At 67.9% G+C, this 230,686-nt stretch carries 181 protein-coding genes, 2 tRNA genes and 8 pseudogenes (2 of these 191 running past the window's edge); 96 read left to right on the top strand and 95 right to left on the bottom strand.

What is annotated here, in order from left to right:
- Window positions 1-2,435, bottom strand: partial view of a DEAD/DEAH box helicase gene (locus ABD292_RS25560; protein ID WP_344211432.1) — the 5' portion only. The gene continues 2,260 nt to the left of window position 1, outside the view; the window shows 2,435 of its 4,695 coding nt (coding positions 1-2,435); the start codon lies at window positions 2,433-2,435; its stop codon lies beyond the left edge, outside the window.
- A gap of 442 nt (window positions 2,436-2,877) precedes the next feature.
- Here ABD292_RS25560 and ABD292_RS25555 point away from each other — a divergent pair, with 442 nt between their 5' ends.
- From ABD292_RS25555 to dcm, 5 genes are all read left to right on the top strand, one after another.
- A complete protein-coding gene (locus ABD292_RS25555; protein ID WP_344211430.1) occupies window positions 2,878-4,974 on the top strand; it encodes a helix-turn-helix domain-containing protein in 2,097 nt (698 codons plus the stop codon).
- The gene (locus ABD292_RS25550; protein WP_344211428.1) at window positions 4,971-5,903 is read left to right on the top strand and encodes a hypothetical protein; all 933 of its coding nucleotides are present in this window, start codon (window positions 4,971-4,973) and stop codon (window positions 5,901-5,903) included. Before ABD292_RS25555 ends, ABD292_RS25550 begins: the two co-directional genes overlap by 4 nt.
- Window positions 5,900-6,733 carry a DUF6339 family protein gene (locus tag ABD292_RS25545; RefSeq protein WP_344211426.1) on the top strand — a complete coding sequence of 278 codons (834 nt, stop codon included), beginning with the start codon at window positions 5,900-5,902 and terminating at the stop codon, window positions 6,731-6,733. The genes ABD292_RS25550 and ABD292_RS25545 overlap by 4 nt, the downstream gene beginning before the upstream one ends.
- A 62-nt stretch (window positions 6,734-6,795) precedes the next feature.
- Window positions 6,796-7,764 carry a DNA cytosine methyltransferase gene (locus ABD292_RS25540; RefSeq protein WP_344211424.1) on the top strand — a complete coding sequence of 323 codons (969 nt, stop codon included), beginning with the start codon at window positions 6,796-6,798 and terminating at the stop codon, window positions 7,762-7,764.
- Window positions 7,765-7,783: 19 nt separating this feature from the next.
- On the top strand, window positions 7,784-9,376 hold the full coding sequence (gene dcm / locus ABD292_RS25535; RefSeq protein WP_344211422.1) for a DNA (cytosine-5-)-methyltransferase: 1,593 nt from the start codon (window positions 7,784-7,786) through the stop codon (window positions 9,374-9,376).
- A 163-nt stretch (window positions 9,377-9,539) separates the two neighbouring features.
- Here dcm and ABD292_RS25530 read toward each other — a convergent pair whose 3' ends face one another.
- Entirely contained in the window at window positions 9,540-9,749 is a 210-nt protein-coding gene (locus tag ABD292_RS25530) for a DUF397 domain-containing protein (RefSeq protein WP_344211420.1), read from the bottom strand.
- An 18-nt stretch (window positions 9,750-9,767) separates the two neighbouring features.
- Entirely contained in the window at window positions 9,768-10,625 is an 858-nt protein-coding gene (locus tag ABD292_RS25525) for a helix-turn-helix domain-containing protein (protein WP_344211418.1), read from the bottom strand.
- Between the two features lie 161 nt (window positions 10,626-10,786).
- Between ABD292_RS25525 and ABD292_RS25520 the strand changes: the two genes are divergently transcribed.
- Window positions 10,787-11,308 (top strand): ATP-binding protein, encoded by a 522-nt coding sequence (locus ABD292_RS25520; protein ID WP_344211416.1) that lies wholly within the window; start codon window positions 10,787-10,789, stop codon window positions 11,306-11,308.
- A gap of 338 nt (window positions 11,309-11,646) precedes the next feature.
- Here ABD292_RS25520 and ABD292_RS25515 read toward each other — a convergent pair whose 3' ends face one another.
- The 3 genes from ABD292_RS25515 to ABD292_RS25505 are packed head-to-tail and all read right to left on the bottom strand — an operon-like array spanning window position 11,647 to window position 14,485.
- Window positions 11,647-12,186 (bottom strand): hypothetical protein, encoded by a 540-nt coding sequence (locus ABD292_RS25515; protein WP_344211414.1) that lies wholly within the window; start codon window positions 12,184-12,186, stop codon window positions 11,647-11,649.
- Window positions 12,183-14,255: a DUF6571 family protein gene (locus ABD292_RS25510; protein WP_344211412.1), complete on the bottom strand. Its 2,073-nt coding sequence runs from the start codon at window positions 14,253-14,255 to the stop codon at window positions 12,183-12,185. The genes ABD292_RS25515 and ABD292_RS25510 overlap by 4 nt, the downstream gene beginning before the upstream one ends.
- Window positions 14,252-14,485, bottom strand: a complete 234-nt coding sequence (locus ABD292_RS25505) for a hypothetical protein (RefSeq protein WP_344211411.1) — start codon at window positions 14,483-14,485, stop codon at window positions 14,252-14,254. The genes ABD292_RS25510 and ABD292_RS25505 overlap by 4 nt, the downstream gene beginning before the upstream one ends.
- 572 nt (window positions 14,486-15,057) lie before the next feature.
- Here ABD292_RS25505 and ABD292_RS25500 point away from each other — a divergent pair.
- From ABD292_RS25500 to ABD292_RS25490, 3 genes are all read left to right on the top strand, one after another.
- Window positions 15,058-16,806 (top strand): ABC transporter ATP-binding protein, encoded by a 1,749-nt coding sequence (locus ABD292_RS25500; protein WP_344211409.1) that lies wholly within the window; start codon window positions 15,058-15,060, stop codon window positions 16,804-16,806.
- Window positions 16,807-16,817: 11 nt separating this feature from the next.
- Entirely contained in the window at window positions 16,818-18,629 is a 1,812-nt protein-coding gene (locus ABD292_RS25495) for an ABC transporter ATP-binding protein (RefSeq protein ID WP_344211407.1), read from the top strand.
- Between the two features lie 185 nt (window positions 18,630-18,814).
- Window positions 18,815-20,863, top strand: coding sequence for a right-handed parallel beta-helix repeat-containing protein (locus tag ABD292_RS25490; RefSeq protein WP_344211405.1), 2,049 nt, complete (start codon window positions 18,815-18,817; stop codon window positions 20,861-20,863).
- A gap of 174 nt (window positions 20,864-21,037) precedes the next feature.
- Here ABD292_RS25490 and ABD292_RS25485 read toward each other — a convergent pair whose 3' ends face one another.
- Entirely contained in the window at window positions 21,038-21,985 is a 948-nt protein-coding gene (locus tag ABD292_RS25485; RefSeq protein WP_344211403.1) for a hypothetical protein, read from the bottom strand.
- A gap of 82 nt (window positions 21,986-22,067) precedes the next feature.
- On the bottom strand, window positions 22,068-22,490 hold the full coding sequence (locus ABD292_RS25480; RefSeq protein ID WP_344211401.1) for an anti-sigma regulatory factor: 423 nt from the start codon (window positions 22,488-22,490) through the stop codon (window positions 22,068-22,070).
- Between the two features lie 195 nt (window positions 22,491-22,685).
- Here ABD292_RS25480 and ABD292_RS25475 point away from each other — a divergent pair, with 195 nt between their 5' ends.
- The 4 genes from ABD292_RS25475 (at window position 22,686) to ABD292_RS25460 (ending at window position 26,375) form a co-directional block, all read left to right on the top strand.
- Window positions 22,686-23,864: a PP2C family protein-serine/threonine phosphatase gene (locus ABD292_RS25475; RefSeq protein WP_344211399.1), complete on the top strand. Its 1,179-nt coding sequence runs from the start codon at window positions 22,686-22,688 to the stop codon at window positions 23,862-23,864.
- Window positions 23,865-23,893: 29 nt separating this feature from the next.
- Window positions 23,894-24,436 carry a MarR family winged helix-turn-helix transcriptional regulator gene (locus ABD292_RS25470; protein WP_344211397.1) on the top strand — a complete coding sequence of 181 codons (543 nt, stop codon included), beginning with the start codon at window positions 23,894-23,896 and terminating at the stop codon, window positions 24,434-24,436.
- 213 nt (window positions 24,437-24,649) lie between these two features.
- Window positions 24,650-25,789: a hypothetical protein gene (locus tag ABD292_RS25465; protein ID WP_344211395.1), complete on the top strand. Its 1,140-nt coding sequence runs from the start codon at window positions 24,650-24,652 to the stop codon at window positions 25,787-25,789.
- A gap of 55 nt (window positions 25,790-25,844) precedes the next feature.
- Complete coding sequence (locus ABD292_RS25460; RefSeq protein WP_344211393.1) at window positions 25,845-26,375, top strand: hypothetical protein; 531 nt, start codon at window positions 25,845-25,847, stop codon at window positions 26,373-26,375.
- 7 nt (window positions 26,376-26,382) lie between these two features.
- Here ABD292_RS25460 and ABD292_RS25455 read toward each other — a convergent pair whose 3' ends face one another.
- The 6 genes from ABD292_RS25455 to ABD292_RS25430 all read right to left on the bottom strand — a co-directional run bounded on the left by ABD292_RS25455 (window position 26,383) and on the right by ABD292_RS25430 (window position 30,373).
- Complete coding sequence (locus ABD292_RS25455) at window positions 26,383-26,787, bottom strand: hypothetical protein (protein WP_344211391.1); 405 nt, start codon at window positions 26,785-26,787, stop codon at window positions 26,383-26,385.
- Between the two features lie 87 nt (window positions 26,788-26,874).
- Window positions 26,875-27,339: a PPOX class F420-dependent oxidoreductase gene (locus ABD292_RS25450; protein WP_344211389.1), complete on the bottom strand. Its 465-nt coding sequence runs from the start codon at window positions 27,337-27,339 to the stop codon at window positions 26,875-26,877.
- 38 nt (window positions 27,340-27,377) lie between these two features.
- A complete protein-coding gene (locus ABD292_RS25445) occupies window positions 27,378-28,157 on the bottom strand; it encodes a MauE/DoxX family redox-associated membrane protein (protein ID WP_344211387.1) in 780 nt (259 codons plus the stop codon).
- Between the two features lie 7 nt (window positions 28,158-28,164).
- Window positions 28,165-28,764 carry a cell wall protein gene (locus ABD292_RS25440; RefSeq protein ID WP_344211385.1) on the bottom strand — a complete coding sequence of 200 codons (600 nt, stop codon included), beginning with the start codon at window positions 28,762-28,764 and terminating at the stop codon, window positions 28,165-28,167.
- Between the two features lie 11 nt (window positions 28,765-28,775).
- Window positions 28,776-29,222 carry an RlpA-like double-psi beta-barrel domain-containing protein gene (locus ABD292_RS25435; RefSeq protein ID WP_344211383.1) on the bottom strand — a complete coding sequence of 149 codons (447 nt, stop codon included), beginning with the start codon at window positions 29,220-29,222 and terminating at the stop codon, window positions 28,776-28,778.
- Between the two features lie 203 nt (window positions 29,223-29,425).
- Window positions 29,426-30,373: a hypothetical protein gene (locus tag ABD292_RS25430; protein ID WP_344211381.1), complete on the bottom strand. Its 948-nt coding sequence runs from the start codon at window positions 30,371-30,373 to the stop codon at window positions 29,426-29,428.
- Window positions 30,374-30,562: 189 nt separating this feature from the next.
- Here ABD292_RS25430 and ABD292_RS25425 point away from each other — a divergent pair, with 189 nt between their 5' ends.
- Window positions 30,563-31,267, top strand: a complete 705-nt coding sequence (locus ABD292_RS25425) for a ThuA domain-containing protein (RefSeq protein WP_344211379.1) — start codon at window positions 30,563-30,565, stop codon at window positions 31,265-31,267.
- Window positions 31,252-32,337, top strand: coding sequence for a Gfo/Idh/MocA family protein (locus ABD292_RS25420; RefSeq protein WP_344211377.1), 1,086 nt, complete (start codon window positions 31,252-31,254; stop codon window positions 32,335-32,337). The genes ABD292_RS25425 and ABD292_RS25420 overlap by 16 nt, the downstream gene beginning before the upstream one ends.
- 36 nt (window positions 32,338-32,373) lie before the next feature.
- On the opposite strand, the gene ABD292_RS25415 is transcribed toward ABD292_RS25420, so the two are convergent.
- Genes ABD292_RS25415 through ABD292_RS25405 form a run of 3 tightly spaced genes read right to left on the bottom strand, consistent with a single transcriptional unit; the run spans window position 32,374 to window position 33,495 of the window.
- Window positions 32,374-32,685 (bottom strand): hypothetical protein, encoded by a 312-nt coding sequence (locus tag ABD292_RS25415; protein WP_344211375.1) that lies wholly within the window; start codon window positions 32,683-32,685, stop codon window positions 32,374-32,376.
- A 1-nt stretch (window position 32,686) separates the two neighbouring features.
- The gene (locus ABD292_RS25410) at window positions 32,687-33,040 is read right to left on the bottom strand and encodes a PRC-barrel domain-containing protein (RefSeq protein ID WP_344211373.1); all 354 of its coding nucleotides are present in this window, start codon (window positions 33,038-33,040) and stop codon (window positions 32,687-32,689) included.
- A 17-nt stretch (window positions 33,041-33,057) separates the two neighbouring features.
- Window positions 33,058-33,495, bottom strand: coding sequence for an anthrone oxygenase family protein (locus tag ABD292_RS25405; RefSeq protein WP_344211371.1), 438 nt, complete (start codon window positions 33,493-33,495; stop codon window positions 33,058-33,060).
- A 145-nt stretch (window positions 33,496-33,640) separates the two neighbouring features.
- Here ABD292_RS25405 and ABD292_RS25400 point away from each other — a divergent pair, with 145 nt between their 5' ends.
- A complete protein-coding gene (locus ABD292_RS25400) occupies window positions 33,641-36,163 on the top strand; it encodes a polysaccharide lyase family 8 super-sandwich domain-containing protein (protein WP_344211369.1) in 2,523 nt (840 codons plus the stop codon).
- A 10-nt stretch (window positions 36,164-36,173) separates the two neighbouring features.
- Here ABD292_RS25400 and ABD292_RS25395 read toward each other — a convergent pair whose 3' ends face one another.
- Complete coding sequence (locus ABD292_RS25395; protein WP_344211367.1) at window positions 36,174-36,392, bottom strand: hypothetical protein; 219 nt, start codon at window positions 36,390-36,392, stop codon at window positions 36,174-36,176.
- A gap of 361 nt (window positions 36,393-36,753) precedes the next feature.
- Between ABD292_RS25395 and ABD292_RS25390 the strand changes: the two genes are divergently transcribed.
- The 6 genes from ABD292_RS25390 (at window position 36,754) to ABD292_RS25365 (ending at window position 45,812) form a co-directional block, all read left to right on the top strand.
- Entirely contained in the window at window positions 36,754-38,073 is a 1,320-nt protein-coding gene (locus ABD292_RS25390) for a cellulose binding domain-containing protein (protein WP_344211365.1), read from the top strand.
- A 329-nt stretch (window positions 38,074-38,402) separates the two neighbouring features.
- A complete protein-coding gene (locus ABD292_RS25385) occupies window positions 38,403-39,458 on the top strand; it encodes a ketoacyl-ACP synthase III family protein (protein ID WP_344211363.1) in 1,056 nt (351 codons plus the stop codon).
- Window positions 39,455-39,721 carry a phosphopantetheine-binding protein gene (locus ABD292_RS25380; protein WP_344211361.1) on the top strand — a complete coding sequence of 89 codons (267 nt, stop codon included), beginning with the start codon at window positions 39,455-39,457 and terminating at the stop codon, window positions 39,719-39,721. The genes ABD292_RS25385 and ABD292_RS25380 overlap by 4 nt, the downstream gene beginning before the upstream one ends.
- A 27-nt stretch (window positions 39,722-39,748) precedes the next feature.
- The gene (locus ABD292_RS25375) at window positions 39,749-40,792 is read left to right on the top strand and encodes a ketoacyl-ACP synthase III family protein (protein WP_344211359.1); all 1,044 of its coding nucleotides are present in this window, start codon (window positions 39,749-39,751) and stop codon (window positions 40,790-40,792) included.
- Between the two features lie 29 nt (window positions 40,793-40,821).
- Window positions 40,822-44,589 (top strand): type I polyketide synthase, encoded by a 3,768-nt coding sequence (locus ABD292_RS25370; protein ID WP_344211357.1) that lies wholly within the window; start codon window positions 40,822-40,824, stop codon window positions 44,587-44,589.
- Between the two features lie 11 nt (window positions 44,590-44,600).
- Window positions 44,601-45,812 (top strand): DUF1266 domain-containing protein, encoded by a 1,212-nt coding sequence (locus ABD292_RS25365; RefSeq protein WP_344211355.1) that lies wholly within the window; start codon window positions 44,601-44,603, stop codon window positions 45,810-45,812.
- 6 nt (window positions 45,813-45,818) lie between these two features.
- Here ABD292_RS25365 and ABD292_RS25360 read toward each other — a convergent pair whose 3' ends face one another.
- The gene (locus ABD292_RS25360) at window positions 45,819-46,205 is read right to left on the bottom strand and encodes an RNA-binding S4 domain-containing protein (RefSeq protein ID WP_344211353.1); all 387 of its coding nucleotides are present in this window, start codon (window positions 46,203-46,205) and stop codon (window positions 45,819-45,821) included.
- 98 nt (window positions 46,206-46,303) lie between these two features.
- Here ABD292_RS25360 and ABD292_RS25355 point away from each other — a divergent pair, with 98 nt between their 5' ends.
- Genes ABD292_RS25355 through ABD292_RS25315 form a run of 9 tightly spaced genes read left to right on the top strand, consistent with a single transcriptional unit; the run spans window position 46,304 to window position 53,887 of the window.
- Window positions 46,304-47,110, top strand: coding sequence for a S1C family serine protease (locus tag ABD292_RS25355; RefSeq protein ID WP_344211351.1), 807 nt, complete (start codon window positions 46,304-46,306; stop codon window positions 47,108-47,110).
- Between the two features lie 21 nt (window positions 47,111-47,131).
- Window positions 47,132-48,121: an AAA family ATPase gene (locus tag ABD292_RS25350; protein WP_344211349.1), complete on the top strand. Its 990-nt coding sequence runs from the start codon at window positions 47,132-47,134 to the stop codon at window positions 48,119-48,121.
- Between the two features lie 4 nt (window positions 48,122-48,125).
- Window positions 48,126-49,010, top strand: a complete 885-nt coding sequence (locus ABD292_RS25345) for a DUF58 domain-containing protein (RefSeq protein ID WP_344211347.1) — start codon at window positions 48,126-48,128, stop codon at window positions 49,008-49,010.
- Window positions 49,011-49,062: 52 nt separating this feature from the next.
- Window positions 49,063-50,013 (top strand): vWA domain-containing protein, encoded by a 951-nt coding sequence (locus ABD292_RS25340; protein WP_344211345.1) that lies wholly within the window; start codon window positions 49,063-49,065, stop codon window positions 50,011-50,013.
- Complete coding sequence (locus tag ABD292_RS25335) at window positions 50,014-51,084, top strand: VWA domain-containing protein (protein ID WP_344211343.1); 1,071 nt, start codon at window positions 50,014-50,016, stop codon at window positions 51,082-51,084.
- 32 nt (window positions 51,085-51,116) lie between these two features.
- Window positions 51,117-51,464 (top strand): effector-associated constant component EACC1, encoded by a 348-nt coding sequence (locus ABD292_RS25330; RefSeq protein ID WP_344211341.1) that lies wholly within the window; start codon window positions 51,117-51,119, stop codon window positions 51,462-51,464.
- On the top strand, window positions 51,461-52,480 hold the full coding sequence (locus ABD292_RS25325) for a caspase family protein (protein ID WP_344211339.1): 1,020 nt from the start codon (window positions 51,461-51,463) through the stop codon (window positions 52,478-52,480). The genes ABD292_RS25330 and ABD292_RS25325 overlap by 4 nt, the downstream gene beginning before the upstream one ends.
- Before the next feature lie 28 nt (window positions 52,481-52,508).
- Window positions 52,509-53,387: a phosphorothioated DNA-binding restriction endonuclease gene (locus ABD292_RS25320; RefSeq protein ID WP_344211337.1), complete on the top strand. Its 879-nt coding sequence runs from the start codon at window positions 52,509-52,511 to the stop codon at window positions 53,385-53,387.
- A gap of 50 nt (window positions 53,388-53,437) precedes the next feature.
- Window positions 53,438-53,887, top strand: coding sequence for a group II truncated hemoglobin (locus tag ABD292_RS25315; RefSeq protein ID WP_344211335.1), 450 nt, complete (start codon window positions 53,438-53,440; stop codon window positions 53,885-53,887).
- On the opposite strand, the gene prfH is transcribed toward ABD292_RS25315, so the two are convergent.
- Entirely contained in the window at window positions 53,884-54,501 is a 618-nt protein-coding gene (gene prfH, locus ABD292_RS25310) for a peptide chain release factor H (RefSeq protein WP_344211333.1), read from the bottom strand. The genes ABD292_RS25315 and prfH overlap by 4 nt on opposite strands.
- The gene (locus tag ABD292_RS25305; RefSeq protein WP_344211331.1) at window positions 54,498-55,619 is read right to left on the bottom strand and encodes an RNA ligase RtcB family protein; all 1,122 of its coding nucleotides are present in this window, start codon (window positions 55,617-55,619) and stop codon (window positions 54,498-54,500) included. Before ABD292_RS25305 ends, prfH begins: the two co-directional genes overlap by 4 nt.
- A gap of 234 nt (window positions 55,620-55,853) precedes the next feature.
- On the opposite strand from ABD292_RS25305, the gene ABD292_RS25300 reads away from it, so the two are divergent.
- On the top strand, window positions 55,854-58,934 hold the full coding sequence (locus tag ABD292_RS25300) for a DEAD/DEAH box helicase (protein WP_344211329.1): 3,081 nt from the start codon (window positions 55,854-55,856) through the stop codon (window positions 58,932-58,934).
- A 78-nt stretch (window positions 58,935-59,012) separates the two neighbouring features.
- On the opposite strand, the gene ABD292_RS25295 is transcribed toward ABD292_RS25300, so the two are convergent.
- Both ABD292_RS25295 and ABD292_RS25290 read right to left on the bottom strand, forming a co-directional pair.
- Complete coding sequence (locus ABD292_RS25295) at window positions 59,013-60,536, bottom strand: hypothetical protein (protein ID WP_344211327.1); 1,524 nt, start codon at window positions 60,534-60,536, stop codon at window positions 59,013-59,015.
- Window positions 60,537-60,538: 2 nt separating this feature from the next.
- Window positions 60,539-62,752 (bottom strand): tetratricopeptide repeat protein, encoded by a 2,214-nt coding sequence (locus ABD292_RS25290; RefSeq protein ID WP_344211325.1) that lies wholly within the window; start codon window positions 62,750-62,752, stop codon window positions 60,539-60,541.
- Window positions 62,753-62,996: 244 nt separating this feature from the next.
- On the opposite strand from ABD292_RS25290, the gene ABD292_RS25285 reads away from it, so the two are divergent.
- Window positions 62,997-63,560, top strand: coding sequence for a hypothetical protein (locus ABD292_RS25285; protein WP_344211323.1), 564 nt, complete (start codon window positions 62,997-62,999; stop codon window positions 63,558-63,560).
- A gap of 33 nt (window positions 63,561-63,593) precedes the next feature.
- Here the strand turns inward: ABD292_RS25285 and ABD292_RS25280 are convergent, their stop codons facing one another.
- Window positions 63,594-67,106 carry a WGR and DUF4132 domain-containing protein gene (locus tag ABD292_RS25280; RefSeq protein ID WP_344211321.1) on the bottom strand — a complete coding sequence of 1,171 codons (3,513 nt, stop codon included), beginning with the start codon at window positions 67,104-67,106 and terminating at the stop codon, window positions 63,594-63,596.
- A gap of 186 nt (window positions 67,107-67,292) precedes the next feature.
- On the opposite strand from ABD292_RS25280, the gene ABD292_RS25275 reads away from it, so the two are divergent.
- Window positions 67,293-67,850, top strand: a complete 558-nt coding sequence (locus ABD292_RS25275; RefSeq protein ID WP_344211319.1) for a hypothetical protein — start codon at window positions 67,293-67,295, stop codon at window positions 67,848-67,850.
- A 10-nt stretch (window positions 67,851-67,860) separates the two neighbouring features.
- Here ABD292_RS25275 and ABD292_RS25270 read toward each other — a convergent pair whose 3' ends face one another.
- Both ABD292_RS25270 and ABD292_RS25265 read right to left on the bottom strand, forming a co-directional pair.
- The gene (locus ABD292_RS25270; protein ID WP_344211317.1) at window positions 67,861-68,922 is read right to left on the bottom strand and encodes a GlxA family transcriptional regulator; all 1,062 of its coding nucleotides are present in this window, start codon (window positions 68,920-68,922) and stop codon (window positions 67,861-67,863) included.
- 43 nt (window positions 68,923-68,965) lie between these two features.
- Window positions 68,966-69,715 carry an SDR family NAD(P)-dependent oxidoreductase gene (locus ABD292_RS25265; RefSeq protein WP_344211315.1) on the bottom strand — a complete coding sequence of 250 codons (750 nt, stop codon included), beginning with the start codon at window positions 69,713-69,715 and terminating at the stop codon, window positions 68,966-68,968.
- A 127-nt stretch (window positions 69,716-69,842) separates the two neighbouring features.
- Here ABD292_RS25265 and ABD292_RS25260 point away from each other — a divergent pair, with 127 nt between their 5' ends.
- From ABD292_RS25260 to ABD292_RS25250, 3 genes are all read left to right on the top strand, one after another.
- The gene (locus tag ABD292_RS25260) at window positions 69,843-70,277 is read left to right on the top strand and encodes an Rrf2 family transcriptional regulator (RefSeq protein WP_344211313.1); all 435 of its coding nucleotides are present in this window, start codon (window positions 69,843-69,845) and stop codon (window positions 70,275-70,277) included.
- Window positions 70,278-70,472: 195 nt separating this feature from the next.
- Window positions 70,473-72,155, top strand: coding sequence for an acyltransferase family protein (locus ABD292_RS25255; RefSeq protein ID WP_344211311.1), 1,683 nt, complete (start codon window positions 70,473-70,475; stop codon window positions 72,153-72,155).
- A gap of 150 nt (window positions 72,156-72,305) precedes the next feature.
- Complete coding sequence (locus ABD292_RS25250) at window positions 72,306-72,911, top strand: hypothetical protein (RefSeq protein ID WP_344211309.1); 606 nt, start codon at window positions 72,306-72,308, stop codon at window positions 72,909-72,911.
- A gap of 504 nt (window positions 72,912-73,415) precedes the next feature.
- On the opposite strand, the gene ABD292_RS25245 is transcribed toward ABD292_RS25250, so the two are convergent.
- Both ABD292_RS25245 and ABD292_RS25240 read right to left on the bottom strand, forming a co-directional pair.
- The gene (locus tag ABD292_RS25245) at window positions 73,416-73,847 is read right to left on the bottom strand and encodes a BP74-related protein (RefSeq protein ID WP_344211307.1); all 432 of its coding nucleotides are present in this window, start codon (window positions 73,845-73,847) and stop codon (window positions 73,416-73,418) included.
- Between the two features lie 103 nt (window positions 73,848-73,950).
- Window positions 73,951-74,943 carry a fructosamine kinase family protein gene (locus ABD292_RS25240; protein ID WP_344211305.1) on the bottom strand — a complete coding sequence of 331 codons (993 nt, stop codon included), beginning with the start codon at window positions 74,941-74,943 and terminating at the stop codon, window positions 73,951-73,953.
- A gap of 295 nt (window positions 74,944-75,238) precedes the next feature.
- Between ABD292_RS25240 and ABD292_RS25235 the strand changes: the two genes are divergently transcribed.
- Genes ABD292_RS25235 through ABD292_RS25225 form a run of 3 tightly spaced genes read left to right on the top strand, consistent with a single transcriptional unit; the run spans window position 75,239 to window position 76,283 of the window.
- Window positions 75,239-75,508, top strand: a complete 270-nt coding sequence (locus ABD292_RS25235; RefSeq protein ID WP_344211303.1) for a hypothetical protein — start codon at window positions 75,239-75,241, stop codon at window positions 75,506-75,508.
- A gap of 7 nt (window positions 75,509-75,515) precedes the next feature.
- Entirely contained in the window at window positions 75,516-75,866 is a 351-nt protein-coding gene (locus tag ABD292_RS25230) for a hypothetical protein (protein WP_344211301.1), read from the top strand.
- Window positions 75,867-75,869: 3 nt separating this feature from the next.
- The gene (locus tag ABD292_RS25225) at window positions 75,870-76,283 is read left to right on the top strand and encodes a DUF4279 domain-containing protein (protein ID WP_344211299.1); all 414 of its coding nucleotides are present in this window, start codon (window positions 75,870-75,872) and stop codon (window positions 76,281-76,283) included.
- Here the strand turns inward: ABD292_RS25225 and ABD292_RS25220 are convergent.
- Both ABD292_RS25220 and ABD292_RS25215 read right to left on the bottom strand, forming a co-directional pair.
- Entirely contained in the window at window positions 76,264-76,863 is a 600-nt protein-coding gene (locus tag ABD292_RS25220) for a hypothetical protein (RefSeq protein WP_344211297.1), read from the bottom strand. The genes ABD292_RS25225 and ABD292_RS25220 overlap by 20 nt on opposite strands.
- Before the next feature lie 565 nt (window positions 76,864-77,428).
- Window positions 77,429-78,307, bottom strand: coding sequence for a DUF4190 domain-containing protein (locus ABD292_RS25215; protein ID WP_344211295.1), 879 nt, complete (start codon window positions 78,305-78,307; stop codon window positions 77,429-77,431).
- 902 nt (window positions 78,308-79,209) lie between these two features.
- Between ABD292_RS25215 and ABD292_RS25210 the strand changes: the two genes are divergently transcribed.
- Complete coding sequence (locus tag ABD292_RS25210) at window positions 79,210-80,433, top strand: oxygenase MpaB family protein (RefSeq protein WP_344211293.1); 1,224 nt, start codon at window positions 79,210-79,212, stop codon at window positions 80,431-80,433.
- A 98-nt stretch (window positions 80,434-80,531) separates the two neighbouring features.
- Complete coding sequence (locus ABD292_RS25205) at window positions 80,532-80,795, top strand: hypothetical protein (protein WP_344211291.1); 264 nt, start codon at window positions 80,532-80,534, stop codon at window positions 80,793-80,795.
- Between the two features lie 2 nt (window positions 80,796-80,797).
- On the opposite strand, the gene ABD292_RS25200 is transcribed toward ABD292_RS25205, so the two are convergent.
- The gene (locus tag ABD292_RS25200) at window positions 80,798-81,703 is read right to left on the bottom strand and encodes a helix-turn-helix domain-containing protein (RefSeq protein WP_344211289.1); all 906 of its coding nucleotides are present in this window, start codon (window positions 81,701-81,703) and stop codon (window positions 80,798-80,800) included.
- Window positions 81,704-81,861: 158 nt separating this feature from the next.
- Between ABD292_RS25200 and ABD292_RS25195 the strand changes: the two genes are divergently transcribed.
- Complete coding sequence (locus tag ABD292_RS25195) at window positions 81,862-82,059, top strand: hypothetical protein (RefSeq protein WP_344211287.1); 198 nt, start codon at window positions 81,862-81,864, stop codon at window positions 82,057-82,059.
- A 74-nt stretch (window positions 82,060-82,133) separates the two neighbouring features.
- Here the strand turns inward: ABD292_RS25195 and ABD292_RS25190 are convergent.
- A pseudogene (locus tag ABD292_RS25190) lies at window positions 82,134-82,756 on the bottom strand (transposase family protein); the annotation flags it as partial.
- 907 nt (window positions 82,757-83,663) lie between these two features.
- Between ABD292_RS25190 and ABD292_RS25185 the strand changes: the two are divergent.
- Window positions 83,664-85,487 carry a hypothetical protein gene (locus ABD292_RS25185; RefSeq protein ID WP_344211285.1) on the top strand — a complete coding sequence of 608 codons (1,824 nt, stop codon included), beginning with the start codon at window positions 83,664-83,666 and terminating at the stop codon, window positions 85,485-85,487.
- A gap of 235 nt (window positions 85,488-85,722) precedes the next feature.
- Here ABD292_RS25185 and ABD292_RS25180 read toward each other — a convergent pair.
- The 5 genes and pseudogenes from ABD292_RS25180 to ABD292_RS25160 all read right to left on the bottom strand — a co-directional run bounded on the left by ABD292_RS25180 (window position 85,723) and on the right by ABD292_RS25160 (window position 96,630).
- A pseudogene (locus ABD292_RS25180) lies at window positions 85,723-86,558 on the bottom strand (HARBI1 family protein).
- A 141-nt stretch (window positions 86,559-86,699) separates the two neighbouring features.
- Window positions 86,700-90,023, bottom strand: coding sequence for a DEAD/DEAH box helicase (locus tag ABD292_RS25175; protein ID WP_344211283.1), 3,324 nt, complete (start codon window positions 90,021-90,023; stop codon window positions 86,700-86,702).
- 2 nt (window positions 90,024-90,025) lie between these two features.
- Window positions 90,026-92,929, bottom strand: coding sequence for a DUF1156 domain-containing protein (locus ABD292_RS25170; protein ID WP_344211281.1), 2,904 nt, complete (start codon window positions 92,927-92,929; stop codon window positions 90,026-90,028).
- 12 nt (window positions 92,930-92,941) lie between these two features.
- On the bottom strand, window positions 92,942-93,421 hold the full coding sequence (locus tag ABD292_RS25165; RefSeq protein WP_344211279.1) for a DUF7680 family protein: 480 nt from the start codon (window positions 93,419-93,421) through the stop codon (window positions 92,942-92,944).
- Entirely contained in the window at window positions 93,418-96,630 is a 3,213-nt protein-coding gene (locus ABD292_RS25160) for an ATP-binding protein (RefSeq protein WP_344211277.1), read from the bottom strand. The genes ABD292_RS25165 and ABD292_RS25160 overlap by 4 nt, the downstream gene beginning before the upstream one ends.
- Window positions 96,631-97,621: 991 nt before the next feature.
- Between ABD292_RS25160 and ABD292_RS25155 the strand changes: the two are divergent.
- Window positions 97,622-98,989: pseudogene (locus ABD292_RS25155) on the top strand (IS481 family transposase); the annotation flags it as partial.
- Between the two features lie 511 nt (window positions 98,990-99,500).
- On the opposite strand, the gene ABD292_RS25150 reads toward ABD292_RS25155, so the two are convergent.
- The 9 genes from ABD292_RS25150 to ABD292_RS25110 all read right to left on the bottom strand — a co-directional run bounded on the left by ABD292_RS25150 (window position 99,501) and on the right by ABD292_RS25110 (window position 108,298).
- Window positions 99,501-99,767: a hypothetical protein gene (locus ABD292_RS25150; RefSeq protein WP_344211275.1), complete on the bottom strand. Its 267-nt coding sequence runs from the start codon at window positions 99,765-99,767 to the stop codon at window positions 99,501-99,503.
- A gap of 93 nt (window positions 99,768-99,860) precedes the next feature.
- Entirely contained in the window at window positions 99,861-101,147 is a 1,287-nt protein-coding gene (locus ABD292_RS25145; protein ID WP_344211273.1) for a leucine-rich repeat domain-containing protein, read from the bottom strand.
- Window positions 101,148-101,917: 770 nt separating this feature from the next.
- A complete protein-coding gene (locus ABD292_RS49030; protein WP_425565163.1) occupies window positions 101,918-102,748 on the bottom strand; it encodes a WD40 repeat domain-containing protein in 831 nt (276 codons plus the stop codon).
- Window positions 102,660-103,058 (bottom strand): WD40 repeat domain-containing protein, encoded by a 399-nt coding sequence (locus ABD292_RS25135; RefSeq protein WP_344211270.1) that lies wholly within the window; start codon window positions 103,056-103,058, stop codon window positions 102,660-102,662. The genes ABD292_RS49030 and ABD292_RS25135 overlap by 89 nt, the downstream gene beginning before the upstream one ends.
- Window positions 103,059-103,277: 219 nt before the next feature.
- A complete protein-coding gene (locus ABD292_RS25130) occupies window positions 103,278-103,466 on the bottom strand; it encodes a GntR family transcriptional regulator (protein WP_344211653.1) in 189 nt (62 codons plus the stop codon).
- A gap of 20 nt (window positions 103,467-103,486) precedes the next feature.
- Window positions 103,487-104,794, bottom strand: a complete 1,308-nt coding sequence (locus ABD292_RS25125; RefSeq protein ID WP_344211268.1) for an McrC family protein — start codon at window positions 104,792-104,794, stop codon at window positions 103,487-103,489.
- Entirely contained in the window at window positions 104,791-107,235 is a 2,445-nt protein-coding gene (locus ABD292_RS25120; RefSeq protein WP_344211266.1) for an McrB family protein, read from the bottom strand. Before ABD292_RS25120 ends, ABD292_RS25125 begins: the two co-directional genes overlap by 4 nt.
- A 98-nt stretch (window positions 107,236-107,333) precedes the next feature.
- A complete protein-coding gene (locus ABD292_RS25115; RefSeq protein ID WP_344211264.1) occupies window positions 107,334-107,612 on the bottom strand; it encodes a hypothetical protein in 279 nt (92 codons plus the stop codon).
- A gap of 434 nt (window positions 107,613-108,046) precedes the next feature.
- Window positions 108,047-108,298 (bottom strand): GntR family transcriptional regulator, encoded by a 252-nt coding sequence (locus ABD292_RS25110; protein ID WP_344211262.1) that lies wholly within the window; start codon window positions 108,296-108,298, stop codon window positions 108,047-108,049.
- 85 nt (window positions 108,299-108,383) lie between these two features.
- On the opposite strand from ABD292_RS25110, the gene ABD292_RS25105 reads away from it, so the two are divergent.
- On the top strand, window positions 108,384-108,602 hold the full coding sequence (locus ABD292_RS25105) for a hypothetical protein (protein ID WP_344211260.1): 219 nt from the start codon (window positions 108,384-108,386) through the stop codon (window positions 108,600-108,602).
- A gap of 293 nt (window positions 108,603-108,895) precedes the next feature.
- Here the strand turns inward: ABD292_RS25105 and ABD292_RS25100 are convergent, their stop codons facing one another.
- The gene (locus tag ABD292_RS25100) at window positions 108,896-109,450 is read right to left on the bottom strand and encodes a nucleoside/nucleotide kinase family protein (RefSeq protein ID WP_344211258.1); all 555 of its coding nucleotides are present in this window, start codon (window positions 109,448-109,450) and stop codon (window positions 108,896-108,898) included.
- A gap of 411 nt (window positions 109,451-109,861) precedes the next feature.
- On the opposite strand from ABD292_RS25100, the gene ABD292_RS25095 reads away from it, so the two are divergent.
- Both ABD292_RS25095 and ABD292_RS25090 read left to right on the top strand, forming a co-directional pair.
- A complete protein-coding gene (locus tag ABD292_RS25095) occupies window positions 109,862-110,407 on the top strand; it encodes an ATP-binding protein (protein WP_344211256.1) in 546 nt (181 codons plus the stop codon).
- A gap of 68 nt (window positions 110,408-110,475) precedes the next feature.
- Entirely contained in the window at window positions 110,476-110,754 is a 279-nt protein-coding gene (locus ABD292_RS25090) for a hypothetical protein (RefSeq protein WP_344211254.1), read from the top strand.
- A 65-nt stretch (window positions 110,755-110,819) separates the two neighbouring features.
- On the opposite strand, the gene ABD292_RS25085 is transcribed toward ABD292_RS25090, so the two are convergent.
- The gene (locus tag ABD292_RS25085) at window positions 110,820-112,652 is read right to left on the bottom strand and encodes a S9 family peptidase (RefSeq protein WP_344211252.1); all 1,833 of its coding nucleotides are present in this window, start codon (window positions 112,650-112,652) and stop codon (window positions 110,820-110,822) included.
- A gap of 16 nt (window positions 112,653-112,668) precedes the next feature.
- The gene (locus tag ABD292_RS25080; protein WP_344211250.1) at window positions 112,669-113,670 is read right to left on the bottom strand and encodes a helix-turn-helix transcriptional regulator; all 1,002 of its coding nucleotides are present in this window, start codon (window positions 113,668-113,670) and stop codon (window positions 112,669-112,671) included.
- A gap of 322 nt (window positions 113,671-113,992) precedes the next feature.
- Here ABD292_RS25080 and ABD292_RS25075 point away from each other — a divergent pair, with 322 nt between their 5' ends.
- From ABD292_RS25075 to ABD292_RS25065, 3 genes are all read left to right on the top strand, one after another.
- The gene (locus ABD292_RS25075) at window positions 113,993-114,949 is read left to right on the top strand and encodes an AfsR/SARP family transcriptional regulator (protein ID WP_344211248.1); all 957 of its coding nucleotides are present in this window, start codon (window positions 113,993-113,995) and stop codon (window positions 114,947-114,949) included.
- 903 nt (window positions 114,950-115,852) lie between these two features.
- The gene (locus ABD292_RS25070) at window positions 115,853-116,803 is read left to right on the top strand and encodes a hypothetical protein (protein WP_344211246.1); all 951 of its coding nucleotides are present in this window, start codon (window positions 115,853-115,855) and stop codon (window positions 116,801-116,803) included.
- A 37-nt stretch (window positions 116,804-116,840) separates the two neighbouring features.
- Window positions 116,841-117,179: a hypothetical protein gene (locus tag ABD292_RS25065; protein ID WP_344211244.1), complete on the top strand. Its 339-nt coding sequence runs from the start codon at window positions 116,841-116,843 to the stop codon at window positions 117,177-117,179.
- A 345-nt stretch (window positions 117,180-117,524) separates the two neighbouring features.
- Here the strand turns inward: ABD292_RS25065 and ABD292_RS25060 are convergent, their stop codons facing one another.
- The gene (locus ABD292_RS25060; RefSeq protein WP_344211242.1) at window positions 117,525-118,292 is read right to left on the bottom strand and encodes an NPP1 family protein; all 768 of its coding nucleotides are present in this window, start codon (window positions 118,290-118,292) and stop codon (window positions 117,525-117,527) included.
- A gap of 1,031 nt (window positions 118,293-119,323) precedes the next feature.
- Between ABD292_RS25060 and ABD292_RS25055 the strand changes: the two genes are divergently transcribed.
- Both ABD292_RS25055 and ABD292_RS25050 read left to right on the top strand, forming a co-directional pair.
- Window positions 119,324-120,181: a hypothetical protein gene (locus ABD292_RS25055; RefSeq protein ID WP_344211240.1), complete on the top strand. Its 858-nt coding sequence runs from the start codon at window positions 119,324-119,326 to the stop codon at window positions 120,179-120,181.
- Between the two features lie 339 nt (window positions 120,182-120,520).
- Window positions 120,521-121,500 (top strand): annotated as a pseudogene (locus ABD292_RS25050) (IS5 family transposase).
- A 22-nt stretch (window positions 121,501-121,522) separates the two neighbouring features.
- On the opposite strand, the gene ABD292_RS25045 reads toward ABD292_RS25050, so the two are convergent.
- From ABD292_RS25045 to ABD292_RS25010, 8 genes are all read right to left on the bottom strand, one after another.
- Window positions 121,523-122,476, bottom strand: coding sequence for a C40 family peptidase (locus tag ABD292_RS25045; RefSeq protein WP_344211238.1), 954 nt, complete (start codon window positions 122,474-122,476; stop codon window positions 121,523-121,525).
- Window positions 122,476-123,393 carry a replication-relaxation family protein gene (locus ABD292_RS25040; RefSeq protein ID WP_344211236.1) on the bottom strand — a complete coding sequence of 306 codons (918 nt, stop codon included), beginning with the start codon at window positions 123,391-123,393 and terminating at the stop codon, window positions 122,476-122,478. The genes ABD292_RS25045 and ABD292_RS25040 overlap by 1 nt, the downstream gene beginning before the upstream one ends.
- On the bottom strand, window positions 123,390-125,555 hold the full coding sequence (locus ABD292_RS25035; RefSeq protein ID WP_486348468.1) for a type IV secretory system conjugative DNA transfer family protein: 2,166 nt from the start codon (window positions 125,553-125,555) through the stop codon (window positions 123,390-123,392). The genes ABD292_RS25040 and ABD292_RS25035 overlap by 4 nt, the downstream gene beginning before the upstream one ends.
- A 185-nt stretch (window positions 125,556-125,740) precedes the next feature.
- Entirely contained in the window at window positions 125,741-127,462 is a 1,722-nt protein-coding gene (locus ABD292_RS25030) for a VirB4 family type IV secretion system protein (RefSeq protein WP_344211232.1), read from the bottom strand.
- Window positions 127,459-128,436 carry a PrgI family mobile element protein gene (locus ABD292_RS25025; protein WP_344211230.1) on the bottom strand — a complete coding sequence of 326 codons (978 nt, stop codon included), beginning with the start codon at window positions 128,434-128,436 and terminating at the stop codon, window positions 127,459-127,461. The genes ABD292_RS25030 and ABD292_RS25025 overlap by 4 nt, the downstream gene beginning before the upstream one ends.
- The gene (locus ABD292_RS25020; RefSeq protein WP_344211228.1) at window positions 128,420-130,012 is read right to left on the bottom strand and encodes a TrbL/VirB6 family protein; all 1,593 of its coding nucleotides are present in this window, start codon (window positions 130,010-130,012) and stop codon (window positions 128,420-128,422) included. Before ABD292_RS25020 ends, ABD292_RS25025 begins: the two co-directional genes overlap by 17 nt.
- Window position 130,013: 1 nt before the next feature.
- A complete protein-coding gene (locus ABD292_RS25015) occupies window positions 130,014-130,301 on the bottom strand; it encodes a pilin (RefSeq protein ID WP_344211226.1) in 288 nt (95 codons plus the stop codon).
- A gap of 287 nt (window positions 130,302-130,588) precedes the next feature.
- Window positions 130,589-131,368 carry a hypothetical protein gene (locus ABD292_RS25010; RefSeq protein ID WP_344211224.1) on the bottom strand — a complete coding sequence of 260 codons (780 nt, stop codon included), beginning with the start codon at window positions 131,366-131,368 and terminating at the stop codon, window positions 130,589-130,591.
- Window positions 131,369-131,743: 375 nt separating this feature from the next.
- Between ABD292_RS25010 and ABD292_RS25005 the strand changes: the two genes are divergently transcribed.
- A complete protein-coding gene (locus ABD292_RS25005) occupies window positions 131,744-132,319 on the top strand; it encodes a hypothetical protein (RefSeq protein ID WP_344211222.1) in 576 nt (191 codons plus the stop codon).
- Window positions 132,320-132,362: 43 nt separating this feature from the next.
- On the opposite strand, the gene ABD292_RS25000 is transcribed toward ABD292_RS25005, so the two are convergent.
- Window positions 132,363-133,097, bottom strand: a complete 735-nt coding sequence (locus ABD292_RS25000) for a hypothetical protein (protein WP_344211220.1) — start codon at window positions 133,095-133,097, stop codon at window positions 132,363-132,365.
- Window positions 133,098-133,301: 204 nt separating this feature from the next.
- Between ABD292_RS25000 and ABD292_RS49025 the strand changes: the two are divergent.
- Window positions 133,302-133,580 (top strand): annotated as a pseudogene (locus ABD292_RS49025) (DNA methyltransferase); the annotation flags it as partial.
- A gap of 252 nt (window positions 133,581-133,832) precedes the next feature.
- On the opposite strand, the gene ABD292_RS24995 reads toward ABD292_RS49025, so the two are convergent.
- Window positions 133,833-134,084 (bottom strand): hypothetical protein, encoded by a 252-nt coding sequence (locus ABD292_RS24995; protein ID WP_344211218.1) that lies wholly within the window; start codon window positions 134,082-134,084, stop codon window positions 133,833-133,835.
- 80 nt (window positions 134,085-134,164) lie between these two features.
- Here ABD292_RS24995 and ABD292_RS24990 point away from each other — a divergent pair, with 80 nt between their 5' ends.
- The 3 genes from ABD292_RS24990 (at window position 134,165) to ABD292_RS24980 (ending at window position 137,294) form a co-directional block, all read left to right on the top strand.
- Complete coding sequence (locus ABD292_RS24990) at window positions 134,165-135,034, top strand: TRM11 family SAM-dependent methyltransferase (protein WP_344211216.1); 870 nt, start codon at window positions 134,165-134,167, stop codon at window positions 135,032-135,034.
- A 707-nt stretch (window positions 135,035-135,741) separates the two neighbouring features.
- Complete coding sequence (locus ABD292_RS24985; protein ID WP_253756478.1) at window positions 135,742-135,933, top strand: helix-turn-helix transcriptional regulator; 192 nt, start codon at window positions 135,742-135,744, stop codon at window positions 135,931-135,933.
- Window positions 135,930-137,294 carry a tyrosine-type recombinase/integrase gene (locus tag ABD292_RS24980; RefSeq protein WP_344211212.1) on the top strand — a complete coding sequence of 455 codons (1,365 nt, stop codon included), beginning with the start codon at window positions 135,930-135,932 and terminating at the stop codon, window positions 137,292-137,294. Before ABD292_RS24985 ends, ABD292_RS24980 begins: the two co-directional genes overlap by 4 nt.
- 243 nt (window positions 137,295-137,537) lie before the next feature.
- Here the strand turns inward: ABD292_RS24980 and ABD292_RS24975 are convergent, their stop codons facing one another.
- Together ABD292_RS24975 and ABD292_RS24970 are read right to left on the bottom strand one after the other, a co-directional pair.
- The gene (locus ABD292_RS24975) at window positions 137,538-138,065 is read right to left on the bottom strand and encodes a hypothetical protein (RefSeq protein WP_344211210.1); all 528 of its coding nucleotides are present in this window, start codon (window positions 138,063-138,065) and stop codon (window positions 137,538-137,540) included.
- On the bottom strand, window positions 138,066-140,003 hold the full coding sequence (locus ABD292_RS24970) for an alpha/beta hydrolase (protein ID WP_344211208.1): 1,938 nt from the start codon (window positions 140,001-140,003) through the stop codon (window positions 138,066-138,068).
- A gap of 515 nt (window positions 140,004-140,518) precedes the next feature.
- On the opposite strand from ABD292_RS24970, the gene ABD292_RS24965 reads away from it, so the two are divergent.
- Window positions 140,519-141,379: an abortive infection family protein gene (locus tag ABD292_RS24965; RefSeq protein WP_344211206.1), complete on the top strand. Its 861-nt coding sequence runs from the start codon at window positions 140,519-140,521 to the stop codon at window positions 141,377-141,379.
- Here the strand turns inward: ABD292_RS24965 and ABD292_RS24960 are convergent.
- Together ABD292_RS24960 and ABD292_RS24955 are read right to left on the bottom strand one after the other, a co-directional pair.
- The gene (locus ABD292_RS24960; protein WP_344211204.1) at window positions 141,358-143,427 is read right to left on the bottom strand and encodes a GmrSD restriction endonuclease domain-containing protein; all 2,070 of its coding nucleotides are present in this window, start codon (window positions 143,425-143,427) and stop codon (window positions 141,358-141,360) included. The two genes, ABD292_RS24965 and ABD292_RS24960, sit on opposite strands and share 22 nt — an antisense overlap.
- A 177-nt stretch (window positions 143,428-143,604) precedes the next feature.
- Window positions 143,605-144,672, bottom strand: coding sequence for a protein NO VEIN domain-containing protein (locus ABD292_RS24955; protein ID WP_344211202.1), 1,068 nt, complete (start codon window positions 144,670-144,672; stop codon window positions 143,605-143,607).
- Window positions 144,673-145,094: 422 nt separating this feature from the next.
- Here ABD292_RS24955 and ABD292_RS24950 point away from each other — a divergent pair, with 422 nt between their 5' ends.
- Genes ABD292_RS24950 through ABD292_RS24940 form a run of 3 tightly spaced genes read left to right on the top strand, consistent with a single transcriptional unit; the run spans window position 145,095 to window position 148,959 of the window.
- The gene (locus tag ABD292_RS24950; RefSeq protein WP_344211200.1) at window positions 145,095-145,829 is read left to right on the top strand and encodes an NUDIX hydrolase; all 735 of its coding nucleotides are present in this window, start codon (window positions 145,095-145,097) and stop codon (window positions 145,827-145,829) included.
- Window positions 145,826-146,941 carry a 5'-methylthioadenosine/S-adenosylhomocysteine nucleosidase gene (locus ABD292_RS24945; protein ID WP_344211198.1) on the top strand — a complete coding sequence of 372 codons (1,116 nt, stop codon included), beginning with the start codon at window positions 145,826-145,828 and terminating at the stop codon, window positions 146,939-146,941. Before ABD292_RS24950 ends, ABD292_RS24945 begins: the two co-directional genes overlap by 4 nt.
- Window positions 146,938-148,959: a hypothetical protein gene (locus ABD292_RS24940; RefSeq protein ID WP_344211196.1), complete on the top strand. Its 2,022-nt coding sequence runs from the start codon at window positions 146,938-146,940 to the stop codon at window positions 148,957-148,959. The genes ABD292_RS24945 and ABD292_RS24940 overlap by 4 nt, the downstream gene beginning before the upstream one ends.
- 131 nt (window positions 148,960-149,090) lie before the next feature.
- Here the strand turns inward: ABD292_RS24940 and ABD292_RS24935 are convergent, their stop codons facing one another.
- Window positions 149,091-149,804: a hypothetical protein gene (locus ABD292_RS24935; RefSeq protein ID WP_344211194.1), complete on the bottom strand. Its 714-nt coding sequence runs from the start codon at window positions 149,802-149,804 to the stop codon at window positions 149,091-149,093.
- Between the two features lie 1,319 nt (window positions 149,805-151,123).
- On the opposite strand from ABD292_RS24935, the gene ABD292_RS24930 reads away from it, so the two are divergent.
- Window positions 151,124-151,591: a hypothetical protein gene (locus ABD292_RS24930; protein WP_344211192.1), complete on the top strand. Its 468-nt coding sequence runs from the start codon at window positions 151,124-151,126 to the stop codon at window positions 151,589-151,591.
- Entirely contained in the window at window positions 151,591-152,166 is a 576-nt protein-coding gene (locus ABD292_RS24925; RefSeq protein ID WP_344211190.1) for a hypothetical protein, read from the top strand. Before ABD292_RS24930 ends, ABD292_RS24925 begins: the two co-directional genes overlap by 1 nt.
- Window positions 152,167-152,490: 324 nt before the next feature.
- On the opposite strand, the gene ABD292_RS24920 is transcribed toward ABD292_RS24925, so the two are convergent.
- The 4 genes from ABD292_RS24920 to ABD292_RS24905 all read right to left on the bottom strand — a co-directional run bounded on the left by ABD292_RS24920 (window position 152,491) and on the right by ABD292_RS24905 (window position 168,533).
- Window positions 152,491-153,468, bottom strand: coding sequence for a polyprenyl synthetase family protein (locus ABD292_RS24920; protein WP_344211188.1), 978 nt, complete (start codon window positions 153,466-153,468; stop codon window positions 152,491-152,493).
- A gap of 159 nt (window positions 153,469-153,627) precedes the next feature.
- Window positions 153,628-159,738: a hypothetical protein gene (locus tag ABD292_RS24915; RefSeq protein WP_344211186.1), complete on the bottom strand. Its 6,111-nt coding sequence runs from the start codon at window positions 159,736-159,738 to the stop codon at window positions 153,628-153,630.
- A gap of 90 nt (window positions 159,739-159,828) precedes the next feature.
- Window positions 159,829-162,246: a hypothetical protein gene (locus ABD292_RS24910; RefSeq protein WP_344211184.1), complete on the bottom strand. Its 2,418-nt coding sequence runs from the start codon at window positions 162,244-162,246 to the stop codon at window positions 159,829-159,831.
- A complete protein-coding gene (locus ABD292_RS24905) occupies window positions 162,243-168,533 on the bottom strand; it encodes a DEAD/DEAH box helicase (protein ID WP_344211182.1) in 6,291 nt (2,096 codons plus the stop codon). Before ABD292_RS24905 ends, ABD292_RS24910 begins: the two co-directional genes overlap by 4 nt.
- Window positions 168,534-169,330: 797 nt before the next feature.
- Here ABD292_RS24905 and ABD292_RS24900 point away from each other — a divergent pair.
- The 3 genes from ABD292_RS24900 to ABD292_RS24890 all read left to right on the top strand — a co-directional run bounded on the left by ABD292_RS24900 (window position 169,331) and on the right by ABD292_RS24890 (window position 177,986).
- Window positions 169,331-169,522, top strand: coding sequence for a hypothetical protein (locus tag ABD292_RS24900; protein ID WP_344211180.1), 192 nt, complete (start codon window positions 169,331-169,333; stop codon window positions 169,520-169,522).
- 1,233 nt (window positions 169,523-170,755) lie between these two features.
- Window positions 170,756-177,376, top strand: coding sequence for an RHS repeat-associated core domain-containing protein (locus ABD292_RS24895; protein ID WP_344211178.1), 6,621 nt, complete (start codon window positions 170,756-170,758; stop codon window positions 177,374-177,376).
- Between the two features lie 193 nt (window positions 177,377-177,569).
- Window positions 177,570-177,986: a hypothetical protein gene (locus ABD292_RS24890; protein ID WP_344211176.1), complete on the top strand. Its 417-nt coding sequence runs from the start codon at window positions 177,570-177,572 to the stop codon at window positions 177,984-177,986.
- Window positions 177,987-178,369: 383 nt separating this feature from the next.
- Here the strand turns inward: ABD292_RS24890 and ABD292_RS24885 are convergent, their stop codons facing one another.
- Window positions 178,370-179,338: an NmrA/HSCARG family protein gene (locus ABD292_RS24885; RefSeq protein ID WP_344211174.1), complete on the bottom strand. Its 969-nt coding sequence runs from the start codon at window positions 179,336-179,338 to the stop codon at window positions 178,370-178,372.
- Window positions 179,339-179,431: 93 nt separating this feature from the next.
- On the opposite strand from ABD292_RS24885, the gene ABD292_RS24880 reads away from it, so the two are divergent.
- Window positions 179,432-179,905, top strand: a complete 474-nt coding sequence (locus tag ABD292_RS24880; RefSeq protein ID WP_344211172.1) for a MarR family winged helix-turn-helix transcriptional regulator — start codon at window positions 179,432-179,434, stop codon at window positions 179,903-179,905.
- A gap of 173 nt (window positions 179,906-180,078) precedes the next feature.
- Here ABD292_RS24880 and ABD292_RS24875 read toward each other — a convergent pair whose 3' ends face one another.
- From ABD292_RS24875 to ABD292_RS24865, 3 genes are all read right to left on the bottom strand, one after another.
- Complete coding sequence (locus ABD292_RS24875; protein WP_344211170.1) at window positions 180,079-183,903, bottom strand: RICIN domain-containing protein; 3,825 nt, start codon at window positions 183,901-183,903, stop codon at window positions 180,079-180,081.
- A gap of 86 nt (window positions 183,904-183,989) precedes the next feature.
- On the bottom strand, window positions 183,990-185,087 hold the full coding sequence (locus ABD292_RS24870; RefSeq protein ID WP_344211168.1) for a hypothetical protein: 1,098 nt from the start codon (window positions 185,085-185,087) through the stop codon (window positions 183,990-183,992).
- 160 nt (window positions 185,088-185,247) lie between these two features.
- Window positions 185,248-188,019 (bottom strand): ATP-binding protein, encoded by a 2,772-nt coding sequence (locus ABD292_RS24865; RefSeq protein WP_344211167.1) that lies wholly within the window; start codon window positions 188,017-188,019, stop codon window positions 185,248-185,250.
- 421 nt (window positions 188,020-188,440) lie between these two features.
- On the opposite strand from ABD292_RS24865, the gene ABD292_RS24860 reads away from it, so the two are divergent.
- The 8 genes from ABD292_RS24860 (at window position 188,441) to ABD292_RS24825 (ending at window position 196,468) form a co-directional block, all read left to right on the top strand.
- On the top strand, window positions 188,441-189,004 hold the full coding sequence (locus tag ABD292_RS24860; RefSeq protein ID WP_344211165.1) for a sigma-70 family RNA polymerase sigma factor: 564 nt from the start codon (window positions 188,441-188,443) through the stop codon (window positions 189,002-189,004).
- 93 nt (window positions 189,005-189,097) lie between these two features.
- The gene (locus tag ABD292_RS24855; RefSeq protein ID WP_344211164.1) at window positions 189,098-190,282 is read left to right on the top strand and encodes a low temperature requirement protein A; all 1,185 of its coding nucleotides are present in this window, start codon (window positions 189,098-189,100) and stop codon (window positions 190,280-190,282) included.
- Between the two features lie 9 nt (window positions 190,283-190,291).
- On the top strand, window positions 190,292-192,022 hold the full coding sequence (locus ABD292_RS24850; protein WP_344211162.1) for an L-aspartate oxidase: 1,731 nt from the start codon (window positions 190,292-190,294) through the stop codon (window positions 192,020-192,022).
- A gap of 158 nt (window positions 192,023-192,180) precedes the next feature.
- Window positions 192,181-192,411, top strand: coding sequence for a hypothetical protein (locus tag ABD292_RS24845; RefSeq protein WP_344211160.1), 231 nt, complete (start codon window positions 192,181-192,183; stop codon window positions 192,409-192,411).
- A complete protein-coding gene (locus ABD292_RS24840; RefSeq protein WP_344211158.1) occupies window positions 192,395-194,050 on the top strand; it encodes a ferritin-like domain-containing protein in 1,656 nt (551 codons plus the stop codon). The genes ABD292_RS24845 and ABD292_RS24840 overlap by 17 nt, the downstream gene beginning before the upstream one ends.
- A gap of 20 nt (window positions 194,051-194,070) precedes the next feature.
- A complete protein-coding gene (locus ABD292_RS24835) occupies window positions 194,071-194,787 on the top strand; it encodes an alpha/beta fold hydrolase (RefSeq protein WP_344211156.1) in 717 nt (238 codons plus the stop codon).
- Window positions 194,788-194,829: 42 nt separating this feature from the next.
- Window positions 194,830-195,744 carry an RNA polymerase sigma-70 factor gene (locus tag ABD292_RS24830; RefSeq protein ID WP_344211154.1) on the top strand — a complete coding sequence of 305 codons (915 nt, stop codon included), beginning with the start codon at window positions 194,830-194,832 and terminating at the stop codon, window positions 195,742-195,744.
- Window positions 195,745-195,790: 46 nt separating this feature from the next.
- Complete coding sequence (locus ABD292_RS24825; protein WP_344211152.1) at window positions 195,791-196,468, top strand: sigma-70 family RNA polymerase sigma factor family protein; 678 nt, start codon at window positions 195,791-195,793, stop codon at window positions 196,466-196,468.
- Between the two features lie 171 nt (window positions 196,469-196,639).
- Here the strand turns inward: ABD292_RS24825 and ABD292_RS49015 are convergent.
- Window positions 196,640-196,858 (bottom strand): annotated as a pseudogene (locus ABD292_RS49015) (WhiB family transcriptional regulator); the annotation flags it as partial.
- Window positions 196,859-196,903: 45 nt separating this feature from the next.
- Here ABD292_RS49015 and ABD292_RS24820 point away from each other — a divergent pair.
- The 6 genes from ABD292_RS24820 (at window position 196,904) to ABD292_RS24795 (ending at window position 200,601) form a co-directional block, all read left to right on the top strand.
- Window positions 196,904-197,098: a helix-turn-helix domain-containing protein gene (locus tag ABD292_RS24820; RefSeq protein ID WP_344211651.1), complete on the top strand. Its 195-nt coding sequence runs from the start codon at window positions 196,904-196,906 to the stop codon at window positions 197,096-197,098.
- A 69-nt stretch (window positions 197,099-197,167) separates the two neighbouring features.
- Window positions 197,168-197,920: an SDR family oxidoreductase gene (locus ABD292_RS24815; RefSeq protein ID WP_344211150.1), complete on the top strand. Its 753-nt coding sequence runs from the start codon at window positions 197,168-197,170 to the stop codon at window positions 197,918-197,920.
- A gap of 8 nt (window positions 197,921-197,928) precedes the next feature.
- Window positions 197,929-198,339 carry a cupin domain-containing protein gene (locus tag ABD292_RS24810; RefSeq protein WP_344211148.1) on the top strand — a complete coding sequence of 137 codons (411 nt, stop codon included), beginning with the start codon at window positions 197,929-197,931 and terminating at the stop codon, window positions 198,337-198,339.
- A gap of 134 nt (window positions 198,340-198,473) precedes the next feature.
- Window positions 198,474-199,520 carry a ferritin-like domain-containing protein gene (locus ABD292_RS24805; RefSeq protein ID WP_344211146.1) on the top strand — a complete coding sequence of 349 codons (1,047 nt, stop codon included), beginning with the start codon at window positions 198,474-198,476 and terminating at the stop codon, window positions 199,518-199,520.
- Window positions 199,517-200,476, top strand: a complete 960-nt coding sequence (locus ABD292_RS24800) for an alpha/beta hydrolase (RefSeq protein WP_344211144.1) — start codon at window positions 199,517-199,519, stop codon at window positions 200,474-200,476. The genes ABD292_RS24805 and ABD292_RS24800 overlap by 4 nt, the downstream gene beginning before the upstream one ends.
- Window positions 200,473-200,601, top strand: coding sequence for a hypothetical protein (locus tag ABD292_RS24795; protein WP_344211142.1), 129 nt, complete (start codon window positions 200,473-200,475; stop codon window positions 200,599-200,601). Before ABD292_RS24800 ends, ABD292_RS24795 begins: the two co-directional genes overlap by 4 nt.
- Window positions 200,602-200,662: 61 nt before the next feature.
- Here ABD292_RS24795 and ABD292_RS24790 read toward each other — a convergent pair.
- Window positions 200,663-201,890 (bottom strand): annotated as a pseudogene (locus ABD292_RS24790) (IS701 family transposase).
- A 611-nt stretch (window positions 201,891-202,501) separates the two neighbouring features.
- Here ABD292_RS24790 and ABD292_RS24785 point away from each other — a divergent pair.
- Together ABD292_RS24785 and ABD292_RS24780 are read left to right on the top strand one after the other, a co-directional pair.
- A complete protein-coding gene (locus tag ABD292_RS24785) occupies window positions 202,502-202,918 on the top strand; it encodes a hypothetical protein (RefSeq protein WP_344211140.1) in 417 nt (138 codons plus the stop codon).
- Window positions 202,919-203,101: 183 nt separating this feature from the next.
- On the top strand, window positions 203,102-203,422 hold the full coding sequence (locus ABD292_RS24780) for a hypothetical protein (RefSeq protein WP_344211138.1): 321 nt from the start codon (window positions 203,102-203,104) through the stop codon (window positions 203,420-203,422).
- Between the two features lie 440 nt (window positions 203,423-203,862).
- On the opposite strand, the gene ABD292_RS24775 is transcribed toward ABD292_RS24780, so the two are convergent.
- Window positions 203,863-203,935: transfer RNA gene (locus tag ABD292_RS24775), tRNA-Arg, on the bottom strand.
- A gap of 935 nt (window positions 203,936-204,870) precedes the next feature.
- Here ABD292_RS24775 and ABD292_RS24770 point away from each other — a divergent pair.
- Window positions 204,871-205,932, top strand: coding sequence for a D-alanyl-D-alanine carboxypeptidase family protein (locus ABD292_RS24770; RefSeq protein ID WP_344211649.1), 1,062 nt, complete (start codon window positions 204,871-204,873; stop codon window positions 205,930-205,932).
- A 13-nt stretch (window positions 205,933-205,945) separates the two neighbouring features.
- Here the strand turns inward: ABD292_RS24770 and mscL are convergent, their stop codons facing one another.
- Genes mscL through ABD292_RS24755 form a run of 3 tightly spaced genes read right to left on the bottom strand, consistent with a single transcriptional unit; the run spans window position 205,946 to window position 207,796 of the window.
- Window positions 205,946-206,344, bottom strand: a complete 399-nt coding sequence (mscL, locus tag ABD292_RS24765) for a large conductance mechanosensitive channel protein MscL (RefSeq protein ID WP_344211136.1) — start codon at window positions 206,342-206,344, stop codon at window positions 205,946-205,948.
- A 31-nt stretch (window positions 206,345-206,375) separates the two neighbouring features.
- The gene (locus ABD292_RS24760) at window positions 206,376-206,993 is read right to left on the bottom strand and encodes an RcpC/CpaB family pilus assembly protein (RefSeq protein ID WP_344211134.1); all 618 of its coding nucleotides are present in this window, start codon (window positions 206,991-206,993) and stop codon (window positions 206,376-206,378) included.
- Window positions 206,990-207,796 carry an S-methyl-5'-thioadenosine phosphorylase gene (locus tag ABD292_RS24755; protein ID WP_344211132.1) on the bottom strand — a complete coding sequence of 269 codons (807 nt, stop codon included), beginning with the start codon at window positions 207,794-207,796 and terminating at the stop codon, window positions 206,990-206,992. Before ABD292_RS24755 ends, ABD292_RS24760 begins: the two co-directional genes overlap by 4 nt.
- Before the next feature lie 115 nt (window positions 207,797-207,911).
- Here ABD292_RS24755 and ABD292_RS24750 point away from each other — a divergent pair, with 115 nt between their 5' ends.
- Entirely contained in the window at window positions 207,912-209,627 is a 1,716-nt protein-coding gene (locus ABD292_RS24750) for an MDR family MFS transporter (protein WP_344211130.1), read from the top strand.
- A gap of 1,329 nt (window positions 209,628-210,956) precedes the next feature.
- A complete protein-coding gene (locus ABD292_RS24745; protein ID WP_344211665.1) occupies window positions 210,957-211,136 on the top strand; it encodes a hypothetical protein in 180 nt (59 codons plus the stop codon).
- A gap of 62 nt (window positions 211,137-211,198) precedes the next feature.
- On the opposite strand, the pseudogene ABD292_RS24740 reads toward ABD292_RS24745, so the two are convergent.
- The 3 genes and pseudogenes from ABD292_RS24740 to ABD292_RS24730 all read right to left on the bottom strand — a co-directional run.
- Window positions 211,199-211,291 (bottom strand): annotated as a pseudogene (locus ABD292_RS24740) (FmdB family zinc ribbon protein); the annotation flags it as partial.
- 69 nt (window positions 211,292-211,360) lie between these two features.
- Window positions 211,361-212,866 carry a potassium/proton antiporter gene (locus tag ABD292_RS24735; protein ID WP_344211128.1) on the bottom strand — a complete coding sequence of 502 codons (1,506 nt, stop codon included), beginning with the start codon at window positions 212,864-212,866 and terminating at the stop codon, window positions 211,361-211,363.
- A 24-nt stretch (window positions 212,867-212,890) separates the two neighbouring features.
- Window positions 212,891-213,460 carry a 5-formyltetrahydrofolate cyclo-ligase gene (locus ABD292_RS24730; RefSeq protein WP_344211126.1) on the bottom strand — a complete coding sequence of 190 codons (570 nt, stop codon included), beginning with the start codon at window positions 213,458-213,460 and terminating at the stop codon, window positions 212,891-212,893.
- 24 nt (window positions 213,461-213,484) lie between these two features.
- Here ABD292_RS24730 and galU point away from each other — a divergent pair, with 24 nt between their 5' ends.
- The 7 genes from galU to ABD292_RS24695 all read left to right on the top strand — a co-directional run bounded on the left by galU (window position 213,485) and on the right by ABD292_RS24695 (window position 218,128).
- Entirely contained in the window at window positions 213,485-214,387 is a 903-nt protein-coding gene (gene galU / locus ABD292_RS24725; protein WP_344211124.1) for a UTP--glucose-1-phosphate uridylyltransferase GalU, read from the top strand.
- Window positions 214,374-215,597, top strand: a complete 1,224-nt coding sequence (glp, locus tag ABD292_RS24720; protein ID WP_344211122.1) for a molybdotransferase-like divisome protein Glp — start codon at window positions 214,374-214,376, stop codon at window positions 215,595-215,597. Before galU ends, glp begins: the two co-directional genes overlap by 14 nt.
- Complete coding sequence (gene moaC / locus ABD292_RS24715; RefSeq protein ID WP_344211120.1) at window positions 215,594-216,079, top strand: cyclic pyranopterin monophosphate synthase MoaC; 486 nt, start codon at window positions 215,594-215,596, stop codon at window positions 216,077-216,079. Before glp ends, moaC begins: the two co-directional genes overlap by 4 nt.
- Window positions 216,064-216,561 carry a MogA/MoaB family molybdenum cofactor biosynthesis protein gene (locus ABD292_RS24710; RefSeq protein WP_344211118.1) on the top strand — a complete coding sequence of 166 codons (498 nt, stop codon included), beginning with the start codon at window positions 216,064-216,066 and terminating at the stop codon, window positions 216,559-216,561. Before moaC ends, ABD292_RS24710 begins: the two co-directional genes overlap by 16 nt.
- A gap of 48 nt (window positions 216,562-216,609) precedes the next feature.
- Window positions 216,610-217,263, top strand: a complete 654-nt coding sequence (locus ABD292_RS24705; RefSeq protein ID WP_329592790.1) for a GNAT family N-acetyltransferase — start codon at window positions 216,610-216,612, stop codon at window positions 217,261-217,263.
- A gap of 124 nt (window positions 217,264-217,387) precedes the next feature.
- Entirely contained in the window at window positions 217,388-218,005 is a 618-nt protein-coding gene (gene sepX, locus ABD292_RS24700; RefSeq protein WP_344211116.1) for a divisome protein SepX/GlpR, read from the top strand.
- Window positions 218,006-218,054: 49 nt separating this feature from the next.
- Window positions 218,055-218,128: transfer RNA gene (locus tag ABD292_RS24695), tRNA-Ala, on the top strand.
- A 57-nt stretch (window positions 218,129-218,185) separates the two neighbouring features.
- Here the strand turns inward: ABD292_RS24695 and ABD292_RS24690 are convergent.
- From ABD292_RS24690 to ABD292_RS24650, 9 genes are all read right to left on the bottom strand, one after another.
- Entirely contained in the window at window positions 218,186-218,578 is a 393-nt protein-coding gene (locus ABD292_RS24690) for a helix-turn-helix domain-containing protein (protein WP_091086442.1), read from the bottom strand.
- Window positions 218,575-219,756: a site-specific integrase gene (locus tag ABD292_RS24685; protein WP_091086445.1), complete on the bottom strand. Its 1,182-nt coding sequence runs from the start codon at window positions 219,754-219,756 to the stop codon at window positions 218,575-218,577. Before ABD292_RS24685 ends, ABD292_RS24690 begins: the two co-directional genes overlap by 4 nt.
- The gene (locus ABD292_RS24680; protein ID WP_091086446.1) at window positions 219,753-219,938 is read right to left on the bottom strand and encodes a helix-turn-helix domain-containing protein; all 186 of its coding nucleotides are present in this window, start codon (window positions 219,936-219,938) and stop codon (window positions 219,753-219,755) included. The genes ABD292_RS24685 and ABD292_RS24680 overlap by 4 nt, the downstream gene beginning before the upstream one ends.
- Window positions 219,928-221,292, bottom strand: a complete 1,365-nt coding sequence (locus tag ABD292_RS24675) for a replication initiator (protein ID WP_245775076.1) — start codon at window positions 221,290-221,292, stop codon at window positions 219,928-219,930. The genes ABD292_RS24680 and ABD292_RS24675 overlap by 11 nt, the downstream gene beginning before the upstream one ends.
- Window positions 221,293-221,772: 480 nt before the next feature.
- A complete protein-coding gene (locus ABD292_RS24670; protein ID WP_177240897.1) occupies window positions 221,773-221,913 on the bottom strand; it encodes a hypothetical protein in 141 nt (46 codons plus the stop codon).
- The gene (locus ABD292_RS24665) at window positions 221,910-222,329 is read right to left on the bottom strand and encodes a hypothetical protein (protein ID WP_344211110.1); all 420 of its coding nucleotides are present in this window, start codon (window positions 222,327-222,329) and stop codon (window positions 221,910-221,912) included. The genes ABD292_RS24670 and ABD292_RS24665 overlap by 4 nt, the downstream gene beginning before the upstream one ends.
- Window positions 222,326-223,003, bottom strand: a complete 678-nt coding sequence (locus ABD292_RS24660; protein ID WP_344211108.1) for a DUF2637 domain-containing protein — start codon at window positions 223,001-223,003, stop codon at window positions 222,326-222,328. The genes ABD292_RS24665 and ABD292_RS24660 overlap by 4 nt, the downstream gene beginning before the upstream one ends.
- Before the next feature lie 84 nt (window positions 223,004-223,087).
- A complete protein-coding gene (locus ABD292_RS24655; protein WP_344211106.1) occupies window positions 223,088-224,458 on the bottom strand; it encodes an FtsK/SpoIIIE domain-containing protein in 1,371 nt (456 codons plus the stop codon).
- Window positions 224,459-224,555: 97 nt separating this feature from the next.
- The gene (locus tag ABD292_RS24650) at window positions 224,556-224,888 is read right to left on the bottom strand and encodes an SCO3933 family regulatory protein (RefSeq protein ID WP_344211104.1); all 333 of its coding nucleotides are present in this window, start codon (window positions 224,886-224,888) and stop codon (window positions 224,556-224,558) included.
- Window positions 224,889-225,026: 138 nt separating this feature from the next.
- Between ABD292_RS24650 and ABD292_RS24645 the strand changes: the two genes are divergently transcribed.
- The gene (locus tag ABD292_RS24645) at window positions 225,027-225,869 is read left to right on the top strand and encodes a GntR family transcriptional regulator (RefSeq protein WP_344211646.1); all 843 of its coding nucleotides are present in this window, start codon (window positions 225,027-225,029) and stop codon (window positions 225,867-225,869) included.
- Window positions 225,866-226,537: an HAD family hydrolase gene (locus ABD292_RS24640; protein ID WP_344211102.1), complete on the top strand. Its 672-nt coding sequence runs from the start codon at window positions 225,866-225,868 to the stop codon at window positions 226,535-226,537. The genes ABD292_RS24645 and ABD292_RS24640 overlap by 4 nt, the downstream gene beginning before the upstream one ends.
- A gap of 1,442 nt (window positions 226,538-227,979) precedes the next feature.
- On the opposite strand, the gene ABD292_RS24635 is transcribed toward ABD292_RS24640, so the two are convergent.
- The 4 genes from ABD292_RS24635 to ABD292_RS24620 all read right to left on the bottom strand — a co-directional run.
- Window positions 227,980-228,486, bottom strand: a complete 507-nt coding sequence (locus tag ABD292_RS24635) for a hypothetical protein (RefSeq protein WP_344211100.1) — start codon at window positions 228,484-228,486, stop codon at window positions 227,980-227,982.
- Window positions 228,487-228,496: 10 nt separating this feature from the next.
- Complete coding sequence (locus ABD292_RS24630; protein ID WP_344211098.1) at window positions 228,497-229,642, bottom strand: winged helix DNA-binding domain-containing protein; 1,146 nt, start codon at window positions 229,640-229,642, stop codon at window positions 228,497-228,499.
- A gap of 58 nt (window positions 229,643-229,700) precedes the next feature.
- Complete coding sequence (locus ABD292_RS24625; protein WP_344211096.1) at window positions 229,701-230,543, bottom strand: NAD(P)H-binding protein; 843 nt, start codon at window positions 230,541-230,543, stop codon at window positions 229,701-229,703.
- Between the two features lie 64 nt (window positions 230,544-230,607).
- Window positions 230,608-230,686, bottom strand: the end of a protein-coding gene (locus tag ABD292_RS24620; protein WP_344211094.1) for an epoxide hydrolase family protein. 1,112 nt of this gene lie beyond the right edge of the window; the window shows 79 of its 1,191 coding nt (coding positions 1,113-1,191); its start codon lies off the right edge, out of view — the gene reads right to left on this strand; its stop codon occupies window positions 230,608-230,610.

The raw sequence follows: 230,686 nt of genomic DNA, 5'->3' as shown, positions 1-230,686 counted from the left end.
GCCACCGGCAGAACGGCCCTGTGGGCGCTCAGCTCGGCGCCGACGCAGCGCCTGACCTCCCGCAATCCTCGCGAAGTCTGCAGGTAGCCGTACTTTCGTCCTAGCCATCGAATCGGTGAGGCGATCGGCCGGCGGCTGGCGACACCTCTGTTACCGGCCTGCATGACCCAGCTCGTCACCGCCCCGCCCGCCGGAATGGCCTTGAGGAAGGCTGCCCGTCCCTCGTGGGAGAGCAGAGGGAACAGGTGCAGTGGCCCTGGGGGACGAGTCCCTTCAAAGATCATCTTTGCCAGGGTGGGGCGGGCTTCAGTCGGTGGCAGCTTGGTCACGTACTGCTTCCAGTGCGCCGTCTTGTACTCCTCGAACCATTCCTCGCCTTCAGGATCTGCATGGGCGACCGGGCTGTCGAGGAGACCCAGGTCGGGCAGGAAGGCTCGGTCGTCCCGGTGGAAGTTCATGTCCACAGTGACGCGTTGGTCCCGTGAACCATCGGCCGGAACCACGCGCCCGGGAAGCAGGCAATCGCGAATGCGTCGGAATTCGCCGGCCAGCGTCCTGACCTTGAGTTCTCTCGCGGTATCGATGCCGGAACCGTCGAAGGCGGCACGGACACCTGCAGGACCCGCCAGCCGCGCCAGTTCCCAGAAGGCGACCCAGTCACGGTTCTTGTAGCCGGAGAAGCCGCGCTCCACTACGGATGCGAATCGACCCACGTGATCGGCTTCATGGATGCCAAGTGTGTCCAGTGCCCTGGCTATGACGTCGTTGCCAGCATAGACACGCTCGTCCACGTAGAGGGTGTTGTCGGCGAGACCGTCGGCAGCGGAGCGTCGAAAGATCTGGGTCGAGGGAGCGACCAGGCCGAGTGTCTCCGTCAGCACGATCCTCGCCCTCAAGGCATCCTCCATCTGAGGATGTCTGTGCAGCTTCATGTCTGCGGCGATGAGCACCGCCCGTGACGACGCTTCGGGGGAGCCATCGGAGACGAGAGCCTCCAGCCACTCCTTCGCCGTGGCCACGGCGGCCGTGCTCTCTGACAAAATCCGATTGACGCTTTCCCGGCGGTGCCTGTTCTTGGCCGACTCCACTGAATGATGGATCCAGTTCATGGGCCGACCGGGATGATCACCCCACCACTGAAGCCATTCCGGGCGCAGGTCGGCCGGGTGGACGTGGACCTCGGCGGGTGTGCCGAAGCGCCCGTTCTGATCTGGAAAGACGCGCCTACTAGGAGAGATCTTCCAGATTCTCGCCACCAACTGTTCTGCCGCCCATTGTGGCTCCTCACGCCCTCGGGCCGGCACAAAGTCGAGATATGCTCCCGGGTCGTCCGGCTGAGCAAGCGACGGGAGAGACGAAACCACCAGATCCGCGACTTCGTTGATCAGCTCGTCGTTGAACTGGTTGTTGGCGTAGAGGTTCTGCCGGTCCTCGCTGGTCTTCCAGGGAGCGTTGACTATCCCACGAAGAGTTGTCGTGTAGTTGGTCGGGAAGTAGGCCCAGAACCGCCCACGCCCTTGTGACCGACCTTCCGTATCCGGAACCGCCCACGCAATGTCGATCTCGGGACGGTCGTGAAGCTCGCCGGCCTCTTCGAGGGCCCGGGCCGAGGGCTGATAAGTACGAGTGAAGACCCGCCACCGAGCGCTCTCCTCCCGCTCACCCGCGCCCGCGACTCGACGGACCTTCTGCAGAATGCGACGGTCACCGTTGACTTGCTGGAAAATCTGTCGCTTGGAGCTCTGTCCGGACAGCCGCTTCTCCAGCGTGACCGTTCCAACATGGGGTGAGAACAGGGAGAACTCGGCCGGGAAATCGTCGATGTCCTTAGCCAACCGAGGCACAGCCGCAGGCTTCAACGGCAACCGTACGACGGTCGTGGCCCACGAGAGGAGGTCCTTGAGGATGGGGTCGGCGGCAGCAGCGCGGTCGCGGTCGAGCGGACGGGCCATCCGGAGGACAGGTGTCTCCGCGGCTGCAGGCTGGACCCGCTTGATCTCAAGCTCGGCCCACTCCCTGTCAAAGCCAAAGCTCTTGTCGTCCTCGACGCTGAAGAACTCCGGGACGTCCGTGACGCTCAAGACGGACTTCACCCCGACACCGAACCGGCCGATCTGGCCGCCTCGCTTACGCGAAACGCCCATACGCAGAATGGTGTCCGCGCCCTCGGGCGTCATAGGGGTTCCCTGGTTCGCGCAATACAGATGAGTGTCTGTGAGAACCACGGCGATCTCGCCGCCCGGATCGTTTCTTAGCTCGTCCGCACCGTTCTGGACGAGTTCGTAGACTTGGCGGTCGCCGTAACCGCCCTCTTTGATACGGCGTTCACCGTTCGCGTGTTCTTGAATGAGGCCTGGATCGATCTTGTAGGTCTCGAGAACACGTGCGGTCTGCTTGAGTACGATCTCGATGACCGAAGGGTTTCCGCTGCTCACGACAATGGTCTCCCGACATTGGAGCGTCTACGGAGGGAATGGTTGAGAACGAGAGCCCAACCGGTTCAAGCATGCCGACGAGCACGTCGTAGCGGTTTGAGGCCGCCCCCAACTGGGCACGCGTGAATACGGCCGAACGCCGTTGTGGAGAGGAAAAGGGGATGGTGAACACATGGTATGAGCGCAGCGCTCCGGGCGGCCTTTGTGGGACTGGCCGGAGAGTGAATGAATTTTTGCATAAGGGGCGCAGTTCGCGCAAGTGCCTCAAATTTCAGGCATACAGGAGCGAAATGTGACATATGTGGATATGGTCGTACATTCGCGGCGGAATCCGGGGAGGCGTCGGTGTCGCCCTATAGGGGAACATCGACAAGGTGGTGTCAAGTGACGTTAAACGGTAGCCTGGGGTGTCAAACGACCTCGTTCTACCTGGAGAAACCCTGTGACGACGCAGGACGGCGATGGGATCATCCGCGACCCCGAGGCGTTCGGAGTGTGGCTAGGTAGGCAACTGCGCCGTAAGGGCATGAGTCAATCTGACCTGGCCGCCGCGTTGGACGTGACGCGCGCCGCAGTGTCGGCATGGATCACCGGCCGCGCCACCCCCCGTATCGACAAGATCCAGACGATAGAAGAGATCCTGGATTTGGCGGCGGGTGCCTCGGTCACCCGCGATGAGACCCCGGAATCGAGCGGTTACGTCGGTTGGCATCACCGCCTGGCGCACTCTGACGGTGGGCGGGAACTGGGCAACGCGGCGGCCTTCGCCTTTGACTCCTCATTGGCGATCACGGCGCGGGAAGCGACGCAGAACAGTCTGGACGAGCGCTGGGACCGGACGCGTCCGGTCCGGATGCGGTTCACTCTTCACGAGATTACGGGAGAGCGCCTGCGTCGACTGCAGGAGGCCATCCACTGGGACGATCTCGCTCCCCATATCGAGGCGGCCGGCGACCCGAAGCAGAAGGTCGGTCGCATGTTGGCTGACGGCCTCCGCGAACTTCGCGAGACCGGCAAGCTGCTCCTGCTGCGCATCGACGACTACAACGCCAATGGCCTGACCGGCCCGGACTACGCGGACGGGCGGTTCGCCGCAGTTGTTCGAAGACAGCTCGACAGCCACAAGATGGGCACCGCCGGCGGCTCGTTCGGGCTGGGCAAGGCCACCATTTGGGGGGCCAGCCGTTTCGGTCTGGTGATCATGAACAGCACGTTGTCCGAGCCCTTTGAGGACCTGCGCGAACGCCGCATGATCGGTCGAATCGACCTACCCTGGCATGAGCTGAACGGCGTCGAGTACGCCGGGCCGGCATGGCTCGGTAGCCGGGATCCCATGCGAGAGGCCGCCCGCTCCTGGTGGGCAGGCGAGCGCACGGTGGAGGAGCTGTATCTCACGCGGGGCAGCGCCGATCCCGGTACGAGCTTCCTGATCGTCGGCGCACACGATCCATCCGGTGAAGCGACGACTCTCGAGGAGATGCACGCGGTCCTTGTCCGCGGCTTGGCCTCGGACTTCTGGGCTTCCATGGTGGCGGGCAGGGGACAGGCGCCCATGCTGGAAGCCTCGGTCGAGGCATTGTCCGATGGCCAGGTAGTGGTTGCGGAAGAGCGGGTGGACCCCTATCGCCATGAGCCGGCTCGGGCGCGTGCCGTACGGGCGTTCTTCGACCGGACCACGGTCTCGCAGCTCAGCAAATCCGATGACGTCGTGGAAATGTCCGTGCCGTTGACCGTGCCATCCCGCAAGACCGAGGTCGGTGGCCGTTCTGTCGAACACCGGGCGGTGCTGCTGGTGACGCCCGCGACCGAGGGTGACCAGAAGCTCAATCGACTGGTCGGCATGCGAGGCACCAGGATGACCGTCCTGGATCGGCCGGTCACAGGAGTGCCCCTCGGCGCTACCCAGTTTCAGGCAGTGTTGCTCGCCGGCATCGCGACGGGTGCCGAGTTGCCCTCCGACGAATTGGCCGAGGCATTCCTGCGGGCCGCCGAGCCGCCCGAGCACAACGACTGGAAACCCACCGAAGACCTCACCTCCACGTATGCCCGGGGCGCTACCACGAGGTTGAGGGAGTTTCGGAAAACCGTCTTCAGCATGGTCCGGGCAGCCGTGAAGCCGACCGAACCAGTCGGCCAGGAGGGCGGCGGCCCGACCCTCCTACGGGAACTCACCAACCTTGATCCTCCGCCACCGCCTCGCACCAGGGGCTATCCGACCGTCAAGAGCGCCACGGGCGAAGTCGATGATGCGGGTGCGTGGCGCATCAGGGTGGAGATCAAGTTGCCGGAGCGAGAAGATCCCTGGGTGCTTCGTCCGTTGCTGCGGTTTTCGACACGCTCTGGTCCCAAGCCTGAAGCGCGCTGGGCCGAACTGGTCGCGGAGTCGAACTGCGAGGTGAGCGGTGATGTGCTGGTTTGCGGCGCGCGGGAGCGGTCCGCTGTTTTCGCGGGCGTGAGCGACGTGACCAGCCACCCGGTGGCCGGTCGGTTGGCGATCGCCGAGGTCGACCTGGTCCAAGCCAAGGACGGCCGCCCATGAAGCGGATCATGCCTTACCAGGTATTGGCCGGCGAGGTCTCCATGACCGTGCGCGAAGTCCGTCTCGACGACGTGGAGTTGCCGTACAGCATGATCTCGGAACCGGACCGTACGGTGGCCCTGCATCTCCTTGGTCGAGAGGACTGGAACGTCGTACGGTTGACACTCGAGGCGAACGCCCCACGACACGAGTTGGACGCCGGTCCTTGGCTCGGCCTGGCCTTTCTCGCGACGGTTTCGGAACGGCGTACCAACACGCATTCGGCTGTGAAGCTCATGATGGGGCAGCCCGGTGAATGGACCGGTGAGGTGGAACTCCATCGTGAAGACCACTTCGGCAGAATTCGCATCGGCGGGCAACTCATTGCGACAGTGGACGATGTCCCGGCACGCGTGATCGCGACCATTGCGCAGCCCTGGACCGTGGATCTCCAGGGCGGGGTAGCGGCACGGCGTGAGTCCATCCAGACGCGCTGGGTCGACTTCGCAAACGATCCCCAGTTGACATGGTGCAAGAGCGACCCCTGGGCGGTGACCACCACCGACGAGACGGCGACGCTGAACCTGAACAGCGGCTTCGACGGACTGCGTGTCGTGCTTGAGAGTCCCAAGGCCGCGGAGCGCCCTATGCGCGAGGCGCTGGCGGCACAGATCGCCGTGGACATGTGGACCGCTCTTTTCAACGAAGCGGCTCACCACGTGGATGGAGATGAATGGCCGGAAGGTTGGCGCGGCCTGGTGCTCCGACGCATGCTGCCTGATCTGTTCCCGGACCATTCGCCGGATGACGCGCTCAGGGAGATCGTCAACCAGGGCGTGGGCGGTATCCAGACACGGGTGTTGCATGCCGCGGCGAAACAGGCACGGATGCCGCGGAGCCTTGGCGGCTTCATTCGATCACTGCACAAGAAGGGGCCGGAGGACGAGTGAACACGACGCTGGGCCTGCTGCCCGATGAGGCCGCCGCGAGATTTCTCACCACCGGTGTGCTGGAGAACGGCGAGGCGTTGCCATTTTTCGCGATCGACCAGATATCGGCACCGGCTCCTTGGGAGGCCGAACCGGTGCGGCAGCTCGTCGACGAGGCGATGAAGCGCTTCACGCCGGCTGAGCGGACCTCAGCCGATGCCTGGTTGGCTCCGGTCCTGCACGCGACGCTGCGACTGACGCGTCGCGAAGCCTCGGACTCCCGAATCTGGAACTACCTCGCCGTCCGGCTGGCGCCTGACTACGTCTACTGGCGGCACTTGAGCCGCGGAAATCCGCCAAGGGTGTCCAGAACTCGATTTTCCGGGCCGTTCCATTCTCAGGCGTTCGCTCGCTTGTGGTGGGCTGCGGAATTGTTCCGGGACGGGCCTGACTACGGGCCCGTCGTAGTGGCCTGCGGTAACCAGGACGTGCTGAACACCGTGCTGAGGCTGGAGGTCATCCTCCACCGACCGACCGCACAGGCGATCATTCGACTGCTCGCCGACGACGTGGTCCGTACGGGACGTCAGGTCAACACGCTGGCCCAGGCGGTGAACACCGCCGGCACCACGCTGTCGTACGAGGCGTACGCACCTGACAACCCAAGGGACGTGGACGCCTACCGTGACTGGGTCGAGGAGTTGGAAACGGTACTGGTGCCCTATGATTCGCTGCCCACCGGCCCTTCGGACGGGCGGGCAAGGCAGGCTTCGGTCGATGCTTTGACCACGCTCTTCAAGCAACTCCTTGCCGATATACCTAGCGCCGGAGAGATGCCGGAGTGGTCGTGAGCCGTTCCAGCCGAGGGTGCTTTCCCATATTCTCCTAGCAGCCGGAGCGAGGGGGCGTGGGCATGAACGGACGGTTCACTGGCCTTGAACTCGGCGCTGGAGTCGGTGGGCAAGCACTCGGTCTGGAACGGGCAGGATTCGATCCGGTCGTCCTGATCGACAATGATCCGCACGCCTGCCGAACGCTGTGTGTCAACCGTCCGCAGTGGCAGGTGTTGGAGATGGACTTCAAGGACTTCGTCGGTGCCGAACACGGGCTCTCGACCGTCGATCTCTTGTCCGGCGGAGTACCGTCCAGTCCCTACTCCATAGCAGGTAAGCAAGAGGGTGCTAAGGACGAACGAGACCTGCTCGTCGCAGCGGTCTATCTCGCGATCGAGTTGCAGCCGCGCGCGATCCTGCTGGAGACGACGCCATCATTGTTGTTGCCGAAATTCGTGCAGGTGCGGGAGGAGGTCGAGGCCGAGCTGAAGCACCTCGACTACTCGTGGGAGTGGAACGTCCTGGATGCCCAATACTTCGGTGTCCCGCAGACCAGGCGTAGTTGTCTCCTGGTCGCCATGCGACCGGACGACTTCGTCCGTTTTGTTTGGCCTGAACCGAGCGACGCTGCCGGCGCCACGGTGGGACAGGTGCTCAGGGACTCGATGGCAAGCAGGGGATGGCGCTTCGTGGAGGAATGGGTGTCCATGGCCAATCGCGTAGCACCGACGATCGTCGGCGGGTCGAAGAAGCACGGCGGTGCCGATCTCGGCCCCACTCGGACCAAGCAGCAGTGGATGGGTCTTGCAGTGAACGCTCATGGCATCGGCGACGACGTCCCTGGCGAAGACTTCATCCTCGATCCGGATCTCGGGCGAGACGGCGTGCCCAAGTTGACTGTCGAACAGGTCATGCAGCTACAAGGACTGCCGGACGATTGGATCGTCACCGGGCGTAAGACCGCGCGCTACAAGCAGGTGGCCCAGGCATTCCCGCCACCGCTGGCCGAGGCCGTCGGCTCGCGGATCGTGTCGGCGCTGGCCGGCTGATCTCGGTAAAGTGGCGCATATGACCACCGGCACCACCAACCCCATCAACATCGTTGACCTCTTCGCGGGGTGTGGGGGGCTGACGCAGGGATTCCACACCTTCGAACCGGGTGCCTTTCGCACTGTCGGTGCAGTGGAGTGGGACATCGCCGCGGCCTCGACTTATGCCGCGAACTTCGCCGAGGAAGCCGGTGGAGCCGATCACATCTACGCCGGAGACATCGCCCAATGGGATCCCCAGGCCGTAAGTTCCAGCGTCGACGTGATTCTCGGCGGTCCGCCTTGCCAGGGCTTCTCGGGATTGGGCAAGGAGGATCCTCATGACCCTCGGAACAAGCTCTGGAAGGAGTACGTCCGGGTGGTCCGCGCTCTCCAGCCCAAGATATTCGTCATCGAGAACGTGGACCGATTCATGCGGTCGCGCGAGTTCGAGCTGCTCACAGCCTCGACCAGCGAGAAAGACGGCGATCTACGCGATTACGTTCTGCAGACCGGTCTTCTCAACGCGGCGGACTACGGAGTTCCGCAGACCCGCCGACGAGTGATCGTCCTGGCCACACATCGAGATCTCGTCTCCTCCCACCCCTCGGGCGAGCCCCTCAAGCACCCGTCGCCGACTCACCGCAAGCCGGATGGGAAAAACGATGAGGGGGCACTCTTCCCTCATCCCCGGTATTGGGTGCCCACTCGTAAGGTCTTCAAGAAAACGGGCTTGGAGACCCGAACCACGGAACTCCCCGACCGTACCTGTAATTTGCTCGGCAAAACTCTTCCGGGAATTTTCCGTACCACCGACCTCCATGTCGGACGTAATCCAACTGAACATTCACTCAAGCGTTACCGTGCGATCCCGGAGGGGGGGAATCGGCGCAATCTGCCAGATGAGTTGTCCACGCCGAATTGGATCAACCACCGGACCGGCTCGGGCGATGTCATGGGACGCCTTTGGTACGACCGGCCCTCAGTTACGATCCGTACGGAGTTCTACAAGCCCGAAAAGGGCCGCTATCTGCATCCCGAGGCCGATCGTCCTATCACGCATCTGGAGGCGGCCCTGTTGCAGGGGTTTCCCCTCGACTACAAATGGGTCGGAAGTAAGGTGCAGATCGCGCGTCAAATTGGTAATGCCGTACCTGTCGGCCTCGCTGAGGTCATCGCCGGTGAGTTGTATCGGTATCTTCGTGCTGCCGAACCGATCCTGGGCACGAATCCCGGCGTGATCGAGTTCTCGGCTGTCGAGTTCGAGCGCCTGGTGAGGGACTTGTTCCTTGCCATGGGCGCAGAGGGGTGGGCTGACGTTGCCGCTGGGGACGGAAGAGCGGGTGTCTTGGCAACGAGTAAGGACGTCTCTTCCGGCGGTGTCCGTCTCATTCAGGCCAAGCGGTGGTCCGGTCCAGTAGGTTTGGAAAGCGTTCATGCTCTCGCCCGTTTAAGGGCCGAGTACGCTGCAGAGTCGGGCGTCCTTATTACTCCTTCTTGGTTCGATCGGGCCAGCGAGCAGTTTGCGCAGCAGAACAGAATCACTCTGATCAATGGGACCGAACTCAGGCACCTCGTCAGTAAGCACCTGAACATTGATATCTCTTCGCATGTGGCCACACCCGCCGAATGATGCCATCAGCGATGGCGCTGGCTACGCTTGACTCGTGCGGCCGATGGTCATGGCTTCGACCATGGCCCGGTTGTCACGAGTGGATGCTGCACGCACAAAGCCGGCGCGATCACAGTCTTGCGCCGAGGTAGGTCGTGGCGCGGCGTAGGTGAACATAAGGGGATCAGTCGAAGAAGTCGAACTCTCCAGCACGGACTCCGGCCAGGAATGCCTGCCACTCGGTCTTGCTGTAGATGATGACCTCATCGTGAAGCTTGCTGTGGCGGACGGCTACGCGGCCGGATCCGTCCTGGAACGGACCGGCTTCGACGCAGTTTCCACCGCCATCGGCGCTGAAGCTGCTGATGTGCCAGGCGATCTCGGGGGTCGTCATGATCGGGTGGCTCCGTTCCTAGACGTTGGCCAAACTATCCGCGACCGCTGAAATCAGCCCCAGTGAGTCCTCGGCGCTGAGGGCTTTGCGTCGTATGCGGTCGTACTTCAGCCTAAGCATGTCGGTGCCTTCCCCTTCAACATAGATTGCCCCTGCTGGGGTTGGAACGTACGCGATGGCAGGAAAGGGCTGGGGAAGCTGGAAGATACGGAAGGCGCCGTCCGGGCTGGCGTGTGCTCCTGCACTGAGCGGCAGAACGCGGATCTCGATGTGGGGTGCGGAGGCGTGCTTCGCGAGGTGGGTCAGCTGGGCGCGCATGATTGCCAGGCCGCCGATCGGGCGGCGTAGAACGTACTCGTCCAGGACTATTGAGAGGCGAGGACTCTCGTCGGAGAAAATCTCCTGCCTGGTGAGGCGGAAGTCGACCCAGCGAGCGACCTGTTCATCGGTCGCATCCGAGCTCTCCGCGCGGATGACGGCTTCCATGTAGTCCCGGGTCTGGAGCAGACCAGGGATCACGAGGGCGTCGAAGGAGCTGATGCTCTCGGCGCGGGCCTCCATCCAGGCGTAGTCCACGATTCCATGCGCCACGTCGCCTGAGTAGTCGTCCCACCAGCCGTTCTGCCATACGTCGCGGCTGAGGCGGACCAAGCCGTCGCGCTCCTGAGGTGTTGTGACTCCGTACAGGTCGAGGAGGGCGAGGACGTCAGGGGTTCGGGCGGGATAAAGGCCGGTCTCGAAGCGGCTGACCGTGGAGCCGTCGCGTTGGAGGTACTCGCCGGCCTCCTTGAGCGTGAGTCCGGCGCGTTCACGTAGCTCTCGTAGATGCTTGCCGAGCCACTGGGCTCGGAGCGTCACCCCACGCTTTCCGCTCATGGTCCCCACCTCGATTGGCTGTCCCGAACGTTACACGTGCACTGAGCGCCTCGGAGAGATCCAGCTTTTCGCTGTGCAAGTTTGCAGAGTGCATGCCAGTATCGAGACGGTCGCGGTGCGTGACGGCGGAAGCTGTCGTCGGGTGCGGAAGGGCGGGGGCAATGAACGGGATGGCTTGGCGGGGTGATTTCGCGGGCGAACGCGTACAACTGGGGAAGGTGCGGCGGCTCGCCGATGCGCTGCTCCAAGACTCACCGGTACGCGATGACGCGATTTCGTGTCTGGCAGAGCTCGTCGGCAACGCCATCCTGCACACCAGGTCGGCCGACAGCTTCTTCACGGTCGGGATATGGTCCGCCGGTGCTTTCGTTCGGGTTGCGGTGAAGGACGCCGGCGGCTGGGATGAGCCCAGTCTTCAGTCAGGGCGTCAAAGGGGGCTGGTTGAGAGCGGGCGGGGGCTCAGCATCGTTGTGGCGCTCGCTGACCGGCTCGGGGTCGCGGGCGATGAGGGTGGGCGGGTGGTGTGGGCGGACCTCTCGTGCGATGGCGACGACGCCCAGGCCGATGTCGCTCGCACGGCTTTTTGGCGTGAGGTTCCGTTGCTTGAGCCCGTTTGTGAACGCTGCTGGATGTCGAGCGGTCGGCCGCCCCAGATGATCTTCTCCGCGGCGTCCGGAAGGTGAAGCGCGCCGTGGGTGAGCGAGGTTGGCATGGCTTGCATCCGGCGCCGTTCCAGGACGGGTATCAGCGGCTCGTCTGGCGGGCGCCGAGTCACCGAACGTCACATGTGCGAGTACGTGATCACACATGTGAGTGCAGATCCGTGGTCTACGAGCTCTGTCAGGCGGGTGGGCTCATGTTCATTCAGCGCGTCGTGCGCTCGGAGGGCGGCGTGGAGAGGCACGAGACGGCGAGGCTCGCGTGCGCCCAGGCGGAACGTCTCTGGATCTTGCTTCTGAACGGGCGTGCTAAATGATGCGCGATCGAGTCGCCGTTACCGGTCAGCGAGAGTGTCGCCGCGTCACTTGGATGGAGAGAGCAGGATGGGTTTGAGCTGGCGGACGAACTCGATGGCGTCCGCTCTGTGGTCTCGGCCTGGAGCGCCCGGCGTGATCCAGATGGAGAGTCGGCGGCGAGTGTCAGGCGTCCAAGCGTAGGCATACGTGCGGAGTCCGTCTTTGCCTTCGAACTGGGCGGTGAAGCCAGGGCCGAGATCGGCGGGCAGATCCACTCCATGGTCGTGCTGCTTCGTGCCCTCCAACTCCTCCAACGACAAGCTCGACGGGTTGTCGAAGGTGATCGACAGTTCTGCTCCGATCTCGTCGCTCTGCAGTTTCCGTACGATGCAACGGTCGAAGCGCTCTCCAGGCCGGCTGCCTGTGGCGAGGAAATCATCCAGGCCGGTGGCTCGGGCGATGGCGTCCCTGGAGATCAAGCCGCACTCCTGCGGCTTCGCCGTCACGTCTCCCAGAGGTCGGTTGTCGGGGGGTGGCGAGAAGGAGCAGGCCGGTGCCGCAAGCAGTACCGCTATCAGCAGCGCGGGGAGGAGGGGCGTTCTCATCCGCCTTGTCCTTCGATGCGCGTCGCTTGATCGAAGCCTTCTCCCACGGCGTTCGAGGGGTCGCGGAACACGGCTCCAGTGTCCGGGTGGTTGAGCCATTCCGTATACGCTTCACGCTGATCCGCGGTCATCTGGCTCCACGGATTGATCTTTTTGCCGTTCATGAAATCACCGGCCGAGCCGCGAGGGAAGTTCAGGGAAGCGTACGGGTGGGTTCTGGCGGGCACCTCTCCGTCGCCGAAGAGGCCGTGCTGCATCATCGCGTCCGCCGTGATGTCAGTGAACATGTCGATGGTCTGGCCGATCGTCGTGTTGGCCTGGCTGCGTGCCGCCGCTCCCTGCTCGCCCGTGAACTGGCCGTACACCTGCGACTTGGCCTTGTCGAACAGCAATCCGGCGATCTTCCCCTGAGGGCCGGGGACCAGGTCGGCGACGCTGGTGATGGCCTCCTTGAAAGCACCGAACACCTTGTCGTGCTGGTCCGCTCTGGTGATGTTGGCGATGTTCCCTGCGTCAGTTATCACATAAAGGGTGCGACTGAGTCTTTCGATGGCCTGGCCGAAAGTCGCTCCATCTGAGCTGGTCATTCGATCTTCCAGAATTTTCTGGCGCTGAGCATTGATCTCGGCAGTCGTCGCCTGTGGATGAGCCTTGTGCCACTTCTCAAAGTCGGCGCGATTCAGCTCCGCAATCTCGGCGGCACGCTCGTTCAGTACGTCGATGCTGTACTGTCCTTGCGCCGTCACCATTGTCTTGAGCACTGCCGGGTCCGCGAAGGCCCAATGCAGCACGCCTTTGATGCCGTCACGATCAAGTATGGCGCCGTAGGGTTGCGTGCCTTTGAGATTGGTGTCGGGGTCGCGAGAGACAACTCCTGGATTGTGGGCCACTCGGTCTTCGGCCGCGCGGTTGAGGTCGCTCATGTACGAGCTGAGGATCTTGCCGACGCATGGCCGGGTGTTGCGGAGGTTGGACTGGACGGATGGGTTGGTCCAGAAGTGCAGGGTCCAGGAGGTGATCAGGGCTGACTTGTAGCCGCGGGAGCCGCCTGGGGGGAGGTCGTGGTCGCGGAAGGTGGTGGTGGCGGCTTCGAGGGCGTGGCCGAGGTCGGTGTCGGTGGCTTCGTACCAGGTGCGTTCGCGCATCAGGTAGTCGAGGGGCTTGCGCTGGGGGTCGGTGAGGAAGTCCTGGGCGGCTCGGGGGTTGTGGGCGAGGGCGGCGGCTACGGCGGCCAGTGGGTCCTTGTACGCGGCCGGGAGGTCGTTGGCGGGTTGCGTGGCGGGGGTCATGTTGTGCCAGTACAGGGAGCCTGGGGGTTGTTTGCGTTCGTAGTCGTAGACCTTGGTGGCCAGCTCGCGGAGGAAGGTGTCGTCGAAGCGGCCGGTGCGCAGGAGTTTGTTGAGTGCGAAGGCGGTTTCGGGGGTGTCGAGGTGTTCCAGGAGCTGGTCGACGTAGCCCTTCGGGAGCTTGAGGGGGCCGGCGCCGCGTGAGGCGGTGCCGAGGGTGGTGCTCAGGGCGGCGGACAGTTTGTCCAGCTCGGCGATCGCTTCCGGGTCGGCGCCCAGCACGGTGGTGTTGCGGCGGTAGAGGGATGTGAGTAGTTGCTTGAGCTCGCGGGGGGATAGCTGGGTGGCGAAGGCTATGGCGAAGTACGGGTCGTTCTGGTGTTTCTGGAGGTCGGCGAGGGTTTTGGCGTCGATGGTGCCCTTCTTCATGGCGGTGCGGAGGGCGGCGGCCATGCGGTCGGCCGTTGCGGCGCCGGCTGCGGGGGTGTCGGAGACCCATTGGGACTCGTCGGCCCACAGGGCTTGGGATCTGCTGAGCGCGACCTTCTGGGCGGCGAGCATCAGGTCGAGGCGGCGTTGTAGTTCGGGGACCTTTGTGCCGATCTGGTGGGCGATGTCGCGGGCAGCGCCGGGGCCGGGCATGCTCAGCCGGACCGTGCTCAGGGCCTTGTCCACCTGGGCGCCGGTCTCGGGGACGGTCTGGCTGAGGCGCTTCATCAGGGAGATGAGCTGGGTCATCAGCGTCGGGTCGATGGCGAGGGGTGTCGTCGGGCCGGGGGTCATGAGGTCGCGCCGTCGGGGTGGAGGGTGTCCAGCAGGTTGAGTGCGCGGTCGAACAGGCTGCGGTACGCCTGGTCCCAGCCGTTGATGTCGCGTACCAGTCTGTCGGCGGCAGGGCCTTTGATCGCGCCGGCGTCAATGAGGTGGATCAGGCCGCGGATATCGCCGCTGTGCTGATCGCGCAACTGCTCGATCTGCCGCCGGGCGGCATGGATCTGCTCCTGTGTCGCCATGCTGGGTCCCCTGTGGGCGGTCGACGGGCGAGTGACCATGCGCAGCGTATCCGGGTTGCGGGAGATACAGAGCGCGATTTCCGGCTGCACAGTCAATCGGTATAAGACGGGGCGGGAATATGCATAATGGGGCCGGGTGAAAAAGCGATTTCGTGCGCGCCTAAAAGAGGTTCCGTTCCGGCTTTTCTTGGGTGGTGGCTGCGGGCTGTGCACTCGATGGCGCGGATAGGGGCGTAGTGGGGTGATTCTCGCGATTTTGCGGACTGTTGTCCACTGGGCGCGAAGTGGGCGTTGTCCGGCAGCCGGCTGTGGTCGTGGTCGCCGGGTGGGCCGGTGATCAGGTGGGTGACGGGGCCGGTAAACCGCTGGGAAATTGTCGGAGGCCGGTGGTAGAAAGCGAGTTCGAGTCTGTCAGCTATCCGTGGTCGGGGGCGGCGCCTGTGACGAGCAGCAGTTCCGAGTTCTCCGTGGCGGGTCCACGTCACGACCGGCGTGGGCCCGTGCGTTGGCTCTGGTCGCATCTGCGGCGGCACCCGTACCACCTGGTCGGGTTCCTGGGTGGGTCCGTGGTCATGACCACGCTCAACGCCATGGTGCCGCAGTACATCGGCGACGCCTTCGACGCCGTGCTCGGCCACCGGGGCGGGCCGCTGGACGCGCTCGGGCTCATCGCGCTCGCGATGCTGGCGGTGGTGCTCGCGCGCGGGGTGTTCGACCTGGTCGCGCGGCTGTCGAGCGAGGTGCTGGCCAAGCGGCTGGAGCGCGACGCGCGCGACGAGCTGTATGTCAGCCTGCTCGGCAAGAGCCAGACCTTTCACAACCGCCAGCGCGTGGGTGACCTCATGGCGCGGGCCGCCAACGACATCCGGCAGCTCTCCATCATGATCACGCCGGGCGCCGACCTCATCGTCGACTCCGGGCTCACCGGCATCGTCCCGCTGTTCTTCATGGCGGCCATCGATCCGCGGCTGCTGCTGGTGCCGGGGGTGTTCGCCGTGGTGTTCGTGATCGCGCTCCGGGCCTACATGCGCAGGCTCAACCCGGTCGCGACGCGGATGCGGGAGGAGTTCGGCGAGCTCAACGCCGGGCTCAGTCAGGCGGTGCGCGGCATCGAGGTGATCAAGGTGACCGCGCAGGAGGGGCAGGAGCGGCTGCGGTTCCGGGCCAGCGCGCGGCGCTATCGGGACTCGTTCGTACGCAACGGGCTGGTGCAGGCCCGTTATCTGCCTACGTTGCTGTTCTCGTTCGCGATGGCAGGGGCGCTCTGGCATGCGCTTTATCTGCAGGGCATCGGGGCGATCAGTGTCGGTGAGCTGGTCGCGTTCATGGGGCTCATGGGGATGCTCGGGTTCCCGACGCAGATGTCGATCTTTACGTTTTCACTCATCCAGATCGGCATCGTCTCGTCCCGGCGCATTCTCGACATCATGACCGCGGAGAGTGAGATCGAGCAGCGGCAGGATGGGCACGCCGCGCCGATTCGCGGCGAGATCGTCTTCGAGAACGTCACTTTCGGCTATGCCGCAGATGGCGAGCCGGCGCTGCGCGGGGTGTCGTTCACCGTGAAGCCGGGGGAGACGGTCGCGATCGTGGGGGAGACCGGGTCGGGCAAGAGCACGCTCACCAAGCTGGTGCCGCGGATCTACGACGTCACCGGTGGGCGCGTGCTGGTCGACGGGGTTGACGTACGCGACTGGGACCTCGACTCGCTGCGGTCGCAGATCTCGACGATCGAGCAGGACATCGTGCTGTTCTCGCGGTCGGTGAGCGAGAACATCGCCTTCGGTCTGGGGCAGCGGGCCGATCGCGAGGCGGTGGTGCGGGCGGCCGAGGACGCGCAGGCCGCGGAGTTCATCGGGGAGCTGGAGGACGGCTACGAGACGGTGATCGGGGAGCGCGGGGTCACGCTTTCCGGAGGGCAGCGGCAGCGGCTGGCCATCGCGCGGGCGTTGCTCACCGACCCGGCGATCCTGGTGCTCGACGATTCCACCAGCGCCATCGACTCGGCGACCGAGGACAAGATCCAGCAGGCTGTCGGGCGCATTCTGGAGGGGCGGAGCACGTTGCTGATCACGCATCGGCTCTCGCAGATTCGGTGGGCGGACAAGGTGCTGTTGCTGCGGCGCGGGGAGGTTGTCGACTTCGGTACTCATGATGAGTTGATCGCGCGGAGTCGGCTTTATCGGCGGGTGTTTGCTCACTATGACGAGATCGACGTTCCGGGTGGCGGCGTTCCGGGTGACGGTGGCGGCGTTCAGGGCGGCGGCGTTCCGAGTGAGGGTGGCCGGGTGTTGGCGGGGGAGCAGGGAGGGGTGCGCTGATGGGGTTCATCATGGATGGCCTCGATGCCGAGGACTACGACCGCACCTACAACGATCGTGACCTGCTGCGGCGCATCCTGTCCTACTTCCGGCCCAAGCTGGGCCCGATGCTGCTGGTCGCCGCCATGATCGTGCTGCTGTCGGCGAGTCAGGCGGCGGTGCCCGCCATCGGCAGCCTCGCCGTGGACGCCATCGCTGACGGCACGATCGGCGCGGCCGGGCCGGCGCTCGTGGCGGCCATCCTGGGGACCGGCGTGTTGTCGTGGGTGTTCAACTACCTCCGGCAGAAGCACAGCGCGCAGGTCACCGGCGATGTCGTGCTGCAGCTGCGCGAGGACGCCTTCGACGCGGTGCTGGCGCGTGATCTGTCGTTCTACGACGAGACGCCGTCCGGGCGGATCGTCAGCCGGGTCACCTCCGACACCGACGACTTCGCGACCGTCTCCACTTTGACGATGGACCTCATCAGCCAGGTGCTGATGGTCGGCTTCGTGACGGTGCTGCTGTTCGTGCGCAGCGCGCAACTCGCGCTGATGACGCTGCTGGTGGTGCCGATCGTGGTCGGGCTGGCGCTGCTGTTCCGGCGGGTGGCGAGGATCAGTACCCGGCGGGCGCAGCGCTCGCTGAGCCGGGTCAACGCCAACCTGCAGGAGACCATGGGCGGCATCGCCGTCGCCAAGAACTTCCGGCAGGAGCGGCAGGTCTACGACGAGTTCCGGCCGATCAACCAGCAGAGCTACCAGGTGACGCTGCGGCAGGGGTTCGTCTTCTCCACCATCTTCCCCGTGCTGTTCACGGTGGCGGGGCTGGCCACGGTCGCGCTCGTGCAGCTCGGCGGGGCGCGGGTGGTGGCGGGTGGGCTCACGGCGGGCGAGTGGTACCTGTTCCTGCAGAGTGTGGCGCTGTTCTGGTTCCCGCTGACGTCGATCGCGGCGTTCTGGTCGCAGTTCCAACAGGGGCTGTCGGCGTCCGAACGGGTCTTCGCGCTGATCGACGCGCCGCCCCGCGTGGTGCAGACCGACGCGCGGCCGGTCGGGAAGCCGGCGGGCCGCATCGAGTTCCGTGGCGTCACCTTCGGTTACGACCCGGCCAGTCCTGTACTGCGGGACTTCGATCTCACCATCGCGGCGGGGGAGACGGTCGCGCTGGTGGGGCATACGGGTGCGGGGAAGTCCACGCTCAGCAAGCTGATCACCCGCTTCTACGAGTTCCAGGAAGGCAGCCTGCTGATCGACGGGCAGGACATCCGCAGCCTGGAGCTGGGCGCGTACCGGCGGCAGATCGGCGCGGTGCCGCAGGCGCCGTTCCTGTTCAGCGGCACGGTGGCGGACAACATCCGCTATCCGCGGCCCGAGGCGAGCGACGAGGAGGTGCACCGGGCGGCGGCGGCCGTGGGCGGCGGCGACTGGATCGACGCCCTGCCCAACGGCCTGCTCACGGACGTCGGCGAGCACGGCCGGGCGTTGTCCATGGGGCAGCGGCAGCTCGTCGCGCTGGCCCGGCTGCTCATCCAGGACCCGGCGATCGTGGTGCTCGATGAGGCCACGGCGAGCGTCGATCCGTTGACCGAGGCGCAGATTCAGGAGGGGCTTGACGCGGTGCTGGCGGGGCGTACGTCGATCGTGATCGCGCACCGGCTGTCCACGATCGAGCACGTCGATCGGATCATCGTGCTCGATCACGGGCGGATCGTGGAGGAGGGGGACCACGCGACGCTGCTGGCGAAGGGTGGGCGTTACTGCGAGGTCTACAACACGTACTTCCGGCATCAGTCGCCCAACTATCGGGCGGGTACGGGGTTCGTCGCGATCGGCCAAGGGTGAGCGGGCCGGCGCGGCGCGGGCGGCTGTCGCCGTCGTCGGCTGGGCGGCTGTGCCGTCGTCGGCTGGGCGGCTGATGCGGATTGCCCGCCTGGCGGTGATCTTGGGCGCTACTCTTCGCAGGCACCATCACCGACAGAACAGGTCAATTCATGCGACATTCTGTTGTCATTGGCGTCTTAACGGCCGTGGTCGCCATCGCCAACCTCTGCGTCGGGCAGGCCGCCAACGCCGCAGCCCCGGCGGCGGCGGCGGGGCAGGCGGCCGGTGGCTGGTACGCCGAGCTGCCGGACAGCCTGCGAGTCTGCGACAACGCCCCGTGGCGGGGCGGGCCGTCCAGCGCGCCGTCGGGCGCCATCGTGGTTCCGGCCGGCAACAACAAGGGCTTCGACTTCGGCCAGACCGGCAAGACCTACTGGTTCGCCCCGGGCATCCATGATCTAGGTGAGGGCGAGTACAGCCAGATCTTCCCTGGCAGCGACAGCGTCTACATCGGGGCTCCGGGCGCCGTCCTGGACGGCAAGAACACCAATCGGTACGCCTTCTCCGGTGACGCCTCCAACGTGCGCATCGCCTACCTGGAGATCCGCAACTTCGGCCGCGGCAAGGACAACAACGACGAAGGCGTCATCAACCACGACGCCGGCAGCGGCTGGGTGATGGAGTATCTCTACGCGCACCACAACGACGGCGCGGCGGTGTTCCTGGGGAACGCCAACACGATTCGCCACAGCTGCCTGAAGGACAACGGCCAGTACGGCATGAGCGCGTACAGGAAGCAGGTCGAGGGCGACTGGGCGATCAAGGACCTTGTCGTGCACAACAACGAGATCGCCGGCAACAACCAGGACGACTGGGAGGCCGAGATCGAAGGGTGCGGCTGCACCGGCGGCGCGAAGTTCTGGGACGTCAAGGGCGCCAAGGTCACGGAGAACTACGTACACGACAACCTGAGCATCGGACTCTGGGCCGACACCAACAACGTCGACTTCCTCTTCGACCGCAACTGGATCGAGCACAACGAGAGCATCGGCCTCTGGTACGAGATCAGCTACAACGCCACCATCACCCGCAACACCTTCAGGCGGAACGGCTGGGTCAGCGGCAACGAGAACCTGGGCTCACCGGCGCCGGCGATCTACATCTCGGAGTCGGGCGGCGACGCGCGGCTCGCCCACGGCACGAGCGGCAGCCCGGACCTCACCATCAACGACAACTACTTCGAGGACAACTTCTCCGGCATCACGGTCTTCGAGAACGCCAATCGGTTCTGCAACTCGAACGGCAACACCAGCAAGTCGTACTGCACGCCGTTCGTCAGCCCCACGGTGATCCCGAAGCCGCACGACGACGACTACCTCGACCCCATCAACGCCACCCATCCCTGCTACACGTCCATCAAGAACGAGCCTTACCGCACTGACTGCCGCTGGCACTCGCGCAACGTCAAGGTGTTCGGCAACGAGTTCCGGTTCGAGAAGGCGAACGTGCCCTGCGCCGGGACTTACTGCGGCGTGCAGGCCCTGTACGCCCAGGGGGACGACAATCTGCCGTGGATGCCGTACACGGTCGCGGAGATCCAGCAGAACGTCATGCTCACCGGCGGCAACAGCTTCCACGACAACACGTATGTCGGTGATTGGAAGTTCGTTAAGGGGTGGGGCGAGGCGATCTCCTGGAACGCCTGGCGGTCCGCCCCCTACAACCAGGAGGCGGGCAGCACGCTCAACGGCGTGACCGAGCCGCCCGCCTCGTCCAACGCCCTCGACGCCGACACCGCGACGCTCGAAGGGTCGGTCGGGCAGTGGGCCGCCTGGTACGGCAGCTCCGTGCAGAGAGCCGCCGGCGCGGCCCACGGCGGCGCCTACGGGCTGCGGATCGACGTCACCGAGGGCGGTGGATGGGGGGTGCAGCTCGCGAACTGGCCCGGGTTCACCGCCACGCCGGGCGTCAAGCAGGTCAGCGTGTGGGCGAGGCAGGGCACTTCCGGGATTTCCACCGCGACGCTCGGCGTGCTGTGGCGCGATGCCGATCAGCAGCTTCTGCGGACCGATCAGGTTCCGCTCGGTGGTCTGAGCGCGGACTGGCAGGAGTTCACGGGGCAGCTCACCGCGCCTGCGGGGACTGCCTCGGTCTCGCTGGAGGTGAGGAGCGCCGCCGGTGGTGCTGGTGATGTGCTCCACCTCGATGACGTCGTGGTGGCCGATCAGCGGTCAGTGTCTACGCCGCGAGGCTGACGTCCCGGACGGTGGGAGGGCGGTCGCTCCGGTGGTGCCGGGAGTGGCCGCTCTCGCGGCGGACTGGGGCGGGCTGGGGGAGGGCCGGCCCCGGTCGAGCGCAGCTGGGGTCTGGTCGGAGTGCGGCGGTCAGGGGCTGGTCGGAGCACGGTCAGGGCTTGGTTGGAGCCACGGTCAGGGGGCGGGAGTGGTCGGGCTGATCGTCCAGCGGTGGGCTAGCAGGAGCCTGCGGACGCCGTACGCGCCGAGTGGGGTGAGCTGGACGGGTGGGCTGGTCATGATCACGTCGAGGGCGTGGCGGGGGATCTGGCGTAGGAAATGGGCGGCGGCTTTGGCGCGGTCGGGCGAGGCGTCGTCGTGGCGCCAGAAGAGGGTCACAAGATCGCCGATCCCGGCCTCGATTCCGGCGTCGGTCCTGGTCCCGGATATAGCGTCGGCCCCGGCCCAGGTCCCGGCGTCGGTCCCGGTCCCGGGCATAGCGTCGGTCCCGGTCCCGGTCCCGGCCCCAGCTCCGGGAGCTGCGGGGGCGGTGACTCCGGCGGCCGCCCAGGCGTTCATCGCAGTTCGTACGCCGGCGAACAGCGCACCGGACGGGTCGTGTGGTCCCGTGAGGTCGTGGGTGGCGGCGGCGATGGGCAGGGCGGGGAGCAGCATGGGGAACGGGCGTTCGGCCAGATGGACCCCCATGAGGTGGGCGGTCAGGGGGAGGATCGCCTCCAGGGGTGACTGGAGGGAGTAGTAGCGGCCGTCCTTCTGCTCGGCCTCCACCCGCTCCCGCAGCGAGCCGGCGAGCAGCCGGGCCCACACCTCCAGTTGGGCCTGCTCGGCGGTCGCGGCGGCCGCGAGCCGTGCCCGGGCGGCGGACTTGTGTTCAGGGGAGGCGCGGCGTACCAGCAGGGAGTCCTCGGCCTGGGCGGCAAGTTCGGGGAGGGGCGCGAGCGTGTGCGGTGGCAGCGCCGGACGTTCGTCGTCGAGCGGTGTGAGCCAGGGGAACAGGCCCGCGAACACCAGGTCGAACCGCCGCGCCGCCCGTGGCAGGTCCGGCCCGGCTGCAACCTCGTACACCGCCGCCGCCTCGTACACGGCCGCCACCTCGTACACCGCTGCCGCCTCGTACACCATGGACGGATCATGCACCGCGGCGGCGAGGACGCGCGCGGCCCGCGTACGAAGGTGAGCAGATCCGCTATGGAGTGAGGATCTTTCACGTCCAGCGGGTGATCACGACCGTCGTTCCGCGGCCCGGCGCGCTCGCCAGGCGGAACTCGTCCACCAGCCGCTTCGCCCCGCCCAGCCCAAGGCCGAGCCCGTGGCCCGTGGAGTAGCCGTCCACCAGCGCGACGTCCGGGTCGGGGATGCCGGGGCCCTCGTCGGAGATCGTCAGCCGGAGCCCGGCCCGGGGCGGCGGCTGCAGGTGCTCGATCAGCAGGCTGCCCCCGCCGCCGTGGACGTAGCAGTTGCGTACCAGTTCGCTGGCCGCCGTGATGAGCTTGGTCTGCGCGATGAGCCCGAACCCGGCCTCCAGGGACGCGGCGCGTACCGCGTGCCGGGCGGTGAGCAGGTCACGTTCGGTGCGGATGGGCAGCGAGCGGGTCGCCGCGGGCTCCGCGGGCTCACTGTCACCCAACCCGGATCCTTCCCGTGACCGTCCGGTTAGTTGTCGCGTGGCAAATATATAGGATCGTCACTCCGGTCGCAGGTTCGGGCCTGGATGAACGTAACCTCAGAGTTATTTGCTATCGTGCAAATTTATCGGTGGCGCGCGGAACGCGCCTGGAGAAGAGGACATGCGTTGGGCAGCATTTCCGAGGGCGTTCACGCGGTGCGACAGGCCATGCAGGCCGCTCCGCCCTATGCCGTGGCCGAGGCGCTGCGCGACGCGGTGACTCTGCACTTCGCCGTCGAGCGCGTCGAGGTGCTCCTCGCCGACCCGGCGTTGGTCACGCTCCGTCCCGTTCTCGAAGAGTACGCACCCGGCGCACGTGGTCTGGCCATCGACGGCACGCCCGCCGGCCGCACGTTCGCCTCGCAGACGCCGCAGCGCGAAGGCACCCTGCTGCACCTGCCCGTCAGCGCGTGCGGCGAGCGGGTCGGCGTCCTCAGCCTGAGCTTCGGCACGCCGCCCGGCACGGAGGCCGTCGAGGACCTCCAGGAGATCGCCACCGCGCTCGGCCACATCCTGTGTGACGCCTATCGCATCACCGACCGTTACCACCGCGTACGCCGCGCCGCCCGCCTCACCCTCGCCGCCGAGATGCAGTGGGCGCTGCTGCCCGGCTGCGGCCACCAGGGCGACGGCTACCGCCTGGCCGGCCAGCTCGAACCCGCGTACGCCGTCTACGGCGACAACTTCGACTGGGCCTGCGGCCCGCGCGGCCTCATCCTGTCGGTCACCGACGGTATGGGCGCCGGGGTCGAGGCCGCGATGCTCACCACGCTCACCATCACCGCGCTGCGCAACGCCCGCCGCTCGGGCGCGGGCCTGGAGGAGCAGGCGGGTCTCGCCGACGAGGCCATCTACAGCCAGTACGGCGGCCGTCTCCACGTCTCCACCCTGCTGATGAGGTTCGACGCCGAGACCGGCGAGGCCGCGCTGGTGGACGCCGGCTCGCCGCGGCTGCTGCTCATGCGCGGCGGCCAGGTCCGCCACATCGAGCTGGAGCAGCAGCTCCCGCTCGGCATGTTCGGCAACACCGCCTACACCGAGCAGCACCTGCGGCTGGAGCCCGGCGACCGGCTGATCGTGGCCAGCGACGGCGTCTACTCCTCGCGCTCGCAGGGCGGTACGGAGTTCGGCGGCTCGTCCCTGGAGTCTCTGATCAAGTCCACGCGCATGCAGCCGGCCGATGAGGCGGTCCGCACGATGATCAGGGGACTGCTGGACTTCCGGCGGGGCATGGAAGTGCTGGATGATGCGGTCGTGGTATGTCTCGACTGGACACCGGACCCCAAGCCGGGGTCGAAGCCATCCGGGCCGCATCCCGGGCGAGAACGACCATGACCGGCATCACCTCACTGAGTGGATAGCGTGTGATTGACGAGCCTGTTCCACCCGTTGAAGCGTTCGACTCCTTCGTCGGCCACCTGCCACCGACCGAATGGGCCCTCATCGAGAGGGAGGCGGCGGCCCTGGTCGCGGTCTGGGGCCGCTCACGTCAGGCGTTCGTCACGAAGGTGTCCTCCATCCAGCTCCAGGCCATGCTGACCATCGAGAAGCACGAGACGATCAACCTGGGCCGCCTGGCCACGGCGCTCGGGGCGGTGCCCTCGTCCGCGAGCCGCCTCTGCGATCGCCTGGAGGCGGCCGGGCTCGTCCGGCGCTCCCACGACGAGGAGGACCGGCGCGAGCTGACGCTCTCCCTCACCCCCTCCGGCCGCGCCCTCATCGAGGACCTGCAGCAACTGCGGCGGGACGACCTCGCCCGGGTGCTCAGCGAGATGCCACCCGCCGGGCGGATCGCGCTGCTGCGCGGGCTGCAGGCGTTCGCGGAGGCGGCCGACCGGGTCACGGCGCGCGAGACGCCCGAGGAGGACGAAGACTGGATCCAGATCGCCGCCCGCCTTCTCGCCTGATGAGGACCGTAGCTCTTGATGAGGGCCATAGCGTGACGGGGACCGTAGCTTGATGAGGGCCGTGACCTGATGAGGGCCGTAGCGTCGCTGCTGGTCGCGGCGAGCTTGCTGGTGGCGGTGGGATGCGCGGACGGGCAGAGGGCGGGCGGCTCTCCACCGCCTGGGGCGGGGCAAAGGGAGAGTAGTGGCTCTCCGGCGCCCGCGCCGACGCCCATGCCCACGCGTACGGCCCCGTCCGAAGGGGCTCCGACGCCGGGCCCGGTGGTCACCCCCGCCGCCTCCCCCGGCGGCTGGCGTTACGCGTACGTCAGCGACCAGCCCGGCTCCCGCCTCACCGGCGTCACCGCCGCCGGCCCTCGGGAGGCGTGGGCCGCCGGCTCCGAAGGTGACCGGCTCCTGCTGCTCCACCACGACGGCACCGCCTGGCGCAAGGCCGATCCGCCGCCCGGGGCGGCCGCGGTGCCCGAGGGCGCGGATGTCCGAATCGCCGCCTCCGGCCCGGACGACGTCTGGCTGCTGCTCCCCGAGCTCGGGGCCGACGACCAGGTCCAGGCGCTGACGGCCGTACGCTGGGACGGCTCCGCCTGGCACCGGGTCCCCGGGCGCATCGACTCCCCGTACGTCGCCGGCTTCGCGGTGCTCGGGCCCGCCGACGCCTGGGCGGTCTACGGCTCCGACCGCCGGGAGGCCGCCCACTGGGACGGCCGGTCCTGGACGAAGGTGCCGCTCCCCGCGTACGCGTCGGCCCTGGCAGGCTCCGGCTCCACCGGGCTGTGGGCCGTCGGCTTCCGCTCCTCCGGGCCGGGCGTCACCGAGAGCGAGATGGACCAGCCCGCGGCCATGCGCTGGGACGGGCGCTCCTGGCGGCTGGTGTCCACCCCGACGTACGCCTTCGCCCGGCCCAAGCCGCCCGAGGGCAGCGCCACGCTGGACGGCGTGCTCGTGCTGGGCGAGGACGACGTGTGGGCGATCGGGGTGCACACCTTCAACCACGGCGAGGTGGAGGACGAGCCGGCCGATCCGCCGCCGATCCTCCTGCACTGGGACGGCCGGAGCTGGAGCAGGCAGAACGCCCCCGGCGACAGCCACTACTGCTGCCCACGCCTGGCCGCCGGTCCCTCCGGCGGGGTCCTCGTCGTGACCGGCAGCCCGCGCCTGCGCGACACCTGGCGGGTGGCGGCGCCGGGCGGGTCGGCGGTCCCGCTGCCGCGCCTGCCGGCGATCCCCGGACTGAAGCGTTCGCAGTTCTTCAAGGTCGAGGGGGCGGCCCGGTCGGGCACGACCTGGGCGGCCGGCACGCTGTCGGCGGACGGCGGCTTCTGGAGCCGCGCCGCCATCGCCGAGCTGCCCTGAATCGCCCTGCTGCCCTGAATCGCCGAGCTGCCCTGAATATGATCAAATTCCGGGAATGGACCGAGCTCGGCAACTGGTAGGGGAGACGCTCCTCTACGGCTTCGCCTTCCTCCTGCTGACCGGCGCCTACCTCGCGTACTTCTACACGCCGAGCGGGCAGATGGTGCCGTACGCGGGCGCGTACGAGCCGCTGCGCGGAACGATGATGACGGCCGCGTACGAGTCGATCCTGACGATGAGCTTCGAGGAGCCCCGCGCGCTGTTCGCGCGGCAGTTCCACACCAAGGTGATGATGGTGCTCGCGGTGGGCGCCGTGCTCTGGGCGCTGCTCGGCCGCGTCAGGTACGCCCTGGCGGTGCTCGGCCTGATCGCGGTCGCCGGGGTGGCAGGATACGGGGCCGCCGACGCGCTCGTCCTGGTGCAACTGCCCATCCCCGTCTGGTACGGCCTGCACCTGGCGGCGGCCCTGGCGGTGCTCGTGACGCTGGTGGTGTCCTCGCGCCGCGAGGCCGCCAGGCAGCCGCGCACGCTCGCCTTCACGGCGCTCGCCGCAGGTCTCGCCCTGCTGGCGGTCTACGTGCTCTGAAAAGGGGTCAGCCCTGCTTGAGCACGGGCTTCCACTTGGAGCACTCGCCCGTAGGACGGGAGGCGGTGCCGCGGCAGACCTGCATGCGGATCTGCAGCACGTTGCGGTAGTCCTTCTTGAACGAGCCCACGCCCGGCCGGCAGTTGTAGAAGCCGTACGACTTCCAGCGGCCGTTGCGCGCGTCCTGCGCCTTCAGCACCGCCCACGCGCAGCCCTTGCCGCGCGTGTCCTCCAGCTTGCCCTCCACGAGGTAGCCGAACTGGTGGAGGTAGACCTTCCCCCACGAGCCGGCCATGCCGTCGGCGGAGTAGACGGGCCCCCACTTCCAGACGGCCGGCGTGGCCGAGGCGGGCGTGGCGGTCCCGGCCAGGGGCAGGACGGCGGCGGCGAACAGGACGAGCAGACGACGCATGAGGGGTCTCCGTGATCGGGCAAAGAACTTCACCCCACTACAGATAGGCCCTGGTACTTGCGATCGGCTTGAAGACCAGTGGTCCGCTCAAGGAGCGAGCCGGGCGGGGAAACCGCCGGTGGCGATCGGCCCCCAGCGGTCGATGTGGACACGGATCAGCGACTTGTCCTGGCGGCGCATCGCCTCGCGGTACTCGTCCCAGTCGGGGTGCTCGCCGGCGATGCACCGGTAGTACTCGACCAGCCCGTCCAGCGCCTCGGGCATGTCGAGCACCTCGGCGCGGCCGTCCACCTGCACCCAGGGGCCGTTCCAGTCGTCGGACAGCACGCAGATGGACACGCGCTCGTCCCGCTTGGCGTTGCGGGTCTTGGCGCGCTCGGGATAGGTGGACACCACGATCCGCCCGTCGGCGTCCACGCCGCAGGTGACCGGCGAGAGCTGCGGGCGGCCGTCGGCGCGGACGGTCGAGAGCAGGCCGTGATGCCGGGTGCGGAGGAAGTCGAGGAGCTCGGGCCGGTCGACCCGGCGCGCGGTGGCGATGTTCGGAGCCATGTGCAGGTGCCTTTCGGATCGTACGTGATCCGATCCTTTCACTGGGCGAGCGCCGCCTCGTCGACCAGGGCGACCCGGACGGCGCGCGGGTCGTCGCCGGACAGCGGCACCGCGAAGACCGCCGTGCTCGGGCCCGCCCCGTAGACCACGAACCTGGTCCCGTCCTCGTCCCAGGTCTCGCGTACGTCGGAGGTGAGCCGCGCCGACGCCGAGCAGTACGCGGGGCTGCGGCGCAGCAGGTGCAGCGAGGTCTCCAGGGGCACGTCCCCGGAGGGGGCAGGGGCGGCGAGCGGCGGGCGGAGGCGGACCCGGAGGCGGCGCAGCGGGACGAGCCAGTGCCGGTCCAGCTCGGAGGAGAGGGCGAGCAGCACCACGACCTCCAGCACGGCCAGGGGCACCAGCGGCGGCTGCGCGGCCGGCGCGGTCGTCGCCAGGAGCCCGGCGGCGAGCAGCAGCCCGGCGCGGGCGAAGGACCGTACGTCCACGGGCTTGGCGTGGTCGCCCAGGCAGCCGCAGGACGCGGCCGGCGCGGCCACGCGGGCGTAGCCGAGGTAGCCGAGGAAGCCCGCCGCCAGCAGCGCGGCGGCCGCGCCGTCCAGGGGGTGGAGCGGCGGGACGAGCAGTGCGGCGGCCACGGCGAGCTCGGCCAGCCCGACGAGGCGGAGCGCAGGGACCGCGCGCGCCGCGCCGACGAGCCCGGCCAGGGCGCTCCGCCCGGCCTGGGCCCGCATCCGCCTGCCGAACAGCTTCATCAGCCCGGCCCAGAGGAGGAAGAGGGCGATCACGTACGGCTGCGACGCGGCGATCCCGTTCATCATGCTTCTCCTAGTGGGGGGAGAACACGGTGGCGATGTCGACCTCGTTGGTGTCCGGCCGCCAGGCGCCCAGGATCTGTACGTGCTGGGCGACCTTCAGCAGGGACAGGTCCGCCGTGGGCGGCGACTCGGAGTGGATGGCGACCGACTTGCCGGGCACGACGTGGCACAGCACCTCGTGCCCGTTGTGGTCCAGGCGGAGGGTCTGGTCCTTGATGTCGGTGATGTGGCCCTTGATGTTGACGATGTTGAGCCACACCGCCTCGGCGGCCAGCATCCCGTCGGGCATGCGGACGCCGCGCGCGTACAGGCCGTCGCCCGGCCTGGCCTGGTCGAAGCCGACCGGTCCGAGCTTCCACAGGCTGGTGCCGTCCACGACGCGGATGGTGTGGAAGACCATGTTCGAGCCGAGGACGAGGAGCGTGTTGTCCTTGATCGAGCGGATCCTGCCCTCGGCGAAGTTCGGGTCGAGAGCGCCGGGCTCCACTCCGGGGGCGGCGGTGGTGGCGAAGGCGGCCTCGGGGCCGAGCGAGCCGAGCGCGGTCGCGGCCACGACGCCGGCGCCGCCGCCGAGCACGGCGGACTTGAGCACATCCCGTCTGCTGCGCATGTCCGTCCCCCTCACGCCGTCGAGATCTCGGCCGGGCGCAGGCCCGCGGACAGGCTGGCGATCGCGCTGAAGGCGGCCGGGGTGAGGTCGATCAGCCGGTTGCTCGCGCAGGTCGCGCCGCAGCAGCTCCGCTCGCCGCAGAACAGGTCGGTCTGCGGGCCGCAGTCGGCGATGGAGGTGACGACGCTCGTACCGGTGCAGAGGGCGGTGGTGCGGTGCCGGTAGCCGCAGGTGCGGCGGGACAGGCTGACTCCGCAGGAGTCGGGGCGGGTGATGGCCCAGCAGGCGTCGGAGGTGTTGGGCCAGGCGTGCTGGAGGCTGCCGGAGTTGCAGGTTCCGCAGGCTCCCTTGCCGGTGCTGCTGCACGGTCCCCAGGAATTGCCGCAGCAGAACCAGGAGACCTCTCCTTGGACGGGGCCGAGTAAGTCGGCGGGCGGGCCGGACGTGGTACGCGCCATGCGCGTCTCCCTTCGGGTGAGCTCCGGGGGGTCTCGACGGATCGAGGGATTGAAGCTTTCCGACTCGATCTATGAGTACCATGTAAGGATTTTTCGTCAATGCCTGACTTGTGGCCGGAGTCGCCAGAGAGGGAGGAGGGGGGTGACGTCCCGGGCGGTGACCAGGGACGCGGGGGTGCTGCCCGGGAACGGACGCGCGGCGGTCAGGAAGCCGGCGTCGGCGTTTCCGTGGGGGTTTCGGTCGGGGTGTCGGTGGGGGTGTCGGTGGGTGTCTCCGTCGGAGTCTCCGTCGGAGTCGCGGTCGGCGTCTCGGTCGGGGTCGCCGTCGGGGTCTCGGTCGGGTTCTCGGGCAGAGTGACGGTCGGGGTGGGGGACGGCGTGGGGCACTCGGCGGGCTTACGCCACGACGGCGCCGGGGCCCACCACTGCCGGAGCTGGCCCCAGCCCTTCCACGAGCGCTTGACCGGCCGCGACAGGTCGTAGACGTAGAGGGCGGTGCCGCCGTCCGTGGCCTCCTGAGCGGCGCCGCCGTCCGTGCCGTCCGCGGGGGCCGCGGGGGCCGCAGGGGTCGCGGGGGTCTCAGGGGTCGTGGGAGTCGCCGGGGTCGTGGGGGCCGCCGGGGTCGTGGGGGCCGCCGGAGTGGGGGTGGCCGGGGTCGTGGCGGCCGGGGAGAGCGCGGTGACCGACACCCAGTCGTCCTGCTTGACCGCGCTGTTCCCGCGGCGGCCCGCGATCGTCCGGGTGTCCTCGCCGATCGTGTACGTCCGCTCGAAGCCGTCCTGGCTGCGTACCGTGATGGAGTCCTCGGCGACGGCGGTCGCCCGGCCCGTCTGGGCGGAGAGCGTCACCGAGCCGCAGCCGTCCTTCGTGGGCACCGCGAACTCGCCGTGCATCGCTCCGACGAAGCCCCAGGGGCTGAGCGGCGCGAGTTCAGGAACAGGGGCATCGGTGGGGGCGTCGGTGACGGTGACCGTCTCCGTGGGGGTCGGGGTCAGGGTCTCGGTCGGGGTCGCGGTGGGCGACGGTTCGGCAGGCGTGGCGCCCGCCGCCGCCGTGGCCACGCCGGCTCCGCCCGCCGCCATTAACACGGCGGTGGCGGCGACGAACACCGGTCGCCGGATCCGGCTGTCGCGAGGTTGATGGGCCTGCATAGGCGTTACCTTTCGTGTCATTCGCCGACATTCAACTCATGAGAACCCCGCCCGACTAAGGCATCCGTAAGCTGCCGCCCCTCGTGCCGCGCCGTGGGGTCCTGCCCGGAAAGCGCTGCCCACTTCCGTGTTGCTTATGCCGGGATGCGACGATCGGATCGTTCGACCCATTCGGCGATAGGCGAAAGCATGGCAAGTGACCAGGGCCGCAGGGCTCTCGTGGTCCGGGGCGGCTGGGAAGGGCACGCCCCCGTGGAGGCCACGGAGCTCTTCATCCCCTTCCTGGAGAAGAACGGGTTCGAGGTGCGGAGGGCGGACTCGCCCGCGCCGTACGCGGACGCGTCGTACATGTCCGGCGTCGACCTCATCGTGCAGTGCTACACGATGGGAACCATCCAGCCCGACGAGCTGAAGGGCCTGGAGGCCGCCATCCGCGCCGGCACCGGCATGGCGGGATGGCACGGCGGCATCGCCGACTCCTACCGCAACTCCTCCGACTACCTGCACCTCATCGGCGGCCAGTTCGCCTGCCACCCCGGCAAGCACCCCGACGAGCGGGAGGGCACGCAGGCCGACAACTTCGTCCCCTACACGGTGAACCTGCTGCCCGAGGCCGCCGAGCACCCCATCACGGCGGGCCTCACCGACTTCGACCTCGTCACCGAGCAGTACTGGGTGCTCACCGACGACTACATCGACGTGCTCGCCACGACCACCCAGAAGGTCCGCCCCTGGGATCCGTGGCACCGCGAGGTGACCTCGCCCGCGCTCTGGACCCGCCAATGGGGCGAGGGCCGCATCTTCGTCACCACCCCCGGCCACAGCCTGGACGTCCTCCAGCACGACACCGTACGCACGATCATCGAGAGGGGCATGTTGTGGGCCAGCCGCTGAACGTCGGCGTCGTGGGCTGCGGCGCGATCTCGGCCCAATATCTCAGCACCATCGACCGCCTGCCGGGGCTCCGCCTCGCGGCCGTCGCCGACCTCGACCCCGGCCGGGCCGCGGAGGCGGTCGCCGCCTGGCCCGGCACCCCCGTCCTGTCCGTCGCGGACCTGCTGGCCGACCCCGGCGTGGACGTGGTGCTCAACCTCACGATCCCGGCCGCCCACGCCGAGGTCGCGCTCCAGGCGATCGCGGCCGGCAAGGACGTCTACGGCGAGAAGCCGTTGGCGGCCAACTCCGCCGACGCGGCGAGGGTGCTGCAGGCGGCAGAGGCGGCCGGCGTACGGGTCGGCTGCGCGCCCGACACCGTGCTCGGCACCGGTACGCAGACCGCCCGCAAGGCCGTGGACGACGGCCTCATCGGCCGCCCGGTCGCCGCCACCGCCACGATGGTCACCGCCGGCCACGAGCGCTGGCACCCCAACCCCGACTTCTACTACGTCCCCGGCGGCGGCCCCCTCCTCGACATGGGGCCGTACTACGTCACCAGCCTGGTGACGCTCCTCGGCCCGGTCACCTCCGTGATCGGGGCGGCCTCCCGCCTGCGCGGCAAGCGCACGATCGGCTCAGGACCGCGGCGCGGCGAGGAGATCCCGGTGTCCGTGGACACGCACGTCACCGGCGTGCTGGTGCACGAGTCGGGCGCGCTGTCCACGCTCGTGATGAGCTTCGACGCGCCGGCCACCAAGGCGCCGAACATCGAGGTGCACGGCGAGCGCGGCTCGCTGGTCGTCCCGGACCCGAACCACTTCGACGGCGTCGTCCAGCTCTCCGCCGTGGGCGAGGGGGGTTGGCGCGATCTGCCGGACTCGGCCGGTTATGTGGCGGCGGGCCGCGGCGTCGGCCTGGCCGACCTGGCCGCCACCCCGGCGGGCGAGGAGCCGCGGGCGAGCGGGACGCTGGCCTTCCACGTCCTCGACGTCATGGAGTCGCTGCTGGCCTCGGCCGGTTCGGGGGCCGCGGTCACGGTGGCCAGCACCTGCGAGCGGCCGTCGCCGGTGCCCCTGCTGACCTTCTGAGAACCGGTGCCCCTGCTGCCCCTCTGAGAACCCGGATCATGGGCGCGGCGAGGTCCGCGTCCATGATCCGCTCCATCCGCGGTGCGAGCGCCGCCCCGACGCCGCCACGCACTTGCGGCACACTTCGCTGATCTCCTCGGCCGCGCCGCCGGACTCCGGGAAGACCTCGGGCCAGCGGACGTGGTGGAAGCGCAGCAGCCGGGCCCGGCTCAGCTGCAGGCCGCACAGGGTCTGGTTCGTGCCGGGCTGCCAGGCGTGCGCCTCGCCCGCGGGCATGCGCACGCCGTCGTCGTCGCGCCACTGCCCGGAGGCCGCGACGGAGGGCTCGCCCCGTCTGCGTCCCGGCATGTCACCTCGAATCGGGGAAGCCGGCGTAGTAGCCGCCGACCTCGTCGTGGTAGCGGGTGTCCCGGTAGGTCTTCTCGTCGAACTCCGGGGCCTTCTTGATCTCTTCCTTGGTCCGCCCGACATGGATCGTGCGGGCGTCCTCGTCGATGTGCTCCACCGCCCCCGCGGGGATGAGCACCTTCTTGCCGAAGATCCACGGGCCGGTGTGCACGACCACGTAGCTCTCTCCGACCGCGTTGTTCGCCTCGTCCACCGTGCCGATCTTGCCGTCGGTCGCGTCCACCTCGAAGCCGACGAGGTCGAGCGACTCGCGTAGCCCCAGCTCAGGACGGTACTGCCACAGATTTTCGAGCATGTCCGCCCCCTACCCCGTCACAGCGCGCCAATCGCGGCCCCGACCAGCGCCAGGCTCACCGTGGAGGCGGCCGCCCGCACCGTGTTCCACGCGGTCCACCTGCGCGAATAGTCCTTCCACCGCATCGTGCCCGCGTCGAGCGCGTTGTTCATCGGGACGTTCACCGCCACGGTGACGAGGAACGAGCCGGCGAAGCCGACCCCGGCCGCCGCGAGGAACCACCCGGCCGCCGCGCCGCCCGCGAGCAGCCCGGCCACGAGCGCGGCCACCGGCGAGCCCAGGAACACCAGGAACAGCCACGGGTTGAGGATCTTGCGGTTGACGCTCCGCATCGCCGCCTCGGCCTGCGCGGGCTCGATCGCGTTCAGACCGGGCATGACGGACATCGAGAAGGCGTAGAAGAGGCCGGCGAGCAGCCCGTGCAGGACGAGCGTGAGCAGGGCGAGAATCAGCATGCCCCCATCGTGGCGGCGGGCGGGTGAGACGGTCCATGCACAGGACGCTCACTCCCATAAGCGACGCTCTCCTCGGGTCCTGTGCGGGCTGAAAGAGATCATGTAAGGTGAGCGCGGCCCGTCCCCCAACGGCCTGGAGCCCGCCGTGCCGCAGCCTTCCCGCCGCCAGGTTCTCTCCCTGCTCCCCGCCGCCGGCCTGCTGGCCGTGGCCGGCCCGCTGCGCGCCGCCGCCGAGGCGGGCGGGTTCGACCACGCGCGGCTGATCGCCAACACCGTCGCCATGCTCGCCGGGACCCCCGAGGTCAACGCCAGGCCGGAGGTCGCCGCCAAGCTCGCCGCCGTGCTCGCCACCGCCAGGCAGCGGCTCGCCGCGATGGACCGGGCGGGCGACGGCGAGCTGTTCGCCGGCCTCGCGCTCGGCTCCGACGACGTCAACCTGCGCCTCGCCTTCCAGTACCTGTACGAGATCGCGCTCGCCACCCGCGTCCCCGGCGGGGAGCTCGCGGACGACGCCGCCGCCCAGCGCCGGGTCGCCGACGGCCTGCTGTGGCTGCACGAGCGCTACTACGGCGACCAGGCGAAGGGCTACTACGGCAACTGGCACACGTGGGAGATCGGCATCCCCACCCACGTCACCAGGACGCTCGCGCTGCTGGCCGACCGGCTGCGCGCGGAACGGCCCGACCTCACCGCCACCTACGTGGCCTCGATGGACGCCTACCTCCGCAACGGCAGGAACGGCGACGTCGACCTCGACTCGCGCTTCCACACCGGCGCGAACCTGGCCGACATCACCGCCAACCGCATCCTCCAGGGCGCGGTGTCCGGCGACGACGCCCGCGTGGCCAAGGCCGTCGCCGACCAGTCCACGGTCTTCGCCACCGTCGACCCGTACGCGCTCCAGCACGGCGTCACCGACGGCTACTACCGCGACGGCTCCTTCATCCAGCACGGCTCGGTGGCCTACACCGGCTCCTACGGCCGCGCCCTGCTCACGCGCGTCGTCCAGACGCTCAAGACGCTGGACGGCGCGACCGCGGCGGCCGGCACAAGCGACCTGCCGATCGTCGTCTACCGCTGGGTCGCCGACGGCTTCGCCCCGCTCATCTTCGAGGGCTGGATGATGGAGATCGTCAAGGGGCGGGCGGTCTCGCGCACCGGCACCGGCTACGCCGACGTCGGCGTGGTCGTGGAGGCCGTCGCCGACCTGGCCGACCACGTGCCGGCCGAGCAGGCGCTCGCGCTGAAGAAGTACGTCAAGCACCTGCCGGCCGCCGACACCGCCGCCTTCGTCTCGCCGGTCAGCATCGCCCGCTACGCCGCGATCCGGGCCGACGCCTCGATCGAGGCCGCCGACCTCAACCCGCCCGAGCGCAGCGTCGCCTTCAACGCGATGGACCGCACCGTGCACCGCCGCCCCGGCTACACCTTCGCCCTCGCGCGCAGCTCCGAGCGGATCAGCAAGTACGAGTACATGAGCGGCGAGAACCTCATGCCCTGGTTCCAGGGCGACGGCGCCCACTACCTCTACCTGGCGGGGGAGGACCAGCGGGCGGTGTTCGGCGTGGACTACTTCACGACGGTCTCGCCGTACCGGCTGGCCGGGGTGACCGCGCCGGCCGAGGAGCGCCGCACGGTCCCCGAGCTGTACGGCGGCCGCCTCTGGTACGACAACCCGGACCATCCGCTGAACTTCACCGCGTCCTCGGAGTCCCAGAACGCCTACGTGTACTTCCCGGTCGCCGGGAACGCCTTCTCGGGCGGCGCGACGCTCGGCGCGTACGGCATCGCCGGGATGGTCCAGTCCGACGACGCCGCCTGGGCCGCCAAGCAGGCGGGCCTGCTGCCCGACGACTTCGTCGCCTACCGCAACGCCCGCGCCACCAAGTCGTGGTTCCTGCTCGACGACGAGATCGTGGTGCTGGCCGCGGACGTCTCCGGCCAGTCGGGGCGGGCCGCGGTGACCACGGTGGACAGCCGCATCGCCGCCCCCGCCGACGCGGTGGCGCTCACCGGCGAGACCTGGACCGGCTCGCCGTGGCGGCCGGGGGCGACGGGCGAGCCGCGCTGGCTCCGCTACGCCAACGCCACCCGTGGCACCGCCGTCGGCTACGCCTTCCTCAGCCGCCAGCCGGTCAGCGCCGTCCTGGAGACGGTGACCCGCAGCCGCCGCGTCGTCCGCACGTCCAACCCGGACACTCCGGTCACGAAGAACGTCTTCACCGCCTCCGTCACCCATCCGGCGTCCGGCGCGCTGCCGGCCCTCGCCTACGCCCTGGTCCCGAACGCCACCGAGGCCCGCCTGCGCGCCTACGCGAGGGGGCCGCTGACCGTGCTGGCCAACGACCGGCACGTGCAGGCGATCGAGCACGAGGGGCTGGGCCTGATCGCCGCGAACGTCTTCACCGCGGGTCCGCGCCACGCCGGCCGCCTGCGCGTGGACGGCCCGGCCGCGGTCATCGTGCGGACGTCAGGGTCCCGGGTGAGCGTCGCCGTCGCGGACCCGACGACCAGGCGCGACCGCGTGAGCTTCCTGCTGCGCGGCCCCTCGCTGCGGCTCGACCGCGCCGACGAGGGGGTGACGGTCCGCCGCGTGCCCGGCGGCACGCTCGTCGAGGCCGTGACCCGCCGCACCTACGGCCGCACGCTCACCGCCACCCTGCGCTGACCGGAGAGGGTCAGGAGTAGAGGAAGTAGTAGGAGTACGCCGCCTTCCACTCGCAGCGCCACTCGTCCCACCAGCCCTGGCTCTCGCCGTAGGCGCCGACGCGCTGGCATTCCGCGGACGTGCGGTAGATACCGGCCAGCCTTTCCGCGTTCGCCGGCGCGGCGCCGAGCGTCAACGACAATCCCGCGGCCAGAAGGACCGGGAAGAGAACCGCACGAACCTTTCGCATGAATCCTCCTGCGATGGGGCGGATCAACGGAGCGGATCATTACATTGGCAGTCATCGCGGCTGAGATCAACACCGGGAGCCCGAAACTTTCCACCCGCCTTTTCGTGAGGGCGGCGCATGTTTCACCGGTGATTCCCGGACGTTTCCGGACGGGCTTTGACCACCGTCACATCCCTGGCATATCGTCGCCTCGCCCTGATCGATCGCGAGCCCGATCGATGACGAGGGCGAATCCGCACGGGGGCGTGTGTTGTTCTCACCTGCGCGACGGCTGACGCGCCGATCGCGGCTGCCCCGGCACGGGTGAGAGCCGGACGGCCACCTGCCAAGCGGCGATCATCCGAAACACCGGAGGCGCACCATGCAAGTTCGTTCCCGCCCGGCCGCGATCGTCGGCATGGTCATGACCATGCTGGCCGGCCTCGCAGTGTCGCTCGTCCTTCCGCCCCCGGCCCAGGCCGACCAGGTGATCAGCAACATCGCGTACGCGCCCGCGCAACCGGCCGGTTCCAAAGGACACCTGCTCGACCTCTACCTGCCGTCAGGCGGCACCGCACCCCGGCCGCTGATCATCTGGCACAGCGGCTCGGCCTGGTCGAGCGACGACGGCAAGACCGGCGCGGCCGCCATCGCCGCCGTGTTCAACCCCCTGGGGTTCGCGGTGGCCGGCGTCAGCGTCAGGTCCAGCGCCCAGGCGGTCTTCCCCGCCCAGGTGCACGACGTCAAGGCCGCCATCCGCTGGCTGCGCGCCAACGCCGCCACCTACCAGCTCGACCCCAACCGTTTCGCCATGATGGGCACCTCCTCGGGCGGCTGGCTGACGGAGATGGCCACGCTGACCGGCGGCGTCGCATCCTTGGAGGGCACCGTCGGCACGACCGGCGTCTCCAGCGCCGTGCAGACGGGGCTCGCCTTCTTCAGCCCGACCGACTTCCTGCAGATGAACGCCCAGAACCTGCCCACCGGCGGGCTGGACCACAACTCCCCTGCCTCGCCGGAGTCGATGCTGATCGGCTGCCCCATCCAGACCTGCCCCGCCCAGGTGGCCCTCGCCAACCCGGTCAACTACGTCGACGCGAACGACCCGCCGCTGCTGTTCCTGCACGGCCAGGCGGACTTCCTGGTGCCGCACGGGCAGAGCGTCCTGCTCTACAACAAGATCAAGGCGAGCTGCGGCCAGGGCCAGTTCATCTCGGTACCGGGCGCGGACCACGGCATCGACTTCGTCATGGACCCCGCCCACTACGGCTCCCAGACCACCTACACCACCGCCAACTGCTCCAGCACCACCACGGCCGGCGCCCCCAACCCCACCTGGGAAACCTTCGCGAACCACATCCGCGGCGGGCTCAAGATGGGCACCGCCTGCAAGGTCGCCTACGCGCCCACCACCTGGGACGGCGCCTTCTCGGCCACCGTCACCGTCACCAACACCGGCACGACGCCCGTCGACCGCTGGGCCGTGACCTGGACGTGGCCGGGCAACCAGCAGGTCACGGACTCCTGGAACGCCGCCGTGACGCAGTCGGGCGCCCAGGCGACCGCGCGCGACGCCGGCCACAACGCCTATATCGGTCCGGGCTCCGCCCAGAGTTTCGGTCTCAACGGCACCTTCAGCGGGACGAACGCCAAACCGGCCGAGTTCAGGCTGAACGGCGTGGTCTGCACCCCGGCGACCTGAGCGCCGATAATTTCGGAAAGGCGCTCTGGAACCGTCCAAAAGGATGAACCGCAGCTCGCCGGGAAATACGGCATTTCCCAAATCCGCCACGTTCCGCTGGATTCCGGTTACGGAAGGAAATCATCCAGATCGCGGACAGTTATATTGATTTTCCCGGCGAGCTGCCCCTATCCTTTCGCTCTCGTGAGGGCCGATCAAAGAGCGGACCGAAATATTTCGGCGGCCGGCGGCCCATCCCGCGTTATCGCCTGACCCGTTTACGGAAAGCTTCGCCGGCGTCCCCTTGAGACGCCGTTCTTCGTGGTGCCCGTCGATCAGTTAGGGGACGTGTGCGTACATCTGACATGTTCGTCCGGAGCCTCGGCGTCTTCGTGCCGGACAGCGTGAGCGTCGAGCAGGCGGTCGAGGAGGGACTGTACCCACCCGACGAGGCCGAGCGTTTCGGACAGCTCGGCGCGGCGGTCGCCGGCGACATGCCCGCCCCCGAGATGGCGCGCCGCGCGGTCCTCGACGCGTACGAGCGCTGGAACGAGTCATCGCCCAAGGACCTCGGCCTGCTGCTCTACCCGTCGGTCTGGCACCAGGGCCCGAACGGCTGGCAGCCCCAGCACTACCTGCAGATGCACCTCCTCGGCGGCGCCGTCCCCGCATACGAGATCCGCAGCGGCTGCGTCGGCATGATCAGCTCGCTGGAGCTGGCGGCGAGCTACCTGCGGGCCGACCCCGGCAGGGAGACCGCTCTGGTGGTCTCGGCCGACAACCACGGGACCCCGCTGGTGGACCGCTGGCGGATGACGCCCGGCGCGCTGATCGGCGACGCCGCGTGCGCGCTCGTCCTCGGCAAGGACTACGGCATGGCCGAGCTCCTCGCGGTGAACGCGACCACGATCCCCGAGGCCGACGCGGTCAACGACGGCGCCTACCCGCTGTTCCCGCCGGACGCCACCGTCGGGCGGGGGCTGAGCTTCGGCGACCGGCACGAGGAGTTCCGCCAGCGGCTGCTCAAGGACCGGGGCACCGGGATCCACCTGACCATCCAGAAGACGATGATGCAGCAGGTCGAGCAGACCCTCGACGAGGCCGGCATCGAGCTGTCCGACATCACGAAGGTGGCCTTCCCGCACGGCCGCCGCGAGGACCTGGACGGGCAGATGTCCTGGCTCGGCATCGACCTCGACCAGACGACCTGGGACTACGGCCGGCGCGTCGGGCACTGCGGCGCGGTCGACCAGTTCATCGCCTTCGAGCACCTGCTGGCGACCGGCGGGCTCGTGCCCGGCGACCATCTGCTCATGGTCGGGTTCGGCTCGGGGACGTCCGTGGCCGCGGCCGTGTTCCGCGTGCTCGCCCCCGCCCCCGTGACGAAGGAAGGGGTGCGCGCGTGACCGCCGACCGGCTCAGCGACCGCCTGGTGGCGTTCGTCCAGGAGAACCTGGTGCCCGACGACGTCGAGCTGGAGGTCGACGAGACGACCCCGCTGCTGCTGTCGGGGCTGCTCGACTCCCTGCGTACGGCGCGGCTGCTCAACTTCATCCGGCGCGAGCTCGGCGTCCCCGTCCCGGCCGCCAAGCTCGACCCCGACAACTTCAAGGACGTCGCGACCATCGTCGCGCTGATCAGGGAACTCGAGTCGGCGAAGATCGGCTAGCCGTCCCGAGCGAACGAGGGCAGAGTCATGCAGTGGACGGACACCTACATCAGCGGCGTGGGCGCCTTCGTCCCCCGCACGATCGTCAGCGTCGAGAAGGCCGTGCAGAAGGGCTGGTACCCGGCCGACGAGGCCGAGCTGCACAACCTGGCCGGGGCGGCCGTCGCCGGTGACCTGCCGGCCCCCGAGATGGCCCTGCACGCGGCGCGCAGCGCGCTGAAGCGCAGCGGCCGCGCACCGGCCGACCTCGACCTCCTGCTGTACGCCTCCACCTGGCACCAGGGCCCGGACGGCTGGCCGCCGCACTCCTACCTGCAACGCCACCTGGTCGGCGGCGACGTGCTCGCCACCGAGATCCGGCAGGGCTGCAACGGCATGTTCCTCGCCCTGGACCTCGCCGCGAGCCACCTCGCCGCCGCGCCGGGCCGGCAGGCCGCGCTGCTGGTGGCCGCCGACAACTACGGCACCCCGCTGATGGACCGGTGGCGGATGGGCCCCGGCTACATCGGCGGCGACGCCGCCAGCGCGCTCGTCCTCACCAAGGAGGAGGGTTTCGCCCGCCTCGCGGCGGTCTGCACGGTCACCGTGCCCGAGGCCGAGGAGCTGCACCGGGGCACCGAGCCGCTGTTCCCGCCCGGCGTCACCGTCGGCCGCCGGATGAGCTTCGAGACGCGGAACCAGCAGTTCCGGCAGCAGGTCATGCCCAAGGGCGAGAGCACGGCGGCGCTGTTCAAGATCCAGCGGGCGCTGATGGAGGTCGTCGAGCGCACGCTGGCCGAGAGCGGCGTCGAGGCCCGCGACCTCGCCAGGGTGGCCTTCATGAACTACTCCGAGGAGATCGTCGAGCAGCGCTGCATGGCCGCGCTGGACCTGCCGATGTCCCGTTCCACCTGGGACTACGGCCGCACCATCGGCCACTGCGGCGCCAGCGACCAGGTCCTCGCCCTCGACCGGCTGCTCCTGACCGGGGAGCTGGGCCCCGGCGACCACCTGCTGATGCTCGGCACCGGACCGGGCGTCACCGTCTCCAGCGCCGTGATCCAGATCCTCGGCAAGCCCTCATGGTCCTGATCCGCAGTCAGCGAAGGGAAAAGAACGCGATGGCCGACAGTCCGAGCGGGGTCCAGGCCGAACCGGTGGCGGTCATCGGGATCGGCTGCCGCTTCCCCGGCGACGCCGGCTCACCGGACGAGTTCTGGGACCTGCTGTGCGCCGGCCGCAACACCACCGCCCCGCTGCCCGCCGAGCGCTGGCGCCCGTACGAGGACCGCGGGCCCGAGCACGCCGCCGCGCTGCGGGACGCCGTACGGCACGGCAGTTTCCTGCGCGACATCGAGGGCTTCGACGCGGAGTTCTTCGGCCTGTCGCCGCGCGAGGCCGAGCTGATGGACCCGCAGCAGCGCATCCTCATGGAGACCGCGTGGGAGGCGCTGGAGCACGCCGGCCTGCCGCCGCACGAGCTGGCCGGCACCGACGCCGGGGTGTTCGTCGGCGTCTGCACCGCCGACTACGGCGGCATGCTGCTGGAGGACGTGCCCCGGATCGAGGCGTGGACCGGGATCGGCGCCGCCGGCTGCGCCGTCGCCAACCGCGTCTCCTACTCGCTCGACCTGCGCGGGCCCAGCATGGCCGTGGACACCGCGTGCTCGGCGTCGCTGGTCGCGCTCCACCTGGCCGCGCAGAGCCTGCGGCTCGGCGAGAGCGACGTCGCCCTCGCCGGCGGGGTGAACCTGCTGGTGACGCCGGGGCAGACCGTGACGCTCGGCGCGGCCGGAGCGCTGGCCCCCGACGGGCGGTCCAAGTCGTTCGACGCCGCGGCCGACGGCTACGGGCGCGGCGAGGGCTGCGGCGTGGTCGTGCTCAAGCGGCTCTCCGACGCGCGGCGCGACGGGGACCGCATCCTCGCGCTGGTCATCGGCAGCGCCGTGAACCAGGACGGGCACACCAACGGCATCATGGCCCCGTGCGGGGAGGCCCAGGAGCACGTCATGCGCCGGGCCTGCCGGCAGGCGGGCGTCGCGCCGGGCACGCTCGACTACATCGAGGCGCACGGCACCGGCACCCGGCTCGGCGACCCGCAGGAGGCGGAGGCGCTGAGCGCCGTCTACGGCGCGGGACGCACCGCCGACGACCCGTGCCTCATCGGCTCGGTCAAGTCCAACATCGGCCACCTCGAAGGGGCCGCGGGCATCGCCGGCGTCATCAAGGCGGTGCTCGCCCTCGACCGCGGGGAGATCCCCCCGAGCGTGCTGGCCACCCCGAACCCGGCCATCCCGTGGGAGACCTCGGGACTCCAGATCGTGACGAAGCGGTCGGTCTGGCCCGACCGCGGCCACCCCAGCCGGGCCGGCGTGTCCAGCTTCGGCTACGGCGGCACGGTCGCGCACATCGTGCTCGAACAGGCGCCGCCGGCCTCCGAGACGCCGCGCGGAGAGGGGACGGGGCTGCGCGTGTTCCCGCTGTCGGCCGCGTCGGGGACCGCCCTGCGGCAGTACGCCGGCACGCTGGCCGACCGGCTCAACGGCGACGGGCTCGACCTGGCCTCAGTGGGGCATACGCTGGCGCGGCGCCGTACCCACCTGGGCCGCCGGGCCGTGGTGCTCGCGGCCGACCGGCACGAGCTGGCGGACGGGCTGCGCAGGCTCTCCTGGGACCTGCCGGCCGAGGCCGTGCTCACCGGGGACGTGCTGCCCGAGCCGGGCCCGGGGCCGGTGTGGGTGTTCGCCGGGCAGGGCTGCCAGTGGCGCGGCATGGGACGGGAGCTGCTGGCCACGGAGCCGGAGTTCGCGGCCCTGGTGGACGAGGTCGAGCCGATCTTCGCCGAGGAGATCGGCTTCTCCCCCCGGAGGGTGCTGGCCGAGGGCGAGCTGGACGGGATCGACCGCGTCCAGACCATGATCTTCGTGATGCAGCTCGGCCTGGCCCGGCTCTGGACCGCGCACGGGGTGACCCCGGCGGCCGTCATCGGCCACTCCGTCGGCGAGATCGCGGCGGCGGTGACCGCCGGCGCGATGAGCGTCGCCGACGGCGCGCGGCTGATCTGCCGCCGCTCCCTGCTGCTGCGCCGGGCCGAGGGCAAGGGGGCCATGGCCATGGTGGGGCTGTCGTTCGAGGAGGCGGCCGAGCGGCTGGCCGGGCGGAGCGACCTGGTGGCCGCCATTGCCTCCGCGCCCGGCTCGACCGTGCTGTCCGGCGACGTCGCGGCGGTCGAGGAGGTGGTGCAGGAGTGGCCGGCCGAGGGCATCATGGTCCGCCGGGTCGACTCGGACGTCGCCTTCCACAGCCCGCAGATGGAGCCACTGGCCGCCGAGCTGGCCGAGGTCACCGCCGGCCTGCCCTTCGGCGCGCCCCGCATCCCGATGTACACGACCGCGCTGGCCGACCCCCGGTCCACGCCCGTGCTCGACTCCGCGTACTGGGCGGCGAACCTGCGCGACCCGGTACGCCTGGCCGCGGCCGCGACGGCCGCCGCCGAGGACGGCTATCGCGCGTTCCTGGAGATCTCCCCGCACCCCGTGGTCGCGCACTCCCTGACCGAGACGCTGGCGGAGACCGGGTACGAGGACGTGTTCGTCGGCATCTCGCTGCGCAGGAACCAGCCGGAACGCGCGGCCTTGCTCGCCGCGCTCGGCAGCGCGCACTGTGCCGGCGTCGAGGTGGACTGGAGCCGGCTGCAGCCGGACGGCGGCCTCGCCCCGCTGCCGCCGTACGCCTGGCAGCGCCGTCGCCACTGGCGCGACCCCGCCGCCGGGTCCGCCGAGAACCGCGGCCACGACGTGGGCTCCCACACCCTGCTCGGCGCGGGGACGAGCCTCGCGGGCAGCCAGGCCAGGATGTGGCGGACGGTCCTGGAGGACGCCAACCGGCCCTACCCCGGCAGCCACGCCGTCGGCGGGGTCGAGATCGTGCCCGCCGCCGTGCTGGTCAACACGTTCCTGGACGCGGCCGGCGAGCTGCCCGTCCTCACCGACGTGGAGATGACGCACCCGCTGATGACCTCGGGACGGCGGCAGGTCCAGGTCGTGCACGAGCCGCCCGCGATCAGGCTCGCCTCGCGCACGCCCGCAGGGCCCGGCGAGCCGGAGCCGAACTGGCTGGTCCACGTCACGGCGTCCGTCTGCGGCCCCGCCCCTGCGCTCTCCGGGACGCTGCCGGACGCGGCCGGTCTCGCCCCGATCGACCCCGGGTACGTCCATCAGCGGCTGGCCGCCGTCGGCGTCCCTTCCACGGGCTTCGACTGGACGATCGGCACGCTGCTGAGCGGTGACGGGGTGCTGCGGGCGACCGTACGGACGGCCGCTGGGTCCACCTGGGCGGCGGCGATGGACGCGGTGATGTCCGTCGCCCCGTGCGTGTTCCCCGGCGACCCGGTGCTGCGCATGGTCGTGCACATCGACGAGGTGGTGCTGACCGGCGCGCCGCCGGAGACCGTGATCATCGAGGCCGCCGTCGATCCGGCGGGCGAGGACACCGTGCGGGCGCTGGTCGCCGACGCCGACGGCCGCGTGGTGGGACGGCTGTCCGGGCTCCGCTACCCGGTGATCGACGCGCCCGCGGCGGCCGAGGACGAGCTGGGGGAGGCCGCCGAGTCGTTCGCCGGCCTGTCCGCCGAGGACCTGCGCGAGCGCGTCCAGGCCGAGGTCCGCGCGGAGATCGCGGCCGTGATGCGGCTCGGCCAGGAGGACCTGGCGGTCCGCCGCCCGCTGGTGGAGCAGGGGCTGGACTCGGTGATGACGGTCATGGTCAGGCGGCGTCTGGAGCAGCGCTTCGGCCGCCGGCTGCCCGCGACCCTCCTGTGGCAGCAGCCCACGATCGCGGCCATCGCCGAGCACCTGGCGGAGCTCCTCGCCACCCCGCCGGGGGGCTAACATCACGGGGCGTGGAGACGTGGAACGGCATGGGCCCCGGTGCGGCGGCGCCACCTGTCCCCGGGTGGCGTCCGCCCACGGACGTCGAAGCCGGCCTGTACGCGGCCAGGACGCGGGGTGACTGGGCCGCGTACTTCGACGTCCTCGCCACCGCCGACCTCTATCACGCGATGCCGCGCGCCACGGCGGACTCCCGGCCCGGCTGGGTCAGCTACACCCCCACGCCCTGGGGCGCGCGGCCCGGCACCAAGGTCCTGGTGTTCCACACGGCGGGGATGCTGCCGGCGCCGGTGCCCGACCCGGTCTTCTTCCAGGACGACCTGGGGGAGCTCGCCAGGGACTGGCCGCAGGACGACGAGTGGCTGTGCGTCAACCCGGGCAGCCCCTGCGAGGGATACTTCCCCGCGAGCGCCGAGCACCGGGCGGTGTGGCGCCGGCACGCCGAACGCGCCGCCTACCCCCGCAGGAACGCGCTGCGCACGCTGTGGATCGGCGGCCCGCTGCACGGCCCGGTCGCCCACGGCCTCGCCTGCGGAGCCCTGCTGTGCGTGGCCAACGCCTCGCTCTGGAACGCGATGGGCTGGCACGGCACCGGCTACGTCCGCGAGCGGAAACGGCTCAAGGAATGGTGGGGGATCACCAGCCGTGAGGAGTGGTCGAGCGCCGTCGAGGCGCTGCTCGACTGCCGGATGAGCAGCCCGTTCTGGGGTACGGTCCTGCAGGTGCGCAGCGCTCTCGCCCGCGACTTCGGCGGCCTGGTGGAGGTCGCCCACTGGCGCGAGGTGACCGCCCGCGTCCTGCGGAGCCTCCCGGCGGGCGGCACCGACGCCGAGACGGAGGCCCAGGTCGCCGGGGCGCAGCGGCTCATCGGGCGGATCACCCGGTACGAGTCCCGCTTCCGCGCCGACGGGCTGCTCCCCGAGAACGGGTTCGTCCACTCGGTGGAGGCATGGGACTACGGGCGCGCCTCGAAGATGGCCCGCTGGGGGCTCGGCGCCCGCTACTGCGACCTGGCGGAGGCCGAGCGGGCGGTCCTGCGCGCCGGGCAGCTCAGCCGGATCTCCTACCGGTCGTGGGAGGACTTCTCGGCCGCCTACGTCCTCGGGCGCTGCCTCCACTTCGACGAGGAGGAGTTCGGCGACTGGTACGGGGACATGCTCCACGCGCACCGGGTCCTGACGAGCGACCCGAACAGCCCGTGGGTCAACATCCCCTTCCGCTGACCGGTCTCATCGCGGGTCGCGGCGGCCGAACAGCTTCTCGATGCTGCGGCGCTCGCGCTTGGTGGGGCGGCCCGCGCCCCGGTCGCGTACGGCCACCGGCCCGGCCTGCTCGCGCGGCGGGGGCGGCGGGCTCTTGTCGACGTAGCACTCGGCGGCCACGGGCGCGCCGACGCGCTTGGCGATGATCTTCGAGACGACCACGATCCGTTCGCGCCCGTCGTGCCGCAGCCGGACCTCGTCGCCGACCCGGACGACGTGCGCGGGCTTGACGCGCACCCCGTTGACCCGGACGTGACCGCCCCGGCAGGCGTCGGACGCGACCGACCGGGTCTTGGTCAGGCGTACGGACCAGATCCAGCTGTCCACCCGAGCGCCGGCTTGCTCACCTGCCACCCCGCCACTCTAGTCAGCGTCTCGGCCGTGAGCGGTTCTCATGGAGTTCTCAGGTGAAGTTTGTGGCACTTTGAGCGGACTTTTATGACGATGGAGCGATGGAGCACGCGCCGCAGGAGGCTGATCCGGCCGAGGGCCGGGGAGCCGGGGCCGGGAGGGCTCGGCGGTACGCCGCCGGAGGCGGCCTGCTCGTCGTCGTGGCGGCGCTGGCGTACTGGCTGGGCGGCGGCGGGGGGAGCGGCGAGGAAGCCGCGCCCCGGCCGACCCCGACGCCGACGCCGAGCGCGTCGCTCACGGTGCCCGACGTCTTCGAGCGGGTCGGGCCCTCCGTAGTGGTCATCCGGTCGGGCGATTCGCTCGGCACCGGCGTGATCGCCGCCGAGGACGGCACGATCCTGACCGCGTACCACGTCGTCAAGGGCGCGGCCGGCGACGGCGGCGCGGACGTCACCGTGACCTTCGCCGACGGCACCAAGGCGAAGGCCGCCGTCGCGTCCTCCGCCCCCGAGAGGGACGTCGCCACGCTCAAGCCCGCGAAGCTGCCCGAGATCGTCGTCCCCGCCACGCTCGGCGGCGGCGTGGAGGTCGGCGCGCCCGTCGTGGCGATCGGCAACCCGCTCGGCCTGACCTACAGCGTCTCCACCGGCGTCGTGTCCGGGCTCAACCGCACCACCGGCGGGGCCGTCAAGGGGAGCGACCTGAAGGGGCTCATCCAGTTCGACGCCTCCGTCAACCCGGGCAGCTCCGGCGGCCCCCTGCTGGACGCCCGCGGCCTGGTCGTCGGCGTCGTCGTGTCCATCGCCGACCCCGGCGGCGACGAGGCGTTCGCCGGGATCGCGTTCGCCGTTCCGATCGGAGCGGCCCTGGGCGACGAGGGGGACGACAATCCCACCGGCGCCATCTGAACCGACGAGAAGGAACTCCGTATGACGAAACCCCCAGGACCGGGCCACGGCCACCCGCTCGAACAGGTGCTGTACGAGGTCAAACGCACGATCGTCGGCCAGGACCTGCTGCTTGAGCGCATGGCCGTCGCGCTGATCGCCGACGGTCACCTGCTGGTGGAGGGCGTGCCCGGCCTGGCCAAGACGCTCGCCGTACGGTCGCTGGCCGCCGCGATCGCCGGCAAGTTCCAGCGCGTGCAGTTCACCCCCGACCTGGTGCCCGCCGACCTCGTCGGCACCCGGGTCTACCACCAGCACTCGGGGGAGTTCAGGACGGAGCTCGGCCCCGTGTTCGCGAACCTGCTGCTGGCCGACGAGATCAACCGCGCCCCGGCCAAGGTGCAGAGCGCCCTGCTGGAGGTGATGCAGGAGCACCAGGTGACGATCGGGCGGGAGACGTTCCGGGTGCCTGAGCCGTTCCTGGTCATGGCGACGGAGAACCCGATCGAGTCGGAGGGGACGTACCCGCTGCCCGAGGCCCAGGTCGACCGGTTCATGATGAAGGTCGTCGTGGACTACCCGACGCAGCCCGAGGAGCAGGCGATCGTCCAGCGGGCGCTGCGCCCGCCGGAGCCGCCGCAGCCGATGGTGACGACCGAGGACCTGATGGCGATGCGCGAGCGGGCCAGGCAGGTGTACGTCGATCCGGCCGTCGTCGACTACGCCGTACGGCTGGTCGCCGCGACCCGCTCCCCGGCCATGGCCGGGCTCGGCGAGCTGGAGCACTACGTCACCCACGGCGCGAGCCCCCGGGCGTCGATCGCGCTCGTCACGGGCGCGCGGGCGCTGGCGTTCCTGCGCGGACGCGACTACGTGCTGCCGCACGACCTGTCGGAGCTCGCGCTCGACGTGCTGCGCCACCGGCTCGTGCTGTCGTACGAGGCCCTGGCCGACGACGTGGACTCCGACACGATCATCGCCAGGGTGCTCGGGGCCGTCCGCGCGCCCGACGTCGTCCTCCAGAACCGCTGACGCCATGGCCACCGCCCCCGAGAGACTCCTGCTCCGCCTGGAGTGGAAGGTCGTCCGCAGGCTGGACGGCCGGCTCCAGGGCGCCCATCGCACCGCGCACCGCGGCTCCGGCATCGACTTCACGGGGCTGCGGGCGTACACCGAGGGCGACGACGCCCGGCACATCGACTGGAACGTCACCGCCCGGCTGGACGAGCCGCACCTGCGGGTGTTCACCGAGGACCGCGAGCTGACCGTGTGGCTCGTGCTCGACCGGTCGGCGTCCATGGCGGCGGGCCGGCCGGGACGCGGCAAGCACGACGTGCTCGCCGAGCTCGCGCTGGTCCTCGCCCGGCTGTTCGGCAGGGGCGGCAACCGGGTCGGCGCGCTGCTGTACGACACCGGGATGCTGCGGGTCGTGCCGCCCGGCACGTCCCGGCGGCACGCGCTGCGGATCGCCGCCGAGCTGGAGCGCACCGCCGCCGCTTCCGGCGGCGCTACCACCGACCTGGCTGAGATGCTGGACGCGGCCGGGCGGCTCGCCCGCCGCCGCGCGCTCGTCGTCGTGCTGTCGGACTTCATCGGCGACGGCGACTGGGAACGCTCGCTGCAACGCCTGGCCCGCCGGCACGAGGTGGTCGCCCTGCGGATCGTGGACGCCGCCGACGACGTGCTGCCCGAGGCCGGGCTCATCGTGGTCGAGGACGCCGAGACCGGCGAGCAACTCGTCGTCGACTCCGCCGACCCGCTGCTGCGGGCGCGCCTGCGCGAGGCGGTCGACGACCGCGAGGCCCGGCTCGCGGCGGGCATGCGCCGGGCCCGGGTGCCCGTCCACCGCGTCGACACGGACCGCGACCTGGGCGAGGCGCTGGTCGAGGTCGTCGCCGGCACCGGGGGCAGGAAGCCATGACCGGGGACGGAATCCGACGCGGGGCGGAAGCCATGACCCGGGGCGGGGAATCATGACGCTCTCCTCCCCCCTTCTGCTGGTCGCCGGGCTGCTCGTCACGGCCGCGCTGGTCTGGGCGGCCGTCGTCCTGGGCCGCCGCAGGACGAGGGCGCTCGCCGCGGCCGGCGTCACCATGCCCGGCGGGCGGCGGGCGTCGCTCGGGACCGGACTGACGATCGCCGGCGTCGGCGTGCTCGCGGTCGCCGCCGCCGGACCGGCGGCCATGGTGCCGGTCCCGCGCACCGCGGGCACCGTCATCCTCGCCATGGACGTCTCCAGCAGCATGGGCGCCGACGACGTCGCACCCAACCGGCTGGCCGCGGCGCAGCGGGCGGCCCGCGCGTTCATCGAGGCCCAGCCGGACAGCGTCGACATCGGCGTGGTCACCTTCGAACAGGGCGCGCGCACCACCGCCCGCCCCGACGCCGACCACTCCGTGGCGCTCAAGGCCGTCGACCGGCTGAAGGTCACCGGCGGCACCGCGCTCGGGACCGCCATCAGGGCCTCGCTCACGGCGATCACCGGCAAGCAGGTGCCCCTCGACCCCGACGCCGACATCCCCGACCTCGGCTACTGGCCGTCGGCGACGATCGTGATGTTCACCGACGGCCAGAACCGGGGCGGCGACATCGAACGCGCCGCCGAGACGGCCCAGAAGGCGGGCGTCCACATCCACACCGTCGGGGTCGGCACCACGGCCGGGGCGACGGTGAGCGTGGACGGCTACCGCCTGCACACCGCGCTGGAGGAGGACGTCCTGACCTGGATCGCGGAGACCACGGGCGGGGCCTACCACCCCGCCTCCGACGCCGCGCGGCTCGACGGCATCGCCGACACGATCGACCTGCGGGTCACCGTCTCGGACGAGCCGCTGCCGCTCGCCGGCGGGCTGATCGGGCTCGCCCTCGCGCTGCTCACCGGGGGAGCGGCGCTCACCGTGTTCCGGTCGGGGCGGGTGATCTGAATGACGTTCTCGTGGCCGTGGGCGCTGCTGTCGGTCCTGGTCGTGCCGCTGATCTTCGCGATCCGGTGGTGGGCGCTGCGCCGCCGGCGGCGGGCCGCGGTGCGGGTCACCTCGATCGCGCTCGTACGGGCCGCGCTGCCCGGACGTACGCGCTGGACCCGGCGGATCCCGCCGGCGCTGTTCGTGGCCGGGCTCGTGCTGCTCGCGGTCGGCGCCGCGCGCCCGCAGGCGTCGGTGGCCGTGCCGATGAGGTCGGCGACGATCATGCTCGCCCTGGACACCTCCGGCTCCATGTGCGCCACGGACGTCGACCCCAACCGCCTCACCGCCGCCCGCAAGGCCGCCGCGGAGTTCATCGAGTCGCAGCGGGGCGGGCCCAGGATCGGCCTGGTCACCTTCGCCGGCTCGGCCGGTCTGCTCGTGCCGCCCACCGACGACACCGACGAGCTGATCGAGGCGCTGGACGGCCTCACCGTCGCCCGCGGCACCGCGATCGGCCAGGCCATGCTCGCCTCGATCGACGCGATCGCCGAGGTCGACCCGTCGGTCCCGCCCACGGGCGCGAACGCCGCCGCCGGGGGCGGCCCGGACCCGGGCTACGCGAGCGCCGCGATCGTCGTGCTCACCGACGGCGCCAACACCCAGGGCGTCGACCCGGAGACCGCGGCCGAGGAGGCGGCGCTGCGCCGGGTGCGCGTCTTCCCCATCGGCTTCGGCACCACGACCCCGGCCCCGATGGTCTGCGAGAACTCCCAGTTCGACGGCCGCGGCTTCGGCGGCTTCGGCGGCTGGGGCGGCGGCCGGGGCGGCTTCGACCGGGGCGGCCGCAACATCCGCTCGATCGACGAGCCCGCACTCAAGGAGATCGCCAGGACGACCGGCGGCACGTACCACCGCGCCGAGAACGCCGGCCAGCTCCAGGACGCCCTCGACTCGCTGCCCGGCTCCTTCCAGGTGATCCGCGAGCGGGTGGACACGGCCCCGTTCTTCGCCGGCGGCGGCGCCCTCCTCGTCGTCACGGCCCTGTCCCTCTCCCTGTGGTGGAACCGCCCTCGTACGCCGATCCGGTGAGTAATGTGGTCATGACGTAGAGGAGGGTCAGGATGTCCATCCGCGTGCGCTTCGACGGCGATCATTCTGAGCAGGAGTTACAGTCCCTTCGCCAATGGCTGCTGGACGACCCGGAGGTGCGCAGGCACGCGCGCGTCAGACTGGGCGGGCCTCCCGTCCAGGACGGGGAGATGGGCGCCGCGCTGGACGTGATCGAGCTGATCGTCGACAGCGGTTTCGAGGCGCTCAACTTCGCGCTCGCCTATGTCGCCTGGCGCGCCACGCGACCGGCGAAACCGTCCGTCACCATCGAGCACGACGGGACGAAGATCGTCCTGGCGGACGGCGATCCCGAGACGGTCGAGAAGATCGTCCGAGCGCTCGAAGCCAAGCGGTCATGAGCAGGGTCCCGGATCCCGCCCTCTCCAGGGTCGTGCTGATCGGGACGGCGCATTACGACTTCCTCCCCGCCCTCGCGTCGGTGGAGGACAACCTCCTGTCCCTCGCCGACGTCCTGACCGCCGAGGAGGTCTGGGGGCTCCCCGCCGATCACGTGACCATCGTGGCCGATCCGGTGACCGGCGCGGACCTGCTGGATCCCGTGGTGCGGGCGGCCGACGAGGCCACCGACACCCTGGTCTTCTACTACGCGGGCCACGGGCTGACCGATCCCCGGCGCGGAGAGCTGCACCTGGCACTGAAGGGATCCGACGCGCAGCGCCCGTACACAGCCGTCTCCTATGCCCACGTCAGGGACGCTCTGCTGGACAGCCGCGCGACCCGCAGGATCGTCATCCTCGACTGCTGCCACAGCGGGCGGGCACTGGGCACGATGTCCGACCCCGTCACGGCCGCCATCGACGAGGCCGGCACCGAGGGCACCTACGTGCTCGCCGCGACGGCCGAGAACCAGAAGGCCCTCGCGCCCGTGGGCGAGCCGCACACCGCCTTCACCGCCGAACTGCTGCGGATCTTCCAGGACGGCATCCAGGGGCGAGGTCCCCTGCTGGACCTGGACACCATCTACACCCACGTACGCGCCGCCATGCGCGCCAAGGGACGTCCGCTGCCACAGAAGCGTGACCGCAACACCGCAGGCCGGCTGACCCTGGTCCGCAACCGCGCCCACGCGAAGCCGGCCCGCGACGTCCGAGATCTGGAGCGGGAATCGCGGGCACGTCTTGATGAGCACCGCCACCGGCCTGCGACCGCCATGAAGTCCCGGCTGGTGGAGGTGCACGACTTCGACCCCCGCTACCACGCGGGAGGGCCACTGGCGGTCCAGGGCAAGTGCTCGTGGCACGGACGCACATGTGACGAAGAAGTGGTCGCCAGCGTGCGGGTCCGTGATCGAGGCAAGGACACCTGGCATGCGGTGTGCGAACGAGCACTCCGGACGCTCCGCACCACGCTGTGATGGGGGAATCGCTCTACACTGGCCCACCGTGGACTGGATCGAGCGGATCGCCGGGATCAAGCGCTGGACCAGGGGCGGCGAGCGAGCCTCGCACAAGCCGCTCCTCCTGCTCTACGCCCTCGGCCGCTTCCAGCGTGACGGCAACCGGCCCATCCCGTTCAGCGCCGCCGAGGCCGAGCTCAAACAACTGCTCAAGGAGTACGGCCCGCCCCGCGACACCAGCCCCGGCTACCCGTTCCACCACCTGACGACCGACGGCCTCTGGCTGGTCGACACCCGTCACGGTCCCGGCAGCCCGGGCCCCGAGCTGCGCCGCCTGCGCGACAGCGAGGCCGCCGGCCGCCTCCACCCCGACCTGGCCCGCGCCCTGACGGAGGAGCCCGGCCTGCTGGGGCGGATCGCCCGCCACCTCCTGGACGCCAACTTCGCCCCGTCCCTGCACCAGGACCTGTGCCTGCTGACCGGCCTGGACCTCGAAACCGCCACCGCTCCGGCCGCGAGACCCGCCGTACGCCGCGACCCCGCCTTCCGTGACCGGGTGCTCATGGCGTACGAGTACCGCTGCGCCTTCTGCTCCTACGAGGGCTGGCTGGACGGCATGGTGGTCGGCCTGGACGCGGCGCACGTACGCTGGTGGGCCTTCGACGGCCCCGACGACGTCGCGAACGGCCTGTGCCTGTGCGCGATCCACCACAAACTGTTCGACAAGGGCGTCCTCGGCCTGACCGCGGAGCACACAATCACCGTCTCGGCCAGGTACGCCGGCCGCTCGCAGTCCTCCCGCGACCTGGTCCTCTCCCTGGCGGGCCGCCCCGCCCGCGAGCCCCAGGCCGGCCTCGACACGCTCGAACAGGACCACATCACCTGGCACAGCCGCCAGGTCTTCCGCCCACCGGCCCGCGCCTGACTCTCGACGCGGGGCCGTGAATTGTCGGTGGGTCCTGGCATCCTCGGGTCATGGAGACCGTGTACGCCGCCGCGGGCGGCGACGAGGGCCTGCTCCGTCTCGCCGAAGCGTGGCATGTCCGGGTGATGGCGGACGAGGTGGTCGGCCATGCCTTCAGCCATGGCTTCCACCCCCGGCACAGCGAGCGGCTGGCCGCCTACTGGGCCGAGGCGCTCGGCGGCCCGGCCGTCTACTCCGGCCAGTACGGCGACGAGACGTCCGTCGTGCGCCTCCACAGCGGCAACGGCGAGCACGAGGAGATGGACCGCCGCGCGATCGCCTGCTTCGACCGGGCTCTCGACGACGTGGGGCTGGCCGAGGGCGAGCCGCTCCGTCAGGTGCTCCACGACTACTTCGCCTGGGCCACCACCACGACCATGGCCCGCTATCCGGAGTCCGCCGCCGACGTGCCGGAGGGTTTACGCATCCCCCGCTGGTCCTGGGACGGCCCGCAACGTTAAGCGCCCTCGGGGCGTTCGACGCGTACGGGGTCGCCGCGGACGAGCTCGTCGTGGACGCGCCGGCGGGCGGCGGTGACGGCGCGCTCTGCCGCCTCGTCACCCTGCTCGATCCGCTCCCGCAGCAGCCGCAGGGCGATGCGCCGGTTGAGGCCGAACTGCCGCTCGGTGTCGACCACGACGACGATCCCGGTGGGCCGGTGGGTCGCCCGCACCGCCGTGCTGGCCTTGTTCCGATGCTGGCCACCGGGACCGCCGGTACGACAGGCGACGATGTCGACGTCCGCCTCACTGAACGCCGTACGCGGGGCGTCGACCTGGCACGGCTGGGCGGTGACGTACCAGTTCTTGCGCCCGGCGCCGGGCCGGTACGGGCTGGGGGCCTGCCAGCACAACGTCCCGGTCCACGAGGCGGCGAACTCCTCGACGCCCGCCCCGGAGATCCGGACGAGAACCGACCGATAGGTGCCGGCCCGCTCCCCGGGAACGGTGTCGGCCCGGTGGGTCTCCAGGCCGTGCCGCTTGGCGTCCACCTCCAGCCGACGCAGCAGCCGGGCCAGCGCCCACGCGCACTCCTGCGGGCCACGCCCGGCCGACAGCAGCAGATGCACGCTCACGAACGCCCCCGCCGCCCCTTGCCGACCTCGGCCGTCTTGTACGTCACCAGCGGGACCGTGGTGGCCACCGGCGTGGCCAGACCGTGGGCGACGAGATCGGCGATCACCTGCTCGATCCGCTTGTACGCCGTCGGCGCCTCCTCGAACAACAACTGCCGGTCCCCGCACACCACCACCGACCCCACCGGCGTACGCCGCAGCTCCTCGACCGTGTGCTTGGCCCGCCCCCGGCGCAGGGCGTCCGCCCGCGACATCTTGCGGCCCGCGCCATGGGCCACGGAATGCCCGGCGTCCGCCCCGGCGTGCCCGGCGACGAGGTAGGACGGGGTGCCGCGCGTACCGGCGATGAGCACGTCACGCCCGTCACCCGGCGCCGCCCCCTTGCGGTGCAGATAGAGCCCGTCGCGGACCTCGACCAGGTTGTGGCACTGGTCGACGATCGGCTCGGTGGGCTCGGCCCCCAGGGCGTGGGCCACGCGCGCGGCCAGCAGCCGCCGGTTGAGCGCCCCCCACCGTACGGCGTCGTCATGCAGCGCCAGGTAGGAGCCGGGATCAGGCGCGGGCCCCGCGCCGTGCACCTCGGTGTGCGCCCGCAGAATCCGCTCGCCCAGCCCCCGGGAGCCGCTGTGGACGACGAGCACCAGATCACCGGCGTCGAGCCCGAGCCGGTTCGCGTGCTCCGGCTCGAAAACCGTCCCGATCCGCGCCAGCTCTGCGAAGTGGTTGCCCCGGCCGACCGTCCCGAGCCCTTCCACGTGACCGGCCGGAATGTCACCCTTCGCCACATCCCAGGCGGGATCGTCGGCATCCGGCTCCCGATCGAGATCGGGGAACCGCGCGGCCAGCTTCTCGGGCACGACGCGCCTGAGCTTGATGGGGAACACCGCGATCCCGCAACCGATGTCGGACCCCACCAGGAACGGATAGAGGACGGCCGACAGCATGGCCGCCCCGATGGGCGCGCCCTTGCCGGGGTGCAGGTCGGGCATGCCGGCGACGTGCCTCATCCCGTCGAGCGCGGCCACCTGATGGCACTGCGCGACGGCATCGGACTCGATCCAGCTCGTGGGGGAGGCGAACACGGCGACCGTGGCCTTGGGGGAGGGGTGCTGAGACAAAGACGCTCTTCTCGCTTCGCTGAACAAGGGGATGGGCATGCGGCATCACGGCGCCGAGTACGCGCCGCGGCATCTCGAAAAAAGGGGGGTGTTGTCCGTCAGAGCCTCATGAACACCACATTTCCCCGAGCCCGCCACCCGAGGCAAACCATTTTCCCGCCGCCCCAAGACCCCTTGCCGCCCTCGCCGGGCATCGGCTAGACATGTGATCTTCTATGTCTCCGAGGGCCTGACATGACCGACGCTCCGATCCCGGGTCTCTACGACTCCCTGCTCAGCGGCACGCTCGAAGCCAAGATCGACACCTGGCGGCGAACCAGTCATCTGGTCGAGGTGTCCAAGATCGACGCCGAGGAGGTCCCCCATCTGCTCGCCCGCTTCGTCGGCGAGACGGCGGCGAGGGCCTTCGCCGAGCTGAAGGGGCGCCCCGACCAGCAGGTGGCCCTGGCCAACCGGCTGCTGGCGCAGCTCGCCGAGCCGGAGACGGTCGCGGAGGGGCCGAACCAGCTCCTGTCGATCGTCAAGGACGTTCCCGGACAAGCCGCTCCGCGTCGCCCTCTGACCTCGCTGGCGGAGGCCGCCCTGCTGACCAACGCCCGCGAGGACCCGAACCTGGCGCACGAACTGGCGGCCGAGCTGGAGAGCGCCGACCGGGTGGACCTGCTGTGCGCGTTCGTGAAGTGGTCGGGACTGCGCATCCTGGAGAAGCCGCTGGCCGAGCTGCGGCGCCGGAACGTGCCGCTGCGGGTGATCACGACGACGTACATGGGCGCGACGGAACGGCGAGCGCTCGACCGTCTCGTCAATGACTTCGGCGCCGAGGTGAAGATCAGTTACGAGCGCAACTCCACCCGGCTGCACGCCAAGGCCTGGCTGCTGCGCCGCCGTACCGGCTTCGACACCGCCTACGTCGGCAGCTCCAACCTGTCCCGCGCGGCCCTGCTGGACGGGCTGGAGTGGAACGTTCGACTGTCGTCGGTGACCACCGCGCGGCTGCTGGACAAGTTCGAGGCGACGTTCGACTCCTACTGGAACCGCTCCCAGTTCGAGCCGTACGACCCCGCGACCGACGCCGACCGCCTGGACGAGGCGCTGGCCCGCTCACAGGTGGGCAAGCAGCTGTTCGACATCCCCGAGCTGGTGCCGCATCCCTTCGACCACCAGCGCGAGATGCTGGCCGACCTCGACCGCGAGCGCACCGTCCACGACCGGCACCGCAACCTGCTGGTCGCCGCGACCGGCACCGGCAAGACCGTCGTGGCCGCCTTCGACTACCGCAACCTGCAGCAGCGGCTGGGCCGGCGGCCGTCGTTGCTGTTCGTGGCGCATCGGCGGGAGATCCTGGCCCAGGCGATGCGCACGTACCGGCAGGTGCTCGCGGCCCCGGACTTCGGCGAGCTGCACGTGGGGGAGGAGAAGTCGCGGCACTGGCGACACGTGTTCGCGAGCGTGCAGTCGCTCACCCGGCGGATCACGGAGTTCGACCCCGAGCACTTCGACGTCGTGGTGATCGACGAGTTCCACCACGCCGCGGCGCCGACGTACCGGCAGATCATCGATCACCTCAGTCCCAAGGAACTGCTCGGCCTGACCGCGACGCCGGAGCGGTCGGACGGCACTTGGGTGCAGGACGCGTTCTTCGACCGGCGGATCGCCTCCGAGCTGCGGTTGTGGGACGCGCTGGACGCCGATCTGCTGTGCCCGTTCCACTATTTCGGCATCAACGACGGCACCGACCTGTCCGGGGTGAAATGGACGCGCGGCTCCTACGACGCCGCCGCTCTCGACAACGTCTTCACCGGCGACGACGCCCGCGCCCGGCTGGTGTTCAACGCGGTACGCGACAAGGTCGGCAACCTGGAGACCATGCGCGGGCTGGGCTTCTGCGTCTCGGTACGGCACGCGCACTACATGGCCGACTTCTTCACCCGCCACGGGCTGCCCTCGCAGGCGGTGGACGGCTCGACGGAGGACGGCACCCGCAAGGCCGCGCTCCGGGCGCTAGCGGACGGGAAGATCAGGTTCCTGTTCGCGGTGGACCTGTTCAACGAGGGCCTGGACGTGCCCGACGTCGACACCCTGCTCATGCTGCGGCCCACCGAGAGCGCCACGATCTTCCTGCAGCAGCTCGGGCGCGGGCTCCGCCGTACGCCGGACAAGGACGTGCTGACCGTGCTCGACTTCGTCGGGCAGCACCGCAAGGAGTACCGGTTCGCCAACCGGTTCCAGGCGCTGACCGGGTTCTCCAGGGGCCGGCTGGACACGCAGGTCAAGGACGACTTCCCGCTGCTGCCGTCGGGCAGCCAGATCGTGCTGGACCGGGTGACCAAGGAGCGGCTGCTGGCCGATCTCAAGGTCCAGCTCGGGGTGACGGTCAACACGCTGTCGCAGGAGATCCGCTCCGTCGGGGAGCTGTCGCTGATCAGCTATCTGGAGGAGAGCGGACGCGACATCAGCGACCTTTACCGCAACGATCGCAGCTGGACCTCGCTGCTGCGCCGTACCGGCCTGCTGCCCGGGCCTGGCTCCCCGCTGGAAGAGCAGCTGGGACGCCGCGTCCGCGCGTTGCTCCACGTGGACGACCGGACCCGCGGCGACGCCTACGCCCGTCTGCTGCAGCCTGACGGCCCGCGCTACGCGTCGCTGTCGCCGTCCGACCAGACCTTCGCCCGGATGCTGTTCTTCTCGTTCTGGCGTGACGGGGGCGGATTCGCCTCCTACGACGAGGCGCTGGACCGCCTGCGCGGCGAGCCGGCGCTGTGCGACGAGCTCAGGCAGGTGCTCGCCTACGGCGTCGACCGGCCGCGGTACGTGGCCAAGCCGGTGGAGCTCGACGGCGTGCCGCTGGCGGTCAACGCCTCCTACTCCTCCGAGGAGGTGCTCACCGCGATCGGCTGGGCCTCGCTGAACGGCCAGGTGCCCTCGAACGCGCGCGAAGGCGTCGCCTGGAGCCCGGCGACCCGGTGCGACGCCCTGCTGGTCACCCTGCGCAAGAACGAGAAGGAGTTCTCACCGCAGACGATGTACCACGACTACGCCCTGACCTCGCGCCTGTTCCACTGGGAATCCCAGAACCGGACCAGCGCCGCCTCGGCCACGGGCCGCCGCTACCAGAACCACGCGGCCGAGGGCAGCCACGTGCTGCTGTTCACCCGCGAGCGCAAGAAGAACGACCTCGGCCACCCCGAGGCGTACGTCTTCCACGGCAAGGCCCACTACGTGGAGCACCGCGGCGAGCGGCCGATGGGCATCACGTGGCGACTCGACGAGGAAATGCCCGCAGACCTGTTCCGCCGCGCCGCCATCGCCGGCTGAGCCCCTCCTGGACCTCGGTGGGCGACGCCCTGGCCTCGGGTCCGAACCTGGTGATTTCTCTGGGCCCGTTCGACGCCTCTACGAGCGGTTGATCGTGCGTGCTGCTGCGGCGGCGATCGTGGTGGCGAGCACCCAGCCCGCGACCGTGAGCGCCAGGGCGACCGCTTTTGCCATGCCGACAGGGTCCCAGGCGGTGTCGTGGCCCAGGCTCACCAGCGGGATGAGCAGGTCGAGTGTGTACAGGAAGGGATCCCACGCGGGATGTTCGTCGGATTTGATCGGGCAGAGTCCTTTGGTCCCGGCCGGGGCGGCGTGGCACTGGGCGGTGGAGAAGTACAGCGTGCCGAGTGTGAGCAGGACGGTGACGCCGACGGCCGCACGCCACGGCTGGTAGCCGTACCCGAGGACGAGATCCTGGACCCGGCCCCACACCCGCTGGACGAGGCCTTGTCCAGCTGCGGCTCGTCGGAGCTTCTCGCGCATCACCTGGCCGGCTTCCCGGTTCAGGCCGCAGGCGCGGTAGGCGGAGGCGAGCTGCTCGTACGGTTGCGGCGTGTAGTTGTCGCTGCCGCGTCGCAGCCAGGCCAGCCGTCGGCGGGCCGAATGCGGGGGCAGCGGTTGCAGCCGTTCGTAGACGGCGCCGTCGAGCTCCGTTCTCGGCGCGTCCTGCGACAGGTCCTGCAACGTCCCGAATGTGGCGTTGCGCAGCGACACCACGCCCACGCTGTGCGGTGCGGGGGTGAGGACGGCCTTGCCCACCTGGGCATCGGACAGGTCGATCATCACCTCGTCCGGAGATCCGGCCCGGACCAGCGCTCCTGCCAGGTCGAGTTCGCCGGTGACGGTGCTGCCTTGCAGGCTGATCCGGCCGTTCACCTGGGAGGAGGCGGCGCACAGGTAGCCGACGGTGGCCCGTTGCAGCCAGACGCCCTCACCGGCTTGCGCGGCGAACAGATCGATCCCGTTCACCTGGGCACCCGCGAAGTTGAGCGAACCTCCGACGACGAGCCCGGCGCCCGGCCGTTCTTCGTGCCGGTGCCAGTTGCGGCCGTTGAAGTCACCTCCGACGATCACCAGGTTGGCGTTGAGCAGACCGCCGACCCGGGTCCGATCCAGGTCGATGTCCAGGTCGATGCGGCTGCCCTGGATGCGCACGTCACCTTCGACATGGGCGTCGCGCATCATGAACGTCCGCGCGCGCAGCACTTCGGCCGACAGCTCCGGTAGTCGGCATCCGTTCAGGTACACGCTCTCCGCCGACGCCAGCGTGAGGTCGAGCTCGCTGTCCAAGAAGCATCCGACCAGGTCCAGGCCGCAGTCGATGACCGCGCCGCGCAGGTCGAGCCTGCCGGTGACACGGGCGCCGGTGAGCCGCAGCGAACGCACTCGTCCCGAGGCCGACGCGGGCCCGTTCAGCAGCAGGGCCGCGATGACCTGCGCCCGTATCCGCCTTGCGGCGGTCCAGGCAGGACCGGTCGCGGGATCGTCCTCGTCCGGGACGCCGGTGCGGAGATCCAGCTCCTGTCCCTCCTGGAAGGCCCGCCATAACCGCCGCTCGGCCGGGTTCCAGTCCCGGGGAGGGCGTGCGCTGAATCCCGGCACGATCACTCGTCCTCCCGTCTGTGTCGCCGTCGGAAGGGAATCCGGTCCGTCAGCGCGGAAGCACCGGGGCCGGCCTGCCGCTCCCAATACGCCAGCGCTTCGGAGGCGACGAGGGTGTCGGGGTGGTCGGGCCCCTGGACCCGCTGTCGGACCGGCAGCAGCGTGGCGAACCGGTCGCGCGCCGACGCCGCGTCTCCTGCCTCGCCCGTCCAGCGGGCCAACTCGTGTCGTGCGTTCAACGTGACGGGATGGTCGGGTCCCTGCACCCGCTCACGGATCCGGAGCAGGGCGGCGAACCGGTCGCGGGCCGCCGGCGGGTCTCCCAGCCTGCCGAGCAGGACAGCGAGCACGTGCCTGCTTCCGAGCGTCTGCGGGTGCTCGGGTCCGAGGACGCGCTCGCTGATGGGCAGCAGCGCCAGGAGCTGGTCGCGCGCCGCTTCCAGGTCGTCTGCCTGGCCGGTCCAGTACGCGAGGTCGTGCCGGGTGCCGAGGGTGTCGGGGTGTTCGGCTCCCAGTACGCGTTCGCGGATCGGCAGGAGCGCCGCAGCTCCGTCACGGGCAGCCGCGGGATCGCCTGCCTTTCCCGTCCACAGGGCGAGGGCATGCCAGGTGGCGAGCACGCGGGGATGATCCGGGCCGAGGATGTGTTCCTGGAGGGGCAGGAGCGCGGCGAACTCGTCGCGCGCCGCTCCGGCATCGCCTGCTTCGCCCCGATAGTGGGCGAGGTCGTGCCGGGCGGCGAGGGTGTCGGGATGTTCGGGGCCGAGGGCGGCGTGCAGGGCGGTGTGCCGGTCGCGTTGCCAGGCGTGTGCGGTACGCGGGTCGCCGCTGGCGGCCAGGTACCGGATCGCCTGGAGCATTCCGGCCGAGCCGGGGGCCAGAACGGTGCGGGCATGGGGCAGGAATCGGGCGTACAGCGGCCAGGAGCGTATGTCCTCCGGGTCGGCCGGCAGGGCGGCTTCGAGAAGCCGGGCGGCTCGTTCTCGCAGCGTGTGGCGGTGCTCGTCAGTGAGTTCGGCCCGGATGACGGCGTGGACCAGGCGATGCATGCCGACCAGGGGTTGCTCGGGCGCGTCGCCGGGGCGGCCCCGTTCCGGCCGGGTGAGAGTGAGCATGCTGTACGAGGCGAGCAGGGCGACGGACTCGGCCACGTCCACCGAGGTGCCGAGCGCGTTCATGGGCAGTGCGGCAGGGGCGTAGCAGGCCAGCAGGCGCAGCAGTTCGACGGTCAGTAGGTCGCGGTCCGCCAGGGCGTGCCGCGTGACCTGCCACACGCGGGCGATCACATGTCGATCGGTCTCGCTCTGCCCCGGAGGCGAGGCGGCGTGCATCCGGCCGGGCGCCGCGGCCAGCAGACGCCGGTAGCGGGCCACCGTCATGCCGGGAGTCTCGGCGATGTAGCCGCCGGCCTGCACCAGCGCCAACGGCAGGAATCCCAGCTCGTCGGCCAGGCGCTCCAGACTCGTCGGCTCTGCGACCGGTGAGCCGATCAGGTCGGCGAGCAGCGCCACGGCCTCCTGCGGGGACAGTTCGGGCAGCAGAATCCGGCCGCTGATCGCGTCCCATCCGGTCGACCGCCGGGAAGTGATCAGCACCTGTCCCCGTTCCAGCCGCCCCAGATAGGGGTCCAGTTCGTGCGGGTCCTCGACGTTGTCGAATACCAGCAGCCATCCTCGGCGCCCGGCGAGCCAGGCCAACGCGTACGCGAGCGCGTCCTGCTCCGCCAGCGGCGCGACCGAGGCCGGCCCGTCCTGGCCGCGGTAGGTCACGGCTGCGGCCAAGGCACGTCCCAGCTGGGCCAGCGCGGTTCTGATCTGGGTGGCGTTCTCCGCGGGGATCCACCAGATCAGCTCGTAGTCGTCACGGTGCGCGTGGGCGTACTGCAGAGCGAGCTCACTCTTGCCGATGCCGCCGAGGCCGCAGATCGCCAGACTGATCACTCCCGCCTCGCTTCGCAGGGCAGCCGTGAGCTGCCGCAGGGCGTGGTCGCGGCCGAGGAAGTGCCGGGCGGGCGGCCGGGGCAGTTCCACCACCCGCAGGGGCGGCTCCGGCGCGCGGACGGTCGGGCGAACCTGAACGACCAGGCCGATGAGCCCGACGACCATGCTGATCACGCTGGCACGCTGATCCAGCAACGCCAGCACATCATGAGGCAGCCCCACGACATCGGCGAGAAACCCGGCCACCCCCAGCCCCAGCAGGCCCACGGCGACCACCAGCAGGATCCCTCGAGTCCGGCCCGCCGACCGGCGAACGCGCCATAACCGCACGCTCCAAGCGTGCCCGGCCGGAGTCGCTCCGGCACCTGCCTGGCCGTGCCTTCTGGTCAGGAGCGGGTCAGAGCCCGGACGGCCGCAGCCGTCACGGTGGACAGTGGCGGCCGCCGGTGCTGTCTGCAGATCAAGAACATCTGCAGGAGTCCTCCTGGACCGAGTTCGGCGGCTCGGCCACCATCGGAACATGACCGGAAGCGGATCAGCACGGGCGGGCGGCGGGGGAGCAGGCTCGGGCCTGAACTGGACGGCGGTGAGCGCTCTGGCAGGTTCGATCGCGGCCGTGGTCGCGCTCTTCGCCTACCTGATGCCGCCCACTCCTGCCCCGCCCAGCACAGTGGTCTCCAGTCCGTCCCCGCCCCCATCCTCACCGGATCGGGGCACGACCCAGCCCTCACCACCGCCTGAGCCCAGCACGTCCCCACCGCCGACCCGCACGCGCCCTACACCGCTGCCGGAGGTCCGGTCCGCCGGCTGCGACGAGGCGGCGGCGGCCCTGACCGCCTACCGCAGGGACGCCGGAACCAGCAGCAGCGGCCAGGCGGCCGCGGCTCAGCAGACGTACCGCGACCTGATGGGCGCGGCCCTCGACGCGGAGGGAGCGGTAGGGGCGAAGATCAGACGACTGGCCTCAGAGTTCCAGGAGCTGGGCTTCCGCCTGACCGGCATGACCGGCGGCGACCCCAACCAGGTGATCGCGGATATCAATACGGACGTCACGGAGTTCAACAGGTTGTGCGCATTCGGCTGACGCACGACAGGGGTATCACGCCGGCGTGTTCGTTCATCGGGTGATGTCTCTCAGGTCGCGCAGGATCTCGGAGGTGGTGATCGGGTCGAGGCCGTCCAGCCCGAGCTCCACCAGGGTCTGCTCGTCGGCGAAGTCGAGGTAGCCGATCGAGATGCCCGGATCGAGGCCGATCGTGATGGTTCTGCCGCCGGGTACGTCCCGCTCGATCCAGCCCTGCCAGCCGGCGTCCTGGGGCGCGCCGCGCCGCCAGCCGCGCCGCTCCAGGCCGATCACCGCGCGGGTGGGGATCTTGGCGGCTTCGATCTCGGCCACCAGCGCCGGATCCAGCTCGTACGTCTCCCTGCCCAACTGCGGGAACGGCTGCAGGATCTCGTAGTCGGCGAACACCTCGGACCAGGCGGCCAGGCCCTCTCCCAGCTCCAGCGGGTGCACCACGCCGACGAGGGCGTCTTCGGGCAACGTCAGCGTGTCGTCCTCGACGTCGGCGAAGCTGCGGTCCTCGGCCACCCGCAGGGTGCCCGTGAGCTGGCCCGACGGGTCGTACAGCCCCCATACGAGCCGCCGTACGATGTGCCAGAGCAGCGGGTGGCCGACCAGCAGCCGGCCGAAGTCGCCGGCGCTCCAGCGACGCCGGTTCACCATGGCCTGCTCCAGCCGGTGGATGGCGTCCCCTGCCACGGAGCGCACGTCCTTCTTCAGCCCGGCGAAGCGCCGGTGGGCGGCGGGCGCGAGCTCCGGGTCGTCGTTGGCGCCCGGCTTGGGCAGGTTCTTCAGCCGCTTGCCCGAGGCGTCGGCCACGTACGGCTTGAGCTGCTCGTCGAAGCCCACCACGAACTGCCTGCGGCCGTAGTCGAGGGTCAGGCTGCCGTCGGCGGACAGGCCGAAGTCGGGCACCAGCCGGTCGGCCAGCTCCTGCGGCGTCAGGCCGAGCTCGGCGGCGACCTCGTCCATCTTGAGCTTGGCCTGGTTCTTCAGCCCGCTGAACTTGCTCTTCTCGGCGATGCCGTGCAGGTGCATCAGCGCGACCTCGGAGCCGATGGAGGCCAGCAGGTCCAGGCCGGTGACCGCGCGCGCGTGCCCGCCCTCACCAGGCCAGGTCCTGATGAGCGGGGTCAGCCGCCGTACGGTCTCGTCGTCGCCGAGCAGCGCCTGCGTGTCCATCACCCAGTTCTGCTTGGACGGGTAGCCGGCCGCCTGCCAGCACTGGAACAGCGCCCAGGCGAAGTCGGCGAGGCTGCGGCCGTCGCAGGTCTCCTTGACCACGGCGAGCCCGGCGTACGGGTTGCCGGGTTTGGAGATCGCCAGCATCGTCATCACGTGGCGTACCGCCTCGGGAGGCAGCGCGCCCGCGCCGCCGCGCAGGTGGATCGGGGTCGTGATCGCGACCTCCGTCCACTCGGGCAGCACGGGCATCTTGGCGGGCAGCGCGTCGAGCGGGTCGGCCACCAGCAGGTCGGCGATCGCGGCCTCGGCGGCGGGGCCGTACCCTGCGGCGGCCTCGGCCACGGTGTCGCGGTGGCCGCCCGCGACCAGCGCCGCCAGCGCCTGCTCGGCCCGGAGCCTGGCCACGCCGGGCTTGCCGAGAGCCGCCGGGATCAGTGCCCTGGCGGCCGCTCCGGGGTGGCGGTGCAGCCAGGCCAGGGCGGTGGCGCGTACGGACTTCAGCCGGGCCAGCCACTCGGCCATCAGCACGGCGACCTCCGGCGCCGCGTACGGCAGCAGCGACGTGGCGACCGAGCCGGGGGCGCGCCGGGCGCTGTCGAGCACCATGGGCAGCGCCGCCGCCCCGAACCTGGCCACCACACTCGGCATCCAGTCGCCCGCCCCCCACAGGTCGCGAGGGCGCCACTTCCCGAGCAGCGGCGCGGCCAGTTCCTCGGGCCCGGCGACGAACAGGGCGATCTCTTCACGCCAGTGGCCGTTCTGGCCCTTGGCGATCCCGCGGGCGATGTCCTCCCAGCTCCGGCCCCAGGTCCGATCCCATGAACCTTCACCCGCCCGTGGCGAACGCCAGTTGTCCTGCTCGCCCGGCGCCCACACGAGGGCCGGTTCGTCGGTGCACGCCAGGCCGTTCACCACGACCACCTTGCGTGCCTTGCGCGGGCGGGTCCAGGGCGGGCTGGCCAGCACCGCGGGCAGGGCCTCCGGCGGAGCGGCGGCGACGGTCCCAACGGCCACGATCTTGTTGACGCGCTCGGCGGCGGCGTCGCCGAGGCTCGCGAGCACCTCGTCCACCAGGTCGGGATGGGCCGCCACATGGGCGCGCAGCAGCAGGTCCACGACCTTGCCGCCGGACTCGGCCAGCATCCGCATCGCGCGGCGGGGGAAGCGGGAGGCCGCGCGCAGGAAGGCCGGCTGGGTGTACTTCTGCTCGATCCGGTCGAGGAGTGCCCGCATCGCCGTGTCGTACGGCAGGTCGGCGAGCACGCTCAGCAGCCGCTTCCGGCTGTCCGCGCCGTAGGCGTGGTCCACCCAGACGGCCAGCAGCGGCACGGCCGCCTCGCCCATGCCGTCGACGACCGTGGCGGGCAGGGCGAAGGAGTCCCCTATGTAGTGACCGCGCGCATGGTCCGTGATCAGCTCGGCGTGCTCCGGCGTGCTGATGGCGGCGATCAGGCGGTAGGCGAGAGCCGGGAGGTTCTGGCTCACCTCGGCGCAGTCGGCCGTGACCCAGCCGGTCTCGGCAGGCGCCAGGTGGGAGGCCGCCACGCGGTGGTGGAGCCCGCCCTCGCGGCTCACCGCGAGCGCGGCGACGACCTCGGCGTACTCGGCGTCGGACGCGGCGGCCAGCACGGCGCGGACCCGGGCGTCGATCTGCTGAGTGGAGGTCCAGCCGTACAACTGGTTGGGGGCCTCGCCGTCGGCCAGCTGCCGGATCGTCCAGGTGCCGCCCCCGTCGTGGACGTGATCCAGCGAGGCCAGCTCGGTCACGGCCACCGCCGCGAACACCAGGCCGCGTTCGGTCAGCCAGGTCTCCGCGAACAGGGACAGCATCTCGCGCTCGGCCCACGACAGGGACACGGCCACCGCCTTGGCGACCACCGCGGCGCCCAGCGGTGTGCCGGCGGGATCCCCCGCCAGGTACGCCGCACCCGCGGACGCGAGCTCAGGATCCGGGCACTTCGCCACCATCTCGGCGAGCACCTTCCGGCGTTTGTCCAGCTCGGCGGCCAGTTTCTCGGGCGCGCCGGCGTCCGGCCGCTTCACGGAGACCTTCGCTCCGCCCCGCCGGGGGTGGAGAGCGCGCAACCAGGCGGCCGGCATCGTCAGCCGGTCCTCGTCGTCCACGCTGCCGGCGCCTGCGGCCGAAGCCACCTGCGGCGCGGAGACCGTTTCGTCCTCCGTGTAGCCCTTGCGCAACTTCTCGGCCACCAGCTTGTCCGCGGCCGCCGTGGCGGCGGCGGCCGAGCCGAACGACTTGACCTGCGTCTGACCGGCCGCGTCCAGCCGCCCGTACCGGATGTGCAGCTCCGCGCCGTCCTGGCGAACCGCCCAGAACTTGGCCGTACCCCCGCCGACGAACGTCAGCGTGCGCTCCACGCTCATGCCGATGCCTCCACCCTGCATCCTCTTGATCGACAGCGGCGAGTATGGCGAGAACGACCGACAAAGTCGGGCGGAAGGTCAGCCGGGTGGCCTGACAATGCGTACGACTCCACGCTTCCGGCCATCAATTCCACATGTCTGGTCATTCTGTTCACGGCCGTGTCGCGCTCTCGTACTGTCCCCGTCATGAGCGCCCCTTCGTCGACGGCCGGCCGCCGGCACGTCGTCCTGCATCGCTGGCCCACCGCACTGGGACTGGCGGTCGCCATCCTCTCCCTGGTGACCGGCAGCAACCAGGAGTCCCTGGCCATCACCCTGGCCGTCGCGGCCACGTGCTATCTCGCCGCAGCGGCGCTGGGCGAACCCTGGACCGTGTGGCCGGCCGCCCTCGGCGTCAGCCTGGTCGTCGTCGTCAGCGAGCTGATCGGGATAGCTTGGTGGGCCGGTCTCGGCGGCACGGCCGTCGTCCTCGTCGTCGTCGGCCTTGCCCTGCGGGTGTCACGGTCCGCGCTCCTCGCCCAGGCCCTCGCCGTGGTCGGGTTCGGCGGTGCCGCCGTGATCGCGGTGTTCAGCACACCTCAGGCAGGCGTGGTCGTGGCCGGCCTCGCGCTCGCGAGCCACGCGATCTGGGACGTGATCCACCTCCGGCGCAAGCTGGTCGTGGCGCCGTCGCTGGCCGAAGCCTGCATCTCCCTCGACGTGCCTCTGGGCCTCGGGCTCATCGTTCTCGGGTTCGTCGGCTGACCGCCGGTCGTCACGGTGCGGTTCTCTGACCGGCGAGCCGGAAGCGGTGCCGGTAGGCCGACGGCGGGACGCCGAGCACGCGCAGGAACGCCCGCCGCATCGTCTCGCCCGAGCCGAAGCCGCAGGCGCGGGCGACGTCCGGCACCGTGTCCTCGCCGGACTCCAGGAGGGCCTGCGCGGCTTCGACCCGGAGGCGTTCGACGAACTGGCCGCACGTCATCGCGAGCTCGCGACGGAACAGACGGCTCAGGTGGCGCTCGCTGACCGCGAGCGCGGCGGCCATCGTGGTGAGGCGATGGTCGCCGGACGGGTGAGCGGCCACGAGGTCCAGCGCCCGACGCAGGGTCGCGGAGCGCGGACCGGCCACGGCGTCGCGGTCACGGAACTGCGACTGGCCGCCAGGACGTTGCAGGAACACGACCAGGTACTTCGCGACCGCACGGGCCCGTTCCTCGCCCCGGTCCTCGCCGACGAGCGCGAGGGCGACGTCGATCCCTGCGGTCACCCCCGCCGAGGTGACGATCGGACCGTCCCGCACGTAGATGGCGTCAGGTTCTACGCGCACCTCGGGAAACGTCTCCGCCAACGCCGCGCAGGCCTCCCAGTGCGTCGTGGCCCGCCGACCATCGAGCAGCCCCGCTCGTGCCAGGAGGAACGCGCCCGTGCACACCGAGACCACCCGCCGGGCGCCGGCCGCCACCCGCCGCACGGCGTCCACCAGTTCAGGGGCAACGCCGGCGTACTCGTCCCGCGGGTATCCCGGCACCACCAGGGTGTCCACGTCGCCGTCCAACTCGGACAGCGCGAGGTCGACGCTCAGCGAGATGCCGACGTCGGCGCGAACGGGCCGCCCGTCCACCGAGGCCAGCCGGACCCGGTATCCACCGGCGCTGTCGAACACCTGCAGAGGTCCGGCCACGTCGAGCAGCAGAACACCGTCGGACACGGCGAAGACGAGGTCACCGGTCGCGCTCATCGCCCTCTCCGGGGCCGTCGAGTCCTCCGGCTTCTTGCGCGCCACCGCGGCGTCCTCCAGGTCGATCTCCGTCGATGCCTGGATCACAGTACTCATCAGGCGTGTGTCCCAGCGCTGAAGGCGGCCACATCCGGGATGCTCAGGCGTTGTAGCCGCCGTGGGCGTCCAGTACGGCGCCCGTGACGTACGACGCCGCGGGGCTCGCCAGGAAGGCGATCGCCGCGGCGATCTCGTCGGGGTGGCCCAAGCGCTGCAGGGACAGCGAGCCGAGCAGGGCCTTGAGAGTCTCGGGGTCCGGCGGCTCCATGCCGCCCGTCATCAGCCCGGCTTCCACGACGTTGGCGGTGATGGCTCGGGGGCCGAGGTCGCGGGCGGCGCCCATGGTGTACCGCTCGATCCCTGCTTTGGTCGCGGCGTAGTCGGCCACGCCCGGGACGCCGGCTCGAGTGCCGAGCCCGGAGCTCACCGTGATGATGCGGCCGCCCTCGCGCAGCACCCGGGAGGCGGCCCGGATGATGGCGATCACGCCGAGGTAGTTGGTGGCGTGCATGCGGTCCAGCGCGGCGGTGTCGGCATGCGGGTCGTCCACCGTGGCGTTGACCGAGATCGCCGCGTTGTTGACGAGGATGTCCAGGCCGCCGAAGTGCGCGACCACGTCGTCGATCAGGGCCGGCGCCTGGCGCGTGTCCGCCTGGTCGGACTTGAACGCGACGACCTTCGCTCCCTTGCCGCGCACCTCGTCGACGACGGCCTGCGCCTGCTTGTCGGAGCTGACGTAGGTGAACGCGACGTCGGCGCCCTGTTCGGCAAGCAGCCGTACGGTCGCGGCTCCCAGCCCGCGGGCCCCTCCGGTGACCAGGGCGACCTTGCCCGTCAGTGGCTTGTTCATTCTTCTCACCTCACTGGTTGTCCATCTCGACTGACGTAACAGTAGTAGTTACGACATCCTGTCGCAACCATATGTGTTACGACAGACGTGTCGTAACATCGAGAGTTGCGACCGAGAGGACGAGTGCATGAGCGCCAACAGCAGGTTGACCATCGCCGCCCATGCGTTGGCCTGGATCGGCCTCTACCAGCGCCAGGGCCATGAGATCGCCACCTCCGAGCAGATCGCGTCCAGCGTGAACACCAATCCCGTGGTGATCCGGCGGCTGCTCGGCGACCTGCGCAGGGCGGGGCTGGTGGAGTCCCGGCGTGGAGTGGGTGCGGGCTGGTCGCTGGCGCGCGACCTGGAGTCGATGACGCTGCTCGATGTGTACGAAGCGGTGGAACCCGGCCCGCTGTTCGCCCTCCACCGCGCCACCCCGGACCAGGAATGCGTGGTGGGTTACGGCATCCAGCCGGCGATGCAGCGCATCTACGACGGCATCGAGGAGACCCTCCGGCGCGAGCTGGCCCGCGTCACGCTGAAGGACGTGCTCCAGGACGTCCTCGCAGCACCTCGCTAGGGCGGTCCTGCGCCGGGTCGCCTCGGCCCGGTCCTCCATCGAGCGGACCGCGCCGACAGGGCTTCCACGACGGACGACGGACGGATCGTTCCATCCGAGATTAGAAACCGCAGGTGAGGGGGACGGGGCCACCATCGCCTCCGCTCCGGTGGCGAAGTGTCGCGCGATGATCCACGGTGAGCGAGGGTTGCAGTCATGCGGGGGCCGGCGGCGATGGTGCGCGACCTGGCGGCGCGTACGCCGGAAAGTCGTGAGCGCAGCGTCGACATGTGGCGCGCGCTGGCCATCTGCCTGGTGGTGTTCGGGCACTGGTTCGTCGTCGCCGTGACCTACCGGGACGGCAGGCTGTCCGGGTACAACGCGCTGGACACCCTGCGCTGGCTGGACCCGGTCACCTGGCTGTTCCAGGTGATGCCGATCTTCTTCCTGGTCGGTGGCTACGCCGGCAGCGCCTCAATGGCCTCGCACCGCGCCTCCGGAGGCGACGGCATCGGCTGGGTGCTGAGACGGACCGACCGGCTGCTGCGGCCGACGACTGCGCTGTTCGTGGTGCTGCCGCTGGTATCGGTGGCGGCAACGGTGGCCGGGGTGGGCAGCGAGCTGCTCGGCCATGCGGCGTGGCTTGCCTCCATCCCGCTGTGGTTCCTGCTGGCGTACCTCGTCCTGGCGGTGCTCACGCCGTGGCTGCACGCGCTGCACCGCCGCGCGGGGCTTGCCGCCCCGCTGGCGACGGTGGTCATCGTCGCCGTCGCCGACCCGCTGCGGAGGGGCCTGCATGTGCCGGTCGTCGGTCAGAGCACCTACCTGTTCGCCTGGATGGCGATCTACCAGCTCGGCTTCTGCTGGCGGGACGGGCTCCTGCGGCTGAGCCGCGGCAAGGCGCTCGCGGTCATGGCCGGCGGCCTGGTCGCCCTGATCGGACTGACCGTGGTGGGCCCGTACCCGGTCGCCATGGTCGGGTACAACACGGCTCCGCCGACCCTGGCACTGATGGCGCTCGCGGCCACGCAGCTCGGACTGGTCCTGGCCCTTGCGCCCGCGGCCAACCGATGGCTTCGCCGGACCGGCCCGTGGAGTGTGGTGATCGCGGTCAACGCGGTCATCCTGACCGTGTTCCTCTGGCATATGACAGCGGCGGCGGTCGCGGGCGCTCTGCTGTTCCCGACCGGTGTACTGCGGCAGCCCCCGCCGCACTCCACGGCGTGGCTGCTGTGGCGGGTGCCGTGGACAGCGGCTTGTGCCCTCGTCCTCGTCGTCCTGGTCGCCCTGTTCGCACGGATCGAGCTGCGCCGGTCGGTGCTGCGTTCCGCCGAGCAGCGCGGTCCGTGGCGGGATGGTGCGACTGTGCTCGGCCTGGCCGCTGTGCTGGCCGGGCTGCTCTTCGTCGCCTTCTCCGGCCCCGGCTACCACGGGCCGACCGGGCTGCCATGGGCCGGGGTGCTCTCGTACCTGTGCGGCGCCGCTGTGCTGCGCGTGGTACGAACCCGGCCCGTCCTGCGGGGCTCCGGTCGCTTATCGCCGCGCCAGGACTACGGAGTGGTGCTTCCCGGCATGGTGTCGTCGTCATCGCCGGCCGGCTGGTCGCCGAGCCGCCTGCGTACGGGCTCGTTCTCGGTGGGGGCGAGGTTGTCCGACGAGGAGGCGGCTGCGGGGTCGGTGCCTGGATCGCGGGGCCCGGAGTCGAAGAGCGACTCCAGGGGGCCAGGCGGGATGGAGGGCTTGAAGGGCGGGGTCCAGGCGGCGGTCGCCTCAGGGTCCGTGCCGGAGCCGGTCCCGGGCTGCTCCGGGTCGTGCGGCGCGCTCGGTTTGGCACTGTCCTGTTCGTCGAGGGCGGTGACGGCCTCGAGGGCTTCGAGGAGTTGCCGCGTCCACGGGTAGTCCTCGTCGGGCTTGGCGAAGACGTGCTGGGGGACCGGAGCTACGGGGACGGGCTCGACGGGTACGGCGGTGGCCGGGCGGGTCCGGCGGGACCTGACCACGAGCACCGCGAGCACGGCCAGCAGGGCGACCACGAGCACCACGGCCGAGGTGACCAGTGTCGCTGAGGAGGAGCCCGCCTGCTCGGTGGACACCGCGGCGTTGAAGTGTGCGGGGACGGTGGTGGAAGCCGTGGCGCTGGGGGCCGGCGGTGGGGCGTTGGAGCCCTCGTCGGCCACGGCCTCCGGCGTGGAGGCCGGCGAGGTCGAAGGTGCCGTCGCCGCCGCTGAAGTGGAGGTGACGGCCGGTTCGGCTTCGCTGGTGGGCGTGGGGGTGGCCGACGGGGACTCGGAGGTGGAAGGCGTGGGGGAGGACGAATCCGACGTCGTGGGGGTGGGGGAGGACGACTCCGACGTCGTGGGAGTCGGGGTCGGTGACGGGGTCGCGGTGAAGGTCGGTGTGCCCGAAGTGGGCTGCGGGATCAGCGTGGGGGCAGGGCCGCCTGACGTTGAGGTAGGCGTTGCCGTTGGTGTGCCGGACGGCGGTGTGCTCTCGTGCGGTGGCGTGCTCTCGTGCGGTGGCGTGCTCTCGTGCGGCAGCGTGTCGTCGGAGGCGTGGGTCGGCTCTGGTGCAGGACGGGTTGCCACGGATGACGAGCCGGCACCCTCATGGTGGGAGCCGCCTTGGGGGGATCCGTTCTGGTACATGCCGTTCTGACCCGTGCTGTCCCGGTCGGGGCCCGAGGGGGTGTCCGGCCTCTCCGGAGAGTCGTGGCCCAGCTCTTGGGAGGCCGTGCCCTTCCCATGCGCGCTCTGGTGCGTCGCTTGCGTGTCCTGGCGGCCGTCCGTGTCGGTGCGCGGCCCACCATGAGGTTCGTTCTGGATATCTGAGGTCATGGAAGTGGGGGACCTCCCGGACGAGTCCGGATTTAACCCATATAGATCCCTGACAATGATGATGACAAGTGATTTATGGGGACAAACCGGAAGCCTGTGGGTAGCGCGAGCGTACCGGATGTTCCCGCAGGTCAAGCGCTCCGGAAGGCGTGATCGACAGCTCTGGTCGGGGGTGCAGCCCCGGCAAAAGAGGCGCCGACGGCATTCCGTTCGGACGCGAGAGCGTAAAAAGATCTACCAAAGCGCCGGATGGAGCCGCGCCAAGTGATACCAACGGCCCCCGGAGCGGTTTCCGGGGGCCGCGACAGCGGTGTTGACGCCAGGGCTACAGCGCCTGGATCTCGCGGACGATTCTGGAGGTCCACGGGCACCAGACGAGGCCGGGCAGGAACGCTCCGCCGGCCTCGTCCAGGTGGTCTTCGACGTACGGGATGGTCGCGTCACAGACCTCGATCCCGAAGTCGAAGAAGCTGATCGTGTCGGGGTTCAGCTGGTAGCTCCAGCGCGGGTTGTAGGGGGCGGGTCTCTTGACGATGCGTCCGAGGACGTGTGGCTTGTCCGTGGTGGTGCCGCTGATCAGGTCGCGGGCGTGCTGGATCTGGGCGGGGTCGGTCAGCTGGACGACGAAGTTCTCGCGGGTGATGTCGGTCATCACGAAGTAGGCGGGGACCGCCGCCTGGGCGGGTGCGGGGGTGGCGACGCTGAGCGTCGCCAGGGCGGCGAGTACCGCCATGATCTTGGTCAGGACGTGGTGCATGGAGACCCCTCTCGCAACCTGCGACTACTGTGCGTAGTACATCACTACGCAAAGTAATCACGCCAAGATGAGAACGGCCTCTTGCGTCACGGTGACAACGTGGTCACCGACCGGCCGACCAGCAGGTCGTGGTCGGCTTCGGAAGCTCTTCGGACGCTGGATCCGCGGCAGATGTCGTGTGGCGTCTCCTTGACTGATCTCCGGGCCGTCGCCGGAAGGGGGCGAGTGCGGCGCGGACGATGTCGGCGGCGCCCCAGTCGGGCTCGAATTGGGCGATCACTGCCAGGTGCTGGCGTAATTGGAGGATCGGCATGCGTTCGCGCCAGTCGCGATCGAGTCCGGTCAGCTCGGCGTACAGGTCGAAGAACACGTGTGACTCGGGTGGCGGCGCCGTGGTCCACAGGTGGGCCAGGTCGACCTCGGCCCATGTGTACGACACGGCCGGGTCGATGAGCGCGGGTCGCCCGTCGGGGGTGGCCATGATGTTCTGCGCCCACAGGTCGCCGTGGGTCAGGCACGCGGGCCTGACCGGCAGGAGCTCGGGCAGCCGGTCGCACAGCCGCTCGAGTGCCGCTCGGTCCGCGGCGTCGAGCGCCTCCCTGACGCGAGGCTCGTCGAGCCAGCGCAGCAGGCGATGCTGGGCGAAGAACTCGTGGCCGTCGTCGTTCCAGGTGTTGACCTGCCGGCGACGGCCCAGCCAGTTGTCTCGGCGCCATCCGAATCGGGGGTGCCGGGTGGTGGTGTGCAGGTGGGCGAGCGCGTGAGCGAACTGCTCCCAGAAGGCCTCGGTCGCCGGCCGGGGTCGCAGTGGGGACAGCACGAGCAGGGCGCGGTCCGCGAGGATGATCTCGGGTGTGGCGGCGCCGCCCGCCTCGCGCAGCACGGTGAGCCCTTCTGCCTCTGCGGCGAAGACGTCACCCGATGGCGGCTCGGTCAACGCCTTGACGAATACCGACGTGCCGTCACCGCGGCGCGCGAGCCCCGCGGTCGCGGCGAGGCCTCCGGTGACCGGCTCGACCGCGACGACGTCGGTCAGACCGGCCGCGTGCAGGCGTTCGAGCAAGAAGGACGTGGTTGATTCCGGCGCGGTGGACATGAGGTCATCTTGCCTGGTTCGTGGCGCCCATCACCAAGAAGTCGTGTTCGGCCTGGCGTCGACCCATTGGTGAATGTCGAAGGATCGTTTCGAGCGACCTGCGCTCTGCACGACTGACTGGGGTGCGTCAATGTGGCCTGACGGGTGACGCCATCGCCGCTTCAAAAACTGGCTGAGTGCCAAGGACCGGCTGAAGTTGGCCTCGAAGAAGGTGCGGAGGCCACCGCCGCGCTCGGCCGCGCCTGTTCACGGCCTAAACGGGCGAACAGCTTCGTGCCCGGCACCCATGTGGGTGATGGCTGACGGAAGCACCAAGCCGATCGAAAAGGTCCGGGTGGGCGATGAGGTGCTGGCGGCCGATCCCCGGACCGGTGAACGCGGCGTCAGACGAGTCCAGGCCGTCATCGTGGGTGACGGCGCCAAGAACCTGGTCAAGGTCTCGGTCGACACCGACGGTGACCTGAGCACGGTCGAGGGCACCGTCGAGGCCACGGCCGAACTGGCTGCTCACCAGCGGCCAGACCCGCGTCAGGGTCGCCGGCGTCACCAAGCGCACGGCGGGTGAGCAGCGTGTGCACAACCTCACGGTCACCGGTCTGAACAGCTACCACGTCGTCGTGGGCGGGGTGGACGTGCTCGTCCACAACGAGGATGAGCGGCCCGGCGAGGACTGCGCGGCCGCCGAGAGGGCCGCCGAGGAGGCCGCCGAGGAGAGCGTCGACTTCAACAAGGTGAAGGAGCGGCGTCTCGAGCAGGAGTTGCGGGAGCGGTACGATCTCGATCCGCACGAGTTCAAGCGTGAAGAGCTCGGACGTGGCGCCAAGGTCTCGAGTTTCGACGTCTACAAGGGGTCGGACGGCTACTACTGGCTCATCAGCAAGGACGGCAAGGCCAAGATCAAGTCGGCGTACAAGTGGAAGTAGCGCATGTTCAATGTGTACCTGCGCCTGGTCGCCGATGACGGTGACCCGGAATCGGTGACCCAGGCGCTCGGTGTCGCACCCGACGAGTCCACCCGGCACGGCCGCCCGTCCCCTAAGACGGGCAGGCCGTACGGGTTCAGTTCATGGACCCTCGCACTCGGCCGGCAGGTGGGGTCGGACCAGTTGGAGGAGGTGTTCGGCAGGCTGACGGCGTGGGGTGACCGGGGTGCGCGGACGCTGCGCGATCTCGCCGGTGACCGGGGCTGGGAGGCGACGTTGACCGTGGTGCAGGAGTTCCGCGACGCCGAGGAGCCCCGGGAGAAGGGCATCTCGATCGGCGCGGACCTCATCGGCTGGCTGGCGGCGGCGCGGGCCGGTGTCGAGGTCGATCAATACCTCATGCTTTCGCCAGAATGAGCTTCATCGGCACGCGCGACGCTCGCGAGACCGCCGGGCGCAAGGCGTTGCTGCCCAGGAGGCGGGGGAGGATGATGCCCAGCTCGCGTAGCTGGAGCAGATCCTGGTGAAGGACGGACGGCGTCCGAGCCGCCAGACCGGTGCTGGACATCAGCGCGAATCCCCGAGACGCTCGAACCGCCTCTTCAAGGTCAGCGCCAGCGCCGGAGCCGTTCGGAGGACCACCCTGTTTCCCGACCCGCCTCATCATCATCCTCGTCTGGAGGAGCGTCTCCGCACTCTCCTGGGGCTGCACGCGATCGGCGTGGGCCGGGCACTGAACATGGGCATCATCGAATTCGACCCCGCACCGTCGAACACGTTGGCCGACGACAGGTGCAGCGACTTCGCGCTCCACCTCCGATGTCCCTTCCGAATCACCTACCAGAGCCGGGTGATCCTCGGTTCCGCAGACCTCGCCTGGCGCGAAAGCGAAGTCCGCGACACCGGCAGGCCCGACAGCGAACGAACCATGTACGACTTCGCTCAAGCCGCCGGGCTTGGGCAGGTTCTTCAGCCGCTTGCCCGAGGCGTCGGCCACGTACGCGCAGCTGGCTCGGCATCGCGCCCGGCGACGGGAGCCGCGCAAGAGCGTCATCGACGGCGGTCAGTGAATCTCGGGCCATCGGGCAGGTGGAGCGTGAGCGGATCAGCCGCAGCAGGCTTGCCCGGCCTGCCCTCGCACAGACACATTCCGGACGCCTTGTAGACGAGCATCGCATGATGGGTGTTTAGCCTGGTCAAAACGATACGGGCGGCCGGAGCCTTACAAGATGTTCCCGTTCATCAGATGCAGGTGCTCACCCTCGAAACGCTCCCTCACACAGTTGCGGCAAGGTCGATGGGCTTGCCTTTTCTCCCAAGCCGTGAGTCCCTTTCAACTCGACAGCCGCAAAGCCCCCATAAGATGGCTGTGGGGCTTCACCGAGGCCCCTCGGTCGTATTCGCCACTGCCACTGCCACTGCCACTGCCGCTGGCGCACCTCCCGGGTGGACGCGGTGCGCGTGGCCGAGAGGCGGTTGCAGGGGCATTTCATCTCGCGTGACGGCACACCTGTGAGCAAGACCGGCACACCTTAAGACCCGGGTTGGTCGGAAGGCCCGCATCACGCCGGCGAGGCCAACTCGCTGTTTTTGACCAGGTACATGAACGCTCCGTCGGAGCCCTCGGCGCCGAACATGGCGATCACGACGGGCTTCGCCTTCTTCGGAAGGTCGAATACCAGCACCCTGGTGACTTTTTGGCCGGGGTTGATCTCGTCGTACAAGCCCTGGCCCGTCTCCAGATTTTGACTGATCGTCGCGTCCGAGTCCACGTTGTACTGTTTGCTGTCGCTGTCCAGGAGGCCTGAGTCGGTGCCGTCGAACGAGGCAGGGCTGTTGCTGGTGTTCTTCACCAGGACCTGTACGACGACGTAGGAACCCTGAGCTTTGTGGCTGTCGATGGAACTGCTCACGGTCTGCTCACGGCTGACGGACACGACCTTCAACGAGAACGGAGGCTCCTTTGCGACAGCACCCAGCGGGACTGGTTTGCGTGTCTGGCTCTTCGTCGGGCTGGGATCGGCCCCTTCAGGGGACGCGGTGGCGGAGGCGAGCGCCTTGTCGAGCTGTGTTGCCGCGTCGCCCACGGCGCTCACTGTGACAACCAGTCCCCACGTTGCGAGTCCCATGGAGATGAGGCCGAGGATGGCTCCCGACAATGCCAAGCCGCCGTTGGAGGCGGTGCCGCGGCTTGCCCGGGCGCGACCGACGAAACCAAAGATCACCGCTAAAAGGCCGAGGGTGCCGGAGGCGAAGAACAGGATCGGAATCACCCCGGTCAGCACTCCGATGATACCGATGACCAGCGCGGCGATGCCCAATCCGTTGCGCATCTGCTGATGGTAGTAAGGAGGCACCGTTCCGTAGCCGGGAGGCGGTGCACCATGAGCAGAGGGCTGCGCTCTGTTCGGGTCGTACTGCTGCCCGTAGGGATTGGACATGGCGAATCCTCCACGATGAATGAGACGGGACCGTGCCACCGCAGAGTGATTCCATCCCCGTACAGACCCTTTGCGATGCGCTCAGCCGATCGTAATGGCACGGTCCAACGAATAACAGGCTCGCGCAACATGTGCTCTAACCGTTGCTGCGCTCAGCCACGATCAGGCGCAACGTGCAAACGGCCACTACTCCCGACCTATTGCTGAGGAAGGTCTGCTGGACGGAACGCGGAACCGGTCACTCGAGCTTGACCCTGAGGTCAGTACGCGAGACTCTTGCGGGCCACGACGGTCGCCGAATGGTCTTTCTGCCACCGTTTGCCCGTTCGGGGGATATGGGTTGGGCCAGTATCAAGCCCATGCCCGAAAAGATAAATTTACACTAGTGAGGCTTTTCCGACCTGATTGCGCAGGTCGGCAGGGGTGGCGCCGGGGCGGTTTGGCATGAGAAGAAGCTCTCGGTAAGACAGCAGTCGACCAAGAACCGATACCTCTACCGGAGAGCCTCGTTGCTGTCATACCGTGCCGCGACTCCGCTGGCGTGCCCTGCAACGGCGGCGGCAAGGCAGGCAAGTCCTTGGGCCTGTTCTCGGCGTTACGACACCCCGCGCTGCCTGACGGCGCCATGAAGCCGGACAGCACGGATTCCACGCTCACCTTCTGCATCGAGTCTGTCTCAAGAGCGGGTCTTGTGGTGTCCGTAACGACGTGTTCTCATGATGATACACGGACTCAAATTCTGTTTCTTAGTGTCACCCACTTCTCGCCATCGTACGAGAAGGAGGAAGCGGCGTGGGAGAACCTGGCAGGCGCGGCGACGGTGCGTTCCCTGCTGGATGGATCTCCGGCGAGCCGGTCAAGACTGCCCTGAGCGAGACCCCCACCTCGAAGGAGTGCAGGCCATGGCAGAGTTGAGCAGGCGCGACATACTGATCTCAGGCACCGCGCTGGGAGCGCTCGGCGCATTGGGCATCGCCTCACCGGCCCAGGCGAACGCCCTGGCGGACGGCTGGACCTGGCCGGCCAGCGGCTCGGTCGCGGGCTCCGGCAGCGGCGCCGACCCCCGGTGGGTGTGGGACGACGTCGCCGATCCACTTCTCGCCTCGCTGTTCGACCGGGGCGTCATCCCCGAGGTCAACCGGCTCCTGTACGACTGGAACCGCAATGACCAGCCCCTGCCCGCCGGGCTTCCTGAAGACCTCCGGGCCTTCATCGAGCAGGCACGCCGGCTCCCGCCGTGGGCCGACCAGGCCAAGCTCGAGGCCGCGGCCCGCTTCCACGTCCTCAAGGGGAACTACATCGTCGTCCTCACCATCGTCGGCGCCGGCATGCTGGCCACCGCCATTCCCAAGGAGGCCCGCGCGGTCTACTACTCGGCCGGTGGCGCCGACCTGAAGGACCGGGTCGCGAAGACGAACATCCTGGCGTACGCGGTCCGGCCGCAGAACGCCTGGGGTCCCGGCGGCACGGCCGTCGTCGAGGCCGTCAAGACCCGGCTGGTGCACGCGGCCGTACGGCATCTGCTCAAGTCGTCGCCCCACTGGTCCGGCCCCATCCCGATCAGCCAGGAGGACATGCTCGTCACCTGGCACACCCTGGCGACCTTCTCCATGCGCGGCATGCGCGCATGGAAGGTGCGCATCTCCTCCGGGGAGTCCACGGCGTACCTGCACTCGTTGCAACTGCTCGCGCACATGCTCGGCATCAGGGACGAGTTCATCCCCGCCACCTGGGATACCTCCTACGCTCAGTCGGACATCGTCCTGCCCAGGAACATGGGGCCGACGGCGGAGGGCGTGGAGCTCAACAACATCCTGCGGAACATGCTCGCGGAGCTGACCAGCCCGGGCGGCATCGACAAGCCGCTCGTCAACGCGTTCTCCCGCTACCTCACCGGCGACCAGGTGGCCGAGTGGAACGGCATCCCGCGCGAGCCGCTGTGGGACCCGGTCATCAAGACCGCCTGGCCGCTGCTGGTCCAGTTCAGGGAGGGGGTGATCGGGCTGCCGCTGGTGCCGTCCGCCGCTTGGCTCCTCGACGAGATGATCAAGAAGTGGACCACGTACTACCTTACCAAGGGGGCGCAGACCAAGATCGTGATCCCGACCGGCAACCGGCCCGGCTGATCGCGTCCACGCAATGTCGGTGCGGTCGCATTGGTTGCCGGCGGCCGGGATCGCCGTGATTCGGCCAGTGGCCCGGCTGGTGGGCCTCGGTCATCCAGTTGATCGCCGGCACCCTCGTCATTCTCGGCCTCGGCATCCGCGTCGCGGCCTTCATCTGCACGGCAGCATGGCGTACGCCTACTTCGTCGTCCACCAGCCGCAAGCGCTGTTCCCGATGCAGAAACGACGGCGAAAAGACCGCGCTGTTCTGCTGGGGATTCCTGCTCCTCGCCATCCTCGGCTCCGGCCGCTGGGCCCTGTCCGCCCTCCGGGTGCCGGTACGGGAGCTCGCCTGGCCGGAAGCCGCGGAAAACGCGACCTGACCTTAGCGGTCCAGACCGTCGAGCACCGTGTGAATGACTTTCCGGCTGTCCTTCGGGGTGTGGGCGGCCACCGCGAGCCTGTCCAGCTCCGTGTAATAGATATCCACGTCCGCCGCCCTGTCGAGATACAGGGCCCCGGTCAGGTGCTGGATGAACACCAGGTCGGGCAACGACGGCTCCATGAAACGAAGAATGTAAAAAGGGCTGCTCCCCAGCCGGAGGGCGGCGAACGGAAGGATCTGCACGGTCACGTTCGGCAGGTGGGTGACCCGGATGAGGTGCTCCAGCTGAGCACGCATCGTCTCCCGATCGCCCACCTGCCGGAGCAACACCCCTTCGTCCAGGACGAACCACAAGTGCGGGGCGTTCGGCCGCTGGAGCAGTCGTTGTCGCCTCGCCGTGAAGTCGAGCAGCCGCTCCCGCGTGTCCGCGGCGATCTCCCTCGACCCCCAGGTCGGCAGAGCGTCGGCGTACTCCCGCGTCTGCAGCAGCGCGGGGATATGGGCAGTCTCGAAGGTGCGGATGGCGCCGGCCGCCTCCTCCAGGCCGAGATAGGTGTGGAACCAGCTCGGCACGATGTCGGAGTACTGGTGCCACCAGCCGGGGGCGTTCGACTGCCTGGCCATCTCCAGCAACGCCTCGCGCTCGGCCGGATCCGCTAGCCCGTAGAGGGTGAGCAGATCCGTCACGTCCCGCTCTTTGAAGCTGAGGCGGCCGGACTCGAGCCGGCTGATCTTGGACTGGCTCCCCCGGATCAGGTGCGCGGCTTCCTCGGCGGTGATGTTCCGTGCTAGGCGCAACTGGCGCAGCCGCGAGCCGAGCACGATGCGCAACACCGTAGGGCCGCTCAGGGAGGGGCCGTTCGTGCTCGGCGTGGCCCCCGTGTCCTGGCCCGCCGGTTCGCCCATGAACGCTCCCGTCGTCCGTTCGCTTGCACGAGTATCAGCATCCTAAGGGCTCGTGCCGGAAATGCATGATGCATATGCATGGTGATGCACTTGCATATGCACGAGCTTGCGGCCATGATGACCACATCCGCTGCCCCGCCGCGAGAATCGAGGCCATCATGGGTGAACGGCAGAGCGACTCGCAGCCGCCGACCGACCCTGCAGGATCTCAGCCGTTACTGAGTACGCGCGCGCTCCTCATCATCGTCACCGCGGTCCTGGCCGGCGTGACGGTTGCGGTGCAACCGGCGCTCGCCGTTCCCGTCGGCGTCAGCCTGGCTGTGGTGACGTTGCTGGCGAAGATCCTCGGAAACTGAGACCCCGAAGGCCGCGGCCTTCCGCAAAAGGCGCGGGAAGACGATCCCGGTCTCCGGCGAAACGTTGAGCCCTATCATCCTGAGTACCGGCTTTCCTCGATGAGCTTCAGGGCGAGGACGGCCTGCACGATCGGGGTGGCACAGTGCGGGCAGCAGTGCAGGCAGGACAGAATCTTCCAGGTCTTCGACGTGGCGACGACGCGTTCCCCGCAGGAGCGGATGCGGGTGTGTGCGCGGTTGACGAGGGCTGATGGCGCGACAGCGGCGGCCACAGCCGGTGGCCTTTGGGCGGGGTGCGGATGCTGCCTCTCGCGCCTTGATAGCCCTTGTCGGCGAAGGTCTTCACTCCTGCGGTGGTGAGCGCGTCGATCAGGCCGGTGGTGCGGGCGGCGGTCAGGTCGTGCGTGGCTCAGGGCAGTGCGGGTGAGGCCCAGATGAGCTGGTCGGCTGGATCGGCCAGGACCTGCACGTTCACGTCGTAGCGTCGGTGTTTGCCGGAGTAGTAGGGCCGTTCGTCGGCCAGCCGGTCGATCGGGATCAGGGTGCCGTCCAGGATGGTGTAGGCCGGCCGACCGGCGCGTAAGACGGTGGCGTGGACGTCGTCGGCGAGCGTGGCGAGCAGGTCGGCTGCTTCGCGGACGTAGCGCCAGGCGGTGCTGGTGCCGACGTGGAAGCCGGCGGCCAGCCGGGCGTAGGTCAGTCAGGCGGATCAGGGTGCGATTGGACAGCGGAATCGCGGCACGGTAAGACAGCATCGAGGCTCTCCGGTAGAGGCATCGGATCTTGGTCGACTGCTGTCTTACCGGGAGCCTCTTCTCATGCCAACCCGCCCTAGTGTCGTCTCTGCTGACCAGCGCGATCAGGTGGAAAGCCTCAGTATTTGGCACGATCGACGGCTGTGTTGCGCATGAGGGGGCGACCGCAGCGGGTTGTCGGCTGCGCGGATGACTCGGAATTAGGGGCTGACCTGGGGAAATACCTCCAAGATCATCCCTCATATGTCCCCTGATCATGGTCGTACGGCCGCATGTGGGCACGGTTGGCTGCTTGGCGGGGTCTGGAAAGCAAAAGACCTGCGGCTGTAAAACCGCAGGTCAGGCGCCTGAAATGCCGATCTAGGTGAGTGCCCCCGGCAGGATTCGAACCTGCGGCACCCGCTTTAGGAGAGCGAGGGCACTGGCAGCCATTCACGTACTCTGACCTGCTGGAACGCTGTGGTATGCCTATTTTGGCTGCTTGATCATCCCGCACATGTCCCAAACCAACTGACGCAGCTACAGTAACCACGTTGTTTGTGGCCGCCGCCCGCGACCAGCTACGGCACTTACGCTAGTCAGGCTGCCAATTTCGGCGTTCCCGCCTCGCCGCTATCATGCGGCCTGCCTCCGGCACATGGCGCTGGAGGCAGCCTCCCGCCGCATGCACAATCCTCTGCCGTCCGCAGAGCCTTCCAGCTTGTTGCAGTTCTGTTCGATAGTGCCCATTTTTAGAGAATGGCGCAATAGTGTGATAAAAGTAGTTTCGGTTAGTATCAAGATTACATTTTGGCTAATCCTTCCTGGGGTATCTAGCGGGCTGGCAAGCAGGGATATTAGCGTCGGATCGTGGCGACGTCCGACGAGCATCCTCTTCGTGAGATTCAGCCGGAATGGCTTCGGCCATTCTTCTCAATTATCGTCCTTCGATGCACGGCTACGAATAAAAAGCGAGCGATATCACAGCTCCTTAATTTCCTTAAGGCTCCTGCTCGACGCCCGGGTAAGGAGCTTCCGGTTATCGTTGCCGACGGGTTGGTGGCTGAGGGCAAAATGCTTCCCTGTCGTGTTGATGGATTTATCTATCGGCAGGATTGTCGGCCGAGTTGGGCTAATCCTCAATTCGAGCTGGTCGACACCAAGCATTCGCTCGCTCTTGCGCTCACGCACAATGAATTCGTCGCTGTATACTGCGATAATTACCTCAAGAGTCGACTGCAGCGGTGGCTTAGCAGGCCGCCGATCCCGCCCTTCGTCCGAGTCCCGCCGGAGGTATTCCAAGGGGCGCTACTCCAGGGAGAAGCGAGAGGGCTCTGGCTGCAAGGGACTCACACTCGGCGGACCACCCGTCCCGATACCAAGAACCTTAGCGGTCAACGTCTTCAGGACGCTCTCAACCCGTTGGAGGACGGCTCGTTCGCCTTCTCTTCTGCCCGAGCTAGCTTGCCAGCCGCGGGTTCTCGCCAGGCGCTTACCGGCAGCATCGGGACTACCCCGAGAAATGCTCTCATCTGGGGAAGGGCTACGAACGACTTCGATGAGTTCGTGGAGATGACTATAGAGGCGCTTCGGCTGCTTGAGGAAACGATTGAAGGTGGTGCGGAACTCGTTCGCCCTTTCCCCATTCTGGCCGTGCAGTCGTACAATCTGTCGGAGGTTCACGGGGCGTTCGATCTCGCCACCACACCTGCCGATGAGCTGTCGTCGTCGCTCGGTGCCTATGACGAACTCATCGATGCGGCTCAATTGCTGGAGCGAGCGCTCATCGAGGTGCGTGGACAACGCGACTCCGCCAATTTTTCTGTAGACGTGGGCCTCGATGGAGTCCATTGTGGAACGCTGCAAGCGGTTGTGCGGCTGGAATCCGGCGCGGTAAGAGTGCGGTTCGGGTTTCAAAATGAGCCCACGAGCCTGCCCGAGGTCCGGAAAATCCTAGATGCGCTGCAGTATAGCGAGCAACTCGTCAGGATCTACTACGAATCAGGCCACATGATCGACGGGAGGAGTATCTTTCAGTCGCAAGTACAGCAACATGCCTTCCACCATTGGCAGTGGGCCGACTTCACTGGCTACGAGATAGCCCGTGAGAAGCCAATCGGGTCTTCACCGGCAGAAATCCACAGCAAGGTGGGGTTGGCTGGTGATGTCTCGCTCTTCGGCTGGATCGTCAACACCTTCTCGTCTGGGTGGCTGACTTGCGATGACGGCCCCGGCGAGATTGCTGACTTTGTGCATATCGACAACGACGGCACCTTGAGCCTGATCCATGTCAAGGCTGCAAAAAGCAGCGCTTGGTCACGCCGCATTGCAGTAGGGCCTTACGAAATCGTGGCAAGTCAGGCGATCAAGAATTTGATTAACCTCAACCCGTCCCGATTGCGGGACCGGCTCGAGTCGCCGCCAACACCACGGCCGGCTACGTGGGTAGAGGGCGTCCGGGTGGATAGCAGAGAGGACCTGCTGGATGCGCTCAACTGCCGAAGCCCCAGGGATAAGGCCCGGGTGGTCATAGTCCAACCTCATTTGAGCAAGGTGCGGTACCAGCGAGCTGGAGGCACTAGTCCGATGGAAGACATTTTCCGGCTCAATCTTCTCGAAACCCTTTTGAACAGCGTGCGAGGTTCCGTGACGAGTCAGGGGGCCGAACTCGTTGTCATCGCTAGTGAGCATTAACTCTTCTGGTCCTGGGCAGCTCGCGCTTTGTAAGTGGCTAACCGAACGTGCGGCAACTGTTGTAGAGGAGCGCTCCTCTTCTTCGGCTGCATATTCAATTGAGCTGGGGAACAACTCATGGACAGCTAACACTGCTGGCTTCTTGCTATACGACCGACTTGAGGTTGGGGACCAGAGGGCGCTGCTATCCGGCTGAGGTGATCCTCGCCGCAATCTGTCACTCACTGAGGTGATCTCAAGGAATTGCGAGCAGGTAGTCGTGCTCGAAATGGGTGAGGACAAGTGCCGCGCGCGCGATGTCGCCGATTCGGCTGGGACTGACGGTGACGTGCTGGAGGGTCCGCCAGCGGCCTTTGAGCAGGGCGAAGCCGCGTTCGCCGAGGCAGCGCAGGGAGCGTAGAAGGCGGTTGTAGGTGCGGTTGTCCGGGCTGAGTACTTGGTTGCCTTCGGGCTGCTTGATCGGTGTGTGAATGCCGATTCCGGCGCCGTCGTAGCCGCTGTCGGCGAGTGTGGGCAGGCCGCGTGCGGCCGCGGCGTACAACGCGCCCAGTACCCGTGCGCGGGCGACGGTCAAGTCGTGGACGGAGCCGGGTTCGACCTCGGCGATCCACAACGGCAGCCCGCCTGGTGCCGAGAGTGCTTGAAGGTTGCCGGCGTGCTGGTGGGCCTTGCCGGAGTACCATGCGTCGATGGATTCGCCCTTGACGCTGATCGTCTGCTCGGCACAGCGATCGATGCCGATCAGGGTCCGTCGAGGATTACGTACGCCAGTTCCTCGGCGTGGGCGCGGTCGAGGGCTTGGTGCAGATCTGGTGCTTGAGCTGCGAGGACTTCGATGCCTTCGTGGATGTAGCGGTAGGCGGTGGCCCGGGAGACGCGGTGGTCGCGGCCGAGTTTGGGGATGTCGTGCTCGCCGCGGAACCAGCGCACCACCATGACTGCCTGCCGGAAGGGGGTCAGGGCTCGGCTTCCGTGTGGGGTGCCACGCCGTCGGCGTTCGTCGTGCAGGAGTCGTGCGACGTACTGAACGAGTGCGCGGGAGACGTCGAGCGTGGCACGATGAGCAATCACGTGGAGCCTTTCGGCCTTGAGCGTTCTTGTGGTGAGAGCTCTTCTACCGGGGGCTCCACGTCTGTTTCCGGCCTTCGGTGACTCCTCCCGAAAGGTCCGGAAAGCCATCTGCGGCGTCCAGATAATCCCCAATTGCCCGAACTATTTCGCTGAGATCACCTCACTGGGTTCGCGAGGCAGGAGGGAAGCTAATTCGGGCGACCCGTAAGTCAGGAAGATGAGGTCGCTGTCGCCGCTGCTGTCCCAGATTTCGCGGTCGAATGTCACGGGGACTGAGGCCGTGGGTAGCTGACCTAAGTAGCACGCGATGGATTTCGCGCCGTCGGAACGCCTGAAGGACACACGGGCGTCGTCGCCCATAAGGAAGAGATTGTAGACACTAGGGCGTTCGTCGTCTGGCGTCAACCAGCGCCCTGAGAGAAGGTTGTTCGTGAGTTTGGTGGAAAGGACCGGCGGAGTGATGTCTCCAACCAGGTTCGGTGGAGGCTTGATGGTGCTGCCGTCATCAGGGGCACCGAGGTCGTCGGTGTTGACCGGCTGGTTGTTGATGTCCTCGATTTGGAGTCGGATGCTGGCGATCCCGTTGACGATCATTTCGTCGCTGAGGTGCGCGGCAAGGACGAGGTCTTCGATGACTTTCTCGACAGTGCCTAGGACAGGTGCAGCGCCGCCAACTATGTTAGTAAAGTCGTCGTAGTCCTCCTTGATGCCCATGTAGACTTGCTCCTCAACAGTATCTTTGTAGAAGTAGTTGCTGATCTGGAGGTCCTCATAGGTAGCGCCGATACGGTCGATGCGACCGATGCGCTGCTCGACGCGCATCAGATTCCAGGGCATGTCGTAGTTGATGAGGCGACCCGACGTCTGCAGGTTGAGGCCCTCGCTCATCGAGTCGGTACCGATCAGGACTTCAATACTGCCGTTGCGGAACCGGTTCTTGATCTCGGCCTTGGTGACAGCTTTCCAGTCCCCCCCGACCGGATCGTATATCTCGCCGCCGCGGCCGGAGTAGCAGCCAAGCTTGTTGTAGCCAGCGGCTAGAAGGCGCTCGCGGACGTAGTCCATGGTGTCGGCGTACTGAGTGAAGACTACAGCGGAGTCATACGTCTTGAACGACTTAGACAGATCCTCGACGAGCTGTTTGGCCTTCGTGTCCTCACCGGTGATATCGCCGAGGTCGTTGAGGAAGGAGCGGAGTTCGCCGATCTCCTCTTTGAGACGGTCTGCGCGGACGTCGAAGGCCTCGGGGTCGAAGAGAGAGCTCTCCAGGTCGGCGCCATCGTCGTCCGTGAGGAGGTCGGCCAGGCTCTTGCCCTGCTCGAGTACGTCGAGGCGGCGCTGGAGGGACTGCTTGATCGCTTCGAAGGAGGAAGTCAGCCTACGCCGGTAGACGGTCATGATGAAACCGAGCGCCCTGGTCGCCTGGTCAGACTTGTAAGTGTTGTAGTGGCGGCGGATGTACTCCTCGATACGGTCGTACAGCCTCCGCTCGTTCGGTGCCAGAGGGATGAACTCGTCGGTGACGTGTCGATACGGGATGACAACTGAGGCCGGGATGATGCCGGCCGCCTGGTAGGCCCGCATGGTCTTGCGGGTGTTGCGGAAAACTCGATCGCGCATCGGGGTGTGGCGGCGAGCCCACTTATCCATCCACTCGGAGGTGGCATTGGGGAACTGTGCTCTGAGGTCAGGCGAGGGCGGGTTGCCGGCCATCCCGATCACCGTCAACGCTTCGGCCCATCCGAGTGCATCGTTGGCCAGCTGTTCCAGCTCGTAGTCGTGTTCGGCGAGCGGGTCGGAGAAGTAATCTTCCAGCATGTCGCAGATGAGTTTCCAACCGCGTCTCTCGGGTGGGTCACCGAGGTAGGTGAAGTACTGGGTGAAGAAGAACGCCTGCTCACCCCATTTGCCCGGCAGCCCGAGGAGCTCGATGAGATCCCAGGCTTCATGGGCGTGCATCTGCATCGGAGTCGCCGAAGCCAGGTAGAGCGCGCGCCATAGGTCGCGCTTCTTCATCTCTTGGAGCAGCGCGAGAAGGGAATTGGGGGTGTCGCTTGCCTTGGAGCCGCGGCGACGGGCGTGGTGGGCCTCATCGACGAGAACGACATCCCACGGTCCCGCGTCGAGGATTTCGGCACGGCGAGCGCGGCGGCGAGCGAGGTGGGAGGAGGCAAGCACAATCGGAAAGGCCGACCACGGGTTGGCCTTCGGGTCGGTTTCGAGGGGCCGGTCGAATCGGTCGACGAAGTTGCCCTTGTCGTAGCGGGCGACGTCGAGGTTCATCTTCTCGTGCAGTTCTTCCTGCCACTGTTTCATCACCGAGGCCGGCACTAGAAGCAAGGCCTTCGTTGCTCTACCGGAGGTAAAGAGCTCGCGTAACACCATGCCTGCCTCGACGGTCTTGCCGAGGCCGACCTCGTCGGCGAAGAGATAACCTCGCGGGTACGTCGACACCACCCGGTGGATCAGCTCGGCCTGATGTGGCAGCGGCTGAGCCCACGCTGTACCCACGCCAGTCCATGCGGACGCCTTCGGCGCATCCCGAAGAGCGACCAGCTCGTCCCAGGCTGCCTGGATATCGACGTCCACCTCGACCGGCGGGGTCTTGCAATCTGTCTCCTGAGGCCTCGGCTGCGGTACGAGTGCGTCGGAGGGAAACGGCGGCGCGTCAGGAGCGTGCTCTATCAGGTGCTCTCGGACGGCGGTGGGCAGGTCGATGACCGCCCAACCCTTGTCGGGGTGGCCGCGCCAGTGCTGATCGAAGGCTCGCTCCTTGGGCTTGCCGTAGTCCTCCCAGGACTCGGTGCGCCAGGAGCGGTAGGCGTCGAAGGTCTCGTGGTTCTTCACCCATGCGGTGACAGAGGCGTTATTGGAGCCGCTGAATGCGACCTTTTGGCCATAACGGTCTGTGAAGATGCCGTACTTGGTATGGAAGTAGCGGCCCGACTCCTTATGGGTAAGCAGGTGGCCATGCTTGTCGACCGGGATGCCCACTCGGATGTGCAGCCGGTTGTTGGCCACCATCCAGGCCAGCACGCTTAGATGCTCGCTCTGCACTATCTTCATACCCTCTAGGCCAGGGTCAGCCAGTAGACGACCGGCGACGACATCGTCGAGAGGCGTGCCGGAGAGCACCGCGTCCACGTCCTTCTTGCCGAGCTGGGCGCCGACGATGAGTCTCATCACGCCACCACGGGCGATGAAGTACGCCGTGCCCTGCGCGGCAAATTGCAGCTCTGCGCCGGACCAGTAGCCAACTGCTCGGTCGTAGGCAACGGCTCGCGAAAGCAACGGCTCGTAGAACGTCTCGAATGGTGTGTCGTCGGGTGAGTACATCGCCTTAAGCGTCACGTTGCGGAACGAATCCTCGGCCGTGGCAGGGTCGTGGTCGAAGAGACCATCCTGCGTCAGCGCGGTTGGCGTGGCGGCGGCACCAGGAAATAGAGCATCGTCGTGCTCGGCCAACTTCACTCCATCTCGAAAAGGCCGGGTTGTTCGTCAATGACGGTTACATCGAGATCGTCAGCTGGGAGCTCAACACCATCGAAATAGAGCGTGCACAAAGTATCGAGAAGGTTTGCCTCCGGATAGATCCACTCGCCCTTTGACTTCTTGCGAGGGATCGCATTGATTAAGCCTTGAACGGTGGCGATGAACGCACCATCACTGGTATAGCCATGTCGATCGAGAAAACGCTTTGCAGCTTGTATGCCGTCAATTTTGGCGATGTAGAGCATCGTGTCGACGGCGTCGATGAGGTGCTCGAATTTGGTTGCCTCTGGGCGGACTCCGGGGGCGTTGCCTTCGTTGCCCCTGCGGACCCGTTCCTCGGGCGTCAATAACTCTACTGTTCCAGACTTCTTCTTAAGTATCTTGGCTCTCGTCAGGTGGTCGATATCGAGTCCGCCGATGGCTAAGGCAAGGAGCCGAGCAGCATCGAAGTCAGCTTCCCGTGCTTTAAAGATATCCCAGGCCATGAGCACGAAGTCGGTAAGGCTATCGACTTGGACCGCTTCCCCCACAAGGCGTAGACGTCGGAGTTCGACGATCTCCTCGCGCGCGATGTTCAGAGCTTCCTCCGGCCTCAGAAGCCGGTCGGTTCCGTCGTCATCGGGTACCGACGAGTAGACAGGCCAGTTCCGCGAGATAACGGACAGTGCGGGGCCGTATGTGGCGAGCATGAGGTCGACACCTTCGATTCCGTCTTCGGCGAAGCGGAGCGATGCCCTCCTTGCTTCTGTGCGAACCTCAGGTGCTACGTCTTCGAGGTAACGCTTCCCGGTATCACCGCTTTGGTCCCGTTTACGACAGACCAGCATGATCGTGGACTCTGCGGCGTTCTTGTTGGCTTGGTGGCTGCTGGACTCTGGCTCCGTAGCGACAGGCCAGGACGTCTCAACAGTGAAACCCCCTGTGATCAATGCCGAGCCCAATGCATCCCACGCGCGTGCGTTCTTGTTGGTGAACATCACTGTGAGTACGCCATTGTCGGATAGGATTCTGCGGCATTCAGTGAAGATTGAAGCCATCTTGGCCTCGTAGTCGAGGTTCGCGATTTCCTTCTTGCGGCGCCCTAGCGCTGCGAACCGTGCATCATTGGTGACGGCCTCGTTTTCGAGGTCAGTGTTTTCTTCTTCGAATAGCTCCGGCGTCACAACACCAAGGGTCTCCCGCTCCCAGGCGTAGAAGAAGTTGGAGAGCTCGGAGTACATGACGTTGGCGTAGTAGGGCGGGTCCATGCAGATGTGATCGATGGAACCGTCAGGTATGGAGGGGATGTCGGCCGCGGTCCCAGCGGTCACGTGCACTTTGCGGTCTAGGCGTGCATCAGGTGCGCTACTGCCAGTCTCTTCGAGAAGGCGTGCGAGCTCGTCGTAAGCGTCGACCAACTGGTCCAAGCACCACGGGAGAAGTTCTCCTGGGCCCGGGAACTCGACGAAGGTCCACTTGAATGCGAAGTTGTGCTTTTCAAATACAGCGCGAGTCGACTGGCGGTTTACGTTCCAAGACGTTTGTCTTGCGTTGTAATTCAGAGCCTTGCCCTGCATAAGTGCAAGCTCTGTGAGTATGTCGTTGGAGAGGCTCTCACCGAGCTCCGCCCTTGCTTCTTCGGCCACCTTGCGGAACGCTTGGACGAAGGCAGCATGGGTGAGGAGCTGGCGAGGGGAAAAGAAGTCGGCCCACTTGTTGATGCCGTACATCCGATGACCGCGATCGTAGTTCGATACCTCGGGAATCGGTGTCGAGGGAATGATGCCAGTAGCTTCCCAGATACCGATGTTCTCCGCTACCAGACGCTCAGCCTCATCCAGCGCCTTGAGGTCGACATCGGTCGGCGATCGGAAGGTTCGTCCAGCAGGTGTCTTGACGACAATTGCGTAAAGAACTTGAGTCATGCGGCCGGCCTTAGCCTCGGCCTTGATGTAGTCGCCATCGACGACGAGGTTGTCGTACGGACTGATCGCGCGACCACCCGCAAAGAGACCTCTGTCGGCATCGAAGTTGATATCTCCCTCGTGCACGACTTCAAATCTCGGGGTCTGCAAAGCGACTCCGTCGAGTTCCGTCAGCATTCGCACGGCAGCTGGCTTGGGCCCCTTCCGAAGCCACCAATCCGGCATTAGCGGCACAATCCGGCCGGTACGTGGGCAAGCAACCGCATGCGCGTAGAGATAGTTGGTAACCGTTTCCCTGTCCGTCTTCGGGAAGTACTCAAGGAGCCTGGTAGTGGCATCGTCCACGATCCGCTGACCCCACTTGCGCAGGGCTGGAGTTAGCGCTGTGCCGTGTTTGGCTGGGATGGTGAGACTAGCGTTCAGGATCGACACAGCCACGCTGTTGAGGTCGTTCGCGTAAGTCGGCAGGCCTAAGCGCAGTGCGGTCCACGGGATGGAGCCTCCCCCAGCGGTCACATCTGCAACGGTAGGAAGGTGCCCCCACGTGCCGACGAGGACGTCGTGCAATTCTCGAATTTCCTGCTCACCGACACTGTTCTTGAACGCTGGACGGTATGTGTAGGGATTGTCTTTAAGTTTGACGCCCGCGGCCTTGGCTGCTTCGCTGGTTCGTTTCGCCAGCACGGCATCTCCCCAAATACCGATGAGGCGGTTGAACCAGTCCCGATATGCCCGTTCGGTTTGCAGCGCGCTGATTGTAGGATGCCGCTCCGCAAGTTCGTCGCTCCAGGCTGGCAGTATTCCCGCCAGAACTGTGGCTGCCGAAGCGACAATAGGACGACGAGCCCACCACTGATGGAGGGTCTTGAGCTTTGGAAACTGCCCTGGGATCGGCGCAGCTTCGCGTCGTGACTCAATACTCAGAGCCGCCACCGGCAGCCAGCTTTCAGCCAGTACTTTGGGCCGCGTTGTCACGGGTGCACGCTTTCAGTCGTCGGAGAGGAGGGTGCGGAGGGCCTTGCGGGCGCGACTGGCGTCGATGCCAATGCACTTGGAGTACCAGTAGTAGGTCTCCTCGGTGCTCATGGCGTTGATGCCGGCGACGACCACACGGACGCGCTCGTGCTTGGCAATGGGTTGTGTGGCCATCAGGATCAGGGCCAACCGCACGCCGTCGGGTTCCGAGAGCCGGATGGGTGCTTTGCGGGTGAAAGTCAGTACGCTGGGTTGGTGGCCCGATCGCCTCATAGCTGCAAAGAGGGCGTCGATGACACGGCCTGTCTGCTGCGGCGTGAGGTTGACGACGGCCGTCGCAAGGATGGAGCCGACCTCACCGTAGGTTTCCTCGATAGTGAGCCCGTAGGTCTCACCACGGCCGGGGCGCACGATGAGACGGAAACCACGGACGCCCGTGACGACAGTGAGCCGCTGGCTTGGAACAGTCGCCGCGTGCTTCGAGGCGCTCACTTGGTCACCTCTGCAGTCATGCCGGTGCTCTTCATACCGAGCTTCTTGATGACGTCATGGATCTGCGCGAACTGCGGGTCATTAACGTCGAGTGCCGGGTCAAATCGGAAGGTGAGGGTGAGGTCGCCGACCACCTTCGTGGCGGCGGTGAGCGCCTTCTTGGCGTGGCCATAGGCCACCTGGAAGTCGGCGCGCTCGGCGGTGCCCTGGAACTGGATGCCGCCTCCGGTGAGGCCCTTATACTCTGCGCGGATCGTGGAGCGAACCGTGATGCTCTGCTTCTGCAGCATGCCAAGCGAGACGACGGCGAGGTCGATGTCGCTCGTACCAGACGCAGTATCTGCGCTCACCTTCAAAGTGAGAGTCCTGATAGTGCGGATCGCGTAGTCGGAGACGGCATCAAGCAGGGTCTGCATGGCCGCGCCGCCGGGGCCGTTCGCGGTGAAGGTCTTGGAAGTGGCAATGCGAGTGGGAACCTCGATGCCGATCTCGTCGGCGGTTTCCCTGGGGAGGATGTGGAGGGTGTCGAGGCCCTTGTCCTTGATCGCTGATGGTGAGAGCGCCCGGACGCCGGCGGCAGGCTCGGTGTCGGTAGCAACGAACCAGCTGTACTCGCTGGACTGAACGGCGGTAGCTAGCAGGTCGAGCACGTCGGTTTTAGAGGGCTCGCCGCCACAGACGGCCTCCAGGCGGGTGCGGACGTCGGCGCCAGTGAGCTGGTCGCTGGTAAGCACCGAACGAAGGTCAGTCTGAGTGGGTTTACGGACCAGTAGGCCGCGCTTCTGTGCCTCGGCCATAGTCATGACCTCGGCATCGGCGCTAAAGGCGATCGACATGCCAGCCTGGTTATTGGCCGTGTAGGCCTTGCCGCTGGCCGAGTCGTAGTAGACCCAGTGGTCGTGGTTAACGCCGTTGACAATCGCGTCACGCAACAGGGAGGTATTGCGGACGATGGAGGCCTTGTGGTCGGACCAGAAGTAGTCTGCGATCGCCGCCGTGCTCGTGGCCTCCTTGTTGGCCCAGGTGCGGTTGCGCAGGAAGGAGGCGGTGAACGGGCTAGTACGGATCTTGTCCTCGTCGGTCAGCAGAGTGATGACTGCAGAGGTGGCGTTCTTGGGGTCGCCCTGGGACTGGGCGGGAAGCTCCCGGTGGCGCAGGTAGCTGGTGACCTTCTCATCGGCCGGGTAGTAGATGTGCTTGAAGCACCGGGTGACCGCGATGCGTGCCTGGAGGCGGGCCTCCTTGTCGTAGGCCTCTACCTTCTTGCGAACCTCCTCGCTGAACTGACCCAGCCGGTGGGTATCGGCGGCGAGGTTGTTGGAGGCGATCAGAGCACGTGCACGGTCCTTGAGCACGTGGACCTGCTCGGCGTCGGCCAGGGCGAAAACCAGAGAGTTGCGGTATTTGCGCGGCGTACCGACCGAGCCGACCTTGTCGAGCATCTCTATGATCTGTGACGGTGGCTGGTCGGCATGAGCCGGGTCGACGGTGACGACATCGTGGTCGAGTACGACCACACGCAGCGCATCCTTATCCGGAATCTCAGCAGGGCCTGATGGGAAATGGATCGCGGTGACGCCGCCGTCGTTGGCGAAAGCCTTTTTAATTAGACTATCGACTTCCGCGGCCACAGCGGTGTTGGCGACGTTTCGCTTCTCGGTCTCGATGATGGCGTTGACGTTGGGCTCGATGTTGAAGCGCCAGCGAGCACCGTCGTACGACAGGTGCCAGAAGACCTTCTCCGACTCGGTCAACGCCTTCTCGAAGATGGTGGCGTCCTCGCCGGGACGCAGTGTGCCGACCAGCCAGTCGTTGCGGCCTGCCCCCGCAGTGGACACCATCTCCAGAGAGTGGGTGAATACGGTGCGGGCCACGCGGGTGGCGTAGGCAGGCTTGCCGGGGAAGACGTCGGCATCGACGACAGCGGCATGGGATGCCTTGGAAGCGAAGTCTCCCTTGGCTACGCCCGCGTACTCTGCGCGGCCGAGGCCGTCGGTGAGGTGGTTGAGGACCGGCTCGTTGGAATAGTCGATGTCGCCGACGTTGATGATCGCCGTGTTGTCGCTGGTGGCGTAGATGTTGGCCACGACCTCGGCCAGAAGCTTCAGGGCACCACGGGCGCGTTGGAACTCGGTTATGTTGCCTAGGCGCTTGTCGAGGACGCGAACCAGCTCAGGGTGAAATGGGTAGCTCTTGGTGACCAAATCGCCGTAGGAAGCCGGGTGCTCGGCGCCGCCGGCAAGCTGCTCGGTCTTGGCGAGCTTCTCGTAAAAGCCCCGGTAAGCATCCCCGGCCGCCTTGGCGGCGTCCTCATCGACAGAAGCGAAGATGCGCTTCTTGAGGATTTCGCCGATCTCATTGTCATCGGCCGGCTTGATCACCGCGCTCGGCTGCACCGCGCGGGTCAGTACATCGCCAATCTCCTGGGCAGCCTTGACCGAGACTGCGTTGGCGGCGTCTGTCTTCTCTTTCTCTTCACCGGTCAACTCGCTGATCTCGGTGGTCTCCGCGCCGAACGCGTTGGTGGTTGCGGCCAGGGTGATGATGACCGAGACCCTGTTGGTCGGATCGGAGGCGACTTCGAAGAGGTTGCCGAGGAAGACCGGTAACGCGCCGGCCATGCGGCGTACGTCCTCGCTTCCGGAGGAGGCCACTGCGCGCAGATGCTTGGCTAACTCGTCGATGATCACGACCGTCGGCTTGCCACCGAAGGCTGCCCTGATCGTGGCGGTGCCCGGAGCGGTGCGTTGAATTTCGTTCGCCTCCATCGCCGCGAACGCCTCATCGCCGATCTGGGCAGCCATCTCACCCCACATCGTGTACGTGCGATAGCCGTTGGTGTCGATACCCGCTGTGGGATCGAGCGCGTCGCCGACCAGGGCCGCGACCTGGACCGGGCCGTCGGGAAGCAGGTTCAGGTCGAGGAACTCAGTAATGTTCGACGGCCGAGCACCCTTGGCGAGGTGATAGACGGCGGTCAGACCATGAGTCTTACCACCACCAAAGGAGGTTGTCGGGCGAAGTACGCCGTTCTCCCCCGCGACACCCTTCACTCCGCTGAGACGACCGAAAGTCTTGGAGAGCAGCGTCTTCAGACCGCTCGTGGGGTAGGTGTGCGCGAAGAATGCTTCCGCGTCGCCGTACACCGGATAGTGCTCCGCGTCGCGGACCACCTTGTCCAGTTGAGCTGCGAAGTGGTTGTCTGCCAACCCGCCTTCGAGGACGTCGTCGCGAGGATGACATACCTCCCGGAGCGGTACCAGATGTGCCACAAGCCCCCACCCCACCGTTTCTAACGCGCTGATGAGTTCCAGCAGCGTAAGTTGTTCCCCAAATCTGCCGAACCTTGACATGACATCAGACGACGCTGGGGGAGTGGCAGAGATGTCGTCAAGTGATGATCATTCTGCGTCTAAGTCGTTATTTGACACGTCGGTCATAGGGTGCACTGCCAGGCTTAGGGAGCTCTGAAGCGCAAGCATGCACTGATCCTGGTTATGAAAATCTGGGCAGCTTGTCCTGTTAATACCGCAATGCGAAGCATCCCATTTTATGTCCTTATTAGATGGAGGCGGGATAGGTGATCCTTCTACAGCAGGCGCGGACCGTGGGGTCGTCGATCTACCACCTCGGCCATGGTCATCCGGTGGCAAGGACAGACGAAGTCGGTCCGCGGCAGCCGAGCGCCCCGGCCCCGTAAGCTGAGGACCGGAGTGAGCGATCGTCACGGCCGGACTGAACGATTGCGTAGGGGGATGACCGGCCGAGGCCCTTTGCCCACGCAGAGGGCCAGGGCAATGCCGAGAGTGGGCCGCTTCTGTCTCGACAGTCGCTCGGGTGAGGAAAGGCGGAGGAGAGGTCGAACATCCACGCGCACTATGGTGATTCCTGATTGCTGAAGGTTGATGGGTCTGTGCCGCTGGGTGTCATGTGCGCGTGGGTGGTGCTGGCCCGGACCGGCCGAAGAGCCGCAGCCGGGCCAGCTAACCGCCCACACGCGGCCGAGGCGCCGTGGGCGACTCGGCCCTTGAAACCGTAGAGAAAAGTCTCATCCAGTTGATCGATCATGACATTGTGCTGTCCCGGGACATGCTTGACGGATGAGTCCCAGGACATGGGCGACAGGTGCTGTCATCGGCCAGTCTGGCGTGCGTCGTTGCGGCGTCGTGCGTCAGGAGGCCGGGATTGGCCCTGGTGGATATGTCCGTGGTGGAGCAGCGGTATCGGGCTGTGCTGGCGGTGCTGGCCGGCGGTTCGGTGACCGAGGTCGCCCGCGAGGTCGGGGTGGCGCGGCAGACGTTGTCGGGCTGGGTGTCGCGTTATCGGGAGTCGGGGCTGGGCGGGCTGGTGGATCGGTCGCGGCGCCCGCGTTCGTCTCCGTCGCGGATGGCGGCGGAGGTGGAGGTGCTGGTGTGTGAGTTGCGGCGCCGGCATCCGCGGTGGGGTCCGGTCCGGCTGGCGCATGAGGCCGGCCGGCGGGGTGTGGATCCGCCGCCGTCTCGGATGGGGGTGTATCGGGCGCTGGTGCGTCATGGGCTGATCGAGCCTGGTGCGGGGCGGCGCAAGCGGGTCTATCGGCGCTGGCAGCGGGAGGCGCCGATGGAGTTATGGCAGCTGGACATCGTCGGCGGGGTGTTCCTGGCCGATGGGCGTGAGGTGAAGGTGGTCACCGGCGTGGATGACCACTCGCGGTTCTGTGTGATCGCCAAGGCGGTGGTGCGGGCCACCGGCCGGGCCGTGTGCCTGGCCTTTGTCGAGGCGTTGCGGGCGTTCGGGGCGCCGGGTGAGGTGCTGACGGACAACGGCAAGCAGTTCACCGCCCGGTTCGGTCATGGCGGTGAGGTGTTGTTCGACCGGATCTGCCGGGACAACGCCATCGTGCATCGGCTGACTCAGCCGCGCTCGCCGACCACGACGGGCAAGGTGGAGCGGTTCCATCAGAGCATGCGCCGGGAGTTGCTGGAGGATGCCGGTCCGTTCGAGGACCTGGCCGCGTTCCAGGCCGAGCTGGATGCGTGGGTGGAGCATTACAACACCGCCCGGCCGCATCAGAGCCTGGACATGGCCGTTCCTGCTGACCGGTTCACGCCGGTGAGCGAGGCCGAGCGGGAGTTGTTGCCGCTGCGCCTGCCGGCGATCCCGACCGCCCAGCCGGACCCGGCACTTGCCACGGGCGATGCAGCCGCCGACGCCGCTGCTCCGGCCTCGAAGCGCCAGGAAGGCAGCAACGACGGCACGCAGCTGGCGAGGCGTCCGACGAGATCGGCAGCGTCCTGGCCGGGCGGGCCGGTCGAGTTCGAGCGGGTGGTGCCGGCCAGCGGCAACCTGGGCGTGGCGGGTAAGCAGTTCTGGCTGGGTCCGGCCCGTGCCGGTCAGGTGATCACGTTCTGGGCGGATGTGAACGTGATCCATCTGCTGGTCGGCGGGGTGCGGTTGAAGAGCCTGCGCTCGCATCTGTCGACGAGCGATCTGGCGCGGCTGTTCGCCGATGGTGGCCGGTCGGCGGGGCCGTCGCCGCTGCCGCAGGCGGAGAACGATGCGGTGGTGGAGGTGGAGCGGACGGTGAACAAGCACGGGATGGTCAGCCTGGCCGGCCGGTATCTGCTGGCGGCGGAGATCCTGGGCGGGCGCCGGGTCACCATCCGGATCGAGGAGAACACGTTGATGTTCCTCGACCCTGACACCCGGCAGCTGCTGCGGGTCCGGCCGAACCCGTTGGTCTGGGCCAAGTGCCTGCAGTTGCGCGGCGCTCGCCCGGCCGGGCCGCCGCCGGTGCCGGAGCGGTCACCGGTCACGGTGCAGCGCCGCGCGAACACCTTCGGTGTGATCATGGTGACCCGGCAGAGGGTCTCCCTCGGCCGGTTGTATGTCGGCCGGGTCGTCACCGTGCACGTCAGCGACACGACGCTGACCATCGATCTGGACGAGGGGCCGCGCACGGTGCACCGCACCACCGATCTTGCGGTCCGCAACGTCAAAGCTCATCGGCCGTACAAGGTCGGCCATGTTTCCTAGATCACCTGTCGCCGATGTCGTGGGACAGAAACGTCGCGCATCTCATGGGACTAGACATGATCGATCATAGCATTGATCGATCATGGCTCTGACCTGCGGTTTTATGGTTTGCCGGTCGTGTCTGGTGTCTCGGGTGATGCTTGACCCTCAGCGGGACCTTCGGGAGGCGGGCCACGCCTCGCGCTGCGAGCTTGCGCCGCAGTTCCTCGACCTGCTCGACCCGTTCCCGCGCCGCCTCCAGAATCTCCGCCTCACCGCCACGGTTCCAGTCGTTCATCTCGCGCTGTGTCTCGCGCAGTTCGTGGAGATGGAGTTCCTCCAGCACTGTCACCAGGGAGTCGCCCCGCCGCTTCACCTTGTCGCGACGGGTGGTCTTCTCTCGCAGCCTGAAGACCGTCGGCCAGACGACAGTTTCCGAGGGACCTCAGCTCCGCACGAGCACGCCCCGGGCCTTCAGCTTGAGGATGAGCTCGTGCGGCAGCGCGGGACAGTCGCGCACCCGGACCTCCTTGAGCGACGGGAGGGCCGCGACCTGGCCCAGGTCGCGCAGCTGGCGGCAGGGGCCGAGGTCCAGCGTGTGCAGGGCGGGCAGGTCGAGCTCGCCCTCGCCGAAGGTGCGCAGGGTGTCGATGTAGACCAGGCTGAGCTCCTCCAGGTGGTGCAGCCCGGAGAACGGGGTGAGGTCGGTGAGCTGGTTCAGGCCCTGGACGGTCAGCTCGCGCAGGGCGGGCATGCGGGCGAGCGCGGAGAAGTCGCGCAGGTCGGTCGCGTAGATCAGGGAGACCCTCGCCAGCGACGGGTGGCCCTCGAGCCCGTCGAGCGAGGCGAGCTGCTGGGGGCCCTGGATGGTCACCGAAGTCAGCGCGGGCAGCCGTGACAGCGGACGCAGGTCGGGCAGCGGGGCGTGCGGCAGGCCGAGAACCGTCAGCCGGGGGTGGTGGCCGAGGCCGTCCAGGCTCTTCAGGCCGGTGCAGCCGTAGAGCCCGAGCTTCTCGAGTGCGGGCATGGCGGCGATGCCGTCGAGGTCGATGAGACGGGGGCAGTCCAGAGCCAGCTCGGTGACGGAGTCGAGGTCGCACAGCCCTGTAAGGCTGGTGATCCCGAGGTGCGCAAGGTTCAGCTGGGTCAGCGTCGGCAGCCCCGACAGGCCACTGACGTCGTTGACGGACCGGCAGTAGGTCAGGTCGAGCCGGCGCAGGTGGCGCAAGCCGAGCAGCGGGGAGAGGCCGGCCACCCCGCGGCAGCGGGCGATGCGGAGGTTCGTCAGCCCGGCGAGCGCGGACAGCGGTCCGAGGTCGCTGACGTTTCCGCAGTCGTCCAGCTCCAGCTCGCGCAGCCCGGTCAGCGCGGCCACCTCGGACAGGTCCGTCAGCTTCTTGCACTCATCCAGGGCGAGGGTGTCGAGCATGGTCAGATGGCGCAGCCCAGTGAGCGAGTCGCGCCTGCTCAGGCGCAGCTCCGTGCGGCCCTCGGCGATGAAGGCGGGGGCGAGCACGCGCTCGGCGAAGCCATCCGGATCGAGCGCCCGGTGCCAGAGATTGACCAGGTCGTCCGAGGTCCGCCGCGCGATCTCGGCGTAGTCGGCGGCCAGGTCGAGCGCCTGGGCGTTGCGGGAGCGCAGCACGAGTTGCCGGACGGCCGTCCAGGCCTTGGCCGGGGACGCCTTCGGTAACTGGGAGCGCAGGGCGTTCACATCAGGTGGCTGGCTCATGCCCGGAAACAATAGGGGGCAGAGCCGACGCTTTCGGGTCAGAACGAGAACCGGGCGCTCTGAGCGGCGGATGGGCGGCCTGGAGCTGGGCGGCAGGCCCAGGAGGTGCGGCTCGCGGCGGGCGGGGCGATGATCTGGACGCCGATCGCAGCGCCGTGGAGTGGGTGGCCGCGGGGCGGTGAGCGCGGGTCGGCCGCGCATGTTTCAGGCGCCGGTGGCTGGGGCGTAGGTGATGTTTGTCCAGGCGTTGCGCAGCAGGCCGCGCCCGCCCCAGCGGTCGGCCTTGGGCGGTAAGGCGGCCAGCGTGGGCATGGCGAGGGTGTCCGCCTGGCCTAGCCACTGGCCGGCGAGAGCAGGCGATATCCAGGCTCGACGCCTCCCCGGCGCGCGGGGTTGCACGGGGGCGCCTCGTTGCGCCCGTGGACGTCGTGGCAGGGCCAAACGACCGCACCCTGCTCGTCACGCCTTCCCTCGTTCGGCTCGCTTGCTGGGCACCCGGTCCGAATCACATACTGCGACGGTCGAGGAACGAGGACACCTTCGTATCCCAGGTTCAACGACGACTCGGAGAACGCACTCTCAGGGCATGGTGCTTGCGGTCATGACGATGATCTTGCGGCTTGCGCAGATGACGAGGTGCCCGGCCGGGGCGATGGCGACGGCGGTGACGGGTTCGGAGAACTGCTGGTCGGGGCCGATCTGTTTGTCGGTGGTGAGGTCCCACCCTTTGACGGTGTCGCGGACGCTGGTGACGGCGATGGGGCGGCCGTCTATGAGGGCGGCCGCCAGGTTTTCGGCATCGTGAACAGGTAGTTCGCCGGTGGGCGGGCCGGTGGTGGCGTTCCAGGTCTTGACCGGTTCATTGGGGCGGGTGCTGGTGGTGATGGCGATGATGTTGCCGTAGTGGGTTGTGGTGAGGGCGTTTTTGCGGATCGGCTTGCCGTGGTAGTAGCCGGTGGGGTGGGGGCGGTGTTCTGGTTGGTGTTCAGGTCGTGGACGCGCAGGGCGCCGCGATAGGTGCCACTGATCGCCAGGGGGCGCCCGTCGCAGCCGGTGGTGGTGGCTAGGGCTTGGGCCCAGCGGCGGTAGCGGGTGGCGGGAGTTGGGTGCCGGTAGTCGGGTCCCAGCGGTGGATGACCTTGTCGGAGTCGGCGGTGACGATGAAGGGCTGGCCGTTGAGGACGGCGGTGGTGTGGTGGATCCGGAGTAGGTGATGGCGTTGGTCTGTTGCCCGGTGGCGGGGTCCCAGGTGCGGATGGTGTTGTCGGAGCCGAGGCTGTGCACGATGAGCCGCTCGTCCATGATGGCGGCAGTGACCTGATTGACGGTCCGGTGTGGCCGGTCAGCGGGTCGCCGACCGGTTCGCCGGTCTCCACGTCCCACACGCGGATCGTGGCGTCGGCGACTGCGGTGATGGCGACCTGCCGGCCGTTCAGAATTGCGGTGGTCACCGCCTTGATGACGCCCGTGGCGGCCGTGGTCACGTCCCATACTCGTATGGCCCCGTCGTCGCTACAGGTGACGGCGATCGGGTGGTCGTTGAGTTGGGTGGTAACGACCTTCCATACCGTGTTGGTGTGGCCGGTGAGGGGTTCGCCGATCTGGCGGTCGGTGGTGAGGTTCCCACATCCGTACGGTGTTGTCGTTGCTGCAGGTGATGGCGATGGGCTGGCCGTTGAGTTCGGTGACGGCCACCGAACAGACCGAGTTGGTGTGGCCGGTGAGGGGTTCGCCGATCTGGCGGCCGGTGGTCAGGTCCCACCCCCGCACCATCTGATCCTCGCCGCCGATGATGGCGGCGGCATGGCCGTTGAGTTCCGTGGTGGCCACCGCGTACATAAGGCCGGTGTGGCCGATCTCCGGTCGTATGGTCTGGGTGTACGGCGCCGGCCGTCGCTGCTTCGCGTCCATCGCACATTCCAGGCGGCGCAGCCGGTGTCCTGAGGTAGAGGCTGGATCGACATGATCGGCAGCGTAGCCACCGGCGCTGACAGTGTGATCAGGCTCGGCCCGGACGGCGGGCCCGATGCGCCGGCTGAGCCGCTAGTGACTGCCAGCTTCCGGGCGGAAAGAACCCCCGAACTCCTGGGTGCGGGGGTGTCTGCCGTGCGTCTCTCGGCGGTACGCCTTTCAGCTCTCGCCGGATTTGGCGTTGCCCGACGAGTCGACGAAGCTGCCCAGGTTGGGCACCGTGTAAAGCAGATCCTTCTCACGAAGCTGGCGGATCGCCTTACGGATGGTGTCACGGGCGACGCCGAACTTCTGGACGAGCCGAACTTCCGAAAGGAGGTATTTTGGCGCGTATTCCGGGGTGTTGATATTGTCCCCGATCTCTTGCGCTAACGAGTAATCTGCGGCGCAGGCTTCCCAGAGGTCACTGCTGTGCGGATCCCGGCGAGAGCAGGCATGAGTTGAGGTGTTCCCAGGGCGGCGATGAGGCTGGGGACGTTTAGGCCGAGCGCAGTGATCTGCGCTGCCGTGGAACCGTCATATCGGCGGAGGATGACCTCCTCGGGAGTGGTGTCGCGGTCGCTGGCGTAGAGGATGTACGCGGTCGGGGTCTCGTTCGAGCCCACGCGGCTGAGTGCCGTCGCGTAGGCGAAGCTCTGGTACAGGTCGGCGGGCTTGATCTTGCGGTCGGTGTAGAGCTTGTATTTAACGTCCACCGGTCGGCGCCAGGCCGTTTGCCCGTGTCCTCGGGTCAGCTGGATGTCGGGCATGATGGTTGTGTAGCGCCGTCCGTCCCGGTAGGCGACGCTCTCCTTGAGCGCGGGCTGGGTCCGGACGGCGATGCCCGTGCCGTGGAAGGCCTCCTCCAGTAGCCGAGTCACGAAGGCCTCGAACAGAGAGTTCAGATCCAGGAGGAATGCTTGCCCGCTGGGGCCGCTCGTCTCGTACAAGTCAGCGAGACCGCCATGCCCGAGCAGGAGCGACGCCCAGCGGTGGGCTTGGCGGTAATGCTCGTTGTGCCGGTGATAGGTGAGCGTCTGTGCGGCCAGTTGGTGGTCCACGACGGCAGTTGGGCAGAGATCGGAGAACTCGGTGGCCGCTCGCCGTGCCCGGGCGCGGATGGTCTCGTCGGCGCTGGTCCGGGCAGCCAGGTTCAGGGCTGCCGCGCATAGTTGATTGTCGAGGATGTTGGCGTCGAATTCGTCAAAGCGGCATTCGAGTCGATCAAGCTGTCCGAAGCGGCGCAGGAGCTGCCGGTCATGGAGCAGTCGGCCCCGGAGCGCGGGGAGGGAATCCTCGCGTCGTACGTAGTCGCGACGCAGGCCGTGCCGGAGAAGTGCTTCGCATTCGATGGTCAGTAACAGGCACACAAGGTCGCGTAGGTGGGGACCCGTACCAGGGAGATCCCGGGTCGTTTCCAGGTGGTGCAGGGCCGGCAAGCCGCTGGCGTAGTCGAGCATCCGTAGGACGGCCAGTTCACGCCCGACCAGCTTGGGCTTGATGTGGATGGACGCGCAGTCCAGGGAGACCACCCCGACATGGGAACTTGCGGTGATCTCCAGGTCGCCGTCGGCGAGCCAGCGAAGCTCCACCCGTTTGCGCAGCTCCGGCGAGAAGGCTAGATCACGGTCGGCCGGGCTAGGCCGTAGACCAGGGACCCGGATGGTCTGGTATTCGTCCACTTCAATGATCGTCATTGCTGGCTCGCGTCAACCTGAAGTTCGGCGTACAGCGCGTCGAGCAGCTCTTCATCGTTGAGGTCGTGGAGGCGGTGGCCCATGACGTCGACGATGTCGGCGCCCAGGAAACGGGCCAGCATGGAGAAGTCGTCGTAGGCGTACTCCTGCAGGAGCGGAAATATCTCATCGCGGATCACCGCGCCCAGTACGGCCTCGTCGTTGATCGGGGAGCCGTCAGTCAGGAAGAAGGAGTGACCGATCTGGCGTTCGCGGCCGAGTTCGCGGAGTACTCGAAGGTTGAGCTCGCGTAGCAGGTCGGCCAGGTGGACCTTGCCGACGTGAAAGCCTTCCAGCACACCGGTGTCCGGCAGGAGTTCGACGAAGGAGAAACGGCGGCGCAAAGCTGAGTCGAGGAGGCGGATGCTGCGGTCGGCGGTGTTCATGGTGCCCAGAACGTACACGTTGGGCGGGACGCGGAACTCCTGGCCGCTCTGTGGGAGGACGAGAGTCAGCCCGCGTTTGTCTCGTTCGAGCAGGGTGATCAGCTCGCCGAAGATCTTCGGCATGTCGCCGCGGTTGACCTCGTCGATCAACAACAAGTACGGGTTGCCAGGGTCTTGCCCGGCAGCTAGGCAGATGCGTTTGAAGACGCCGTTCACCAGCGACAGCCGCAGCCCGGTGGTGCCGTCATCGACGGGCCGGAACCCTTCGATGAAGTCCTCGTATCCGTAGGCGGGATGGAAGGTGACCTGGGTGAGATGAGCGGCGGCACGTCCCTCCCGTGAGCCGAGCCGCTCTAGGGCCGCCCGGAATTCATCGCTGCCATAGTCGGTGTCGGCGGCGGACAGGCCCTGACCGAGACGGGTTGACAGCCACCATACGGAGAACCGCAGGCTGGTGTAGGTTTTGCCCGTGCCGGGCGGGCCGTACAGGACGGCTTGGCCCTTGCGCTCCAGTGCATCGGCCAGCTTGGTCAGATATGGATCTTCGATGGTGATCGGGATCGGAGGTGCCGTTGGTTCGATCTTGGGGGCAGTCTTGTCGTTGGACATGATGATCCGCCACAGTCGCTGCGGGACGTCCGCGACGGTGGCCATGCCCCAGCGTTTCTCCGGCTGAGGCAGGGTCTGAGCGTAGGAGGTGTCCCAGTCAACCGTCACTGTGTGGTGCTGCTCCGCACGCTCGTCGTTCCACACATAGCCAGGGTCGGTTACGGTGCCCAATCCGAGAACCTCGTGAATGCCACGGTTGGCGATGATCCGATCGCCCGGCTTCAACTGCGTGAGCCGCCACAGTTCACGAGCCTTCGCGGTCGTCTTGCTCTGGTTGCCATACTCCTTGGCGTAGGCGGCGCGGAAGGCCTCCATGAACTCCTCTTCCGAGGTGAAGCCCGTGAGATCGCCGATCTCGTCCCAGCCGACGCAGATGTAGCCGCCTGCCAGGCACTCCTCCCAGTGCATGCCCTTTTCACCGGGGGAGATCTTCACCATCTCGAAGCTCTGCCGAGGGTCGGACCACGAGTAGAGGAAACGGGCGACCTCCGTGGTGTGCCAGCCGGCGAACAGGCCCGTGTCATCGATGGTCTTCTTCAGCAGTTCGATAGCGGCGAAGCGGCCGAGCTGCTGAGGATCGTGATCGGACAGCATCCTGATGAAGTGGTGAACGTGGTCCTTGCCGAAGATCGGCAGGAATTGGTGAGGAAAATAGACATAACACGCCTTGGCGGCGACTGAGGCACCTGACCGGAGAGCGTCGATCTCGTCGACCGCTTGCAGGTTGCCCGCCTCGACCGCGTCGAACGCATCCACGAATCCCTGACGTACGGCTGCCCATGCAGCACGCTCATCGGAGTACGCGGCATCGTGATACCAGGTCTTGTCCTTTTTGAAGAAGATCAGATGCTTACGGGCACTGCCGCCGCTGATGCTGCCGATCGCCCGCGTACCGAACTCCAGGCGGTAACAGAAGGCGTTCTTGTGGTCCTGTCCGCCCAGCGCGTACCGTTCTAGCGGCATGGATGCCCAGCCGTCTCGGGGAAAGTCCCGTTGCGTCCGCTCGATGTCGTCCTTGGCCTGCGTGACGCGGTCGGCGACAGACGTCCGGTCGAACTGCGCGAGGGCCGCGTCGAGCGGCATGATCCGAGTCCCTGAGATCGGTTTCAACAGGCAGCTCTCGCAGGTGTTAGTAACCGGAGCCCCTTGGCCGTTGAGGAGCCCCGCCTTCACCGCGAACGCGCGGCGCGACTGTCTGTCCGCACTGGGCGCGGAATCGATGAGGCGGCGCCAGGTCAGACCGTCGGGATCATCGTAGAAGCGCCAGGTTTCCTGTGCCCCGCCCTCAAGGTGGGTGCAGTCCTCCAGATGATGTAGGGCATAGCCTCGGCCCGAGCAGATGACACGACCGTTGGATGGGACGAGCTCGTAGTTCCGGCCTTCGTAGTGGATGATCTGCTCGGTCATGATGCTCCTGGTAGGGCAGCGACGCGGTGATTGACGTGAGTCGAGGGATCGCCCTGCTTGTGCGCAGCCTTGGCAAGATTAGATGCAGCCTCGGCGGCCTACCGCTGGCAGAACAGCGCCCTGCTATTCCTGGTCGGATCGCTCCAATGCTCCAGGAGGCGGAGCGAGGTGGCAGTGATGTTCGGGTGCTCGCGCAGGCGCCAACCATTGGCCTTGCGCCGGATCGCATTGATGAAGTGGTTCTGCTTGATCCGGTTGCCGGTCGGTCCAAGCTCTGGAAGGTCGAGCTCGGCTAGGGCATTGCCCTTCTGCGTCTTGGCGACGGGGACGAAGAAGAAATTCGTGCGACGGCCTTCCGCTGGGGCTCCGTGGGCCATTGAACTTGAAGTGCCTGCTCGGTGGGAAGCAGGGTGAGTTGATGAGCGGGTTCTCGATGACACGGTCCGTCACTCGCCGCCTCCGTAGCGATCAATGCATACGTGTTACCAGGCTAGCGGCGTGCTCCGAAGCATCGCCACGGGATGGCGATCTTGTTATCAATGTGAACTGTCAATCCCCTGGAAGCGTGGAGACGGGCTTACCACCAGAACCCGCGGGGGAGAGAACCCCATCATCCGATCGCAACCCGACCCGGAGCGCAGGGCCGCCAGCCCCGAGCGCCGGAAGCGGGGCGGCAGCCTTCGGGCAGCTCAACGCATCGATCTGATGATCCATTTGTCCGATGTCCGTTAGTTTTAGAGCTCGTGCGGGTCAAGTCGTTGTTGGCGATCCGCCTGCTCGCCTCATGCAGCCTGCTCGGGCGTTGGGGCGTTCAGCTGCGTGCAGGTTCGGTGTCAGAAGGTGGGCTGACGAAGCTGCCCATGTGCGGGATGGTGTAGAGGAGGCCCTCTTCGCGGAGGGCGCGTACCGCTTTGCGGGCAGTGTCGCGAGCGATGCCGAATTCCTGGACGAGTGAGAGCTCGGAGACCAGGTACTTGGGCGGATAGGTGCCGGACTGGATGCGCTGACGAATGACGTCTGCCACCTGCTGCCACTTCGGCCGGTCGGGCTCGAACTCGAACATGGGTCAACGGTAGAAAACCGGCCCGGTCGCCCCACGCTCGCCTACGTCGATAGACGTGGGTATACATAGCCTGTACGGTGACTGTATGTCAGCACGCGGCTATGACCTCGACATACTTCGCGCGGCGTTCCCGGCCTGGTCGCTGTTCTGTAGCGACGCGGGCGTCTTCTACGCGACCCGGCGCGGTGTCCATCTCCGGGATGCCGACATCGACAAGGGTCTGTGGCAGACCGTCAGTGCAGACGACGCGGAGGTCTTCGTGTCGCTGCTTCGGGATCAGACTCAGATGGCGGTGAGGTTGTGAGTGTCGGCCCGCCCCCGCACTTCAAGCATCACGGCCCCCATGTGCCGGCTGACCGAGTGGGGGCGGTACGAGTGGAGTGGTCGCCGATCCTGCCTCGGGCTGACCGGCTGCGGATCCGCGACCATTCGTGCTCGTGTAGGTACCCGATGTTCGAGTTCTGCACGTCCGGGGGTCTGTGGTTCGTCCGGTGCCACCCGGCCAGGGACCCCGCGGGCATCCTGGAGAGCGCGTGGATGCCCGCTCGCGCCGCACAAAGGCTGTGGGGGCAGATCCTCAGTGGCGAGGCGCAGTGACTACGGAGTGCTCGCGCGCTGGTTGAAGAAGGCGCCGGCAGTCTGCTGGGCGATCTCTTGCGGGGTGGCCAGATCGGTGTGGAAGCGGCGGTGGAACAGATCGCTGTCGTTGGTGTGCACGTCAGCCAGCGTTTCGTCCCATGCTTGGAGGCGATTGGTGGTGTCGCTGTCGCCACGCTGGCGGGAGCGCTGCTCACAGACCTGGCGGGGGGTCCAGAGCAGTACGACGAGCCACGGCGCGGACTGGATCAGGCGGCGGATGTTGGCGATGTTGCCCAGGTGGACGATCGGCACCTGCCCGGCTGCGGTGAGCCGGTCGATGTGGTGGCGGTCGATGGCGTAGTTGTTGCCGTAGCGGTGAGTTTCGATCAACAGCCGCCCGGCGGCCCGGAGCTGGGTGAGTTCCTCGGCGCTGACGAACTCATACTCGGTGCCGCGCCGGTTCCCTACCTTGAGCTTGCGTACCAGGGCGAACCTCGGGTCGACTTCGCCGAGGGCGACGGTGGTGGCGCTCTTGCCGCTGGCGGGTGGCCCGTACAGTACGACGCCCATCATGTGAGGATCCGTTTCAGGGTCTCGCGCGTCTTGTCGGCGAGGCTGATCGCGGCGCTGAGGCGGTTGTCGACGGTGATGTGCTCGGTCGGTGGGCTGGTGTCGGTGTTGAGGCCGCTGACGTACGTCTGCCAGTTGACAGTTTCCAGGCATCACGAGCCGCTCCTGCGGAACTCGATGTACTCGCGCATCGACTCAGGATCACAGCGCACCCACACCACGCGGGGGCAGAGGCCAGGGCCCGACGAGCTCCCGGAGCACCCGGTATGAGCACCGGTCCGGTCACTGGAGGTGCTCGCCTCAGGAGACGGGTACGCCGCGGGTGACGTGCTGGGCCACCGCACCGCTATGGATCTTCCTGAGCGGCCCCGCACGTACTGGATGACTTGACCCTTCACATGAAGTCGAGCGCTCATGGGGCCGGTCGTGTCCGCCCGGGTGCGACGGCCACCGACGACAGGAGGAACGCCGCGAATGATCGAAATACCGTACACACCGAAACGATGGGAATGGATGCGCTCGTCCGACCGCATGGATTGGCGAGCTGTGTTCCCGGGTGAACACGATCAGGTGGCTCGAGTGCGGCGCGTGGTCGAGGCGCTGTTCGATGGGACGGGCCGTGCGGACGATGCCGCACTCATCGTCTCCGAGCTCTCGACGAACGCCCTGCTGCACACCCGGTCCGGCCTCGCCGGAGGCTGGTTCGGGGTAGAAGTCCACCTCCCGGAGAACGGCCCGGCCTACCTCGGCGTCTGTGACCTTGGGGGAGCAGGCAGACCGCTGTTCGACCGTCGACCGACTGACGGGAAGCTGACGGTAGGCGGGTTCGGGCTCGCGATCGTCAGGGATCTCGTCGTGAAGCTCTCCCAAATCGGGACCCCGGCGACCGGGCACACGGTCTGGGTCCACCTCGACCTGGAAGCCAAGAACGTCGAGCGAACGGGAGCCGGAGCGGGATGAGGGGTCGGCCTGCTGCTATCAGGCCGACCTCGTCGTACCGAGAGATCTGACACGAAGAGGGGTGAACTTTGAGCACCATGGACTTCGGGACCGTCCTCAACAGGCTCTACCCGTGGTACGACGGTGACGTACGCGCGCAGCTGTTCGCGCTGATGTGCGACGTGGCCTTCGTCTACGCGAGCAGCGACGAGATCGGCGACTTCAACCTCAGCCTCGACTGCGTCCTGGAAGGCATCGAAGAGAACGTCCGCGAGATGCGGGTGGAGTACCACCTCGGCCCGCTGTCCCTGCTCCTGCCCGCGGCCAGGCGGCTGAGACTCAACGACGGTGCGGACGGTGACGTCTGAAAACGGGATCGCGTGATCGACGGTGCCCGTCCGGTTCTCGGACGGGCACCTGTCTCGTTAGGCCGTCACCCCACACTGAGCGCTTCGGGATTGTCGGCACCGACGGTGATGAGGTGGGCATAGAGGAAGGCGCTGATGGCCTCGTACGCCTTGAGCTCGTTGGCGCGGTTGGTGAAGCCGTGGCCCTCGTCGGGATAGATGTCGTAGCGGACTTCGACGCCGCGTTCGCACAGCCGGGAGACGATCTGGTCGGACTCGGCCTGGGGGACGCGAGGGTCATGGGCGCCCTGGATGACGAACAGGGGGGCGGTGATGCCGTCGGCGTGCGTGACGGGGCTGCGCTCAAGGAGCTGTTCGGCGCAGGTGTCAGGGTCGCCGAGGACGGTCGCGACGAAGGTCTTCCAGGTGGGGGGTGACGCCTTGGCGAGGGTTACGAGGTTGCTGGGACCGCAGATGGAGACGCCCGCGGCCCACGAGTAGGGCAGGCGGGCCAGGCAGGACAGGGCGGCGAATCCGCCGTAGGACGCTCCCATGACGGCTAGGCGGCTGGTGTCGGCCCAGTCGAGAGTCTGCAGGTACCGGATGCCGTGGTCCAGGTCGTCGAGGTCGATGCCGCCCCAGTCGCGGTAGATGAGCTTCTGGTGGGCGGTGCCGTACCCGGTCGAGCCGGCGGCGTTGGGAGCCAGGATGGCGATCCCCTGGTGGAGAAGGTGCTGGTAGAGGCCCGAGCGGGCGTAGATGGGGCGTTCCTGGGCTTCCGGGCCACCATGGACGGACAGCACGACCGGGTGCGGTCCTGGGCCGTCCGGCCGGTAGAGCAAGGCATGGACGTCGCGCCCGTCGCGGGCCGGGTAGGTGATCAGTTCGGGGACGATCGGGCTGATGACGCGCAGGGCCGCGGGGCGAGTGTCTGTGAGGTAGCGGAAGTCGTGGTGGGCCAGGTCCAGGACCGCGAGTTCGGCCGGCCGCGCCGCCGAGTCGATCAGGAGGACCGCGAAGGAGGCGTCCGGCGCCAGGGACAGCGCCGAGATGACGCCAGGTGGGATCTCAGGAAGCGGAAGCGGGGAGCCGTCGCGTTCGCCGTGCAGGCGAGAACGGCCGCCCTCGTTGACGGACCAGATGCGTACGCCTCCGGCGACGTCGAGCGTTTCGACGTCCCAGTTCGGAGCGGCGATCGCGTGCAGGGCCTTGGCTTCGAGGTCGTAGAAGGCGGCGGCGGTGAACTCGCTCCAATGGTCGGTGAGCAGGTGGAAGCCGCTGGAGTCCGGAGCCCAAGCACCGGGTTCGAAGACACCCTCGCCGAGGGCGGACGTCACACAGACGGGCTTGGCGTCCGAGTCGTCCAGATCGGTGAGGTAGACAGCGATGTCGGTGTTCGAACGGAAGCCGGTCGACAGGAGCCAGCGGCCGTCGGGGGAGAGGCTGACAGCCTCGAACGCGACCCCTTCGGGCGGCGTGAAGCGGCGGAGCTCGCCGGTCGTCAGGTCATGGACGATGAGGTCCTGGGCGGCGGGATCGCGGTCGTTGGCGGTGTAGGCCAGGAAACGACCGGTGGGGTCGAACGGCGACTCGGCCAAGATGCGTTGGCAGTCCGGCCCTGAGCTGACTTCGCTCGGTTCGCCTTCCTGCAGAGCGACCATGTAGATGCGGAACTGCTCGTCCCCGTTCTCATCAGCGGTGAAGACGAGCTGGCTGCCGGAGGGTGTCCAGGCGAACTGCCGTACCGTCCGGTTGTCGAAACCCGTCACCCGGCGCGGTTCGCCGCCGGCTACGGGGACGACCCAAAGGTCGTAGTGGCCGGAGGCGTGGCTGGAGTAGGCGACCAATCGGCCATCAGGAGACAGCGCAAGGGTGCGCTGGAATCGCTGCTGAGGTACGAAGTCCAGGTATCCGAGCATGTGACAGCCTCTCGAGTCAGTCGATCCAGCCGCGGCGTACCGCTGCGGCTCCTGCGGCGAAGCGGGTCTCCACGCCCAGCTCGTCGCGGATGGCGGTCCAGTGTCTGCGCATGGTGTTGACGCTGATGTCCATCCGCCGGGCGATCGCCTCGTCGGACAGTCCTTGGGTGAGCAGCTGCAGCACCTGCGCCTGTGCCGGCGTGAGCGGCCCGGCGGCCTTCGTACTACCGAACGGGATCGCCTTCTCCCACAGCAGCTCGAAATACTCCCGCAGGGCGCCGACGATGACCGGCGAGCGTACGAGCAATGCCCCGCCCATCCCCGTGGGCGTGAGCGGAAGGAGCGCGACCGCCTCGTCCGCGAGCTTCATCTTCATCCCGATGCGGGGCAGCAGCCGCGCCTGCTCACCGGCGGCCACCGCAGCCTCGATCGTCTTCGCGCCGATCGGATGCTCCGCGCAGCGGACCTCGTAGATGGCGCGGCACTGCACCTGGCCCTCGAACACCGGCAGCGGCGCGTACCCCGTGCTGTCCTCGACGGGCGCCTCCAAAACATAGTTGTCCAGAGTGAGCCAGTCGTGCCGAGCCGCGTTGATGAGCGCGTACGACAGGCGGCTGATCTCGTCCCGATCGGTGACGATCTGAACGAGCCTTTCCATCCCAGAGCCCGAAGACGACGCCGCGGACGTCTGATGGAAGTCGCTCAGTCGCTTGTGCCCGGCCAGCAGCCGCTCTTGATCGTTGACGAGACGGCGCGAGAGCTCCGACAGAACGCCCTGCAGCGCGAGCTCGGGCGGCGCGGGCACGAGACGCGGTGGCAGCAGGGGACCGTCCGGCCGAAGATGCGCCATCCCGCGGGCGGTCAGTTCCGCCACCTGCTCAGCGCTTCCCAGCAGGGAAGCGGCGTCGCTCTCCGGGCAACCGTCTTCCGCGAGCAGTTTGGAGTACGACGCGAAGATCTCCTCCGACACAACGCCCGCCAGTAGGCGCTGTGCATTGATCTGATTCTGCCCGTCCACTGACACCCCCCTGGACAGAGGGTAGTGGCTTCGATGCTTACGGTGATGCTCCTTTGTGGGCCGTGTCGAGGGTGAGTGGTTCCGCGCGATGGTGGGTTTTCACCACCGCGTTCTGGGCCCCGTAGCCCCGCTGGGCGAGGCGTTTCCGTGACTCTGGACGTCCTGCCCCTGGTCAGTAAGCGCCGTGAAGAGTTTCAGGCTCTCAGATCCGATGCCGTGCGCGATCTGATCAGTGCGAACGCTCAAGAGCGGCAAGGGAGGCAGCATGCGGCGGCAGTTCGTTAGAGAGACGGCGAGGGCACTGGCCGGACGATCGTGGGCCATGCGGAGCCTGGCCGGGCTCCTGGTGATGTTCGGCCCGTTCGACTCGCGCGGCCGTACGGCGCAGCAACCCGCCGACGTCGGCCCTGAGGCAGCGGCGCTTCCCGCGCTCGTAGGCCCACATGGTGCCCCGACGGTGCTTTCTCTCGCTGAAGCTCCCGCGTCGGAACCGGTCACCACGTCCACCAGGTCAACGGCCGTCCTGCACAACCCGGCAGCTGACCGGCGTGGCCTGATCCGCCTTGTGGGCCAGTGCGTCATCGAGGGGCGAAACCGTACGGCGGGCGGGTGGGGAACCGACACCTGGGCCCTCCTCGGCCTGCTCGCCGAGCACCGCTCCTCTCTGCTCACCAAGGGCGCGGCCGGCGACAAGATCTGGCCGGAGGCCGAGGCCCCGCATGACCGGTTCGCCGGCCTGCTCAAGGCGACGCGGGCCAAGATGTGCGAGGCGCTCGGGATGCCCGGCAACTACGGGCGGATCGTCATCCAGTTCATGGGCAGCACCGGATACCGGATCAACCCCGACCTCTACACCTGCGACGTCTGGCAAATCCGTGACCTCCTCACCGCCGCGGCGCGGGCCAAGGGCCCGGAGAAGGTTGCAGCGCTGATCGCCGCCGCGGACCTCTACACCGGCCCATACCTCCCCGACGTTCCGCATGGCTGGGCGCGGAACGCGGCGGACGCTCTCAACCGTGCCGTCGTCCAAGCCCTCGCCCAGCTCGCCGATCTGGAGGAGCAGCCCGAAGCCGAGATTGTTTACCTCGAACGCGCCACTGAACTCGACGGCGTCGCCGAACATCTGTACCGCCGGCGAATGGAGGTCTACGCCCGCCTCGGCAGGTTCCAAGCCATTCACTACTGCTATGACGAAATCCGCGAACGGCTGCGTGCTCGAGGTAGAAAACCGTCCTCGCAAACAGAGCGGCTCTATCGCGGTGTTACTGGCTTCGTGTGAGCAGCTGAGCTGTCGGAATGGCTCTCGTCGATGACTTGACGACAGGCGCCGAGGTGGGTCCTTATATAACCGTGCGTACGCGCACGCACAATAGAAAGGGGGTGCGCCCATGCGTTTATTACAGGTTGAACCGGAAGGGTCGCCGAGGTAAGTAATTTCGGTGGCTCTGGTGCCCCTCACTGCCGGTGCCAGTGAGGGGCATAGGCATCCGGGGGCGAAGAACGCCTCGCAGTGGCGTGCATGCCGCAGCACGCGGCTGCGAGGCGCCCTGCGGAGTGGCCACCTGACCTGGCGTGCACCAGGCCACGCCGGCCTTCACGAGAAGTGGGACCAACCGGCTGCTATCCGGTTGGTCCCACCCCCTCAGAGTACGGGCAAGCTCACCGTGAGGAGCCCGGCTTCCGGAGGCGGGAAGCCCTCGTTGCGCGAACTTTGCGCTCTGTCGCTCGGGCCGCCGGTCGGTGTGCCGATCGCCCTACCGTTCGGGCCGCCGCCTTGACAGGTACCCCCGCACCGGCGAGCGCGCGCAGGTGGATGGGGCCACGCGGGCTACCGGCGGCTCGCCCGACTCGCCTTACGAGTCGAATACTCGCCATGAAGCGAACCCTGATTGTTCTGATCCCATCAATGAATACCCTATCGCTCCGCTCAACAACTCGTAAGTCCAACGATTCCTGTTCGGCTCTTTGCGTTGCCCGATGAGCTGCAAGGCCCTAACCGATTGGGGTGTGAGAATCGGCGGTGATTCATTGCCTGGCCGGGCGGTCGCGAGTCATTTATTTTTACCTGCGCTCGTCCGGATCGGCTTGCTTCGCATTCGGGGTCGAGAAATAGTCGTCATGTACGAACGAATTGGCCCCCAGGATAATTCCGGGGTCGCATCCCAGGTCAAGGAGAAAAGAAATGACGACGAACACGCTGGCCGAGAAGGCCGACACCTCGGCCGAATTTCGACCCGAAGGCACGGCGGCCAAGGTGTGGGAGGCGCTGACCGCCACCCCGGCCGCATCCGTCACGATGATCGCCGAGGCGGCCGGTGTCTCGCGACCGACCGCGACCAAGGCACTGACGGCGTTCGCCGAGGCAGGCCGCGCCATCCGCACCCCCGGCGGGCGTTCCGAGGAAGGCCGCGCCCTGCCGGACACGTGGTCTCCGATCCTCGCCGACGATGCGCGTGATCAGGATGGCGACGTCCCTCCAGACACGACCGCTGACGCCGCCGTAACAGCAGACGAGAGCAACGAGCCGCCGACGGATCCGGAAGCCTCCGACGCCACCACTGAGGACGCCCCGGCACCCACCATGTCTCTCACGGACGCCATGCGCATCCTCGAACAGGAGGCCGACCGTCGCGCGGCGGCCGAGGCCGAGCTGGCCCGTGCCCAGGCTGAGGAGGAAGCCCGCCGCCAGCAGGCCGCTGAGACTTTGGCCAAGGCCCGCACGATCGAAGACACGCGCCGCGCCCTGACCGACTTGCTCAACGCCGTGACCACCACGTACGCAGCCCTGCTGTCTGATGACGACACGGCGTTCAGCACCGGCCTGGAGGCCATCTACAGCGGTACGGCAGACGTACGAAAGGCCACCCGCACTACTCAGCCCAAGACCACCACCGGGTGGGGTTCCTCGCGGGATGGGGACCGTAGCGCACCCCGGCCACTGCGCCCGGACGTCGTCGCTCACCTGACGAAGTACCCCGACCTGACGTTCACCGCTAACGAGATCGCGAAGGTGCTCGGCCGTTCCTCTGGGGCGGTCGCCAACGCTCTGGACACCCTCGCCCGTAACGGCGAGGCCGAGCTCGTCAGCGAGCGCCCCAACCGCTTCCGCGCGACCAAGCCCCAGAACGCCTAGCCAGGGCCCCAACGTCCCTGGTACGAGAGGAGAAACCATGTCCGACGAGATGTTCACCCTCCTGGGGTGGGCATGGGATGTAGACCTGGCCACCCGCCTGGCCCGACGCCATCCAGTACGCCCGGCTGCTATCCGGACGTTGACCGGCGTCAAGGACCTCATCCGCATCGACCCCAAGCATGCCGCGACGGTCGACCTGACCAAGCCCATTCTGGTCGTCCCTCTTCCATGCGCGCTGCCACCCGGCAATCGCCTGGTGATCGACGGCTGGCACCGCATACACCGCGCCCTCGACCTGGGAATGGAGAAGCTGCCCGCGATCCTCCTGGACCCGGCTGACGAACGCAGATGCCGCCTACGCGGCGGCGACATCTGACACGGCGAATGAGGGCGGGCGGGTCAGCCACAGCTGACCCGCCCGCCCTCATTCGTACACAGCGTGTCTCGGCTAATGATCGGAGCCGCTGTTCGGACAGGGCGGCCTCGGGACTGAGCGCGTCTGTTGATTAGGTGTTGCAGCCCGCGAGCAGCATATGAGCTGAGCAGTGGGTCGGTGGTCAGTTTCGCGGGTACGGCCAACTTGGTGGGCGTGCAAGACCTCAGCGCCCTCCGCCTTCCAGATGGCCTGCATGATCGATGACGTGACAGCCGAGTTTGCGTGCAGCCCGCCGCGACCTCAAGAAGGAGGTGGGACGGAATCCCGCCTCTTATCTGCCCGTGGTCAGGCGTGGGGATTGAACGTGATGCCCTGCGGCTTTGCCTTTTCGAGGTGCACAGCGAAGGCGCCATCCTTGAGCCCGAAAAGTGCGCTACCGAAGTCGGCCTGAACCAGCCTGTCGCGGATCCCGGCCGGATAGCCGTTCCAGCCCACCAAACTGGGGAACTGCCATGCTCGGAGGTGATTCTCCGGGGGCTCGTCGTTGACCCTCGCGGGCCGGAAGGCGTGCGTGCCTGCCCCATCCTTGTGATAGACGATCTTGGGATGGGTTCCAGCCCACTGGATCTGGCTGCGGCGGTAGACGTTGAACTTTCCGTGAGCCGAGGTTGAGACGAACAAGGCCTGGCCGTTCCTGACCCACACCACGACGTGTTCCCAGTCATGGCGGTGCCCGAAGGCGATGTTGGCCTGATCCTTCTCGAAGTAGAGGGCGTAAATGATTGCGCACCAGCCGTTGTTGCACTTGTAGCGGGCATAGCCATTGGTGTTGCGCAGATCCCAGCGATCACGGCACTGGCCGTTCGAGGCGCCGCCGAGGTCCAGGCCTGGAGCTACCGTCCCATCGCGGCCGATCGCCGGAGTGGGGTAGCAGCCGTCCTTGTCGTAGTCGTACGCAGGCTGAAAGCTCCACGCCAACCGATCGACCTTGGACGATAGTGCCTGAGGCGGAGCCGCCAGCGCGCCACCTGCAGAGGCACTGATCACAGCGAGAGCCACGGTTGGAGCGAGATAGAGCCTGTGGAGCTTCGATAAGACTCGACGGTCGGGCACGGAGATTCCTTTCGATGGGAGGTGACGATGTGTCGGAAGGCTGAACGCGCCTGACCGTTCACCAGACAGAGCCGGTGGAACAGGGGAAACGGGAAACCGGAATTCCTGAGCCCGCTCACCTGCGGCTTCCGGACCGAACAGGGCTTGGTCCCTGCTTCGGGTCAGGGACGCTTGCCCAGGCCGGCACACTGCCGCGGGTCGGGTTTGAGATCAACCGAGCGCATCCAACCGACGCCGTTCGCGCTGTCACGGGGATCAGGTAGCGCGACCGCCTGATAGACGGCTCCGTCGGAGCCTCTCTGATTGGGAAGGGGGAGGAGACGAACTCTGTCGCCGACTCCCTTGAACTTGACCGGCTCGCCGCCACCTATCTCCGCGTAGACGGGTGAAGACGCGACAGCTACGAGACTGCATTGCAGGGTGCTGGTAGCTGGAGGTGAAGCCGGCGCAGGTGTGGACCGCGATGATGCCGATGGGAACCAAACCGGTAGTAGCGCGATCACGCCCAGCGCAACGAGAGCGATAAGGAACAGGAACCCAACCCAAGTCCTTATACGCAGCTTTCCCCGCATAACGCCGCGAATCCGACGGCGAACCTCGGGTGTGGGCGGCGGCTCCTCCCCTAAGGGGGGTGCCACTGGGCGAGGTGAGGTACGAGGAAATTGTCCGTTTGTGTGACTAGTGGCCCGGCGTGTCGCGCCTTCCGCCTTCTGGCGGATTTCCAGGAACCTTCCATGTCCTACGACAGGGATTCCGGCCCCCGTAAGCATTGTGATCATGGTTCCTTCTCGTGGGATTTGTGTCCCAGCGAGATATGCGCCTAAGGAAGTGTCCGATATTCCGAGCTTCCTGGCTTGGGCGTCCTGAGTCGGTAGACCTGTGCGCTGCGCCAGCTCCTTGATCGCCTTCTGTAGCTCTGTGGCTTCTGCTGACATGGCGTCTCTTCCTGTTTCCTGTTTGCTCGCTCGCATACCTGCAGGTCGCTCCGATCCGGAGTTCCGGATTCCTGTTGCATCTCTGAACCGGACAAGATGCCCGCCATCCTTCCGGATGTCGCAGCCCTTCCGGAGGCAAATCAACAGAAAGGAACGTTTGCTGTGTCATTTCGAACACGTTCGACTTCACTGATTCGGACGACAAGCGCTTTCCTTGTCGTCTTCATCGCTCTCGATGTCACGCAAGGAGTAGCCGTAGCATCAGATGACAACACAGTCACACTTCATGAAATCCACCGAGCGGTTGCATCGGACTCCACCGAGCCGCAAGCGGTACCGCTATCCCTCAAAATTCCTTCGGAAGGTGGGAGGCTGCTCTCGCTCGAACAAGGCGTTGGCGCAGCGCCAAAGGTGGGTCTGTACCTTCCGGCGACGGGTAGCCCAAAAACAGTGGGATCTACCGCGCTCTATGCGGCGAGAGGAACGAACGAAGCTAAGATCGCCGTCCAGTCGGTGCCAGGCGGTGTTCGCACGCTCGTCAACATCGACAGCGCCGCTGCACCGGAGCGGTACGAGTTCCGACTGAACGGAGACATCGCTCGCCTCGTCCTCAACGCCGACGGGTCAGTGGCCGCCTACGACAGAAAGAGCCTGCTCATAGGCGGCTTCGCCAAGCCCTGGGCACGAGATGCACTCGGCCGCGCTGTGCCGACACGGTACGAGACAATGGGAACGACCCTCGTACAGGTGGTGGAGCACCGAGGTGACACCTATACCTACGGCATCACAGCTGATCCTCTGTGGCTCGGTCTGGCCATCCGCGCCTGCATCGCGGTCCGGTGCTACAGGTGGTGGCCAAAACGGGTAGCCCGTGAATTCCAGTACGGCCACATCACGCCGGCGGTGAAGGCACTGCTACGGGCGTGGTTCTGCAAGGAAACCTTCATCTGCTGACCCACTCGCCACGGAGCGAGCGGAAGAGGGGCTACGTGGATCTGAGACGCCTCGATGGTTCGGGCAGGCAACGCAGGTGTTCGCTTCGGCTCGGTAGCTGCCCATGACCGCAAGGGGCCCAAACCCTGCTCGGGTGCGGGCCCCTCTGCATTGCTCAGGACCTGCTTGAGGGTGTCATGGCCCCTTACTCAATCGATCACAGCGACGCCGAACCTCATCTGTGGCGAAGTCTTCAGCAGGACGTCGCTCGACCTTCTGAAGGTGACCTAGAGCCTGTACGGAGTTGAGATCAGTGAGATCGCCTGCGCCGCAGTCGGCGATCCTGGTAGGCCATCGGGCATGGCGCGTGGAGAACTCACCGACGAGGAATGGGCTCTGGTCGAGCCTCACCTGCCATTGGGCGAGCGGGGCCCGATCCCGAACCTGCGGCAGCAGTCCAACGCGGTGATGTGGCGGTTTCGCACCGGCAGCCCGTGGCGGGACCTGCCGCCCGAGTACGGGCCCTGGTCCACCACCTACGACCGGTTCCGCGCCTGGGCGCTGGCCGGCGTGTTCGAGCGGCTGATGCAGGCGATGATCGCCGAAGCCGCTGCTCGCGGCCAGGCCGACCTCGACCTGGTCAGCGTGGACTCCACCACCGCTCGCGCGCACCACCATGCCGCCGGGATGGTCTTGGACGGTGAGCTGGCAGCAGCGCTCGAAGAAGCCACCGAACGGGAAAAGGGGCTGCGTCAAAGGGGCAAAACGCCCGCGACGGCGCCCTCGGCGACGACGGGGACGGCCGACGACGGCTGCGCCGCCGGCACCGGTTCCGGCTGACCGCTGCCGGGCTAGGCCGCTCGCGGGGCGGGCTGAGCAGCAAGGTGCATCTTGCGGCCGACCTTCGCTGCCGCCCGCTGGCCTTCGTCCTGACCCCGGGCCAAGCCGGAGACAGCCCACAGTTCCGCGCTGTGCTGGAGCGCATCAAGATCCGCCTGCCCGTCGGCCGTCCGCGCACCAGGCCGGGAGCAGTGGCCGCCGACAAGGCGTACTCCTCCCGCGGCAACCGCGCCTACCTGCGCCGGCGCGGGATCAAGACCGTCATCCCGGAGAAGACCGACCAGGCGGCCAACCGCAAGAAACAGGGCTCTCGCGGCGGCCGGCCGGTCGCCCATGATGCCGAGCTCTACAAGCAGCGCAACACGGCGGAACGGTGCATCAACCGCATGAAGGAGTGGCGTGGGCTGGCCTTCCGGTTCGACAAGACGTCCGACAGCTATTTGGCCGGCCTCCACCTACGTGGAGCCGTCTTATGGATTCGAAGCCTCCGACCGGCCTGAAGATCCGAACTTCGTACAGGCTCTAGGGCCCGTGAGTATCCGGACGGGCATAGCCAACGATGTCCTGACGGCCGATGTAGCGGCTAACGCGGACGCGTAGGCCGGTGCGAGGAGCCTCGATCATGTTGTCTGCGTCGAGGACGAGACCGACGTGTCCAGGGCGGCCGGGGCCTCCGCCCGAGCCCTGGAAGAACACGAGATCGCCAGGTGCCTGGCGTCCGGGCGGAACACGGGGGATGGCCTGCCACTGTTCCTCGGCGGTACGAGGCAGGGCGATTCCGGCTTGGTTCCAGGCGTAACGGACGAGCCCAGAGCAGTCGAAGCCCGTCACCTTCGCGCCCAGTCCTATCCCTGTGGTGGGGCCATCGAGGCCGCCCCCTCCGTAGGAGTAGGGAGTACCGAGCCAACGGGACGCCGCCGCCACCGCAGCCGAGCCGCGTCCCGACCCGCTGACGAGGAGGGGCGGGCAGGCTGTGGCGTAGGAGTCGGCGATGCGCAGGACCCTGGCGACGTAGGCGGAATCGTGGTTGTAGCGCAGGAGGGCCTGGTCGAGGCGGGCCGGTGCGCCGCTGTGGCGGAGGTAGCTGGCTGCGGCGGGGATGGCGTCGGCGGGGTCGTAGATGTCTTTGGTGCCGTCCGCGTTGCCGTCCACGCCGAAGGACTGCCAGGTGGCCGGCATGAACTGCATGGGTCCTGCTGCTCCGGCGGGGTTGGTGCCGGTGGTGACGCCAGGCCCGATGCCTCGGCCGTGGTCGGATTCGGCCTTGCCGACCGCAGCCAGGACGGTCCACGGGATGCCGTGGCGGGCGGCGGCCTGCTGGTAGAGCTCAAAGTAGTGGGGCGGGATATCGGTGGGCGCGGACGTACCGCAGGAAACGCTCGGAGCGTCGTAACCAGGTAGCACGGTCGCGATGACGCTGAGAAGGACGGCGATCAGGGCGAGCGCCCCGATCGCCGTGGCCGTGACGATCGGCATTACGCGGGGACGTGGTTGGGGCCGGTGGCATCGGTGGGGCCCCACGCGCCCCGTAGGGCGATCAGGCGGCGGCGGGGGCCGGTTGATCCGGCTGGTAGCCATACGGGCCCGGCGGGGCCGTCCGGGACCGTCGCGGGTGTGTGGACGGCCGTGGCGACGGGCACGTCGGGGGCCATCAGAACCTTGCGGAAGTTGGCTTCGCGGGTGGGGTTCGGGAGCCAGAAGAGCACGGGCGTGCTGATGCCGGTTGCTTCGGCCAAGGCGGCGTACCCATCGAGTTTGGCCAGGACGCGGGACAGCGGCTCGGTGCCGGTGTCATGTTCCAGAAAGAAGTCGATGGTGTCCGGCTGGCCGGTCGAGGAGGGCTCGGTCCAGCGGCCGAAGGCGTCCGGCCGGGCGAGGTCGCCCCACAGGGTGGTGCACCGGCGTTCGGGCCACCATTCGGCGACTTCGGATCCGTCAGCTCTGCGGCGGGCCGTGGCGTGGAGCTGGGCGAAGAACTCGTTCACGCCTGTCTGGTGAAGCAGCCGGGAGGAGAAGGCGATCGCGCCGGCCGAATCGGGGCGGTAGCGGAGCTCAGCGGGAGTGATGCCGCGCTGGGCGGCCAGGTGGTGGGCCCCGGCGGTGCCGAGGATCCAGTGCCAGGGGCGGCTCCCGGTAGGGGCCCAAGGTCGGAAGCGGTCCAGGACGCGTAGTTCGTAGAGGTCCAGGAGGCGGTGGCGGGCGCGGTGGATGCTGGGGAAGAAGATGGCGGTGAGCTGGTCGGTGGTGAGGACGCGGTGCTCCCAGACGGCGTCGAGGATCTCGGCGTCTCGCGGGGTGAGGCGTTCGGCGAGGCCGGCGACGAGGGCCTGACCGACGCGGGCGCGCGGGTGCCGGGAAGGAAGCAGGCGGCGGGGTGAGTTCGGCCGGGTCATGGAGTGCCCTCCTCGTGGGTTCGGCGTGGGTCGGTCGGGATGCGGAGCTTCGGCTTGGTCGCCGCGGCGGTCTCGGGACGGGCGAACGCCGCACGGGAGGCGGCCCGGACGGCTGCCTGACGGCCAGGGATGGGATCAGGGAGGGGACGGGTGCGGAAGGTGAACGCCGGTGATGGACCTCCCGCGCCGGTCATGATCCGTCCGGCCGCCTGGTACGCGCCCAGATGGGACAGGTCGTGTGCCGTGAGTACGGGGCCGACGTGGCGGGCGAGGTCGTGGGCGTCTTCCGGCGAGGCGGTGAAGTAGACCTTGTTGCGCGCGTCGGCGGAGACGGCTTCGCGGAGGTCTCTGGGGAGCTGGGACAGGTGCTGGTGGGCGAGCGTGAGCGAGAACCGGTAGGCGCGTGCCTCGGCCAGGAGGTCGCTGACGGAGATGGGCATGTTGAGGAAGTTCTGGGCCTCGTCGATGTAGGCGGCGGCATCCCGGCGTTCGTGCTCCGGCGTACGGACCCGCGGAGTGATGGCCTGCCAGGTGTGAGCCAGCAGGAGCGAGCCGAAGAGACGCGCGGCGTCCTCACCGAGGACGCCCTTGGGGAGTCGGGCGAGGACCAGGCCGCCGGTGTCCAAGGTGCGGGCCAGGTCGAAGGTGGAGGCCCCGCCCGACAGGGCGTCGCGGACGAACGGGCGCAGGAGGACGGCGCGGAGCTTGTTCATGACGGGGCTGATTACCGAGGCGCGGGCGGCGGGTGACAGCTCGTCGTACGCGGACCAGAAGCCGCGCAGCAGCTCATCGTCGAGCTTGCCGACGATCCGGGCCCGGAACGGGGTGTCCGTGAGGAGCTTGGGTACGTCGGCGAGGGTCGCGCGGTTGCGCTGGGTCCGTACGAGGGTGAGGCAGGCCGAGCGCATGAGGTCGTCCAGCCGCGGACCCCATGACGAGGCGAAGCAGCGGTGAAAGATGGTGACGATCGAGTCGACGGCGAACGCCGGGTCCGGTCCGGCGAGGACGTTGAAGCAGGGCGGATTGCCGGGTTCGGCAGGGTCGAAGAGGACCGTCCGTTTGATGGCGCGTTCGGGTAGGCGGTCGAGTACGTCGTCGATCAGGTCGCCTTTGGGATCGATGACGAGGACGCCTCGGCCGGCGTGGGCGTCGGAGAGGATGAGGTTAGCCAGGAAGGTGGACTTGCCGACACCGGTCTGGCCGAGGACATGCAGGTGCTGGCGTGCCGAGGCCACGGTGACCCCCACAGGGCGCGGGTGCCCGGTCTCGGCGTCACCCAGGACGCGGACGTCCTGGCCGTACGTGGGGACGTCGGGTGCGGGCGGGATGGGCCGGGCTCCGGCTCGGGCGATGCCGGGGGCGGCCTGGTCGTAGGGCAGGTGGGCGAGCGCGGCCAACTCGTCGACGGCCAGCAGGTAGCCGGAGTTCATGCGGCGGTTCGACATGCGACCGGGGAAGTCGAGGCCGCGCAGGCGGCGCAAGTACTGGTGGCCGGAGGCGTAGAGCGCGAAGGTGGCGGCGATCTCGTGGGCGCGGCCACGGAGCCGGTCCCGAGCGTCAGGCCGATCACTCGTGACGGCGTACGAGATCTGGACCGCGAAGCGCGGCTGGTTGGCCTTTGCGAGGACGGCCCGGATTTCCTCGGCACGCTCTGGGAACAACCGCGACAGCTCGCCGGGCCGATCGCGGCGCAGACCGCCGGGAGTGACGACGTCGAACAGGTCAGCCCGGAAGCTGCTGGACCTCCCGTTCCGCAACCCTGAAGCGGCGCGGTGAGCGGCTGACAGCCGCCGCCCCGTCACTGGACGGACCAGGACCTGGACGGCGGCGTGCTCACCTTGCCGCAACCCCGACAGCGCGCCGAGGAGCGCGCGCAGCGGATCGTTGCGGTGCGCAGTAGTGAGCGGGTAGTGGTCGGGCCGAGCCAGAACCATCCGGCCCCGGGAAGCCGTGGCACCGCGCGGCATAGGCGGACCGGCCGGGCGAGTGGTCACAGCCGCGCCCGGCCAGGCCGACCGAATCGCCTTCTCCACCAGCCCAGGCGGTACGAGCCCCGGCACCCACAACTGCACCCGAACACCGGCGGCATCGGCCACGTACTCCCAAGCCACATGAGGCTGGCCGAGCAGAAGGCGCTTCCAGCGCGGCGCGGTCAGCCCCATCACCTGCGACCACCAGGCAACCGCGCTGCCGGGCTCGACCTGCGGTGGGACCGCGATCTCGACCAGCCGAGCGTTACGCGCGAAGCGCGCGTTGCGCCACCGCCAGAGGACGGCTTCGGTGGTGCTGAGACCGACGGCACCCCCAACCACGGCTCCCCAGAGCGCTGGATCAGAAAGGCCCGGGATCACTCGGCCGGATCCGTTGTGGCGAGCGCATGCTCAGACGCACTGGCGACAGCGACGAAAGCGGCACGATCTCCGGCGCCGCCGCAGACCAGACCCTCACCCTGGCCGGCCGACAGCAGGAAGAGCCGTTCCCCTTCGGTGAGGTCGAAGGCTTCGGCGATCTCGTCGATGGCCTGCGGAGCCTGTCGCAGAAGGACCTGCGTACTGGCATTGGAGACGACAGCCTTGCCGAGATTGGAGCCGAGCAGATCGGCGGCGTCCTGGGTGACAACGGCGAGGCCGGCCCAGTGCTTGCGGGCGGATTTGGCGAGCCGATACAGGAACCTCGCGCCCTCGTTCTCGCGCATGAGCGTCCACGCCTCGTCGACCACGACCAGGCGGCGACGCCGGTCGGCGGGGTTGGACACGCGCCGCCAGATCGCGTCGAGCGCCAGGAGCATCCCGACCGGCCGCGTCTCCTCGGGCAGGTCCCGCAGCGAGAACACGATCAGGTGGCCGTCCGGCCGAGTGGTGGTCGGACCGGCGAACAAGCTCCGGTAGGAACCGGACACGTACGGGGCGAGCCGCCCGGCCAGCTCGGACGCCTCCGACCCGTCAGCGGCCTCCAGCATCGTCACCAGATCGGCGAGCAGCGGCGCAGGACGCTTCCATGTGCGCTGGTCCGCGGTGATGCCTTGGGCCGCGTACGTGGCGATCACCGCCTTGTCCAGTACGGCCTTCGTCGCGGCGGTGAGCGGTTCGCCGAGCATGGTCGCGACCAGGGTCTGGAAGAACATCGCGCGCCGGTCGAGCGCGTCGTCTTCCGCGGAGGCGGGCAGGTCGAACGGGTTGAAGCAAACGCCCGGCGTACCAAGACCGAGAACGGTTCCTCCGACGGCGTCCGACAGCCGGCGATACTCGTCCTCGGGATCGACGACACACACCTCGACCTGGTGAAACAGCAGCCGCAGCACCTCCAGCTTGGTGAAGTACGACTTGCCCGCCCCCGACCTGGCGATCGTCACGGAGTTGTAGTTGTGGTGGGCGAACCGGTCCCACAGCACCACGCCGGAGGAGTAGACGTTCAGCCCGAGCAATACCGGCGTCTCGCCGAGCCGAGGCCGCAGATCCGGCGAGGCGAACGGGAATGCCGCCGCGAGCGCCGAAGTGTCGAAGGTCCGGCGGGTCCTCAGCGTGTCCGTTGCGAGCGGAAGCGTGGCCGTCCATCCTTGCATCGCCCGGAACGTCGCCGGATGCGCGTCGAGCAGCAGCGACGCCGCCAGCGCCTTGACGTGCTGAACCTCCGCCTCCAGCTCGTCGGCATCCGCAGCGTGAACGGTGAGATAGAGGCCGACACGGAACAGGCGTCCGTGCCCTCGGGCGAGGGAAGCGGCCAGCTCCGCGGCATCGTCGGCAGCCGCCTCGGCCGCGAAGTCCGGCATCCGGGCGCCCGCAGAGGCGGACTCCAGGCGGGCGAGCTGACGGCGAAGACGCTGGGCGGCGATCAACGGCGGCACCGGCTCAATGTGCAGTGACACATCGAGGTGCCCTGGATAGCCTGTCAGCGGTTCGAGCCAGCCCGCGCCGACCTCTCGCGGGTACCCCGCGATCGCGAACGACGCGCACACCCCGTCCGGGAACTCGACCGAGCGGGCGTTGATCCTCAACGATGACGGGCCGGGCAAGGCGGCGGCGGTACGGGCCAGCTCCTCGCTGTCGCCGGCAGGGCGTGTGAACCTCATCGAGTCCCTTCTCCAAGCGTGATCGGCTCATCAGGACGGGCGACCCCAACCGGGTCGGGACGACGAGGCGACAGCGACCGTACGAGCAGGTCGCGAGCCTCCTCGGCACCCACAACGGAGGCGTGAACCCCGAGACCGAGCAGAGAACGCACGGTCTCCTCAGCGCGACGCATCACGATCGCCGCCGAGCTGTCCCGCCGAGCCGAGCGCCGGGACCTCCGCGTCCACGCGGGCGGTTGCTCGGTGTCCTGGTGACGAACGACAACAAGAACATCCCGCGTCAGCAGATCCCGCGTGGCGCTCAGCTCGCTTAGAAACTCGGCATGCCGGCGGGCCGCCTGCTCAAGTGCTGGATCAGCCAGACGCCCTGCGGAACCCTCGATCACGTCGGCGAGATCGGACAGGTCGACCGGCCGCGCCTGCAGGAGGATCTGCACGGGAGCGTCCAGCGAGTTCAGCCACCCGGCGAACACCCCGACCAACGCCGCCTGCTCCTCGCCCGTCCGCAGCCCGAACGCCACGGTCCCGGCTCGGACGACGGCCACGGTCCCGCCTTCGGCCAGCTCCATGACACCGTCCTCGCGGATCGCCCGGACAGGGAGCCGCAGCGCACCCGGCAGGCGGCCCCGCACGCGACACCAGGCCGGCGGCGGGAGGACTCCTTCCTCGGTCGTGACGAGCCTGCGATCCCGCCGCAAGTAAGCGAAGGCGCGGAGGACGAGCCGGTCGAGGCTGAGCCCGTCTCTCCTGCCGAGTGCCAGCGCGCACCCGCAGGCGATCAGCGGCAAGAGGATCGCGACGAGGACCGGAACGGGCAATCGGTCACCGGCCATGAGGTACACCCAGGCCGCCAGCACCCCGGTGCCGGCCAGGATCGCGGCTTGCCGAACCGTCAGGTTCGCGAAGAGCTTGTCCGGCATCTCCACATCGGCCGGGATCTTCGCGACCAGCCGTTCTTTACTTGCGTGGCGCACGACGTACCGTCCTTCTGGGTAGACGAGGCGTTTGAAGCCGCAAGGTGACCTGGGACAGACGCTGCGCCCGCCGACGGGGTGGCCGTGGTGTGGACGGCACGGCACCGTTCGGTGGCCGGTCACTGCGGACGACGGGTCGGCGATGCGATGCCGGCTGTGGAGGGTGTTTGGGCACGGGGTTCCGCGTACCGCTATCCGGCCTATGGGGGCGCTCAGGACGGTCATCAGGGGACGAACGATCAACCCACACGTTCCGATCGCCCGGACGGCCGCTGGCGGCGGCCCCCGGCGGACGACGGGGGTGACGCGGCGCCCCCGAACACGGGCCGCCCGCGTTCGGCCCTCGCCTACCGGGACCACCGCCCGGACCTCCAGCAGGAGGGCCACTGGGCCCGCCGCCGCCTCCGCCTCTGCTCGGCGGGGTGGGCGGATTCGGTGGCTTGGGACGATGTGCCGCGCGGGCGGCACCGGCCCCCTTACCGAGCAGCATGTTCAGCCCGCGATAGACGACCAGGGACTTCACCAGCCGTGAAAGGGCGCGAGGCTTGCCCGCCTGCCAGATGGTCCGCGCGACCCATCCAGGGATCTTGAGCAGGACGAACAGCAGGCATATCGCCATGAGCAGGTCGGTCATGTCCGCCGTGCTCGGAATCCAGAATGAGTCGTCGTCGGCCGGATTGGCGGAGAACAGCAGCTGCAGCGCCGTGACGAGCACGAGCGACTGGCACGCCTGGATCGCCAGCAGCCCGGCGAAGGCCCGCCACCACAGCCGGGCGATCCCCTCGGTGACCGGCAGCGCGTGCAGGATCAACGCAAGGGGCGCCGCCACGATCAAAACCATGGTGAGCGCAATCCGGACGATGTAGGTGAACAGCACACCGACCGCCAGGACGACCACCACGAGCGCCACGATCGCGAAGAACACGCCCTTGAGGACGATCCCCGCGAGGACCGCTTTTTTGATCGCGTCAAACACCAGCTCCGGATCGATTCGATCGGCTCCGTCAGCCAGGAACGCTTGGCTCAGCCCGTTCGCCAGAGTGATTGCGTACTTGACCGCGATCAGGCTCAGGTTCGCGGCCAGAAACGCCCACACGAGCCGCGGCAGCAACTCCCGCGCCGAGATCCCGCCGGGCATCGCCTGCCCGACCATGAGCATCACGCCCGCGACGGTCACCAGCAGCACGAAGCACGTGTTCGCGATCGTCCGCGACAGCTCCCACAACTGCTTGGCCCGCGCCATCTCGGGGGAGTCCAGCTCCGGCGTCGCCAGCACGGTCGATCCGAGCATCTCGAACACCGGCTTGGTCGCCGACTCCACGAGATGCGTGAACCATTCGTCCACCGCCTGCCGGGTCTTGCACGCCACGTCGATGAAGCCGCAGTCCGACGCCGGCGGCGTCACGGCTGAAGGCGACGGCGCCGGGCTGGGCGTGGCGGAAGGCGTCGGAGTCGGTACGGGCGTCGAAGGCGCGGCAACCGCCGGCCCGCTGAGCATCGCCGAGACGAGCGCCGCCGCACCGACAGCGAGCAGAGCGAACAGCCCGAAGACTCGGAGGCGAGCCAGGGCCGCCATGTCAGGCCCCCACGATCCGCTGAAGAAGCTCCACCAGGACCGGAGCGAGCATCGCCACGCCGAACCCGAGCGCCCCATACCGCAGCGTCTTCTTGGCGGCCTCGACCTCCCCGGGGTCACCGCCGGCCAGAATGTAACGAACCCCGCCGATGGTGAAGAACAGCGTGGCCAGGCCCACCAGCAGCCCGATCACTACGTTCCGCAGGTTGGTGATGACCTGGTCGAGCGAGGCGGAGGCCAGCCTGGTCACCGCCTCGGCGACGCCCGGCACGGTCAGCGCGGCCACCATGCAACCGGCCGTCCAGAGCGCTGAAGCGGCACCACGCCGGACCCAGCTCGTACCCGCTGGAACCCGGACAACGAACAACGGACATGGCCGAAACGACTTCATGACATGGCTCCCCGAGACGTGAGGTCCTGAGCTGGGCCGTCAGCCGCGATCACAAGCCCGGAACGGGCCGGGATGGGTGTCCTCCTTCAAAGGACGAGGGACGATGGGCTCGATGGGAACGGGCAACCGTCCCCCGAAACTCCGCCCCGAGCCGTGATCACGGCTGACATGGATGAACCACCGATTCAGCAGGCGAGATTGGAGGCCGGCCCGTCACAGCTGACCGAGACTTGACCCTCCTCGATCGCCCGCGCCAGCCGCGCCTCGGCCGCTCGCCGCCGCTTGTACAGCCGATCCGCCGGCACCCCGAGCCGCCCCGCGTACGCCCGCAACGCCTGCCCCTCCAACCGCGTCGCGTTGATCAGCTTCGCCTCGTCCGAGGTGATGACCCGGCACCGAACAGCCTCGGCGAGCACCATGAACGGCTCGGTGTCCAGCGCCACGGGCTCCGGCAGGTCGGCGCAAATCTCGACGGAGGCAAGCTCACGCGCTCGGACCCGAAGCGCGCCCTTCTTCGCCCACAGCAGCAGCCGAGGCAGGATGTTCGGCCGGTCGAGGTCGATCCGGCGGAGCTGGGCGACGAAGTACGTCACCATCTCCGAGACGATGTCGTCGACCACGTGCGCGGGGCAGCCCTGCGTGGTCCGCGCGGCCAAGTTCTTCAGCCCCGGCATCGCCACCCCCACACACCCGATCATCCAGGCCGGACCGGCGCACCGCGAGCGACGTACGAGGTGCGCCCAGACCGCGTCCTTGAGTTCGTCGCTGGCATGTGGCTTGAGCAGGAGCTCCTTGCACTCATCAAGACCGATCAGGCGCTGCGGCAGGTTGTGGCCGAGGGAACGTCCGTCTACCGAGAGCGGATCCGGACCGGTGACGAGGAGGCGGAACGTCCTGTCCGCCGCGCTCAAGGCGTTGTCGTTGAAGCTGGTCGAAGTCGTCTTGTCCTGCAGATCGAGACCCATGTTGTCTCCCCGTTGACGTACTGGATCGGTCGATCCAGGTCTCGACCAGCGGATGGGAGAGGCGCGAAGCGCCAAGGGCGGAAACGTGGACACCATGCAGTGCCGCAGTGGTTCCCATGGGTCCGTTGACCTGGGCCGATAGCTCCGGCCCTGAAGTCTTGTTAAGAGAGACGCCATGGTGGCCATGTCAGGTCTCACCTGTGGATATGCGTCTGGCAGCGGGGAAGCCGTCAAGCTCTGGCCAAGCCGTCACGAGGATTAGGAGGGTGAACGAAACGGCCGCTGGCGCAGTACGTGGGGCCTAGATTGTGTTGCATGGGACCGCGAACCGAGAGCATCGCGCCATGGATTGAGACCCTGCGTAGGTCCCGGCCGGTGTTCCACTCCGAGGCGGACTTCCAGCATGCCCTGGCATGGACCGCTCATCTCTCCGATCCGTCCCTGCGCGTGCGGCTGGAGACCAGGCCGGCACCTGGCGCGCGACTGGACCTGCTGCTTTCGAGGCCGGACCTCGATGAGCACCTGGTGATTGAGCTGAAGTACCTCACGGCCGCGTGGACCGGTGAGGTGGAGAACGAGCGCTTCGAGCTGCTCAACCAGGGCGCACAGGACATCCGCGCCTATGACGTGGTGAAGGACATTCAGCGAGTCGAGCGGTTCGTTGACCGGCAGCCGGGGTGGAGCGGCGCTGTGTTGGTCCTCTCGAACGATCCCAGCTACTGGTCCCGTCCTGGGCACGGTCGTCCCACTAACGCAGATGCCTTCAGGATTTACGAGCACCAGGAGATCACGGGTAGACGCGCGTGGGGTCCCAACACCGGCATGGGCACGATGAAGGGACGCGAGGCGGCCATCGAGGTGCGCGGTAGTTACTCGTGCCGGTGGTCTGACTACTCCTCCCTCCCCGGTCGTCGGGGCATGTTCCGGTTACTCACCTTCAGCATCACGTGATCACCGCGACTGCCGCGCGTTTCACAGCAGAGATGCGTGCGCCCTACGGTTCGGGTGGGCCGTGGCCAGAAAGATCGGGTATCGCGATGGGCTGGCTCGGTTCGTGATCCAAGCCGAGCGCGCGAGCATGGGGCAGCTCGGGAATTGGGTCAAGCCGCAGAGGATGGATTGCTGTCCGGTATGCCTCTCGATGGCCGGGTCCGATGAGCCAGGTCACCTCCGGTGAGACCGTCCATAGACGCCAGGCGAGCTGGCGAGCCTCGTCACCCCGCTTCTTGGTCTCCTCGCCAGGTGGTTCCTTGGCGAATCGTTGTTGTACGCGTTCACGTAACACGGTCAGTGACGCGTTGGAGCGCTTCGCCTCTCCGGCGATGATCACCCTCGACTTGTCGTCGACGATGGCCAGGTCGAGTTGAAGCGCCTTGGTGGGCAGCTCGAACAGGACCCGTGACGGTGGATACTCGTACTTCAGGATCGCCTCGACGTACGCGGCGAGCTGGGGCAGGTACTCGGCGTTATACCAACCGCCTGCTTTTGATCTCGACAGCAGTCCCCAGCGACCGTCGGCAGTCGGTCGGTCAAGGGTGTTGAAGCGTGCGCCCCGTTCAAGCGTGATGAGACCTGCATCGACTCCGACGAAGAACAATTCGACGTCGCCGGGATCGATCACGTTGGGGCTCGGTAGCAGCTGCCCGGACTCCATCCGGTCGGGGTTGTCGGCGAACAAGTCGACGGATCCATGCCGCAGCAGCTCCATGAAGTCGTCTACAGCAGTCATGCCGCCTCCTGAAGCCGCCGGCGAGTGTACGAGCCCCAGTTTGCTACGCATCTGGCTATTTGTCTTGATCTGGCGTCGCCGAGACGAATTGCCGAGATCATGCGCTTGACCTGCGCTTCCCCGTAAGGGGCAGCGTTTCCAAACGGTGCTGCTGGCTGGGTGTTTCACTGCATGGGAACGGGTTGCCGTCGCGGGTCACCGTAGATGAGCAAGAACGAAGGACCGCGGTCGAAGAGCTCGCGGGAAGCCAAGAGGCGGTTGGTGCCGCTCTCGGTGTGGCTTTGTTCGGACACCACGCCTGGTTCGAATACTAGGGATAGCCCGGCCGCTACCGATGTGGTGTGCGCCCAACACCGCCAGGCTGTAGGGCGGGAACTGGCTCGGCATCTGATCGATGCCTGCTCCCAACCGGGCGGGGTCGTAGCGGACGCCTTCCCGACGAGCGAGACGGTACTGCTCACCGCGGCAGGGATGGAGCGCCTGGGAATCGGGTGTGTTCCGCGTCTTCCGGTCGCGCAGCACTTGGCCAGCCGTCTGCGGCAAGAGCTTGCGGCGGATCAGTGGGCGGGGGTGAGGCTGCGGCCCTACGGACCACACGAACTTCGGGAAGCGCTGCGCGGGCTGGAGGGCCGGGTTGAGCTGTTGATCGCGGCGCTTCCGCCCTATCCGGAGTCCGGACGGCCAGCTGGCCCGGCGCCGGCGTCTTGTCCATCGTGCAGAACGGAGCAATTGACGCTAGCCATGCCACAGCTTGGCCGGTTTCTTGAAGATGCGCATCACGTTCTCGCGCCGGGCGGTCATCTGGCGGTGATCACGACGGCGCGGCATGAGCGGGGCAGATTGGTGGATCTGGCGCCGGCGATCATCCGGCGGGCGACGGGTGCTGGCCTCACCTACATCCAGCACGTCATCGCGATTCGTGTCCCGATCGAGGGCGACACGCTGGTCGTACAGAGCGACCCGGCCGAGCTGGCGCAGCTTCGCCATGCTCAATCCTCGGAGCTGCCGCCACTTGTGTCGGTGCACGCAGATGTGTGTCTGTTCGCCCGTACCGGCGGAGGTGTGCGATGAACGAGCGCGTTCTGCCGTCGGTGCTGGCCACGGGGCAGTTGCAGGCGAAGATGCAGCGGCGCGGCCGGTACGTGCCGGAGTCGATCAGGCATCCAGGCAAGATGCTCCCGGCGATTGCTTCGCAGGTCGTTTCCGCGTTCACCGAGCCGGGGGAGCTGGTCCTCGATCCGATGTGCGGGATCGGGACCACGCTGGTGGAGGCGGTGCACTTGGGGCGGCACGCCGCGGGGATGGAGTACGAGGCGGACTTCGCCGGTCTTACCGCTGCGAACGTTCAGCATGCCCGTTCTCAAGGCGCTGCCGGCTTCGCCAGGGTGGCCTGTGGGGACTCGCGGAACATAGCGACGGTGTTCGCGGACCTACGGGACATGGCCGCGTTGGTGCTGACGTCTCCGCCTTACGGGAAGCGGACGCACGGCCATATCCGGTGCCGGAGCCGCGAAGGCGGCGGCCCGGTGAAGAAGTCGAACCACCGGTACTCCACCGACCAGGGCAATCTCGCCCACCAGGGGCTGCCCCAGCTGATGGAGGGCTTCGGACAGATCCTCGCCGGGTGCAGGGAGCTATTGAGACCCGGGGGAGTCATCGCGATCACGATCCGGCCCATCCGGGTCAACGGGCAGCTCATAGACCTTCCCGGCCAGGTTATCGAGGTCGCAGAGGCAGTCGGCCTGGTGCTCACACACCGCTTGGCGGCGCTGATGTGCGGGCTGCGTGACGGCCGGCTCATAAACCGAGCGTCGTTTTTTCAGATGCTGGAGGCATGGAAGAGCCAGGAAAAGGGGCTGCCGGTGTGCGCCGCAGCTCACGAGGACCTTCTCATTCTCCGCATGCTCAGGAGCTCTCGCTCAGAGGCGCCCGCCTGAACGAATGGCCACATAAGCCCGACCAGGTCCAGGGAGTGGAGGCAGGCCTGTGTGTAGTGAGCGAAAGGTGTTGCTGTCCAAGTGGACTTGGTAAGGCGCGCAGCAACCATAAACATGCCAAGCCAGTTGACTTGACGATATGGCTAGAGGCGTGGGTCTATGTCGCGTGCCCAACGACATAAGACACCCGCTATTCCAAGTAATCGCCGAAGGTGGCTTTCGGGCTGCCCAGGAAAATTCGGTGCTCTCATAGAACATTGCGCCATTACTCAACTCGTGTATAGCGAGTACTCAACTCGTGTATAGCGAGGTCAAGTTACACAGCGCCCACGAGTAGAGGCCCCGGCCTGGCCACACATCCGCCAAGACGTTCGCCAAGCCGAGGCCATTCCACCCCAGCTCACTGGAGAGGATGGATCCATCTTGCACCACCTTGCTCGCCCCCGTGCCGTGCTCATAACGGCCATTCGCCGCGACGGCCGAACTGACGACCGCTGTGCCGAACAGCAAACCAACGCGACGGCCGCCAACAGGCCATATTCCTTCCCGGCAGCGTCAGCGACACCAACTTCACGACCTATCGACTCTTACACCGCGACGGGGTCAGCCGACCGGCTGGCAGCAGCCGCTGGGAGCGGCAACGCCTCGGATCATCTCGGCCAAAATCACTACGCCAATAAGGCATCCACTACCAGTGGTGGTGGCCGATGAGCAGAAACGACGAACTGCTGACCGTCACGCAGGTCCTCCAGGAATTGGGCGGTGTCTCTCGCCGCACCTTCTACCGCTGGCGCCAGCTCGGCAGGGCGCCGGTGTGCATTCAACTTCCCAACCTCGAGCTCCGCGTCTGGCGGAGCGATCTCAACGCCTGGATCGAGTCACGACGGGAAGCGGCATGAGAACGACCTACGACGTGAAGCTCGGTGGAATTCAGCACCGCTGCAACCAGGGCAGGCCTGCCTACGTCGCCCGATGGCGCATTGCTGGCAAGGAGAAGTCCAAGAGCTTCCGGAGCAAAGGGCTGGCCAGCGCGTTCATGTCCGATCTGCGGCAAGCGTCCAAAGTAGGGGAGGAGTTCGACGTCGCTACCGGTCTACCGGTATCGATGCTGGAGCCCGAGTCCATCGGGCCCTCCTTTCTGGAGTTCGCCCACTCCTATGTCCTCCGCCGCTGGAACACATCGGCGGCTCGGACACGAGAAACAGACGCGTACGCACTCCTGTCGCTGGTCCCCGCCCTGGTGACAGACACCCCTCGCCGTCCCGCACCAGAAGCCCTGCGAGAGGTGCTCCGGAACCACGCGCTCCTCCCGCAGAACCGACGGCTGGAACTGACCGCGGTGCAAGCCGCAGCCCTGACCTGGCTGGAACGTGCTTCCCTGCCGCTGGCAGCTCTGGGACAGCCGCACATCCTGCGCACAGCTCTGGAGGCCATCTCGGTCACCTTCGCCGGCGCCCCGGCGGGGGCGAACACGGTACGTCGCAAGCGCGCCGTCCTCCGTCACCTGCTCGAACACGCCGTCGAGCAGAAGGTGTTCGACAGCAATCCAATGGACGGCATCAAATGGACCGCACCCAAAGCCGTCACGGTCATCGATCCTCGAACGGTGATCAATCCCGCCCAAGCGGGACAGCTCATCGACGCCGTCTCCAAGGTAGGACGCAACCGGGGCGCACGGCTCAAGGCGCTCTTCGCCTGCATCTACTATGCAGCACTCCGGCCCGAGGAGGCGGCGGACCTGCGGCAGAGGAACTGCACCTTGCCCGAATCCGGCTGGGGTCTGATCGTTCTGGAGAAGGCGCGGCCCCAGGGCACAAAACGCTGGACCGACTCAGGTGAGACCCACGAGTCCCGAAACCTGAAGCATCGGGCAGACAAAGAGACACGAGAGATCCCGATCCCACCCGTTCTGGTCACAATCCTTCGCGAGCACATCGCCGAGTTCGGCACGGCGAAGGACGGCAGGATCTTCCACACGGGCAGGGGCGGCACCTACTCCAGTTCGGCGCACTCCTACGTCTGGCAGGAGGCCCGCAAACTCGTCCTCAGTCCTGAGCAGATCACCTCGTCTCTGGCAGGTCGACCGTACGACCTCCGTCATGCGGCGGTGTCGCTGTGGCTGAACGCAGGGGTACCTGCTGTCGAGATCGCGAAGCGCGCGGGCCACAGCGTGGAGGTCCTGCTGCGGGTGTACGCGAAGTGCATGGACGGCCAGCAAGAGCAGATCAACTCGAAAATTGCTGACGTGCTGACCGATTAGGTCACTGAAGTGACGACGGTCCCGGCCAAACTGAGCTGGGGCCGTCTCTCTTCGTGTTCGGTATTCGTCGACCGGCTTCGCCGTCATGCTTTTCGAAGGTGCAGAAGCCTTTGAAGGCGTGGTCGTGAAGAACGCCGTACTGTGGCGAGCGAACGGGAGTCTGGGCAGGGTCGGTGAGCGCTGCGCTGACATAGCTATCGATGTACGAGGCCAGGTGCACAGTCAAGTCGGGCTCTGCCGGCGTCAGGAAGTTGGGGAGGGCTCGGGGGTTCCGTTGGGCCAGAGGCAGGTGGAGTTGGCGCCAAGGGTGAGCACGCCATCGGCGGCCCAGCCGATGCTGATCAGGAAGTCGTCGGGGCGAGAGTGCCCGTAAAGCTGCAGACCGTTCTCATGCTGGCCCGAGATGTAGTGGCCCTGCTTCTGCCAGTACGCCTTGACCGTGGCGATCACTTCCTTGAGCGCGTCTTCGGCCTTAGGCAGACCTCGCAGGTAATACTCGCGACTGACCACGATCCGGTCTTCGGAGCCTCCGTCGAGCGGATCAAGGCACGCGCCGTCGTTGAGGCTTGGCTGATACAGCTCTAGTTGGGGCGTGGGGTGGATGATACTGACGGTTCCGTCGATGAGCTGCTCGATTCGAGTGAGTGCCTGCTCTTTGGTGATTGTGGGCTTGTCGGCCGGTTGGTTCATGGCTCCTCCCGGGACTCCGCCGGGCGCGCACCCGGCGACGAGAACCACAGCTGCGATGATCAACCTGACGGCGCGGAACATCTAGTCTCCCGTCGGCGTGGGTGAAGACTGCGGAGCGGGCGACGGTGGGGACACCGGTTCCGTTGAGGGGCGTGGCAGAGGTGGCGGCGTCAGGTGGGGCGTCGGAGGCGGCGCCTGTTTCGGCGTCGGGAGTACCGATACTTGATCGTACTGGCCGTTGATGATGAATCCGAGGTTTTTCAGAGACTCGGACTGGCTGTCCCAGTAACCGGAGTGTGTACCAATGTCGTACCCAGTGAAAGAAAGAGGGCCTGATACGGGCGTGGGATCAACGACAAAGCGGTTGGCGCCAAAGGCGATGTTGCTGGGGTCGGTCCCGAAAGGGCCCGCACCGTTTGGGAACCAGGGGTTCAGGATGCCCGAGATGGGGTTCCGCCCGCCACTGAGTGGAAGGTGGCCCAGGTCGGCGATGGGGTCCTGGGGTGACTCGCCTACCCAGACCTGCTTGACTCCGAGATCGCTCGCCCGCGCTGCCATCGTCCCGGGACTTCCTACAAGGATGAGTTGATCGGCAAATGTTCCTTTCCGTGTCTGCGCGGCCATGCCGGCCACCACACTGCCGTAGCTGTGCCCCAGCACGGTGAATCGCGGTGTGCCGGCCGGTTGGTGCGTGGCGTGGAGACCGTCGAGGAAACTGGCCAGTGAGCCCGCTCCGGCTTGGGCGAGATTGGGCGACGCCACGGAGGTGTCGGCTCGGAGGAGTCCCGCGTCGAGTTGCGGTGCTTCGTAGCCGAGCCAGATGATGGAAGCGATCTTGGTCCGCGGGGAAGCGGTCGAGTTGGCTCGGTCCCACAGGGTCGCTGCGCGGGCCGCGTCACCGCCGATCCCCTCCAATTTGCTGCCCGTGCCCGGCACGGAGGTGACCACCGAGCCAGCCTTATCGGGGTCACCGAAGGAGATGGCAGCCTTGCCGAGTCCGCCAAGTTCGAAGTGGAGCAGGAGCGCCGGCGGGCGGCCATTCACTCCGCCCATCGCCAGGCTTTTCTCGACGGCCCTGATCTTTCGCTGTTCCGCTTCTAACGCATCAATTTCCATGTGTATGTAGGACTGCCGCGCGCCTCGCTTCATATGCTCCTCCAGCGTGCGAAGTTCCGCCAACCGCTCGGCGATAGCGCTCTTGCGCAGGCCTAGGTAGGCCCGGTTCGCGCTGTCGCGGGTGGCGGCGGGTACTCCGTCGAGTGAGCCGATCAGCTGCGGCGCGGTGTCGATGAGCCGCTTGCGCGCGGCCGGATGGAGCATCTGCCACCAGGCACTGACCCGGGAGGCAAGGGTCGGGTCTTTACCAGTGCTCTGCGCCGCCACCGCCTTCTGCAGTGCCGAGGGATCGCCGTTCGCGGCGGTGGCGAGCATGGCGCCGAGGCCGCTCGGGTCGGGAGCGGAACCGCCGAAGAGTCCGAAGCCGAGGACGGCCGCGTTAGCCATGTCGCCGTCGGGACGCTGCTGAAGTACGGTCAGCCGCCTGCGCAGGTCGATGGCCTGTCCGGTGGCCCAGGTGCCTACTCCCGCGACCTGTCGGGCAGGTGCGGCGCTGACACATGCGGAGGCCAGCACCGCGGAGAGCTGACTTCCTGCGGTGGGGAGTTCGTGCCCGGCGCGCTCCAGGTCGGCCACCATACGGGTCATCGCCTCCACGTCCATCCCCGCGTAGCCGCCGCGCGTGGACGTGACGACGGGGAGCGGGGTTGACAGTGGCGGCGCGGTGGCTTGCCCGCCGAGGGCGCGGATGCGCTCGGCGATCTGCGCTGCAGCGGTTTCGAAGGCCCTCTGGAGCCGGGTGCGCTGGTCGTGGGCGGCTTGAGTGAAGGGGGCCGCGCCGCCACCGACCCAGGCGTGAGCCGTCATGTGGCGCATGGTGGAGTCGAGCGCGCCGATGTGGTCGCCCGCCAGCCGCACCACGCGGCTGAGGGCTTCTTCTAAACCGGCTGTCTCGCCCGCCACAAATCCGACGATGTCATGCTATGGCGCTGTTCGCCCGCGCGACATGCAGATTCGTTATGAGAGGCGCCTCGGCCGCAGATTCTTAGCGAATGTCTACCTCGAGCCTGAACCCTCACCACGAGGTTCAGCGCATGAAACACCAGTAGCGCTCCGGACTGGGCACTCGAGCGGATTCCTCCGGGTATCTGGAACGCCCTCAGTTCAGATGCCAGGGCAGGTGAATTCCTAGGTGGCCAGACGGCGGCCGTTCTCGCCGTGCTCGTCAGCGAACGCAGTGATGTAGACGTCCACTTTGGTCTGAACGCGGCGGCGAGCATCTTGCGGACGTCCCCGGGGACAATCTGGTCGATCAACTACGACGAGCTTGCCGGGGTGCGGTCGTCGTGGGCGTCTCGGGCACTACGGTTAGTACGGGTGTTGCCTACCCGACCGATGTCCGCGCGCCGGGCTTATCTCGAAACCATCGCTTCATCGGTGTTCTGGTGGTGAGCACAGCGACGTTGTGAGGAGTGCATTTGACTGAGGGTGGACGAGCGCTGTTGAGTAGTGACTCGATTGGCGCGATCGCGGACATCGCACGTTCGACGCGAGACGCAGAGCGGGCCTTCACCGTCGCGGGCATCAAGCTGGAGAGACAGCCGGTCACTCAATACGAGGGCACGGTGATCGTCGCAAGTACGCGCAGCCACGTGTCCCGCACGCTCCGCAGACTTGACCTTTGTGACCCAAAGGTGGTTCGTGCTGTTTTGCGGGCAACGGTTGCCTTAGCCGAGATCTACGAGTCCCTCCCGACTGCGGACAAGAGTCGGCTGGTACGGCTACGCCATTGCCTAGCTGCGGATGGATTTCCGCTGGATCCGACAGGCGACCCCATGGCCGCCATTCGCACTCTAGGGACAATCGCCGCCGACGTACTCCCCGACGCCTCCGCGATACGCGTCGAGCTGGCCCGCCTAGAAAGATCACTGGACGATGATCCCAGCTTGGCCATCGGTAAGGCCAAAAACCTGATTGAAGCCACCGCTAAGGCCGTTCTCGCCCAGAAGGGACAGCCCGTCGGAACCAACTTGAACGTCCCGACCCTGGTCAAGGGAGCCATGGAGGTGCTGGGCGTGCACCCAGAGCAGGTGGACGCGACGAAGTCACCTCTCGTTCGCGACATCCTGGCCGACCTGCGGGATCTCGCGCTTAAGATCGGGACCTTGCGCAACAAGGTCGGTGATGGTCACGGCAGCTCAGCCGCCGTGACCGGTATCGACGCTAGAGACAGTCGTCTCGCCGTACGTGCTGCCATCGCTTGGTGCGCCTATATGTTGGACTCTCTCAGTGACCCTCCTGGTCGACAGCCATCGGCTCAAGCTGGAGCTTCGGGCTGAGTCAGCCGCCGTACAAATTCCTCCCGCAGATCGGCGAGTGGTTTGAGCCCTTTATCGGTACCCGTGTACCAGAACGCCCACCCGTCGCATTGCTTCACGTCGAGCACGGCGCAGGCGGCGCCGGTTGGGGTCTCGAAGATCTGGCCCTCAAGCTCGATCTTGCCCTCGGCGGTGACAACCGCTGACGCGTCCGTGCCGTGCTGCAGGTCCACCAGTGTGGCTCCGACGTCCAGCAGATCGAGGTCGATGAGGTGGGAGAGCTTGGCCCCGAAGACGCCTGCTGGCGCGGGGACTGTGTCGGGCTCCCCAGGTACGGGGTAATCGGGCTGGTAGGAATGTTGGCCGAGCAGGTTGAAGGCGTCCTTGGTGACATGAGCCATGAGATGGCGCCGTGCTGATAGGAACGCCTGGTAATCCATCTTGTGCCAGTCATTTGGAAGGGCGTGCATGTAGGTGTGCTTCGCCAGTTCCGTGGGTGGCAGGTGGGCTTCGGCGACTTCCGCCGGCCAGTAGTCGGACGGTGCTTTGTCGGAGATGGCGATGTTGTCGTACCACTCGACGAGTGCCATGTTCGCGATCTGGTTGATCTTGCTGGCCTCTGTCAGGCCGAGTGCCCCGCGAAGGTATTTGCGTGGGAACAGGTGGTGCCGCTCAATACCCTTCCTCACGGTGACGGCGGGATCGAGCCGTGCGCGTACGCGCACGCGGGACAGTAGCGCAGGTGCGTCGTGGATGTTGAGGGCCGCGATGTAGGCCATGAGCGCGGGAGACTTCGCCGCCGAGGTTGCCAGGTTGTTGGGCAGCGTGATGGTCCAGAAGTCATTGGTTAGCGTGTCGTCGATGAGGCGGTTGAGCGCGTCGCAGAACCCTTGCGCGTCACCTGGTGCGACCCCTCCTAGGAGTGCGAAGTCTCGCTCCGCCTGGCTTTCGAAGGCACCGGAATAGCGGCTGGTGGCGTGCGTCATGAAGAACCAGCGGGCGATGACTTCGCGCAGCTGAGGGATCTGCACGTCATAGTGGACCCGGCCGAAGAGCCACAGTGCGTAGGAGAACAGGATGGCATTCTCGCTGGAGATCATCTTGCTGCCTCGGAACCCAGCCCGTTCCAGGCACAGCAGAAACTCGTGCCAGTGCGTGAGGTTGAGAACGTGAGCTTGAGCCGCTTCGAGCGTCTCGAACTGGGTCTCCCTGCTCTGCGGCGAAGCGCTGCCCGACTCTAGATCCCGCCCGCGGAGTACGGTGTAAACGTTCTTCAGTACAGCGCGGCGGAACGCGAGCGCGACGGTCACGCGGAGAAGCTGCGGAGGCTGAGGCTGGATGTACCAGTTGAACGGTGAGGCCGTGCCGAGAGCGGGCGTCTTGGCCGCCCTGCAGAAGTCTTCGAGCTCTCGGCGGCCCTTCTCCCAGAACACACTCATCAGGGTGAGGATGAAGTCAGCCTGATTCAGGGTGACGCCCTCGCTGTTGATGCGGACGAAGATCTCTGCCACCTGTTCTTCGTTGACCGCCTGAGACAACTCCACAACCTTGAAGAGGTAACCGCTGAGGTCGTGCAATCGATGGAGGGCCTCTTCGAGACGATCCCGCTCCTCCTGGTCGACCTCGCGCTTGGTGGCTAGACGAGTGATGAAGCCCCGTATCGCCTGCCAGAAGCTGCGTGGGGCCCACAGCACGCTGATATCCGGTAGAAACTCGGGGTCTTTCTCGATCGCTGCGTCAGTGACCGCGAAGGTCCCGTCCGCGGGCCGGAAAGCTATTCGGATCCGGGTCCTGGAGTAGTCCTCGCGCAGGACCTCGATCCCCTTCATTACGGCGTACAGCGAGGTAAGCCGTTGCTGTCCGTCGACGATCAGGTACTGGGGCGCGGTCTTTCCGGTGCCGATCTGCCGGGCACCGGGGTCGGCGTCAGTCTTCCAGAAGAGCAGGAAGCCGACCGGGAACCCCTTGTACATCGAGTCGAAGAGCGAGCGGACCTTGGTCGCCTGCCAGACAAAGGGACGCTGGATGTCAGGGAGGGCGATATCTCCACGATCGATGGCTTCAACCATGTTGCCGACTGTGTGGCTGGAGTCCCCGAAGAGCATCGTGGCCATGATCACCTGCAAACTAGGATCGGACGGTCAATCGTCAACTGTAATTCAGGAGCCCAAGGGCGTCTCTGACTTTGTGCAGCTCGAAGCCATGTATCGCTCAGCTCGGTCAAGGTCACGGCTGCCACGTTCTGCTTACGGCGGCCCAGTTCCCTCAAGGTCTCCGTGCAGCCGGTATCTGTAGCCGATGGGTGAAAGGCGCGCCCGGTCTAGCAACCAGGGATGGAATATCGTTCTTGTGCCTCCGCTCGTGATGATTTCGCCATGTTTGTCACGGGTTGCGGCAATATTGCTCACTACAAACAGGGCCACACACGGATAGTCGTTGGCGTGCTGGACTTCGCTGGGTGTAAGGAGGATCTCTTCCGGATCGCCGGTTGTTCCCTTGACCTCAACATGCCAAAGGACACCGTCGATCTCGACCGCATAGTCGAAGCTCTGCGTACGAGAGGTGTCTGTGACCTTGCCGAGCTTGCTGTAATAGATGAATGCCTCATTCATCGCGTACGTCTCGACCGCGACCTTCACCTGCTGGTCGATGGCGAAACCTTGGCCTCTGCGAGGCGTTCGCGGGCGGCCGGCAGCCGAGGCAACCTGACGTTCGGCCTCCTCGATGTTCTGCTGAGTAAGAGTTTCAGAGGATGGCTCCTCCGCAAGAGCCGCAACGACCCCCTTAACCTCAGGAAGCACGTCGAGCACCGCGTTCGGCAGCTTAGCGAGGTACGTCTGGAAGGTCCGTAGAGAATTCTGGTACGGGATCCAAGGGAAGTAGAGCGGCTGCCCTGGATACTCGGCCTGCAGCTTGTCGCGGATCGCCAGCAGGGCTAATCGGCGTTGCCGAAGTACCGCCAAAGGCAGCGGTTCAGCCATCGGACGATAGTCCTCAAGCGCGACGACGAGGCCCGGGAGCCATGTGGGCTTGGCGCCGGCCTTCCGCGCGTACGAGCCACGTGCAGCCCACCAGATCGGCTCGTTGAACCGCTCACCTGTCGCACGGCTGACGCCCACAATCTGCTCTGCCGCGCTGTCATAGTGAACGATGACGCTGTTGGCTTGGACGGCACTGACGAGTGTGTAGCCCGGCGTGTTCACACCGCCCCGAGCGGTGGTAGGCGCCTTCAGGTCGCCACCGGTGTCGTCCCGCCGCGTGATCTCCATGAACAGGTTTTCGCCGGAACGCTGCGACCACCAGTACGTGACCATGACCGCTATCCTGCCGTAGCGGGATCTTGGACTCCATACCTCGCTTTTGGTTGACGTGGGGTTCGAGGGCGCAACCTTCCCAGCCCCGCCTGGACGAAGTCGAACGGGACCACATCGACTGGCGCAGCCACCATGTTGTCCGCGCCCGCCGTCGCTGAGTCGGCGACTGTGCGCTCCATACGCACTGCCGGGTTGTTCTACTTCGGACCTGCCAGCCGATCGTCACCACGGCTGACGTCCAAATGTCGGCAGGGCGGCGTACTGTCACCGGCGTGCCAGCCCTGAAACGCGGCATGTGGGGCGTGAAGCAGGCGAACCCCTGCAGCAGAGCAGCGCGGCAATTGCGTGTAGCAGCGGTGGATGGGTAAAGCTAACTACAGCGCTACTTTTTGTCAGGCTGACAAAAACATAGAGTCGGGCCCGTGATCGACGACCGGTGGAAGCCGCCCGCCATCCTGCTCACCGTTGACCTGGTAATCCTCACATTGCGTGAATCGCGCCTCCAAGTGCTGCTCGTCGAGCGCGGCATCGAGCCGTACAAGGGCGCCCAGGCGCTGCCGGGCGGTTTCCTGCAGCACCCTCAGGAGAGCCTCGTCGCGGCGGCTCATCGAGAACTGGCGGAGGAGGCCGACCTGGACGTCGAGACACTCCGGCTGGAACAGCTAGGTGTGTACGACAACCCAGGGCGGGACCCGCGTGGCCGGGTTGTGAGCGTCGCCTTCCTGGCCATCGCCCCAAGGCTGCCCGAGCCCATCGCCGGCACCGATGCCGCCGACGCTGGTTGGCAGCCCACCGATCGGGTGTTCTCCGGCGAACTGGACCTCGCTTTTGATCATCGGCGCATCGTCACGGACGGCGTCGAGCGCGCCCGCGCCAAGCTCGAGCATTCCGCGCTCGCCACGGCCTTCTGCGGGCCGACGTTCACGATCACGGATCTTCAGGATGTGTACGAGGCGGTGTGGGGGATGCCGCTCGACCCCCGGAACTTCTACCGAAAGATCAAGAAAACTGAGGGCTTCATCCTCCCGGCCGGTTCGGCGCGCAAGGCCTCGACCGGGCGACCGGCTCGGCTGTTCAGGGCCGGTCCTCGCGAGGTCCTCTACCCCCCGATGATCCGTCCCGTCGACTCACCGAACGGAAAGGAGCCGGCGCCGTGAGTCCCGTTGTGATCCTCACCGCACTCGACCTGGAATATCAGGCGGTCCGCGAAAAGCTGACCGGCCTGCGCCTGCACCGGCACTCCCAAGGCACCCTCTTCGAGGTGGGCCGGCTGGCAGCCGGGCGAGGGCAGGTGGTCCTGGCACACGTCGGCAAGGGCAACCTTTCCGCGGGGGTACTGGCGGAACGTGCCATCGCCAAGTTCCGACCGGCCGCGCTGCTCTTCGTCGGCGTGGCCGGCGCGCTGCACGCGCACATCGCTCTCGGCGACGTCGTAGTGGCCACGCACGTGTATGCGTTCCACGGCGGCACCAGCGAGGACGACGGTTTCAAGAGCCGTCCCCGGGTCTGGGAGACCTCCCACGCCGCTGACCAGATCGCTCAGCACCTGCACCGGACCGGCTCCTGGGCCAAGGATCTCGACCCTCGTCCGCAGGTGCATTTCGGGCCGATCGCCGCAGGGGAGGTGGTGCTGAACTCTCGGCTCTCCGAGCACGCCCACTGGATTCGCGAGCACTACAACGACGCGCGGGCGATCGAGATGGAGGGCGCCGGCGTGGCACAGGCCGGCCACCTGAACCAGGTGCCCGTCGTCGTCATCCGGGGGATCAGCGACCGGGCCGACGGCACCAAGGAAGTCACGGACCGCGAGCAGTGGCAGCCGAGAGCTGTCGCCAACGCGGCCACGTTCGCCGCGGCTCTGGCCGAGGAGTTGTCCACCGAAGGGCCCATCACAAGGAGCTCCACCATGCCCGAGACCACCACGAACATCGCCAAGGGAAACGCCCACGTGGGAGTGCAGGCAGGCACCGTGCACGGCGGCATCTGGATCACCCCTGACACGCCCCGGCCGACGGACCTGCCGGAGGCGCTGGCCGGGTTCCGCTCCCGGCTGTGGCAGGCGTGGGCGGACGGACGCCTGGACGAGGCGACGTACAAGGCTGCGGAGGCGGAACTCGTCGCGGCCGACCAAGCCCTCGAGACGAAGACGCCGGATCGGAAGAGCGCGCTGACGCTGGCGCTGAAGAAGCTGCGCGGGCTCGTCGGTGACGTGGCCGCGCTGGCGGCGGAGCTCACCGCCATCATCGCCCTAGCCCAATCCCTGTCATGACAGAGCCGACGCACCGCGTCGAAAATTCGGCCACAGACTCCCACATTGGAGTGCAGGCAGGCACGGTGCACAACCTCAACGTCTACGAGAGGGAGCCGGGGGACTCGCCCGAGACGACGTTTCGCAAGGGTGTCTCGTTCCTGAAGGGCCGGATGCCGGGGCCGGCCCGGCGGCTGATCAACGACGCCATGGTGGACTACACCACCAACGAGGTCTACTTCTATTGGTTGCTCGCCATGGTGAGTCGTCGGACGCGGCATGAGCTGACCAAGGACGAGACCGTTCAGCTGCGAGACAGGCACGCCACCATGCGGCTGCGGGGTGAGGATCCGTGGCGGGACGGCGTACGCATCATCGATCGCCTCCTTGAGTCGGCAGGTAAGGCGGAGGAGGACATCCGCGTCGTGGTCAAAGACCTCGACGCGCTCCGCGAACCGCAGCGCAGCCTGATCCTGGAGCACTTGGAGCTGTACCTCGACGGTCCCATCGAGGACCATCTGTGGCATCGCGCGCTGTCGAAGGCCAAGACGGATCAGATGGCCGGGGGACGCGAGGATCGGATCTGGAAATTCTTCCACCCATCGCCGGCAGAGCCCTTGCTCCGGGAACCGCGGCCACCTGAGACACCTCTGAGCTGCTGGGCCAGAGCGGTCACGTCGACGGTCGTCCTGCTCACGGCGACGGCCCATCTCGGCTACCTGATCCTGCAGAGCGGCCGCGTGCTTCTGATGGCCGCCTACGTGCTGGGCCTCGCCGGCGCCTCTGTCGGTGCACGGGAAACCGCGCACTGGCGCCATCATGTCGTACGCCGCCGTGCGAAGGACAGGGAGTACCGCAGAGGCAGGACCGGGGTCGAGGGCATTGTCGTCGGCCGGCGCGTAAAGGAACAGGCGAAACCCAAGGCCAAGGTCGAGCGCGGCAGTTTCGCGAAAAAAGCCGAGCACCGGATCAACCACTATTTCGCCACGTACGTTCCCCCGGGCATGGACCGTGACCATTGGTTGGCCGAAACGGAGGGAATGCGTCGGAGCCTGCGCGACGAACTGACGGAGGTCTACGGCGGGACCCGAGTCGGAGTCGAGAGGATCGCATGGCTCATTCGGCACCGGGCAAGCGTGGCCAGCACCCGCCGCAGGAAAGGCACGCTGTGGAGCTACCGCCGGGAACTCGCCACTCCTCTGTGGACGAAGGCACGGGCGATACTCGGACTCCTCACCCTCGCAGGTGCAGGCGGCTGGGCCGCTGCCGGCACCGTGCCGATGGAGCCTCTGTCGGCGATCGGCACGATCCTCCTCCTGCTGCTTTCCGGATGGTTCTGTGCACGTATCTGGCTGCACATCGTCCTGGAGCGCCGCCGACATGCCGCGGACCAGGCCGAAAGCCTTCTGGCGTACCAAAGTGACCTGGAGGCTCTGGCCAGGTGGCGCGCAAAGCTGGCGGACAAGCCAGATGACGAGGAAATGGCGACCTGGCTCGACTGCGACCGCAAGGTGCTCCTGGAGGAGGCGTTGCGGCACTACAAACTGACCATGAGTGGTGTCATCGCGCACGCCTTCATCGAGGCTCCGGCCCGGGGGAGCGAACACGCACGACTACGTGGGGGTCCGTGGCGCTACAAGAAATACCAACTCCTGGTCTTCCTCGTCACGCAGGAAGGGGTGCGTCAGCTTACGGTCACCCTCGACTTCCTGAAGGGCACCTTCCATGACCGACAGCGGCTCAACTACCGCTTCGAGGCGGTCGCGTCCGTACGCGTCAAGCAGTCGGACGACGGCGGGCGCGACTTCCAGCTCGCGCTCGTCAACGGAAATGAAATCAGCGTCGAGGTGAACTCGGGCATGGAAGAACTACAACAAGGAGAGCGTCCTGGAGCGGTCTCCGAAGTGTCGTTGGACGCCGCAGGACTCCCTCACACCCTGCATGTCCTGGAAGCAATCGCCGCCGAAGGAAAGAAATGGGTCGATCAGCGAGAGCTACGTACGGGGAACCTTTCGGCTGCACTAAATGATCCCGAATAGGCCGCGCTCCGTGGTGGAGCCGCTCTGGTTTAATCCCGAGGGCGTGGTGCAGTCAACCTGTGCTCGCCACCCTCGCCGTTGGACGCCTCAGCATCTGCGCATGGCTGGTAGCGCTGGGGTAAGAGTATGCACTATCTTCCGCGCCCGAATTGGCTCCTGTTTTTCTTGCGGGCGGGACGCAGCCACGTGCTGTACTCGTCGTACTGTCGCAGTTCGTAGCCGAACTTGTCCGAGGGGGCCGACTGTAGCAATTTTCCTAGCTGATCTAGTACTTCGCGTCCTCTATTTCGGTTGCCGACGCTGCGTGCCTGCTCAAGTCTTGTGATCGCTTTTGCGGCGGCTTCACGTATCTGCATCTCTTCCCGGCGGTCGAGTCGAGTGGTCGGGTGATTGTCAGCGGTTGCAATCGTAAGCGATTCTTTCGCCTCGGGAGCTAAAATCTCTTTCTGGTGTGCCTCGATTGCAGTCTTCCTTGTGAGTGCCCCTGCAGAGAGATCCACCTGCGGAGTAAGTAGCGGCGTTTGTATCGCTGGAGCAAGTGTCAGTCCCCTGGAGTCGATAATCCAACGAGGTGTCAGTCGTTCGGGATCTACATTGGCTCGTATAGAGGAAGGCGCCAGGAGCTGATACGGCTGCCCAACTGCCAGCTCTGCGTAGGCGTACGGGAGTACGACAACTGCATCGCCGAGGCTGGCTCCAGCAGGCGTTCGCACTACGACGGGAAGTGACTGATTGTCCTTCTGGTCGTCACTTATGTGCTGCCAGGGGCCCGTCTTTGAGGCCTTAGGTATTACTAAGAGTCCGGTTACATCCAAAGGAAAACCGCTGACTGTGGGGTCGCTCATTCGGCTCACTTGCCCTACGTCAGCCGAATGTGAGCGCGACCGACGAGCATGCTCAATCCTTGTTGTAGATATTCCCGATCGCGTCAGCTGCCAAGCTGAGATGTTCTCCCACTCGATTGGCTGCCCCGGCAGTTGGACTGCGACGGATGCCCTTCGGGTACCTCCGTGGGTTTCGCAGCGCACGTGTAAGGCATACCCGTCTCGATCGAGCGCGGCATATGATGCACGGGACCTCATGCTGAAGATCCATTGCACGGCTCGACCTTGAATGCGGAGCTGTCTGTCTCGGTCGTGCCAAGTGTGCTCGTCGCCGATGAGTTGGACGGCAATCAGCGGTAGTTGTCGGGGCGGGGTGACAATCAGTGCTGTGCAGTTGCCGCCGAAGGCGAAGTCCTGGTCGAGAATGGGAGTGCCGATGGGCATCAATCCCAGGCCCTTGAGCCACTTGGATATCTCCTGGTTGATGTAGAGATGATCAGCAGATTCGACGCCAAGGTTGACTCGCCTGCACACATGAGTGACTCGGTCTGCGTGGTGAGCAAAATGAGGGATCTTCACCTGGCCGATACGATCCATCAACTGCTTCCCGCAGCCACCAAGATGCGTTCCGCACCAGAACGTGTTGCCCATTCGGTCGTGGTTTTCCCGGAACCGGAGAGCTTCAGCTCGGTCGAGTGGCATAAGAACCGGCTCGTACGACCTCGCTCCGTTCAAAACGGCTGTCTGGACTCTTCGCGTATCTTCCTGCACGCAAGCATCACCTCACACGTGTGCTGAAAATATCGCAATTACACGCCAGATGGCAGCCGCCTCAGGGTGTTCGTTGAAGGTTGCCGATGCGCGACCGAAAGCGACGGGGAGCAAGCAAACGGCGGTTGGGCTGTGGAGGGCGGATGCCGCTTGGGGTCACGTCCACGGACGTGGTGTATGAATCAAGCTTCGAGTGATCCTGTTTCTGCAGGTTAGCCTCGATCTTTGTGCGCCCAGCAGGACGGAGGTGAAGCCGTGACGTAGCGGCTGATCGCCTGTTCGTAAGCTCGTCGTCGCTTGCCGGTGGGAGTCCGGTCCGGGTACTGCAGCGATCCAACAGACGTAGCCGGATGGGTTCGGGCCCAGCACGTCAAACCGCGGGACGGCGAAGGATCACATGCGCGGAGCGCCCGAGGCGTGCCCACGCTCGTGCCCGTGCGGTGTTGCCCGATAAGGGCGGCATGGTGGATGGCCCATGACACCAACATGAGCACCCGGGCAACTAAGTAGCTCTACGCAGCGTCCTACCTACCGCTCGTGTTCGCCACGTCTGCGGAAGGAAGCCCCCCATGCCCGCCTCCAAGAACAGCAACGCTAAAGGCTGCGGCTGCCTCATCGTCGCCGCCCTCCTCATCGCAGGCGGCTGCAGCGCACTGTTCGGCGGAGGTGACAACACCGACCCTGCCTCCTTCACGCCGCCCTCTATCCCGTCCTACACGCCATGGACCCCAAAACCCTGGACACCAGACGCCACGCCAAGCCCCGACCTCGACGGCGACGGCATCGAAGACCGCTACGACGACGACGCTGACGGCGACGGCGTCCAAGCTCGCAACGACATCGACGACACCGACCCCGACAAGGGCAAGCGCCGCCCCAGACGGAAGGCCACCCGCCGACCGCAACCCCAGCCCGAGCCCGAACCGGTCCACATCGGCAACGTCCACCCGGGCGGTTTCTGCGGCACCCCCGGCGCTGTCGGGACGGCCTCGAACGGGCGCACTTACACGTGCCTCGACGGGCACTGGAGGAGATAGTGGCAGATCCGCTGAACGCCGCCTATCTCAGCGTCGGAGGAACGCTCGCTGCCACGGTCATCACCTTCCTCGGCACCGGTTTCCTTCAGTGGCGCAAAGAACGCGTCGCCGACCGCAGGGCACGTGAGCAGACCCTGTCCGATGCGCTCGTGGCCGCCGTCATGTTCTCCACAGCCGTGCAGGTCTTCCGTACCGCGTGGGTGGATCACGCCACCTGGCGAAGGACGGCACTCAATCTCCTCGCCGTCTTCCCGACAGGGCAGACGAGCGCCGGGTGGCCAGGCCGCGCCGCCCAGGTGGCGCGCGACCAGGATCTCGAAAAGCGTGCCGTGACGGCGGACTACCAGGCGATGCTCGCCCCGAAAAGCGAACAGATGCTGCGCCTCCTGCACGAGATCAGCCTCTGGCGGGGCCGGCGTTCACGCCCGATCGTGGCCACTGCTGAAGCTCTCGTCACATCGGCGGCCCGACTGGCGGAAGCGGCAGGCGCCAAGGACGGCACTTACCGTCGGGCGCGCTCAGCGTCTGAGCGGTCCTTGGCGCAGTTCCGAGCAGCGGTCGATCGCAGACGGTGACTCACGCCTGCCGCCATGGTGGGTTGCCGGCCATGCGGCCGGTACGGCTCACCCCCGACGAGCGGCGCGAGCTCGCCGCTGACCTGCTGACGGTGGACTCGTGACCCCCAATGCCCCTCTTGCAGAGGCAGAGGAGAGGCGGCCGACGCGAAGATCTGCGCTTTGCCGGACAGCGGGCATGAGGAACTGGCTTGGCGGCAGGTCGTCCTCTTTGGCCATGCGATGGGGGGTCTTCTGCGTGCACGTGCTCCTGGTAGCTGCAACTCCAGTATGAGCACTTTTTCGGGATTTGGCGTTGATCACTCCCAATTGTTCCGACAATTCTTAACCGGCGATCGTCAGGCCGGCCAGCCGCTCCACGCGATCGATGTACGCCGACGGAAGCCCGTACAGCAGGGTCGCCATCTCGGGGTCGTGGATCATCGGCAGCGCGGCCACCGCGTCCGCGGCCAGGCCCCGGCAGTACGCGATCGTGTCGGTCGTCATGCGGCTCGCCCGCACCTCGCGCAGCACCTCCGCGACCTGCTCGTCCGTCATGCCCCGGCCCAGCCCGCCCAGGTCGATCCCCGACATGAGCAGCGGCAGGCTGTAGACGCCCTGTCGCAGGTCGTTCCCGGCCGGCTTGCCGAGCTGCTCGCTGGTGGCGGTCAGGTCGAGCAGGTCGTCGAGCACCTGGAAGATCAGCCCGAACTTCTCCCCGTACGTCGCCATCCGCGCCCTGTCCTCGGCCGGCGCGTGCGCGCACACCGCCGCGACCAGGCAGGCCGCCCGGAAGAGCGCGGCGGTCTTGCCGGTGATCGACCGCAACGCACTCTCTCGGGTACGGCCGGCGTCGAACAGGCCGGCCGTCTCCAGGTACTGCCCCTCGGCCAGCTCCACCACCGCCGCCGCCAGCACCTCCGCCACCGGCCTGGACACATTCACGATCGCCGCCAGCCCGGCCCTGGCCAGCATGAAGTCCCCGATCACCAGCGCCTTGCCGTCACCCAGCTCGGCGTTGAGCGTGCTGGCGCCGCGGCGCTCGCTCGCGCGGTCCATGAGGTCGTCGTGCACGAGCGAGCCGGCGTGGATGAGCTCGACGCAGGCGGCGGCCGTGATCACCCGGCGGTCGGGGGCCTTGCCGAGGGCCAGGGAGGCGGCCAGCGTCATGGCGGGCCGCAGCCGCTTGCCGCCGGCCGCGATGACGCGCCCGGCGCCCACGTTGATGGCGGGCAGCGCGGAGGAGCCGCTCAGCCGCCGGATCCTGGCTTCGACCTTGGTCAGGCCCGCGGCGATGACCGGGTTGCGCAGGAGTTGGTCCATGCGCTCCAGCCTGCCTAACGGTGGCTGTGTGACACCTGAGAGACCCTGAGGAGCCTCTCAGTACGCCTTCTCGGCGCGCTTTGTCAGTGCGCGGTGATTCCTAGATTCAGACGTACCGCGCTTTCTGGTTGCGGACCTCGACCCACCTCGATTATCGCGTCAGGCTCGGTAGGGCCAGGACCGCGTCAACAGCGGCTCGGGCCTGTACATACGACCATCGTCGTCGATGTCGAAAACTCCCAGCGTCTGCAGAATCGCCACCGCGGTATCCGGATCGTCGACGTCGCCGCCCGCGGCCACAGCCGCGACCAGATCCTCAAGCGTGGCACCGTCAGTACCAACGAGCGCTAGTACTGTGCTGAACGCCGTGACGAGTTGCTCGTCGGCGGTGATCCCGACTGCGTCGACGAACGCGGCCGCGCCAGCCGGTGAAGCAAGGTCCTCGGCGACGGTAACCAGCGCCTGCCCTTCCTCCATGCCAGACGCTACGAGCTCACCCGCCCGCTCGACGAGCAGTGGCCAGCCGCCGGTGACCTCGATCAGGCGCTCGAGTCGCTCCGGCACGCTGAACTTTTCGCCCGCCAGCGCCCACACACGCAGCGTCTGCCGGGTATAGCGCCGCAGCATGACCGTGCCGAGCGCCGGGGTGCGTCCGGCGTCACCGAGCACCGTCCACCACAAGCACATCTGCCGTGGCCCGGCGACGATGACGGCCGAGCGTGTCACACCAGGCTGCTGCGAACGCAGCTCGAGTGCCGCTTTCAGGGCGGCAGTGCACGCTTCGTCGCGTGGCTCGAGCGCGACCAGATCGGTGAGCACGACACGCCGCTCGCCAGGCCTGCCAGCGACAAGCTCCTCTTCGAAATGCCGCCGGTTGGTAATTGACGGCACGGTGAATCGGTCACCGACGTCGGCTGCGAGCCGTACAGCCTGTGCGACGTCGCCAATGCCAGTCGCCGGTGAGCCGAGCACCACGCGAACCTGGTTGGCGTGGTCGCCGAGCACATCGTCGCTCTGGCCGGCAGTGAGCGGCGAGCGTCGCCCATCAGGCAGAGCCGCTCGTGTCTCCAGCGCGATGAACTCGTCGGGCACCGACAGCGCTCCAGCGCCGACGAGCTGCGTGATGACATTGTCCTTGGAACCGATCATGCGCAGCACGTTTGGGCTGCGCAGGTGCCAGCCTCGGCCGTCGTTGTTAGGCGCAAGCACGCCCAGGCCCACCATCTCCTGGAGGTACGAGCGGAACCCTTCGACATCCAGAGCCGAGAAGCCCACGTGCCACCAGTCCAGGCATTCTTCCCGCAGTTCCACGTCCGACAGACGAGCGTCGAGACCCGACTCATGCGCGTGATGCGCCAGCACGTTCGCAATAACGTTGTACCGCGGATCCAGGTGCAGCGTGTCATGGAATGCTGCGCTGATGTCGGCTTTGAGGTCGACGTGGCTCTCGACCGCGACGACGTCGGCGCGCGTGATGACGTAGGGTGGCTCGGCGTCGGCGACACCTGCGCCGCGGCGGGCGTGCATCTTAGCGACGAGGCGGGAGCCGAACATCTGCAGCAGGAATGGCTGATACGAGCAGTACCCGAGGATCCGGTTGACCAGGTCGTCGTAGGCAAAGTGGTACCCGAGCGCCTGCAGTGGGCGAGTGAGCAGGTTCGTCGCGAACTGAGGTCGTAGCGGTCCGATAACTGTCGGACGCTGCGCAAGGTGACTGAACGGGCCGTTTCGGGCACTCTTGGCGTAGCGTTGCACCGAGTGCAAACCAGCGAAAACGACCTTGATGCGCCCGTCCGTAGCCAAGCCGAGTTCTTTGAGTCGATTCGTCTCGAAGAACTCCGGTGCATCCGATTCGAAGAACCGATCGGATTCGTCGAGCAGGATGAGTAGCCGCCGGCGCGGATCGGCGCCAAGCCAGGCGAGCACGCCTGCGCGGACTTCCTCATGCGGGCTCTTGCGGCTCGCCTGACGGCGTGGCGGCGTGATGACGCCCTGGTCGTCGAAATCTCGCAGCAGCGCATCCCATATCGCGTCTGGTCCGATCGCCGAACCTGCCCGGATGCCTACGGTGTCGACGCTGAGGTAGAGGCTGACTCGCTCGCCAGGTGACCCCTGCGACTCGAACTTTTGCCCGGCACTGCGCAGCAGGGCGGACTTGCCCAAGCCGCGTCCGCCGTAGAGAAGCTGTGTGCCGTCGGGGTCAAGCACGCTTTTCCGCTCGGCATCGCGGCCGTAGAACATTTCCTCGGCCACGAGACCGCGCTTCTTTCTGACATACGGGTTTACGTTGCTGAACGGGAGCAGCACACCCATGGCGGCGTCCATCTGCCGGTTGCCGTGCGCAGCCAGGTAGATCAGTGCGGCATCATCTAGCACTACGACCGGCGCAGTGCGGTTGTCCGCAACAGCATGCTGGGCGAGCTCGCGGCGAGTCTGCGCACCCATCGTGCCGAAATAGGCGATGAGTAGGCTGTCGCCAGAGTTGTCCTGATCGGCGTGGCTGAGCAGGAGCTGCGCGCTCGGCTGTCCCCAAGCGAGCAGGACGCGCAAGCGTCCGCCGAGCTTGCTGCCAAACGCCGGAGCGGGCGCCTTGCCGTTGATCGTCACATCGACCACATCGATGAAGCGCCGATCGCGTCCCCGGGGCAGATCGTCGAGGCGGCGGATACGTTTGCCCTCGATGCCCGTGATACGCAGCGCCGGTAGGAGGAGTTCACGTTCGGTGATCTTCCCCCGTCCTTCAGGAGGCGTGGTGGCGAGCTGGCGCCAATCATCGAGCGCGGCCGCGGCGAGCTCGGCCAGGTCAGGGCTGAGCCGGCTGAAATCGAGCGCCTTGCAGCCAGACACCTGACCGCGGCTGCGCACAACCTGAATGACCTCCGCCGTCAGACCAGACTTCAGCGCGTTGGGCACGGCTGGAAAGAACTGTTGCAAGTCATGCTGCTCAGAGATCTCTGGCACCGGCTCACCAATCTCGAGAAAGTAGATGAGCTCCTCAGCGGTGGACAGCTCACCGGTAGCGATGAGCCGCTCGACACGCTCGACGGTGCCTTCGTCGACGTCATGCAGCGCGGCCAGTCGATCCGACAACCGCCGTGCCGCCTCTGCACGATAGAGCGGGAGCTGCTCGGCGACGCAGGCGAGCTGGACGCGGACTGCGGCGAAATTGCGTGTGACGCTGGTGTCAGCGTCCTGCAGCAGGCCAGTCAACTCGCCGGCCTGCTCCTCGGAAACCTCGTTGTTGATCTGTGCTCGACGCAGCTCCGCCAACAGTTGCTCGTGTAGCTCTTCCAGCTGAGCCTGCACCTTGGCCTGGGCTGCTGCGACCGCTGCGGCGGTGTCTTCGCCGAATTCGTGCTCAGATGCACCGGGCAGCAGGTTCATCGAAGCCGCGGTGAGGAGGAAGTTTGCGGCGTCGAAGTTCTCGGCCGCGACCTGGGTGAAGACCGCGTCGGTCCAGGTGCGCTGGGCAGCGGTCAACAGTTGTTCGACGGTTGTGTTCGCCGGCACGGTGACGTGGCTGAGAGCCGTGTCGACGATCGCTCCAGGCACCTTCAGCAGTTCGGCGGTCAGCACAAACGTCGCCACTGGCTCGCCGACCGATAGCGCAGCCTCGCCGGCGAGCACGGCGAACGTCAACGTCAGCGACGTCGCAGCCGCTCGCGATGCAGCCGCCAGTAGCGGATCGGTGTGCTCAGTCTGCGCTGCCATTGCGGCCAGTACCGCTTTGCGCCTATCCAGCACCGTGGCGCGCATGTCGGCGACGTCTCCGGTGCTCCAATGCCGGCCGGCGCCAGACCTCTGTAGTGACAGGACTGCCTCGGCCCAACCGGCGAGGGCCTGAATGGCCTCCTGGACGAGGTTGATGAGGTTCTGCCGACCAGCGCCTTGGATTGGCTTGCCAGACGTCCCCCTCAATTTGCGATCGAGTATGTCGATCTCGCGGGCGACGTGTGAGGCTTCACCGAGCCGCTGAATGACGCTGGTGACCTCGTTCACGGCGGACTGGTCATCGTTGGCGGCAATGGTCAGTGGCCGACCAAGCAGCCCGTCGGGGGCTAGCCATGCCTTTGCGACGTCGGTCGCGCGTTTGAACCGTATCGTGCGGGGGCGCAGCATCTTGCGGGCTTTGTCACTGGCGGCGCGTACCGACCGCTCGACCTCGCTGACGTCGGCGAGCACGGTTAGCGGCGGAGCGTCGACGAGGAGGCCTTGCAGCGCCCGTCGGCCAACCTGCTCAGCAACGGCAGCCAGGTTCGGCTCGACCCGGGGAGCCAACTCGGTGAGCACCGCGCCGACCGTTGGCTCCCCGGTCACGAGGGCTGCACGCAGCAGCGAGGCGACGATGAGCAGCGCGCTGGGCGAGTCGTCGGCGGCGGCCATCCTGTCGAGTGTGGTGAGTTCGCCGCGCAGTGCGGCATTGACCGTGCCGGTTTCGCTACGTACCGCGTCGGACAATGCCGCGATGCGCAACATGGCCGACTGGCTGGCGGGCAACTGTCCCGCCTGCGCGATGGCCGCGGCCAATCCGAAGCTCTGAGAGCCCATGAGATCAGCGACACCGTCGATGAGGCGGGCATGTGCGAGGAGCTCGTTGCTGACGGTTACAGCCCTCTCGGCCTCAAGCTCGGCGGTCAGCCCAGTTGTCGAGCTGGAGCCGGGAACGGTTGGCGGCGCCTCAACGGAAGTGAAATCCGACGTCGACGTCGGATGGGCGGGTACGGCGGTGCTTCCGCTCGCTGTCCCCGAGAAGGTCTCGTTCTCCTGGGTGGCCTGGTCACTGGCCTTGGTGTCAGACGGGTCGTCGACGGTGGTCGCGGCCTTGTCATCAGTGGTGGGACGCGTGCTCACGGTCTCCGCTGTTTCAGCGAGTAGACGGGTCAACTGAGCCGCACTGACGGCGAGTAGGGCCAAGTCCGGATGAGTTTGGACAAATTGCTGCTGCAAAGCCACCACCTGCGACGGTGCGGTGACCGGGTCGGAGAGCTCATTTAGCATGGCCAGTGAGACGGCGCGAGCCCGATCAACGGTGCTCCACACCGGGGAGGCGGCCAGGGCATCGGCACGCTGCTGTGCCTCGGCCAGTGCCGTGGCGAGCATCGCATTGTCGGCGGGCGCGACGAGAGTCCGCAAGTGTGCGAGACGAGCACGCTCGGGCGCGTCGTCGGCGGCCTTCATGAGGTCGTCCAGCGCGGCGCGCACCGCCTGCCCGGTGTCGGCATCGATAGTGGTACCAGCCGCCCGCAGCCTGGCCACGGCGTTGTCGAACGAGGTACGCGCAGTGGTGATCACATCGAGGTCGTCGGCGGCTGGAGGCCGGTCGGCGGTGACGTTGTCGAGGATCCGCTGGGCCGCGGGGACCGCACTCAATAGCGCCTGCCGCAGGTCCTCACTGGCCTGCTTCAACTGGTCGACGCCGGTACCTCCGATGGTCGCCATCATGTCAAGGTCCTCCTCGTCGTCCACCGCGACTGGCTGCTGGGCAGTGGCGGAAGCCGTCCCCGCAACGCCGTCTTTATCGATCGGAGCTGGTGGCAGGACCGAGACAGCCGGTTCTGGGGTGGGCTCGATCGCACTCGCGGTCGCATCGTCAGGTTCGTGGGGGTCGGCCGGAGTTTCGTTGCTGTCGTTGAGGAAGCTGAACGTGGGCGACGTGTCGATGACCCTCCTGGCAGCCATGGCGATTGCATCGACGTGTTCGTCATCGACAGAGGCAGGTCGGAACCATGGCTGTTGGCTCGCCCACAGCCACAACCGCGCGTCGCGCACGGAGGCGAACCCGCTGGCCCACACAGCGACTCGCGCCAATGCCGGAGACCAGTGCGTGGCCGGGTCGCGCACGGCTGAGGAGGAGCGTTCAGGGAACTCGTGGGCCACGACGTTTATCCGCACGTCGGTGAGCACCACTGCGGTCAGGGCCGCAGCCGCGTGTCGTGCGGGATGATCATCAGCGCGGGCCATCCGCATGAGCACGTCGCGGCACAATTGTGGGCCGACTTTGGAGGGTTTGATCATGAGTCCGAGTGGACGCAGCACCGATGGCCGGTACGGCAGCGGTGTCGCCGATAGGGCCTTGCCGATGTCCTGCAGTGTCAGCTCTGACAGCGCTGAGGCCAGAGGTGCCGGGCACTCCATGAGTGCCTCGGACAATTTGTTCAGCGCCGCGTCGCGTTCGTCGTCCTCGCCGAACGGCCAATCCGGTTCGTGCCAGACCGGGTATGGCGTGAACGCGTCGCCGTGTGGGCAGCTGGTGCGCGGATGACGGGCCATGGAGCCTCCGGAGGAACCGATGGGAGAGGGCCAGAACGCAGGTCTTGCAGGTGTCGCGCTGAGCTTCGAGAGGGAAGTCAGCGTTGATGATCATGAAGTGCCGCGGGAGTGCGGCCGGATGTACGTGTAGCCTTCGGGAAGTTCGGCGGGGCCGAAGAGACGAAACCGGGCGCGATCCTCGCGATACGCCTGCCGGGCCTCCTCGCTAGCCGTCCAGCCAATGTTTCCTATCCGACGCAGATGCCCGGCGACCGCATGAGTCCGCACGAATCGTGCTTCGAGTGTGCCGGATCGACGCGGTGCTATGGGGTGTGGAGCGCCTTCGACCGGACGGGGCTCATAGACAATGAGCGGCACGGTCGGTGCGCAAGGTACGGGAGGAAAGCACAACCGCCCGTTCGTGTCGACGCTACCGATATCGCTGCGCAACTCGCCGGTTGAGATCAGTTCCTCGACAGCAGCGTCAAGTTCGGCAGCCTCGTTGCCCTCGGCGATGCCGTACACAGCCGCTGACAGGTGGGCGCGCGCGAGCACTGCGACTCCGCTTGGATCGAGCAGACCGAGACGTCGCACCGCGCGCAGCACGCGCTGCGGCAGCGGCAACGGTCGGGTGGCAGGCCGGCACTCGCTCTTCCTGACGCGGCGCGGCTGCCCGGGGGCGGCGTCGCGGGTAAGGATTCGTGGGTCATAGCGGTGCTCGATGTCTATCCCGTCGACAGTGACAGGGCAGTCGAGCAGCGTGGTCGTCGCGCGGACCACGCTGGCTCCACGCGCCCAAGTACAGGTGAGCGCGATGCCGGCAAAGAACTGCAGCGGCCATTCAATGCCCGTGATCTGCGTATTCGCAAAGAGATCCGCTTCGGCGGTTTGGGTGGCTTCGTCCGGGTCGAGGTCGTATCCGTCGTGGGTGAGCATCAGCCGCAGCCGCACGCCGCTTAACCCGGCGTCGCGCATCTGGGTGCATATGACGTCCGGCAGCGGCATGCGGCCTTCGAGCAGATGGGTCAGCCGCAGCGCCTGCGTCCACGACACTTGGCTGTCGGCGACCGTGAGCTCGCCGAGACCGCCAGCATCCTCCGGTTCAGGCTGTGACATCAGTACCGGCTCCGAGGCAGTCTCCGGCTGCGGGGTACTCGGCGAGAGAACTGGTTCGGAGTCGGAGCGGGGAGCGATGTCAGCTGCGCCGTTGGCCACATCACTGCGCAGCTCGTGCGGCAGACTCGACAACCACCCAAGGCCCAAGGGCTCAGTTGCGTCGATATGGACGTATGTGCTGTCGGGGTACTCGGCACGCCACACGCCACCGCCCTGCCAAGGGTCGTCGAGGCGCAGATGCACCTTTCCGGGCAGCAATCCCGTCGACTCATCCGTCTCACGACGAGCGTAGTCACCTATGACAGCGTTGGCATGGCATACCGCGAGCGCATAGTCGACGCCAATCAGGTGTGTGGTGCCATCGCGCACGCTCCGCAGCCGAGGCCCGACTGCAGTGTACGTAACCTTCCGGTTCGGAGCCCACCTGCTTCGGCGCGATGGCACAGCGCTTCGCGCCAGCTGCACAGCGAGACTGCCGAGGTCGCCCCCACCAAGTGGTCCGGGGTCGCCGAGCCGAGTCTTCAACGACTCCCGTGTGAACGCGTACCCGCGCCACATCCGCAGATCCGGAAGGCTCGCAAGCGCGTTGGCAACGGTGGCGAGCATTCCGGCCAGTGCGGCGGCGAGCTGGTCCTCACTGGCGTCGTCGGCCAGCACGGTCGTCAGCGGCAGTGGTGCGGCAGCACTGCGCAGCTGGTCGCGTCCTCGTGTGAGCAGGTACTGCGCGTAGAAGGCCGTATCGTCTAGGTTGGCGTCGCGTCGGGTCGCGTACCGCGCATCAAGTAGCACGTGTCCAGACGCATCCAACCACCGGCCACGTTGGCGCAACCTATCGAGGTGAGCCAGCGTCGCGGAGAACCCCTGTCCGAATGCATCGGCATCGATGACGAGACGTTCACGTAGCACCGGCTCGTCCGGCAGCTCGTCGGCGATGCCACCCTCGGTTGCGCCAGCAGGCGCGCCACTGAGCCATCCTGGCAACGCGTCGTCAGTTTCTAACGCCGGATGCGCGCCCTCTTTGTAGACGACCTCTGCGAACAGCGGCTGGCTTCCGGTAGCGATATTGACCATAGCGCCGACCGGCAGCGCCTCGGTCGTCTCCCCAAACCGCACCTGTGGAAACGCGAACAGATCCAACGGGCCACCGACATAGCCACCGGTGATCACGTCATAGCCGAAGTACACCGCGTTGAACGCCACGTTGACGTGGACCGGCGCGCGGCGGGCGGCAACGAGCGCGGACAGGTATTGAACCAACCGTGCACGGTCTCGCGGCGCCGTGGCGTCCCAGCCCAGCGCCATCATCGGCGTCAGGAGCGGCTCCTCCTCGAACGGGCGCCACAGCGTCCCGGCCACGGCCGTTCGAGGGGGAGTCGCTGAGGGCTGGACGCGACGGTCGCCCAGGTCGGTCATGGCACGTCTCCTGTTCTCGCAGTCACAGGGTCCTTCGCTGCCGCGGCGGCAGCAGCGGGGGTACGCTGCCGGGCCTCACGGCGTACGTGGCCGGTCTCGCGCCACCGTGAGCCAGCGGGCACGACCCGTCCCGCGGCTTGTAACCGGGCCAGCGAGTCCTCTACATCGGCCAGTCGCACGGCCGGGTTCACGCCGAAGTACCGGCTGTTGACCAGCCCGGCCCGCAACCGCATACGGCGCCGGGTGCGCGGCGAGAAGTACGTGTCCTCCCCGCGTAGCGCGCGCAGCACGTCGCGGGCGTGGACGCCGTGGAACACTTCCCATACCAGGCGAAAGACCTGTTCATCGAGCCGCAGCCGTCGATGCGTGGCGTCAACGCGTGCGCCGGCAGGCCGTGGCCGAGGCGTCTCGAGCGCGACCGCGACGGCTGGCTTGCTCTCACCTACGGGCCACATTGGCGTGTTCCAGCATGCCGAGCACCGGTTCGCCGCCGTGGAACAGCAACCGGTGGGCAGATCGGCGACACCGAAGTAGTCGGCGAGCTTGCGGTTGGCGCAGGTGGTCGAGTCAGCGAAGAAGTCACGCAGGAGCCGGATCTCCTCAGCGGCCCGGGCAACCTTGCCAGTTATGGTCGACAAGAACCGCCGCGGCAGCGTACTCGTGTGCACGGCGATACCGGTGACCAGCCTTCGGCTAGGCGCAGCCGACACATCGAGCAGTCCCCGGTCGTGCAGGTCGGCCAGCAACTGCCAGGTGCCGGCCGCGTCGTCCGCGACGGTGCGATACTGCGGCACTGTCGCGGCCAGGTACTGATCCAACTGCGCGACGTCGAGGCGGTTCCGGCGCAGCGCCCCCGCCGTGCCGGAGCGGACTGGCAGGGCGAGCACCGCCGTAACAACACGGTCTTCCACGTCGCGGTCGGTACCAGTGACGAGGAGCTCGCCGGGCTTGACCGCGCTGTACGGCGGGAAGTCGCCGAGATCGGTGACCGCCCCGAGACTGGCGAGCGCGGTGAAGGCGCGCACTACTCCTGCCGTGTAGCTGTCAGTCGTGCGGGGCTTGCGCACTTCGTCCTCGGTGAGCCGCCCGGCGGCGAGGTCCTCACCGATGAGTGCGTCGGCGATGCCAGCCGGGTCCAGGACCCTTCGGCACTCCAGCACGGACCGTCCCATCCGCTCCAGGAGCGCTGAGGGCAGGTCGCTGCCCGTCATGAACGCGATGGTATGCAAGCCGCGGCCGGTCAGCAGGGTCAGCCCGACGTTCGCCGGCCGCCCGGCATCGCCGCCTGGTCCGCTGGAGGCGGGTCTACTGTCTTGCGCACCACCGCTTAGCTCGCTGCCGGTGGCGGCAGCTACGTTGAAAGAGAGAGTCGCGCTTGCGGCTGTGTCGGGCATATCAGCCCCAATGGCGGCCTTCCCTGCTGCGTCACGACCTGTTCGGCCGATTTGCTGGTACAGCGCGGCAAGGTCCGTCGGCGCGCTGACGCAGAAGACCGTCCGCACATCGGGACGGTTGACACCCAGCCCGAACGCCGACGTGGCGACGATGACCAGCGGAGCGAACCCCTCCTCGCCCTTGCGTGGCGCTTCCCGGAACTCCGTCATGACCGCCGACTTCTCCGCCTCGGTGAGTCGGCCGTGGAACCTCCGTACTCGCACGCCACCTTCGCCGAGGTAGTCGCGGAGATGCGCGTGGAGCGCGACGACCTCCTTTACCGTGAGGCAGTAGAAGATGGCGTGGTCGGTGATGGCGTCGAGGATCTCCTCCGCCAGGCCAGCGCTGATGGAGGGGCCGGCCGCTTTAATCGTGCGCCGGAAGATCGCCAGTTCGGGCCGGATCGGGTTCTCCCGCACGGTCAGCAACGTCCCTGTGGCGGCCTCGGCGGCTTCGCCAGCTGGCCCTCCTGATGCTTCGGCGGGCAGACCGAAGACACCTTCGCGTAGCCCGGCGTACACGGTGCGGTTCGCCGTCGCAGTCAGCGCGGTCACAGGCAAGCCGTGGTCGCGCCGGAGCTCGGCGAGGAAGTGCTCCACCCGGCTCATGGACGGCCGGAAGTCGTCCCACTGCACGAACGTATGTGCCTCGTCGAGCGCAATGCGGGTAACGGTGCCGGTTTCAACTGCGGTGCGAACAATCTCCCGGAACCTGCGTTGACACAGTCGTTCAGGCGAGATGTACACGATGCGAATACCGTGGTCGGCGCGGCCAAGGAGCTGATCTGCAACCTCGGTCTTGCCTGCCCGGCTGCTTGATTCCCGCAGTGGCGCGATAAGCGCGCGGACCGCGCCGCCGATGCTCCGATTGAGCTCGAGCGCCTGATCATGCATGAGCGCGACCAGTGGAGAGACTACGAGCGTCACGCCGGGCAGCACCAGCGCCGGCAACTGGAAACAGAAGCTCTTGCCGAAACCGGTCGGGAGCAGCCCAAGGACATTCGCCCCGCCAGCGACCGCGCGGATGACCGCCTCCTGCGACGGCTTGAGCACGGCCGGCTCGTCGGACAGGCGCAACAGCCCGCCGACGACGGCGGCCCGGGCGAGCACCTCGTCGCCGAGGGTACCCTTAGCGCGATACCGCGCGACCTGGGCGGCGGTGAGCGCCAGCTCCCGGATGCGCCTGGTCTGTGGCAGCAGCGTGTGCTCCTCAAGCGCTTCTGGCGTCGACAGCTGTGCGGCGCGTTCGGCGCTGAGCAGACCGTGCTCGACGAAGAACTTCCAGATGCGCGCCCACCCTTCAGTCATCGGCACTACGTTGCCGCCGCCGCGCTCGCCGGTGACTGGGTCGTCACGCAGCAGCCCCTCCTCGAGGGAGCCGAGGAACGCCTTTCGGTACGCGCGCCGCAGCGCGGTGTGCCCGGCGAGTTTGCGGTCGCTGATGATGACGACCCCGTGATGCCGCTCAGACCGGATGAGCCGTCCGACGGCCTGTTTCAGCTGCAGCGCCGCCAGCGGCAGGTAGTAGTGCTCGGTGGCGACCGCCTCCGGGTCGTCGGCGTGCGCGGCCTCGGCCCGCATCGTGATCGCGGCGCGGCGGGCTTCAACGACCGGCGCAGCGAACGGCGCAAACGGCAACTTGTTGATCCATACCAGCCGGAGTCGTTGCTCGTCGGAGACGTCGACGCCCTGCCACAGGCCCTTAGTTCCTACGAGGATCCCGCCGCCGTGCTCGGCGTCGGTGAACTGCCGTACGCCACGAGGATTTCCAAGCACGAGAGCGGACAGCACAGGGGTCTCGTCGCTGCTGGCTCGCAACAAGGTGGCCAGGTAGTCCGCGATGCCACCGGCGGTCGAGCGGGCGGTGGTGAGTACCAGTGCGCCCCCATCATGCCCGCCGCGAGTGCCGGGCAACGCGTCGTCGGGCACATCGACCGGCGTGACGATCTCCCGGGTGTAGCCGGTGAGCTGGTGCGCGACGGTCCGCATTGCGCCTTCGGCCTGCTCAGCCCAGGACGGGAAGTCAGAGAAGCATACGAGTTCGGTCTGCCGCTCGTAGTCGAACGGTGTCGGCAGATGGAGCGTCGCAATGCTGGTCGGCAGGCCGAGGCGATCGCGGATGAACTGCCACCGTCCTGACACCCGCAGCGTCGCGGACACGTAGTAGGTGCGCGGGAACGTCGCGAGGAATTGCCGCCAGACGCCATCGGCGGCCAGCTCGATCGGGCTGGTCACCACGCGGAACCGATAGGAGCGCAGGCCAGCGCGTAGCGCCTCGAGCTCCTCGGCATACACAACCCGGTTCGACGTGCCCGGCGGCAGCGGCCCGAGCCGCACCTCCGCAATGCCCGCGCCGTCGTCCGTCTCGTCACCCGTAGCGTCGGTGGCAGCCAGATTGTCGAGCTCGTCCTCACCGTCCGAGTCCTCGCTGGCCTCGTCCTCGGCTGCGTCGTCCTCAGTCTCCTCGTTGCTCCCCGCCGTCGCGCTGGCCGCTGGAGGCTGGCCGAGAATGCCGTCGGCATCGGCGACGATCGTCCGGCTGGCCTCCTTGACCTGCGCACATCTAGTCAGCAGGCCCCGAATGCGCTCCGTCTCGAAGAAGTCCATGCTTGCTGCATGCGCGTCCAAGTACGCCGCCAGGGCCCCGGTCAGAGCCTCGCACTGCCCAGCCAAGCGCAGCAGCAGTGCGGTCAGCGTGCGGACCTGCCCCACGCCTGCGCTGCCGGCGTACGTGCTGGCCAACGTGACGGTACGCGATCCGACTGCGACGCCAGCCCCGGTGCCGCGAGCGTCGAACACCTGCCCGGCCACGCGCGGCAGCTGCTCATGATCGAGCAGCAGGCCGAGGTTACTGACGGCTTCCCGCACCGCGTCACGTGCGGCGCTTCGGCGGGCGGTGTCGGTCCAGGCGGCCAGCTCGCTGAACAGGTCCTCGACCGTGCGGTAGTCCACCGTCGTCGTCAGCGCCGAGGTCGCCGCGTCTTCTAGCTGGTGCGCCTCATCGACGATGAGCAGTGTTTCGGGTCCGAGAGTGCTGAGATCGTCGAGGTGGGCGAGTAGAAGCGCGTGGTTGGCTAGCAAGAGACGGTGTGCCGCGAGCGCTTCCCGGACAACGTCGGTGTGCGCGGCCATAGGCGTGCCCGCCCCAGCCGGATACTCCCCGTTACTGGCCTGGCTCAGCGACTCTAGCCACACCGGCAGCGCCGGACCAGCGTACCGGGCGAAGAATGCCGGCACGTCGACCGAGTCGACCGAGTGCGCCGTCCACGAACTGAGCACGTCCGTGGACGCCAGCAACCGCAAGGTCAAGTAGACGACGAGCTCCCGGAACGCCGGTCGCGTCAGGAATCGGTTGCGTGCTCCGGGCCGCGCCGCGCGGGAGGTGTCGAGCGTCGTCGCGTCCGACAGCACCACATTGAGCGCGCGCAGCGACAGTCGATTGCTCTGACCTTTGACCACGTCACTGACTTCGATCAAACCAGGCATGACCCTGTCGAGTCTTGCCACGTCCGCAGCCAGCTGGGCCTGGAGCTGCTTTGTGAAAGTCGTGACAATTGCCGTCCTCTGCGGCCCGCCGGCCAGCCAGTCCAGCGCCGCGGCCAGGATGGCGAAGCTCTTGCCCGTACCGGTGGGCGCCTCCACTAGCGCAGGGACCCCCGCGTCCGCCCAGCCGTGCAGTGCCGTCGTCATCCGTTCCTGCGCAGGCCGGCGTTTGGCGGCCGCACCATGTGAGACCGACGCCAGCAGTACTGGGTCAACTCGTCCGTCCGCACCGCGCAGAGACACGTCGACCGTGATCGGGCTACGACCAGCCGCGGCGGTCGGTGGTGTGCCCGCTGGTGCCCGACGCGGCCGGTGTGCGTCCAAATGTGCGCCGAGAACTGCGGCCACATCGGCGACACTGTGCGCGCGGGCCTTGCCGAGTAGTTGCCCGGATACGCCGCCACACGTCGCTGCGGCGAGGTGTCGCACCAGCGTCCACGCCGCCGAGTCGGCGCACACCGACGCGATCACGTCGGCGAGGCCGGCGGGCCACGCAGCGACCTGTTCGCCGGCCCGCGTCAGCAATCGCACCAGCAGTTCGGCGTCGTCTCCAGCGTCGTGCCAGTCCAGTTCGGAACGGTCCACGCCGAGGGCGTCGGCGAGCTCGCCGAGGCGGTGGCTAGTAGCCATCGGCCATATGGCGAGCGTCAGGTAGTACGCGTCAACCGAAGTCGGCGCCAGCATAGGCAGGCCCTCGCGCTCGTAAGCCGTCGCCAGTAGCGGGAAGTCGGCCTCAGTGCCGTTATAGGTGACGACCATGTCGGCGTCTTCGGTGAACGCGTGCAACTCCAAGAGCGCTTTCGCCTGTGTGACGGCCGCGGTTGCGTGACGTTCACGCAGCGACGTCGAACGGATCTCCCACGTCTCGTCGGGTAGCTCCACGAACCAGTCGCGTCGCGGTTCAGCAGCGATCCAGGCGGCGTCGGCACCCAACCGTACCGCTCCAATTTGGAAGATTCGCCTGTCAATGAACGGCTCGCTGGCCGTCGTCCGGACGACGGTCTCCAGGTCGAGGGCGATTGCCCGCAGAGGTCGGCGGGACGCCTGCCCGGCCTCCCGCGTCGCATCGGGCTCGTCCTCTCCGCTACCGGGTACCGTCAGCCGACCGGCGGACTCGAACAAAGCTCCGGCCGCGATAGCACGCGCGACCAGGTTGGCAACGCGTCGCGGATGCAGCCCAGTAAACCGCCCCTGAGCAACCATTGTCAGCTCAGCTAGCGTCACGCCGTTTGGATGCTCGGCGACAAGGTCGACGAGTCGACGTGCTGCCTCGGGGAGCGCCTTATCTGCTTTTTCGCTCGCTTCCGCCACCCGTGTTGCCCTTCCCATTCATATTTCGCACTTATGACAAGTTCGACGTTTGCAGCTCGTGGCTACCTTGGCTGCGCATCCCAGGACGTCACGCTGGTCAAGGGGGTATGGAACGACCGGCGAGCCGAAAACCTGGAAACACGATGGTCGGGTCCGTCATAGCTGTGCCGAGGCCGGTGGCAGCGAGGGTACGGCATATGAAGGGCTTCCGGCACAGCTGGTGACATAAGGTTGCACATTACGCTTCGTGAGGGTGGAGCGCCACACTTCGAATCAGTTAGAACTCTCCTTCGCATGCTGGGCCGGCCCTCGTCGGCAGTCTGGCGTTATCGGTCATTTCGATGCAATCCGTCGATGCACTAGCATGACCAGTACCATCGGATCAAAAAGGACTTAGGGGATAGAAGGTACTAAAAGCCTCGGGTCTTCCGGTTGATTAGCGAGGTCCTGTCCATCGTCTCCATTGGCGGAACCGCGATGCCGATCCATACGGTTTGAAGAGAAGTGTGGGCGGTCGCGCTCATCAAGTCGGCCCACGTGGCTTGTGTACCGGCCCGGCGTTCGTGCACGTTGTCGCGTACCGCGGGCCCCCGGCACCTCCGTGACGACGGCCGTTGGCGCGGAGGTGCGGATGGTGGCGGCGATGAGCCCCCGGCGTGAGCGGTGGCGTCGAGTGTCTTCCTTACGGGCCTCGAGGAGCGGCTTGGCGAAGTACTCGACCGCCAGGTGAAAGCGTCCCAGCATGCGGTCTCCCGGCGGTGATGTGGAACGTGACAAGAGATAAGACGCACGATTCCATGATCGAGTTGTGGGCAGCGCTTGTTGATCGCCACGATCATCAACTGGTCAGCCTGGGGAAAGCCGCATTCCACGTGGTCAGCCGCGCGCCAGGCCCCGTCACGCATCGATGTGAGACGGTGCGCCGCCTGCTTGGGCAGTATTGCGGTGGCGCCGGTGCGAACGGCTATTTCGCTACCTCGGGCGCCTAGGACTGGGATGTGCGCCACGTCACCCTGCAGGAAGCGATCGACGTCGAACGTATCGCACCCGACTGGGTTGAGCAGCGGAAACGGCAGTGGGCACCGACTTTGCCTTGTACTCATACCGCGTCCTGGGCGCATTCCTCATCAATGGCGGTGGCCGGGGAAGAAGGTGTCCTTCAAGCTCGAATCGTCCGACTCGGGGTGGATGCCAGGTTGCGTTCACGGGAGTGGTGTACAGGCCGCCCTGCTGGCGGCATCACCCTGCTGGCTGAGCCCTGGCCCTCCAGTGGGGGAGGAGTCGGGGCGGTGGCCGCCCGGAGGGGACGGTCCGTGGCCAAGGCGTAGTCCAGGAGGATGCCGACGCCCTCAACGGCGATGGCCGGGTGGCGCTCCGGGTTGTACGCACGTATTTGGCACGATCAGCGGCTGCGTTGCCCGCGGGTCGAGGCGGTCGTAGTAGTTGTCGGCTGCGCGGATGACACGAAATTAGGGGCTGACCTGGGGGAATGCCTCCAAGATCATCCCGCACATGTCCCGTGATCATGGTCGTACGGCCGCATCCGGGCACCGTCGGCTGCCTATCTAGGTCTACAAAGCAAAAGATTTGCGGCTGTGAAACCGCAGGTCAGGGGCCTGAAATGGCGATCTGGGTGAGTGCCCCCGGCAGGATTCGAACCTGCGGCACCCGCTTTAGGAGAGCTCGAGCCATTCCGAGTCCGTCGTGTCCACTGATGGGCGTTATGTGGGTGCTGTCCGACCGCATTGGCGCCTCGACGATGACCTCTCGCTGTCCATCGCTCGACGGATGTTTTGCCTGTTCAAAGCGATACTTGCGGTTGGAATCCGAGAGGTGTTCCCGCTCTTCATGTGCGGTTCTCGTGACTTGGTTGGATGACTTGATGCCGCGTCGCGGACGGCGCAATTTCGGTGCAGGCGGCCCTGTCCCTCCACTGCGGGATGTCCCTCGACTATTATGGCTGACTCGATGTGTCAATATGACTCATGTCACACGCGCCCCTCGATCTGGTAGGGGCGGTTTCTGCAGGGCGTTTGACATGCGGCATGACTCGCTGTGAATCGCGAAAGCGGCATTCCGTAATGTTTCGAGCGGCCATCTGGACATTGACCATGCCGTGATCGTCGATCAGGATCCGGACTGCTCGTCTTTATCAACTCCTTATGGCGCAAATGCGGCCTCTTCTCGAGGCCTGCGTCAGCGTGCCCTGAAGAGGTGGCGACATGCGAGTCCGGCGGCGGTTACGGACGATGGTGCTGGCCATCGCGATGGCGATGGCCGTGGTGATCTCCGGCTTGGGAATCCCTGACAACCTCGTGGTTCCGGCGGCGGCGTCGGTGTCCGGGCCGGATCCCGAGACGTCGGTGGACGGCCGGCCGGTGACGAAGGCCAAGGTGGCCAAGGGGGCGGAGGAGTCCCAGCCGAAGGTCGAGCGTAAGGAGCCGGTCTGGCCGAGCCCGGGAACCGCCGAGGTGGATCCTGGCGAGAAGGCGGTCGCTGCGGGTGGGTTGCCGGTCCGGCTCTCCGAGGTCAAAGGCGCCGATGCCGGCACGGTGAAGGTGGAGACGCTGCCCGCCGACGCCGTACGCAGGCTCGGCGGCGTGGGGATCGCGGCCCGGCTGACGGCCGGTAAGGCGGGCAAGGTGCGGGCGGCGTTCTCGTACGCGAGCTTCCGCGACGCCTACGGCGGCAACTTCGCCACCCGTCTGCAGGTGTTACGGGTGCCGGCGTGCGCACTGACGACCCCGCGCCCGCGCGACTGCGTGGTCCGCCCGCAGCAGGTCAAGGCGCACAACGACGTCAAGACCGGCACGCTGACCGCCGACGTCGATGTCGACCCCGCCACCGGCAGGACGGCCCCGCTGACGCTGCCCAAGAGCCAGACGGGCAAGGACGCCACGTCCAACGCGGCGCAGGCGTTCACGTCCGGGTCGGTGTACGTGCTGGCGGCCGGCATGACGGGCCCGGACGGCAACTTCGGCGCCACCGACCTGAAGCCGTCCGGCACCTGGCAGGCCGGCACCTCGGGCGGCGGCTTCTCCTACGACTACCCGCTGCCGGAGGCGCCGTCGCCGGTGGGCAACGGGCCGAGCCTGTCGCTGCAGTACGACGCCTCCTCGGTGGACGGCGAGGGTCACTGGACCAACAACCAGTCCGGTGTGGTCGGCATCGGCTGGAACCTGTCGGCCGGGTTCATCGAACGCAAGTACCGCCGCTGCACGGCCTGGAACGAGTACGACCCCAACACCGCCGACCTGATCTGGTACGCCGACGAGAACGGCCCCTACGGCCCGGCCGTCTGCTGGGAGTCGCCCGACGAGCTGGCCACCGACGTCACCAAGGACTACACCCAGTCGGAGCTGGTGCTGAACCTGGCCGGCCGCTCGGCCTCGATCGTCAAGGACCGCACCAGCGGCCTGTGGAAGACGGTGCCGGACTTCGGCTGGAAGATCGAGCAGCTGACCGGCGGCGCCGACGGCCTGGAGTACTGGAAGGTCACCTCCAGCGACGGCCAGGTGCACCGCTTCGGCTACAACAAGGACGCCCAGTGGCAGTTGCAGTACATCGGCAACCAGCGCGCCGAGCCCTGCGCGGACCGGTACTTCAACGACATGATCCCCCCGACCTGCACCGGGGTGTGGCGGTGGAACCTGGACCAGTCGATCGACGCCAACGAGAACGTCATCGACTACGCCTACGAGCGCGAGACCAACTACTTCTGCATGCCCGGCTGTGACTACGAGACCTACAAGGTCCTGCCGTACGACCGGGGCGGGTTCCTCAAGCAGATCAGCTACGGCCACAACACCCAGGTCGCCGGCAGCACGCCGACCTCGCGGATGACGTTCACCACCTCCGACCGCGGCGGCCTGGACGTGCCGACCGACCTGACCTGCGGCCCGACCTGTGCCACCAACGACGCGGTCGCGTTCTACTCCACCCGCAAGCTCGACTCGATCCTCACCGAGTCCAAGAACCCCACCTCCGGGGTCTGGGAGCCGGACACCCGCACCGACTTCCGCTACCGCTGGATCTACACCCGTACCGACTTCGGCCCCGCCCACGACCCGGTGCTGTGGCTGGACAGCGTGCAGCAGACCGGCCTGGCCGGCACGAGCTCGCAGAAGCTGCCCCCGGTCAGCTTCGACGCGACGATGGTGGCGGGCCGGATGGACTACGACAACTGGTCGGACTGGACCGACTTCCTGTCCTGGCGCATGGTGCCCCGCGTCACGGGGATCGGCAACGGCATGGGCGGCCGGATCGAGGTCACCTACGGCCAGGCCGACCCGTGCGGCGGCGGCAAGGGCCGCGACGGCACCAACTACCTGTCCGACGCCACCGGCGACTGCTACCGCGTCGACTACGACGCCAACCCGGAGATCGGCTACGAGAGCTGGGGCCGCTTCTTCAAGCAACTGGCCATGAAGGTGACCGAACGCGACCTGGTCGCAGGCTCGCCCGACATGGTCACCAGCTACGACTACCTCGGCGCCCCGCGCTGGAGCAACCCGGTCGCCTTCGCCCAGCCCGACCTCGCTCCGGGCGGCAGCGACTGGCGCGGCTACAGCACCGTGCGCACCACCCGCGGCTCCGGCAGCGACCCCAACGGCTACACCGTCACCTCCGACACCTTCTACCGCGGCATCGACGGCGCCACCATCACCACCTTCGAAGGCACCACCGCCACCGACTCCCGCGCCCTGCAAGGCCAGCTCCTGCAGGAACAGACCTGGAAACTGACGGCCACCGAGCCGCGCGCCTACACCGAGGCCGAATCCACCCGGTACGAGTACCAGGTCGCCTCCACCGGCACCGGCCCCGGCGTCCTGGACCCGGCCTTCGTGCACCGCACCCGCGAACGCACCCGCGAGCTGGTCACCGGCGGCACCTGGCGCTGGAGCGACCAGCGCACCGCCTACAACAGCGACGGCCAGCCCACCACGGTCAACGACTACGGCGACACCGCCGTCAGCACCGACAACACCTGCACGAGCACCACCTACGCCCGCAACCCGGCCAACGGCATCACCAGCCTGCCCTCGGTGGTGGAGAAACGCTCCGGCGACAGCTGCACCTCAGGAACGCTGATCGGCAAGACCATCACCTTGTACGACGGCGGCACCGACCCGGCCACCAACACCCCCTCCGACGGCAACATCACCGAGACGCGCTCCTACGCCGGCGCCACGTCGATCTCGGTCACCAAGAACACCTTCGACGACTACGGCCGCCCGCTGACCGCCACCGACCCGATGGGCAAGGTCACCACCACGACCTACACCCCGGCCGTCGGCTGGCCCCACCAGGGCGCCAAGGTCACCAACCCTCTCGGCCACGCCGTCACCACGTTCACCTCGCATCGCAACGGCCTGCCCACGAAGGTCGTGGACGCCAACAACAAGACCACCGAGATCGACTACGACGCCCTCGGCCGGGCCGCCGCCCTGTGGGAGCCTGACCAGCCGAAGGCCAACGGCACGCCGACCGCGACCGTCGCCTACGACATCCCCTTCGACGGCAACCTCGGCCAGCCCACCGCCCCGGCCAGGACCACCATGCGCCGCCTGCTGCGCGGCACCACGTACCTCGCGACCTACAGCTATGACGACGGGTTCGGCCGGGTCCGGGAGGAGCAGGAGCCCTCGCCCGGTGGCGGGCGGATCGTCAAGGTCACGGCCTACGACGCGCGCGGCCTTCAGGCCATCACCTCGCAGCCCGTGCACAACAGCGCCGCGGCGGGCAGCGGCCTGGTCAACCCGGCCCCGACGTCGCTGCCGTCATGGACCAAGACCGTCTACGACAGCATGGAACGCCCGACCGCGGTCATCGACCACCGCCAGGCCACGGAGTACCGCCGCACCACCACCGCGTACCCGGGCCTGGACCGGGCCGAGGTGAGTCCGCCAGGTGGGGGCAAGACCGTCACCGTCTCCGACGTCTTCGGCCGCAAGCTCAAGACCGAGGAGTGGAAGGACGCCGCCACCCACTACGACACCACCTACACCTACAACGCCGCCGGCGCCCTCACGAGGATGACCGACGCGAACGGCAACGTCCGCACCTTCACCTCCGACTGGCTCGGCCGCCGCACCGCCGCCACCGACCCCGACGCGGGCAACTCGACCTACGGATACGACGCCGCAGGCCGCCAGGTGTGGAGCATTGACGGCAACGGCGCCAAGGTGTCCACCGTCTACGACGAACTCGGGCGCAAGACCAGCCAGTGGTCCGGCGAGCCGCAGACCGGCGTCAAGCTGATCGACTGGACCTACGACAGCGTCGCCAAGGGCTACCAGACCTCCGCCACCCGGTACGTCGGCCAGAACTCCTACACCGATGCCATCACCGCCTACGACACCGCGTACCGGCCGACCGCCACCAAACTGGTCATTCCCGCCGCCGAGGGCACGCTGGCCGGCGACTACGCCTTCACGTTCGCCTACGACGACGCGGGCAACCTCATCGAGCACGGGCTCCCGGGCAAGGGCGACCTGGCCGCGGAGAAGCTCACCCTGGCCTACACCGACCTGGGCCTGCCCAAGAGCCTGGCCTCCGACTACGGCGGCGGCACCACGTACGTCAAGGAGAGCACCTACTCGCTCACCGCCCGGCTGAACGAACGCAGCTACGGCGCCAGTGCCCAGGTCCGGCGCACGTTCACCTGGGACGAAGGAACCGGCTGGCTCAACAGGCTGACCACCACCTCCGGCTCCCAGCCGGTCCAGGACGACCAGTTCACCTACCACCCGAACGGCGAGATCAATCGCATCCTGGACGCGACGGCCGCCACCGCGACCAGCCCGGGCCAGTCGGAGTGCTTCGCGTATGACGGCCTGTCGCGGTTGAGCGCGGCGTACACCACCACGGCCGCCACGTGTGCCTCGGGCGCCGACACCATGGGCATCGACCCGTACAACCAGTCCTTCGCCTACGACGCCGTCGGCAACCTGACCAGCGTCACGAGCGGCGGCGCCACCGCCACCTACGGCTACCCGGCGGCGGGCGCCTCGGCGGTCCGCCCCAACGCGGTGACCGCCATCACCAGGCCGACCGGCACCGACACCTACGGCTACGACAACGCGGGACGCCTCGTCGCGCGCACCGTCGGCGGCAAGCAGGCCACCTTCACCTGGAACGCCCTGGGCCAGGTGGACAAGGCCGTCGTCGATGGCCAGGAAACGTCCATGATCTACGGCGCCGACGGCGAACGGCTGATCCGCCGCGACCCGGACGGCTCCTCCACGCTGTACCTCGGCTCCATGGAGGTCCGCGCCTCCGCGGCCGGGCTGAAGGCCACCCGCTATTACAGCGGCCCCGACGGCGCCGTGGTCGCCATGCGCACCGGGACCAGCCTGAAGTGGATGGCCTCCGGCTTGCACGGTTCCACCCAGCTCGCCATCGACGACACCACCGGCCAGGCCTCCCGCGAACGCTACCTCCCCTTCGGGCAGCGCCGAGGCGGCGACGACCTGCCCTTCACCGACCGCGGGTTCCTCGGCAAGACCGAGGACGCCTCCACCGACCTGACCTACCTGTCCGCCCGCTACTACGATCCGTCCACCGCCAAGTTCATCTCCACCGACCCCTTGCTCGACCTGTCCAAGCCCCAATGGGCCAATCCCTACTCCTACGCGGGCAACAATCCCGTCGGCGCCTCGGACCCGAGCGGGCTGAAGGTGATCGATGACGCGAAGCCGTCCGATCCGTGCGCCAAGCCCAAGAGCACCGCCTGCAAGTTCAAGCGGAAGAAGCAGGCCGACGCCGACGCCAGGTCCGCACAGACCGAGGTCGAGCGGCAGCTGCAGGCGCTTTTGAAGGCGGTCCTGGCCATCGCCAAGATCGCGGCCGACGAGCTCGGCATCACCGCCGGGATCAAGTGCTTCACCAGCGGCGACCTGGGCGCCTGCGGAGAGACCGCGCTCAACATCCTCGGCTCGCTCGCCGGTGGACTCGCCGGCAAGCTCGCCGCGAAATACGCCCTGCCCTGGAAATGGAAAAAGGCATACGAGCTCGGCAAGGCCATCTGGAAGCACGCGGGTGACGCCATCGCCGCGTTCAAGAACTGGCTGGCCGCCAAGGACAAACTGAAACTCGCCGAGAAGGCGCGGGAGAACGCGACCCGCATATTCTGCGCCGCCGCCAAGAACAGCTTCGCGCCCGGCACGAAAGTCGTGCTCGCGGACGGCACGAGCAAACCCATCGAAGAGATCCGGGTGGGCGACCGGGTACGCACCGGAGACCCGCGGTCGGGTGCGACCATCGCGAGCAGCGTCCTCGCGGTGATCACCGGCACCGGCGCCAAGAACCTGGTCGAGGTGACCGTCCAGACCGGCGGCTCCACCGCTGTGATCGTCGCCACCGCCGACCATCCCTTCTGGTCCGAGGACCTGCGTGGCTGGACCGCCGCGACACACCTCCGGGCCGGCTCCTGGCTGCGTACGGACGACGGTGGCACGGCCCACGTCCTCGCGCTCGCCAAGCGGACGGTCAACGACCAGCGTGTGTACAACCTGACCGTCGCGAACACCCACACCTACTTCGTCACGGCCGGCGACGAGGCCGTGCTCGTCCACAACGCCGACCGCCGCCCCGTGAAAATGGAGTTCCCCGAATGGGACCCCGGCGACGGCGACGACGACGACGGATACCGCACCCCCCGCAACAACCAGGCCCAGAACAAGGCGTTCAATGACGCGATCAAGGACGCCGAGCAGCAGATCGGCCGTTCACTCACGAAGGCGGAGCGCAGGCGAGTGCACGACGCGATAACCAAGAAGGGGTACGGCTACCACGAGATCGTGGACGAGGTCATCGGAATGTTCGGCGACGGCAACTGCTGACCACCGTCGAGACGCGATCCCATCCGCCCCACCGGGAGCCCATAGGATTGCCCATCCACAGTGCAGCGCCAGCACCAGAGCCGTTCGGAGGACCACCCTGTTTCCCGATCCGCCTCATCCTCATCCTCGTCTGGAGGAACGTCTCCGCACTCTCCTGGGGCTGCACGCGATCGGCGTCGGCCGGGCACTGAACATGGGGATCATCGAATTCGACCCCGCGCCGTCGGACGCATTGACGGACGAAAGGTGGAGCGCCTTCGCGCTCCACCTCCAATGCCCCTTCCGAATCACCTACCAGAGCCGAGTGATCCTCGGCTCCGCAGACCTCGCCTGGCGCGAAAGCGAAGTCCGCGACACCGGCAAGCCCGACAGCGAACGAACCATGTACGACTTCATGGCGGACCGCGTCGACGCCACCTTCGCGGAACTACAACCCACCGTAACCACGGTGCGAATATCCCCCTTCGGCGACCTCCACGTCGAACTGGCCCAGGAATTCACCGTGGAGGCATTCCCCGTCAGCTCCGGCCGCGCCGAGGCATGGCGTTTCCTGCAGAGAAATGCCGAACACGTAGTGTTCCCACCCGAAGAGCCGACCCACGACCAGTGAACTTCCCCAGGATCCGGGTCCTCCCAGCGCGCCGCTTCGGCATGGATGATCTTCCGATCACCCCATCGGTAGCGATCGGGAGGATCGTCGAGTCGCTTTCACGCCTCGCTTGGTCCGCCGCCGAGCAGATCCGAAACCTTTCCAGGTCGAGCCCAGCGTGCCGGCCGGCTCGTCCGTGATCTCGCGCCGGATGTAGTCCTGGTCACCCACCGTCCTGTGGAAGAGGACCGTGGCGCTGGCGCCGCTAGGGCGTTCGCCGTGCCGGGAATCAGGGCGAGGCCATCGGCGGCGGCGGTCGCCGCGAGTCCCATGCGATGGAGCTCGTTCATCTCCCGCGACGTTTACCCGGGGGCGACCACGCGCGGGGAAGGGACGGGTGCCGGTCAGCGCGGGATGGTGTCGCGGTGGAGGGCCAGCCACGCGTCGAACGACTGCAGCCGCGGGTTGAGCTCGCGCAGCCGCTCGAAATCGATGAGCTCGGCGATGTCGGGGGCGGCCGCGATCAGGTACTGGAGCATGTTGCCGACCTCGGCCGCGCCCGGGAACCCCGCGGCCCGGATCATGTCGGGGCTGACCGCCTGGTATGTGACGGGCTCGCCGAGCGCCTGGCTCAGCGCGGCGGCGTACTGCGCGCCGGTGAGCACGGCCCCGGCGACGCTCACCCGCCTGCCGGCCATCCCGTTCCCCTGGCGGAAGATCCCCAGCGCGGTCCTGCCGACGTCCTCCGCGGCCTGCGCGGCCACCCGCGCCTCGCCGAAGCCGAGCGGCAGCACCAGCGCTCCCGTCTCGTCGCGCTGGGGCGCGAACATGTCCTGGAAAACCTCGTAGTAGACGTTCGCCTGCAGGAAGGTGGTGGGCACGCCCGACTCCAGGAAGAACCGGTCGGCCTCGGCCTTGCCGTCGGCGTGCGGCACCTTGTACGTGCCCTCGAAGCTCGGCGTCCCGTCGTCCGGACGGAAGTAGGCACGGGTGTCCGACAACGTGGACCAGACGAAATGCCGGACGCCGGCCTCCCGGCCAGCCCGCGCGGCGTTGCCGGCCTGCTCCCGCTCCTTGGTGGTCGCGGGCCGTGCCCGCTCCTCCTCGGGCGTGCGCGGCTCCCAGAAGTTGGTCACCACGAAGGCGCCGTGTGCGCCGTCGAACGCCCTGCGCAGGCTGCCCGCGTCGTCGAGATCGGCCCCCACGACCTCGGCCCCCAGAGCGGCCAGCTCCCTGGCCCGCGCCGAGCCCGGATCCCGGGTCAGGGCTCGCGCGGCGAACCGCCCGCCGCGGTCGTCGAGGATCGCGCGGACCAGCCCGCCTCCTTGCGCTCCGGTCGCGCCCACCACGGCGATGATCTGCTGCTCGCTCACAGAAACGGTCCCCTCATATGTTCAGGTTGATGTATCAACCTGGCCACCATACAGCGCCAGGTTGACACGTCAAGCACCGGTAGAGTGGGCGTCATGGGATGGGAGCAGGACATCGGCGAGGCCGACCGGATGTGGCGCACGTACATCGAAATGGCCAAGCACCTCGGCTCACACCTGCAGCAGCACCTGCAGCGTGAGTGCGACCTGTCCGCGGCCGACTTCGAGGTCCTGGTCCGGCTCACGGAGTCGGAGCGGCGGGAGATGCCCGTCGCGGAGGTGGCCGTCGCGACCCAGTGGGAGAAGAGCCGCCTGTCCCACCAGCTCACCCGGATGGCGCAGCGCGGGCTGGTCGAGCGGGTGGACACCGACGACCGCCGCTATCCCGACGTGCGGCTCACCGACAAGGGCTACGCGGCGATCGAGAAGGCCGTCCCCGAGCACACCGAGCTGGTGCACGCTCTGTTCATCGACGTGCTGGGCCCCGAGCGGCTGGCTGGTTTCGCGCAGGCATGCGCCGACGTGCTCCGCGCGCTCGACGAGCACCGGGAGCGGGACTGCTCGTTGTGATCAGGCCCCCGCGCCAGGGCCTGGCGAGAAAACGAAGATGCCGGGCCTTCGCCGGGACGCGCGTACGGCACTGGCCGGGCCGTTTCCGCGGCCCGGCGAAGGCGTTCGTCATGGGTCGTGATCTGGTGTGGTGAACGGCAGGCGCCCTGCCGCCGGCAGAACGCCGCCGGCGGTCAGCTTGCGATGGCTTTCCAGTTCCAGGTGAGCCCGTAGGACGTGCTCAGCGCCAGCAGACCCGGGCCGACAGCGCCGAGGTTGAGGAAGCGGCCCTGCGCATCGTACTGGCCCACCGTCGTCAGTTGTGAGGCATGCCTGTCGGCCGGCGGGGTGCAGAACATGTAGCCGCCGTCATTGGGACGGAATTCGTTCAGCGTGAGCAGGTTGCCGTCGCCGACCGCGGGGTTGGTGGCCGTTGAATTGACATACAGTCCCTTGTGGACCAGGTAGTAACAGTAATAATCCTCGGTCTTGTCGGCGTATATGGGCATGAATTCTTCTTCGGAATCGTCGCTGTCGGGTTCGAGCGCCACCGGCGTGCCGGGTTCCGGATCGGAGTCCTGTACGGTCATGGCCGATCCCGCGCCGGTGACGATCTCATCGACGTCCAGCGCCTCGTTCTCGGCGTCCTGGAGGAACCAGCGCTGGTCGGGATCGAATTCGTCGGCGAGGTCACGACCCACCAGTTCTTCGCCGTCCGCGCGGTCCAGGGCGGTCAACGCCTGGCCGGTGGCCTTGTTCAGCAATATCCAGGTGCCGTCTCCCATGTCGAGCAATCGCCACAGCTGGGAGTCACCGTCGTCGGTGCCCTGGAGAATCGCCGGCGCGTCGGCGAGTCCGGATTCCTGGCCCAGATAGGTACGTGTGAAGCTGTGCAGGACGCGATAGTGTCCCGGGTCGTCACCGGCGGCCAGGAACCGGAAATTGTGCGCGCTCTGCTCGGGCCGGGCGAACGTCCTGGTCTTGAGGCGACTGCTGCCGGGCCGCGTCCCCGCGCCCGAAGGGTAGGGGGAACGGGTGCTGGAGGCGCTTCTGAGATTCTGCGTTGTTCGCGGAACGGCCTTCGCCTGCCGCGCCGGTTGGGACGTCGTGCACCGCGGGTCCTCGGTGAGATAGGAGAAGTCGTATTCGACGGGAAGGTGGTCCGACATTTCGAAGTCGGTCATCGGCGTTCCGAACCCGTACCCCCTGTAGAGCGCCGGGGTGACGCCGTTCTGGGTGACGGCGTAGTCGATGGTGCGTCCCGTGACGGGCCGGGTGGGCCCGATCGAGGGCAGTACGTCGAACTGGCGGGAGTCGTCGCCGAGGGCGGTCAACAATCCTGTCTGCCCGTAAGCCTCCATATTGAAGTCGCCGAGGACCACCCAGGGCAGCGGTTGCCCGTTCGGGCCGGCGGTCTGCATATGACTCCTGATGTTCTGCAGCATCGTGACGTTGTCCGTGCCGCCTGCTGCGGCCCCGTGCCAGGTGAAGTAGACGACCCCGCAATAGTTGACGCCGAGCGCGGGACGGGACTTGCCCTCGTGAATGCCGTTCCGGGTCGCTCCGGGGACGACGAATATCTCGTCCCTGCGGACACTTCTCCGCGTCCAGACGGCCAGATTGATCTTCTCCGGGTTGCCGGAACCGGTGTCGACGTTCGTGTTCAGCCAGTAGAGGTAACCTCCGCCGCGGCCTCCACTGGTCCGGCTGAGCCAGATCTCCTCGACGGGAGGCGCGTTCGTGCTGCCGTCGCGCATCCTCTTGACGTAGTCGGCCTGCGCGATCGTGTCCTTGCTCCAATAGTGCCGGTCGGCGGGGTAGCCGGTCTCCTGCAGGGCCAGGATGTCGTTCTCCCTGGGCGGACTCTCCCGGGTGTGCAAAGCGGGCAGCGCGGTCGCGTACCTGTCGCCCTGCTGCGGCGAGGACGCGCCGGCCATGTTCCAGGTGGCCGCCTTGATCTCGACGAGCTCCGGGTCACGTGGGGGGAGCTCGCCGCCGGTGTCGCGGAGGAACAGCGACTGCCGGTGTCCCACGTCGAGGGCGGCCACTCCGTTGCCCTGGTAGTTCAGGGTCTCTCGTCCGGTCCAGTCCGTGATCGCCTGCCCGTTCTGGCTCAGGGGCAGGAACGCGTGTGGGTCGGAGTCGTCCGATCCGAACTGGAAGGCGGTGCCGGCCTGGGCGCCGTACGGCCGGTACGGCTCGAACGGGCCGCCGGCGGTGGTCTGCTTGCTCAGCGTGTTGTCGTAGAAGACGTTCTGCGGCCCGGAGGAGCCGGCCCACTTGCCCGCCTTGGGCCCGGCCGCCCACCAGATCGGATACCAGGTGCCCGCGTCGATCTCGCCGCCCTCGCCACCGCAGTTGGCGGAGCAACTGGCCGAGCGGTGCTCGTAGGGGACTCGCACCGTGTTCTGCTCGAACAGGTTGTCGTGCTCCCAGCCGCCGTGCAGGTTCAGGTCGGAGTCGAGGTCGTTGCGGAAGGCGACGTTGCCGCCCGCCGACCACTGGAAGGTGAAGTGGCGCAGGTTGCGGCTGAGGTTGTGCGCCCACAACGAGTCCCACACGCGGCTGCCACGCAGGTAGCCGTTGCCGCCCTTGCCCTTGTTCCAGGCGCCGTCGAAGCTGTTGCGCTCGATCTGCAGGTTGCGCGCCACCTCGGTGACGATCGGGTGTGAGCCGGTCATCGTGGCCTTGAGCCCGCGCGCCCAGCTGTTCGCCGCCCACTTGAACACGATGCCGTGCATGGCGTACTCGGGCGCCAGGTTGCCGTAGTTGTGCACGGCCTGCTCGGGAGTGAGCGAGTACGTCTCCTGGCCGCCGATCTTCGGCACGCCGTTCATGTCCTGGGTGAAAGAGAAGTCCTCGAACCCGACACCCTCGATCACCTTCAGCGGCGTGACCTTGCTGGCGTACGGGGTGCCGTTGCCGTTCAGCGGTTCGGAGCCGTCCGATTCGGAGTTCACCGGCAGGTCCCACCTCAGCGGCCGGTCCAGCGTGATCGTCTTGGCCGTGGCGTCCATGCGGCTGAGCCGGAACATCTCCTGCCGCATGTGGAGCGCCTCGATCATGCTCTGATCGGTGATGCCCTGCTGCGCGTAGAACTTCCTGCTGTTGGCCGCGCCCACCCAGACATAGCCGCCGGGCCTGAACCTGGTCATGTCGGCCTTCGCGTCCAGCCGCACGACCGTGCCTCCTGCTCGTGCCGAGAAGCCCGGGTCATCGGCCGCGGCGGCCACCTTGAAGCCGGAGACCCAGTGCTGGTTGACGCTGCCCTCGTAGAGGTCCTTGCGCATGGGCAGGCTGGAGGCCAGCTCCCAGTCGTCCTTGTACCGGGTCGCCACCTCCCGGGTCTGGACGCGGAACATGCCACGCCCAGGCCAGATCCAGCCACCGTTGCCGATGTCGGGGGCGGTGCCGGCAATCATGCTCTCCTGGTCCCACCGGCCGTTGATCACCTGGTCGTAGCGGGTCTGGAGGCCGGGCCTGAACACCAGCCGGGTGCCGCCGTCGCCGGAGCCCTTGCCCCGTACGATCAGAAATCCCGCATCTACGTAGATCTGCCGGGTGATGTCGATCCGGCCTGCCGGTAGCTCGATGAGCGAGAGCCGGTTGAAGTTGGCGTTCGGCGAGCAGTCGCTCTTGATGTGGTCGATCGCCTTCTGCAGTCCGGCGGTGTCGTCGGTCCCGTCGTCCGCCGTCACCCCGTAGGAGGAGGCGAGCTTCTCCGGCGAGATACGGCAGGAGGCGTCGTCGGTCAGCTCCGTATCGCCCTCAGGCAGCTCCTGGCCGCCTCGGTACCCGGCGCGTGACCAGTCCGGCAGTCCGGCCGGCGGGGTTGTGCGGTTGCTGTGATTCAGGTCAGGGCCGGACGCTCCGGGCCCGGCCCACGGCGGGTCCTCCGCCGGGGCAGGTGCGGTCACGGACGTCGGGGAGGCGGACGCCCCCCACGCCGCCGGGGTGCTGCCCGGCGACGATAACGAGAGCAGCAGGACGGACATCATGGCCGCCGCTGGTCGGACCATTCTCACGTGATCTCTCCGGGAAGGACGCGGACGCCGGGATCCGGCGCCGGTGACGATGACGTCGTGCGGCTGAGCGTTCGCCGGCTTCACCACTGCGGGGCCGACGGCGTGGGCATCGCCGCGAAGTCGTAGACCTTCTTCCACAGCACGCCGCTCTTGCCGCCGGCCGAACCGTTGATGACGTAGTAGAGATCGGTACCGGCCACCACGGCCAGCGGGGTTCTGCCGGGGGAGAGCGCGAAGCTGTTCTCCTCGTAGTAGCCGCTCCACCCGCCGTCGCGCGAGATCATGTAACTGCCGATGGTGTTGTCACGGTCCTCGGTGATGGTGATGACGCCGTAGCCGCTTCGGGAGAGCGCGACGGACGGGCCATTCCTCGTGTAGCCCGGGGTGCCTGTCGCATAGACCCGGAACGGATTCGTCCAGTTGCCGGTCCCGTACCGCTGCCGCGACATGTACACGTAGTTGTCGGTGCCCGTGAAGGCGAGCACGACCTGGTTCCAGGGAGCGGGGTCGGCGCTGGTGCCCACCTGGGCGGCCAGTCCCGGCGCGTCCTTGCTCCGCGCGCCCGGCACGACGCTGGGCGAGCTGTAGGTGCCGGTGTCGCCGTTGTAGTACATCGTCCAGATGTCGTCGGTGGACTGGCTGTTCCAGGCGAGCATGAAGGAGTTGCCGGGCAGCGCGGCGGCCGCCACGGGCTCGGTGTCGGTGGTGCGCGTGTCGTTGGGGATCCTGGTCCAGCTGGGCAGGGTGGCGGGTAGCTGGTAGCTCGGGCTGAGCTGGACGCGGTGCTGGTAGACGTGGCCCTCGGTGCCGGTGTGGAAGATCCGGAAGTTGCCGCGGCCCCCGTCGTCCGTCCAGATCACCCGCGGCGGCGTCCATGTCTGCGCGTTGGGCAGCGAGTACGCGGGCCCGTTGTTCAACGAGATCCAGATGGAGTCGTTGTCCGCGCCGCGCCAGGCGTGCAGGATGTTGCCGCGGTCGTCGCGCGCCTCTCCCGGAGTGGACCGGCTGGTGATCTGCCCGCCGGCGTAGGTCACCGGCTGCCAGTCGGACCCCTCACCGGGGAAGCCCCAGGAGCTGATCGAGGCGCCGCCGTCGTCGGCCGAGGCCGGCGCCGTCATTCCACCGGCAGAGGCGATCAGCGACACGGCCGCGATGAACAACCTCTTCTTGATGAACATCTCTTCTCCCGCATCGTCTCTCGAATCGACGACCATCGCGCCGTTGGCCCGGCGGTGACTCATGGACCGTCGTTACAGAGACAAGGTGCGGGAGGCCGCTTGTGACATGACGCTCGTCACATCACCATCCCGCTCGCGGACGGCGGCGAACCGCGGACCCTCAGGCTGTGAGCGCCGTGCCTTCGAGCAGCGTGATGCGGATCTGCTTGCGTGAGGTGATGCCGAGCTTCGCGAAGACCTTGCGCAGGTGCCATTCGACGGTGTGCGGGCTGATGAAGAGCTGAGCGCCGATCTCGGGGTTCGTCAGCCCGTCGCCGGCCAGGCGCGCTATCTGCGCCTCCTGGGCGGTGAGAGTGGCGCGTGCCTCGACGGTGCGCTTGCGTACCGTCTCACCGGTGGCCTGGAGCTCGCGCCGGGCCCGTTCCGCGAACGCCTCGGCCCCCATGTCGCCGAGCAGCTCGTAGGCGATGCCCAACTGCTCGCGTGCGTCGAGGCGGCGGTTCTCCCGGCGCAGCCACTCGCCGTAGAGCAGCCGGGCGCGGGCGAGCGTCGTCCGGACCTCGGTGCGGCCGAGCCGCTCGATCGCCTCGCGGTAGAGAACGTCGGCGTCCGCTCTGTCGCTCACCTGGGCCCGTACGCACGCCGAGGTTCCGAGGGCCCAGTCGGTGCCGCTGGCTCGGGCCATCTCGTCGAGTCGCCGGGCGACTTCGGCCGCCCGAGCGGGCCTCCCGCTCCGGACGGCGGCCTCGACGAGTTCGACCGTGGACCTGATGGCCGTGCCGCCGAGCTCCTGCGGGTGCTCGAAGGCTCGCTCGGCGGCGACGTACGCCTCCTCGTACCGGCCGAGGCCGTTGCAGAGCACCGCGCTCGCCCATTGGGTGGCGGTCACCACCTTGCCTTCCCCCTGAATGGCCGGGTCCCGCGTGATCGCTGCGCTCACCTGACGGGTCGCGGCCTCTCGTCCTCTCCACGGCTCGAGTATCAGGGCCGCGTACTGGGCCAGGTAGCGGCTGCCCGTCACCTCGCCAATCGTCACCGCCTCGGCGACCAGCGCGTCGGCCAGGGCGAACTCACCGGCGAGGACCCTGTTCGACACGAGCATGTGGAGGGCTGAGGGCAGCACCGACAGTGCGCCCGCCTCGCGTGCCAGATCGACCAGTCTCGCGGAGAGCACCGACCAACTGTCGAAGTCCCAGACGTTATGGGCCATCCGGGACGCGAACGGCAGCCAGCCAAGGCCCTGTTCCCTGGAGATCCCTTCGGCGCGGAAGGACTCCAGAGCCCGCAGCACCATCGGCACGCCCGCCGCGGAACCCTCTGTGAGCGCCACGCCCACGCCGTTCAGGAGCAGGTCGTTGCGCTCCGGCGGCGGCCCCGGCGGTGCGGCCAGCAGCGCCTCGGCGATGTCCACCACCTGGGCGCCGCTCGGCAGCCGGCCCGCGTTCATGGCCGCGTTCAACGTGTCGCGGTAGGTCTCGCGGGCCAGCCCGGCGTCCAGCGGCGCCAGGCGCTCACCGGCGCTGAGCAGCAGCGGGAAGGCGGAACCGGCGCTCCTGGAGGCGAACGCGATCTGACCGCGCAGCAGGCCGGCCTGGGCGAGTTCGCGTTCGTCCAAAGTGCCGAGTTCGGCCGCGTCCAGCAGTTCGAGCGCGGCGTCGTACCCGCCGGCCTGGTATTTGGCCCGTGCCGCCGCCAAGGCCCTGGCGCCGCGGCGCGCGGGATCGGGGGTCAGCTCGGCTGCCCGCTCGTGGAACGCCGCCGCCGCGGCGACTCCGCCGCGCGCCTGCGCCCGATCGGCCGAGCGCTCCAACTCGGCGGCCACCGTCTCGTCGGGGCCGGCCGTCGCGTTGGCGAGGTGCCATGCCCGGCGATCGGGGTCCGCTCGGGGATCGGTCGCGTCGGCCAGCGCCCGGTGGACGTCCTGCCGGTCCTGCGGGGACGCGACGCGGTAGGCCGCCGAGCGCATGAGGGGATGACGGAAACGCACCCGCGTACCGATGGCGATCAGCCCCGCCGCCTCGGCCGGCGACGCGGCGGACACCTCGATGCCCAGCAACTCGGCCGCGCGAGTCAGCAGACTCACATCCCCGACCGGCTCGGCCGCCGCGATGAGCAGCAGCCGCTGTGTCTCGGCCGGCAACGCCCGGACCCGCCGCAGGAAGCCCTGCTCGATCTGACTGGCCAGCGGTCGCGCGTCGGGCCGCCCGAATCCACCCGCCAGCTCCGCCGGCGTCAGCCCTCGGGGCAGTTCGAGCAGGGCCAGCGGGTTCCCCTGCGTCTCGACGACGATCCGGTCCCGGACCTGCTCGTCGAGTCGTCCAGGAGTCACGGAGTCCAGCAGGGCGCGGGCGTCGCTGTCGCTCAGCCGTCCCACGTCGAGCTGGGGCAGCCCCTTCAGCTCCTGTTCGAGGTGGTGCTCGCGCACCGCGAACACCAGCCCGATCGGCTCCGCGAGCAGGCGCCGCGCGACGAAGGCGAGGGTCTGCGCGGAGACCTGGTCGAGCCACTGCGCGTCATCGACGAGGCAGACCAGGGGCCCCTTCTCGGCCACGTCGGCGAGCAGGCTGAGCACCGCGAGCCCGACCAGGAAGCGTTCCGGAGGAGTTCCCGCGCTCAGGCCGAACGCCGTCCCGAGCGCGTCGCGTTGCGGGCCCGGCAGGCGACCCAGATGCTCCAGGAACGGGGAGCACAGCTGATGCAGCCCACCGAAGGCCAGTTCCATCTCGGATTCCACGCCGGTCGCTCTGATGATCCGGCAGCCGGACGCGCTGTCCCGCGCGTACTCCAGCAGCGCCGTCTTACCGATGCCGGCCTCGCCGCGCAGAACCAGGACCGAGCTGTGGCCGTCCTGCACCGTCGCCACGAGCTGATCCAGCGTCTCGCACTCCAGCTGCCGCCCGCGAAGTTGCGACCCGGGACCTCTGCTTGCCATGGCACTGCCCCCGACGATCATCTGTTCGTTGCCCCATGACCGCTGAACATGGGGAGAAACCGGCGCTACATCCTAGATGGAGACGTAACCTACCGTTCTGTCATCAAGCCCAGCAATCTGCTGGTGACACCGGCCGCAGGGTGAGCCGGGTGGTCGCGGAGCATCCCACTGTCCGAAGCGTTTCCACTGCCCCGACGCCCGCCACGGTGCGGGCCAGGGTGTCGACCACGGTGTTTCCAGGGCGCGATGGAGCAGCACGGGCAGCGACCGTGATCGCAGTGGCATCACCGGATGCCAGCTGTCGAACGGAGCCGCCATCGTGACCATGAGCCTTTTGGAGTCGTACGAAGACCACGCAGAGCAGCCCGATGACCGGTCGATCACACATGGGGACGGAGACGATTCGGCGTTCGTCAGCGCCGTGCCCCGGCTTCTCATGATCGGTCTGCGCGTCCTGCAGGACGTGGGCGAAGCCGAGGACGTGGTGCAGGAGACGTGGCTGCGTTGGGCCCGTGCCGATCGGTCGGTCGTCATCAGCCCGCCGGCGTTCCTCGCGCTGACCACCACGAGGCTCGCCATCAATGTCGCCCAGTCCGCCCGCAGGCGCCGAGAGACCTCCGTCGGCTCCTGGCTCCCCGAGACAGTGGACCTCGCCGCCGGGCCCGAGACGGCGGCCGAACGACGAGAGGCGGTCGACACGGCGATCCGGCTGCTGCTGGAGAGGCTGACACCCGCCGAACGAGCCGTCTATCTCCTGCGCACGGCCTTCGACTACCCCTACCGCCAGATCTCCGAGCTCCTCCACCTCGGCGAAGACCATGCGCGGCAACTCCTGCGACGCGCGCGCAACCACCTCGCCACCGAGCGAGGCCGCCAGGTGAGCACCGCCGCGCACCGGCGCCTCGTACGGACGTTCGTCGCCGCCGCCCAGTCCGGCGACCTCGCCGCACTGGAAGAAGTGCTCACCGCCGACATCGTCCGTTGAGTTCGATCGCTGTTGCGGCGATCTGTCACAGATCACGACGCCGTCCGGTCTTTCGGGTGAATCGGACGCCGAAAGAGCGACAGGAGCGGGAGCGTGCCCTCGACCATGACCACCATCCGGATCCGGGTCAGGATGAGCTCACGGCCCGTCGACGAGCCGCATCGCGCGTCGAGCCAGCTCGAGCTCCTCTTCGATCTCACCTTCGTGGTCGCGGTCGCGGCCGTCACGGCGCAGTTCGCGCACGTCATCGCTGAAGGTCATGGCCTGACCGGGCTGGTCCCGTTCCTCCAGGTGTTCTTCGCCATCTGGTGGGCGTGGATGAACTTCACCTGGTTCGCCTCGTCGTACGACACCGACGACGTTCCCTACCGGCTGCTGACCATGGTGCAGATGGCGGGGGTGCTGGTCCTCGCCGTCGGCGTGCCCGCCGCGGCCGGCCACTCCGACTACGGGATCATCACCCTGAGCTACCTCGTCATGAGGATCGGGCTCGTCGCCCAATGGCTGAGGGCCGCGTTCGAAGACCCGGCGAGCCGCCGTACGGGGCTCCGCTACGCCGCGGGCATAGGTCTGGTCGAGCTGGGCTGGTTGCTCCGGCTCGCTCTCCTGACCGCCGGCCTCCTGCCGGCGTCGCTCCAGCTGCCGTTCTTCGCCTGCCTGGTCGTCCTGGAGCTGGCGGTGCCGTGGTGGGCGGAGCGGGTCAGGGCAACCACCTGGCACCCGCAGCACATCGCCGAGCGCTACGGCCTGTTCACGATCATTTTGCTGGGCGAGAGTGTCCTGGCCGCGAGCAGAGGGGTTGAGGGGGCGCTCGAAGCGGCTCCCCTCGTCGTCATCGCCGGATCCGGTCTCGTCCTGCTGTTCGCCCTGTGGTGGCTGTACTTCCTGGTCGAGGCAGGGGAGGGGCTCAGCGAGCGGCGTCACCGGTCGTACTGGTGGGGCTACGGCCACTTCGGCATCTTCGCCGCGCTGGCGGCTCTCGGCGCCGGGCTAGAGGTGGCGGTGGAGCAGAGCGGGCGCCAGGTGGCGGCATCGCCGATGGCGATCGGCTACGCGGTCGCCGTCCCGGTTGGGGTGTATCTCCTCCTGCTCCGGGCGGTGCACGCGCTGGTCGACGCGGACTCCCTCGTCCCCCGCACTGCCCTGGCAGGGTGCGTCGGGGCCGTCGTGTTGTCGCCGCTCGCGGCGCCGTGGATCGGGGTGGCCGCCGTGGTCGCGCTGATCGCGGCCGCCTGCGTCGCGCTGGTCGCCGTCGCCATCTGGGCGGCACGTAGCTGAAGGAGCATCATGTACGCGTCAGAAAACAGAATCGCCACGTCCGTCCTGGTCATCGGGACCGGAGGGGCCGGGCTGCGGGCGGCCGTCGAATTCGCCGAGCGCGGGGTGGATGTCCTCGCGGTCGGCAAACGGCCGAAGGCGGACGCACACACCTCGCTCGCGGCAGGCGGCATCAACGCAGCCCTCGCCACGATGGACCCCGAGGACACCTGGCAGCAGCACGCGGCCGACACTCTCAAGGAGAGTTACCTGCTGGCCAATCCCGAGACGGTGCGCATCGTCACCGAGGGGGCCGCGCGTGGCATCGAGGACCTCGTGCGGTACGGCATGCCGTTCGCACGCGAGCAGGACGGGCGAATCTCCCAGCGCTTCTTCGGCGCCCACACCTTCCGGCGCACCTCGTACGCGGGGGACTACACCGGACTCGAGATCCAGCGCACGCTGATCAACCGGGCGGCCCAGCTCGACGTCCGCGTCCTCGACACGGTGTACATCACGCGGATTCTCGTGCGCGACAACGCGGTATTCGGCGCGTACGGGTTCGACCTGACCGACGGCAGCCGCTACGTCATCCATGCCGATGCGGTGATCCTGGCTGCGGGCGGCCACACCAGGATCTGGCGGCGCACCTCCTCCCGGCGCGACGAGAACACCGGCGACTCCTTCCGCCTGGCCGTCCTGGCCGGCTGCCGCATCCGCGACCCCGAGCTGGTGCAGTTCCACCCCTCTGGTCTCATCGCGCCGGAGAACGCGGCGGGCACGCTCGTCTCCGAGGCGGCACGAGGGGAGGGCGGGGTCCTGCGCAACCGGCTCGGCGAGCGGTTCATGTCCCGGTATGACCCGGAGCGGATGGAGTTGTCCACGCGCGATCGGGTCGCGCTGGCCGCGTACACAGAGATCAAGGAAGGTCGCGGCACCCCGGACGGCGGCGTGTGGCTGGACGTGTCGCATCTGCCGCGCGAGACGATCATGACGCGGCTGCCTCGCGTCTACCAGACGCTCCTGGAACTGCAGATGCTCGACATCACCAAGGAGCCGATCGAGGTCGCGCCGACCGCGCACTACTCGATGGGCGGGGTCTGGGTACGCCCGGAGGACCATGGCACGGACGTCGACGGCCTGTACGCGATAGGGGAGGCGGCCAGCGGCCTGCACGGCGCCAACCGCCTGGGCGGCAACTCCCTCATCGAGCTCCTCGTCTTCGGCCGCATCGTCGGCCAGGCCGCGGCGGAGTATTCCGCGGGTCTCGGCGCGCAGCGCCGCTCCGCCGAGGCGCTCGCCGCAGCGCGGGAGGAAGTGGACGAGCTCCTGTCCGCCGACGGCCCGGAGAACGTGCGGTCGCTGCAGCGAGCGCTCCGCGACATCATGACGGAGCACGCCGGAGTGGTACGCGACGAGGGCGGCTTGCGAAAAGGCCTCGCCGAGCTGGCCGCGGTAGAGGCGCGCATCAGCGGGATGGGCGTGCACCCGGACATCGCCGGCTTCCAGGACCTGGCCCACGCCTTCGACCTGAAGTCCTCGGCGCTCGCCGCGCGCGCGACCATCGAAACCGCGATCGAGCGCCGCGAGACCCGCGGCTGCCACAACCGCTCCGACTACCCGGAACTCGACCCCGCACTGCAGGTCAACCTCGTGTGGTCCGGCCCCGGATCGGTGGAGCGGGAGAGCATCCCGCCGATCCCCGCCGAGATCGCGGCGCTCATGCGCGAGGTCTCCACCGTGGGAAAGCTCGTCGAATAGCCGGATCTTGTCACAAATGCCGAGGCTGCCCTGTCTTAGCTGGCGATCGGACCACATGGGCGCGGGAGTCGGCGGGCTGAGCGGTTCGGGGTCCGGCCAATCCTGATCGTCGACGCCGGCCGCCGGCCAGATCGCCGTGTAGATCCCTTGGAGGAGACATGAGCACCCCGAACGGTGAGAACGAGTTCCTGTACGAGCTCCACGTCGAGATCGAGGAGGAGCTGATCATCGCCGAGGCCAGCCACCCGGAGGAGGAGGTGGGGCAGCCGGTCACCGAGTGGCTGTACGACCCGACGGACGTCGAGCGCGAGAAAATCGCTCTACGGGGGTTGCGCGACGCGGTCGAGGTGCTGGAGGACGGCTCGCGGCCGGGTGACGACGTTGCCTGAGCCGCGGATCGGCACGCTCGGCAGCCTGCGTGAGCACCTGCAGTGGGCGATCGAGCTGGAGCACGCGACGCTGCCGCCGTACCTGACCGCGCTGTACTCCCTCGACCCGGAGCGCAACCCGGCGGCCGTCGAGGTGGTGAGCAGCGTCTTCGTGGAGGAGATGCTGCACCTGGCGCTGGCGGCGAACCTGCTCAACGCCGTCGGCGGCGCCCCGCGGCTCGACACGCCCGAGATGCTGCCGCCTCACCCCCGCAAGCTGCCCCACGGCGACCTCGAGCTGTCGCTGGTGCCGTTCGGTCCCGAAGCGCTGGAGATGTTCCTGCGCCTGGAACGGCCCGCACCGCCCGGCGCACCGCCGGAGGACGACGATTACGAGACGATCGGGCAGTTCTACGCCGCGATCGAGCAGGGGTTGCGCTACCTGTGCGAAACGCTCGGTGAGGAGGAGGTGTTCTGCGGGGACCCGGCCCGGCAGGTGAGCGGCGCCCACTTCCGTCACACCGGCGGCAGGCTCGTCGCCGTCACCGACCTCGCCTCCGCGCTGGACGCGCTTGAGGAGATCGTCGAGCAGGGGGAGGGTACGGCCCGCGGCGAGGTCTGGGACGGTGACCAGGACGAGGTCGCCCATTATTACCGCTTCATGGAGCTGAAGCTCGGCCGCCGCTACCGGCGCGGGGACACCCCTGAGTCCGGTCCCACCGGTGAAAAGCTCTCGGTGGATCTCACCGGGGTGTTCCCCATGACGCCCAACCCTGCGGACCGCGCCGCGCAGGAGGAGTTCGACCACACCTACTGCGCGATCCTCCATCTGCTGGAGCTGGCCTTCAACGGCAGCCCGAGGATGCTCGCCGTCGCCACCGGGGAGATGCACGCGCTCAAGGCCCAGGCGCAGGAGCTGATGCGGCGGGGCGGCCTCACCTTCGAGTACGTCCCGCCTGAGCTGCGCCGCTGGAGCGCGGGCGACCACCAGCGGATCGTCGTGCTCCGGGACGGGCCGTACGTCGTGTACGGTCGCGTCCCCCTGCGGCGCAAGCGGAAGATCGTCTCCGCCGAGCAGAAGAACGCGCTCACCTGGAAGACTGGCGAGCCGCTGGAGACCGAGGAAACCTATGCGTTGTGCCGCTGCGGCCGTTCGGGCGCCAAGCCGTTCTGCGACGGGACTCACGCCGTGATCGATTTCGACGGCACGGAGGCCGTGCCGATGCGGCCCTACCAGGAGTTGCAGCACGTGCACGACGGCGTCGGCATCTCCGCGCGGCGGGTGGGCGAGCTGTGCGTGCACGCCGCCTTCTGCATCGGCCGGACCAGGCCCATCGCCAAGATGCTCGACGACACCGCCGACAGCGACGTGCGCTCCGCCGTCATGGGCCGCATCGATCACTGCCCCTCCGGCTCCTACAGCTATGCCCTCGAACGCGGCGGCGAGACGATCGAGGCCGACCTCCCGCGCGCCGTCTCAATGCTGGAGGAGGAGGACGGGCTGGCCGGCGCGCTGTGGGTGACCGGTGGAATCCCCGTCACCCGATCGGACGGCCTACCGCTGGAGACCAGGAACCGGATGACGCTGTGCCGTTGCGGCCACTCCGGCAACAAACCGCTCTGCGACGGCACCCATCGCGAGATCGGCTTTCACGAGTGAACAACCAGAGAGGCAATCCCATGAACCAACCAGTCGTTCTCCTCGTCCACGGCGCCTTCGCCGAGTCGGCCGGCTGGAACCGCGTCATCCAGCGCCTGCGGGGCAACCAGCTCACCACGGTCGCCGTCGCCAACCCACTGCGCAGCGTGGAGGGCGACGCCACCTACCTACGGGACGTGATCGACGGCATCGGCGGCCCTGTCGTCCTGGTGGGCCATTCCTACGGCGGCATGGTGATCACTCAGGCGGCGGCGGCCAACCCGGCCGTGCGTGCCCTGGTCTACGTCGCCGCCTTCGCCCCCGAGCCCGGCGAGAGCGCGCTGCTGCTGTCGAGCAAGTTCGAGGGCAGCACGCTCGGCCAGGCGCTGCAGGCCTACCCGGTGACTTCCGGCGGCAACGAGTTCCGCATCGACCCCGCCAAGTTCCACCGCCAGTTCTGTGCCGACCTCGACACCGAGGAGGCCGCGCTGATGGCCGCGACCCAGCGGCCGGTGACCGAGCGCGCCCTGTCCGACGGGCTCGCCGTCGACGAGGCGCCCTGGCGCACCGTCCCGTCCTGGTTCGTCCACGGCGACAAGGACCTCAACATCCCGGCCGCCGCACTGCGCTTCATGGCCGAGCGCGCAGACTCGCGCGGCACCCGCGAGGTCGCCGGCGCCTCCCACGCGCTCGCGGCCTCCCAGCCCGACGCCGTGACAGCGACTATCCTCGACGCTGCGGACCACGCGCGAGGCTGACGAACCCCTGCCCAGGCCGACGGGTGAATCGATGTGGGGCACATGAACGCGGAATCCCTGGAACAGGCTGACGCTCTCGATCGGGCGGCGTCCGCCTTCATCGAGCTGCGCCCGCGGCTGTTCGGCATTGCCTACCGGATGCTGGGCAGCGCGGCCGAGGCCGAGGACATCGTCCAGGAGGTGTGGCTGCGCTGGCAGGACACCGACCGCGAGACCATCGAGAACCCACCGGCCTTCCTGGCGCTGGTCACCACCCGGCTGGCCATCAACCTGGCGCAGTCGGCGCGCGTGCGGCGGGAGTCGTACATCGGCCCCTGGCTGCCGGAACCCGTGGACACCAGTCTGGACCCCACTGTCGGCGCCGAACGCGGCGAAGCGCTGGAGCTGGCCTTTCTGCTCCTGCTGGAGAGGCTCAATCCCACCGAGCGCGCCGCTTACGTCCTGCGCGAGGCCTTCGACTACCCCTATCCGCAGATAGCGGAGATCCTGCGGCTCACCCCGGTCAATGTCAGGCAGATCGTGAGCCGCGCCCGCAGGCGCGTGACCGCCGTCCGCCATGAGCCCGTCGACAGGCTCCAGCACCGGCGCCTCCTGGAGACGTTCCTCGACGCCGCCCAGACGGGAAATGTCGGCGCTCTGGAGAAGCTCTTCGCCGCCGACGTCGTCAGCTCCTCCGACGGCGACGGCATCAGGGGATCGGCCAAGTTCCCCGTGCTGGGCAACGAGCGGGTGGCCAGGTTCGTGGCCGCGTTCTCGCCGCGGTTCTGGCCGGGCACCGCCGTCACGTGGGTCGAGATGAACGGGCTGCCAGGCGTGCTCGTCACCCGGGACGGCAGCGGCGTCGCCCTGCTCACCATCGAGGCCTCCAAGGAGGGGATCCACCACCTGTTGTGGATCCTCAACCCGGCCAAGATCGAGGCCTTCGAGCGGTCTCGAAGCCGCTTTGTCACAACGTAACCGGCTGTCCGGTCTTATCTGCCAACGATGAAGGAGGCGGCAGACCATGACCGAGGCGGGCGCCGAGTCGCTGGCGGAGCTGCTCGACGAACGGCAACACCTGCTCGAGATCGCTCTCTGCATGTTCGGCTCGGACACCACGGCCGACCACGTCGTCCAGGAGACCTATCGCCGCTGGTACGCCCTCGACGAGAAGGAGCGCGCCGCCATCGCGGTGCCGCGCGCCTGGCTGACGCGGACAGCGGGAAGCATCTGCCTGGAGCTCGTCGCCGACCCCGACCCCGAGCACGTGCCCGGCGGCCGGGTGACGCGGGCCCAGCCCGTGCCGTACCCGGCCTCGCACCAGACCGGGTACGGCCCGGAGATGCTCGCCACGCAGGAGCAGGTGGCCCGCCGGTTCGCCGCGGCCTGCCAGGCGGGCGACACCGAGGCGCTACGGGAAGTCCTGGCCGCCGACGCGATCGTCGTCAGCGATGGCGGCGGCAAGGTGCGCGTCGCCGTACGGCCGACTTACGGTGCGGACGGGGTCGCGCGGGTCGTCACGGCGTTGCTGATCGACCAGCCAGGAACCGAGCCGGCCATCGGATCGGTGAACGGCAGGACGGGGCTCGTGCTGCGGCGGGCGGGCAAGGCCGTGGCGGTGGTCAGCGTGAGCGTGGCCGGAGCCGAGGTCACAGCGGTGTGGATCATCCTGAACCCCGACAAACTCCAGCGTTGGCACTGAAGGGCATACCGGTGCACGACCAGATCCTCTCCACTGACACGACAACAACGGGGTGGAATTCAGGCCGCTCTGCTTCAAACGCGTCGCCGTGACCGGCGGCAGCTCCTCCCACGGGCGGGCCGGCGGCCACGCGGCCCGCCGTTCGCGGGTGGCGCGGATGCGGCGGCGCTTGTCAGGGGTGGTGCCGCCCCGCATCCCCTCCGCTTCGCCGGTTTCGACGGCCCAGGTCAGGCGCTGCGCGCGCACCGGGCAGCCCTGGCAGATCCGCCGGGCGAGTGCGGCGTGCCAGGCAGGCTGGCCCTCCAGATGGTCCGCGGTGTCGGTATATGGAAGCTGGTCCAGCGTGGCTGGGCCGAGCAGGGTCCCCGGGTACTTCTTCGGGTCGAGCATGGTCCGCGTGCTCTCGCCCTTGGGCAGGCGGCGCGCGAAGCCGACCTGACCGTCTTGGAGATGCAGATCATCAGGCTCGTCGCCGACGGCGCCATCACCAAGCAGGTCACCGTTCTGCTTTACCTGTCGCCGCACACGATCAGCACGCACCTCCGGCACGCCTTCACCAAGCTCCGGATCAGTTCGCGCATCGAGCTCACCAGGCTCGTCGTCGGACACGAGGCCGCCTGTCACAACTGAGGGGGGCTGCCTTGTCTTAGCTGACGACGAGGGCGCGCACAGCGCCCGGAAGGCCAGAAGGGACCAACAATGAAGATCGTGGTGATCGGCGGGACCGGGCTCATCGGGTCGAAGCTGGTGAAGAAGCTGGGCGAGCACGGCCACGAGGCCGTGGCCGCGGCGCCGAACACCGGCGTCAACACGCTGACCGGTGAGGGCCTGGCCGAGGTGCTGAAGGGCGCCCAGGTCGTGATCGACGTGTCGAACTCGCCCTCGTTCGAGCGCGAGGCCGTCATGAAGTTCTTCCAGACCTCTACCAGCAACCTGCTGGCGGCCGAGGCGGCCGCGGGCGTGGGTCACCACGTGGCGGTGTCGATCGTGGGGACCGAGCGGATGCCGGAGAACGGCTACTTCGCAGCGAAGATCGCCCAGGAGAAGCTGATCGAGAAGTCGGGCATCCCGTTCTCGCTGGTGCACTCCACCCAGTTCTTCGAGTTCGCCCGCGGCATCGCCGACGAGGGCACGATTGACGGCAAGGTGCACATCGCGCCGGTGCTGTTCCAGCCGATCGCGGGCGACGACGTGGCCCAGGCGGTCGGCAGGACCGCGGTGGGGACGCCGCTGAACGGCCGGATCGAGATCGCCGGGCCGACCCAGTACAAGATGGACGAGTTCTTCCGCGAGGCGCTGGCCGCCTGGGGCGACACCCGCGAGGTCGTCGTCGACCCGCGGGCGCGCTATTTCGGCAGCGTGCTCGGCGAGCGGTCGCTGGTGCCCGCCGACGGCGCGCAGCTCGGCACCATCACCTACAAGGACTGGCTCGACCAGTCCGCCGCGAAGTAGGGCGGGCGATGGACAAGCCGCGATCGACCGCGTGGCAGACGGCGCTGACCGTGCTGCAGGAGGCGCAGCCTCCCTTCATCCCCGAGGGCGCGCACGCGATGACCGTGGTCATCGAGTACCCGCCCGGAGACCCGGGCGCGCCGCCGCACCGCCATCCGGGTCCTGCCTTCGGCCTCGTCCTCGAGGGCGAGATGCTGATGGAGCTGGAAGGAGAGCCGGAGCGGGTGATCCGCGCCGGCGAGGCGTTCTGGGAGCCGGGTGGCGACGTCATCCACTACCAGGACGGCAACAACCGCGACGATGTCCCGGTACGGTTCACGGTCACCATGCTGTGCGAGCCGGGCAAGCCGATGTTCACGCTGGTGGAAGAGGCCGAGCTGGCCCAGCGCGAGGACCGTCGCGCGCCACGCCCGTCCTGAACCCCGGCGAAGTACCCGCAGCGATGACGGCACCGGCTGCCGTCGTCGCTGCCTGATCCCAGGATCGAACCAGGCCGCCGGCCCACCGGCCGGCGGTCCGATCCGCCATGCCGACAACCTGAGGTATGACACGAATGAACCACGAACGACCGGTTCGGATCGGCACGCTCGGCAGCCTGCGTGAGCACCTGCAGTGGGCGATCGAGCTGGAGCACGCGACGCTGCCGCCGTACCTGACCGCGCTGTACTCGTTGGATCCGGAGCGTAACCCGGCGGCTGTGGAGGTGGTGAGCGGCGTCTTCGTGGAGGAGATGCTGCACCTGGTGCTGGCGGCGAACCTGCTCAACGCCGTCGGCGGCACGCCGCGTCTGGACATGCCGGGGATGCTGCCGCCGCATCCGCGCAAGCTGCCTCATGGCGGTCTGGAGGTGTCGCTGGTGCCGTTCGGCGCGGAGGCGCTGGAGATGTTCCTGCGCCTGGAACGGCCCGCGCCGCCCGGCGCACCGCCGGAGGACGACGATTACGAGACGATCGGGCAGTTCTACGCCGCGATCGAGCAGGGGTTGCGCTACCTGTGCGAAACGCTCGGTGAGAAGGAGGTGTTCTGCGGGGACCCGGCCCGGCAGGTGAGCGGCGCCCACTTCCGTCACACTGCCGGATCGCTGTTCGCCGTCGAGGATCTGGAGTCCGCGCTCGGCGCGCTGAAGGAGATCGTCGAGCAGGGGGAGGGCAACGCCCGCGGCGAGGTCTGGGACGGTGACCAGGACGTCCTCCACCCCGAGCGGAAAGAGGTCGCCCACTACTACCGCTTTCAGGAGCTCAAGCTCGGCCGCCGTTACCAGCGGGGCGACACCCCGAGAACCGGTCCGACCGGCGAGAAGGTCGGCATCGACCCGGACGGCGTGCTACCGATGACACCCAACCCGCGGCCCGCCGAGCCGGGCAGTGCCGTACGGGCGGCGCAGGATCTGTTCGACACCACCTACAGCACCCTGCTGAACCTGCTGGAGCAGGCATTCAACGGCGACCCGAAACGGCTCACGGACGCCACCCGCACCATGTTCACGCTCAGGGCCCAGGCGCAGGCCCTGATGGCGCTGCCCGGCGGCGCAGGTCCCACCTTCGCCTTCGTGCCGCGCGAAGCACGCAGCTGCTCCACAGCGAAAGAAGGCGCGGCATGAACAGGCACATCCTCGAGCCCGCTGCCTGGGAACTGGCGCAGGCCACCTCGAACCCGCCGTTCCTGTACGAGCTCGGCCCCGAGGGCGCCCGCAAGGTCCTCGACGACCTCCAGGCCGCCCCGATCGCCAAGCCGGACGTGGACGAGAAGTGGATCGTCGTCCCCGCCGAGGTTGGGAACGTGCGAGTGCGGATCGTCAAGCCCGTCGGCTCGACGGGCATGCTCCCCGTCGTCCTGTACGTGCACGGCGGCGGCTGGGTCATCGGCAACGCGGGCACCCATGACCGGCTCGTGCGCGAGCTCGCAGTCGGCGCGGGCGCGGCCGTCGTCTTCGTCGAGTACGACCGCTCGCCCGAGGCGCGCTACCCGGTGGCCATCGAGCAGGCTTATGCCACCGCCCAGTGGATCGTGAAGTTCGGCGCCGAGGAGGGGCTGGACCCCTCCCGGATGGCCGTCGCGGGCGACTCGGTCGGAGGCAACATGACAGCGGCCCTGACCATCCTGGCCAAGCAGCGCGGTGACGTGCATTTCGTGCACCAGTCCCTGTACTACCCGGTCACCGACGCCGGCCAGGACACCGACAGCTACCAAGAGTTCGCCGACGGGCCGTACCTGACGGCCAAGGCGATGGCCTGGTTCTGGGACGCCTACACCACAAATCCCGCTCAGCGCGCCGAGATCACCGCGTCGCCGCTGCGCGCCTCCCTGGACGACCTCGAGGGCCTGCCGCCCGCGTTCGTCATCGTCGACGAGAACGACGTGCTGCGTGACGAGGGCGAAGCCTACGCCCGCAAGCTGATCGCGGCCGGGGTGCCCACCTCCAGCGTCCGCTACAACGGCACGCTGCACGACTTCATGATGCTCAACCCCGTCCGCGCCACCGAGGCCACCAGCGCCGCCATGGCCCAGGCCATCGACGTCCTCAAGACCGCCTTGAAAGCCGGAGAGTCTCGGTGAGAATCGGCGCCGGTGGTGTCGACCACGTGCTGAACGTGGCCCACCTCGCGGCGGTCCTGCTGGTCGGGGTGGCCGCGCGCAGGAAAGTCTCCAGTAGCCTCGACTCCCAGCTCTCGGGGAGGTAATTGGCCCGGGTTCAACCGTTGAGGTCTCCAACTCGCCTAGTACTCCAGTGACACATCGCGATCATGGTTGGGATCTGCGCTGGTAGTGGCAGTGTCGGGCGGTTGCCTGATGGCGGCGACGCCAGTCTGACCAGCGCAGAAGGTCCGTGATCGTGTGGGTCGTGGTCAAGGTGAACGCGGCCAGCAACCGCCGGATCTCGGGGAGTGTCAGCTTGATGCGGTCGTGGGTGTCGGACGGCTGGGCGGCGGCGATGGCCGCCAGCAGGGCCAGGGCGAGCATGGCCAGGGTGATGTGCCGGTGCCAGGCCGTCCAGCCTCGCACCTGGTAGTGGTCGAGGCCGGTCTGCCCCTTGGCGGCTTGGAAGGACTCCTCGACCGCCCAGCGGACACCGGCGATCTTGACCAGGGCCATCAGGGGCTGCCGGTCGGGGGCGTAGCAGCGGTAGAAGGCCAGCTCGCCGGTGGTCAGGTTGCGGCGGATCAGCAGCCATCGGAACCCGCCGGGCTGGTCCTCGTCGATGCGGGCCCAGGCCCAGGCATACCAGCGCGGGCCCTTGGCTCCCTGTCCGGCGCGGTAGTGGTGCCAGTGCCGGTCGGCCACCCGCTGCGGTGACCTCGGCCGCGCTGACCTGGACGCCGTCCAGGCGGATGCGCCGGTTGCCCGCAATGGCCAGGACGTACCCCATCCGGCGCTCTTCCAGGGTGGCGCGCAGGCGTGGGCCCTGGCCGTAGACCTCATCACCGGTCACCCAACGGGCGGGAACGCCGGCCTCCAGCGCGGCCAGCACCATGGCGGTGGCCAGCGCGGGCTTGGTGGCGAAGCCGGCCTCGTCCGGGATGCCGGCCGCCTGGCAGCGGCCGGGGTCGGCCAGCCAGGCGTGTTCGGGCAGGTAGAGACGCCGGTCCAGCAGCGCCCGCCCGGCCGGGGTGGCGTAGGCCAGGAACACGCCGATCTGGCAGTTCTCGATCCGGCCCGCGGTGCCGCTGTATTGCCGCTGTACCCCGGCCGAGGCGGTGCCTTTCTTGATGAAGCCGGTCTCATCGGCGATCAGGACGCCGCCGGGGCCGAGCCGGTCGACGACGAAGGCTCGCACGTCATCGCGTACGGCGTCGGCATCCCAGCGAGCGGTGCGCAGCAGCCGCTGCAGCTTCTGGGGGCCGGCGAGTCCGGCGTGTTCGGCCAGGTTCCAGCAGTTCTTGAGGTCGAGGCCGGTCAGCAGTCCACGCACGTACGCATTCGCCGCGCGACGTGGTTCGATGCGGCCGAACCGGCCGGCGATCCGGGCCATCAGCTCGTTGAAGATGACCATCCAGCCATCAGGGTCTACGCTGTGGCTCGCGGCCACCGCACGATTTTTGGTTGTCTTCACAAACTCCGAATGATCACGCGGTGGCCGTCGCCATGTGACCCGAACGCTGCAAGATCGCCAAGTGTCACTGGAGTACTAGGTGAAGCTCGATATGCGACCATCGTTCTCGATGGACCTGCTGGTTGGGCACGGCGCCACAATGATGGCTCAATGCTCGAATGGTTCTATGGTCGCGCTGAATTCTGGCTCGTCAACGAGTCGGGACTCCTGCCCCTCCCGACCGAGAAAGACTGACACGCACAGCAGGCCCGACCTACTTCTTGTGACTCCGGCGGCAGGCCGGCGTAGCCGCCGAGGAAGCGTTCGGTGGGTGACGTAGCAGTCTCCTCGCACCATACGAGCAATCTCGTAGCCCTCGCTTGTAACAGTCAAACGGCAAAGAAGTATAAGAAGACGATCCAGGAGATCATTCTTCGCGCCTCGGCATGCCTTTGAGAGGAAACCCAATGGGTTGGTTCAGCGATTGGTTCTCAGGTCGCTCTGCATCAGGGTCACGACGGCCTGCTTCGGCTCCGCGTACCCGTATACGCGTGAAGATCGACCCATACGCGCAGCCAACCCGCGAGGAAGAGCGAATGGTAGCTCGCGCCGAGGCCGACATTAAGCGCCGCCGAGCCGCCGATGCCGCCTCTCTCGTAGACGGGCGCCACTATACCGAGATGATTCCTCTTCTCGATCAGTACCGAACTCAGAAACGAGATGATGACGCACTGGCCCTGCTCGCACGGATCTTCCCCGCGATCGAAGCGCAGGCCCGGATTCTTGAAGACTCTCCCGCGCCTGGATACTACGAGCGCGCCGCGATCATCTACCGCCGGAAGAAGGACTATGCCGCCGAAGTGGCGATCCTTGAGCGATACGCCACACTTTGCCCGCCCGGCTTTGTCCACGAAGGGTTCGCTACGCGCTTGGACAAGGCCCGCAAGCTACTCTCAGGCCAGAAGTGAGGTGACCCGGGCACAACACCGTCCGCCTGTGCTCTTGTTCGTCGTCCTCCCAGCGCGCCGCTTCGGCATGGATGATTTTCCGATTACCTCAATGCTGAGCGACCCGTGGTAGACAGCACGGTCACGACGACGTGTGAGCGAGCCGACGCAGTGCTTCCGCACTGCGTCGGTGGTTACCTCGACATGGTGGCCTTCGCCGCGCTCGGCGAGCGCGACCAACTCGACATCAAGATCGTCCAGACCCGGACATGGCCGATGGTGAGCCTGCTGCTGGAGGATGTGCGGCACGTTACCGTCGGCAAGGGCCCCGACATCGAATCGTCGTTCATCGACGAGATCATCCTCACGCCGCTGCTGCGCACGGCCAGGACATGGCCCGCAGGAGCTGACGGCCTGGTCACCCGTCTGGACGGATTGCCAGATCTGTACTGGCTGAGGTTGGTCGGACCGACGACGATCACGGCGATCAGCGCCATCATGACGATCTCCACGTCGCTGGCCTGAGCCCGTTGTGAGGGGCGTCGCCTGCGCCTGGCCCATCTGATCCAGCGCGCCGCCCGCCAATCGCCGCCATGTACACCGGCACGCGTGGCAAGCCGGACGATTGAGTCTTGCGCTCTTCCGGCACCACCGTTGTCGCCGGAGCGGCCCGCGTACTGGGCCGGTGAGTGCGCATTTCAAGCGGAGGTTACGCACGTATTCAGGACGATCAGGCTGACTGTGCTCCCCGTGCCGCGCGGCCGGAAGCGGGTACCGGTGAACGTGACGGGCTAAAAACGCGGTGCGACCTGGGGAAACGTCATCAAGATCATCCCGCGTATGTCCCCTGATCATGGTCTTATGGCCGCATGCGGGCACCGTTGGCTGCCTATCGAGGTCCGGAAAGCAAAGACCTGCGGCTGTGAAACCGCAGGTCAGGGGCCTGAAATGCCGATCTAGGTGAGTGCCCCCGGCAGGATTCGAACCTGCGGCACCCGCTTTAGGAGAGCGGTGCTCTATCCCCTGAGCTACGGAGGCGGACTCTCGTAAGCCTAGCGAAAGTATGGCACTGCGTGGGACATGGGGGCGGGACCAGTTCGGCGGGGTTGGTTATGGGTGGTCTGAGCTGCGGTAAAGGCCTGACAAGTGGTCGGGGGTCCGCTCGTTCGGCGGGGCTAGCTTCTGCGGGTGACCATGAGGCGGTGTAGGCGGGCGCGGCGGCGGCCTGTGGTGTTGTTCGGGGCGTTGCTGGCGCCGGGGATTCTGGCCGGCGGGTTGCTGGCGGGGCAGGTGCGGGGGTTTGGCGATCGGTCGGACCATGTCGGTGCGCTGGGAGGCGGGGGACGGGTTGCGGTGATGGCGTTCGAGCCGCTGTACGTGTCTGCTCCGGCTCGGCCCCAGTGGGTGTACGGGGGGTTCGTGCCTGGGGTGCCCCGTGAGGTCGTGGTGCGGGCGGAGGCTGTGCTGGCCGATCGGGACGAGAAGGCGGTGGTGAGCACGGCTTCTGATGGAGGTGGTGGTCGACGGCGGGCTGAGGGTGAGGGGGCGAGGGCTTCGGATTCGGCGGCGCGCGGGGGAGGTGGCCGGCGTCGTGGGGTGGAGGTGGAGGAGCCTTATGCGCCGGTGCCGGTTCGGCCTCGTGAGGGGTGTCCGGGGGAGTGGGAGGAGACGTGGTTGTGGGAGGTGTGCCGGGCCGGGGAGCGGCAGGAGGTGCAGGGGTTCGCCGATGGGCTGTTGTCCGGGATCTGAGTGCGGGAGTGCCTGTTCCCTGCCGGGGGCGGGGTTTCGGGGCTGGTGGGACGGGGTGGTTGAGCAAAGTGGGCTTTTGTCTCATAACAGCTCTTCGGCATTCGGTCCGGACACTCGGAGGGCTGTAGTAACGTGCGTGCCTGACCCGGGTAACGAGTTTGCATACGGAGGAGTCGAACGTGCCAGCCCCTCGATCAGCGGGTCTGATCGCGGCTGTCGTGGCGATGGTGGCTTCTCTGGTGGTGTCCTCGGCGCAGGTGGGGGCGGCGGAGGCGGAGACTTCGGCACAGAGTGATCGGCGGGTTCAGGAGCGGCAGGATCCCGGCAATCTGACCGAGCTGAGGAAAGAAGCGGAGCGGTCGGCCAAGGAACTGGAAGAGGCCACCAAGGCTCTGGAGAAACGGCGTAGCACGATCGCCGCCTCCGAGAAGCAGCTCAAGGGGAAGCTTACGGCGCTGCAGGAGCTGGAACGGCGGCTCTTGGTGATGCGGCAGCCCGTTTCGCAGATGGCTGAGTTGTTGTATGTGCAGCCGCTCAATGGTGGTGGAGTGCTGCCCTTCCTGACCGGCGGCGCTGACCAGAAAACTCTGCGGGCGCTCAGCGATGCCAACCAGATCGTGGCGGTACGGCAGCAGGCCGTACAGCAGACGAGTGCGCTGTACGCGCAGGCCGAGCAGTTGGCGAGCGAGGCGCAGGAGTTGCGGGCGGGGAACCTGCTGGCGGAGGCGCAGCTCGCGGCCGAGATCGACACGTTGCGGCAGCGGTCGGACAAGATCGTGAAGTCGTTGACCGCGGCGCTGGTGAAGCTGGGCATCAAGATTGACAAGGTGGGGCGGGCGGCGCTCGGCTGCGACCCGTTGCGGGCCGCCACCGCCGGCGAGTATCCCAATGGGCTCATTCCCAGGGGCATGCTCTGTCCCTTGCAGCAGAAGGGGTTCAGCCTGCGGGCGGACGCGACGATCGCGTTCGTCAGTCTGAACGAGGCTTTCAAGCAGCGGTTCGGCAAGCAGATGTGCGTGACCGACGCCTATCGGAGCCTGGCGGAGCAGCAGGCCGTCTACTATCGGCGGCCAGGGTTCGCGGCTGTGCCGGGGCGGAGCAACCACGGGCTCGGGCTGGCTGTGGACCTGTGCGGCGGCGTGGAACGGTCAGGGTCCGTGGAGTTCGTGTGGATGGAGAAGAACTCCAAGAAGTATGGATGGTTCCATCCGTCGTGGGCCTACAGCAGCCCGTTTGAGCCGTGGCATTGGGAGTACGACCCCCAGCTGGGGTCACTGCTCGATTGACGTCGGCCGGGGTTCAGGCCGCTATCAGTTCGGTTGTGCAGAAGGCGCAGCGGGAGGCCTGCTTCGGGATCTCCGACAGGCACTCGGGGCAGTCGCGGGTGGTCGACTCGATCTTGGCTGCGGTGCGTTCCTTGAGATGGGTGTAGGGCTTCACGACGAGGAAGTAGACGACTGCGGCGATCATCAGGAACGAGATGATCGCGTTGATGAAGTTGCCGTACATGAAGTTCGATCGGCCGATGGTGACCTTGAGGGAGGAGAAGTCAGGGAGGTCGCCGAACGCTGAGATCAGCGGGGTCAGCAGGTCGGCCACGAAGGACTGCACGATCGAGTTGAAGGCCGCGCCGATGACGACCGCGACGGCCAGGTCGATGACGTTCCCTTGCATGAGGAACTTCTTGAAACCGCTCATGAGCAGATCGTAGCCGGACAGTTACTCTTCGCTAGGTTGGTGGTGGCAGGGTGATCGACAGGTGGGCGGTGGACTGGGCCGCTGCCAGCTCTGCGGCCTGGGTGGTTGTCGTGGCCAGGAGGAGAAGGGTGCCGCGTGGCGTGGACGACGAGAGGTCGCGCTGGGTGCGTGGCGGGGGGATCGTGATGACGGTCACGGCTTCGGCGATCGCGCGGGCGGGGGTGGGTGCGGTGGCTTGCGGCCAGGTGGCCAGGACGTTGACGGTGGCGCCTGGGGAGAGCAGGGCTGCGGCGTCGGGGTCGTTGACGCGTACCGGAGTGGCGACCATGCCCGGCGGGAGGCTGGCGTAGGCCGTCCTCAGCAGGCGGGCGTCGGTCAAAGGCTCGCCGCGGCGCATGGGGGACGTCAGGTGGTGGGTGGTGCCGGGGGCGAGGCGGCGGATCGCGCCGGCCGGTGGATGATTGAGGGGGACGGGGGTCAGGTCGGTGGGCGTCAGGGGGCCCGCGGGGAGGTCGTGGGCGGCCACCAGGACCGTCGCGGGCGGGGTGGGGCGGGTCGCCGCGTAGGCGGACAGGACGGCCAGGGCGGCGAGCGCCGCCGCGATGAGGCGGCGGCGACGGCCGTAGCGGACCAGCCAGCTCCTGATCACGGTAGGTCGAACGGGAGCTTGAGGCCGTCGAGTGCGCTGCCGCACGGGCAGGTGCGTTCCTCGGGAAGGGCCTGGACGGTGGCGGAGACCAGGGAGCGCATGCGGGTGACGTTTTGGGCGAAGAACTCGAGGACCTCGTCGTGGGTCACCCCCTGCCCCGCCTCGACGCCGGCGTCGAGATCGGTCACCAGGCAGAGGGACGTGTAACAGAGGGCCAGCTCGCGGGCCAGGATCGCCTCGGGGAAGCCGGTCATGCCGACGATGGACCAGCCGTTGGCGGCGAACCATTGGGACTCGGCGCGGGTCGAGAAACGGGGGCCCTCGATGACCACGAGGGTGCCGGCGTCGGCGGTGTGCCAGCCGGTGGCCCGGGCGGTGTCCGAGGCCGTCGCCCGGCCGGACGGGCAGTAAGGGTCGGCGAAGGAGACATGGACGGCGCCGCCGGTGTCGTAATAAGTCTGGACACGCCCTGAGGTGCGATCGACGAGCTGGTCGGGGATGACCATGGTGCCGGGGCCGTAATCGGCTCGCAGGGACCCTACGGCGCTCGGTGCGAGCACCTGGCGGACGCCGAGGGAGCGTAGCGCCCACAGGTTGGCGCGGTAGGGGATGCTGTGGGGCGGGAAGCGGTGATCGCGGCCGTGCCGAGGGATGAACGCCACCGAACGGGAGCCGATGCGCCCGACGGTGACGACGTCGCTCGGGGGGCCGTAGGGAGTGGCGAGCTCGATCTCCTCCGCGTCGTCGAGGAGGGAGTAGAAGCCGGAGCCGCCGATGACACCGATGTCTGCGCGAGTGACCATGGCGCAGAGAGTAGCCGGGTCGGTGCGGGGCCCGGTGCGGCCGAGCGGCGTTCTGTGGATAACGTGCCATCGTCGCAGTGCGTGAGAACATCAGTACGAAGAGTAGTATCGCCGCATGCGACAACAGCGTCTCGGTCTCATCATCGTCGCGCTCATGCTCGGCATGTTGCTGGCGGCGCTCGACCAGACGATCGTGTCCACGGCCCTGCCGACGATCGTGAGCGACCTGGGCGGGCTGGAGCAGCTGGCCTGGGTGGTCACGGGATACATGCTCGCCTCCACCGTCTCCACGCCCCTCTGGGGCAAACTGGGCGATCAGTACGGGCGCAAGCGCCTGTTCATCGGGGCCGTCGTCATCTTCCTGGTGGGATCGGCGCTCTGCGGGCTGAGCCGGAACATGGGGGAGCTCATCGCGTTCCGGGGGCTCCAGGGGCTCGGGGGCGGCGGGCTCATGGTGCTCGCGCAGGCGATCGTGGGTGACGTGGTGTCGGTCCGCGAACGGGGGCGTTACCAGGGGTTCTTCGGGGCGGTGTTCGCCGTTTCGAGCATCGTGGGGCCGCTGCTGGGCGGGGTGTTCGTGGACCGGCTGTCGTGGCATTGGGTCTTCTACGTGAACCTGCCGCTGGGCGCGGTCGCGTTGTTCGTGATCGCGACGGTGCTGCCCGGGGACCTCGCGCGGGCCAGGCACGCGATCGACTACGCCGGCGTCGTGCTGCTCGGTGCGGCCACGTCGTGCCTGGTGCTGGTCACCACGTGGGGCGGGACGACGTACGCCTGGACGTCGCCCGTGGTGGTGGGGCTGGCCGGGGCGGCGGTGGCGTTACTGGTCATGTGGGTGTTCGCGGAGCGGCGGGCGGCCGAGCCGGTGCTGCCGCTCGGGCTGTTCGGGCTGCGGGCGTTCTCCATGGCGTCGGCGGTGGGGTTCGTGGTGGGGTTCGGGATGTTCGGGGCGCTCACCTACCTGCCGCTCTACCTGCAGGTGGTGCACGGGGTCAGCCCGACGCTGTCGGGGGTCTACCTGCTGCCGATGATGGCGGGGATGCTGACCATGTCCATCGTGAGTGGGCAGATCATCACCCGGACGGGGAAATACCGGTTTCTGCCGATCGCGGGGACGTTGCTCGCGTCGGCCGGGCTGGTTCTGCTGTCGACGATGACGGAGCACAGCAGCCTGCTGACGATGGGGGTCTACCTGCTGGTCCTCGGGGTCGGGCTCGGGATGACCATGCAGGTGCTGGTGATAGTGGTGCAGAACGCGGTCGACTTCAAGGATCTCGGGGTGGTGACGTCCGGGGCGACGTTCTTCCGGTCGATCGGGGGGTCGTTCGGGGTGGCGGCGCTGGGGGCGGTGTTCGCGGCGACGCTGAACAGCGACCTGCGGGAGGCGTTGCGGGGGGCGCGGCTGCCGCCGGGGTTCGAGCCGCGGCGGGTGCAGGAGGACCCGACCGTCATCCAGCGACTGCCTCGGGAGCTGGCTGCAGATTTTCTGCACGTGTACGCGGACGCGATCGCGGCGGTGTTCCGGGTGGCGGCGCCGGTCGTGTTCGGGGCGTTCGTGCTGAGCTGGTTCATTCCGCAGACGCGGTTGCGGGAGACGACCAAGGCGGCGGACCTAGGGGAAGGGCTGGGGGCTACGTCGGCGGAGCGGTCGTCGCTGGCGGAGGTGGAGCGAGGGCTGATGCGGCTGGCTGCGGCGGGGATATTACGAGCGGCTCGGGGCGGCGGCGGGGCTCGACGCGATCTCGCCGCAGGGGGTGTGGGTGCTGGCGCGGTTGGCCGAGGGAGGGTGGGTGCGGGGGGACGAACTTGCCGAACGCGCGCAGAAGAGTAAGGAGTGGGGGCGTCCTTACGTCGATCAGCTCGTGGCGATGGGGTTGGTGCGGAGGTCGGAGGACGAGGAGGCGCTGCGGCTGACGGAGGAGGGGCAGCGGGCGGTGACGCGGTTGGTGGGGTGTTCGCGGGAGGGGTTGAGGCGGCTGGTCGCGGATTGGGGGGAGGATCCGCAGCTTGAGCGGATGGTGGATCAGGTGGCGCCGGAGTTGTTGGGGGCGCGAGGTGATCGGCCCCCGCCTTGAGGGGTGGCGTGCGGGATTGGGGTGCCGGGGGCGTGTTCACGGCCGCATGGGGGTTGGCGGGAGCACAAGTGATGAGGGTTTGGCGGGAGCATGAGTGCGGGCGGGCACGGGCCGGGGGAGGCCGCGGCACGCGAGCGGAGCAGAGGCCGTGGCACGCGAGCGGAGCAGAGGCCGTGGCACGCGAGCGGAGCGGAGGCTGGGGTGCCCGGTGGAGCGGAGGCTGACACGCCGGGCGGAGGCCGGCGTGTGGGCGGGGAAGGCCGGCACGCGGGCAGTCCAAGGCGGGGGTAGCGGGTGGGGCGGAGGCTGGCACACGGGCGGGGCCGGCATGCGGGCAGTCCAAGTCGGGGGTAGCGGGTGGGGCGGAGGCTGACACGCGGGCGGGGGTCGGCCCGCGGGCAGGGTGGCGGAAGGGACGCGGGCGAGCGTTGAGACATGGTGACGGCCATCGCGTGACCCTTCAAGGCGCAAACCAGATCGAAGGTGGGCACGTGATGGCCGCGGACAACAGTGTGGTGGACGGGAGGTGATCGGCGCAGCGGATGCCCGATTGGTGACCCCGACTTTGTTGTGACCCTAGGGGAGGGGCGTGCGGCTGGCGCGCGGTTGTGGGACGGTTTGCGCTGTTGTACGGACCCATGGTGGCCGCGTCGACGGGCCTGATGCGCGCGGCGGTCGAGGGGGCAGTTACGTCGTGACGTGGCTGCGGCGATGAGCCTGGTGGTGGGTACGGTCGTGGCGACGGTCAGGCTGTGGCGCTGCACGGCAGTGGTGCTGCGCGACCAGAGATGGTCAAGCTGCTGTGACCGGGTAGGTGGCGCTGCCGGGCCCGGGCAGGTGACGCTGCCGTGACGGGGCAGATCGGGCTGCTGGACCCGGGCAGGTCGGGCTGGACCCGGGCAGGTCGGGCTGCTGTGGCCGGGCAGGTCCGGCTTCCTCACGGGGCAGATCGGGCTGCTGTGATCGGGCAGGTCGGGCGCGGCCGTATGTGGTTGGGATAGGCCGGTTGGCTGCTTGTATGCGCGTCCCACGTACGAAGGCGGCCGGCCGGTACGGCACGAGGCCGTCCGGCGGGCGCGCGTCAGTTGGAGGCGGCGGCCGGGGCCGGCGTGGAGGAGGACGAGCTGGAGGAGCCCGAGGAGGACTTGCTCTCCGAGGACTTCGACCCGCCGTCCGAGGACGACCCGTTCGACGAGGAGCCGGACGATCCGTTCGACGAGGAGGTCGACGAAGAAGAGGACGACGTGCGGTTGTCGGTCCGGTAGAAGCCGGAGCCCTTGAACACGATGCCCACCGCGGAGAACACCTTCCGCAGGTTGCCCTCGCACTTCGGGCACACCGTCAAAGCGTCGTCCGTGAACTTCTGGACGACCTCGAGCTGCTCACCGCAGTCGTTACAGGCGTACTGGTAAGTCGGCACGCGGCTCCTCCTACAGACTCTGGCACTCGAGCGTTGCGACTGCTAATGGTAACCGATCCGGTCAAACGGCTATTCCAAACCTCGTTCTCCGTACCAGCCGGCCAGCTTGCCGCTGCGGCTGACGGCGCGCAGGCGGCGTTCGACCTGGTCACGGCAGGTTGCCGTGGTGACGATGAGGAGCTGGTCGTCGGATCTGATGCGGGTGGAGCCGCCGGGTACGAACGATTTGCCGTCCCGTACGACGAGGGTCACCTGGGCGTCGGAGGGCAGCCGCAGCTCGAAGATCTCCACGCCGTGCAGACGGGAGCCGGGCGGCACCTTGACCTGCAGCAGGTCGGCGTTGAGCTCCTCCAGCGGCGCGGACTCGACCGACAGGTCCCGCACCTCCCCTGGCGAGGTCACGCCGAGCACGCGGGCCACGAACGGCAGCGTCGGCCCCTGGACCAGCGTGAACACGATGACGATCACGAAGACCTGGTTGAAGATGTCCTTGGAGCCCTCGACGCCGGCCGCCCAGGGGATCGTGGCGAGCACGATGGGGATCGCGCCCCGCAGCCCCGCCCAGGACAGGAACGCCTGGTCGCGCCAGCTCACCCAGCCCAGCCGCAGCGCCCACGCGAAGGCCGCGCTGACCAGCACCGACAGCGGCCGGGCGAGGAGCACGAGGACGGTCCCGGTGATCAGCCCGGGCACGACCGCGGACGGCATCTCCTCGTGGCTGGCCATCATGCCGAGCATGACGAACAGCCCGATCTGCGCCAGCCAGGCCGCGCCCTCCGCGAACCCGCGGGTGGCGGCCCGGTGCGGCAGGCGCGAGTTGCCGAGGATCAGCGCCGTCAGGTAGACGGCCAGGAAGCCCGAGCCGTGCAGGAGCACGGCGCCGCCGTACGAGACGAAGGTGAGCGCGAGCACGGCGAGCGGGTAGAGGCCGGAGGCGGGGAGCGCGATGCGGCGGAGGGCGTAGGCGCCCGCGGGTCCGACGGCGAGGCCGATCGCGGCGCCGATGACGAGTTCGAGCCCGGTCTCGAAGAGGAACGTCCCGACGTCAGGCGCCTCGCGGACGGCGCTGCTGAGCAGGGTCACGGCGATGACGGTCGGGGCGTCGTTGAATCCGGACTCCGCCTCCAGGATGCCGGCCAGCCGCGGCGGCAGCGGCAGGCGGCGCAGGACGGAGAAGACCGCGGCGGCGTCCGTGGAGGCGAGGACGGCGCCGAGGAGCAGCGCGGTGTTGACGTCGAGGCCGAGGATGCCCTGGACGGCCAGCGCGACCACGACGATGCTGACCGTCACGCCGACCAGCGCCATGATCAACGCCATGGGCACGGACTTGCGTACGTGTGACCAGGTCGTGGTCAGGCCGCCCTCGGCCAGGATCAGCGCGAGCGCGGTGAGCCCGATCTGCTGGGCGAGCAACGGGTACTCGAACGACAGCCCGAGCCCGAAGTCGCCCAGCACGAGGCCGAACCCGAGGAAGATGAGGAGGCTCGGCAGGCCGCTGAAGTGCGCCACGCGCACGGAGACGATGGCCGCGATGACGATGGCCGCGCCGGCGAGCAGCCAGACATCATGCGTCATCCGGCCCCCTTCTCGTCCCCGCGGTCACATAAGACTAATGAGTCCCTCGGGTGTCATCGCGAAGCGGACCTGCTGGTCATGTGGCTCGGCCGGCACGCCGTCGAGCAGCTCGCCTGCGTGCAGCAGGGCCACGGTCGGGACGTTCGGGCCGACGCGGGCGAGGGCGCGGTCGTAGGAGCCGCCGCCGCGGCCGAGGCGTACGCCGGTCGTGCGGTCGACGGCGAGCGCGGGCACGATCACCAGCGCGGCGGTGCGGATGGCGTCGACGCCGCGGCGGGTGTCGACCGGCTCCATGATGCCGTGGCGGCCGGGGGCTAGCGTGTCCGGCCCGTCGTAGACCGCCCAGTCGAGGTCGTTGTCGTCGCGCAGCACCGGCAGCATGACGGTGGCTCCATGTTTCCAGAGAGCGAACACGAGCCCGTGCGTCTCCGGCTCCACCCCCGCCGACCAGTAGCAGGCCACCAGTCCGGCCATCTGGACCCACGGCTGGTCGAGCAGCGTTTCGCGGGCCTTGATGGCGTTTGCGCGTAGTTGGTCCGGGGAGAGAGAGGCGCGCGCCGCGTTCAGCTGACGACGGAGGTTCATCTTGTCCATAGGTCCCTCCACTAGGGTCTACTCATGGCTGACTTCGACCCTGTGACGAAAGCCGTCGTGCCCGCCGCGGGTCTGGGCACCCGGTTCCTTCCGGCGACCAAGGCGACACCCAAGGAGATGTTGCCCATCGTCGACAAGCCCGCGATCCAGTATGTCGTCGAGGAGGCCGCGTCCGCGGGCCTCCTGGACGTTCTGATGGTCACCGGCAAGAACAAGCGATCGATCGAGGACCACTTCGACCGCGCGTTCGAGCTTGAGGAGGTCCTTGAGGCCAAGGGCGATGAGCACCGGCTGTCCCAGGTCCGCGAGCCCGCGTCCCTGGCCACGCTGCACTACGTGCGGCAGGGTGAGCCCAAGGGACTCGGCCACGCCGTGCTCTGTGCCAAGCAGCACGTCGGCGACCATCCGTTCGCGTGCCTGCTCGGTGACGACCTCATTGACCGCCGTGACGCGCTGCTCAAGCGCATGATCGAGGTGCGCGACACCTATGGCGGCAGCGTGATCGCTCTGATGGAGGTGCCGAAGGAGCAGGTTTCCCTGTACGGCGTGGCGACGATCGAGGCGACCGCCGAGGACGACGTCGTGAAGGTGACCGACCTCGTGGAGAAGCCTCCGGCCGACGAGGCGCCCTCCAACTGGGCCATCATCGGGCGCTACGTGATCGACCCGGCGGTGTTCGAGGTGCTGGAGAACACCCCGCCGGGGCGCGGCGGCGAGATCCAGCTCACCGACGCGCTGCGCACGCTGGCCGGGCGCGGCTCCGAGGAGGGCGGCCCCGTGCACGGGGTGCTGTTCCGCGGGCGGCGCTACGACACCGGCGACAAGCTGGACTACCTGCGCACGGTGGTGAAGTTCGCGGCGGATCGGGAGGATCTGGCGGGCGAGTTCGTCCCGTGGCTGCGGGAGTTCCTCGATGAGGTCGGCTGATCCGGCTGGATCGGCGAGCGCGCTGAAGCCGGTCGAGGCGCACCTGGCCGACATCCTGGCCACGGTGCGCCCGCTCGCGCCCATCGAGCTCGACCTGGAGCAGTCGCTGGGGGCGACGCTGGCGGAGGAGGTCTCCGCGCCGGTGCCGCTCCCGCCGTTCGACAACTCGGCCATGGACGGCTATGCCGTACGGGCCGCCGACATCGCCGAGGTTCCGGTGACCCTGCCGGTGGTCGACGACGTCGCGGCCGGCTCCGACGAGCTGCGCGCCGTCGGGCCCGGCCACGCCGTACGCATCATGACCGGCGCGCCGCTGCCGGCCGGGGCCGACACCGTGGTCCCGGTCGAGTGGACGGACGGCGGGACGGTCTCCGTACGCATCGAGCGCTCCACCGGGCCGGGCAACGCGATCCGCCGGGCCGGCGAGGACGTCCAGTCCGGTGACGTCGTGCTCAAGCCGGGCACCCTGATCGGGCCCGCGCAGCTCGGCATCATCGCCGGGGTGGGGCGGCGGCGGGTGCTCGCGCGGCCGCGGCCCCGGGTGGTCGTCATCGCCACGGGCGCCGAGCTCGTGGAGCCGGGCGGGCAGCTCGGGCCCGGCCAGATCTGGGACTCCAACAGCTTCGCGCTGACCGCCGCGGTGCGGGAGGCGGGCGGGGAGGGGTTCCGGGCCGGGGCGGTCGGGGACGATCCCGCCGTGCTGCTCGACCGGCTCGACACCGACCTCGTACGCGCCGACGCCATCATCACCAGCGGTGGGGTGTCGATGGGCGCGTACGAACCGGTCAAGGAGGCCCTGTCGCCCCTCGGGACCGTACGCTTCGAGAAGGTGGCCATGCAGCCCGGGATGCCGCAGGGGTTCGGCGTGCTGGGGGACGACCAGGTGCCGATCTTCGCGCTGCCCGGCAATCCGGTGTCGTCGTTCGTGTCGTTCGTGCTGTTCGTCCGGCCGGCGCTGGCCAAGATGCGCGGGCTGCCGTCCGGCATGCCGGAGTCCGTCACCGCGTGCGTCACCGGGTCGTTGCGCTCGCCCGCGGGGCGGCGGTCCTACCTGCGGGGCGTGCTCGCCGCCGACGGCACGGTGTCGCCGGTGCACGGGCAGGGCTCCCACCAGCTCGCCGCGCTGGCCTCGGCGAACGCGCTGATCGTGGTGCCCGAGGACGTGACCGAGGTGCCCGCGGGGGCGGAGGTGGAGGTGATCCGGCTGTGACCGGACCGGACGCCGGCGGGCTCACGCACCTCGACGAGACCGGCGCCGCCCGCATGGTGGACGTCTCCGCCAAGGACGTCTCCGCGCGCAGCGCCGTCGCCACCGGGCGGGTGCTGCTGTCGGCCGAGACCGTCGCGCTGCTGCGTACGGGCGAGGTGCCCAAGGGCGACGCGCTGGGGGTGGCGCGGATCGCCGGCATCATGGGCGCGAAACGTACGCCGGACCTGATCCCGCTCTGCCATCCGATCGCGCTGCACGGCGTCAAGGTGACGCTGGACGTCGAGGACTGGGGCGTGGCGATCACCTGCCGGGTGAAGACGGCCGACCGCACCGGCGTGGAGATGGAGGCGCTGACGGCGGTGTCGGTGGCGGCGCTCGCGCTCATCGACATGGTCAAGGCGGTCGATCCGGGCGCGATGATCACCGACGTGCGCGTGGAGGAGAAGCTGGGCGGCAAGACCGGACGATGGACGCGGTCATGATGATGCGGGCGCTGGTGATCACGGTGTCGAACCGGGCGTCGGCCGGGATTTATGAGGATAAATCCGGGCCGTTGCTCGTACGGCTGCTGCGTGACGAGGCCGGCTGTGACGTCGTCGACGGCCCCGTGGTCGTCCCCGACGGCGAGCCGGTGGAGATGGCGCTGCGGGACGGCGTCCTCGGCGGCTACGAGGTCGTGGTCACCACCGGGGGCACCGGGCTGACGCCGATGGACCTCACGCCGGAGATGACCGCCCGCGTGATCTCCCGGGAGATCCCGGGCATCGCGGAGGCGATCCGGCAGGCCAATCGCGAGAAGGTCCCGACGTCGATCCTGTCCCGGGGGCTCGCGGGGCAGGCCGGCGACACCCTGATCGTCAACCTGCCCGGTTCGTCCGGCGGCGTAAGGGACGGTGTCGCCGTACTCGCGCCCATTCTGCGGCACGCCGTCGAGCAGATCCGCGGCGGCGATCACCCGCGCTGAGCACTACTTCGATCCGCGCGTGGCGACATCGTGCCCGTTGGGGGGATGATGAGAGTTGTGGATCGACTTCGCGGCTGGCCGGTGAGCCTCAACGAAGGGCCGGTCGGCCTCCGGCCGCTGCGGTTGGGCGACGTACGCGTGTGGCGGGAGACCAGGCTGCGCAACGCCGACTGGCTGCGCCCCTGGGAGCCGAGCAACCCCGAGACGCCTTTGTTCAGGACCGGGCTCGGCCCGTACGTGTCCATGGTCGGCACCCTGCGGCGGGAGGCCAGGCAGGGGCTCGCGCTGCCCTGGGTGGTCACGTACGAGGGGCGCTTCGCCGGACAGCTCACCGTCGGCGCCATCGTGTGGGGATCCGCCCGTTCCGCCCAGGTCGGCTACTGGATCGACGGCAAACTGGCCGGTCACGGCATCACCCCCACCGCCCTCGCCATGGCCGTCGACCACTGCTTCTTCACCACCGGTTTGCATCGGCTGGAGGCGAACATCCGCCCCGAGAACTCCGCCAGTCGTAGGGTGGTTGAGAAACTCGGATTCAGGGAAGAAGGCATTCGGCGTCGCCAACTTCACATCGACGGAGCCTGGCGCGACCACATTTGCTACGCGTTGACCGTCGAGGACGTCCCCGGCGGGCTGCTCGTACAGTGGCGTCGCGCCCGCGAGTCAGCGGCTCGCGGGGGGTCTTCTGTCGAAGAGGTTTGACGATCTCGCGACACACCGCACCGAATGCTCGTCAATCAGTGACACGCGGTCTTACGGTGCGTGACGTGAGCAGATTGAAGACGCAACGAGCCGACCCGCGTCTTCATGCTGCCCGGAGGTGGTCGTGAGCAGCGTCCTCCTCTATCTCGCCATCGTCGTGATGTGGCTGTGCGTCCTCATCCCGATGTGGCTGCGCAAGGACAAGACCAACCTCGCCGAGCTGGCCGAGCTCGAGGAGTACTACACCGGCGAGCACCAGCTCCCCGACCTCGACAACCTGGCCGCCGCCGCGGCGGCCGAGGGCTACGAGGACGACGCCGGCATCGGGCTGCTCACCGGGCCGCCCACGGGCGAGTTCGAGAAGGTCGACGTCCGGCAGTTCCGGCTCCGGCGACGGGCGATCATCGTGGCCCGGCGGCGCCGGCTGCTGTTCTTCTGCGTGCTGCTGGTGGTGGCGTCCGTGGTCACGGCGGCGGTCAAGATGATCCCTTGGTGGGGCGTGGCGCCGTCCGTGCTGGTCACGGTGGGCTACCTGTGCTTCCTGCGGGTCGCCGTACACGTGGACAAGGAGCGCCGCGAACGCGCCCGCCAGGCCCTCGCCGAACGCCGGCGCCGGGCCCGCCAGCGCCGCCAGGCCCTCGCCGAGGAGCCGCCGGCCGAGGTGATCGACCTGACGGCGCTGCACGAGGACGTGCTGTTCGACCAGTACGCGGAGCCGCCCAGGCGCGCGGTGGGGGACTGAAAGGGTGGCGCGAGAACCCTCGGGGGGATGCTAACCTAAACGAGTCCTTGGGGATGTAGCGCAGTCCGGTAGCGCACTTCGTTCGCATCGAAGGGGTCAGGGGTTCGAATCCCCTCATCTCCACCCAGGTCAAAGGCCGCTTCCAGGGCGTTGGAAGCGGCCTTTCGCGTTGCCGGGTGACTAACTGGGTGACTGTGCCTCGTCGCGTTCCGCTGGCAACCGGTAGCGGAGCCAGGCCACGTTGCCTATGGAGTCCCGTTGCCGGAGGCACCCGTAGAACATGAGCAGGGCGTCCTGTTGTTTTCGATCTAGTTTGGACTCTGCAATCGCTCGTTCCACATCATCACTGTCTGACTCGTCTCGATCGTTGGGGCTACGGTCGTAGAGCTGGCCCAGACGAATCTTAAGTATCTCCGTCAACTTGATCATCTGAGCATGGGTCGGAAGTCTCTTACCTTGCTCGAAGTCGGAGATGGCGGATTGAGACAGGCCGAGGTGATCGGCAATCACGCGCTGGTTCAGGCCCAATTCCTGCCGTCTGGACGCCAGGAGGTTCCCAAGGTCGCTACTCATGAGGGCATGGTGTGTGAGTCCCCATGATCTTTGTGGGCGGTATCGGATTTAGGTCTGAAGATGTTGTCCATCGCCTCGGCTCCCTCTAGCAACACTGGGCGGAGTTGTTTCCGGTAGACGGTCTCCGTCACGCTGGTGTTGCGGTGGCCGACCAGGCGTGAGATGGCTTCGATGGGCATGCCGGAGTCGGAGAGCAGCGAGACGAAGCTGTGCCGCATCTCGCGAGGTGTCCAGTCCTTCGGGTCGAGGCCGGCCTTTTTGACGATGGCTCGGAAGGAACGGCGGACGTTGTGCGCGTCGAGCTCCGTGCCGACCTTGGACGCGAACACGAGGTCGTTGTCCTGCCAGCGGTCGCCCGCCGCCTTCTTGGCCACGTCCTGGCGCTCGCGGTGGAGCTTGAGGGCATCCACGCAGCGCCTCGGCATCGCCAGGGTGCGGCGGGACTTCTTGGTCTTGGTGTCGCCTCCTTCACGGACGGAGCGCCAGACCATGATGGACGGCGGTGTGCCATCCAGGTTGACGTGCGACCAGGTGAGCGCGCGGAGTTCCTCCGTGCGAGCACCGAGGAGCAGCGACAGGACGACGTACGTATGCAGGGCTGTGCCCTCCGACGCCTTGAGAACGGCTTCGGCCTGGGCCAGGGTCAGCGACTTGGACGGGCGGCCCTCCTTCCCCTTCGGGATCTCGCACAGGAGCACGACGTTGCGCTTCACCTTGTCGCGGGCCTGAGCCCTTGAGATCGAGCGGACGAGGATGGATCGCAGTTCGCGCAGGGTACGGGTGCTGAGGTCCTTCGACTTGTCGGCCAGCCAGCGGTCAACGTCGTCCGCCGTCAGGTCCACGAGCTTGCGGGCGCCCAGGCCGGAGATGACGTGCTTGTTCGCGAGGATCTTGCACTTCTCCACCGTCGCGGCGTCTCGCCCGCTGAGCCCGTAGTCCAGCCAGTTCTGCACGGCGTCCGCCACGGTGTAGCCGGCCCCGGAGACCACCAGGCCGTCTTCGTAGTCGCGGATGATCTGCTTGAGCTTGTCCTTGGCGGCGGTCTTGGTCTTGCCGCTGGCCTTCTTGACGATGCGCTTCCCGGCCGGGGTGTAGCCGACCGTGACCGAGGCGATCCAGCGCTGGCGGGACTCGTCCCAGTGCAGGCCGCCGTCCCCGCGGCTGCGGCGTTTCGTCATGACGCCTCCTGCTGCAACAGGGCGATGTACTCGCGGAGGGCGCTCTCCGGGATCAGGCGGCAGCGGCCCTGCTTGACCGAGCGGAGGCGACCGGAGCGCAACTGCTCGTAGATGACGCTGCGGCTCATGCGGAGCTTCAGCATGGCGTCAGGAACGCGGTAGAGCTGGACGTCATCGGCCATGCTTGCCTCCTTCGTTGACGGTGGCGGCCAGGGCGGATTCGCCGGGTGTGAAGCCTTGTCCGGCGTACTTCCAGTGGGCGAGGACGAGAGTGCTGGTCGGGTCGTGTCTCAGGCGTTGCAGCTCTTGGGCCTCGCGGTACTCCACGCGGACTCGGCGCAGGGCGGTCAGGGTGGTGGAGTAGGCGCGGCTCTTGGTGGAGAAGTGGCCACGGAAGCCGAGCATGTGGGCCCATCGGCGCAGCCGGAGCGGGGCCAGGTCCGGGTGGGTGTCGGTGTCGCCGAGGTCCCAGGCGGTGCGGATCAGGCGGGCGGCGTGTTCGGTGACGCCATGGGTGTGCAGGTGGGCGAGGTCTTGCCGGGTGACGCGGCGGTCCAGGGTGCCGGAGGTCTCGGCGGCCTTGGTGGCGTACTTGGCGATGTAGCCCGCGACGGTGGCCTCGGACAGGGCGTCGGCGTCGAGGCCGGCGGTTTGGATCGGGCGTACGTCGATGGCGCCCCAGGTGAGCGGTTGCCCGGTTTCCGGGGCGGGCAGGCGGACGGCTTCGGCGGCAGACGTGATGGTGGTGGTGAGCAGGTCGAGGGTGGCCCAGGCGGGCGGGTTGGTGAGCGTGTCGCCCTCGCGGCCGTCGAGGCGGATGACGGCGTGGAAGTGGACGATGCCCCGGGCCTGGTACTCGGCGACCTTGGCGAAGGACAGGCGGGCGGTGTGGGCGAACTCCTTTCGGGTCAGGCCGGTGGCGGCGGCCAGGTGCTGACGGAGGTAGATGGTGAAGCGGTGCCAGAGGACGGCGGCGTGGGCGTTCCACAGGATGTGGCCGGTGTGGTCGTAGGTGTCGGGGTCGAGTGGTTGGCCTATGGTCGGGTCTCCCTTCTGGTGGCGGGTGAAGCAGGCCGGGCCGGTCCGGCGCGGGTGGCAGAGGTTGAGCGTGCCGTCCTTGTCGGGGCCTCGGTGAACGGGGCCGAAGGACGGGGCGGTGAGTGTGGCGAGGACGCGTGGGTGGGTGCGGACGATCTCCGGGACGCCCTTGTCTCCGCCGAGCAGGCCCGCGCGGATGAGGTGGAAGGTGTCTTGGCGGTAGGTCTCGGCGCAGGCCGGGCAGCGGGAGGCGCGGCGGTTGCCGCAGCGGATCAGGAGTTGGCCGTGTGGTTGGTCGCGGGTGGTGAAGGTGTGCAGGAGTTCGCCGGTGGTGCTGTTCAGGGTGGTGGATTCGCCGGTGAGGCGGATCGGGTCGGTGCAGCCGCGGAGCCGGTCGACCTGGTGAAGCCAGCGGGTGACGTCCTGGTTGGAGTGGCGGGCCAGGTCCCGAATGGCCGAACCAATGAGGTCGCTGAGCTGGGCGGGTGCTTCGGTCACTGAGCCTCCTCTCCGCTGCCTTCGCAGCACGGGCAGTAGATGACGAACAGTTGGTGGGTACGGGGCGAGCGGACGCGGACGGAGCCGTGGCCGTCGCATTCCGGACAGGGCCGGTCGCGCATACTGGAGTTCCTTCGTTGAGTGCGGAGGGTGACGCCCCACTGGGACGGCGGGCTGCCAGGCTTGAGCCGTCCCGTGGTGGCGTCGCCGGAGCTAGTCGCGGCTGTCGAGGTCGATGCCGGTGCCAGAGCAGTCGCGGCAGGTGTCGTCGTCGTGAAGGCCGGTGCCGTTGCAGGTGGCGCAGGCGTAGAACTGGATGATTCGGGTTCACCTCCTTGGCGGGTGCAGGGGCATGGCTCGTCGGGTGTGGTGGTGTCGCAGTCGGGCGGGTCGCCGTCGAAGTCGCAGCCGTACCGGGCGCAGCAGGCGCAGAACGGGCACGGCAAGCGGGTCATGATCGGGTGGGAGGGTGCTCGGAGATCACCGGGTGCCCTTTCCTCGGCAGGTCGGGCAGGTCTCCGAGACCTCGATGATCCATGTCTGGCCGGTGGGCTGAGGCTGGCTGCGATAGGCAGTGATGGTGCCGAAGCCAAGGCAGCGGCGGCAGTAGAGCCGCTTCACGACGTGGTGTCTCCTCTCACGGAGGTCCAGGCGGTGCGGTCGCCGTGGGCGTGGTTCATCGCGGCCAGGACGCGGACGAAGTTGATGGAGTCCAGGCCGGTGATCGCGGGGCCGAGTTCGACCGGCAACGCGTCGGCGATCGACAGGGCGATGCGCAGGACGGCGGCCTCGCTGCGGGAGCAGGGCATGCGGCCCCGGGAGAGGGCGTGGTGAGCGGACTGCCAGTCGATGATCACGAACGGGACGCGGTTGTACGTGGTGGTGATGTAGTCCATGGCGTAGCGGTGGAACTCCCGTCGCTGGAGCCACACGCCGTGGTGGATGAGCAGTTCGACGGCGGCCTCCAGGGCGAAGGAGCCTCGCGCCCAGGCGCGGGCGGCGTCGATCAGGTGAGGGAGGGTCAGCTCGTGAGTCATGCGACGGGTTCCTTCCGGAGGTGGGTGAGCAGGTCGGCGGCCAGGTCGGGCGAGACGTGCATGCGGGTGGCGAGCAGGTCACCGGTGATGGGCCGTTGGTGTGTGGCGTGGTGGTCGTCCGCCAGGCGGCGGGCGTAGGCGAGCAGCGCGGGCGACGGACCGGACTCGACCGCCGCTGATTCGGCAGGACCCGGAGCGGTCAGCGGGGCCGGGTCTAGCTGTGGCACCTCGACGGCCGCCACGGCTTCGGCGGGGCCGGGCTGTTCGTCGTCCATCGGTCCGGGAGGGGATCGGTGGGAGGCGCGGCGCTCCAGCATGGAGACCGCGACCAGGAAGGCGACGGCGGGTGTGGCGGCGGTGATCCAGCCCCACACGCTTGGGTGCGCGGTGGCCAGGTTGGCGGCCAGGGTGAGGACGATGCCGCCGGTCAGCACAAGTGCCGGCCATGAGAGCGGGCCGTGGCGGCGGCGGCCGGTGCGTTTGTCGCGCTGGAGTTCGCGGGCGGCCATGACGCACATCAAGTCGATGCACACGGCCACCGCCCAGGACTGCCAGCCGTGCTGCCCGTGGCGGTTGGCCAGGTCGCTGATGTGGGTGAAGGACCCGACAGCGGCGATGACCGCCAGGACGACGATGGGGCCGGTGTCGAGCAGGCGGGCGCGGATGCGTCCCATAAGAGGCACCTCCTTTCGGGTTCGGGCATGGGGCGGGTAGGGACCTGGCGAGATGAGGCCCACGCCGGGCCGGTGGGTGAGGGGTTAGGTGGGTTCGCCTTCGCGGGCGAGGGCTTCCAGTTCGGCGTCCGTGACGGTCACGGTGTCGGCGCCGGTGAGCAGGTCGGCCCAGGCGGGCGCGAGCTGGGCGTGCTGGGTGGCGGCGGCTTCGGCTGCTTCTTCGGTGACGTAGACGGAGCGGGCGCGGTACCAGCGGCCGTCATCGCCGACCACGATGGCGGTGCCGGGCATGTTGGCGGGGATCTGGCGGGCCGCGTCGAGAGCGGCCGGGTCGGTGTCGCCGAGGGTCATGGTGGCGGTCTCAGGGTCGTTGACCCGGTGGCAGATCCGGCCGGAGAGCTGGGAGCGCAGGGCGGTGACGCCGGGGCCGAGGTCGGAGCCGACCCGTTGCCCGCACACCACCAGGTAGACCCCGAACGCCCGGCCGAGCTGGGCGAGCCGGAGGAGTGCGGTGGCGGTGGTGGCGATCTCGTCCTTTTCGCCCTTGTGGGCCATCAGGAAAAGCTCGGCCACCTCGTCCACCAGGACCACGACCGGCGTCGGCCGCAGGTCCTCGGGCAGCTTCCAGACGTTGCGCGCCTTGTTCGCCCGGCACAGGGCCATGCGGGTCTTGACCAGGCAGATCAGATCGTTGAGCAGGCCGACGCATTCGGTCCGCTCGGTCGCGATGGCCGACAGGCGCGCCCCGTAGGCGGTCAGCTCCACTCCGCCCTTGAGGTCGAAGCCGACCAGCGCGACCGGTTGCGCGGACAGGCCGGTGATCAGGGCATTGAGCAGGGTGGACTTGCCGGACTGGGTCGCGCCGGTGATGAGCCAGTGCGGCACCGTACGGAAGTCGATCAGCCAGGGCGCGCCGGTCTCCAGCAGCCCGACCCGCACCCTCAGCAGCCCTTCAGACAGCAGCGGGACGCGGATCTCGGACAGTGGGTCACCACGGGTGGCCAGCAGCGTCACCCGACCCGGCCGGGAGCTGACGAGCCGGACGGAGTGGACGCGCCAGGCGTGCGCGAGATTGGACAGGCGGGCGGTGTAGTCGTCCGGCGTCTGGCCGTCCATGAGCGTCACGTTCACTCGGAACCCGAGGCGGTGCGGACGGATGAGGCCGAGCCGGGGCGGCTTGTCGATCTGCACCCGGCGGACCTTCCGCCGCAGTGCGAGTGAGATGGTGGCGTGGCCGACGACCGGTAGGCCGTCGAAGGTGTAGCGCCAGCGGCGCCGTTTGCGGGTCAGGGTGCAGCCGAGAGCGACGTTGCCCCAGGTGGCGTACACATGTGCGGTCTTGAGGGGGTAGCCGACGCAGAGCCAGAAGGAGACGGGGTGCAGCGCGTGCCACACCACCAGGACCGTGCAGACCGCGACGAGGATCACGGTCAGCGGGATCAGCCAGTCGGACATACTTGGAACGTTCCTTTCGTACCGCGAGAGGTCGGCTCCCAGGGGCGGGCGATTGGCCGGCAGGCGGTACGCCCGTCCCTGGGAGCCGGTGCAGCGGTCAGGCCGCCTTCGCTGCGGTGGCCGGGGCGATGGTCTCGGCGCGAAAGCCGAGGCCAGAGCGGCCGTTCATGGACCAGAAGAAGGCCGCCAGACCGACCGGGCGGACCTGCACGCCCTCGGGGATCTGCGGGAACGTCGCGCTGGGGAACGTCACCACGATCACCGGGTTGCGCCGGTCGTCGTTCGGCTTGGGCAGCAGCGGGATGGTGTAGAGCTCGCGCCCCTCGGCGTCGCGCTTGACCTCGCCGGTGGCGCGGTCGACGATCTTCGGCTCGGGCTCACCTGCGACGATGAACGACAGGCCGGTGATGTCGACGGGGATGTTACGCATGCTGATCTCCTCTGAAGGTTGCCTAACTTGGCTAGGCATCTTGCTGACGAGAATCATGTTGCCCAGCATGGCTAGCCATGTCAAGCATCTGCGAGTAACTGGACTAGGCAACCTAGGAGAACTAGGCTGTTTTGCGTGATGAGTCTCGATCCCGACGACCCCCGCCCGCCGTACCAGCAGGTCGCCAACGCCTTGCGCGCCGCGATCCTGACCAAAAAGTTCGAGCCGGGGGAGAAGCTGCCCTCAGGCCATGACCTGGCGAAGACGTACGGCGTAGCGCGCATGACCGTCCAGCAGGCCATCCGGCTGCTACGTGACGAGGGCCTGGTCGTCTCCCGCCAGGGCAGCGGCGTGTTCGTCCGCGAACGCACCGAACGGCCGGTCGAGCTGCGCCCGCACATCGAGCGGGCCTTCGAGGAGCCGAACGTCGCCATCGACTTCGCCGGCTTCTCCGGCGAGACCCTCAACGGGATGCTTCAAGAACCTCTTGACAAGATCCGCCTCGGACGGCTCACCCCCGAGTCCATCGCCATCCGCATCCTGGTCCCCGACATGGAGCACCCCATGTCCCTGCCCTGCCGCGCGGAGGACCTGAGCGACGACCCGGTGATCCGCACCCGCGCCCTGCGCATCCAGCAGCGCAGCGTCCAGGCCATCGCCGACGCCGTACACGAACTGGCGGACCTCGGCCTGGTCAAGACCGCCGCCGTGCAGGTACGCGTCCACCAGACCGCACCCGCGTTCAAGTTCTACGTGATCAACCGCCAGCGGGTGTTCTTCGGCTTCTACCCCGTCGTCAAGCACACCGTCCGCATCAAGGGCGAACCCCACGAGCTGTACGACGTCATGGGCAAGGACGCCCTGCTCTTCCACTACGAGATCACCGAAGACCCCACCTCGATGGCCTCGCAGTACGTCACCGAGACCCGCCGCTGGTTCGACAGCATGTGGACCACCATCAGCCGCGAGATCGACCTATGACCAGCGCCGCCGAACTCGTCCGCCAGGCCCACGCCATCCTGCTCGACTTCGACGGCCCCGTGTGCAGCATCTTCGCCGGACTGCCCGCGCCCGTGGTCGCGGCCCGACTCAAGCAAGTGCTCGTCAAGGAGGGCGCGGAACTTCCGGAGGATGTCGAGGCGCTGGACGACCCGCTCAAGGTGCTACGCCGTACCGCCGACATCGCACCGGAACTGGTCGACAAGGTGGAGACCGCCCTCATGGGCAACGAGGTCGAGGCCGCAACTAGCGCCGAGATCACACCCGGCGTCCGCGACTTTCTCGAAGCGTGCGCAGAGGCCGGCAAGCCGGTCGCCATCGTGAGCAACAACTCCGCACCCGCCATCGAGACGTTCCTTGCTCTGGCCGACTTGGGCGAGTGGGTCACCGCGGTTTCCGGGCGACCGATCGGGGCGCCGGAGCAGATGAAGCCACACCCGCAGTCAGTGCTGTGGGCATGCAAGGCGCTGGGCGTCGAACCGAACCGGGCCGTGCTGATCGGGGATTCCGACTTCGACATGCAGGCCGCGCGCCACGCCGGAACCCGCAGCATCGCCTATGCCAAGGCACCAGGAAAGGCCGACAGGCTCACGCAGGCGGGAGCCGATGCGGTGACCGGCAGCATCGCCGAACTGATCGAGCAGCAGTAGCAGAGCAAGATCGGCAAGCTTGCAGGGCGGTGCATGATTCAAACCTTCCCTACGTCATCAAGCCGCCGCCCGATGGGCGGCGGGCGGCCGGGCGGTCCGGGCGGGCGTGCGGCCTCTCCGGGCCGGTCCCGCCCGGCCACCCCGCCGCACCAACGAACGCGCGCAGAAGACGTGCAGGAGGTCCACCAGCACCAAGCGAGATGCCGACTCCCGGACTGAGCCGACGAGGTCAAAGCATGCCTCCGGCGGGAGCACTCCGGCACCGAGGTGATCGCCACACGGACCTGCACGTAGATGGGTGGCTGGGGGCTGATCACCTCGCACACCATCGACTCAGGCAAGCCCAGCAGACCGGCTCCTCCGTATCAAGCCCGGCTCTGACCGCAGGGCAACGCATGATCGAGGAACGGCGACCGGTGATCGTACACGCGAAGCCGAGCTTGACACTCCGTCCCCGGCCCGCTGCCGCTACGCGGTGAGTCGACGGCGTACGAGGTGATCAGGAGTGAAGCCCTTGGGCCGTAGACATGAGGACGAATGCACTGCCGTTATTAAACTGTTGCACTCGCTATTTGCAAGTTGGTTATGTCTGGCGAGTCCGATGTGTATTTGAGGCGACTGCTCTCTCACCTGCGGTTTGAGTGCCGGAAGCCGCAATCCGTTGCTCTACCTGCGCATACTACAGGTTATTTACTCGCCTCTGTTATTTAGATAACAGCATCTAGCTTGTGCCGGTACCTGCTTCTCGCGCAATCTCTCGGCTGTAGCATCGTGCCCTGAAATAGTCCCGCCACAGGTGCCTGCAAGCTCTCCTGTGGCGGGCGTGAGCATCCGTCAAGGAGTACTCGATGCAAACACTACCGCTTGGAAGTGGGCCACTCGTCATAGCTGCCGTAGTCGCAGCCCTTGTAACGGTACTCATAGTGACTGGCCATGGTGGGGAGGCGCCGCTTGTCGTTGGTGCCGTGTCCATGGTGCTCGGTCCGTACTCGAACAGGATCAAGCCTGGAGAGAAGAAGGGGGTCACGACGTCGAGTGAGTGACGAAGTGGGTGACAATCGCGGTGGACGCTCTCGGACGTTCCGAAACGGTTGAGGAGTCCCTCGCTGGTCAGATGGCGCTTGTCTGGTGTTGAGCGCATTGGGCAAGTGGCTTCGCATCGAAGGGGTCAGGGGTTCGAATCCCCTCATCTCCACCCAGGGCCGTTCTTGAGACGGCTGGACTGAAGTTGACGGGATCCCGTCTGATCATCGCGATCGGGCGGGATCTTGTCGTTTCAGGGGTTTCCGAATCTGGTTCGTCCTGGTTTAGGGGCCGCAGAGCAGGTGTCCGGGAAGGTCCGGGTGGTGTCAGGCCGCTGGTGGAGGACCGAGATCCGGCCGTTGGGCATGGCGAAGCCGACGGTGGGCTGGGCGCTGCGGTGGGGTGGCGGGTTTTGCGGCTTATGGGCCGGGTGGTGAACTGCTCTGGCCTGCAGGTGGCGTGCCGTCGAAGGGCTCGACCGGGGCCCGCGTGGTGTCGGCGGGTGTGATCGGCTCGTTTTGGGGCTGGTGGATGTGGCGCCACTGGTCGAGGAAGTGGTCGTTGGCGACCGTGACGAGCAATGCGACCAGGCTGGTCTGGGCGACGCGTCCGTGGGCGAGCCGGTTCTTGGGATCGCCGAGGTCGAGGTCATGTCCCTTGAGCCGGCCGTTGATGCCTTCGGTATTGGCGCGGACAGACTTGTAGGTCCTGATCCAGGCGGGACTCAGGTAGGTCAGGTCCTGGCGGAATTTGTCGAGGTGGCCCAGGTCGCCGGTGTGCAGGGTGCTGGTCTGCTGGTGGCGGATCTTCGGCAGTTCGCCGGTCTTGTGGTCGGGTGTCGGGGGCAGGACGCGGGGTTTGGCCGCCGGGTGGGCGGCTCGCTGCCGGGCGTCGGTCAGGTCGACCGCGGTGGGGCGGCACCTCAAGCGGGCTTGATCACTGCCGATCGGTTTCCTCGCCGGTCACCGCATCCTCGCGGCCGATGAACGTGGCCCTGCCGCTGCGGACGTCGTGGTCGGTGCCGGGCGCGGCGAACTCCAGCAGCCGGGCGCCCTCGGCCTCGACCTCGGCGCGCTCGGTGGTGGCCAGCGGCCGGAACGGGTCGATCTCCAGAGTCGCTGATGCCTTGCCCAGATGGAGCTTCCAGGCGCCCGTCACCTGCCCGTCCACCAGGAAGGTGGCGCGCATCCCGTTGCGCGTCATGACCCGTTTGCGGTCCTGCTCCGAGATCACGCGGGTGCGGTCGGCGTGGGAGGCCAGCAGGTTGTCGTATTCGGGCAAAAAGCGAACCGGCGCGTGGGCGTCGGCGCCGGGGCGTGGCGCATCCGGCAGGTCGAACAGCTCGATCCCGCGCTCGTCGTGGAAGACCGCCAGCTGCGGCCGCAGCCTCTCCACGACGGGACGCAGCCGGGTTCGGCCGGCCCATGTCTGCACGTCGGTGACCGAGGCCGGGCCGAACGCGGCAAGGTAGCGCAGCACGATGTGTTCGGAGTCGGCGGCGGGGGCGGGCTCGGCTCCGGTCCAGTCGGCCGCCGTCGCGTACCGGGTGGTGCCACCGACGCCCCAGACGGCGCGTGGTGGCACCTGCACCAGCGGTACCAGGTTGCGCACGACGGTGGCGAGCGCACGGGGCTCGCGATCGGGCCACCGCTCGTGCAGCGCCGCCCTGAGCTCCTTGGGGGTGAGGTGCCGTGCGCCGAGCAGCGCCCGGCCCGACTCCGCCACGGCCGCACGGTCCAGACCGGTCAGGATCGTCTTGAACGCGGTGTCCAGCTCACGGTCGAGCGCAGGCTGCGCCCATGGCCGCAACGAGCGGTAGTCCGCCGTGGTGACCAGGTGGATGGTGCTGCGCATCAGCGCGACCCGCACCAGGCGGCGCTCGGTCAGCGCGTCCGCCAGGTCGGCGGTGCCGAACTTCCGTAACCTGCTCCAGAGCCCGAAGTAGGGCGCGTACGGCGCCTGCGCCTGCATGCCGACCAGCCGGGTGACCGTCTCCTCGGCGGTCGCCTCGGCCCGTTCCAGCAGCCACTGTCGGGCCAGCAGAGCTCGTCCCAACTCCCGTCGCCTCAGCACCTGTGCCACCGTGCCGTCCTTTCCGTCCATCCGGCAGGGGCGGCGGATGCCGCCCCTGCCTCGTTGATCATCCGCCGAAGTCGGCCCGGTGATCCGCGGCCCACCGGGCGTAGGCGCGCGCGGGGTGCCCTGTGATCTGCTCGATGACGTCGTTGACCGGCGCGGGCTTGCCGACCGCCTGCGCCATGAGACCGAACAGCGCCGCCAGAAACTCAGGGTCCATGAACCGGCTCATCTGCTCCAGCACCGCCTCCGGGTCGAGGTCCTCGACGGTGAGCGGGCGCCCCAGCGTCTCGCCGAGGATGCCGACCTGCTGTGCCTGAGTCAGCGACTCGGGGCCGGTCAGGTCGTAGGCCCGCCCCGCGTACCCGCCGCCGATCAGGATCCGCGCGGCCACCTCGGCGACGTCCCTCTCGTGCACGGCGCTGAAGGCCGCTTCGGTGTACGGCGCGCGAATGACGTCACCGCCCTGGAGCTGCATCGCGAACGTCAACGAGTTGATGGCGGGGAACAGGAGCCGCAGGAACGTCCACTCGATCCCGGACGCCTCGATGGCCCGCTCGACATCGCGGTGGTACTGGGCGATCACGTCGGGCTGCCGCTCGGCGCCTGGGACGACCGCCCCGGAGGACAGGAACACCAGCCGCCGTACCCCGGCCTGGCCCGCGGCCGCCAGCAGCGGAGCGACATCCATCCCGTACTGCAGAACCAGGAAGGCGGCCTCGACGCCGGCCAGCGCCGCCGGCAGCGTCTCGGGCTTGGTCAGATCGCCCCGGACGACGTCGACTTCCTCCGGAAGCTCCGCCCGCTCCGGAGTACGGGTCAGCGCCCGCACCGGCGCACCCGCGGCGACCAGCTCCTCTACCGCCTGACGTCCGAAGTGAGCCGTGGCACCGATGACGAGATACATGAGTGTTTCCTTTTCGCGCGAAGACATGGGGGCTGAGGGGGGTCCGCCGAAAAACCGGCGGCGGTCAGCGAACCTTGCGGAAGAACTGCCGGATGTCGTGGACGAGCAGATCGGGGGCGTCGTGAGCGGCGAAGTGGCTGCCC

The organism is Nonomuraea bangladeshensis (assembly GCF_039529455.1).
Lineage (GTDB): Bacteria > Actinomycetota > Actinomycetes > Streptosporangiales > Streptosporangiaceae > Nonomuraea > Nonomuraea bangladeshensis.
Note: the sequence above shows the minus strand (reverse complement) of the source record. Positions and strands in the feature narration are given on the sequence as shown.

Excerpts from the sequence above, each read along its gene's own strand:
- ABD292_RS24835 (WP_344211156.1), top strand. The coding sequence starts at position 194,071 with ATGAACCAACCAGTCGTTCTCCTCGTCCACGGCGCCTTCGCCGAGTCG.
- ABD292_RS25065 (WP_344211244.1), top strand. The coding sequence starts at position 116,841 with ATGTCCGACGAGATGTTCACCCTCCTGGGGTGGGCATGGGATGTAGAC.
- ABD292_RS24665 (WP_344211110.1), bottom strand. The coding sequence starts at position 222,329 with ATGACTCACGAGCTGACCCTCCCTCACCTGATCGACGCCGCCCGCGCC.
- ABD292_RS25335 (WP_344211343.1), top strand. The coding sequence starts at position 50,014 with ATGACGTTCTCGTGGCCGTGGGCGCTGCTGTCGGTCCTGGTCGTGCCG.
- ABD292_RS25450 (WP_344211389.1), bottom strand. The coding sequence starts at position 27,339 with ATGGCTCCGAACATCGCCACCGCGCGCCGGGTCGACCGGCCCGAGCTC.
- ABD292_RS25200 (WP_344211289.1), bottom strand. The coding sequence starts at position 81,703 with ATGGGCGAACCGGCGGGCCAGGACACGGGGGCCACGCCGAGCACGAAC.
- ABD292_RS24780 (WP_344211138.1), top strand. The coding sequence starts at position 203,102 with ATGGTGGCCTTCGCCGCGCTCGGCGAGCGCGACCAACTCGACATCAAG.
- ABD292_RS24995 (WP_344211218.1), bottom strand. The coding sequence starts at position 134,084 with ATGGCGAAGCTGCGCCAGCTCGGCCGGGTCGCTCTGTACGACCAGCGT.
- ABD292_RS24985 (WP_253756478.1), top strand. The coding sequence starts at position 135,742 with ATGAGCAGAAACGACGAACTGCTGACCGTCACGCAGGTCCTCCAGGAA.
- ABD292_RS24805 (WP_344211146.1), top strand. The coding sequence starts at position 198,474 with ATGAACCACGAACGACCGGTTCGGATCGGCACGCTCGGCAGCCTGCGT.
- ABD292_RS25510 (WP_344211412.1), bottom strand. The coding sequence starts at position 14,255 with ATGACCCCCGGCCCGACGACACCCCTCGCCATCGACCCGACGCTGATG.
- ABD292_RS25345 (WP_344211347.1), top strand. The coding sequence starts at position 48,126 with ATGGCCACCGCCCCCGAGAGACTCCTGCTCCGCCTGGAGTGGAAGGTC.
- ABD292_RS25530 (WP_344211420.1), bottom strand. The coding sequence starts at position 9,749 with ATGACGACCCCCGAGATCGCCTGGCACATCAGCAGCTTCAGCGCCGAT.
- ABD292_RS24915 (WP_344211186.1), bottom strand. The coding sequence starts at position 159,738 with ATGGCCCGTCATCCGCGCACCAGCTGCCCACACGGCGACGCGTTCACG.
- ABD292_RS25370 (WP_344211357.1), top strand. The coding sequence starts at position 40,822 with ATGGCCGACAGTCCGAGCGGGGTCCAGGCCGAACCGGTGGCGGTCATC.
- ABD292_RS24910 (WP_344211184.1), bottom strand. The coding sequence starts at position 162,246 with ATGACCGACCTGGGCGACCGTCGCGTCCAGCCCTCAGCGACTCCCCCT.
- ABD292_RS25280 (WP_344211321.1), bottom strand. The coding sequence starts at position 67,106 with ATGAGCGTGGAGCGCACGCTGACGTTCGTCGGCGGGGGTACGGCCAAG.
- ABD292_RS25265 (WP_344211315.1), bottom strand. The coding sequence starts at position 69,715 with ATGAACAAGCCACTGACGGGCAAGGTCGCCCTGGTCACCGGAGGGGCC.
- ABD292_RS25105 (WP_344211260.1), top strand. The coding sequence starts at position 108,384 with ATGTCAGCACGCGGCTATGACCTCGACATACTTCGCGCGGCGTTCCCG.
- ABD292_RS25525 (WP_344211418.1), bottom strand. The coding sequence starts at position 10,625 with ATGAGCGGAAAGCGTGGGGTGACGCTCCGAGCCCAGTGGCTCGGCAAG.
- ABD292_RS25460 (WP_344211393.1), top strand. The coding sequence starts at position 25,845 with ATGGACCGAGCTCGGCAACTGGTAGGGGAGACGCTCCTCTACGGCTTC.
- mscL (WP_344211136.1), bottom strand. The coding sequence starts at position 206,344 with ATGAGCGGTTTCAAGAAGTTCCTCATGCAAGGGAACGTCATCGACCTG.
- ABD292_RS25245 (WP_344211307.1), bottom strand. The coding sequence starts at position 73,847 with ATGCACCACGTCCTGACCAAGATCATGGCGGTACTCGCCGCCCTGGCG.
- ABD292_RS24660 (WP_344211108.1), bottom strand. The coding sequence starts at position 223,003 with ATGGGACGCATCCGCGCCCGCCTGCTCGACACCGGCCCCATCGTCGTC.
- ABD292_RS25120 (WP_344211266.1), bottom strand. The coding sequence starts at position 107,235 with ATGACCGAGCAGATCATCCACTACGAAGGCCGGAACTACGAGCTCGTC.
- ABD292_RS25315 (WP_344211335.1), top strand. The coding sequence starts at position 53,438 with ATGGAGACCGTGTACGCCGCCGCGGGCGGCGACGAGGGCCTGCTCCGT.
- ABD292_RS25410 (WP_344211373.1), bottom strand. The coding sequence starts at position 33,040 with ATGCTCGAAAATCTGTGGCAGTACCGTCCTGAGCTGGGGCTACGCGAG.
- ABD292_RS25540 (WP_344211424.1), top strand. The coding sequence starts at position 6,796 with ATGAACGGACGGTTCACTGGCCTTGAACTCGGCGCTGGAGTCGGTGGG.
- ABD292_RS25125 (WP_344211268.1), bottom strand. The coding sequence starts at position 104,794 with ATGACGATCATTGAAGTGGACGAATACCAGACCATCCGGGTCCCTGGT.
- ABD292_RS24625 (WP_344211096.1), bottom strand. The coding sequence starts at position 230,543 with ATGTATCTCGTCATCGGTGCCACGGCTCACTTCGGACGTCAGGCGGTA.
- ABD292_RS24830 (WP_344211154.1), top strand. The coding sequence starts at position 194,830 with ATGAACGCGGAATCCCTGGAACAGGCTGACGCTCTCGATCGGGCGGCG.
- ABD292_RS24770 (WP_344211649.1), top strand. The coding sequence starts at position 204,871 with ATGGTGGCTTCTCTGGTGGTGTCCTCGGCGCAGGTGGGGGCGGCGGAG.
- ABD292_RS25010 (WP_344211224.1), bottom strand. The coding sequence starts at position 131,368 with ATGGGTCTCGATCTGCAGGACAAGACGACTTCGACCAGCTTCAACGAC.
- ABD292_RS25300 (WP_344211329.1), top strand. The coding sequence starts at position 55,854 with ATGACCGACGCTCCGATCCCGGGTCTCTACGACTCCCTGCTCAGCGGC.
- ABD292_RS24730 (WP_344211126.1), bottom strand. The coding sequence starts at position 213,460 with ATGGACAAGATGAACCTCCGTCGTCAGCTGAACGCGGCGCGCGCCTCT.
- ABD292_RS25465 (WP_344211395.1), top strand. The coding sequence starts at position 24,650 with ATGCCCACGCGTACGGCCCCGTCCGAAGGGGCTCCGACGCCGGGCCCG.
- ABD292_RS24690 (WP_091086442.1), bottom strand. The coding sequence starts at position 218,578 with ATGAGTAGCGACCTTGGGAACCTCCTGGCGTCCAGACGGCAGGAATTG.
- ABD292_RS24980 (WP_344211212.1), top strand. The coding sequence starts at position 135,930 with ATGAGAACGACCTACGACGTGAAGCTCGGTGGAATTCAGCACCGCTGC.
- ABD292_RS24750 (WP_344211130.1), top strand. The coding sequence starts at position 207,912 with ATGCGACAACAGCGTCTCGGTCTCATCATCGTCGCGCTCATGCTCGGC.
- ABD292_RS25035 (WP_486348468.1), bottom strand. The coding sequence starts at position 125,555 with ATGGGGCTGACCGCGCCGCGCTGGAAGCGCCTTCTGCTCGGCCAGCCT.
- ABD292_RS25015 (WP_344211226.1), bottom strand. The coding sequence starts at position 130,301 with ATGGTGGCCGCGCTGACCGTGCCGGGCGTCGCCGAGGCGGTGACCAGG.
- ABD292_RS25210 (WP_344211293.1), top strand. The coding sequence starts at position 79,210 with ATGGCAGAGTTGAGCAGGCGCGACATACTGATCTCAGGCACCGCGCTG.
- ABD292_RS25255 (WP_344211311.1), top strand. The coding sequence starts at position 70,473 with ATGCGGGGGCCGGCGGCGATGGTGCGCGACCTGGCGGCGCGTACGCCG.
- ABD292_RS25000 (WP_344211220.1), bottom strand. The coding sequence starts at position 133,097 with ATGACTGCTGTAGACGACTTCATGGAGCTGCTGCGGCATGGATCCGTC.
- ABD292_RS25235 (WP_344211303.1), top strand. The coding sequence starts at position 75,239 with ATGGCTGACGGAAGCACCAAGCCGATCGAAAAGGTCCGGGTGGGCGAT.
- ABD292_RS25085 (WP_344211252.1), bottom strand. The coding sequence starts at position 112,652 with ATGCTCGGATACCTGGACTTCGTACCTCAGCAGCGATTCCAGCGCACC.
- ABD292_RS25100 (WP_344211258.1), bottom strand. The coding sequence starts at position 109,450 with ATGATGGGCGTCGTACTGTACGGGCCACCCGCCAGCGGCAAGAGCGCC.
- ABD292_RS25500 (WP_344211409.1), top strand. The coding sequence starts at position 15,058 with ATGACCACGCTCAACGCCATGGTGCCGCAGTACATCGGCGACGCCTTC.
- ABD292_RS25350 (WP_344211349.1), top strand. The coding sequence starts at position 47,132 with ATGACGAAACCCCCAGGACCGGGCCACGGCCACCCGCTCGAACAGGTG.
- ABD292_RS25240 (WP_344211305.1), bottom strand. The coding sequence starts at position 74,943 with ATGTCCACCGCGCCGGAATCAACCACGTCCTTCTTGCTCGAACGCCTG.
- ABD292_RS25390 (WP_344211365.1), top strand. The coding sequence starts at position 36,754 with ATGCAAGTTCGTTCCCGCCCGGCCGCGATCGTCGGCATGGTCATGACC.
- ABD292_RS25415 (WP_344211375.1), bottom strand. The coding sequence starts at position 32,685 with ATGCCGGGACGCAGACGGGGCGAGCCCTCCGTCGCGGCCTCCGGGCAG.
- ABD292_RS25445 (WP_344211387.1), bottom strand. The coding sequence starts at position 28,157 with ATGATGAACGGGATCGCCGCGTCGCAGCCGTACGTGATCGCCCTCTTC.
- ABD292_RS25425 (WP_344211379.1), top strand. The coding sequence starts at position 30,563 with ATGGCAAGTGACCAGGGCCGCAGGGCTCTCGTGGTCCGGGGCGGCTGG.
- ABD292_RS24865 (WP_344211167.1), bottom strand. The coding sequence starts at position 188,019 with ATGGCAAGCAGAGGTCCCGGGTCGCAACTTCGCGGGCGGCAGCTGGAG.
- ABD292_RS25550 (WP_344211428.1), top strand. The coding sequence starts at position 4,971 with ATGAAGCGGATCATGCCTTACCAGGTATTGGCCGGCGAGGTCTCCATG.
- ABD292_RS25440 (WP_344211385.1), bottom strand. The coding sequence starts at position 28,764 with ATGCGCAGCAGACGGGATGTGCTCAAGTCCGCCGTGCTCGGCGGCGGC.
- ABD292_RS25115 (WP_344211264.1), bottom strand. The coding sequence starts at position 107,612 with ATGGCCCACGGAGCCCCAGCGGAAGGCCGTCGCACGAATTTCTTCTTC.
- ABD292_RS25135 (WP_344211270.1), bottom strand. The coding sequence starts at position 103,058 with ATGGACGCGAAGCAGCGACGGCCGGCGCCGTACACCCAGACCATACGA.
- ABD292_RS25340 (WP_344211345.1), top strand. The coding sequence starts at position 49,063 with ATGACGCTCTCCTCCCCCCTTCTGCTGGTCGCCGGGCTGCTCGTCACG.
- ABD292_RS24815 (WP_344211150.1), top strand. The coding sequence starts at position 197,168 with ATGAAGATCGTGGTGATCGGCGGGACCGGGCTCATCGGGTCGAAGCTG.
- ABD292_RS25075 (WP_344211248.1), top strand. The coding sequence starts at position 113,993 with ATGCGGAGCCTGGCCGGGCTCCTGGTGATGTTCGGCCCGTTCGACTCG.
- ABD292_RS25355 (WP_344211351.1), top strand. The coding sequence starts at position 46,304 with ATGGAGCACGCGCCGCAGGAGGCTGATCCGGCCGAGGGCCGGGGAGCC.
- ABD292_RS25395 (WP_344211367.1), bottom strand. The coding sequence starts at position 36,392 with ATGCGAAAGGTTCGTGCGGTTCTCTTCCCGGTCCTTCTGGCCGCGGGA.
- ABD292_RS25325 (WP_344211339.1), top strand. The coding sequence starts at position 51,461 with ATGAGCAGGGTCCCGGATCCCGCCCTCTCCAGGGTCGTGCTGATCGGG.
- ABD292_RS25485 (WP_344211403.1), bottom strand. The coding sequence starts at position 21,985 with ATGGTGTACGAGGCGGCAGCGGTGTACGAGGTGGCGGCCGTGTACGAG.
- ABD292_RS25430 (WP_344211381.1), bottom strand. The coding sequence starts at position 30,373 with ATGCAGGCCCATCAACCTCGCGACAGCCGGATCCGGCGACCGGTGTTC.
- ABD292_RS24990 (WP_344211216.1), top strand. The coding sequence starts at position 134,165 with ATGAACGAGCGCGTTCTGCCGTCGGTGCTGGCCACGGGGCAGTTGCAG.
- ABD292_RS24680 (WP_091086446.1), bottom strand. The coding sequence starts at position 219,938 with ATGGCCGATGACGTCCAGCTCTACCGCGTTCCTGACGCCATGCTGAAG.
- ABD292_RS24975 (WP_344211210.1), bottom strand. The coding sequence starts at position 138,065 with ATGTTCCGCGCCGTCAGGTTGATCATCGCAGCTGTGGTTCTCGTCGCC.
- ABD292_RS24940 (WP_344211196.1), top strand. The coding sequence starts at position 146,938 with ATGACAGAGCCGACGCACCGCGTCGAAAATTCGGCCACAGACTCCCAC.
- ABD292_RS24920 (WP_344211188.1), bottom strand. The coding sequence starts at position 153,468 with ATGGACCAACTCCTGCGCAACCCGGTCATCGCCGCGGGCCTGACCAAG.
- ABD292_RS25285 (WP_344211323.1), top strand. The coding sequence starts at position 62,997 with ATGACCGGAAGCGGATCAGCACGGGCGGGCGGCGGGGGAGCAGGCTCG.
- ABD292_RS24800 (WP_344211144.1), top strand. The coding sequence starts at position 199,517 with ATGAACAGGCACATCCTCGAGCCCGCTGCCTGGGAACTGGCGCAGGCC.
- ABD292_RS24685 (WP_091086445.1), bottom strand. The coding sequence starts at position 219,756 with ATGACGAAACGCCGCAGCCGCGGGGACGGCGGCCTGCACTGGGACGAG.
- ABD292_RS24825 (WP_344211152.1), top strand. The coding sequence starts at position 195,791 with ATGACCGAGGCGGGCGCCGAGTCGCTGGCGGAGCTGCTCGACGAACGG.
- dcm (WP_344211422.1), top strand. The coding sequence starts at position 7,784 with ATGACCACCGGCACCACCAACCCCATCAACATCGTTGACCTCTTCGCG.
- ABD292_RS24710 (WP_344211118.1), top strand. The coding sequence starts at position 216,064 with ATGGACGCGGTCATGATGATGCGGGCGCTGGTGATCACGGTGTCGAAC.
- ABD292_RS25495 (WP_344211407.1), top strand. The coding sequence starts at position 16,818 with ATGGATGGCCTCGATGCCGAGGACTACGACCGCACCTACAACGATCGT.
- ABD292_RS24875 (WP_344211170.1), bottom strand. The coding sequence starts at position 183,903 with ATGGTCCGACCAGCGGCGGCCATGATGTCCGTCCTGCTGCTCTCGTTA.
- ABD292_RS25030 (WP_344211232.1), bottom strand. The coding sequence starts at position 127,462 with ATGAGGTTCACACGCCCTGCCGGCGACAGCGAGGAGCTGGCCCGTACC.
- ABD292_RS24705 (WP_329592790.1), top strand. The coding sequence starts at position 216,610 with ATGAGAGTTGTGGATCGACTTCGCGGCTGGCCGGTGAGCCTCAACGAA.
- ABD292_RS24930 (WP_344211192.1), top strand. The coding sequence starts at position 151,124 with ATGCCCGCCTCCAAGAACAGCAACGCTAAAGGCTGCGGCTGCCTCATC.
- ABD292_RS24755 (WP_344211132.1), bottom strand. The coding sequence starts at position 207,796 with ATGGTCACTCGCGCAGACATCGGTGTCATCGGCGGCTCCGGCTTCTAC.
- ABD292_RS24880 (WP_344211172.1), top strand. The coding sequence starts at position 179,432 with ATGGGATGGGAGCAGGACATCGGCGAGGCCGACCGGATGTGGCGCACG.
- ABD292_RS24900 (WP_344211180.1), top strand. The coding sequence starts at position 169,331 with ATGATCGAGTTGTGGGCAGCGCTTGTTGATCGCCACGATCATCAACTG.
- glp (WP_344211122.1), top strand. The coding sequence starts at position 214,374 with ATGAGGTCGGCTGATCCGGCTGGATCGGCGAGCGCGCTGAAGCCGGTC.
- ABD292_RS24845 (WP_344211160.1), top strand. The coding sequence starts at position 192,181 with ATGAGCACCCCGAACGGTGAGAACGAGTTCCTGTACGAGCTCCACGTC.
- ABD292_RS24960 (WP_344211204.1), bottom strand. The coding sequence starts at position 143,427 with ATGGTTGAAGCCATCGATCGTGGAGATATCGCCCTCCCTGACATCCAG.
- ABD292_RS24645 (WP_344211646.1), top strand. The coding sequence starts at position 225,027 with ATGAGTCTCGATCCCGACGACCCCCGCCCGCCGTACCAGCAGGTCGCC.
- ABD292_RS25020 (WP_344211228.1), bottom strand. The coding sequence starts at position 130,012 with ATGGCGGCCCTGGCTCGCCTCCGAGTCTTCGGGCTGTTCGCTCTGCTC.
- ABD292_RS25515 (WP_344211414.1), bottom strand. The coding sequence starts at position 12,186 with ATGAGAACGCCCCTCCTCCCCGCGCTGCTGATAGCGGTACTGCTTGCG.
- ABD292_RS25110 (WP_344211262.1), bottom strand. The coding sequence starts at position 108,298 with ATGTTCGAGTTCGAGCCCGACCGGCCGAAGTGGCAGCAGGTGGCAGAC.
- ABD292_RS24640 (WP_344211102.1), top strand. The coding sequence starts at position 225,866 with ATGACCAGCGCCGCCGAACTCGTCCGCCAGGCCCACGCCATCCTGCTC.
- ABD292_RS25270 (WP_344211317.1), bottom strand. The coding sequence starts at position 68,922 with ATGAGTACTGTGATCCAGGCATCGACGGAGATCGACCTGGAGGACGCC.
- ABD292_RS25145 (WP_344211273.1), bottom strand. The coding sequence starts at position 101,147 with ATGAGCCAGCCACCTGATGTGAACGCCCTGCGCTCCCAGTTACCGAAG.
- ABD292_RS25520 (WP_344211416.1), top strand. The coding sequence starts at position 10,787 with ATGAACGGGATGGCTTGGCGGGGTGATTTCGCGGGCGAACGCGTACAA.
- ABD292_RS25045 (WP_344211238.1), bottom strand. The coding sequence starts at position 122,476 with ATGCCGATCGTCACGGCCACGGCGATCGGGGCGCTCGCCCTGATCGCC.
- ABD292_RS24955 (WP_344211202.1), bottom strand. The coding sequence starts at position 144,672 with ATGGTCACGTACTGGTGGTCGCAGCGTTCCGGCGAAAACCTGTTCATG.
- galU (WP_344211124.1), top strand. The coding sequence starts at position 213,485 with ATGGCTGACTTCGACCCTGTGACGAAAGCCGTCGTGCCCGCCGCGGGT.
- ABD292_RS25215 (WP_344211295.1), bottom strand. The coding sequence starts at position 78,307 with ATGTCCAATCCCTACGGGCAGCAGTACGACCCGAACAGAGCGCAGCCC.
- ABD292_RS25055 (WP_344211240.1), top strand. The coding sequence starts at position 119,324 with ATGCCCGCCATCCTTCCGGATGTCGCAGCCCTTCCGGAGGCAAATCAA.
- ABD292_RS24935 (WP_344211194.1), bottom strand. The coding sequence starts at position 149,804 with ATGAGCGACCCCACAGTCAGCGGTTTTCCTTTGGATGTAACCGGACTC.
- ABD292_RS24655 (WP_344211106.1), bottom strand. The coding sequence starts at position 224,458 with ATGTCCGACTGGCTGATCCCGCTGACCGTGATCCTCGTCGCGGTCTGC.
- ABD292_RS25275 (WP_344211319.1), top strand. The coding sequence starts at position 67,293 with ATGAGCGCCCCTTCGTCGACGGCCGGCCGCCGGCACGTCGTCCTGCAT.
- ABD292_RS25095 (WP_344211256.1), top strand. The coding sequence starts at position 109,862 with ATGGGGCCGGTCGTGTCCGCCCGGGTGCGACGGCCACCGACGACAGGA.
- ABD292_RS25225 (WP_344211299.1), top strand. The coding sequence starts at position 75,870 with ATGTTCAATGTGTACCTGCGCCTGGTCGCCGATGACGGTGACCCGGAA.
- ABD292_RS24870 (WP_344211168.1), bottom strand. The coding sequence starts at position 185,087 with ATGTTCATCAAGAAGAGGTTGTTCATCGCGGCCGTGTCGCTGATCGCC.
- ABD292_RS25195 (WP_344211287.1), top strand. The coding sequence starts at position 81,862 with ATGGGTGAACGGCAGAGCGACTCGCAGCCGCCGACCGACCCTGCAGGA.
- ABD292_RS24850 (WP_344211162.1), top strand. The coding sequence starts at position 190,292 with ATGTACGCGTCAGAAAACAGAATCGCCACGTCCGTCCTGGTCATCGGG.
- ABD292_RS24810 (WP_344211148.1), top strand. The coding sequence starts at position 197,929 with ATGGACAAGCCGCGATCGACCGCGTGGCAGACGGCGCTGACCGTGCTG.
- ABD292_RS24895 (WP_344211178.1), top strand. The coding sequence starts at position 170,756 with ATGCGAGTCCGGCGGCGGTTACGGACGATGGTGCTGGCCATCGCGATG.
- ABD292_RS25040 (WP_344211236.1), bottom strand. The coding sequence starts at position 123,393 with ATGACCCGGCCGAACTCACCCCGCCGCCTGCTTCCTTCCCGGCACCCG.
- ABD292_RS24735 (WP_344211128.1), bottom strand. The coding sequence starts at position 212,866 with ATGACGCATGATGTCTGGCTGCTCGCCGGCGCGGCCATCGTCATCGCG.
- ABD292_RS25260 (WP_344211313.1), top strand. The coding sequence starts at position 69,843 with ATGAGCGCCAACAGCAGGTTGACCATCGCCGCCCATGCGTTGGCCTGG.
- ABD292_RS25375 (WP_344211359.1), top strand. The coding sequence starts at position 39,749 with ATGCAGTGGACGGACACCTACATCAGCGGCGTGGGCGCCTTCGTCCCC.
- ABD292_RS25455 (WP_344211391.1), bottom strand. The coding sequence starts at position 26,787 with ATGCGTCGTCTGCTCGTCCTGTTCGCCGCCGCCGTCCTGCCCCTGGCC.
- ABD292_RS24890 (WP_344211176.1), top strand. The coding sequence starts at position 177,570 with ATGGGGATCATCGAATTCGACCCCGCGCCGTCGGACGCATTGACGGAC.
- ABD292_RS25330 (WP_344211341.1), top strand. The coding sequence starts at position 51,117 with ATGTCCATCCGCGTGCGCTTCGACGGCGATCATTCTGAGCAGGAGTTA.
- ABD292_RS25070 (WP_344211246.1), top strand. The coding sequence starts at position 115,853 with ATGACGACGAACACGCTGGCCGAGAAGGCCGACACCTCGGCCGAATTT.
- ABD292_RS25505 (WP_344211411.1), bottom strand. The coding sequence starts at position 14,485 with ATGGCGACACAGGAGCAGATCCATGCCGCCCGGCGGCAGATCGAGCAG.
- ABD292_RS25435 (WP_344211383.1), bottom strand. The coding sequence starts at position 29,222 with ATGGCGCGTACCACGTCCGGCCCGCCCGCCGACTTACTCGGCCCCGTC.
- ABD292_RS24650 (WP_344211104.1), bottom strand. The coding sequence starts at position 224,888 with ATGCGTAACATCCCCGTCGACATCACCGGCCTGTCGTTCATCGTCGCA.
- ABD292_RS25405 (WP_344211371.1), bottom strand. The coding sequence starts at position 33,495 with ATGCTGATTCTCGCCCTGCTCACGCTCGTCCTGCACGGGCTGCTCGCC.